We start from the raw sequence: 230,686 nt of genomic DNA, 5'->3' as shown, positions 1-230,686 counted from the left end.
AAACGGTGCTGTAATTGTCCTTGAAAATCAGAGAAAGGACAATCTGCAATATAGAAATCAGCACCATCTTCTACAAGTCCTGCGTATTGAAGAAGTGTTGCAGCTCCCATAGATTCACCATGAATACCAAGTGTAATATTGGTGCCAAAACGGTTTTTTAGCCAGTCAACTACGGATTTTAAATCATGTTTTTCATAGTATCCATAGCTTGTTGTTTTTCCGCCAGTTTTACCATGACGACGATGATCGTAAATGAGGACGTTATATCCCCTTTTTAAGAATAAGTTTGCATATTTTACAGAGTTTATTTTATTTACAGTTACACCGTGGCAAAAAACCATAAACTTATTGGTGGAATGACCGGCAGGAATGTAATATCCGTGAAGGTCGTATCCGAATTGTGAAGGGATATGAATTTCTTCTTTATGAAGAGCATCAAAATCCTCTATACGAAAATGTTTTTTCGTTTCTCTTTCGAGTACTTCTTCCTCTGTTTTTTTCTTTAAGTACATCACTTTATTTGTAAAGAAAATCCCAAGGGCAGTTATTGCACCTAGTATAGTAAACAATGCTGCAAAAAAACGTTTCATACTTTACCTCATCCTCCAAATACCGTTACATGTGATACACTTATATTGTATCACAATGATATAAAAGGGGAGAAATAGGAAATGTTGCATATACAAAAAATTACGCCAGCGATGAAAGAAACAATCCGAATGTTCATGTGTGAGAACTGGGGAAGTTCATTGATGGTTTCACGTGGTAAGGGACATCAGTTAGAAGAGTTGCCAGGATTTGTTGCGCTCTCAGATGACAGAATAATCGGAATTATAACGTATGAAGTGACCGGAAATATATGCGAAATTGTATCGCTAGATAGCTTTGAAGAAAGAAAAGGAATAGGGACGAAACTTGTGGATTGTGTATTACAAGTTGCAGAAGAAGAACGGTGCAGACAGGTTTGGCTCATTACAACAAATGATAATATGAATGCGTTACGATTTTACCAAAAACGTAATTTTGTAATGACTAATTTATATGTGAATGCGGTAGAGGAGGCACGAAAAATAAAGAAAGAAATTCCACGTATGGGATATGATAATATCCCAATTTTACATGAAATTCAGTTGGAGTATCGTTTAGTGAAATGATGTAACAATTTTCAGAAATATGAGTTATTAATCTTGACGGATAGTGTAATTTAGGTTACCGTAAAATTGTAATCTATTACCATATTAAGGGGTGACGATGTGGCAACTATACGTGATGTTGCAAAATTGGCAGGTGTTTCAGTCGCAACCGTTTCACGAGTTATTAATGAAAAAGGATACGTTCATGAGGACACAGTAAAACAAGTAAAGGAAGCAATTGAAGAATTACGTTATAGGCCAAACAGTGCAGCGAAGCCACTATTTAAAGAGAATTCAACGATAATTGCATTACTTGTAGATAATTTATGTAACCAATCAAACATCACTTTGCTACATTGTATTGAGGAAATAGCATATAAAGAAGGCTATCAAATCATTATTTGTAATATAGAGAATAAAGATAGATACATACATATGCTGAAGAAAAATAACATTGCAGGTGTTATTTTGACGAGAGCAGTTTTTAAAAGTGTAGGAGAAATTCCATTTCCGTTTGTTGTGATCGATGAGCAACAATCACATGGAAATTATTATGAAAGTGGACAGAGAGCTGTTTCTTTATTAAAAGAGAAAGGGTGTCACTTTCTTGCATATTTCGGTGAGGGAGAAAGAAGTGAAGAAATGGAAGATCATATAGCAGGGTTTTTAGACGCTGTTTGGGATGAAGGAATCTCTTATCGAGAAGAATGTGTACAAGGGTATACAAATAAACAATTTATTACATTATTGCAAAACAATCCGTATATAGATGGAATTGTAGCCTCAAGTGATCAGATTGCTATTGAGTTAATTCGGTCAGCGAGATTTCTAAATATACATATACCAGATAAATTAAAAATTGTTGGACCGAATGGGAGTATAGAGTGTGAATGGATAGGTTCATCACTACCGACAATTGAAAGCTATGTCAAAGATAACGGAAAAGTAGCTTTTCAACAATTAAAAGGAAAAATAAAAAAGTAAAAGGTGCGTTTTATACGCACCTTTTTATAATGTAATTGCGGCAATAAAGCCAAATATAAGTAACGGTATATTGTAATGTAGAAAAGTGGGTACACATGTATCCCATATATGATGGTGCTGACCATCAGCATTTAAACCGGATGTTGGTCCAAGGGTACTATCCGATGCTGGAGATCCTGCGTCACCTAGTGCTCCGGCTGTACCGATAATTGCAATTGTGGCCATTGGACTAAATCCAAGCTGAATGCAAAGAGGTACAAAAATGGTTGTTAAGATAGGGATGGTTGAAAAGGATGAACCAATTCCCATCGTAACGAGAAGTCCAATAACGAGCATAAGAAATGCAGCGAGTGGTTTGTTATTTCCGATTATATGTGCACTCGTTTGCACTAGAGATTCAACATGTCCTGTTTTTCGAAGAACAGCGCCGAATCCAGCGGCAGCAATCATAACAAAGCCAATAAAGGACATCATACGCATTCCGCTTGTTAATATCGCATCTGCTTCTTTAAGTGGTAGACTGCCACTAACTGATAAGACGATAATACCTGCTAAAGCACCGAAAATCATTGATTCTGTTGTTAATTGAACAGTTAATGTAGCAATGATAGATAATAACCCGAAAGTAATGCTACGTTTTGTATAGGGAACGATTTCATTTTCGGTAGTATGAATTTGTTCTGTTTCATACGTACGAGGTTTTCGGTACGTAATGAATACCGCTACACATAATCCAATAATCATACCGATTGCTGGAATAGTCATTGCTTTTGGAATAAGTGTGACATCAAATGTAAGGCCGCTTTGCGCAGCGTTGGTTTGCAATACGTCATGATAAATTTTTCCGAACCCTGCAGGGATCCACATATAAGGAGTAATCAATCCAAATGTAATAATACATGTGACAAGTCTGCGATCCACTTTCAGCTCATTTAATACTTTTAAAAGTGCTGGAATTAAGATGGGGATGAAAGCAATGTGAACAGGAATCACATTTTGTGAGAAACAAGCCATCGTTAAAATAATGAATAAAATAAGTATTTTAGAATAAACTTGTTTTTTCGTGTCTTGTTCATTGCCAATCCATTTTAATGCAGTTTGAATCATAGCATCTGGAAGTCCTGTTTTGGAAAGGGAAATAGCGAAACCACCAAGCATTGCATAACTTAAAGCGATTGGAGCACTGTTTCCAAGACCAGTTGTAAAAGTGTTAATCGTTTCTGAAATACCGAGTCCGCCGATAAGTCCGCCTGTTAAAGCTCCAACAATGATGGCGACAATGACCTGGACACGTAACAAACTAAGCAATAGCATAATTGCTACTGCGACGAGTACAGCGTTCATAATAAATGTAATCTCCCTAAATTTTTATTCTGTTAAGACAAGTAAATATGAAACATTTTGCTATGTTTATACATACTTGCGACATATTATTATAAAATGTTTTCTATGAAATGTAAAAGAGCCTTTTGTTACTAATGCTGAAAAGCTAGCTCTTGTTTAATTGATTGTAAAGAATTAGCGAATAATTCTGGTTCTTCTAAATCAGGAGAATGTGCTGAATTTGGGAACCAAATCATCTTTTTTATAGGCGCTTCAATAATATCGCAATATTCCTGAACGAGTGCATAAGGAGTTTGATAATCATAGCGACCAGAACAAAAATAAACTGGAATAGATAAACTTGAGATAGAAGAAAAGAAATCGATTGTCAGCATTTCTTCCCATAAAATGCCAGATTTTAAATTTCCTGCGAGAAACTTGAACCAATCTAATAGCGTATATTCGGGAGAAAAGAAACCTTTTCGTATGAAAGAAAAGGAAGATCCGTTTTGGATTGCGCCTCCAAATGTGCCAAGCCACTTTCTTTGAATAATGAGACGTCTCGTATCTAAAAATGGTGGTTTGCCTAATTTTAAAAGGGAAGCTAATGCTTTTTTATGATCATGTTTTTTTGCAGAATGAATTAAATGTTGATATAGCAATTCTTCATTTTGTTTCATATGTACAATTTGCCCAATACCGATGTAAGCCTCGATATACTTTGGATATTGATGTGCTATGTTAAGCCCAATAATACTTCCCCAAGAATGACCAGCGAGAAATAGTTTTTGTTTGTTGAACTTTTTAAGTACATATTGAATCACTTCTTTTGCATCGGAAACGAATTGTTCGATTGTGAAATTTGCTCCGAAATCTTTCATTGAAAAGGATTTACCAGCTCCGCGCTGATCCCAATTAATAACAATAAATTGCTTCTCTAATTCTTTTTGAAAATGGCGAATAAATCCGATTTGTGCCATCCCAGGTCCGCCGTGACAGCATAATAAAATAGGTTGCTCTACGTTTTGTCCACGCATAAGGAGAGTTTGTTTTCGATTATTAATTATAACGCTTTCTATCGTAGCGATACTATTAGGAATGAGTTGTTTGTTTTCGTTATAGAACTGAGGGGTGTAGCTACGAAAAAGCATATTGAAAACCTCCTTTTGTGAAATCGTATGAATCGCACAGGCTATTCATTTTGCATATACTGTTAGAAAATCATTGTAACATACCATACTAGTGTCATTTCAACACGGGAGGAGGGAAATTGTGACGATTGGAGAAATTATAGATGGTTTAAATAGACGTGAATCCATCGCTATTATAGCAAAACGTCTTGAAATAAGCCCGTATACATTATCGAAGAAATTAAGATTGATTGGATACGAATATGATGGAGAGCAGAAGAAACGTATTTTTGTAGGAGATGGAGAAGAACCACGTCACTTACAACTCCAAGAAGCGACCGCCCTTCAATATGAGAAAACAGATTATCAATTATTAATTTATGAGCAATTACAAAGCATTTATGAGTTATTAAGAAAAAGAGACGAAGTAATTGCACCAATTGTGAGTAAAAGTACAGAGAAAAAGAGACGAACCTTTTCTATTAATACAGAAATATTAGCAAGATTGGACCTTATATCAGAATCGAAAGGAATTCAAAAATCTAAACTTGTAGAAGAGGCGTTGCAACAATTTTTACAGCAATATGAAGTTGACAAAACATCACATTTTGATAACTAAAGAAAAGGATACTATGTTCATTAGAAGAACGAGTATCCTTTTTATGATGTATATTACGTATAAAATAGAGGATCAGTACAAATCCTTTATACGTGAAAAATGAAATTTATTATTAGAGAAACACTTAATTTACTTTTTGAATTCTTCCATCAATAACTGGCTGAATTGGTTCTTTTAATTGTTTTACGTAATTGACTAACGCTTCAAAGTCGTTTGGCCCAGTTTCTGCATTTTTACCATTTTTAAATGATACGAATCCATCACCGCCAGAAGCTAAGAAGGCATTTGCAACTACGCTATACGTTGTAGATGGAGATAATTCTTCTCCGTTTGTTAAACGTATATTTGTAACTTTTTCACCGTTTGGTTTATTTGCATCCCACGTATATTGAATACCTGAAATTTGAAGCATTCTTGTTGTTCCTTTTTGCCATTGCTGATTTAAAATATCGCGAATGTCTTGACCTGTTAAATCTACTTTAATCAATTGATTTCCAAAAGGTTGAATGCCGTATAACTCACCCCACGTAATATCACCAGCATCTAAGTCATTACGAATGCCACCAGGATTCATGAGGGAGATTTGAGTTTGCATCGTTTGACGCTGAGCATCGGCAACTAAATTTCCAAGAGTGGACTCACCAGCATCATTTTGTTTACGGTCGATAGGTGCTGTAGATTTTCCGACCACTTCATTTACAAGTGGTGCGATTTTTTCTTTATATTGATCTAGTTTTTTCTTTACTTGTTTATCAGGTTCTACACCTTCATGATACGTTGTAACAACTTCAGCTTTTTTCTTTACAATATCCTTTGTTTTACGATCAATTGTTACATCGACGTCTGAGAAAGCCATTCCGTATGAATTTGCTTGGACAATTAGTTTATTGTTTACTGTACCATTTACATACGTATGACTATGTCCACCGAAAATAACATCAACTTCTGGGTCTGTTTCATTTGCAATTCGAGTAAGATCGCCATTTGTTACCCCAGACTCATCGGTTGTTCCACCGACATGAGCAAGAACGACGATAGATTTAACGCCGAGGCGTTTTAATTGTTGTGTTGATTTATTAATTGCTTCTACTTCATCAGTAATTTGTACATTGTTAAGCATCGTAGGCATAACAACATTTGGTGTATCAGTTGTAACAACCCCAATGAATCCTACAGGAACACCATCTACCATTTTTACAGTAAATGGTGGTAAAAATAAGCGGCCAGTTGATTTGTTATAGAAATTAGCAGCTACATAGGGGAAGTTAGCCCCTTTGAAATTTCCTGTTTTTTCATGATATCCACCGTAAATGAGGCGTTTCATTTCATCAATGCCTTCATCAAATTCATGGTTCCCGATTGTACCGACATCAAATTTTAAGTCATTTAAAAATTCAATCGTCGGTTCATCTTGTAATAATGCTGAAACTGGTGGACTAGCTCCGACGATATCACCAGCATGTACGAGAAGTGTATTAGGGTTTTGTTTTTTATGTTCTTTTAAATAAGTAGCTAAGTAATCAGCGCCACCAGCTTCTTTATTATTGATTTTTTTAACAGTATCTAGTTGTCCATGGAGATCATTAATACCAAGCATTTGTACGTCTATGTAGCGGTTTTGTTCAGCTGGATTCTGAGATGGGGGAGCGGCAAATACGCTTGAAAAAGTAATGGTGCTTAAAACAGCAACGGCAGGAATAATTTTTTTCCACATAATATAATTCTCCTTTTTTATAATCTGACATCATACGACATAATTTTAATAGATTCATAGGATTATAGCTACATAAAAATTTAGTCTTTTCGAAAAATTAACATATTTACAAAAAGTGAATAATAGAGTAAAGACCCTTTTTTATTGTCGATTTCATTGTGTATCTACTATAATGGAGAAAAAAGTAAAAGGTGAGTAACATGAAGAAAAAGAAACAAAGACAAATGCAAAGACAATCACAAGTGAATCAACCAAAGAAAGAAACACTTACATTAGGCGATCAATTAAATGATTCACTCATGCAACAATTAAAGAGTAAGAAGAAAGAGTTGCAAGTGAGGGAAGAGGAAAAAGAGGCAGCTGAACTGGAAAGAAAGCGCCAAGAACAAAAAGAACGTGAAAAGAATAAATCATTTGAAGAACTGCTAAGTGAAAGTAACCTTACTTGGAAAGACTTTAAATAATAAAAAAATGATCAGTGAAATACCACTGATCATTTTTTGACGAGCTTGTAAGAAAAGGGGAGTTAGAATGAGAAAAATTGTCGTTGTTCCACATGAAAACCATTGGAGTGAAAAATTTCAAATGGAGGCTAAAAGATTAAAATCAGCGATGCCAGAAACGGTAAAAATTTATCATATTGGAAGTACGTCAGTTCCCGGACTGGCAGCTAAACCTATTATTGATATGATCATGGAAGTAGAAAATATCGAAAGAGTAGATGGGTGGAATGAACGATTTATAGAGCTTGGTTACATCGTAAAAGGGGAAAATGGTATTTCAAGACGCCGATATTTTATTCATGGAACTGAAGAAAAACGCTCGTATCATTTACACGTGTTTGAAAAAGGAAATCCAGAGATAGTAAGGCATTTAGCATTTCGTGATTATATGATGGCTCATTGTGAAGAAGCAGAGGCATATGCAACCTTAAAGAAAGAATTAGCCGAAAAGTATACATATGATGGCGCGTTATATACGGAAGGAAAAAATGAGTTTGTGCGCAATGTGGATGAAAAAGCGAAAGAATGGAGAAAAAATAACGTGAATGAATGAGTTCACGCTATTTTTTAGCTATATAAAAGTGTTATGTAAACTGTACGTATGTTTTGACTTTTGGGATGAATCTTGTTGAAATAAAATTGTGGCTTATAAAAAATGTAACAATGAAAGGGAGACGACTGTGCATATTCCAACAACTACACTTCATAATGGCGTGAAAATGCCGATGATTGGTCTAGGCGTATATAAAGCGAAAGAAGGAGACGAAGTAAAGCAAGCAGTAAAAACAGCGTTAGAAGTTGGATACCGTTCGATTGATACAGCAACTGTATATGAAAATGAAAGCGGTGTCGGAGAGGCGATACGTGAATCAGGAATTCCAAGAGAAGATATATTTATTACAACAAAAGTATGGAACGACGATCAAGGATATGAGGAGACACTCGAGGCGTTTGAAAAGAGTTTGAAAAAATTACAAATGGACTATGTAGATTTATATTTAATACATTGGCCGGTAAGAGGGAAGTATGTTGATACGTACCGAGCTTTAGAGAAATTGTATGAAGAAGGTAAAGTGCGTGCGATTGGTGTTTCTAATTTTCATAAACATCATTTAGAACTATTATTACCAAATTGCAAAGTGAAGCCGATGGTAAACCAAGTGGAACTTCATCCGATGTTGACGCAATTTGAGTTGCGAAATTATTGTCAAGATGAGCAAATTCAAATGGAAGCATGGAGTCCGTTAATGAGGGGCGGAGAAGTATTCCAGCATCCAATCATTCAGGCTATTGCTAACAAATATGAAAAAACACCTGCACAAGTTATATTAAGGTGGGATATTCAAAGCGGGATTGTTACAATTCCTAAATCTGTTACACCATCTCGTATTAAAGAAAACTTTACTATTTCTGATTTTGCACTAACTGAAGAAGAGATACGTCAAATTAACACGTTGAATCGTGATTTACATGTAGGAACGAATCCTGATAAATATGATACGTTATAAAAAAGACTGTCTCCTAATACTGGAGACAGTCTTCTGTTTTATCGGTAATTCGATATTTTTAACGATGCAAAGCATATGTGTCATATTTAACAATCTTTTGAAGTTGTATATATTCTTCTTTCGTTAAAGGTAACTGTTGACTAGCTCGTATATTTTCCTGTAATTGTTGAAGAGAGCTTGCACCAGGTATAACAGCTGCAACAGTCTTATTATGTAAGCAATATTGAATAGCTGTTCCTGTTAAAGAGCGTTCTCCAATCATTTCTTTTACACTTGCTAGAGTTGCATGTAATTCATCGTAAGAATAAGAGAGATAATCCTTTTCCTTTACTCTTTCTATCTTTCTTGCATTATTGTCAGTTAAAATTCCTTTTGCAAGTGGCCCGCGGGCAATGACGCTAATTTGGTGTTCATTTAGAAGGGGGAACCATTCTTCTGGACGACGATTTAAAAGGTTATATTCCATTAGTACACTAACGATGTTTGAGCGTTTTGCATATTCACGAACGACATTTGGGCGTATAGAAGAAATACCGTAATGGCGAATAATACCTTCCTTTTTCAATTCTTCAAAAGCTTCAATTGTTTCATCTATTGGATCTTCAATTGTTCCGCCATGAAGTTGGTAAAGGTCAATATAATCAGTTTGAAGTCTACGTAAACTTTCCTTTACTTCAGTCTTTATGTAAGCTTTAGAAGGATCCCAAGACCAGCCATTTTTTTCTTCTGTCCAACGATTTCCAACCTTCGTTGTAAGTACAATTTGGTCTCTTCTTCCCTTCAAGGCTTTTCCAACAAATTCTTCATTTAATCCGTAATCATATAAATCTGCTGTATCAAAAAAATTAATTCCTAAATCGATCGCTTCATCGATAATATGCATAGCTTCTGTTTCAGATGTACCGAGAGACATACAGCCAAGGCCCATTTCTGTAACAAACAAATCTGAGTTTCCTAATTGACGTTTTTTCATAGGTCAACCTCCTTACCTTTATTGTACGAGAGGGAAAAGAGGTTGACAAACGTTTACTTTTCGCTTCGCATTAACTGCCCGTAAAAGCATGATTAATGTTTCACTTTATTTGCTGTAATCCACTCTTGTACAGTTGTATACTCTTTGCTATATTGCTTTAGCTTATGGCGAATTTGCCATGCTTTTCCGACTAAAGTGACGCGATTTGGTAAAATATAAACTTTCATTTCTATCACGCTCCTTTCAATGTGGTAAAATGTATGAGGAAAGAATAGGAAATAGAACAGGGAGATGAAGTAGTATGAGTAATCTTGCAGAGAGAACAGTAAAAACTGAGCCAATTTTTGATGGTAGAGTTATAAAAGTTCGTGTTGATGATGTAGTATTACCAAATGGAGCAATGAGTAAACGTGAAATTGTAAATCACCCTGGTGCAGTTGCTATTATTGCTATTACTGATGAGGGGAAAATTGTGCTTGTTGAGCAGTATCGTAAAGCACTTGAAAAGGCGATTATAGAAATTCCGGCTGGCAAGTTAGAACCTGGTGAAAAACCTGAGGTAACAGCAGTTCGTGAATTAGAAGAGGAAACAGGATATGTATGTGAAAATATGGAGCTCATTACTTCTTTCTATACATCTCCAGGATTCGCAGATGAAATTTTATATGTATATAAAGCGACAGGTTTGACAAGAAAAGAAAATAAAGCTGAGTTAGATGAAGATGAGTTTGTGGAATTAATGGAAGTATCGTTAGAAGAAGCGATTACTCTTATGAAAGATCTTCGTATTCATGATGCGAAGACGATGTTTGCAGTACAATATTTACAACTACAAAAATAAACACTCGCCAAAGGCGAGTGTTTTTTAATTGATTTTTGCATATACACGTGCATCACGTAAGCTACCATCTGGTGCTAGGAAGTCATTTTCCATTGTCCCTTCTAGAATGAATTCTAGACGTTCTGCTAAGCTACATGCATTTATATTTGTTGCATCAGTACGAATTTCAATTCTTCTAGCGCCTAGTTTATCAAAGGCGAACTGAATTGCACCTTTAACAGCTTCGGTCATATAGCCTTGTTTTGTATAGGCACTATGTAGCCAGAAGTGAAGTGAAAACTTTGGAATATCCCAGTTTTCAGGCTTTAGTGTAATTGCTCCGATGAATGTACCAGATACTTTATCGTATAAGTGAAAATCAAGTGTTTCACGAAGTAAAAACTGTCCGTGAGCTTCGCGAACAATTTCTTCAGCACTCTCTTCTGTTTCAGCGTTAATTGGTATCCACGGTACTAAGTCTTCTAGAGAAGCTTGGATTGCTTCATATACTTCTGCACCATCACCTGGAAATGGTTTACGAACTTGCAAGCGTTCAGTTTGAAATAATGTTGGAAAATCTAATAATAATGGTTTCAAGAGAAATCCCTCCTATTCTCTACTTTTTAGTTTAGCAAAGTAGAGCGGAATTTCAATGTTAATTCGTCATACTTTTTTCTTTCTTTCATACATTTTTAATAAGAGTGTGAACGGAGGGAAGAAAAATGTGGCGAAAAAATTGGCAAGACCGTGTAATGTCTCACATACAGGAAAACTCTTCATTATATATATTTAACGCTGTTTTATTATTGATGGGAGTAATATTCGGAGCCATTCTCGTGAATAGTTTACAAATCAATCAAAAACAAGATTTATCATTTTATTTACAACGTTTTTTTGGACAAGTCTCTAAAGGAGAATTTGCCATTGCGGGCGAAATGTTTCGAGAAAGTTACTTTTCGCAATTAAAATACATCGGATTTATTTGGATTTTAGGAATTTCAATTATTGGATTACCACTTATTTTTATTTTATTATTTGTAAAAGGAGTTGTCGTTGGATTTACAGTTGGTTTTTTAGTAAGTCAGCATGGATGGAATGGACTATTATTAGCATTTGTATCTGTTTTGCCACAAAATTTAATTATCATTCCAGTCTTTCTCGTTATGACAACCATTGCTGCAAGTTTTTCTTTACGGATGATTAGGCATCAATTTATTAGAAAAATAACCGAGCCACTATTACCATTATTAATCCGTTATACATGCTTCTTTCTCGTAATTGGAGTGGTGTTAGCACTTGCTTCTAGTGTGGAGGCTTACGCATCACCAGTTTTAATGAAAGAAGTCGTTGAGGCTATTAATAAAAAATAAATACTTTTTGAGAATAATTATCAATTTGTTTTTATTGTTTTTTCTTTTGACAGAAGCCCTTCTTCTGATATAATGGTGTAAGAGTGGCGAGGAGGGAGTAGTACCGAATGGAAGAAAGAATTGAACGAATTAAGAAGCAATTACATGCAGCGAGCTACAAATTAACACCGCAACGTGAAGCAACAGTTCGTGTGCTGCTAGAAAATGAAGAAGATCATTTAAGCGCAGAAGATGTTTACCTCCTTGTAAAAGAAAAGTCGCCAGAGATCGGATTAGCAACCGTCTATCGAACTTTAGAACTATTATCTGAGTTAAAAGTTGTCGATAAGATTAACTTCGGAGACGGTGTTTCACGCTATGACTTACGCCAAGAAGGTGCGCAGCGTTTCCACCATCATTTGATTTGTACACAATGTGGTGCTGTACAAGAAATACAAGAAGATTTACTTGGTGAAGTGGAAAGGAAAGTAGAACGAGACTGGAGCTTTAAGGTGAAAGATCATCGTTTAACATTCCATGGGATTTGTAAAAATTGTCAAGAAAATGAAACGGATGAAAAATAACCTTTTCCTATTTATCTAGGAAGAGGTTTTTTATTTGAATAAGGTATAAATTGGTGAAAGCTTGGCATATGTTGTAATAACTTATATTTTGGAGGAATTTACAATGCGCCGAGCTTTAAAATTAACTTTTGATGGAATAAAAGTATTTTTATTATTTACAAGTTGTACGATTTTGTTTTATTTCGCTATACTATGGATAAATGAAGAATATGAAAGCTATCATCGTTATGAAAAACCTAAAGAAGAGACTGTAGAAAAAGTATCAGGGAATGAAGAACCGGCAAAGGATGCTTTCGTAAATAGAATGATGTTTTTCTATGAAAATGGGGAGTAGTGTAGAGTGGAAGATCAATTAAAAGATTTTATTCATTATATGGTTGTCGAAAAAGGATTAGCAAAGAATACAGTAGTATCTTATGAACGGGATTTAAAAAGCTACGTAAAGTATTTGCAAAATGTGGAACAGACGAAAACTTTTCATGAAGTGACCCGTTTACACATTGTTAACTTTTTGCAGTATTTAAAAGAGAACGGAAAATCTTCGAAAACATTGGCGCGTCATATCGCATCAATTCGTTCGTTCCACCAATTTTTACTTCGTGAACGAGCGGTAGAACACGATCCATCCGTACATATTGAAACGCCACAAGGGGAACGGAAATTACCAAAGGTATTATCAGTTGATGAAGTAGAGGCGTTACTTCAAACACCAAAAATGACAAGTGCTTTTGGTATTCGTGATAAGGCGATGCTAGAGTTACTGTATGCGACAGGACTTCGTGTTTCAGAATTGATTGCACTCAATTTAGAAGATGTACATTTAACGATGGGATTTGTTCGTTGCATAGGGAAAGGGAATAAAGAAAGAATTATTCCACTAGGAAGTTTAGCAACGGAAGCGATTCAAAAGTATATTGAAAAAGGAAGAAGAGAATTAATGGGGAAAAAAGTAGTAGATGCACTCTTTTTAAACCATCATGGTAATCGATTATCAAGACAAGGATTTTGGAAAATATTAAAACGATTAGCGAAAGAGGCAAATATTGAAAAAGAACTTACACCTCATACGTTGCGTCACTCGTTTGCTACGCACTTATTAGAAAATGGAGCAGATTTACGTGCTGTACAAGAAATGCTTGGACATGCAGATATTTCAACTACGCAAATCTATACGCACGTTTCAAAAACTAGATTAAAAGATGTATATAAACAGTTTCATCCGAGAGCATAGTTACTATGCTCTTTCTTTCATAGATTAAGAGGGGAAGACCGTTTCACAGAAACTTCACAAACATTTCGTATATTGTTTTCAGCAGAAGACTAGAATATTACAATGTATTTCCTCTATACTAAATAAAGTATAAAGGAGGAAATGATGATGAAAAAACTGATTATAACTTTATTTATCGCGATGCTAGCGTTGGCTGGCTGTAATACAAACAAAGAAGAACCGAAAAAAGAACAGAAACTTGAAGCTGTAAAAGTAGCAGTCCAAACAAATCCGAAAGAAATTAAACCAGGTGAAAAAACAGAAGTACAAGCACTTGTTACACAAGGGAAAGAAAAAGTAACGGATGCCGATGATGTAAAGTTTGAAATTTGGAAAGATGGCGACGAAAAGCACGAGATGTTAGATGGTAAGCATAAAGGAAAAGGTGTTTATGCAGTAGAGAAAACATTCGAAACGGATGGAGTATACCATATTATTGCTCACACAAATGCACGTGAAATGCACGTTATGCCAGAAGTGAAAGTTGCTGTAGGAAATGCGAAAGTAGAAGATGCGAAAAAAGAAAATAGTGATCACAGTGCAGGACATGGAGATCATAAAAGTGACACAATGATCCATCTTATGGCTGGAGACATAAAGGCAAATGCTGAATCTACAATGAAAGTTCATTTAAAGCAAAAAGAAGAAGCATTAACTGGTGCTGAAGTACAACTAGAGATTTGGAAAGATGGTGTTGAAAAACACGAATTTATTCCAGCGAAAGAAGGGAATAAAGGAGAGTATGAAACGAAACATACTTTCAAAGAGAACGGTGCTTACAAAGTGAAAGTACATGTAAGAAAAGGCGAATTGCATGAACATAAAGAAGAAACAATAGAAGTAAAATAAAAAGTAGCTCTTTAGAGCTACTTTTTATTTTTAATATGAAGAAATAAATCATAAAAAAATTAGCACTTCGTTGCAGAATGGATTACAATAGAAGTGTGAAGAAAATGAGAAATTCTACGAAAATGTATTAAAAAGAAAGCGTAAACATGTTATGATATCAGTATCAGATGTCTGACATCTGACTTAGAAAAAACTAGAAATGTTTTTGAATCGTTTCAAGTAAACGAAATAGGTTAGAAAATGATTTAAAGAAGTACTGTTTGACAATGAGAATTCTTTTGGATAACAGTTTCACTTTATAGCGTTTTGAACATACTACAAGAAGTAGAACTGAACTTATAGGAGGTCGCAGTTATGAATAAATATAAACGTATATTCCTAGTCGTAATGGACTCTGTGGGAATCGGTGAAGCACCAGATGCTGAGCAATTTGGTGATCTAGGATCTGACACAATTGGTCACATTGCTGAACATATGAATGGGTTACAAATGCCTAACATGGTGAAATTAGGTCTTGGTAACATTCGAGAAATGAAAGGTATCTCTAAAGTAGAGAAACCACTTGGATATTACACAAAAATGCAAGAGAAATCTACTGGTAAAGATACAATGACAGGTCACTGGGAAATCATGGGCCTTTACATTGATACACCATTCCAAGTGTTCCCAGAAGGATTTCCGAAAGAATTACTTGATGAATTAGAAGAAAAAACAGGCCGTAAAATTATCGGTAATAAGCCAGCTTCTGGAACTGAGATTCTTGATGAACTTGGTCAAGAGCAAATGGAAACAGGCTCTTTAATCGTTTATACTTCTGCTGATAGCGTATTGCAAATTGCAGCACACGAAGAAGTAGTGCCACTTGATGAGTTATATAAAATCTGTAAAATTGCACGTGAATTAACATTAGATGAGAAATACATGGTAGGTCGTGTTATTGCTCGTCCATTCGTTGGTGAACCTGGAAACTTTACACGTACACCAAATCGTCATGACTATGCATTAAAACCATTCGGCCGTACAGTAATGAACGAATTAAAAGATAGTGACTACGATGTAATTGCTATTGGTAAAATCTCTGATATTTATGATGGTGAAGGGGTAACTGAATCACTTCGTACGAAGTCTAACATGGATGGAATGGATAAGCTTGTAGATACATTAAATATGGACTTTACAGGTCTTAGCTTCTTAAACTTAGTTGACTTTGATGCATTATTCGGCCACCGCCGTGATCCACAAGGATACGGAGAAGCTCTGCAAGAATATGATGCACGTCTTCCAGAAGTATTCGCAAAACTAAAAGAAGATGATCTATTATTAATTACAGCAGACCACGGTAATGATCCAATTCACCCTGGTACTGACCATACACGTGAATATGTACCATTATTAGCATATAGCCCAAGCATGAAAGAAGGCGGACAAGAGTTACCACTTCGTCAAACATTTGCTGATATTGGTGCAACAGTAGCAGAAAACTTCGGTGTGAAAATGCCAGAATACGGAACAAGCTTCTTAAACGAGCTAAAGAAATAGGGGGATAAACAAATGAATCGTGAACTTATTACAAAATCAGCTTCATACTTAAAAGAGAAATTTCAAGAGACACCACAAGTAGGACTAATCCTTGGATCAGGACTAGGTGTATTAGCAGACGAAATTGAGAATGCAGTAACAGTACCTTACAGTGAAATCCCTGAATTCCCAGTATCAACTGTAGAAGGCCATGCAGGTCAACTAGTATTTGGTACACTTCAAGGTGTAACAGTAGTAGCAATGCAAGGACGTTTCCACTTCTATGAAGGATACGACATGCAAAAAGTAACATTCCCAGTTCGTGTTATGAAAGAACTAGGTGTAGAAACAGTAGTTGTAACAAACGCAGCTGGTGGTGTAAATACATCATTTGAGCCAGGCGATCTTATGTTAATTTCAGACCACATTAACTTCATGGGTACGAATCCATTAATCGGACCGAATGATTCTGAAATGGGCGTACGTTTCCCTGATATGTCTACATCATATACAGTAGAACTTCGCGAAATGGCGAAACAAGTTGCAGCAGACTTAAATATTAAAGTACAAGAAGGTGTATACGTAGGAATGACAGGTCCTGTATATGAAACACCTGCTGAAATTCGTATGCTTCGTACACTTGGCGGAGATGCAGTTGGTATGTCAACAGTACCTGAAGTAATTGTAGCGCGTCACGCTGGTATGAAAGTATTAGGTATTTCTTGTATTTCAAATATGGCAGCTGGTATTTTAGATCAACCACTTCACCACGATGAAGTAATTGAAACGACAGAACGTGTTAAAGCTAACTTCTTAGCATTAGTAAAAGCAATCGTAAAACAAATGAAGGGGTGACTTCACAATGAGAATGGTGGACCTAATTGCAAAAAAACGTGACGGACATGCATTAACGACAGAAGAAATTAACTTTATTGTTGAAGGATATACGAATGGTGATATTCCTGATTATCAAGTAAGTTCACTTGCAATGGCAATTTTCTTCCAAGATATGAACGATCAAGAGCGTGCTGATTTAACGATGGCAATGGTAAATAGCGGTGATACAATCGACTTATCGGCTATTGAAGGTGTAAAAGTAGATAAGCATTCAACAGGTGGTGTTGGTGATACAACGACACTTGTATTAGGTCCATTAGTAGCTGCTTTAGATGTACCAGTAGCGAAAATGTCTGGACGCGGTTTAGGACATACTGGTGGTACAATTGATAAATTAGAAGCAGTTCCAGGATTCCATGTGGAAATTGAAAACGATGAATTCATGCGTCTTGTAAATGAAAACAAAATCGCTGTTATCGGCCAAAGTGGTAACTTAACACCTGCTGATAAAAAGCTATATGCACTTCGTGATGTAACAGCAACAGTAAACTCAATTCCGCTTATTGCAAGTTCGATTATGAGTAAAAAAATTGCTGCTGGTGCAGATGCAATTGTTCTTGATGTAAAAACTGGAGCAGGTGCATTTATGAAAACGGATGAAGATGCAAAACGTTTAGCAGAAGCAATGGTACGTATCGGTAATAACGTTGGTCGTAATACGATGGCAGTTATTTCTGATATGAGTCAACCACTCGGTGAAGCTATCGGTAACGCATTAGAAGTTCAAGAAGCAATTGATACATTACAAGGTAAAGGGCCGAAAGATTTAGAAGAGCTATGTTTAACACTTGGAAGTCAAATGGTGTACCTTGCTGGACAAGCTTCATCTTTAGAAGATGCACGTGAAAAGCTAATTGAAGTAATGAACAACGGAAAAGCGCTAGAATCATTTAAAACGTTCTTATCAGCGCAAGGCGGTGACGCATCTGTTGTTGATGACCCTTCTAAATTGCCACAAGCACAATTTAAAATTGAAGTGGAAGCGAAAGAAGACGGATATGTATCAGAAATCGTTGCAGACGAAATCGGAACAGCAGCAATGCTTTTAGGAGCAGGACGTGCAACGAAAGAGTCTGAAATTGATTTAGCAGTTGGTCTAATGCTGCGCAAAAAAGTAGGCGATAGCGTGAAGCAAGGTGAATCTCTCGTTACAATTTACGCAAACCGCGAAAATGTTGAAGATGTAAAAGCGAAAATTTATGAGAACATGAAGATCTCTAAAGAACACGTAGATGCACCAACTTTAGTACACGGTATCGTAACGAAGTAATAAAAAAAGCTGAGGAGATTTCTCCTTGGCTTTTTTTACTATTTTTTGTTTATAATAATAATGGGTGAAATTATGATTAGAATTTGTGCAGTAACAAAAACAGATGAAGTATTATATGATGTTTCTCTAGAAGAAACAAAGAAAGACCATATTGTATGGTATTGGCTAGATTTATATAAGCCAACGAAAGAAGAGTATACATATATTCTGCAAGACCATTTTAAGTTCCATCCCCTTGCAATTGAAGACTGTCTAGAATACGTACAGAGGCCAAAAGTTGATTTTTATGATGGATATAACTTTTTAGTTCTTCACGCGTTTGGAGAAGATGGGCTAGAACCACATGAAATTGATTTGTTTGTTAGTGATCGCTATATTGTTTCTTTCCATTTTTCTCATAATAATGCAATTGAAAGAGTATGGAAAACACTTGGTGAGAAGAGGCGGATTAAGAAAGGACCTTTACATGTAGCACATACGATCACTGATCAAATTGTAGATGATTATTTCGCACCTGTATATTACATTGAAGATCATTTAAATGCGATTGATGATAATTTAACAGGTGAGACAGCAGGAGCCGTACTAGAAGAAGTATTTGATATTAGGGCAGATTTATCTAAGTTAAGACGTACAATTATTCCAATGCGTGATTTATTGTATCGTATTTTGAATTCCACTCGTTTTTACGGTATAAGTGATCATGAGATTTATTTTAAAGATATACATGATCATTTACTTAAACTTACGGAAATGATTGAGGCAAGTCGAGAGTTAACGGCGGATATTCGGGATAGTTATTTTTCATTAAACTCACATCATATGAATAACATTATGAAAACATTAACTGTATTCTCGACTATTTTCATGCCATTAACATTTATTGCGGGAGTATATGGAATGAACTTTACGCATATGCCAGAGCTTGGTGGACAATATAGTTATTTTATTTGTCTTCTTCTAATGGCATTAATTGGCGGCGGAATGATGGCCTGGTTTTATAAAAAAGGATGGTTTAAGTAAAAAAACACCGAGGATTTCCTCGGTGTTTTTTTTCAACCAATAGCATGTAATACAAACATAGCTAAGAATAAGCATGTAATGATATACATAGATGGTGCGACTTCTTTACGCTTTCCAAGAGCAACTTTTAAGATAGGGTAAGCAATAAATCCGAACGCAATGCCATCAGCGATACTATATGTGAGCGGGATCATGACGATAATTAAGAACGCTGGAAATCCTTCTGAAAAATCGTTCAGAGGAATTTGCTGAATGCTTGTAATCATCAGGCCGCCAATAATAATTAAGATTGGTGCAATGGCACTATCAGGAATTAGTTTGACAAACGGAAGTGCAAACAATGATGCAAAGAATAACAACCCCGTAACGATAGACGTCAGACCTGTCTTTCCGCCTGCAGTAATACCTGCGGCACTCTCTACTGTTGATACGGTAGGGCTTGTGCCAAATAGACCACATGTCATTGCTGAAATTGCATTGGCTTGGTAAGCACGTGGGAATTTACGGTCATCTTCTAATAAACCGTGCAGAAGTCCCATGTTCTCAAAAATAAGCACCATGCTTAAGGAGAATGTTGCAATCCAAAACGGTAAGGAAGAAAGTTTGCCAAATGACATAGCTCCAAACACATCGCCGTAATTAGCGAATGAGAATGAACTATTTCCGATTTGACTTGTATCAACAAGGCCAAATAGCCATGCAATACCAGTTCCTATTGCAATCGTCCATAAAAAGTTTCCACGTACGTTACGAATAAATAGTACAAGTGCAACGATAAGAGTAAGCACGGTCGCAAGAACGACAGGGTTACTTAATTTACCCATTGCAACAGCAGTATTTGGGTTCGAAACGACTAAGCCACCTTTTTGCAATCCGATAAACGCTAAAAATAATCCGATGCCGACAGTAATTGCTTCCTTTAATGACTTTGGAATTGATACTGATAGCACGCGAGCGATTGGTGTAAAAGCGGCAATTGCAAAAATAATACCAGAGATAAAGACAGCAGCCAATGCTTCTTGCCAAGTTAGTCCAAGCGTATGCACAGCTGTGTACGTGAAGAATGCATTTACACCCATACCAGGGACAAGAATAGCAGGTGCATTTGCCCAAAATGCCATGAGTAGACATCCGACAAATGAACTGAAAACAGTTGCTAAAATTCCAGCTTCAAGAGGAATGCCAGCATCGGATAAAATTGATGCATTTACAATCATAATATATACGATCGTGAAAAATGACGTAACTCCAGCTAAAACTTCTTGTTTTGGTGATGTTTCGTGTAAACCTAATTTAAATGTTCTTTCAAGTATTCCTTTCATGTTAAACCTTCTTTTTCATATCCCTCTCCCACCCGTGATATCTCTTTCGTAAGAGCTCACCGTCCTTTATTATATCAGAACATCATGTTTTTACAACAAGGAAAATGATAGCGTTTACTTATAAATGAAATTATTTATAAATACGTAAAAATTGCCCGTATTGTTGAAATAATTTCTAACTCTCCCGATTGAATGGGTGGAGCTGCTTGCGCATGTAAAGTAGCATAAGACGTAACCTCCCTTGGTAATTGGGCAGATTCTTCAACGAATGAGAGGGGAACAGGATTAATATTTAAATTATATGTACTCGCAATAGCACGAGCTTTTTCTACTGCTTGGTGCAGAGCTTGAATGAGAGCTTGCTCATAATATTTATTTGGATGAGATACTCGGAAACGTAAACCTTTTGCTACATTTGCACCATTTGAAACGGCTATATCATATACTTCCCCAGCTTTTTGTACATTTAAAACGGTAATTTCATACAAATGCTCCACGCGGTATCCTTGCAGCAATGCTTTATCATTTACATATTCGTATTGAGGAGTAATTGTATAAGAAATCGTCTCTATATCTTTATCGGCAATACCAAGCTGTTTAAGTGCATCCAGCAATTGTTTGGATTGCACTGCATTTTCTTCTTGAGCCTGTTTTACATTTTTATCATCTGTTCGAATGCCGAGTGTTAATATAACAACATTCGGTTTTGCTTTTACAACACCTTCTCCTTGTACAGTAATAGTAGCTTCTTTACCAGTATTAGCAGTGCGTACGTTGTGTAAATAAGGATTCATTCCACCCTGCATTTTCCATCACCATCCTTTTTATATGTATATGTGTGAACAAAAAAGAAATTTATATGAAAAAAGTTACATAAATGAGAATGTTGAGGAAAGAAAGCATATACAACATAGGTATTTATAGATTATAATATGTGTAAATATGATAAAAAAGGGACGAGGCTATTGAACGAAAAAAGAGAAACGCTGATTTTAGATTTATCTGCATCATTTCGAAAAATGATACGTTTATTACAAAATGATATTAATACACGTTTTGCAGAACATATGCCATATAATGAATTTTCTGTATTACGTGCGTTATTTTTAAACAGTCCACAGATGGCTTCGCAAATTGCGAGTGAAGTAAACGTAACCTCCAGTCATATTACAGCTGTTACAGATCGTCTCGTACGAAAAGGATTAGTAGAAAGAAAACGTTCTAATTCAGATCGTCGAATCGTGTACTTAGAAATTACAGAGCACGGAAGAGAAGTAACTGAAAAACTTGAAGCTGTGCGTAAAGAATATTATAAAGAGAGATTTAAAGGTTGGAGCGACCAAGAAATAGAAATGGTCTTAGAACTATTTGGCCGCGTATTATAATAAATGAGGATAGGAAGCGAAAGCATTCCTATCCTTTTTCTTTTGAATAAAAATATTTTGAAACTCCGATACTTTAATTAAAAGATCGGAGGAAAGATTATGAAATATATTGCTGCACTTACCATTTTATTTGGTGGTTTTTTCTGTTTTCAAACATTCACGTACGCAGATACGCCTATCCAAGTAGTGCGAAAAGAAGTGAAGTACATTGAAAATGATAATACAGTCTTATATTCGAAATTATGGGTTCGTTCTATGCAAAACGCAGTATTATTCCACCATAGCGATAATATTCGTAATCGGGACACATTACGTAATGTAACAAGTTCATCGCTTGTTAAAGCGAAGCAACTATCTTTTCAGAAAGCAGCACTTTATATACCGAGACTATCGCAATACGTATCAAAAATAGGGAAAGAAAACATTCAAGTGTACTACATTGCGATTCACTATAATGTGAAAAAAGAAAATGCATATCAATTAGATGGCATGAACTATTTTCTACAAGTATTCGTAAAAGAGCGTGGGGAATGGAAAATTGCCGAAAGTGTAGTTGCCCCGACAGAGCAAATTGTGCAAAATGGTGATGGATTTGGAATGAAAGAAGAGATGGTGTATGGGGATAGGAGAGAGAATGTGAAATAACCTCTTTATTTAGATAGGGATATATAATAAAAAGCATTGCTCTTGTGCAATGCCTTTTTATTTAGTTCATATAAGAGTTAAATAATTCATAACATCTTTCTTTTGTCATTGTATGACTTTTTTTGTCAGCTTCTATTAATGCCATTGTTACGTGTTTATAGTTTCACATCTATAATGCTTTTTGAAACATGTATTCATTACCTTAATGTATGTTTATTTCCCTCCAAAAGCAAACTTCAATTTTAATAGACGTGTAAAAATGAAGTAACTTATGATAGCGAATAGGAAAAATCCAACATAATAAGACAGAAGTGCATCTCGTCCGCCTAATATTCTACCGCCAAGCAGTCCGAAGCATAGAACAGTGCAAATCATGAACCATTTTTGCAAGTTAGGAAACAATAGTATTTTTCCGTTTTGTTCGTTTGGTGTACGTGTGTATAGAAAGGTTGCCATTGATAAAAAGATAATGATGTAAGCAAATGGTGTTAATAGTGTCCAAGGAGAAGGTACAGAAGTATGCTCCATTGGATTGTCCTGTGGTACACTAGAAAGTTTATTGCCATAGTCATCAAATGTTTCTATCGGGTGATAATCATAAGTAATAGAAAAAGATTCTAATGGTGAAATGATATCTATATGTTGTAAGTACTCATGAGTACGTTGCTCTATTTCTCCCATTGCATCTAAAGACCATTGTGTATGGGAATAAATGAATCCGGAAATTAACAATCCAAAACCGTATGGTAAAAATAATAGAATGATAGTTAAACTACTTTGAGAGAATATATGTCCAGTAATGGTTCCAATAAATAAGGTGAATGTATAAATAGCGATAAGTACAACGGTAGCATATAGAAAGTAACTATAGAACGGAGTAAAGATTTGATACTCATTGTGAAACGACATGTTCTTTATTCCGTACATGCTAATCCAGCAAACAATTTGCACTGTAATAATATTCAAAACACCAAGCCACCATTTTGTTAAAAAAATATCTTTTCGTTTAAAAGGCATCGAGAAGAGAAAATCAGTTGATTGATTGTTACGTTCCCACCCAATTAAAAGACAAGCAAGTGCAATAAGAGTAACTCCTTGAAAGAGGACGGCACCATCAGATGCGTGAAAATAGTAGGAGTAGTAATATGCATAGTCATCAAACTTCATTTTTGATTGTTTTAGCTGCATTTGCGCTTCTTGATAATATTTATAAGGTAGTTGATATAAACTAATTAACCAAAATAATAGAATTATATATTTTCCTTGCTTCCATTGCCTTATCCATAAAGCTTTATGAAACATGTGAATCCTCCTCAAACGTTGTGATAAAAATATCTTCGAGCGACATGGCTAATTCCTCAATGAGCAGTGGTTGTTCTTTATAAAACTTCTCGAGTGTTGTAGCCACATTTCCCTCAATTAAGATTGTATATACTTTTCCCGTTTGATTTAATATTTTAATATTGCTTAAGTTTTCTAGTTTTTGAGGTAATGAACGCTCGTAAGCTACTTGTATTTTTGCAAATCGTGATTTTGCATCGTCTAGTGATGTAATAGACGAGATAGTATGGCCTTTTAATATAATGATTGTATCTGCAATTTGTTCCACTTCATCTAAATGATGGGTAGATATGAAAATGGTAATCTCTTTTTCTGCAACTTCTCCAACGAGAAACTGTAAAATTTTCCTTTTTACGATAGGATCAAGTCCATTTGTCGGTTCATCTAAAATAATATATTCTGCCTGTGCAGCAACAGCTAAAATGATGGCGAGCAGTGCTTTCATGCCTTTTGAATAGCTACGAATTCGTTTGTTTGGTAAGTTAAAACGTTCTAATAGTTCGTAGAAATATGGTTCATCAAATGCGGTATAAACTTCTTTATAAAACTTTACGATTTCTTTTACTGTATAACCGTTCAGTATGTTAGTAGAATCCGGAACATATACGATTTTTTGTTTCGTTTCAGGATTTTTATGGATGTCGATATCCTCATATGTAACAGTTCCCTCGTCTGGGTCTAAAATGCCGACTATCGTTCGTAATAAAGTTGTTTTTCCCGCGCCGTTTCTTCCAAGTAATCCGATGATACTCCCTCTTTGCAATGTGAAAGAAACATCGTCTAAAATCGTTTGATTATCAATTGTTTTCTTCAGGCTTGTCACTTTCAGCATCTGTATTTCCTCCAATCTCTTTATAGTATGAATCTATCCAATCATGAATTTTATCTTTTGGAACACCAAGATAAGAGGCTTCTAATAGTAATTGATGAAATTGCTTTTCAACCATAGCGATTTTCCTTTCGTCTAATGTTGGGGTAATCGATTGGGATACAAATGTTCCTTTTCCTCGTAACGTTTCAATAATTCCTTGTCGCTCTAACTCTTGATACGCTTTACTCACTGTATTTGGATTTATAACGAGTAAAGAAGCGAGTTCGCGTACAGAAGGAAGTTTATCACTTGGAGCCAACATGTTTTTCAATACGAGTTCTTTTATATTTTGAACAATTTGTTCCCATATCGGAGTGTTGCTTCTTGGGTCAAGTTGAATATGCAAGAGCAATGTCTCCTTCCTCATATGTATTAAGTGTACTACTATGTGTAATACATTTAATACAATATAGGGGACGAATGTATTTGTCAACTGAAAATAATAGAAAAAATTGGTATTAAAAAAAGGAGAATTGGAAAAAATAGGTCTGATATAGAATGGAGGGTTAGTCATGAAGCGAGTTTTTGGAATACTTGTTTGTTTCATGTTATTGCTTTCTGGAACTTCAGTGAGTTTTGCGCAATCTGAAAAAACGAAGCAGGAGAAAACAGAAGAAACAACGCCGAAGTTAGCGGAACAAGCGTCGTCAGCAATCGTAATTGAGCAAGATACAGGTAAAGTTTTATTTGATAAAAACCCAAATGAAAAATTACCACCTGCTAGTATGACAAAGATTATGACAATGCTTTTAATTATGGAACAAGTTGAAAAAGGAAAACTAAAACTGACCGATAAAGTTAGAGCGAGTGAACATGCAGCTTCAATGGGTGGATCGCAAATCTTTTTAGAACCTGGGGAAGAGATGACTGTAAATGAGATGTTAAAGGGTATTGCAATTGCATCTGGAAATGACGCATCTGTTGCGGTAGCCGAGCATATCGCAGGTTCAGAAGAAGGATTTGTAAATATGATGAACAAAAAGGCGAAAGATTTAGGGCTGAAAAATACACATTTTCAAAACCCAACAGGTCTTCCGGCCAAAGACCATTATTCGACAGCAAATGATATGGCTATAATGGCGAGAGAATTGATGAAGTATCCACTTATTCGTAAATACACAGGTAAGTACGAAGATTATTTACGTGAAGATACGGATAAAAAGTTTTGGCTCGTTAATACGAATAAGCTAGTACGTTTTTATCCTGGCGTAGATGGAGTAAAAACAGGTTTTACGACAGAAGCGAAATATTGTTTAACAGCATCGGCTGAAAAAAATGGCATGCGTGTCATTTCAGTTGTCATGGGAGCACCAACATCAAAAGAACGGAACAACCAAGTGACGAAGCTTCTTGACTATGCATTTGGACAATATATGACAAAGAAATTGTATACGCGTGGCGAAAAAATTAAGACAGTTCAAGTAGGGAAAGGGAAAAAAGAAAAAGTAGATTTAGTTGCATCAGATAATGTTTCTCTTCTTATGAAGAAGGGCGAGAATATGGACAAGGTAAAACAAGAAGTAATTGCTGAAAAGAAAGTAAAAGCACCGATTAAAAAAGGTGACGCGCTTGGTACACTTGTTATTAAAAAAGATAAAGATGTTTTATTAAAACAAACAATTGTAGCAAAAGAAGATGTTGCTGCAGCGAGCTGGTGGGAGTTATTTAAAAGAAGTTTTGGGATGTTTTCAACATCAAAATAGCGGCAAATATTTTGCCGCTTTTCTATTCGTATGTAAGTGAATAATGCTGAAAGGTTTCACTTTATGACGAAATAGTTCTTCTTTTGTCAGCAGGAAGGATTCTTATTTTGTATCACGAAAATCTTTATGTATGTGAATAAGTAAAGTTTGAGCATAAGGAGGAAATCGTGTGAGTCTTTCCATGCAATTAGAAGTAAAACGTGACGTCCTATGTGTGAGACTAGAGGGTGAATTAGATCATCATACGGCTGAAGAGTTGCGAACGAAAGTAACAGATATGATTGAGACACATGGTGTTCATCATATTGTTTTGAGCCTAGAGAACTTATCTTTTATGGATAGTTCTGGTCTAGGTGTTATATTAGGCCGATATAAACACGTAAAGGGATTAGGTGGAGAAATGGTTGTTTGTGCAATTTCACCGCCTGTTAAGCGTTTATTTGAAATGTCGGGCTTATTCAAAATCGTTCGCTTAGAAGAAAGTGAAGCGCACGCGCTCGCGACGTTGGGGGTGGCATAGATGAGAAATGAAATGAACCTTCAATTTTCAGCATTAAGTCAAAATGAATCGTTCGCTCGCGTTACTGTGGCGGCTTTCATTGCACAACTAGATCCAACGATGGAAGAATTAACGGAGATTAAAACAGTTGTGTCAGAAGCGGTTACAAATGCAATTATTCATGGATACGAAGGAAATGCAGAAGGTATTGTTTATATTTCTGTAATTTTGGAAGAAGCAATGGTGAAACTCACGATTCGAGATGAAGGGATTGGAATCTTTAACTTAGATGAAGCGAGACAACCCCTTTTTACAACTAAACCTGAATTAGAGCGTTCCGGAATGGGATTTACTATCATGGAAAATTTTATGGATGAAGTAGAAGTTATTTCAAACGAATCTTTCGGGACAACAATCCATTTGACAAAATACTTATCAAATAGTAACGCTCTATGCAATTAAGGAGAATAGCCTATGGACATAGAGGTCAAAAATGAGAAGAAGAAACCTCAGTTAAAGGACCACGAGCTAAAAGCGTTAATTCAAAAAAGTCAAGATGGAGATCAACAAGCGAGAGATACAATCGTTCAAAGTAATATGCGCCTTGTTTGGTCGGTTGTACAGCGGTTTCTTAATCGAGGATACGAACCAGACGACCTATTTCAAATTGGATGTATTGGGCTCTTGAAATCGGTAGATAAATTTGATTTATCTTTCGACGTGAAATTTTCAACATATGCAGTTCCAATGATTATTGGTGAAATACAACGTTTCTTACGTGATGATGGATCAGTGAAAGTTAGTAGGTCTTTAAAAGAAACAGGAAACAAAATTCGAAAGATGAGAGATGAGCTTTCGAAAGAATTCGGAAGGGCTCCAACGATTAATGAAGTGGCAGAGGCACTAGAACTAACGCCAGAGGAAGTTGTGCTAGCACAAGAAGCGAGCCGGGCCCCTTCATCTATACATGAAACTGTATATGAAAACGATGGAGATCCAATCACTATTTTAGATCAAATTGCAGATCAATCTGAAACGAAATGGTTCGATAAAATTGCTTTAAAAGAAGCGATTAGAGAACTAGATGAACGAGAGCGCTTAATTGTATACTTGCGTTACTATAAAGATCAGACACAATCAGAAGTAGCAGAGCGCATAGGCATTTCGCAAGTACAAGTTTCAAGACTTGAAAAGAAAATATTAAAACAGATGAAAGATCGAATAGACGAATAATTGTCTATTCGATTTTTTTATGCTGTTAATAGGAGAGAGATGTTAATTTTCTCAAAAATTAACAGAATTTATTGATAATTTAGTTAATTTAAAATATAATCCAAGTATGAACTTGTCATAAAGGGGGAAGGAAACATGGAAACGAGGCAACAATGGGGAACGAGAGCTGGATTTATTTTTGCAGCGGTCGGATCTGCCGTTGGATTAGGAAACATATGGCGTTTTCCTTATACAGCGTATGAAAATGGAGGAGGAGCATTCTTTTTACCGTACTTATTTGCATTATTAACGACTGGTATTTCATTGTTAGCGTTTGAGTTTGCCCTTGGTCATCGTCATCGTGGTTCAGCACCACTTACATTTTTCCGTATTAGCCCGCGTGCCGAATTTATTGGATGGTGGCAAATGTGCGTAACATTTATCGTTTCAACATATTATGCAGTGATTATTGCTTGGTCTATATCGTATACATACTTTGCAATTACTGGAGCATGGGGAAAAGACACGCAATCATTTTTATTTAAAGAGTACTTACATGTTGCAGATAAGCCAGGACAATTTGGAGGACTTGTACCGGAAGTATTAATTCCGTTAGCTCTCGTTTGGATTATTGTGCTTGGCGTTGCATTTAAAGGAGTTAAAAAAGGAATCGAAGTTGTTAACCGTATATTTATTCCTTTATTAGTTGTTATGTTTCTTATTATCGTCGTTCGTGCAGTGACGATGGAAGGCGCTATGCAAGGACTAGATGCATTCTTTAAACCAGATTGGAGTCGTATTTTTGATGGGAAAGTATGGCTTGCTGCTTATGGTCAAATATTCTTTAGTTTATCTTTAGCATTTGGAATTATGATTACGTATTCTAGTTATTTACCGAAAAACTCGGATACAACAAATAATGCCTTTATTACTGGATTTGCAAACTCAGGATTTGAATTATTAGCAGGTATTGGGGTCTTTGCAGCTCTTGGATTCATGGCAAATAATATGGGAGTACCGGTTGATAAAGTAGCAAGTGCTGGCGTTGGGCTTGCGTTCGTAGTATTTCCACAAATTATTAATGAATTGCCGATGTCACCGTTGTTTGGTGTATTATTTTTCTTATCGTTAACGGTTGCTGGAATCACCTCACTTATTTCACTCGCAGAAGTATGTTTTGCCGCTGTATCTGAAAAATTCAGTTTAAGTCGGGAAAAAACCATTGGAATTATGGGAACCCTTCTCGTGTTGGTTTCTCTTGTATTTGCAACACGTGGTGGGCTTATGTTCTTAGATGTTGTCGACTATTTCGCTAATAATTTCGGATTAATTACAATTGCACTTGCGGAAGTAGTTACGATAGGGCTCATTTTACGTCGTTTACCAGTTTATCAAAATCATGCCAACTTTGTATCTGATATTAAATTAGGAATGTTTTGGAGAGTGAGTTTACTCGTTATTACTCCACTTATGTTAGGGTATATGCTAATTGATGGTACAATCCAAAATATTAAAAAGAATTATGGAGATTATCCGACTGAGTTTGTTGTAACGTATGGTTGGTCGATAGCAGCAGCATTCCTCATAGTTGCAATAATCATTGGCCTGAAAAAATGGGATGCACAAATTCATTCGGATTCTGCCAAGCTTGAAAAAGAATGGAAAGATCGAGGTGTTTCATAATGAGTGGATCAGCGATTATGATGATGGTTATTGGAATAGTAGTCATTTGGGGAGGGCTTGCATTAAGTATTGCAAACTTATTTAAGAAAAAGGCATAAGTAAAAAACATCTGTACCGAAATGGTGCAGATGTTTTTTTATGAAAAAATTGTATTAGAAAAAAATTCAATAACCATACTACAACTACGAGGAAGAGTGAAGGGGTGAATGAAAGTTGGAACAAACGATTTATATTAAAATGCGCAATCGTTTAAAAGTTTCTCCTACTTATGAAGTAAAGCTGGGCGATGTTGCTCAACTTGCCGGAGATTCTTCCGTAGTTGAGTTGTTACAAAATGAGATAGTTTACAAAATAACAGCGCATGATAAGACGCATGTTGTAATTGATGTTATGAAAGTAATTGAGATTATTCAACAGAAAGCATCTCATGTACAAATTAATTTACTCGGTTCTGGACAAACTCTTGTTGAAATTATATACGAAAAAAAGAAGACACACCCAATTTTTTTCGGGCTTGTATGGCTGTTACTGTTCATTGGAGCGGCCCTTGCGATCATTTATTTCCATGAAGATGTAAGTATGCAACAAGTACATCAACGGTTATATTACATGATTACTGGAGAATTTAATGCACAACCACTTTTATTTCAAATTCCTTATTCTTTAGGTCTTGGCTTAGGGATGGTTTTATTTTTTAATCATGTATTTCAAAAGCGAATTAATGAAGAGCCGAGTCCGTTAGAAGTTGAGATGTTTCAATACCAACAGTCACTTGATCAGTATGTAATCGTTAATGAAAACAAGGATAATATGAAACAACTTGCCGATGATTGAGTCTGGATTTGTTATTTTAATTGGTTTAGCTGGAGGGATTGCGGTAGGTAGCGGATATGTCGCATTTTTAGCTGTACTTGGTATAATCCCCCGTTTAGCTCAATTAACGAGAAGTGGAAAGCATATTCAATATTTTGAGTGGGCAGTCATTGCAGGTACTTTAACAGGGGCTTGGTGCAGTTTGAAAAACATTACATTTCAAACGTCGCAATATTGGCTCGTTATATTAGGGATATTTTGTGGCACGTTCATTGGAATGCTTGCTGCGGCATTAACAGAGGTGTTAAATGTTCTACCTATTTTAGCGAAACGAGTAGGGATAGAGGGGAAGATTATTGTTTTACTCGTTGCTCTTGTACTTGGGAAAGTAATAGGATCGTTGTTTCACTGGATTTATTTCGTAAAGTAGGAGGCAGTATATAAATGACAAGTCAGAAATTGAGGGATGATTACATAAATAAAGTGAAGGAGTATCATCCAAAGCCAAACTATTTACTAAATTGTATCAAAGCATTTCTTGTAGGTGGACTCATTTGCACAGTTGGAGAAGTATTGATGAAATTTTATATACATTATTTTCACTTCAGTGAACAAGAGGCAGGAAACCCAACTGTTGCAACCCTTGTTTTATTATCCGCGATTTTAACAGGGTGTGGTGTATATGATAAAATCGGTCAATTTGCTGGAGCAGGATCAGCGGTACCGGTAACAGGATTTGCAAATTCTATGGCGAGCGCTGCCTTAGAACATAAGAGCGAAGGGGTTGTTCTAGGGATTGCTACAAATATGTTTAAACTGGCAGGAAGTGTGATTGTATTTGGGGTTGTTGGTGCATATATCATTGGGTTAATAAGGTATACCTTTAAAATTTTTATGTCTTAAAGGAGGGGCTAGTATGAGGTTGACCGGAAAACAAACGTGGGTATTTCAAAATGACATATATGTGAATGCAACGGGTACTGCTGTCGGTCCGAAAGAAGCTGAGGGCCCTCTTGGGAAAAAATTTGATATTTCATATGATGAATTGCATTGTGGAGAAGAAAATTGGGAGCTTGCCGAACGAAGATTAATGTCAGACTCAATTCAACAAGCAGTGCAAAAAGGGAATATAAAAACATCGCAAATTGATTTTTTTTTAGCAGGAGATTTATTAAATCAAACAGTGACAGCAAATTATGTTGCGCGTAAGTGGGGCATTCCTTTTTTAGGAATGTTTAGCGCTTGTGCGACGTCTATGGAGACTTTAGCAGTTGGCTCAGCTTTTATAGACGGTGGATTTGCAAATCGTGTCTTAGCTACAGTAAGCAGTCATAATGCAACGGCTGAAAGACAATTTCGCTATCCAACAGAGTACGGTGGACAAAAGCCAGGGACAGCAAATTCAACTGTGACTGGTGCAGGATCTATATTAATTAGCAATGAAAAAAGTACAATTAAAATTACGTCGGCTACAATTGGAAAAGTGCAAGATTTAGGAATTACAAATCCTTTGGATATGGGGGCAGCGATGGCACCTGCTGCTGCTCATACAATTCAACAACATTTTGAAGATTTAAGAAGAAGTGCCGATGATTATGATTTGATTGTTACGGGTGATTTATCAGCTGTTGGGACGCCGATTGCGAAACAACTTTTACTTGAGGAAGGTTATGATCTTGGGCATATATACAATGATTGTGGATTGATGATTTATGAATCAAGTCAAGAAGAAGTGTTTGCAGGTGGTAGTGGTTGCGCTTGTTCAGCAGTTGTCACATATGGTCATTTATTACACGAGATGCAAAAAGGGAATTTACAACGAATTTTTGTCGTTGCGACTGGTGCATTATTAAGCCCGATGATGATGCAACAGAAGGAAACGATTCCAACAATTGCACATGGTGTCGTATTTGAGAGAGTTAAAGGAGAGTGAATTGTGGATTTTATATATGCATTTCTTGTAGGTGGAGTTATTTGTTTAATTGGGCAACTATTGTTAGATTTCGTAAAGTTAACACCAGCTCATTTAATGGCAACTTTTGTAGTCATCGGAGCAATTTTAGATGGATTTGGATTGTACGATAAACTAATAAAGTTTGCAGGTGCTGGAGCAACAGTCCCTATTACAAGTTTTGGACATTCACTATTGCACGGAGCAATGCATGCAGCAGAAAAACATGGATATTTAGGAATTGGTATTGGCATGTTTAGTTTAACGTCTGCGGGCATTTCCGCAGCGATATTGTTTTCGTTTTTTATAGCACTTATATGTAAACCGAAAGGATAAATCAAATGAGACGAAGGGTTGTTTTGGTCACAGATGGAGATGAATATGCAAAGCGGACAATTGAGCTTTTAACGAAGGAATTTGGGGGAAGGTGTATTTCAGCATCACAAAGTAATCCAACCAAATTGACAGGGAAAAAAGTTGTTGAGCTTATTATGCAAACGCCATATGACCCTGTATTTGTCATGTTTGATGACAGTGGATTTATTGGAGAAGGATCTGGTGAAAAGGCTTTAAAATATGTGGCTACCCATAAACAAATTGATGTGCTCGGTATTTTAGCGGTAGCGTCTAATACGCATCATTGGGAATGGGCACGTGTAGATGTAAGTGTAGATCGGAACGGGAATTTAACCGAATACGGTGTTGATAAATTTGGACTTCCAGATGGCGAAATTGGCAGAATTAGCGGAGATACAATTTATTGTTTAGATGACTTGAATGTTCCTGTCATCGTTGGAGTCGGTGACATTGGTAAGATGTGTGGAAATGATGAATGGGAGAGGGGATCACCTATTACGAAGAAAGCAATTCAATTAATTTTGGAAAGGAGTGGTTTTTATGACGAAGCCTAAAAAAGTGGATATCCCTATATCAACTTTCATAAGTGACAATGAAAATTATTTAAAGCAGACAGTTGGGCTAGGCGTTACATACGATGTTGGCATTCGTAAATTTCAAATTTTGAATAAAGAAATTGGTGTGTTATTTGTAAACGGACTTTGTGATACGAATTATATTATCCCTATTTTAGAAGAAGCGGTGGATACAAATGAGATAAGGGATGTAGAAGAAGATACAGTGAAGCTTTTAGAGAATCGCTTAATCCATCAACAAGTAAGTAAAGTGAAAACGATGGATGAGGTAATGCTCCAAGTATTATCAGGACTCATCGTGATATTTGTGGAAGGTGAAACGGAAGCGTTTGCAATCGATGTTCGTAGTTATCCAGGGCGAACGCCGACAGAACCAGATACCGAAAAGGTAGTACGCGGTGCAAGGGATGGATTTGTTGAAAATATCGTTGTAAATACAGCATTAATCCGTAGAAGAATTCGAGATCCACGTCTTCGAAATGAAATGGTTCGAGTAGGAGATAGATCACAAACGGATATTTGCATTACATACGTTCAAGATGTTGCAAATCCAGATTTAGTAAAGATTATAAAACAAGAATTAAATAACATCGATGTAGATGGAATTACGATGGCGGATAAAACAGTAGAAGAATTTGTTGTAAAGCAAAGCTATAACCCATTTCCACTTATTCGATATACAGAAAGGCCAGATGTAGCAGCAAATCATCTACTAGAAGGACATGTGTTAGTACTTGTTGACACATCGCCAAGTGCTATGATTACACCGACAACATATTTTCATCATTTACAGCACGCGGAAGAGTTTAGACAAAATCCAGCTGTCGGTACATTTTTACGCTGGGTGCGCTTTTTAGGTGTTATATTCTCGTTATTTTTATTACCATTTTGGTTAGTGTTTGTATTTGATCCAACTCTTTTGCCAGCAAATCTTGCTTTTATTGGACCGACTAAGATGACGCATTTACCAATTTTATTACAGGTGTTAATGGCAGAGGTCGGACTTGAGTTTTTAAGGATGGCAGCCATTCATACTCCAACGCCGTTATCGTCTGCAGCAGGGTTGATTTCCGCTATATTAATTGGTCAAATTGCAATTGATGTAGGTTTGTTTGTGCCAGAAGTAATTTTGTATGTAGCAGTTTCGATGATTGGTGCATATGCAACACCGAGTTATGAATTAGGATTAGGGAATAAGGTTGGGAAATTGTTTGTTATTATTTTAACAGGCCTCTTCCATGAGATGGGATTTGTAATTGGTATGACGATATTAATTTTATTTTTAACGTCTATAAAAAGTTTACAAACACCTTATTTATGGCCGTTTTTACCATTTGATTGGGGCGCATTAACAAAAATTTTACTCCGTCCAACGATGTCTAGTTTAAAAGTACGACCAAGTATTGTAAGACCTCAAAATGTAAAAAGACAAAAATAAACGGGATTATACACCCGTTTATTTTTTTTAGCAAAAATTTATTATTTTTTAACAAAAATCAAACATTTTTTGTGTACACTTAGAGTAGATATTGTGTATGGAAGGGGAAGAGGACATGATTAAATTATTTGTAAGTGATTTAGATGACACGCTCGTTTACGATGTGAATCATATGCAAAAAGAAGATGAACGTGCGCTGTGTTGGTTAGCTGAGAAAGGGACAAATATTTGTTTTGCCTCTGGCCGCTTTACACACAGAATTGATGAAGTTGTAAAAAGGTTTGCATTCCCATATTACACAACTGGCTTAAATGGAGCGACAATGTTACTTCCGGATGGAAATTTATTTCATGAATCGAGTTTTGAAAATGTGGTTGCCCAGGAAATATATCGATATATACATAAAAAAGGACTAGCGGATATTGTTTGTGCAAATGAGCAGCGATATACAAAAAGGAAGAATGAACATCACCATAATTTTGAAGCGTATATGGGCGTGCATATCGCTGAAATTGAAGCGTTAGAAGAAGAGTTTGGTAAGACTGTACACCCTGCAAAATTGTTTGTTTTTGGAGAAGAAGAGAAAATTGTGACGTTAGATCAAGAGCTACGAGATACGTTTCAAGGCGAAGCGGAAGTTTTTATATCAGGTAAACGCTATGTTGATATTATGCCAAGAGGCGTGAGTAAGGGGAGTGCTCTAAAGCGACTAATGGATCATTTGCAAATTGAAGCAAATGAAGTTGCTTGTATTGGAGATTCTTTCAATGATATTTCTATGTTTGAAGTAACCCCGCATTCATTTACTCTTCATCATGCCCATCCATATGTAAAGGAGAAAGCAAATCATATAGTGCGTTCGGTTGAAGAGGCTGTTATGAAATTACCGTTACTTGTATAAAAAAGAAGCCCGTCATTGGCGGGCTTCTTTTTTACTTGAATAAAGATTTAACAAAATCAATGATACTTGAGAAGAAATCTTTCACTTTATCTAGAAAACTTTGCCCTTCTTCAGATCCTAAAAAGGCAGAAACATGTTCTTTTGCTTTGTTTAATTGACTACCAACTTGATTCCAATCGATATTAAGATTTTTCATTTTATCAAATAACGATACTAAGTTATCTAACTGTTCATCTGTTAATGTAATGCCGAGTTGATCAGCAATTTTTTTAATTAATGAACGTAAATCTTCTGTTGTTTTTGGCTGTTCTTTTGCAATTTCTTCTTTAATTTTTGCAACAAGTTGAACTGCTTTTTCTTCACCAATTTTATCACCAAGCTGGGCTGTTTGTACCATTTCTTCATTCGCTACTTTTTTAATTTCTTCAGGAATTTGTTTATTGGACGCAGTTTCGTATGCTTTCATTAATCCAGTTAAAGCTGCAGTTCCTGAAACTTTAAAAGGTGCAGTAATTTGAATTTCTGCATCTTTTACACCTGCTGTAATCAAAGCGTTAGTGTACATTGCATCTGTTACCCAGTTAATGTTCTTTGATCGTACAATAAGACCAGATCCTGGTTTTGTGTATGTAATCATAGAAGAAGAAATTGCTCTCGTACCAATTTGTGCTTTTGGAACAATGCCTTCTAGAAATTTATGTTCTTCCGCATTAGATACAGTGATAATTGTAGCATCTTTTGGTGCTTTCATTTCTTTTAACAGATCTTGTTTTTGTTGTTCGGATAAGTTCTCTCCTAATGTAACAATTGATTCTCCCTCAATGATGTCTGCAAATGAAGCTGTTGGCATCATAAATACCGTTACAGCTAATAGCAGAGCTAATAATTTCGTTTTCACGAAAAATCGCTCCCTTTCTCTTTCTAAAATTTTCGGGCAACAAAGTTATTATAGTATATATTTCTTATTTGTCACCTAGCTTTTTCCACATTTCAAAAAAGAAGTATCTAGATTGTCGGATTCTTTTTGTTTCTAGTCATGAATGTGGTAATATAGTGCTGAGATAGTTGAAAGGAGACATATACGTATGAAAACTTTAGGATACATATTAATGGAAAACGGTGAAAAAATCGACTTGGAATTTTTCCCAGAAGAAGCACCGAAAACAGTAGAAAACTTTAAAAAATTAGCAGAGCAAGGATTTTATGACGGTGTTACATTCCACCGTGTTATTCCTGGCTTCGTAAGCCAAGGTGGAGACCCAACAGGTACAGGTGCAGGTGGCCCAGGTTACTCTATTCCATGTGAAACTGATGGAAACCCTCATAGACACCTTGTAGGATCACTTTCTATGGCTCACGCTGGCCGTAACACAGGCGGTAGCCAATTCTTTATCGTTCATGAGCCACAGCCGCATTTAGATGGTGTTCATACTGTATTCGGTAAAGCAACAAGCGGTATTGAAACAGTATTAAAAATGCGTCAAGGCGATGTAATGAAAGAAGTTAAAGTTTGGGAAGAATAAGGTAAGGAAAAAGAGAGCTTTTGCTCTCTTTTTTATTTTTAATGAGATTGAGTACTACTTCTACAGCTCATCATACAAGTAGTATTGTTGCTAAAATATATTGTTTGTGAGAACAAACCTTTAACCAATTACATAGAATACATTACATTATATGTTTCAATAAATATTTTTTGTTATATTAATTTTGCTAGAATTGTGCTGCTTTAGAGTAACTATAAATGAAGTGCTGTTGAATGATATGTTTCTTTCCATTCCATATAAAATTTTCTTTTTTTAACTCTATTTATTAAAGGAATAGTGCTGAAACATAGATTTGACTTTCTTCTTTTCGCTTTGTATGATTATCAAGTTGTTTTAGACTCTTCTCACTCTGTTGAAAATATTGTAAAATGAATGTGATATGAAAAGAGTGATTGAGGGGATTACTAGTTTGTAACTTTTGTAAGAAGGGATAAGGGTTATGTTAATTCGTTTTAAAAAAAGTTATGAAAAAATTGCAATGGGGCTTCTTTCGTTTATGCCAACTGAAAAAGATGTGAAAACATTACAATTGACAATGAAAGAATATGAAGCAAAAGATGATTGGCAATTGTATTTGTGGAAAGAAAATGAAGATTTTGTTGGAATAATGGGGATTGTAAAAAAAGAGAATCAAGTATTAGAAATTCAGCATTTGAGTGTGAACCCGTCTCACCGTCATGTGGGGATTGGGACGAAGATGGTTCAAGAGTTAAAGAGTAAATTTCTTGAGTTTACAATTTGCGGAAATGAGCAAACAGCAAGTTTTTGCGAAAAATGTAAAGGGCTAGAACAAAATATACATTCGTGAAAGCAGAGATAAGTAGTTTATTATCTCTGCTTTCTTTTTTGTAATTGTTCGTTTCGTTCAGTAATGACCTCTGTGCGATCACGCAAAGTGTGCTTGTTTATAATATATTCACCTGGGATAGCATTCAAGTCTTTCCAAGAGAGGTTTTGTTTTTGACATAACTCTATGCACTGCTTCTCTAACGATGAATCTGATAAGGGTAAAAATAAAGGTACAAAACGTTCTTTTTTATGGATAGATTGCAATCTTTCATTGAGCAAGGAAAGAAGTTGTACTTGATTAATTCCTAAACGTTGTAAAGGCACACCGCTTTTTTCTAAAATTGTAATTGCGCTTTTCATCATTTTTGTAGAACCATTCCAATTAGCACGTCTTTGGTGGTATAAAGAAACTGCAATTTGAATGAGACCAACTAAGTAATGATCACGATTACCTCTTGGTTTTGTCTTCCAATACTCTTCTAGTATTTCGTGGCATTCAAAATAGTCATAATCTCCATGGAAATGAATTAAAAATTGTATGTATTCGGTAGGATACATGTTTTCTCGCTCCTATCTAACGGTTATACATATAAGTGTATCATAGAAATATGAACAATAAACGACTAGGAGGTTTCCCCCTAGCCGTTATTGTTCATATTAGCAGAAGCAAGCTGCTCCTACAATAATTAGTAAAATAAACAGTACAACAAGTAATGCGAACCCACCGCTAAAACCACAATCAACGTGACCCATAGTTTTTTGACCTCCTACATTGTTCTTACTACACTGTTATCATATGAAGTGGTGGGCATGATGACATAGGCATCGGTCTATTTTTAATTAAATTTCTTAAAAAGGTTGGATAGAACATGAGTATGCTCTATACTTATGTTGTTATAGAAAAAATGTGGTGGGATGCTTTGTGCAATATAATTTTAAAGTAGAGGCTTTTGAAGGGCCGTTAGATCTATTGTTACATTTAATACATCGTTATGAAATTGATATATATAATATTCCTGTAGCAGATATTACAGAGCAATATTTATCTTATGTGCATACGATGAAAGAACTTCAATTAGATGTTGCAAGTGAGTATTTAGTAATGGCTGCAACGTTATTACAAATTAAAAGTAAGATGTTGTTGCCGAAACATGAAGAAGATGTACTTGATAACGGTGATGATTTTATAGATGATCCTCGTCAAGAATTGATGGAGAGGTTAATTGAATATAAGAAATATAAGCAAGTTGCTACTGAGTTAAAAGAAAGAGAACAAGAAAGAGCACAGCTATATACACGTCCACCAATTGACTTTACATCGTTGCAACAAGAAGAGGAGACAAGCTTACCTCTTGATGTTACGTTATATGATATGCTAGCAGCATTTCAAAAATTAATGCGCCGTAAAAAGGCAAAAAAACCTGTAACAACACGTATTACTCGTCAAGAAATACCAATTGAACAGCGAATGACTGATATTTTAAAACAGTTAAAAATAAAGGGTGGTCGCCAAAGTTTTTATGATTTGTTTGTTGATGATGAACGTGAAATAATGGTTGTAACATTTTTAGCAGTTCTGGAACTTATGAAAAACCAACAAATCATAATTGAGCAAGAACATAATTTTGATGAAATTTTCGTATCAAGCTCTAATAAATCTGCATAGAGCAAGTATGTGAAAATGGGATAGCAACATTTTATCTCATGCTATGTTTTAATGTATCGTTTGGAACAAGAGAAAAAATATTGAACCGAACGCATTAATTGTGATTCGGTTTTTTGATGTGTATTTTTATGAGAAAATAGAAGGAAGGAGCTCGTGAAATGGATAGGAAAGAACAAAAGTCAATTATTGAAGGCCTTTTATTTGTTTCTGGTGATGAAGGGATTTATCCAGAACAAATAGCGAAAGTTCTTGAAATTGAAATGAATGAAGCAATTAATATTTTAGAAGAAATGCAACAAGAATGTGAAGGTGCAAACCGTGGTTTGCAAATTGTACAGTATGCAAAAGTATATCGTTTTGCTACAAAGAAAGAACATGCTTCATATTATCAAAAATTAATAGATACACCAACAGCTGCTTCACTCTCACAAGCTGCCCTCGAAACGTTAGCGATTGTTGCATATCGCCAACCAATCACAAGGACTGAAATGGAAGAGATTAGAGGAGTTAAAACTGATAAGGCGTTACAAACGTTGGTTTCACATTTACTTATAAAAGAAATGGGAAGAGCAGAAGGACCAGGGCGTCCTATTTTATACGGAACAACAAAAGAATTTTTAGACACATTTGGATTGAAAACATTAGATGATTTACCACCGCTTTCTGAAGAGAATGAACAAATGAATGAAGCAGATTTATTCTTCGGTTCCTTACAAGAGATATCGAAATAAAAGCTTAGCATTTTGCTAAGCTTTTTTTGTATATCAATTATTTACAGTGCCATACTAAATGAAAAAAGGAGACGAGTTATGAGAGGTATGCGGATTATTTTATTATTAGTTTCTGTTTTATTATGTTTTTCTTTAAATAGCGCATCAGCTAAAAGGTATATGATGTCCATTCATACTACGTCTCCTTTACATATGCATCGGCAACATCTTAGTAAAATGAAAGTGAGCTTTTTAAAAGTGGGGCAAGGTGACGCAACACTTATTATAATGCCAAATGGACAAACAATGTTAATTGATGGAGGACCTTATGAAGCAGGAGAGGTTATTATTCAGAAATTAATTGAGAAAGGGATTAATCATTTAGATGTAATTGTCAGTACGCATCCCGATATGGATCATATAGGGGGGTTAATTCCAATTGTAGAGCAAATGCCGGTATCGCTTATACTAGATAGCGGAAAAACATATAGTTCTCTTACTTATCATACGTATCGGAATAATATAAAAAAAAGAGGGATACCTTTCGTTTCAGTAAAGGAAGGACAATATATACCGCTGGATCCACATGTTTCTATACAAGTATTAAACAACGGGAAATCAAAAGATGAAAATAATGAATCCTCAATTGTTTTAAAGGTGCGATATGGAAAAGCGGATTTTTTATTAATGGGTGACGCGGATGTACGGACAGAACATGAAATATTAAAACAATTTGATGTCCATGCAGATGTGTTAAAAGTGGGGCATCATGGCTCATATACTTCAACAAGTGAAACGTTTATAAAAAAAGTGGAACCGCAGTTTGCTATTCTATCGTACGGGAGTAATAATCCGTATGGACATCCTCACCAAAGTGTAGTGAAACGCTTAAAAAGGCACGGTATAATGGTATATAGAACGAATAAACGTACAGTAGAAATGGAAACAGATGGTGAACATATTATGTTAGAATCTAGCGGATTAATGCCATTGTTGAAGTGATTTCTATATTAGGGGGCGATACTGTCCCTTTTTGGAAAAATGAATAATATATATTATAATTATAAGAGACGTAAGAAATTTCCTTTTCTGTTGAATAAAAAGGAAATTTCATTAGAATGTATAGACAACTACTCGTGCGTATATTAAGATGGAACTAGGCGAATAAGGTAATAATAACAAGTAGGTAATTCATGGGAAAGGATCGATGAAAATGAAAACGCAAATTGTCATCAATGCCAAAATTTACACAGGTCAAGAAATAGTGGAAAACGGATTTATTCGTTACGCAGAAACCATTAAAGAAATTGGTTTGATGGCTCAATATGTACCACAAGAAAATGAAACTGTTTTTGATGCTACAGGGAAGATTATAATTCCAGGTATGATCGATGTTCATATTCATGGTGGATACGATATTGATGCGATGGATGCAAATAGCGATGGGTTAGTAACTCTAGGTAAAGAAATGTTAAAAGAAGGGGTTACAACTTACTTCCCAACAACAATGACACAAGCTCCAGAGGCAATTGAAGCAGCGTTAACTGCTGCGAAAGAAGCAAAAGAAAAAGGAGCGCATTTCGAATATATTCATTTAGAAGGACCTTATGTTTCAAAGAAACGTGCAGGTGCACAGCCACTTGAACATATCGTTCCTGCAAATATTGAGCAATTTAAACAATGGCAAGAAGCAAGTGGGAACTTAATTAAATTAGTAACATATGCACCAGAAGAAGAGGGAGCATTAGAGTTTGAACAATATCTTGCTGAAACTGGTGTAGTTGGCACAATGGGACATACAGATGCAATTGATGCGCAACTAAAAAATAGAAAGATTACACATGCGACACATTTATACAATCAAATGCGTGGATTACATCACCGTGAACCAGGAGTTGTGGGTCATGTGTTATTAAATCCAGATGTAATGGTTGAAGTAATTACAGATGGTATTCATATTCACCCTGACATGGTGAAATTAGCATATAAGTTAAAAGGACCGAAAAAAGTAAGTGTTATTACTGACGCAATGCGTGCAAAAGGTCTTGAAGATGGATTATATGAGCTTGGCGGACAGCCAGTACATGTAAAAGATGGTAGTGCTCGATTAGAAGATGGAACGTTAGCTGGTAGTATTCTAAAAATGGATCAAGCTTTCCGAAATGTAATTGAATTTACAGGTTGTTCAATCGAAGATGCAGTACTTATGACATCAGTTAACCAAGCAGAAGAGTTTGGATTAAATAATAAAGGTGCATTAGCGGTAGGAAAAGATGCAGACTTTGTTGTGATGAATGAAGATTTACATGTATATGATACGGTTCGTTTAGGAATTCATATGAAGGAAGGGAAGTAATTAAATGAATATTCTTGTTGTAAAAACTCCAGAAGAATTAGCAGAAGCAGGTTATAAATTAATTGAAGAAGTTGTAAAAACAAAAGAAAATCCAACATTAGGAATGGCTACAGGAAGCTCTCCATTAGGTATTTATGCAGAAATGCGAAAAAATAAACTTGATACAAGCCGTGTAACCACTGTAAACTTAGATGAGTACGTAAATTTACCACATGAAGATAAAAACAGCTATCACTATTTCATGCAAGAACAGTTGTTTGATCATCTTCCATTTAAACAAACTTATGTACCAAACGGGATGGCAAGTGATTTAGAGGAAGAGTGCAAACGTTACGAGAGCATTCTAGCTGCTAACCCAGTTGACCTACAGATTCTTGGAATCGGTGAAAACGGTCACATCGGATTTAATGAGCCAGGAACACCGTTTAATTCTCCAACAAACATTGTTGAATTAACAGAATCTACACGCCAAGCAAACCTTCGATTCTTCGAAAAAGAAGAAGATGTGCCAACTCATGCGATTACAATGGGAATTGGAAGCATTATGAAAGCGAAACAAGTTCTACTTGTTGCTATGGGTTCTAAAAAGGCAGAAGCTGTTAAAGAATTATTGCAAGGTGAATATAGTGAAGAGTGTCCGGCTACAGTTTTACAACGTCATCCGAATGTAACCGTAATCGCTGATCAAGAAGCTCTATCTTTATGCAGTGAGGCGATTGCTGATGAACATCGACAAGTATTCACCATTTCCGATCTATTATCAGATTCAAGAGTGGGTGAAACAGCTAATTGAGGACGGCGAATGGAAGCCGGGAGATAAAATCCCATCTGAGAATGAACTTTGTGATAAGTTCGAAGTGAGTCGAATGACAATCAGACAGGCGATTAATAATTTAGTGGAACAAGGCTATTTATATCGGAAGCGTGGAATTGGAACATTTGTCCAACTTCCGAAAGTGGAACAAAAATTGCAAGGAATGACGGGATTCACAGAAGACATGATTTCTCGTGGGATGAACCCAAGTAGTCAATTACTTAGTTTCCGCCTAGTTCCAGCTACTGCTAAAATAGCAGACCGGTTGAGAATACAGGAGGGGGAATCGGTTTATGAAGTGAGGCGTATTCGCTTAGCTGATGATGAACCGATTGCTTTTGAGACGACATATTTGTCGCCAGCTCTTGTAAAAGATATTAACGAAGAGATATTGCAACAATCTTTATATGAACATTTAGAGAAAAAACTGGGCTTTAAACTTGTTAGCGCTACTCAGTCAATTGAAGCTTCCGTTGCGACGGAAAATGAAGCTGAACATCTGCATATTCCTAAAAAGGCGCCTGTACTTGTAATGCGTCAATGGTCATATTCAGAAGGTGAGATACCGCTAGAGTACGTGAAATGTATTTATCGTGGAGATCGTTATAAATTTATTACGAATATCGCACGTAACAAATAGTATATTTCAGTTTGTGAAGTACAGTGGAATTGAAAATGGTTAACATGTAAAGAAATAAAAATACGACTCATCCTTATAAGGAATGAGTCGTATTTTTATTATGAGCAATTACGTGGTTAACAGCATCTTTGACGTGATTTACTACATAGTGAGCGTGTTTTTTTACTGCATCATCTGCTTGCGACATAGCAAAACTGTGAGGAGTTAAAGAAAACATAGGAATGTCATTATAAGAATCCCCTATACAAGCAATTTCCTCAGGTTTTATTTGAAACTCATTTAATAAAACAGAAATGGCAGAGCCTTTACTAACATTCGGTGGCATTACATCTAAACATTGTTCTGCTGAGATGAAAGTACTAACTTTCCCGTGGAATTTTTCATCAATTTTTTTCTGAAGGAGTTGTAAGCTCTCCTTTGTTCCACCGACAGAAATTTTATTTGGGAAAATTGTATCATCAATCTTCTGTAGTAAGTTTGGTTCTTCAACAGAAGTCATAGTTACTTGTTGTTCAAGTTCTTGAATGAAAGGTGTTTTCTCTTCAATGTAATAATTATGCTCATCACTTACATAACGGAAATAAGGATCTTCATTCGTCATAGCTAACAAATCGGGAAGTATGCTGGAATCAAAAGTTGCAGATAATAGTTGTTTATTTTCATGTGTATATACAAAAACACCATTTACACTAATGCGATGAAAATTTGTATTTACAGCTTTCATTAAGTCTGCAATTTCATTATCAAGTCTTCCGGAAGCGAAGCAAAGAATAACATTTTGCTCGGCAAGGCTGCGCAGTGCCGCAACATCTTGTTCGTCAATAAGACCTCCGTGTTGCATCATTGTACCATCGATATCACTTACAAACATTTTAATCATGCTGTTATCTCCTTTCTATGTACAGTTGCTCTTACATTATACGCATCATATATAAACATGTCTAAAAAATGAATTTTTATTAAATGGCAGATGTTTTACATTGACGACAAAGAAGAATATTCTGTAACATAAAAGTAGGCTATTTAAGTACGAGGGTGGTGTTATATGAGTAATTATCTAGAAATTAAAAAAGTTTTAAATAATAATGTCATCATTGCTAGCCATCCGGAACACGAGGAAGTAGTAGTGATTGGTAAAGGAATTGGATTTGGGAAAAAAGCGAAAGATGTATTGGAGCAAGAACAAATCGAAAAGATGTTTGTCTTAAAAAATGAACGTGATCGTGAACAATACAAATTATTAGTGCCGCATATTAGTGAAAAATTAATTGAATTGATGAACGATATTATGCTGTACATTCAAGGGAAAGCGAAATCGCCACTAAATGAACATATTCATATTGCGTTAACAGATCATATTTCATTTGCGATTAAAAGGTTAAAACAAGGACTTACAATTGATAACCCTTTTTTAGTTGAAACAAAAATGCTCTATCCAAAGGAATATGAAATTGCGGAAGGTGTTGTAGAACTTTTAAATTCTCGTTTGCAAATTACATTGCCAGAAGGAGAAATTGGTTTTATTGCACTTCACATTTACAGTTCGCTTACAAATTCTGATTTATCTTCAGTTAATCAAAACTCCCGTCTCATTGCACAACTTGTATCTTTAATTGAGACAAACTTACAAATTACATTAGATCAAGAGAGCATTCATTATTTACGTCTTATTCGTCATCTTCAATATGCTATTGAGAGGGTGAAAAAAGGAGAAAAAGTAGAGGAATCGCAAAGTTTTGCTGATTTATTAAAGGCGGAGTATCCAGCTTGCTATAACTTGGCTTGGAAGCTAGTTAAGGTCATGCAAAAAGAGTTGCAACTACCTGTATATGAAGCTGAAAGTATTTATTTAACGATGCACTTGCAACGCTTAGTAAAGGCAGAGCATGTGTAAAAAGCCATATATTTTTGTCTAAAATGAAAACGTTAAAAAAAATGATTGAATCGCTTACAATAGTTATGTATAATAACTATTGCAAAGTTATACAAATTTCGACAAACACATTAAGGTGAGTAACGAAAACGTTTGCCTTAATTATAGTGAACTTATACGTAAACCTATTTTTGACACGTGTTACTGATTCGATCAGGCATGAGTGGAGAAAAGTAAGGAATGTAAGCTAGAGAAAGGGATATACTACCCTTTGTATAGCTATCGTTCTATCTTTTTTTCCTCATGTCTTTTTGGCGTTTGTCGGAAGGTATCAATATAGATAAGAGAGGAAGGGTTTCCATGTTTAAGAAGATCTTTGGTGTTCTTCAAAAAGTCGGAAAAGCGTTAATGCTTCCAGTAGCGATTTTACCGGCGGCAGGTATTTTACTTGGATTTGGTAATGCATTTCAAAATCCACAGTTAACAAATGTTATTCCTGCTTTAAAAGCAGATTGGTTCGTAATGGTTGCAAAAATTATGGAACAATCTGGTGATATTATTTTCGCTAACCTTGCATTATTATTCGCAGTTGGGGTAGCAATTGGTTTAGCTGGTGGAGACGGAGTAGCTGGTTTAGCAGCATTCGTCGGCTACTTAATTATGAACAAAACGATGAGTGTGTTCTTAGAAGTAGATAAGCTAGTGAAAGTAACAAGTTCTGGAGCAGACCCAGTAAAAATTGGATTTGCAGATCCAGCGTATGCAAACGTATTAGGTATTCCAACGCTACAAACAGGGGTATTTGGTGGTATTATCGTCGGTATAGTAGCGGCATATTGCTATAATAAATACTTCAATATTGAATTACCATCATACTTAGGTTTCTTTGCAGGTAAGCGTTTCGTACCGATTGCAACTGCAACATTCTCTTTAATAGTAGGTATTATCATGTGCTTCGTTTGGCCATACATTCAAGGTGGCTTAAACACGTTCTCACATCAAATGATTGATGCAAATAGAACAATTGCAGCATTTATATTCGGTTTAATTGAACGTTCATTAATTCCATTTGGATTACATCACATTTTCTATTCACCGTTCTGGTTCGAATTCGGTCAGTATACAAATGCAGCTGGCGAATTAATCCGTGGTGACCAAAAAATCTTTATGGCACAGTTAAAAGACGGTGTAGAATTAACAGCAGGGACATTTACAACTGGTAAGTATCCGTTCATGATGTTCGGTCTTCCAGCAGCAGCTTTAGCAATGTACCATGAAGCACGTCCAGAAAATAAAAAATTAGCAGCAGGTATTTTAGGTTCTGCAGCATTAACATCTTTCTTAACAGGTATTACAGAGCCACTTGAATTTTCATTCTTATTCGTAGCGCCAGTATTATTCGGAATTCACGCTGTATTTGCTGGTCTATCATTTATGACAATGCAAATTTTAGGTGTTAAAATTGGTATGACATTCTCTGGTGGTTTAATTGACTTCCTATTATTCGGTGTACTACCAGGCCGTACAGCATGGTGGTGGGTAATTATTGTTGGTCTTGTACTAGCAGTTATTTACTACTTCGGATTCCGCTTTGCAATTCGTAAATGGAATCTAAAAACACCTGGTCGTGAAGTGGCAAATGCAAATGACGGCGCAGGAAAAGCAGAAGCAGGCGAACTCCCTCGTGAAGTATTAGTAGCACTTGGTGGTAAAGAAAACATTGCTTCTTTAGATGCTTGTATTACTCGTTTACGTGTTCAAGTTAACGAACAAAAGAATGTAAACAAAGACCGCTTAAAAGAACTTGGAGCAGCTGGTGTACTTGAAGTTGGAAATAACATTCAAGCTATTTTCGGACCGAAATCTGACACATTAAAATCACAAATTCATGATATTATGTCAGGTCGTACACCTCATGTTGAAAAAGAAGAACCTGTAAAAGTGGAAGAAACTCCTCAAAAAGTTGATGAAAATGAAACAATTGTATCACCAATCGAAGGAAAAATCTTACCAATTACAGAAGTACCTGACCAAGTATTCTCAGGAAAAATGATGGGAGACGGATTTGCAATTGAGCCAACTGAAGGAACAGTAGTTTCTCCAGTGAACGGTGAGATTGTCAATGTATTCCCTACAAAACATGCGATTGGTATTCAATCTGAAGGCGGAAAAGAAATTTTAATTCACTTCGGTATTGATACTGTAAAATTAAATGGTGAAGGTTTTGAAGCGCTTGTAGCACAAGGCGACAAGGTGAAACAAGGCCAACCATTATTAAAAGTAGATCTTGCATTTGTAAAAGAAAATGCACCATCTATCATTACACCAATTGTCTTTACAAACTTACAACAAGGGCAACAAGTCGAATTGAAAAAAGATGGAAATGTTAAGAAGGGCGAAACCGCTATTATTGACATTCAGTAGGAATTTGACGCAAAATGTTTATAATTATAATAGGCGATGTGGTTGACCGAACATCGCCTATTATATACAATAGATGATGTAGTACTCACGTCTATACAACTAAAAAATACTGTAATTTAAAGGAGATAAATTATCATGGAAAAAATCTTTAAAGTAACTAGCGACTCAGGAATTCATGCTCGTCCAGCAACTCTACTTGTAAACACTGCAAGCAAATTCGGTTCTGATATTAACTTAGAGTATAACGGAAAGAACGTTAACTTAAAATCAATCATGGGCGTTATGTCTTTAGGCATTCAACAAAACGCAGAAATTAAAATCACTGCAAATGGTGATGATGCAGCTCAAGCACTAGCAGCTATCGAAGAAACTATGAAAAACGAAGGATTAGGAGAATAATGACTCTTAACATTCAAGGGATCGCTGCATCAAGTGGGATTGCTATTGCAAAGGCTTTCAGACTTGAAAATCCTGAATTTAACATCGAAAAGAAATCAATTACAAACGAAGCTGCAGAAATTGCACGCTTAGACGCTGCGCTTGAGAAAGCAAAAACTGAATTAGAAGCTATTAAGGACCACGCATTTGCTGAGCTAGGTGCTGACAAAGCTGCAATCTTTGAAGCACATTTATTAGTGTTAAATGATCCAGAACTAGTAAACCCAGTAAAAGATAAAGTAAATAGCGAAAAAGTAAATGCTGAATTTGCAATGGATGAAGTTGCATCAATGTTTATTTCTATGTTTGAAAACATGGATAACGAATATATGAAAGAACGTGCTGCGGACATTCGTGACGTAACAAAACGCGTTCTTGCACATTTACTAGGAATTAACTTCTCAAATCCTGGTACAATTTCTGAAGAGGTAATCATCATTGCTGAAGATTTAACACCATCTGATACAGCTCAGTTAAACCGTAAGTATGCAAAAGGTTTCACTACTGATATCGGTGGACGTACATCTCACTCAGCAATTATGGCTCGTTCTATGGAAATTCCAGCTGTTGTTGGTACAAAAGTTGTTATGGAGAAAATCCAAAATGGCGATATCGTTATCATTGACGGTTTAGATGGAGAAGTAATTGTAAACCCATCAGAAGAAACTCTTCGTTCGTTTGAAGAAAAGAAAGCGAAATTTGAAGAGCAAAAAGCTGAATGGGCTAAATTAAAAGACCAAGCTACTGTAACAAGTGACGGACATCACGTTGAGCTTGTTGCAAATATCGGAACACCAAATGATGTACAAGGTATTATCGATAATGGCGGAGAAGGCGTTGGCTTATACCGTACAGAATTCTTATACATGGGCCGTGACAATCTTCCAACAGAAGAAGAGCAGTTCGAAGCGTATAAAGCAGTTCTTGAAGGTGTAAAAGAAGGTCAACCAGTCGTTGTTCGTACACTTGATATCGGTGGAGATAAAGAGCTTCCATACTTACATTTACCAAAAGAAATGAACCCATTCTTAGGATATCGTGCAATTCGCTTATGTCTTGATGAGCAAGATGTGTTCCGTACACAACTTCGTGCATTACTTCGTGCTAGCGTATACGGTAACTTAAAAATTATGTTCCCAATGATTGCAACTCTTGATGAGTTCCGTCAAGCGAAAGCAATTTTATTAGAAGAGAAAGCGAAACTTGTAGAAGCGGGTACAACTGTTTCTGATTCTATTGAAGTTGGTATGATGGTTGAAATCCCAGCTTCAGCAGTATTAGCAGATCAATTCGCGAAAGAAGTTGACTTCTTCTCTATTGGAACAAATGATTTAATCCAATACACAATGGCTGCAGACCGTATGAACGAACAAGTATCATACTTATACCAACCATATAACCCATCTATTTTACGTCTTGTAAAAATGGTTATCGATGCTGCTCATAAAGAAGGAAAATGGGCTGGTATGTGTGGTGAGATGGCGGGCGATTCACTTGCTATCCCATTACTATTAGGATTAGGGTTAGATGAGTTCAGTATGAGTGCAACATCTATTCTTCCTGCAAGAACACAGCTAAGCAAGTTGTCAAAAGCAGAAATGGAAACATTAGCAGAAAAAGCATTAATGATGTCAACTGCTGAAGAAGTTGTTGAACTAGTTAAAAGCATCTAATTAATAAAAAAACCTGAGTCGATTTGAAATCGGTCTCAGGTTTTTTCTATGAGAAAAGTAAATCTTATTTGCTTACTATCGAGGATAAGAGACAGAATTAGATAGCGATTGCAACGATATCAGTTGGGCATACACGTAAAATACCAGTAAAAGTATTTCGATTTTGATTGTTCTTATCGTCTTTATTGTTATCTTTGTTGTCTTTGTCATTACGAGCTAAAGCAGAGAAAAGAGCAACACCGTTAGCGAAACCTTCAAAAATTACATTGTTGAAAGTACCATTACCTCTAATGCTTAAAAGAGAAAGTTCTGTTCCAACTGAAATGCTAGCAAGTACGTTACATACAGCTGGTTGTTGTGGTCTAACCTCTCTCTCTCTCTCTTTCTCGCGATGGTCGCGCTCTCTTTCATGATGATGACATTCTCTAAAGTTATCACAGCATCCAAATGATCCAAACATAATCCTCATCACCCCCTTCACACTTATAATCTATGTAAGTTCGGTAGTTAGTGACTGGACAGAGAGTGGAATTTTTTCTAGGGGATTTTCTCATTTTAAATGACTAGCTGGGTGTTTAGTATGGAATGATGTTTAAAATAGGTGGAATATAACAAAAAAATGTAAAAACCACCGAAATAAATGAAATGGGTAGCCTTTACACTTTTTTACTTTTATATAAAACGATGATATATACAGGAAGAGCTAGGAGTAGTGGTACAATGGATCGTGCAGTATGTTTTTCTGATTCTAATTGGAATGCTTCTTCTTTTGGAAATTGTAAAATGGAGATGTTTGCGGCATCACCAATAAAATATAGAAGCAGTACAGTTACTATGTAACATAAAAGTGCGATAAAGCTTCCGTATGAACTCAATGAAAATCCCTCTCTTGTTATCTATTTGTTATCATTGTATCACAATTGTAACAAAAATACACGGGTATATTTCAACGCCTTAACAAAATTCGACACGAAACGTCACGTTTATTTATGAGAAGGGAATAGAATATACTTTTCCATAAGTATAAATGTCGAATGATTTGTAGTAATATTACAAAATTATGACAGGGAATAAAAAAACGAAGGCAATGTAGTTGCCTTCGTTTTTTATTATTTTGCCCACTCGCTTACTTGCTCTACGCTCATGCGAGGTGCAGGGTGGCCTTTTAAAGTTGATTCACCAATTGTAATAAGCATAATAGGAACGTAACGAGATGAAACGTTAAATTCGTCTGTCAGTGCTTGTGGATTGAAGCCACCAATAGCACAAGTATCCCAACCAGTTGCTTTAGCTGCAAGCATAAGTTGCATTGCTGCTAAAGATGCATTTGAAAAGGCAGCATCTCTTGGGAATTGTTCACGAGCATATGCAGATTCAATATTTTTAGCTAAGCGTTCTTTTGCTTCTTCTTTCATAAATCCCTGTTCTACAATTGGACCATATACTGGCTCAACATTTTTATAAGCTTCTAAATCACCTAAAATAGCGACTACTGCAGAAGCATCAAGAATTTGTTGTTGGTTATAAGCTATTGGGTGTAATCGTTTTTGTACATCTTCACCTTGAAAAACAAGGAATTTCCAGTGTTGTAAGTTCCAAGCGGAAGGTGCTTGTGCTGCTGCTTTTAAAATCTCATGTAATTCTGTAGATGAGATTTCTTTATTTGGGTTGAATGCACGTGTAGATGTGCGTTCATATAGAACGTTAAAAAAGTTGTCGTTTGTCATAATATATCCTCCAAATTGTATATAAAATTATCGGGAAAACGCAATGTATATTACTTACATTTTGTAAGTTATCGAATTTAAGAATATAATATCTTTATTTTAATTGTCAAGTTTTAAGAAATAAGCTAGGGCATTCATACAAACGATATAATTCCTATAATCATACACTAAAAAAGGAATTTATAGAGTGAAAAGGGAAGATAACATTCTCAATTAGCTTGTTAATATGTATTTCTCACAAATTAAAGTTTATTGGAGAACAGTCTTTTAAAAATGTTTGTGAGGAATTCAGTAGAACAAGATATATGAAGTGAGTGAAGACTAGTGATGAACATACTACATTTTTTATTAGAGAATACGGTTTTCCAAAATGTGTTACAAGATCTGCAGTTAAATGTCCTTTATATAGAAAATGGATGTAAACATCAACAAACGATAGAAAATATCCATCCAAAATGTATGTTTATAGCAAATAGTTTTGAAGAGGGCGAACTATTATTTCAAAGAACGAAACCGCACATTATAATTATGTATGTAACAGATTATTCTCAAATAAAATATATAAAGAATATGTATACCTCGCAAAGTACATTCATTGTCATTTGGGATCAACAAATAACAAAGGAATTTACAGATGTACTTGCATTAGGAATACGTAATATTGTAATAGCCCCTGTAACTCCGCAAGCAGTGTTAGAAGAAGTGAATAAGAGTTTGTATCAACTTTCTTTAGTAAGGCAAGTTAGTTTACAACAGGAACTGCTTCAAACGATGTTTGATTTTCAAAATGATTTATTATTTATAGTAGAAGATGATGAAATTGTTGATTGTAATACAAATTTTTTAACGTTTTTCGGATATGAAAATTTGTTTGCCTATCGCGAGCAACATTTAGTATTTGCTGAACATTTTATTAGAGAAAATGGATACTACTCGACGACGCATGATATAACATGGCTAGACGATACTTTATCAAGCGGTAGAAGAATTAAGATGTCAAATTATGAAGGGGCAGTATCTACTTTTCTATTACGTGCGACACCATTGCCAGAAGATTTATCAAGATTTATTGTAAAGTGCACGGAAATTACAGAATTAGATGAAATCTATCAAGAACAAGAAAGACTTGCTATGATAGATTCATTGACAGAGATTTATAATCGTTTAAAGTTTCAACAAATACTAGAGGTAGAATGGGAAAAGGTAATACGTAATGATGAGAAAATAGCAATTATTTTATTTGATATAGATAATTTTAAAACAGTTAATGACACATATGGTCATGATTTTGGCGATTTGGCATTAATACAACTTGCAGAGCTTATGAAATCTAAAGTGGAGCAGCAACATGTATTTGCAAGATGGGGAGGGGAAGAATTCATTATATTAGTGACAAATACAGTAGAAAAGGAAGCATTTCAAGTTGCGGAATCATTACGATTCTTCATTGAAACAAAGCAATTCACTGGAATTTCGAAGTTAACAGCTAGCTTTGGGGTTGCGTTATATGAACAAGGAACTACAAGAGAAGAATTAATGCAACGAGCGGATATTGCATTATATGAAGCGAAAAAAAATGGAAAGAATCAAGTATGTGTGTATAGAAAAGAAAAAATGTGATTTTTCGCAACAAATTGTTGCGATTTTTTTTTATTGTTTGATAATAGAATAGGGGGACAATTTTTAGCGAAGGAATTATGGAGGATCAATATGATAAAAAAAGTAATGGTGGTGGCTTCACTGTCTGCTATAGTTGGCGGCGGAGTATACTATTTTCTTGTTAGCCCCAATATAAAGGAAAACACTGTATTAACAACTAAAGTGAATCCTACTATTGAATCGGAAGTACAAGGGAATATAGAAGAAAAAGAAGAGCAACAAATTGATTATGCTAGCATATCTCAAAAATTAGATCAATATTTAGTCGGAAAGCAATTCAATGGAACAGTTTTGGTAACAGATAAAGAGCATGTTATATTGAATAAAGGATATGGGTATGCTGATGTTCAAAATAAAATAGAAAATACGCCTCAAACAAAATATCGTATCGGTTCTATTACGAAAACAGTCGTTGCCACATCTATTTTACAGCTGCAAGAACAAGGGAAATTGAATATTCAAGATAATGTAAATAAATATATTCCTTCATTTCCGGAGAATAAAAATATTACGCTATATCATTTATTAACGCATACCTCTGGTTTACCTGAACACGCAAAAGGCAATATTAATGCGGCTTCCCGCTTACAATTAATTAATTGGATTGGACGTCAAAATTTAGAATTTCCTGCAGGAACAGGTTGGAGATATACAGATTATAATTATATGGTGCTTGCTTATATAATAGAACATATATCGAAAAAACCTTTAGGAGATTACATAAAAGCAAACATATTTGTAAAAGCAGATATGCATGAATCCGGTATGGGAAATATGGTACCTGGAGATAAAAATTTTACAAAGGGTTATGTGAAAAAAGATCAAGAGCTTGTACCAGCGCAGAAGTTAGGCATGGATTGGCTATATGGTTGTGGTGAGATGTATACGACAGTTGGAGATATGAAGAAATTAGACGAAGCAATTATAAATGGAAAACTTCTTTCTGAACAAAGTATACAAGCAATGTTTTCACCTTCAGCAGAACGGAAATATGCATTTAGTTTTTATATATATCCAGATTATTTTCATAATCATGGTGTATTATCTGGTTGGAACACTTTCAATAATTTTAATAAAGAAAAAGGAACTTTTGTTATTTTATTTTCAAATGTGAAAAATAGTATGGATGATGACTTTAATAAAGAGTTCCGAAAGATGGTAAATGATTTATTAGAACAAAGGGGATGAGAAAATGGAACATAAAACTTTATCAATAGGTTTCATTGGTATTGGCGTAATGGGAAAAAGTATGGTTTATCACTTAATGCAAGATGGTCATAAAGTATATGTATATAATAGAACGAAAGCAAAAACAGATTCTTTAGTGCAAGATGGTGCAAATTGGTGTAATACGCCAAAAGAGTTAGTAAAGCAAGTTGATATTGTAATGACAATGGTTGGATATCCACATGATGTAGAAGAAGTGTATTTTGGTATAGAAGGAATTATAGAACATGCAAAAGAAGGTACGATAGCAATTGACTTTACGACATCTACACCTACTTTAGCAAAACGGATTAATGAAGTTGCAAAAAGCAAAAATATATATACGTTAGATGCACCTGTCTCAGGAGGAGATGTTGGTGCGAAAGAAGCAAAACTCGCAATTATGGTAGGTGGGGAGAAAGAAATATATGATAGATGCTTACCTTTACTTGAAAAGTTAGGAACAAACATTCAATTACAAGGACCAGCTGGGAGTGGACAACATACAAAAATGTGCAATCAAATTGCGATTGCTTCCAATATGATTGGAGTATGTGAAGCTGTTGCTTACGCGAAGAAGGCTGGACTGAATCCAGATAAAGTGTTAGAGAGTATTTCAACAGGGGCAGCAGGTAGCTGGTCATTAAGTAATTTAGCTCCTCGAATGTTAAAAGGAGACTTTGAGCCAGGATTTTATGTAAAGCATTTTATGAAAGATATGAAAATTGCTTTAGAGGAAGCAGAAAAATTACAATTACCAGTCCCAGGCTTAAGTTTGGCGAAAGAATTGTATGAAGAGTTAATTAAGGATGGCGAAGAAAATAGTGGAACACAAGTACTATATAAAAAATATATAAGGGGGTAAACGAGGTGGACCTTCAAAAGTTTGATGAGATGATTGATACTGTACAGCGAGCTACTTGTATGCAAATTAATGAAAAACAAAAAGAAGCTTTTAAACAAAAATATGATTTTGAACCAGAATTTGAATATGGAAGAGATGAGAAGGGACATTATGTAATTCGAACCTCAAAAAAGATGTTAGAAGAAATGGAGTTTTATTTGGCATTGAAATATGATCGTGATGGAGTGGATCTTTATATGCAAGCTGAGATTGATGGTATATTTCATGTATCTGTTAGCTATGGTGAAGATGCCCTACATCTACAAGAATTGTTTCAATTTCTAGAAGAAAATAAATAAAAGTCCTCATTTGAGGACTTTTATTTATTTAGTCATCTTTAATTTTTATAATTATAAGTTAGAAGCGCGTCGGCATCGTTCAACCGGGAACGGGATAATTTGTGCGATGTGATTAGGACCAAATTGTTTTGTACGAGCATGGCGTATTATATAAAAAGCACACAGAATTGAAACAGGAATAGCGCCGAATAAACCAAATAATAAAGCGCTTACACAAGATGCGACAAATCCTAAAACACCAATTTCTAACTCTTCCATAATAGCTCCTAAAATAACAGGAAATGCTCCACATGTAACTCCAAGTATAAGTGCGATAAGTAAGCTCATGATTATCCCCCTCTGTTTGCGATATTATTTTCCTTCTAAGTTAATTGTAGTATATCACATATAAAACAGAATTTTCAGAAAAAATTCAATAAATGTTCAAAAAATGCACTTGAAAAATTAAGGTGTAAATTTGTGATGAAATGGTACTTTCAAGTAAATAAAAAATCAGACTTATTTCAAAATGAAATAAGCCTGTTCCATAGGAGGATGTATATATGTAGAGTGAATAAAAGTTTGGAAAAGGGGGTCCAAGTCCTTTTATTCAACTAACTACCTTAATAGATTGGAACCCAGCCTTCAGTTGTCACAAAAATACGAATAGCTACAACTTGGCGATCATCTTGCAAGGTAAAATAATGTCTTGCATTTTCAGGAACAGATATTAAATCGCCTGGCTCAAGTTCAACATCAAAGAATTTCCCATCTTTACCTTCAATAGCGAAAATGCCGTGACCACTGACGATAAAGCGAACTTCGTCATCTGTATGATGGTGTTCCTTTTGGAAATTAATTAATAATTCGTCAAGGTTAGGTGTGCTACTTGAAAGTGAGATTACATCATGTGCTTTATAACCTCGACGTGCTGAAACATCAGCGATTTCTTTTGAAAAAATAGCTAATATTTCAGCTTTGTTTTCATCTGTTAACGAATAATTTTCATTTAAATGAGTAGGAAGTTTAGAAATATTCCATTTCTCATATAAAACGCCTTCCTCTTGTAGAAATTTAGATACTTCCACTTCATTTTCAATACGAGTATTTACTTCATGAATACGAATTTGCGCCATTAGAAACGCCTCCTTGAATTGATAATAGTTTTATATGAAATTGGAATAAAAACTCATAAGCTTCTAATCTCTTCTTTGCATCAAAGCTATCTCGGCCCCATACGGTAATACCGTGGTTACGGATTAATACTGCACCCGAATCTCCTTGTATATGCTTTCGGAAGTTTTCTCCAAGTGTTGGGATATGGGCATGGTTTTCGATAATAGGAATGTGAATGGTTGCACCTTCTTCCCAAATATCGAGAGCTTTAATAATTTCTTGATTTTGAAGGGTGACTGCATCACTATATAAATTTGTGATGACATTATTATCGGTTGTATGAACATGAAGTACGCAACCGGCATTCGTATTGTTATAAATGTGTGTATGCAATATTGTTTCTGCTGAAGGGCGTAATTCAGTCTCTAAAACGGGAACTCCTACATGATCTACTAATAGAAAATCATCTGGAGTGGTTTTTGTTTTATCTTTACCGCTTGCCGTAATAAGAAAAGTAAGTGGTTCATGACTAACCTTTATAGAAATATTACCACTTGTTGCTGGGAACCAATTTCGTGTTGTTAACTCTTTTTTTATCTCGCTTAAGTCATACCATTGACGAAAAAGTTGTTTCATGCCTTCACCTCCAACAAAAGTTTTAATTCAGCTTGCACATCTTGAAATGTTTCAAACGGTGTATAAGCAATATGATTTTCTTCACACTTTGTAATAAGAAAATCGCGAGCGAATACTTTATCAGCTTGTTTCGCGGCTTGTAAATCAGTAATAGAATCTCCAATTACAATATGAAAGTCATCTGTATCACTTAATTTACGAATTAATGATGATTTACATAATCCGCAATGATTTTGACAATGATCATCACAAGAATGGGGCCATTTAACTGTAATAAACTCTGCTGAAAAGTCTGTTTCATTACAATAAATTTGCTCTTTTGGAATGATTCCTTGTAAGAGTGGATAGACGAAGAAATCCATTCCACCTGATATCACGTAAAAAGAAATGTTATTTTCCTTTACGAATTGTATAAACTCATGAAAACCACTACGGATTTCAGCAGTTTCTATTAAAAATTGAATAATATCATCGTGCAGATTAGTAGGTATTAATTGAAATAATTGAGAAACACCTTCTTGAATGGATAGTTCTTGTGATAAAATTTTATTCTTTACTTCTTCGGCTTCTGGTGGTGCGAATTTTTCCATAATGGACATAATGTTATCATTATTTGTAATCGTGCCATCGAAATCACAAAATACTTGAATACTCATAATTTCACCTCATAAGAGGGATTTCCCCATATTTGTAGTGCACTATGCAAATTTATGTCGTCTACTTCATGGAGTGGTTTATTTTGCAAAGTAGCATCAATTGCAGTACGGAAAGCTTTACCGCCGCCTTGCGCTCCATTTGGATGTCCGTGTATCCCGCCGCCAGCATTAATAACAACATCTTTACCGAAATCTCGTACAATAAAGGGAACGAAACCAGGATGAATACCAGCAGACGGAACAGAAAAGCTCTTCTTGAAAGATGCATCGTCTTCAGTTAAATATTTTGAGATAGCAAGAGCCTCCTCTTTTTCTAGCGCAACACTTCCGTATGGAGATGGGAATAATGAAAAGTCAGCCCCAGCATAACGTAGTAGCTTTCCAAGTAATAATGGAGATGAAACTCCATATAACTTGGATGCTGAATAAGCACCACTTACAGCAGGATGTGCCATAATAGGAACTGGGATTTCATCATCTTCTGCAAGTGATTGTAGTACATCTAGTCCGTAAGCAAATACGTTAAATAATAGAATATCAGCTCCAGCTTGCACTGCACGTTTAGCATTTTCTTTTAAATCAAAAGTTCGTCCTGTTAAATTTACGGCATATAACGTTTTATGTCCGTATGTTTCATATACGGATTGTAAAACTTCTTTTCCAGATACAATGCGTTTCGTAAGTGGTGTTAATGCATTTGCAAATAATATTTCATCATCTTTTACTATATCTACACCACCAATTGCTTGATCGCGTAATTGCGTTTTTAAATACCCAATGTTTCGTCCAATCATTCCTTTAAAAATACTCATTAAAAGGGGACGATCATGCACTTGTAAAAGATTTCGAATACCATCTATCCCGAATTTTGGACCAGGAAAATGTTTTTTTAACTCGTCTGAAAAAGTTAAGTCAATTAATTTTACTTCGCCATCAAGTGATAGCTTTCCAAATGTAGTCGTTAAAATCGCTGGTAAATCTGGACTGAAGTTTAATAGCGGATATTCGATTTTAATAATTCCGCGTTTTACTTTTTTACGTAAATACGAATTGGTATGTTCATGTTCAGCTAATTCCTCAACATGAATGACGTTGCCTTTATGCTGCTTTAATTGTTCTTGCAATAAGTGTGGCAAATGAGTCCAAGAGCCAATTGTTAAACCGAGTGCAATTTGCTCAGCTTTTTTTTCTAAGTTATGTGAATCATCATGGATTAAATACGTCGCTATAATTCCGCTCATTGTTATAACCTCCTAGTTAAATAAAAAAACCTCTCAGCTAAGGAGAGGTTTTTTTACAACCAGCTCCTTATCTGTCAGCGTAATGCTGCGAGAATTAGCACCGTGTCTACAATTGTAGATCGGTTGCCGGGTTTCGTCGGGCTCGTCCCTCCACCTGCTCTTGATAAGAAGTATTTAGAAATGTTTAAATTTTTAAGATAACTGAATTTTGTCAGATATTTTTCGTGTTGTCAATTACTTTTTGAAAAAATTTAATTTATCAATTCGATTAATGGCTTCTCGTAATCTATCTTCTGTATGTAAGAGACCAACACGGACATACCCTTCGCCATGCTCACCAAATCCAACACCAGGAGCAACTGCGACATGTGCTTTTTCTAGTAAAATATTAGAAAATTGCTCAGAGGTATATCCTTTTGGAACGGGAAGCCATGCAAAGAATGATCCTGTTGGAATGTCTACATTCCAACCAATTGAGTGACAGGCTGAAATAAGAGCGTTTCTTCGAGATTCGTAACTATTTACAAGGTCTATTACACAAGACTGTGAACTTAATAGCGCTTCTCGAGCAGCATCTTGAACTGCACCGAATATACTAACATACATATGATCTTGTAATAGGTTAATTGTTTCAATCACACTTTCATTCCCTACAGCAAAAGCGATGCGCCAGCCAGCCATATTGAAAGTTTTTGATAATGTGTAAATTTCAATTCCTATATTTTTCGCACCATCTGCTTGCAAGAAACTAACAGGTTTTTGACCATCAAATCCGATAGCGCCATAAGCAAAATCGTGAACAACTAATATATTATGTTTATTAGCAAAGTGAATGGTTGCATCAAAAAAATCTTTTGATGCAGTAGCACCGGTAGGATTATTTGGATAGTTTAAAAACATTAATTTTGCACGCTCTGCAATAGAGTCATCAATGTTCGTATAATCTGGTAAAAAGTTATTTTCTGCAATAAGTGGCATTCTTTCAAATTGTGCTTTTGCTAAAGCAACCCCGGATAAATAATCTGGATAACCTGGATCCGGAACGAGAATCGTATCACCAGGATTTGTAAAACAAATCGGTAATTCTACTAGTCCAGCCTTCCCACCAAACAAAATAGCAACTTCAGTTTTTGGGTTTAATTCGACGCCATATTCACGTTTATAGAATGTAGCCACGGCTTCCTTTAAGCTTTCATGTCCGCGAAATGGCGGATATTTATGATGAATGGTCTTTTCGGCAGCATCTTGTAAAGCTTTTACGATATGCTGCGGTGTTGGTTGATCTGGATTACCTTGACCTAGATTAATAACATCGTGACCAGCTGCAACGACTTTGTTAACTTTTGCAACAAGTGAAGCGAAAAATTGTGTTGGCAATGATGTTACTATCTCAGAAGGTTGAAATAATTTCATACTTTCCACCTCTTTTGAAAGTTGTTACAATTCTAGTGACAAATGATATAATCTTTCCAGTATTTTGTAAAGAGAAAAATAAGAATGGGGCTGAAAAAATGAAAGTCGCATGTATTCAAATGGATATTGTTTTTGGAGATGTAGAAAAAAATATTGAGAATGCTAAAAATAAAATAAGTGAAGCTATGAAGGAAAGGCCAGATGTTATCGTCTTACCAGAACTATGGACAACAGGATATGATTTAACGAGACTTTCTGAAATTGCAGATAGGGATGGAGTGGAAACGAAAGAAAAGTTAATAGAATGGGCGAAGCGATATGATGTACATATTGTTGGTGGGTCCATAGCAAAGCAAACAGAGCAAGGCGTTACAAATACGATGTATGTTGTAAATAATGAAGGACAGTTAGTCAACGAATATAGTAAAGTACATTTATTTCAGCTTATGGATGAACATAAATATTTAATAGCTGGTAATGGTACGGGCGAATTTAAGCTAGATGCTGTTGAATGCGCTGGAACAATTTGTTATGATATTCGTTTTCCAGAGTGGATGCGTGTTCATACTGCTAAAGGGGCAAAAGTATTATTTGTTGTAGCTGAATGGCCATTAGTTCGTTTAGCACATTGGCGTTTGCTATTGCAAGCAAGAGCAGTTGAAAATCAGTGTTATGTTGTTGCGTGTAATAGAGCAGGGAAGGATCCGAATAATGTGTTTGCAGGTCATTCTTTAATTGTGGATCCTTGGGGTGAAGTTGTAGTAGAGGCGAATGAAGAGGAATCAATTTTATTTGGAGAGCTTGAATTCGAGAAAATTAAAGAAGTACGTAAAGGAATTCCAGTTTTTGCGGATCGCCGTCCAGAATTATACAAATAAAATGTTGACAAGTGATTTTTATTCTTGGTATAGTCTTCAACATAAAGTTAAAAATTCAAAAAATTATACAACTCTTATCAAGAGCAGGTGGAGGGATTTGGCCCGATGAAGCCCAGCAACCGACCGTAATACCATTGTGAAATGGGGCGTTTATTACGCCAAAAGGCACGGTGCTAATTCCAGCAGAAAGTAAAACTTTCTGGCAGATAAGAGGGGAGAAGATAAACTTCAAACCTCTTTCTTAGTGGAAAGAGGTTTTTCTATGTTAGAAAAACCTCTGAATTTAAAAAGGGGGAGAAGAAGATGGGATATTATTCATTAACAGAAATAACAGCTGTACAATATGCGAAAGATCATGGCTATTTTGAAGAGAAGGCAAATGTCATTTGTCATGAAATTGGAGATGGAAACTTAAATTACGTGTTTAAATTAGATGATGGAGAGAAATCCATTATAATAAAACAAGCACTGCCTTATGCGAAAGTAGTTGGTGAAAGCTGGCCATTGTCTATAAAAAGAGCAACGATTGAAAGCAAGGCATTACAAATTTTTGCGCAGTATGTACCGGATTATGTTCCAGTAGTGTACAGTCATGACGAAGAGTTAGCGATAACGGTAATAGAAGACTTATCAAGACTAACAATTACAAGAAAAGGATTAATAGACGGAGAAGAATATCCGCTTTTATCCCAGCATATTGGTCGTTTTCTAGCACATGTTTTATTTTACACTTCAGATTTTGGTTTACAGTCAAAAGAGAAAAGGGTACTAGAAGGTACCTTTGTAAATCCGGACCTTTGTAAAATTACAGAGGATTTAGTGTTTACAGATCCGTTTGGACATTATGATACAAATGATTATGAGCGAGATTTACAGCTCGTGGTTGATGAACTTTGGAGTGATAAAACTTTAAAACTAAAAGTAGCACAATATAAATATAAGTTCTTAACAAGAAAAGAAACTCTTATTCATGGTGATTTACATACTGGTAGTATTTTTTCGTCACCTTCTGAAACGAAAGTGATTGATCCAGAATTTGCGGCATATGGCCCATTTGGGTTTGACATAGGTCAATTTATTGCAAATCTATTATTAAATGCGTTATCTAGAGAAGAAGAAAAGAGAAGTGTACTATTTTTCCATATAGAAAAGACGTGGAGTTATTTTGTAGAGACTTTTACAAAGTTATGGATTGGAGAAGGTGTAGAAGCATATACGAAAGAAAAACAATGGTTACCAATTATTTTGCAAAATATCTTTACTGATGCTGTTGGATTTGCCGGATGTGAACTAATTCGTAGAACAATTGGTTTAGCTCATGTAGCAGATTTAGATGAAATAGAAAATAAAGAAACAAGAATCCAAGCTAAGAAACAAGCGCTATCCTTAGGAAAAGAACTAATAAAATATGAATCTAAAAGTGCTGATATTCAACTGTTTCGAACATTATTTCAACAGACAGTTTCAAGGGGTGTAAAAGCATGAGTACAATCGTTACTGTTCCGAGATCTGTAAGTTGGAAAGGGGATGCAATTGCGGTATTAAATCAAACGAAATTGCCACATAGCACAGAATACAAAACATTAACGACTATTGAAGAGGTTTGGAAAAGTATCATAATGTTAGAAGTACGCGGAGCGCCTGCAATTGGAATTGTAGCTGCATTTGGCTTGGCGCTTGCAGCGAAAAAATATAATACTTTACATATCGAAGAATTTCAAAAGAAGTTTAATAGAGACTGTAACTATTTAGGGACATCACGCCCAACGGCAGTAAATTTATTTTGGGCAATTGATCGTATGAGAGAATCTATTCGAGAGATTACTACAATAAAAGAAGCACAAAAAATATTAGAAGAAGAAGCGCTTCGCATTCAACAGGAAGATGAAGAGGTGTGTCGAAATATTGGGGAATATGCGTTAACATGTTTTAAAGATGGCGATAATATTTTAACAATCTGTAACGCTGGAAGTATCGCAACTGCCAGATATGGAACTGCATTAGCTCCCTTTTATATTGGAAAAGAGAAAGGTGTGCGTTTACATGCATATGCGTGTGAAACGAGACCAGTTTTACAAGGTGGTCGCTTAACGACGTGGGAATTGAAGCAAGCAAATATTGATGTGACCCTTATAACAGATAATACTGCAGCTCATGCTATTCAAACGAAAGAAATAAACGCAATTATTGTGGGGGCGGATCGAATTGTCGCAAATGGAGATACAGCCAATAAAATAGGGACAATGAATTTAGCTATTTTAGCAAAGTACTTTAATATCCCATTTTACGTTGCTGCGCCACTGTCAACATTTGATGTTACGAAAGAAACTGGAGCCGAAATTATTATTGAAGAAAGAGATGAAACAGAAGTTACGAAAATCTTTGGAAAACAAGTAGCACCAATTGGAACGGATGTTTATAATCCAGCATTTGACATAACGCCGAATGAATTAATTACAGGAATTATTACTGAGAAAGGTATTATACGCGGGGATTATAAACGAGAAATTGCATCATTATTTGAAAAACAAGCTAATACATAATAGCTTGTTTTTTTATGCCTAAATGCAGTGTTTTCTCTTACTTATATAATGAAAGGAGGGGAAGAGGGTGGAAGAGTGGATCAAGATGATAGGTAATGTAGGGTTTCCGATTGTTGTAACATTATATTTACTCCACCGTATTGAAAGTAAATTAGAGGGGGTAATTGTTGCAATTGAGAAGCTCCCGCGGCAATTACTAAAGTACGAAGATCCTCGGGATAAAAAATAAAGTTTGCTCTTCTTGAGCAAACTTTATTTTTATTGAGCGGTATAACCACCATCGATAACGACAGCTTGACCAGTTATACCTTTAGCTTTTTCACTCGCTAAAAACATCGCATAATCTGCAATTTCTTGTACTTGTAATAAGCGCTTTTGTGGAACGAGTGGATAAATAACATCTTCTAAAACATTTTCAAGTGGTACATTTCGTGTAGTAGCTAAGTCTTGTAGTTGATTACGTACAAGGGGGGTATCAACATAACCAGGGCAAAGGGCATTAACAGTAATACCATGCGTAGCACCTTCTAAAGCGGCAACTTTTGTTAATCCAATTACGCCATGTTTTGCACTATTGTAGGCAGCTTTTCCAGCAAACCCGACAAGGCCGTTAATAGAAGCGACATTAATAATACGACCATATTTTTGTTGTTTCATAATCGGAAAGGCATGCTTAATTGCAATAAACGGAGCAATTTGCATAATTTGAATTAGTAGCTCGAACTTTTCAGTTGGAAAGTCTTCAATGGGTGAAACGTGTTGCATTCCTGCGTTGTTAATTAATATATGTAATGAACCGAAATGATCAACTGTTTGAGAAATTGCTGCTGTAATTTCCTCTTCAGATGTAACGTCACATTTTAAACCGATAGCTTGAAAACCTTCATTTTGTAATTGTTCAGCAGCTTCTTTTGCACGTTCTTCAAGCCGATCGGTAATCACAACTTTTGCACCTTCTTTTGCAAAAGCCTTTCCCATTTCATAACCAATACCACTTGCAGCACCTGTTAAAAAGACAACTCGATTTGTAACCATGATGAAAAACATCCCTTCATAATAAAGTTTTCATAGTGCTCTATTTAGAGAAGCTATAATGAAATTCCTGCAAACATTTAGAAAAATATCGTTAGCTATCTTGTTTTGCAAAATAGTCTTTGCTATACTATTTTGTAAAGCAAGGTAGTAGGAGGATTTGAATTATGTCGACAAGTCAAATGCTGAAAGGGATTTTAGAAGGATGCTTACTTGCTATTATTTCTGAAGGCGAAATATACGGTTATGAAATGAGTGAAAAGCTAGCGAAGTATGGTTTTACAATGGCGAGTGAGGGAAGTATTTATCCGTTATTAATACGAATGCAAAAAGAAGGACTAATAACAAGCGTAATGAAGGAATCTCCATCTGGTCCAAAGAGAAAATATTATACATTAACAGAAAAAGGCGAGGAAGCACTTGATGAATTTATGGATCGCTGGGAAACGATGCAAAGTAGTGTAGAACGTCTACTTGAAGGGAAGGGAAGGAGAAAATAATGCTATCAAGTGAAGCGCGAAAGTTTTTGTTAGATATGAGATTATTTTTGACGGCAAAGAGTGTGAAAGAAAGCGATATTGAAAATTTTATAGAAGATGCGGAACTCCATTTAATTGAGGGTGAGAGTGATGGGAAAAGTGTAGAAGATATTTTCGGAAGCTCACCGAAAGAATATGCAAATGAACTTGTCAAAGTAATGGAAAGAGATAGACAGGAAACGTGGAAGCAAATTGGTTTTACAGTAATGAATATCGTATCGTTTTGGATTATTGCTTCTATCTTAATAGTGAATCATGGAATGTTACAGATTTCACTTATTCAGTGTATCGGTTATAGTTTTTCATTGATTTTAGTTGTTATAGGTCCTAATTTTCTACTTCGCAAAATGGCCTTCGTAACAAGTTTTACAAAAACATGGTTTTCTATGTGGTCTTTAGTTATGATCGCTCCAATGTTTTTATTAGGAGCTGTTACGATATTAGACGTGATATATCCGACAAAAATGCTCACATTCACCGAAGTGCAAAGTTATATAGTGGCTGGTGGGATTTTTATCATCACAGTAGCTATAAATATATATTTTGAAGGATGGTTTAAAAACTTATATTTAATCATTCCACTTTCAATTATGTTAGTGTTTAAAACATTTACAACGGAAGACCTTGTTCCAATGTTATTTCAAATTATATGTTTATACGGAAGTTTATTTATTTTAATTTTTGTTGAAATTATGATGAAGGCGAATAGAAGAGAAATGGTTAAATAAGGGAGGGGCTATAATGCAGATTTCTAAAGAAGGAGAAAAGTTCTTAATCGATACGAAAGTATATTTAATAACAAAAGGAATTAAAGAGGAAGATGTTGACGCTTTTTTAGAAGATGCAGAACTTCATTTAATTGAAGGTGAGAAAGAAGGAAAAACGGTAAGTAATATATTTGGTGATTCGCCAAAAGAGTATGCGGAAGAATTAGCGAAAGAGATGGAGAAGGATAAAGGCGGAAGTATAAAGAGTGTTTTAGGAATGATTATTGGGATAGGTGGGTATTGGTTACTAACTAATATTTTATTTGGAAATCCGAATCAACAATTTACGTTAACAAATGTACAGGTAATTGGTTATCCTATCGTTTTAATTATTACAATTATTGGAACGGTTTTTGCGTTTAGAATGTCTTCTTTTAAAAGTAAATTAGTAGAGTTTGGAATTATTTATGTAATAGTAATGATACCTATTTTATTATTAGTGTTATTAATGTTTATGAATAAATGGTATGGGACGCCAATTTTACAATTGTCGACAATGCAGACATATATATTAGCAGTAAGTATATTTTTATTACTTCTTATTGGTGAAGTATATGTTCTTGGTTGGATGGGTGTTTTGGTACTAATTGTTCCTCTTGCGATTATGTTCTTATTTAAAGACTTAGAAGAAAGAAATGTATTTTGGGGAATTGCAAAGATATTACTTATGTATGGAAGTATATATGGATTAATGAGATGGTCTTTAAAAATTGAAGAAAGAAAAAGTGTGAACTAGAAATTCAATAAAAAGCGGCTGCTCTGGATATACCAAAAATTATTTCCAAAGAAATATTATATAGGGATTTTTAGAGGGATTACATTTACATTTAGTTGTCTATTTTTATTTCTAGCAGCCGGGATTTGTTTTGTTGATTGGAATAAGTTGTTTTAAACAGTAACATGAGGGTTACTGTTTTTTTCTTTGCAATAAAGAGCTTTGTAAAGAGAGTGTTTTTTGTTCGTTCGTCAATAGAGACTGAATAGGAACATTTTCAGGGCGCGGGACTATCGGATACATAAGATTGGTTGGAGAAGGATGGTGCTCCGAGCCAGTTGGGGAATGAGGATCTGCGTGAGTAAGTTTTCCGTGAACACGTCTTGTAAATAAAATATGACCGATTTCGTGAGCAAGCGTATATATATTTTTCATAGGAGCAGCCGAGTTTGTTAAAACGATATATCCGGTAAGTTGTTGCTGTTTTGCTAAAGAGTAAGCGCAGGCAATTACTGCTGTTTCTTTGAAATAATCACTGCCAATATAACAAATATAAAGGTCGCATTCAGGAGCTTCATTTACACATGTTTGGAAAAAGGATGCCAGCTTTTCTTGACTTTGAATGGAATTTTTATAACTGATTTCACGGTCAAAAAAACGGAAAAGTTCATTTAATACAATTACTTCTTGAATTTGAAATGTAATGGGGTGCCAAATTGATTCTGCAACAGCTAAATCTTTTGCGATGCGGTCATCAGAAATATCGGCGCCGGGAGTAATACAAATACATATATTGACGTATGGATCCATAAGGAACACCTCAACTGAAAAAAAGTTCTTCCTATAATATATGTGGGGAAAAGATGTCATGTATGGATAAACGCCTTCTTTATTGAATATATAGATGACAAGTCGAAAAAATTTCATAGTTCTATAACGTAGTGTGATCATCTTTTTGATATAGTAAAGAAAAGGGGGAGAATATATGTATACATTAAAAATCGTTTCAGACAGAGAAGCTCTTTATCAATTTGCAAGTTATGTAAGAGTTGTACAAGGGGTGGAAGATGTATATGTAGAGGTGGGAGAACCTTTATATGAACATCCGTTAATGAAGTTTTATGTACATATTAAGCTGAAAGAAACATATGAGCAGCATAAAGCGTTACAGGAAATAGCAAGATTAGTAGAATTGGGGCGTTTTACATATGTCCATTATCGTAATGATGAAATTGAGGAAGCTTTTGAAGCTGTAAAATATGAAAGTTTTAAGAAATAAAGGTGAAAAAAAGGAGGCGAAAGCTTCTTTTTTTCTTTAAAATTACATGAACAAAAAGAGCAAAATTTTGTTATGATAAGGGAGGTTAGGGAAAGGGGAATTTACATATGGGGTATATTGAAGAGTTACGAAAAGTCGTTGGTACAAGGCCGCTTATTCTCGTAGGATCAGCAATTATTATATTAAACGATAATCAAGAAGTATTGCTTCAATATCGTTCAGATACATATGATTGGGGTGTACCTGGTGGGGCGATGGAACTGGGCGAAACGACAGAAGAAACTGCACGTAGAGAGTTATTTGAGGAAACGGGGTTAACTGCAAAAATAATGCAATTTCTTGGTGTTCTATCAGGAAAAGAAGTATATTTCCGTTATCCGAATGGCGATGAAATTTTCAATGTTATTCATCTGTATCAGGCACATCATGTGAGCGGGGAATTAAAGCTCGATCATGAAGGGTTAAAACTTCAATATTTTCCAGTAGATAAGTTGCCAAAATTGAATGAAACGACAGAGAAAATTTTACAAAAGTTTTTATATGCGCTGACAGAATAGAAGGTTAATTCCTTCTATTTTTATTATATTAAATATTTTGATTTTTTAGTATGTTTATAGTATGATAGTTATAGATATACATCTTATGGAATTTCACCTAAAAACTGACTAGGGTACATAAGAGAGGGGCAAGTGCAAAATGCATAATGTTGTTATTACAGCTGCAGTTCGTTCGCCAATTGGAACTTTTGGAGGAGCGCTAAAAAATGTAACGCCAGTAGAATTAGCTGTTCCTGTACTTCAGGAAGCTGTAAAACGAGGCGGGGTAGAACCACATGAAGTTGATGAAGTAATTTTAGGTCATTGTATTCAAAGAACTGATGAAGCAAATACGGCGAGAACAGCTGCATTAGCGGCAGGATTTCCTGACACAGTTACGGGATATACAATCCAACGTCAATGTTCTTCAGGTATGCAAGCAATTATGTCAGCTGCAATGCAAATCCAATTAGGTGTAAGTGATGTTGTTGTTGCAGGTGGGGTAGAAGCGATGAGTTCGAGCCCTTATGCATTGAAACAGCACCGCTGGGGACAACGTCTACAGCACGGAGAAATTCGTGATACGGTGTGGGAAGTGTTAGAAGATCCGATTCACCATATTATGATGGGTGAAACAGCGGAAAATTTAGTTAAACAATATGAAATTACAAGAGAGGAACAAGATGAAGTTGCTCTTCGCAGTCATACATTGGCACTGAAGGCAATCGAGTCTGGATACTTTGACGATCAAATTGTTCCTATTACAATAAAAGAGCGTAGAAAAGAAGTTGTATTTTCGAAGGATGAACATCCACGTGCAGATATTACAGCTGAAAAATTAGCTGGATTGAAGCCGGCGTTCCGTAAAGATGGATCAGTGACTGCTGGAAATGCATCTGGCCTTAATGACGGGAGTGCAGTTCTAGTATTAATGAGCGAAGAAAAAGCGAAAGAAAAAGGTTTACAACCGTTAGCTAGAATTGTTGGATATTCAGTAGCTGGAGTAGATCCAAAAATTATGGGTATTGGACCAGCACCAGCAATTCGTAAAGGTTTAGAAAAAGTAGATTGGTCATTGGAAGATGCAGATTTACTTGAAATTAATGAAGCTTTCGCGGCTCAATATTTAGCTGTAGAGAAAGAGTTAGGCTTAGACCGTGAAAAAGTGAACGTAAACGGTAGTGGCGTAGGACTTGGGCATCCAATTGGTTGTACAGGGGCTCGTATTACAGTAAGTTTAATTCACGAATTAAAAAGACGTGGGTTAGAAAAAGGAATTGCCTCTTTATGCGTCGGTGGCGGTATCGGGGTTGCCTTATTTATAGAAGCACTATAAAAAAGAAGCAGCTATTGCTGCTTCTTTTTTTACGACTCAAATAGATGATGGAATAATCGATCGCGATTTTCAAAGAAAAGTTTCGTCGTTTGGTAATGCTCAGTTTCTTCTAATGTGGATTCGTGAATTCCCTCTTGTGTTAAAGAATATATAGTGGATTCAGGATAAGCCATTAAAATAGGAGAATGCGTCGCGATAACAAATTGTGAACCTTGTTCAGCTAGTTCGTGCATTCGAATGAGCATGGAAAGTTGTCTCATTGGTGATAAAGCTGCCTCAGGCTCATCTAAAATGTATAAACCTTGTCCTGAAAAACGGTTCATAAATAATGAGAAGAATGATTCACCGTGTGATTGTTTGTGTAGTGAGATACCACCATAAGAGTTGATAACCGGATTCCCACGTGCTTCTCTATCAGCATCTATTTCATCAATATAAGAAGCAACGTTATAAAATGATTCAGCGCGAAGAAAGAAACCGTCGTTTGGTGTATTGAAACTTTTTGAAATTCGAAGGTATTCATGTAAAGATGAATGGGAATCGTTTGTGCTAAAGCGGAAGTTCTTCGTTCCACCTTCTGCATTAAAACCTAACGCAATTGCAATTCCTTCAAGTAATGTTGATTTACCTGTTCCGTTTTCTCCAATAATGAATGTTACATTTGGATGGAAATCTAGTGATTGTAATGTTCGAATAGCGGGTAAGCAGTAAGGATATGCGGAAAAACTAGGGATATTTTCTTTTTTTAATGTGACATTTTGTAAAAAGGGTACGTCAATCAATATATAAACCTCAATTCATAACGGATTTTGAATTTAAAAAGGCAGCAAATACAAGTGTTAATGACACCTGGATCCCTTCTTGTTTTCTGAATATTTTATGTGGATTATATCATTTAAACTATCATATTCCAATGTGAAAATAAATATTGCATGAAGATTCATTCTCTCGTTATGATATATGGTATTCTATTGAAAATGTGAGAAGGAGTTAAAGTATGCCGTTTACATTTGCACATCCAGCAGCAGTTCTTCCTTTTGCGAAAAAGCACTCTAAACATATTTCAGTAACGGCTCTTATATTAGGTAGTATGGCGCCTGACTTTGAATATTTTTTGCCCTTTAGACCCTATGGTGTTATTGGCCATACATGGCTTGGGTTCTTATATTTAAATTTACCGCTTGTATTTCTAATCGCATACATATATCATTACATTTTAAAAAAGCCGTTTATAACGCATTTGCCTAAACCGTTTGCTGGTTATTATTCATATGCAATAGATGAGAGGTGGGGGCTACATACCTGGAAAGAATTCTTTGTATTTTGCTATTCTGCATTATTCGGTATGCTCACCCATGTCGTTTTGGATGCATTTACTCATAATACAGGCTATTTCGTTATGAAAATAGCATTGTTACAAATTGAATTACACAGTATTCCATTGTATAAATATATGCAACATGGGAGTACATGTGTTGGCTTATTATTGCTATTATACGTACTATGGAAGTATAAAGATGAAACAGGGAAAGATATGATTGTAGCTTTAGAAAAAAGAAAGTATTGGGTTTCGATAATCATTGTGACAGCTTTTATATTTATCGTGCATGCGTTCCTAGACCCCTATTTTCATATTTTCCAAATTGGAGGTATAATAGTATCTGGACTGACAAGTTCATTTTGTGGAATTGTCATTGTTTCTATAGTTTACAAAGCAAGGGACTAATTTTATATTCATGAATGATAGCGTTAGGAGAAATGAAATGATGAAAGCATGGAAAAGTATTTTTGTTTTATGTAGTTTTCTTCTTATGTTAAGTGGTTGCTTCCATCAAGAAGAAAAGAAAGCTGAACCGAAGAAGAAAGAATCTATTCCTGAAACGAAAGAATATGGTGGGCGTGAGCTGAAAAAAGTAGGACAAAAAGTGAAAGAAACAGGATGGGGTACTTTCAAGTTAGAGCAGATGCATTCTGTGAATCAAACATTTGAAGTAGCGCCAATGAAAATTCACGTACAAGATGTGAAAGTAATCTCTTTATCACAAATGAGTGAAAAGGCAAAAAATACATTGAAAGTATACACGGCACTAACTCCTGAAGAAGTAAAACGTAGATTAGGGGATAAAGTAAGCCAAGAAGATGCAGAATTATATGCATCGCTAAGTGGAACAGAGATTAGTAATACAATTCGTTACGTTGAGATTACATATAAAGTGGAGAATAGCGGAAATAAAAATATGCAATTTTTCTCTATGAATGATGTTATGATTAATGGTAAGCAACATTTTAAAGTAGCCACTCAAAACTTTTTATATGACGAAGATACGTTAGTTGGTACAAAAAATGTATCAAGAGAAGACTATAAGCCTGGTGAAATAAGAGATGGTATTATTGGTTTAATACTTGACGATGGAAAAGACAAGGTAAAGGATATTCAGTTTACAACTGATGATTTACTTGCAGGAGATTCAGAAACACAAGATGTTGTAAAAGAGCCACAAACGTTTAACATCTCACTAAAATAATGTAAGACAAAACAGTCAGCATACAAATATTATGCTGACTGTTTTTTTATTTCTTTTATGTATGAATCTACATTTTGAAAAGGCACCTTAATTTTAAACGCATCTTTTTGTTCATTAAATTGCTTTTCATTGTAGGGACCGAAACGTTTATTGTGCTTTACATCAATAATCCAATAATGTTCACTTTTTTTATTCGCAATTGCTGCGTCAGGGTTATTTGGATCTGATTTTTCCTCAGTTTGTTTTGCAATAATGTATTTATCATCCCAAGCAATGTCTGTAATTTTTGCAGGGATGTATTGTGTGGCATATACAGCATCTTGCGAGGGGAAAAGTTCAAATGCATTTCCAGAAGTACGTATGAGTTCGTATTCATCGTTAACCGTATAAGTTAAGTGACTTGTGTTTCCTGCACAACCAGTTAATAGGAAGGCGACGAATAGGATTATCCATTTTTTCAATATGGGAACCTCCTTTATAATGCTATTGTAACAAATTGTACAAGAAAAGTAAGAGAAACGCTAGTTTACAATGTTTTTTAGAAGTGGTACGATGAGACGGGTAAAGAAGGATATGAAGGAGTCGACATAAAATGAAGTTAAAGATGCATCGTCCAGCGCTTGTAATGAATCGCATAGGTGCTTCCCTAATTGACATGTTTTTAATCTCGGTTATGTATGGTGCAGTAGTAGCTATTATGACCGGAAACTATAGTGCTATGTTTAAGCGCTTTAATATAAGCTTAGGTGATTTTAGATATGATTTCGCAGTAGTTTTCATATTAATGGCGATATATTTTATTGTATTACCCTTTATTTGGAACGGTGTTACACTTGGCAAAAAGGTAACGAGAATAAAATTAATTTCATTGAAGAGTGAAAAGCTAACGTTGCAAACATTAATTATAAGATTTTTTGTAGTGTTATTACCGAACGTATTGCTATTAGGAATTCCATTAATATGTAACGTATATATGATGTTGTTCCGCAAAGACAATTGCGGTTTTCAGGACTTAATTACAAAGACGAAAATAATAAGTCTTGTATAATAAAATAAAAAAAGACCCTTTTATATATAAAAGGGTCTTTTTTTATTTTATAAGTATATTGTGAATATTTACAGTAAGGAAAAACTAAAATGTGTCATTTCTATTTATAATAGATTGAAAATTAAGATAATGGTATAATGATTAAAAATAATATCTTTATCTCACCATTTGGGGCTGATTAAAGTTTTACTTTATATAATAAGGGGGAAGTTGAGATGACAGGAGGTAGCATAATTTTTTGGGGCATTCTCATTTTTATCGGTCTAGTTCTTGATCAGCGTAAGAGTAAGAAAAAAGAAGGATAAAAAGTAAACGTTTACAAATCGAATGGCAATTTTTCTTGCTTGCAGAATAATCTCATAAAGGAGTATACTGAATGACGGTAAGACTTATAGAAGGGGTAATGAAAATGAAGCTTGCAGGAAAAGTTGCTATCGTAACTGGCGGTGGCATCGGTATTGGACGTAATACAGCTCTTTTGTTGGCTAAACAAGGCGCAAAAGTTATTGTGACGGACATTGATCAAGAGAGTGGACAAGCAACAGTGGAGGAAATTACGAATCTAGGCGGAGAAGCCCTTTTTGTATTCTATGATATGGAAAAGCAAGGAGATTGGCAACGCGTTATTAGCATTACTTTGAATGCATTCAGTCGCATTGACATGCTTTTTCAAAATGCTGGTTTATATAAAATAGATTCTATTTTTTCTCGCCAACAAGAGAACGATTCCAATGTACTTTGTATTAATGACGTTTGGATAGAGATAAAACAATTAACGTCATCTTTTATGAAACAGCAAGAAGAAGTGGTGCTTAGTGATTTACCGATTTTCGGTATTATTGGCACGAAAGGACAATCATTTCATACAGTAGAAGCCCTAGTATAATAATGAAAACCGCCCTCAATATATGTGGACGGTTTTTTATATGTGTATAGTAAAGATAAATTTTTTAGCGAATACGTTGTTCAGTTTGGTTATCAAAGAAATGCGCTTTATTCATATCAAATGCTAATTTAATTTGGTCACCAGGTGAAAACGTATGTCTTGCATCTACACGTGCCGCAAAATCTTGATTCCCAAGTTTCATATATAAAATGGATTCAGCACCTAATAACTCAGCGACTTCAATTTTTGTTGTGAAGGCAGTAGATTGTGAAGCTTCTAAAAATAGTAGTTCATCATGAATGTCCTCTGGACGAATACCTAAAACAATTTCCTTATTTACATAGCCTTGTTCACGTAGCATCTTCATTTTTCCTTCAGATACTTTAATTTTTATAGTATTGTCTATAACGAAATCGGTTTCAGTCAATTTACCACGGAAGAAGTTCATAGCTGGTGAGCCGATAAATCCACCCACGAAGATGTTTTCTGGTGTTTCATATACTTCTTTTGGAGTTCCAATTTGTTGGATTTTTCCATCCTTCATAACGACAAGACGCGAAGCCATAGTCATTGCTTCTGTTTGATCATGTGTTACATAAATTGTTGTTGTTCCAAGACGATGATGTAGCTTAGAAATTTCTGAGCGCATTGCAACACGGAGTTTAGCATCTAAGTTTGATAATGGTTCATCCATTAAGAAAACTTTTGCATCTCGAACGATTGCTCTACCTAACGCAACACGTTGGCGCTGTCCACCTGATAATGCTTTCGGTTTTCTATCTAAATATTGTTCAAGTCCTAAAATTTTTGCTGCATCTTTCACACGACGATCGATTTCATCTTTTGGTATTTTTCGAAGTTTTAATCCAAATGCCATATTATCATATACACTCATATGTGGATAAAGAGCGTAGTTTTGGAATACCATAGCGATATCTCGATCTTTTGGAGGAACATCATTCATTAGTTTACCATCAATTGAAAACTCGCCTTTTGAAATATCTTCAAGTCCAGCTACCATTCGTAATGTTGTAGATTTTCCGCATCCAGAAGGACCGACAAATACAATAAATTCTTTATCTTGAATGTGTAAATTAAAATCAGTTACAGCTGTTACGTTATTATCATATATTTTATAAATGTTTTCTAATTTAAGTTCTGCCATGGTATTTCCCCCTAGAAATAATTATGCAAACGTTTTCTTTGAGTTCATTATAAACGAATAGATTCAAAAAATAAATAAAAAAATAAAACGTTTTCATTTATTGGAGATTTATTAGTGGTTTTCATATGTTTTCTTAGAAAAAGACAATAAAAATTGTAAGCGCTATTTTAAATTGAGATAGAATCTGTTATCATTCATTAATGAAAACGTTTGCGCCTTAAAAAAGAGAAAAATGAATGATGAATGAAATGGGGTAGCATAATGGAAAAACAATGGTGGAAAGAAAGTGTAGTATATCAAATTTATCCTCGTAGCTTTATGGATAGTAATGGTGATGGTATAGGAGATCTTCAAGGGATTATTTCAAAGCTAGATTACTTAAAAGAGTTAGGGATTGATGTGATTTGGTTATCACCAGTCTATGAATCTCCAAATGATGATAATGGTTATGATATAAGCGATTATTGTAAAATTATGAACGAGTTCGGAACAATGGAAGATTGGGATGAGCTATTACATGAAATGCATGAACGTAATATGAAATTGATGATGGATTTAGTTGTTAATCATACATCTGATGAACATAATTGGTTTATTGAATCACGTAAATCAAAAGATAATAAATATAGAGATTACTATATATGGCGCCCTGGAAAAGAAGGAAAAGAACCGAACAACTGGGGAGCAGCGTTTAGTGGATCAGCATGGCAGTATGATGAAATGACAGATGAATATTATTTACATCTGTTTTCTAAAAAACAGCCAGATTTAAATTGGGATAATGAAAAGGTAAGACAAGATGTTTATGAAATGATGAAGTTTTGGTTAGAAAAAGGAATTGATGGTTTCCGTATGGATGTTATTAATTTTATTTCTAAAGAAGAGGGATTACCAGCTGTTGAAACAGAAGAAGAGGGGTATGTTTCAGGTCATAAGCATTTTATGAACGGTCCAAACATTCATAAATATTTACATGAAATGAATGAGGAAGTATTATCGCATTATGATATTATGACGGTTGGTGAAATGCCTGGTGTAACGACAGAAGAAGCGAAATTGTATACTGGAGAAGAACGAAAAGAATTGCAAATGGTATTCCAATTTGAACATATGGATTTAGATTCAGGAGAAGGTGGAAAGTGGGATGTAAAACCATGCTCACTTCTTACTTTAAAAGAGAATTTAACAAAGTGGCAAAAAGCATTAGAGCATACCGGATGGAATAGCCTTTATTGGAATAATCATGATCAGCCTCGCGTTGTATCTCGTTTTGGTAATGATGGAATGTATCGCATTGAATCAGCAAAAATGTTAGCGACAGTTCTTCATATGATGAAAGGAACGCCATATATTTATCAAGGAGAGGAAATCGGAATGACGAACGTCGGATTTGAGTCAATTGATGAATATCGAGATATTGAAACGTTAAATATGTATAAAGAAAAAGTGATAGACCATGGTGAAGATATAGAAAAAGTAATGGAATCTATTTATATAAAGGGTCGTGATAATGCTAGAACTCCGATGCAGTGGAATGATCAGAATCACGCTGGATTTACAAAAGGTGAACCTTGGATTACTGTAAATCCTAACTATAAAGAGATTAATGTGAAACAAGCAATCCAAGATGAAGGTTCAATTTTTTATTACTATAAGAAATTAATTGAACTACGCAAAAATAATGAAATAGTTGTGTATGGATCATATGATTTAATATTAAATAATGACCCTTCTATTTTTGCTTATGTAAGAACATATGGAGATGAAAAACTACTTGTCATTGCAAACTTTACTGCGGATGAAAGTGTATTTGAAATGCCTAAGGATATTAGTTATAGTGAATCAGAGTTATTTATACACAATTACGATGTAGAAATCGGATCAATAGATAACATTCCATTACGTCCGTATGAAGCGATAGTGTTCAAATTGAAATAAGAAAAAGCCTTATGCCACTTCAAACTTGGCATAAGGCTTTTTTGGATTACCATTTTAATATGGAGAATCCATATGGAGGAAGTGTAACTTGTAATACACTTGCTTCTGCTGAAAATTCTTCGTTTGTATAAATGTTAATTATTTTCTTACCAGTAACATGAAGAGGGAGTGAAACTGTAACTTCACTATTAGTAGGGTTTAAAACGAAAAAGATAGTTTCATCCTCATATGTTTTCGTATAAGAAATATAATTATGTTCATCATTTGCTTCGATGAATTGAAAAGTACCATGTCCTCCAAATGCTTTATGTTGTTTCCGTAATAAAATCAATGTTTGTATATGGGTAAATAATGCATGATCTTGTTCTTTAGTATCCCAAATCATACATTTACGGCAATCAGGGTCCATGCCGCCATCCATACCAATTTCATCTCCGTAATAAATACAAGGAGAGCCGATGAAAGAAAGATGGAATACATAGAGCAATTTCAACTTATTTTTATCTCCGTTGCATGTTGTTAAAATTCTTGGAGTATCATGGCTATCTAATAAATGAAATGCTGCTTCATTTACATTCATAGAGTAGGAATGTAGAGATTCTGTAATTTGCTTCATGAATTCACTTGCTTTAATGGAATCGTTAGCAAAGTAAGAAAGTAGAGCGTTTGTAACAGGATAGCTCATGACAGCATCAAATTGATCGCCTTGTAGCCACGGAAGGGCATCGTGCCAAATTTCTCCCAAAATATATACTTCAGGATTTAGTGTCTTTATTTCAGTTCGGAATTCTCTCCAAAAGTTGTGATCGACTTCATTGGCGACATCAAGGCGCCAGCCATCTATATTGAATTCTCGTACCCAATAACGTCCTACTTCAAGTAAGTATTCTTTTACATCTGGATGAGCTGTATTTAATTTAGGCATATACGGTGTAAAGGCGAAAGTATCATAATTTGGAAGTGGTTCGGTTATAATCGGAAATTCATGAATGTGGAACCACTCTTTATATGCGGACTTCTCACCATTCTCTAGTACGTCTTGAAATTTCTCGAAAAAGTATCCACTATGATTAAACACAGCATCGAGCATTACTTTTATACCGTGCTTATGACATTCTTCAACGAGCTCTTTAAAAGTTTCTTTCGTCCCAAATTGTGGGTCAATTTCCATATAGTCAATTGTGTCATATTTATGGTTTGAATGAGCTTTGAAAATAGGTGTGAAATATATTCCGGAAATGCCAAGCTTAACAAGGTAATCAAGGTTTTGAATAACACCAGAAAAATCTCCGCCGAAAAAATTAGTTGGAGTTGGATTCGCACTTCCCCAAGGAAGGGTGTTTTCTGGATTCAGCGTACTATCGCCATTAGCGAATCGCTCAGGGAAAATCTGATACCAAATGGTGTCTTTAATCCAAGATGGTGCTTTGAATACATCATCTGCATGAATAAATGGAAAACAGAAAAAGTTACCAACATCATCATTTGGAATGCTAGAAAAGAATCCTCGCTCTGCATAAATAAGAGTGTCTGTTTCAGATTTTAATTCAAACCCATAACGTAAGCGCTTAAATTTTGGTTCGATTGAAATGGACCAATAATCAAATAATGCAGTAGAACCCGTTTTTTTCATGGGTGTACTTGCTGATATCCATTTCCCGTCTTTCCATTCGTAAGGATCACCGTAAATAAGATCGGCGCTTTGAATATCATCTCTCTTAGTACGTACTCGGATGTGAATTGTTTGTTCATCATAAGCGTATGCATAATTATCTTTCGGCCTATGATAAATAGCTTCTTTAAACATATAGAAAATCCCCCTTCAATATCTCTATACATAGTATTCCCTTAAGTGTAATAATAAAGCCTATATTGCAAACGATTGCCTTTCTCGTAGCTTTAATATTGCTTATAAGAGTAGTATTCATTTCATATAAAGTCAATGTATAAAGAGTATAATGACATAATTTTTAAATTAATATTTGCAAAATGAATAAAAGAATGTATAATGATAGACAAATAGCGCAAACGTTTTCATAGATTGAGATATTGTTTGCGCTTCAATTAAACTATTAAATGCAAACGTTTTCAGTTACTGAGGTACATAGACAATTTAGGGAGGTTTTTGGGATGAAGAAAGCATTATCATTATTAACGGTTTCAGCATTATCTATTGGTATGTTATCTGCATGTGGACCGAAAGATTCAGGGAAAAAAGAGGAAAGTAAAGCGAAAAAAGACTATGATCTTCTTGTTTGGGAAGATGATAAAAAAGGTGTTGGTTTAGAACCAGCAGTGAAAAGCTTTGAGGAAAAATATAAAGTAAAAGTAAAAGTTGTTGAAATGCAAATGACAGATCAAGTGAAGAAGTTACGCCTTGATGGACCAGCGGGGACTGGACCAGATGTTGTAACATTGCCACACGATCAAATCGGAAATGCAGTAACAGAAGGTTTACTTTCTGAAGTGAAAGCAGATGATGCTGTAAAGAGTAAATTTACTAATTCATCAATAGAAGCACAGACATATAATGGAAAATTATATGGTTTACCAAAAGCAATTGAGACACCAGTCTTTATTTACAATAAAAAACTAATGCCAAAAGCGCCAGAAACGATGGACGAGCTGTTTAACTTCTCAAAAGAATTTACGAAAGATGGCAAGTACGGATTTTTAGCATTAGGAGATAACTTCTACTTTGCTAATGCATTCATGGCAGGTATGGGCGGTTATGTATTTGGTGAAAAAGATGGAAAGCCAAATGCAAGTGATGTTGGATTAAATAATAGCGGAGCAGTACAAGGTGCTGAATATCTTCAAAAATGGTACAAGGAAAAATTATTCCCAAAAGGTATTATCGGTGAATCAGGTGGGCCTGCTGCTGATGGACTATTCAATGAAGGAAAAGCAGCTTCTATCATGAATGGCCCATGGGCGTTCCAAGCAATGGAAAAGAACGGGATTGATTATGGCGTTGCTCCAATGCCGAAATTACCAAATGGTCAACCAATGAAAACGTTTGTTGGGGTTAAAGGATGGCATGTAACAAGTTTCTCTAAACAAAATGATTTAGCTACAAAATTCACTGAGTGGGTAACAAATGAAGAAAACGCAAAAATTCGATTTGAGAAAACAAAAGAAATTCCTCCAGTAAAATCAGTAATGGAAGATCCAATTATTAAAGATAACGAAGCTGCAAAAGCAGTTGCAACGCAATCTGAAAATGGAATTCCAATGCCAAACATTCCAGAAATGCAAGAAGTTTGGAAACCAGCTGGAGATGCGCTTCAATTAGTTGTTACAGATAAAGAGGCACCAAAAGCGGCGCTTGATAGTGCAGTGAAACAAATTAAAGGTAATATTGAGGCAAATCATAACAAGAAAAAATAAGGTGAAATTCGTGCCTCGAATATGAGAGGCACGAATTCTCTCCCTTCCATGTAGGAAGAAAAAAGGGGGAAGGAACATGCAAACATCTATGGAACCAGCAAATGGGTTAAACCATTCAAAGCATAGAAAAATGGCAACCATGTTATCAATCATTCCAGGCGTGGGCCAAATGTATAATAAACAATTTGTAAAAGGTCTTATTTTTCTAGTATTAACAGGTTCATTTATTGTAGCCTTTGCTGATTTATTAAATATGGGATTATGGGGTATTGTAACGCTTGGTACAGAAGTTCCACGTGACCATTCTGTCTTTCTATTAGTAGAAGGAATCTTGGCCCTTATCGTTATCGCTTTTGGGCTCGGCATATATGCATTTAACTTATACGATGCATACCAAAATGGAAAGAAACGTGATATCGGAACACCGTTAAATTCTGTAAAAGAGCAATACCGTAATTTGTTAGATCAAGGTTTTCCTTATTTAATGGTTTCACCAGGTTTTCTACTACTTATCTTTGTTGTCGTATTTCCAATCATCTTCGTAATTTTAATTGGATTTACAAACTATGATTTATATCATTCTCCTCCAGCAAAATTAGTAGATTGGGTGGGCTTTAAAAACTTTATTGATATTTTCACTTTACCGATGTGGAGAGAGACATTTGTAAGTGTATTCTCTTGGACTGTCATTTGGACATTCGTTGCAACAACATTACAAGTTGCGCTTGGTATTTTCTTAGCGATTATCGTAAATCAGCCCGGTATTAAAGGAAAGGCAATTATTCGAACAATCTTCATTTTACCGTGGGCGGTTCCAGCATTCGTATCTATTCTTGTTTTCTCTGGTATGTTTAATGAAACATTCGGAGCGATTAACAATCAAGTATTAGCTTTATTCGGAATTGAAAAAATTGCTTGGATGACAGATCCATTTTGGGCGAAGATTGCTTTAATTATGATTCAAACGTGGCTTGGGTTCCCGTTTATCTTTGCGATGACAACGGGTATACTGCAATCGATTCCGGGAGAATTATATGAAGCGGCTACAGTAGATGGAGCGACAGCTTGGCAACAGTTTCGTAAAATTACATTGCCACTTGTGTTATATGCAACAGCACCAATATTAATTACGCAATATACGTTTAACTTTAATAACTTTAGTATCATCTATCTATTTAACGGTGGAGGTCCTGCTGTAGCTGGACAAGACGCAGGTGGAACGGATATTTTAATTTCATGGATTTATAAGTTAACGATGACTTCAGCGCAGTACGGAAAAGCAGCAGCTCTTACAATGATATTATCGTTAATCGTTATTACAGTTGCGTTATGGCAATTTAAGAGAACAAAATCATTCCAAGAAGAGGATATGATGTAAATGAATATTAAAAGACAGAAGATGTTACGTCTCTCATTAAGTTATTTAGTTATTTTCGTAATGTGTGCCATCATTTTCTATCCGTTATTATGGATTATTGGCTCATCGTTTAATCCGGGTGATAGTTTATCTGGATCAAGTATTATTCCACAAAATGCAACGTTAGATCATTATCGTAAGTTATTAGATCTAGAGAATAGTAATTACTTACTATGGTATAAAAACACATTAAAAGTAAGTGTTTTAACGATGATTTTCTCAGTGTTAGCAATTAGCTTTACTGCTTATGCATTTTCGAGATATCGTTTTGTTGGAAGAAAAAATGGTTTATTAACATTTTTAATTCTGCAAATGATTCCAAACTTTGCAGCGTTAATTGCTTTATACGTATTAGCTCAATTAACAGGATTAATTGATACACACCTTGCATTAATTTTAATTTATGTAGGCGGGGCTATTCCGATGAATACATGGCTTATGAAAGGGTATTTTGATACGATTCCGAAAGAACTAGATGAATCAGCTCGAATGGATGGAGCAGGGCATTTTCGTATTTTTTGGCAAATCATTATGCCACTTGCAAAGCCAATCGTAGCGGTTGTAGCGTTATTTACTTTCATTGGTCCATTTACAGATTTCATTTTAGCGAGTATTATTTTGCGAACACCAGAAAATTATACTTTAGCAGTTGGATTATATGAAATGGTTGCGAAGAAATTCGGTAATGAATTTACAACGTTTGCAGCGGGTTCTGTGTTAATTGCGATCCCAATTTCAATTTTATTCCTATCACTACAAAAATACTTTATTTCTGGTTTAACAGCTGGAGGTACAAAAGGATGAAAAATGGGACATTACGTCCCATTTTTCTTTTCATCTCCCTATAAATAAGTTTATAGGGAGATGAAAAGAGATTTGACATCACATGTGAAAAGAAGTGAAATAAATAGTATATTATAGTATAGGAAAAAATAGCTATATCCCTTACAATACATGAAGAGGGAGAATAGGATTAGTTTTGCAAGATATAAGAAATGAAAGTTTATGACTTGCAATGAGTGCGAGATAAAATATATGAAAAATGGCAGAGAAATGAGAGGAGGGGGATTTTTATGACAGTTACAATTAAAGATGTGGCGAAGCAAGCGAATGTTGCACCATCAACAGTTTCTCGTGTAATTGCTGATAATCCAAGTATAAGTGAAAAGACAAAGCGCCGTGTTAGGAAAGTGATGAGTGAATTAGGGTATCATCCCAATTTAAATGCGAGAAATCTTGCGAACCAAACGACGAAAACACTTGGTCTTGTTATGCCAAGTTCTGCAAGTAAAGCTTTTCAAAATCCATTTTTCCCAGAAGTTATAAGAGGGATTAGTTCATTTGCACACGTAGAAGGTTATGCGCTTTACATGTCGACAGGTGAAACGGAAGAAGAAATTTTTAATGGTGTCGTAAAGATGGTACAAGGACGCCAAATTGGTGGCATTATTCTTTTATATTCAAGGGAGAATGATCGGATTATTCAATATTTACATGAACAAAATTTCCCGTTTGTTTTAATAGGAAAACCATATGATCGAAAAGATGAAATTACATATGTAGATAATGACAATTATACAGCTGCAAGAGAAGTGGCAGAATATTTAATTTCATTAGGGCATAAACAAATCGCGTTCATTGGTGGTGGATCAGATTTACTTGTAACGAGAGATCGTTTAGCTGGTATGAGTGATGCCTTGAAATTAGCAGACATTGTATTACCAAAAGAATATATTTTACATTTTGATTTTTCGAGGGAAAGTGGTCAACAAGCTGTTGAGGAATTAATGGGACTGCAGCAACCGCCAACGGCAATTATGGCAACGGATGACTTAATTGGACTTGGTGTGTTAAGTGCTCTTTCTAAAAAAGGATTTGTTGTACCGAAAGATGTTTCTATTGTAAGCTTTAATAATGCTTTATTATCGGAAATTGCGAGCCCTCCACTTTCGACAGTTGATGTGAATATTTATCAGCTAGGATATGAGGCGGCAAAAGCTTTAGTTGATAAAGTAGAGAATGCAGAATCCACTGCAAAGTGTATCATTATTCCTCATAAATTACTAAAACGTCAAACTTGTGATCATTATGCATAAAAAAGCTAAGAGTTTAACTCTTAGCTTTTTTCATTAGAAAGGCTTCTAATCGGTCGCAGCCTTCTTTTAAAGTTTCGATACTATACGCATAGGACAAGCGAAGGTAGCCTTCACCGTATTCAGAGAATGCTGTTCCAGGAACTACAGCTAGTCCCGCTTCTTTGACAAGATCAAGTGCAAAATCAAATGATGAAGATGTCAAATGACCAACATATGGGAATAAGTAAAATGCACCTGTTGGCTTTTCAACTGTTAATCCCATTTGAGTGAGTCTATTATATACGTAATCACGGCGTTTTTTATATTGGTGGCGCATCATTTTTGGTGCGTCTTTAGCTGCTGTTAATGCTTCAATTGCAGCGTATTGAGCGATTGAAGTAGCACACGTTACATTGTATTGATGAACTTTTAATATGTGTCCTGCTAAATAGCTTGGTGCAAATAAAAGTCCAACACGCCAGCCAGTCATAGAATGTGATTTAGATAAACCGTTAATGACAATTGTCTTTTCACGCATTTCTGGGAAATGTGCGATAGATGTATGCTTTTGTTCATATACAAGCTCACTATAAATTTCATCTGAAAGGACGAAAATATTTTTATCTTTTAAAACATCTACAATATCTTTTAGCTCTTCTGTGGATAAAGTTACACCAGTTGGATTAGAAGGATACGGTAGTACGATACATCTTGTTTTTTCTGTAATAGCATTTTTAAGCGCTTCAGCTGTTAAACGAAATCCAGTTTCACGAACATCTACAAAAATAGGCGTTGCACCGCATAATCGAATAATGGGTTCGTAACCTGGATAAATAGGAGCAGGTAAAATTACTTCTGTTCCTGGCTCTAAAATCGTTCGGAATGTAACATCAATTGCTTCGCTAGCACCGATTGTAACGATGGTTTCGTTTTCAGGTGAGTAATGTAAATCGTAGTTATCTTTTACGAAGTTACAAGCTGCCTTACGTAATTCTAGTAAACCAGCGTTATGTGTATAGCTTGTATAGTTTTCTGTAATCGCCCGTTTTGCCGCTTCTTTCACGAGAGAAGGTGTAGGGAAATCGGGTTGTCCAATTGTTAAAGAAATCAAATTATCATAGTTTTGAATCATGTTAGAGAATTGACGGATTCCAGAAATTTGGATATCCTTCACTCTAGGGTTAATGAATTGTTCCATTGTATCTCCCTTTCTTCCGTTTGAAAATTAAGTTCATTTTATCATATTTTCTATGATTACGCTTTGTATATGTTATTTAGAAAGAGAGAGAAAAGAGAAAAAAAGCCGCTATAAGCGACTTTTTAATATCCGTATTCCCAATCTATTTCATCTTCATTCCAGAGTACAGAGGATACCTTGCCAAGGTGAACAACTGATTCGTTCACAGCACATGTGCAGTTTTCTTCTCCCGCTTTATGCTGTAACTCTTCATATACTGATTTTTCAACATTTTCTAGAACAACCAAATTTTCTTCTTTTAAAACAAGCGTAGTACCCGCCATATTTATCTTCCTCCTACTAAAGTAATGATCACTTATTTGTAAACATAGATAGTATGGATTATATGCTGTATTTTGCTATAGTTGTCCGTCTAAAAAAGTATTTTTATATTTTCTTTGTAATCCGTATTCATTGTATACTGCACGAAGGAAATTTGGTACAGGGTTTACAATCATTTCGAAAATCTGTAACAATTATTATGAGTTGTTAACAAAGAATTAACAAATATGTTAAGAAAAATCAAAATTTTAAAACAAATACACCTATAAAATGATATAATCATATCAAAATACATATAGGGGATGAGAGGTTATGGAGCTTATCCGTGATTTATTGATTCAAATTGCCATCATAATTTTGCCACTATTTTTATATGAAGCGATTCGTTTAAATCGCTATCAAGAAATGCCTCCGAAGCCAAATCGTTACTTTATTATGTTTTTATCTAGCGTTACGCTCGTTCTCTCCATGACATACTCTATTTGTTTTGGCAATGTGTGTGGGTATAACTTTCACCCCATTCCAATTGTCAGTGGTTTTTTATATGGTGGGATTGTTGGTTTAATCCCAGCAGTTATTTTTGTTGCATACGAATGGTTACTAAAGGGAATGAGCTTTCTTCCAGTTTTAGAAGTAATATTTTTATTGATAGTTCCGCTATTTTTATCAAAGAAATGGTCTCTTTTTTCAAGGGATAAGAAATTAATTTTAGCATTTATGATTTCATCATTTTATGTGCTTGTTTCTTTAGTATTAGGCATGATTAATGTTCTTTTGGAAACAGGATTTACACCGTATATTTCGCAAATATATAGCGGATTTATATTTGCCTCGCTTATCATGGTCATGACAATGGTATTTCAGGTGTATTTAACTGAATATTTAAATGAAAATGCATTGCTACGTACAGAGATGCAAAAATCAGAAAAGCTTAATATTGTAAGTGAGTTAGCAGCAAGTGTGGCACATGAAGTTCGAAATCCACTAACTGTTGTTCGTGGATTTATCCAATTGCTAGAAAGTACGGAAGATGTGAAGAATAAGGATTATATGCGTCTCGTATTAGCTGAATTGGATCGGGCGGAACAAATTATTTCAGATTACTTAAATTTAGCAAGGCCGCAAATTGAGAAAAAAGAACACATTTGTTTATCAGCCCAATTAATAGAAATGACCACTCTCATGTCGTCATTTGCAGCGATGCAAGGTGTATATTTACAAGTTGAAATTTCAGAAAGTCTTTATACGATTGGTGATAAGACAAAATTGAAGCAAGCTATTATGAATGTTGTTAAAAATGGTATTGAAGCAATTCAAGGAAATAAAGGATATTTAAAAGTAACAGCTATTCAAAAAGACGAAACAATCATAATAAGAGTTAAAGATAGTGGTGTTGGTATGACGAATGAACAGTTAGCAAGGCTTGGGCAACCATATTATTCTTTAAAAGAAAAAGGGACAGGATTAGGACTTATGGTAACATTTAGTATTTTACAAGCGCATAATGGTACATTGGAATATAAGAGTGAAAGTGGAAAAGGCACTGAAGCAATTATTATATTACCAGCTGTACAAAATAAGGAATAAAAGTTACCGATGAAAGGTAACTTTTTATTTTATATTGTTTATTCATTTGTTTTTTCTTGTTTTGCTCGGCTAAATAAACTTTTAAATGATTGAAAGAAGCTTTGCTCTTTTGAGGCAGCAACCATTCTTTTTGTTTCTTGAATTTCTCGAATAACTTGCATAAGCTGTGCATCACGGTTACTGTCTTTATTATAAATTTGACTAACAAGTTTATTCATTTTTTCTTCCTGTTTGGATTCTCGTTTATACATATGATTCATTAATAAGTCCATCTTTTCTTTTTGCAGTGCATCTGTTTGAGCGGCGTGATCGACTAACTCTTGAAGCATTTTTTCTTGAGAGCCTTCTTTTACATAAACTTGTTGCATCAATTCGTCTAGTTTCTCATCCTTTAAACGATTTTGTGTAATTAAAGTAGAATTTTGATGAATAATTGCCTCATTTAATTGAGCTAGCATTTCAAGTTTTAACATGAACTCCTCAAAGTTACGCCCATCTTCTTTTTCTTTCGTTTGTATCTCTTGCTTATCTTGTATAACTGGTACAGGTGGGGCCTCTTTTTCTTTTAAAATAATCGGTATCGTTTCTGAAATATCTTCTTGTAATGTAGCAGCTCTTTCGTGTATAGATTTCAATAATTTTAAATCATCAAGTTTATAAATACGAGCATCAGCTGTTTTGGAAATCATATAACCATGTTCTTCTAACAGTTGACTATATTTGCGAACTATATGTTTTGGGATGCCTGTTTTATTCGTGACATCTTTCGTTTTATAGGTAGCTTCCATCATATTTCCTCCCCAAAAAGTATCGTATATATCATTTCAATCTTTTATGAGGACTTCCTTTGAAAAAGAATGTCGGAAGGCTATTAGTTTTCTACAGCATTAGTGAAAAAATGAAAATTTTTGGCGGAATGGCAAGGAATAACTAAAATAATGTCTGAAAACATATACAGGAGAAGTTTGTTATAATAACGGAGGAAAAGAAACTGGTAGAAACATGGAGGTATACATGAAGCAATTAAAAGGTATTATCATTTCAATTATCGCAATTCTGTCTATTTTAGTAGCAGTTTATGAAGTACTTGTGCCAGAGGAAACAAGTGTAAAGAAAACGAATACGTATGATCAAGTGTTAGAATTTCCGAAAGAACGTTATCCAGAGACAGGAAAACATATTACGGATGCTATAAAAGAAGGGCATTCAGAAGTTTGTACAATCGATCGTGGTGGTGCTGCAGATAGAAGGAAATTGTCGTTAGCACCATATCCATCAAAAAAAGGGTATGATCGTGATGAATGGCCAATGGCGATGTGCAAGGAAGGCGGAAAAGGAGCACATATTGAATATATAAGTCCGGCGGATAACCGCGGAGCAGGTTCTTGGGTAGGGAATAAGTTAGATAAATACCCAGATGGTACGCGAGTAAAATTTGAAGTGAAGTAGTAGTTGTATATTTCATAATGAAGGAGAAGGGGAACTATGGAGTTAACGATTTCTTATTCGCAATTAATGTTGATGAACTATGACGGTGAGCAGCCTTATGTAGATTGGACTGATGAAGATTTTGAAAGAGGTTATGCTAAGGCAGATGGAACTGTTATTTTTGAAGCACTTTCTGATTATACTTGTGAAGTGAAAGTGACCCCAGGGAAACATATTGAAAAAGAAGAAGTAGTTAGAACGATTACGGTTCCTTTTACAGTTGAAAATGAAAGTATCGTTATAACGAGTATTCTTTCTGATAAATTTCAAATACCTATTCCAAATGGTGAGTATACAGTTGTATTACAAGCAATTCCTCTTGAAGAGCCAACGGATGATGAATTATATAAAATACAATATGAATTCTTTTTTGAAAGTAAAGAATAAAAAATGGGTTATCCTGAGAAAAGGATAACCCATTTTTGTTATGCGTTTGTTTTTAAAAGGGAACGAGCATCTTTCGCTGCTTGCACCATATGTTCTAAAGCTGGAATAACTTCTTCTGTTCTTCTCGTTTTTAAACCACAATCAGGATTAATCCAGAAATATTTAGGATCACATACTTCTAAAGATTGTTCTACGATTTTATACATTTCATCTTTACTCGGTACACGTGGGCTATGAATATCATATACACCTAGGCCGATGCCTTTTTCATATGTTGTATGTTTTAATGTATCAATAAATTCTCCGTGACTTCTTGATGTTTCGATAGAAATTACATCTGCATCTAATGCGCGAATCGCGTCAACAATATCTTCGAAGTTACTGTAACACATATGAGTATGAATTTGTGTTTCATTTGCTACAGAAGAAGTTGCTAAAAGGAAGGATTGTACTGCCCATGTAATATAAGCATCCCAATCTTTTTCTTTTAGTGGCATTCCTTCACGAAGTGCGGGCTCATCGACTTGGATTACTCTAATCCCGGAAGATTCAAGTAGTTCAATTTCGTGACGAAGAGCTAGTGCAATTTGATACGAAACTTCTTTTCTTGGAATATCATTTCGAACGAAGGACCAATTTAAAATTGTAACAGGTCCGGTTAACATTCCTTTTACAACTTTCTCTGTTAAGCTTTGCGCATAAACTGTTTCCTTAATAGTCATGCCGTTAATAAAGGCTACATCACCATAAATAACAGGTGGTTTTACGCAGCGGGAACCGTATGATTGTACCCAACCGTTTTTAGTGAATGAGAAACCAGCAAGGCGCTCACCAAAATATTCGACCATGTCAGTTCTTTCAAATTCACCATGTACAAGGACATCAAGCCCAATTTCTTCTTGGTAACGAATCCATTTTTCTGTCTCTTTTTCAATAAATTGTTCATATTGTTCATTTGAAATAACACCGTTACGCCATTCTTTTCGCGTTTGACGAACTTCAGTTGTTTGCGGGAAGCTACCAATAGTCGTTGTTGGTAATAGCGGTAACTCTAGAGCAACTTGTTGTAATTCGTATCGTTTTTCAAATGGAAGAGGACGTGAAAAATCTTCTTCTTTTAGTGCTGTTCGTGCTGCTTTGACATCTTCTCGGTTACGTGCAGCAGATGAACGAATTGTATGATGTACGTTTCGATATGTTTCCAGCTCATTACTAATGCTTTCTGTACCTTGAGTGAGAGCGGAATGAATAAGAACTAACTCTTCTAATTTTTGATTTGCAAATGCTAACGCATCAAACAGCTCAGTCGATAAGTGAGTTTCTTCTGTTTTATCGATTGGTGTATGCAATAAGCTACAAGAAGGCTGAACGATGATATCTTTCGTTTGGACTTGTTTTTGTAACGTTGTAAATAACTCAAGAACTTCATCAAGGTCAGCTCTCCAAATGTTACGGCCATCTATACAACCGACAGCTAAAGTTTTATCAGCTGGGAATCCATATTTTGAAATAGCATTTAGATTACCTTCTTTACCATGAATGAAATCTAATCCAATACCGGATACCGGGAATGTAATAATTTCTTCATAGTTTTCTTCTACGCTATCAAAATATGTTTGTAAAAGAAGAGTCGCATTTGGAACTTCTTTACGAATAGCTTCATAAATTTCTTTTGCTTGTTGAACTTCTTTTTTAGTTAAAGAAGCGAAAATCGGTTCATCAACTTGAATGGCTGGTGCACCAGCTGCATGTAGTTCTGAAAGCAGTTGTACGTAAGGTGCAACTAACTGTTTTAAAATGGTAGGAAATTGTTCTTGTGTATAACCTTTAGCTAATTTTAAGAAAGTATATGGTCCTAAAATAACAGGCTTTCCATCTACTCCTAATTCTTGTTTTGCCTCTTCGTATAAGCGAAGTGGACGATTATCTTTTAAAGAGATTTGTAATCCCTCTTCATATTCAGGAACGATATAGTGATAGTTTGTGTTAAACCATTTTGTCATTTCGGAAGCTACGTGATCTTTAGAGCCACGCGCCATTGCGAAATATACATCAAGGTAAGATGTAAACTCAGAAAAACGTGATGGAATAAATCCTAGCATATAGGCAGTATCCAAAACGTGATCATAATATGTAAAGTCGCCAATTGGAATGAGTTCAATCCCTTTTTCTTGCTGTACTTTTACGTGTTGAAGGCGAATTTCTTTCATTGTTGTTAAAAATTGTTCTTCATCGATTTTATTGGACCAAAAAGCTTCCAATGTTTTTTTCCACTCTCGTTGTAGTCCGATACGTGGATAACCTAAGTTACTTGTTTGAATTGCCATTTTAAATTCCTCCCTAATTGAAAGTAAGCATTTCCGTTTACTAGGAAATACCTATAACAAAAAGTACAAAGACATAGAAAATAAGCCTTCCTTTTTGTTTTAACACCTCATCATCATCCGTGAATCTATCAGTGTTGTTAAAACAGGCAGGTCTCCTGACTTATGCTTCATATAATTTCTTTCACCTTCCCGTTTTCACAGTGGCACCAAAAAGAAATCTCAGCATTTACAGTGGCGGGACCGTGTTGGAGTTTCACCAAGCTTCCCTTTTAAACACGAAACGAAACTTTCGTGTACCTATTTTCCTTTTGAAAGGAATTTAACAAGCGATATGATATTGAAACAAATTTTAACATAATTTTTGGAATTTTGTCTACTGTTTTAAAATAAGAAAATTCTAAAGTTTTTATTTCTTAGTATTCTGACTTTTTATATTCTGGAGTAACTAATAATATTACAGTATGAAAAGAGAAATTGAGCTATGAAAGAAGTAGGGATGTCTTCTTTCATAGTTCAATCTTCATCTATAGCAACTTCTGAAAGTTGGCCTGCTATAGCATCTTTAAGGAGGGTGTTTAGCCATTGTAATTCAACTGTAATATGCTCAATTACACTTTGCAAAATATATAGTTGTGCACGTGGAACCTTTCCTTTATTACAATCATATATCGTTTGCATAGTATGTAAATATTGAAGAGTATCGTTTTTCTTTTTTTCTAAAATAGGAACTAATTCGTGATCATTGCTAAAGTGAGCGAAAGATAAGGCTGAATAAATAGGTTTATATATTTGGTTTTTGGCTTCGAATTGTTTTAATAGTAAAGTGTGGAATAGTTTTTTGCCTTCTTCTGTTATATGAAAAATCGTTTTGTCAGGTCGATTTGTGTCTCTAATTACATTTGTAATATGAATTGCCCCTTGCTTTTCTAATTGCTCGAAGGCGTAATAAAGTGATCCTTTAGCATATTTAATGTAACAATCCATTTGTCGTTCTTTCATAATATGCTGCACTTCATATGGATGTTTATCTCCTTCGAGTAGTAAGCCGAGAATGACTAATTTCATGCTCATGCTGTCTCAACTCCTGTATATAAAAACTTTATACATATTATAAACGGCATATCTTTTTTCATAAAGGGATATGCCGCTTCTTTTTTATATTAACTAACTTGCTTTTGTTTTTCTTTCTTTTTAGGGCCTGTAAAGAGGCGTTCATTTCCCATAAGTAAAATACAAATAATACTTAGTACAGCCGGGATGAGTGCCCAGAAGAATGTGTTCGCAATAGATGTAGCGAGAGCTTCCTTAATACCCGCTAATATTTCAGCAGGAATTTTTGCGGTAGCGCCTGGTGATAATAAGAAACTTGTGTCTCCGCCTTTTGGAGCTAATTTTGCTAGTTCAGGGGGGAATACAGAGTTTAGTTTATCTGTAAAAATATGATTTTGAATTGTACCAAAAATCGTTACACCAAGAGTCATACCGAGTGATCGGAAGAATGAGTTTGTTGATGTCGCCGAACCACGGTCCCGCATTTCCAACTTGTGAATAGAAGACATACTTAATACTGAGAATGAGAAACCAACACCAAGCCCAGCGAGAATCATAAATAGTGTTACGAGTAAACGAGGTGTGTCCATTGTTAAAGTACTTAATAAATAAATACCAAGAACGAAGAAGACACCAGATACCATCATAATGTTACGATAGCTTGTTCGAGAAGCTAATTGTCCTCCCGTTTGACTTCCAATTACAGAACCAACCATCATTGGTGTTAAAATTAATCCAGCATTAGAGGCGGAACCTCCAAGGACGCCTTGAATGAAGATTGGAATATAAACTGTACAGATAATGAAAGCGGCACCATAGAAAAAGGCAACTCCTTGACTAGCTGCGAATAAAGGTTTTTTAAATAGATGGAATGAAATAATAGGCTCGGTTGCTTTTCGTTCTACAAAGAAGAAAATAATAAGCGTAATAACTACTGTTGTAAATAAGCCAATAATTACAGTAGAATTCCAGGCATATTCCTTACCACCAAGTTCTAATGCGAACATTAAGCAAACGATACTTATGACAAGTGTAATAGCACCAGCCCAATCGATTTTTTGTTTTCTAAATTCTAGAGACTCACTGTAGTATTTAGTAATGAAGAAAAAGGAGATAAGTCCTAATGGAATATTGATATAGAAGACCCAATGCCAACTTATATAGTCTGTAATATAAGCACCTAATAAAGGACCGAATACACTAGATGTCCCGAAAACAGCACCGAATAGTCCTGTCATCTTCCCGCGTTTTTCTGGTGGGAAGATATCGTACATAATTGTGAAGGCGATAGGCATAAGGGCACCACCACCGATCCCTTGAATAGCTCTATAAATACTTAATTGCTCAATGCTTGAAGCTGTTCCGCAGAGCGCAGAACCGAATAAGAAAAGAATGAGGCCACCAATATAAAAACGTTTCCGCCCGTACATATCAGAAAGTTTCCCGAAGATAGGCATCCCTGCCATTGTTGCTACCATATAAGCTGATGTGACCCAAACAAACTTATCAAATCCTCCCAGGTCTCCAACGATTGTTGCCATTGCGGTTGCAACGATTGTATTATCCATTGCGGCCATTAATATACCAAGCAGTAAACCAGCAACAACAAATTTTGTCTTGTTGGCTTCTTTTTTTAATGGTTGAGTTTCCAAATATAACCCTCCTTTAGAAATAAGTAAACTATATTAAATTTTGAGTGCAGTGGATAAAAAATTTAAATGTATAGTTGATGTTAATTTCTTTTCCATAAGTGCACTTATATGCCATAAAGAATATTATAGTCAAATTTGACTATAAGGCAAATTTTTTCTTCCGTCAAAATATTCTTTCGTATGAGTAGAGAACGAGTGAGCCATACGAATATTGCTATGAAGGGAATGAAGTAAATTGTAAAAAAATTTCATAAAGAACACCTTCTGTTAATAGATGAAAAATGGTTTTTTCTTCATATTGTCGAATAGGATAAAAGGAAGAGAAATATTAAACATTGCTTGTAGCAAGCTTTAGGAATTTGGGGAATTCATTGTGTGTATGTTACATCTGAAATGAGGTGAATATATATTATGAAAATATGGGGACGAATTTCGGATACAGGAAAGTATTCAATACCGTTACAACCAGTATTGTGGATTGACGGATCGAAAAAGGAAAACGAATTTCCTCAAGTAGCCGTTACATTACAAATTGGTAGTATGTATACAGAACAATTTTCGTATGAATTGACCTACGATGTAAACGACATACTTATTATGAGAATTGAAGTGGAAAATAAAGGGGTAGAAATGATTTCGAGAGTTGTTGTAAGTCATATGATTCGAGATTACTTTGCTTATATTCCTAATTCTTTAAAAGTTGATAAGGGGATAAGTGAGTTTTTATTCCAGCTTGTTAGATGGCGAATTGATGATTTGTTACCGAATGAGAAGGTGGAACTACGTTGTAAAATAAAAGCTAATAAAGATAAAGCTCTTAAACAAACATTCTTTCAGGCTACATATACATTTCAAGATAAAGAGATATCATATGGCCCACTGCAAACAAATGAAGTTGTTGTGCGTCAATGATAAAAAGGAACCTGTACAAAAGGTTCCTTTTTTAGTGAAGGTTGTGTTTTTTGAGTATTTTCTTTTGCTCCATTCCTTTTTTTCCTACATAGTTATTTTTGTAGCCAAAGTATAGAATAAATAAAAATGAAACAACATTAACAATAGCGTCGATTTGATCGTTTGTAATAAAGTGTATCCCGAAAGAGGTAAATAATAATTTTAATGATAATAGAAAACCAGCTAGTAAACGCATAGCATCTGATAGATTCTCTTTTTGTAGCATATAGATTACTCCTTTCTATAAAAGTTATATATTATATATATGAAATAGAGTAGAAAAGGTATACAAGCTTAAGCAGAAATGTACATTGCATATGTACATTTTTTATTTTGTAGAAAAACATTATTGATATAGAAACATATATTGGTATAAAAGGGGGAAAAGTATGAAACATAAAGGGAAAATTAGTGGATTATTGCTTGGCAATACTGTGGCAGTTACAGAATGGATTGCACTTCAGGATGTAATTGCAAAACTGGATTCACGATCATTTTATACCGTCTTTATTATTTATATATTGCAAATGATACTAAGTTATTATTTTGGACATTGGTACGATAAAAGAACAAACGAGCGTATGGGTATGGAAGTAGGAGGAATGGCAAGCAATGATTTTGTTGTTGATTTTTTTGGGAAAGTAGCTGCTTTATCTGAAAGAGATTCTCGTAATATTACAGTGTACATTCTTTCTGTAAAAGAATGGGAAGGATTAAAAGACACGTTGCAAGAAAAAAAGTTGGGAGTGTTAGTACAAAAATTAGAGAGTACCATTGTAAAGACAATTCGGAAGGGCGATGTTGTTACAAAGTGGGATGAAAATAAATACGTTATTGTAGCAATTGATAATGGTCATGAAACATCAACAATAACAAAACGATTAATGAAAAATATTGAAAGTGAAATAGAAGGTGATTTACTCAGTGTCACTCTTTTATTTGGAGCAGCTAGCTATCCAGTAGAAGGAAAAACGTTTGAAGAACTGTTGAGAAAGTCGCAAAATCAATTGTACCAGTATAGAAATTTGCAAGAAAATGAGTGAAGCTTTGATTTGAAGATATATGATAGGAAGATGTTTTATTTGTAACATTTTTTTGACTTTTATTACAAAAAAACGCCACGTTTGTAATAAAAGTCTTTAAAAATATATGAAATAAGCATATAATTATGATGGTAGTGCCAATGCAATTTGCACAGTGTGTTTTATTTTAAAAGTGTAGAGGAAAGCAAGCTCTACACTTTTCCTTTTTAGGAAATGAAAAGAATATTTGTAAGTTGTTGCGAGATATCGATTGTACTGTGTAAAATGAACAAAGAGATTAATTGATAGAAAGCTGGAAAGGGAATGATAGACGTGAGAGCGGAGCGATCACCTTTTATCAGGTGAACTATTATAGTCTTATTAAGACTGAGGTGAAATTCCGTGGATATTAAAGTAATACATAGTGTGAACAGGCCTTAAAAAACACGAAGTAGTATACTTAAAGATGGATATGGAATTGCTAAATAATTCAAAAAGAATAATGTAATATCAAGTAATAATTTGTACAAACAATATTAATGATCTTCGTAAAAAAGATGCGAGTGTATAGAACAATTACATATTTTATAACTTTTTTATATTACACGATGGTCGTTTATAAGTAGGAGGAAGAGATGTTGAAATATAGTAAATTAGCAATTGTAACTACATTATCAATGATTTTATTAGCCGGTTGTTTCGGTCCGAAACCAGAAGAAGAATTATATGTAGCGTTTGAAAACGCTGCTAAACAAGAAAAAACAATGTTTGAAGATGCAAAAAAACTTGAGACTTTAGAGAAAGAAGGACAAGAATTATATAACCAGATTGTTCAAGAAGGAAAAGATAATAATCAAACTGTTAAAGAAAAACTGAATCAAGCAGTGAAAAATACAACTGAACGAGAAAAAGTGCTTACAAAAGAAAAAGAAGTTTTAAATAAAGCGCAAGAAGAAGTGAAGTCAGCTGATAAGTATGTGAAGAAAATTGAAGATAAGAAATTGAAAGATCAAGCTGATAAAGTGAAAAGCACGTATGAGAAACGCCACGATTCATTTAATAAAATGTATGACAGCTATAACAAATCTTTAAAACAAGAAAAAGAGTTATATACAATGTTACAAGATAAAGGTACTAAATTAAAAGATATTAGTGAAAAAGTAAAAGTAGTAAATCAATCTTATAAGGATATTGAGTCAGAAAAAGATAAATTTAATGAATTTACAAAGTCTTATAATACAGAAAAAGTAGCTTTTTATAAACAAGCAAATATTAAAATTAAAGAAGAGAAAAAATAAAACAGTTTGGCCTACACTTGGCCAAACTGTTTTATTTTTTTGTATAAGTACGACTATACCATGGAACAGGCTCACTTAATTTTTTTTCTTGTTTTAATGCTTCAGGACCAATATAATCTTGAAGTGTTTTTTTTGCTACTGTTAAAGATAAGGTTGTTTTCGGATTTCGATAGGAGGATTCAAGATGACCAAGATGCGGTAGAATTCGAAAATCTTCTTTCGTAGGAGGGATGTGGAAAAAATAATCGCCTAAACGTATAAGGACATCAGATTGTTGTTGGCTAAAACGTGGGTTTCTAGAAAAATGCAATCCTTCTTTAATTGCTTTTTTTTCAGCAATCAAACGTTCTAAAGCTGTCTTTTTTAACCAGTATAAATATTTAGGATTAGTAGCTGCTTTAGCATGACGATTCACAACGAAAATAGATTGAGCTAGTCGATTAATAGAATGTTGGTTTTGTAATTGAGATTGTGGTTGTGAAGGTTTCATATTGAATCTCCTTTCAATTTTTCATTATTATACCATAAATAAAATAGGTATTTATTATACGCAAAAAGTGATTGTATATATTTTCAATATTAAAGCAATATTGTTACAAAAAACAACTATTTTGTATAATAGTAATAGAATATGTTTTTGAAATTTGATAATGAAAGAGTGAGAAGTTTGAAAGAAATATTAAAACAACGGTATGCCATTATAGATATTGGATCTAATACAATGCGTTTAGTTATTTATGAAAAGCAAAATGGAGGTTTTTATAAAGAGATTGAAAATACGAAAGTTGTTGCTAGGTTAAGGAATTACTTAATTGATGGTGTATTGAATGAAGAGGGAATAGAAGTATTATTACAGACATTATTTCAATTTCAAGAAAGGACAAGATTCCATCAGTTGCATCATGTACTTTGTGTTGCAACAGCAACAATTAGACAGTCGGAGAATCAAGAGGAAATTAAAAAGCTTGTTGAAGGACAAACGGACTTTACTCTTAGAGTATTATCAGAGTATGAGGAAGCGCGTTACGGATACCTGGCGGTTATGAATTCTACATCGTTTTCAGAAGGAATAACGGTAGATATTGGTGGGGGGAGTACGGAAGTTACATACTTTAGAAATAGAGAGATTTTAGAGTACCATAGTTTTCCTTTTGGGGCACTTTCTTTAAAGCAACAATTTATTAAAGGTGATATTCCTACTAAAGATGAGTTAGAGGGAATGCAACAGTATTTAGAGTTTCAATTTCGAACGTTACCATGGTTAATCAATAAGAAATTGCCTCTTATTGCAATTGGTGGTAGTGCTAGGAACTTAGTAAAAATCCATCAAAATTTAATATGTTATCCTATAGCAGGATTACATTTATACAAGATGAAAGAAGAAGATGTTGAAAGTGTAAAAGAGGAATTGGAAAAATTGTCGTTCATAGAACTTCAGAAATTGGAAGGATTAGCAAAAGATCGAGCAGATACGATTATTCCAGCGGTTGAAGTATTTCATACACTTGTTCATGTTATAGAGGCACCGGCATTTGTATTAAGTAGAAAAGGGTTAAGAGAAGGTGTTTTCTATGAAGAGTTGACAAAAGATTTGGGGATTTCATATTATCCGAACGTAGTTGAAGAAAGTTTGCATTTACTATCACATGAATACGAAATGGACATGGAATTTGTTATTCAACTTATTAAACATGGAAGACTAATTTGCAAACAACTTGAGGAAATAGGGCTTATTTCTATGTCAGTAAAAGACTGGGAAGTGTTCCATCAAGCTGCGAAAGTATTTAATATAGGCAAATATATAGACGAAGAAGCGAGCCGTTTACATACGTTTTATTTATTAGCGAATAAGACAATTGATGGCATGATGCATAAAGATCGAGTAAGGCTAGCGCTTATTGCATCGTATAAATCAAAAATGTTATTTAAACAGCATTTATCTCCATTTGAAGGTTGGTTTGATAAAAGCGAACAAAAAAAAATCCGCCTGTTAGGAGCTGTTTTACAATTTTCAGCTACTTTAAATGTAAGGCAACGATCGCTTATTGATACCATATCTATAACAGAAAGCGAAGAGGGATTAACGTTTAAAGTTTTATGTGAACAATCGGCATTAGCAGAAAAAGTACAAGCTGAAAAACAAAAAAAACAGTTAGAAAGAGTATTAAAAACGAATATTAATTTATTATTTGAACTAAAACATTAGGGTTGTACGGATGTCTTTACGAAAAATTTACACTTTGTAATATTGTAATTTGATAAAATGAAATTAACTAAATTATAGTAAAAAAGTTTCAAGGGGAAGTGTGAAGAGAATGGAATTATTGAAGGGGAATGCAGTAAATTTAAATGATACAGCTTATTACAATAATCGAGAGTTAAGTTGGTTAGCATTTAATGAACGTGTCTTACAAGAAGCGCAAGATGCAAATAATCCACTTTTGGAAAGATTGAAATTTATTAGTATTTTTAGTTCGAATTTAGATGAATTTTTTATGGTACGTGTAGCGGGATTAAAGGATCAAGTGAGTGCTGGATTTAATCAACCAGAAAATAAAGCTGGCTTAACACCGAAAAAGCAATTAAATAAAATTGCGATAAAAGCCCATGCACTAATGACAGTACAATATGATACATTTAAAAATTATGTATTACCAGCGCTTGAGTTAGAGGGAATTGAACGTTTAACATTCAATGATTTGACGAAAGAGCAGCGAGAATTTATAGAAGAGTATTTTGACGAGCAAATTTTTCCGGTGTTAACTCCTGTAGCTATTGATGCATATCGCCCATTTCCAATGTTATTAAACAAAAGTTTGAATTTGGCTACTCTTTTATATGATGAGAAGCAAGCGGAAGAAGAAAACAGGACGAAGTTAGGGATTGTACAAGTTCCTTCATTACTTGAGCGCTTCATAATTTTACCGAGTGAAGGGCAAAAGCATAAATTTATTTTATTAGAAGACGTAATTAGTAGCTTTACTCATAAATTATTTACGGGATATACAGTATCATCTGTTACTCGTTTCCGTATTACACGCAATGCAGATTTAACGATTCATGAAGAAGGTGCGAGAGATTTATTAAAGGTAATTGAAAAAGAATTAAAAAAGCGTAAGTGGGGGGCTGCTGTACGTTTAGAAGTTGGGAAAGAACACATTGATGAAAGAGTATTAGCGTTATTATATGAGGTTCTGGAAGTAAAAGATGAAGATGTATATATAATGGATGGCCCATTAGATTTAACATGTTTGTTTTCTTTATATAAAAAACTAGCTCCTTTATATGAACATCTTGTATATCCAGCTCTTATTCCGCAACCGCCTCAAGATTTAGGTGATGAAGAAGATGTATTTGAAAAAGCAATTGAGCATGATATTTTATTACATCATCCTTTTGAATCATTTCAGCCGGTAGTTGATTTTGTCCGTGATGCGGCAGACGATCCGAATGTACTTGCGATTAAACAAACGTTATATCGTGTAAGTGGTGATTCACCGATTATTCAGGCGTTAAAGATAGCGGCTGAAAAGGGAAAACAAGTGACGGTATTAGTTGAATTAAAGGCAAGGTTTGATGAAGAAAACAATGTTCACTGGGCTAAAGAATTGGAACAGGCAGGCTGTCATGTTATTTACGGTGTCAGTCACTTGAAAACACATAGTAAAATTACGCTAGTTGTAAGGAGAAAAAACGGAAAAATCGAAAGGTTCGTACATCTCGGAACTGGGAACTATAATGATGCAACAGCGAAGTTATATACTGATTTTGGATATATTACATCAAGAAAAGATTTTGGGGTCGATGCAACCAATTTCTTTAATTATTTAAGTGGTTATACAACAAAGCCACATTTTCATCATTTATCGGTTGCTCCATTTGATATAAGAGAGCAATTTATGGATTTAATAGATGAAGAAATCCGTTATCATAGGCAATATGGAAATGGATATATTATCGCTAAGATGAATTCATTAACAGATAAACCGTTAATAAAAAAAATGTACGAAGCATCACAAGCTGGAGTAAAGGTAGAGCTCATTGTTCGAGGAACATGTTGCCTACGACCTGGTATTCCAAATGTAAGTGAAAATATTCGTGTAGTTAGTGTTGTTGGAAGATATTTAGAACATAGCCGTATTTATTATTTCCATCATAATGGGGAGGAGAAAATATATTTATCTTCAGCTGATTTGATGACGCGAAATATGGAGAAGCGAGTGGAAATATCTTTCCCGATATTAGATATTGAAATGAAGGCACGAATTAAGGCGATTTTACAGCTTACATTAGCTGATAATGTGAAAACACGTGAACAAAATAAAGATGGTGATTACTATTATGTTATTAATGGTAGTACAGAAGAAATTGATAGCCAAGTGAAGTTGTTTAAGATGGCGTATCAAAATACAGACGCTGAATAATGAAAAAAAGTAAAAACCTCTTATGTCCATAAGAGGTTTTTACTTTTTTCTACTCATATGCTCCAAAAATGGAAGGATGAGTAGAAACAATAGTTTTATTATAAGCGTGTAATGAGATGGCTCGTTGAGAGAATAATATTTGAAAGAATCGTTACTTTAACCTAGTAATAGTAGGGTTGCTGACATGGTCCACCGTAACAAGGATAAGGTGCTGGCGGCGGGAAAGGTGGTGGATAAGGTGGATAAAATGGTCGAGGGCCGAAAGCTAATGCTCCGCCGAGCAATCCACCAGCAATTCCAGCTAGAAAGGGAACGCCAAAAAACGGGAAGAAGCGTGAGTCGCCTACTGGACCAATAGGTGCTGAACGGACTGGAATTGGTTGATAATATGGATACATGAACATACCTCCTTTATTGGACTCACTTTTATCATATGGTAAACGAAACATGGATGAGCGCGTACAAGAAAGGATATGTAAGAAAATAGGCGAATTATTACGAATGTTGGAGTGTGAAAATTGTGATTTCAGGTTTTGACATGAAACGAAATGGGACACGTGTTCTTCCGAGGCCTCGATTGACATAGAGAGTTAAATCCTGCATCGTATAGAAGCCTTCAATATAGTCTTTGGCGAGTGATGGTGTAATAATAGCCCCTAAAAAAGGAATTTGTACTTGTCCGCCATGGCTATGACCAGAAAGTTGCAAGTTGATTGGATATTTGGAAATTTGCGGCGCGATATCTGGCTCGTGAACAAGAACGATGTTATAAGTATTTTGCCGTGCATGTTGTAATGTTTTCTCTATTTTTGGTTTGCCTAGTAGTATATCATCGAGACCGAAAATAGAAATTTCACTATTATCCATTAGATGAATTCTTTTTTTACTATTTAGCAATAGTTCAAATCCTGATTCACGCATGATGTGCTCATAGTATTCAGTTCCATATCCACCGTGATCATGGTTACCATAAATAGCGAATTTACCGAAGGGGGCTTGTATATTTTTTAAAATGGACGCGACAAAAGGAGTGTCAGTATACGTTTGATAATTATCAATGAGATCTCCGGTAAAAAGGACAATATCTGGATTTACAGCATTAATTTTAGAAACAACTTGAGATAAATGTTGAAGCGAGAAATAGTATCCGAGATGTAAATCGCTGAATTGAAGAATTTTCATACCATGAAAACTTTTTGGGATGAGTTGTGATTTTAATGTGTGCTGTGTAAAAGAAATGAAATGGGGTTCTATATATTTAGCATAGTAGTATCCGATGCCACTGGTTATAAATGAATAGAGACAAGTACGCATACCAATTTTTAAAAAATTTCTTCTTGTAATGTGCGTCATAAAAATATGAGTATACCTCAATGTTTTTATTCCATTTACAGGCTACTCAAATCTCCTTTCAGTTTATTTAAAAATATACTTTACATAATAAAAAATTAGTATAGATTACGAAAAAAATGAATAAAAAGAAAGTTCTTTACATTAAAATATCAGAAAAGTTTAAAAATATAAAGATTTCTATTAAATAAAGTGATAAAATGAATGTGTATTCATTTTTTTGGAGGGGATGTATGTGAAAGAAAAGGTAGTTATTATAACAGGTGGATCGAGTGGAATGGGAAAAGGAATGGCGACTCGCTTTGCAAAAGAAGGGGCACGAGTTGTTATTACAGGACGTACAAAAGAAAAACTAGAGGAAACAAAGTTGGAAATTGAACAATTTCCAGGGCAAGTATTACCTGTACAAATGGATGTAAGAAATACGGATGACATTCAGAAAATGATTGAACAGATTGATGAGAAGTTTGGTCGAATTGATGTTTTAATAAATAATGCAGCTGGAAACTTTATTTGTCCAGCAGAAGATTTATCCGTGAATGGCTGGAATTCGGTCATTAATATTGTATTAAACGGTACATTTTACTGTAGCCATGCTGTCGGAAAATATTGGATTGAAAAAGGTATAAAAGGGAATATCATTAACATGGTAGCAACATATGCATGGGATGCAGGTCCAGGAGTTATTCATTCGGCTGCAGCGAAGGCAGGAGTATTAGCGATGACGAAGACGCTCGCTGTTGAGTGGGGACGTAAATATGGAATACGAGTTAACGCTATCGCTCCAGGACCAATTGAACGTACGGGCGGTGCTGATAAATTATGGATTTCAGAAGAAATGGCTAAGCGTACGATACAAAGTGTTCCGCTTGGAAGGCTGGGTACGCCAGAAGAAATCGCTGGTCTAGCTTATTATTTATGCTCAGATGAAGCTGCGTACATAAATGGAACTTGCATGACAATGGATGGAGGACAACATTTACATCAATATCCATTTTAAAAGGGATAAAAAAATGAATGTTTGATTCATTTTTTTACGGTTAAATGTGACGGAATTGTGACATATGAAAGAAAAGTGTTTACAAGAGGTCATATATACGTTATATTTAAGACCTCTTTTTTCTTCATAGTAGAATTGCTAATTCCCCTTAGCATTTTACCCCTCTAATCCCTTCAGGAAAACTGAAGGGATTTTTTATTATTTTTCCGTAAATATCATGTTATAATTTTTGAAAAGTAAAGGGAGGGAAGCACGTTGATAGATGCATTAGATGTAATGAGTAACTTGGATAAAGTCCTTCCTTATTATCAAGCTATTTTTAGTGCTGATGAGCATACTGTAATTGGATATGAAGTAGTAGGACGTATTCAAACAGAAGAGGGCATACAAAGTTTAGCTTCTTTCTTTCACGATGATTCGATTCCAAGTGAATTTCAACTGGAAGCGGATAATATTATAGTAGAAAAAGCTTTAAATCGTTATTTAGAAAGCGATCAAAAATTATTATTATTTATACATCGGAATGCTAATGTATTAATGAATGATGATGATGAAAGCTTGCTTCAACTTTTATTGAGGTACGAAGAACAAGGTTTAAATTTAAAACAAATTGTTTTAGAGATTACAGAGCATGAATGTAAAGAAGATATAGAGCAATTTAATCATTTGCTTATGTATTATCGTACATATGGTATTCAAATTTCGATTAATAAAGTCGGAACGGGTACAAGTAATTTAGAGCGTATTAGCGTGTTAGCACCTGATATTTTAAAAGTAGATTTAACGAACTTAAGGCAAACAGCACTTTTACAATCTTATCAAGATATTTTATATTCTTTATCATTACTTGCTAGAAGAATTGGTGCAACTTTATTATATGAAGAAATAGATGCTTTTTATCAACTGCAATATGCTTGGAAGAACGGCGGAAGATATTATCAAGGTAATTATTTAAAAGAATGTTTACCTGATTTTATTGAAACGAATGTTTTGAAAGAGCGACTAGGTAATGAATGTCATCAGTTTATTCAGCATGAAAAGAAGAAGTTACAAAAAATTTATAATTTAACAGAGATGTTACGCGATCGCATTGGCGATGTTTTATCAAAACAAAAAAAGAATGAAGATATAAATGATTGGTTATTACAATTTAGTCAAAGTGTATCACAGTGTAGTTTTCGTATATTTATTTGTAATGAAGATGGTTTCCAACAATCAGGAAATGTTATGAAAAAAGATGGAGAATGGATTGTGATGCCGGATTATTATATGAAGAACTGGAGCTGGCGCCCGTATTTTCTCGAGAATATAATGAAAATGCGTTTTGAGAATAAGGCGAGGCTTTCAGATTTATATGCAGATATTGAAACGGGAGAAATGGTACGAACATTTTCTTTCCCGATTGATGATGACAACTTTTTATTTATAGATTTATCTTATGAATATTTATATGAAGAAGATGTTTTATTTTAATGCACGAAGAGATTCGTGCATTTTTTGTTTGTTTTTATCATAAATTGGTAATAGTGAAAATGGTGATGAAAATGCTGTCTATCGTTGTAAAGATTTTACGAACGAAATCTGTCCTTTCTTTGCATAATCATTGTTACAATGAATACTACAAAGACAAGTTCTTTTAAAAGGAAGGTGAAAAAATGAGGAAATATGGAATATGGCTTGTTCTATTTGTATGTGTTGCCTTTCTAGTTGGTTATAGTGTTACGACTGTTTTAGGAAAAGAGGAAGTGGAAGTCGATCGGAAAGAAGTATTTACAACGATACAAAAAGGCTATGAAACCCAGTTTTCAATTCGTGGGAAGCATTTGCCGATGAATAAGATGATAGAGACGTTATCACCGTATTTTACAGATAATTTCCTTCAAGTATTTACAGATGAAAATAGCAGAAGTGATAAACAAAGTGGTGAATATTTACTTCCGGCAAAAGAAGCACCGTTTTCTTTTAATTCAGAAACGAAAATGTCGTATGATGAAGAACATAAAAATTTATATGTATATGAGCGGACAAAAAGTGGACAATATCAAATTGTAACATTGAAAAGGGATCAAGATAAATGGAAGTTAGCAGGATATCATGAAAGTCAGGAACTTTTAACTGAAATAAAAAGGTTGCAACAATTATAAAGTGAAACTTTTAATCAGTGGGTGGGAGTTTTACTACCTACAAATAGCGGGATAAGAATAGGAATAGGTATTTACCTATTCCTATTCTATATTGAGTAGTTGTTGTAACTTTTCAATTTGAAAACCTGCAACTACTTCGCCATCAATTACGACTGTTGGAGTTGAATAAGAATCATAGTCGTATAAAAGACGATTGCGAGCAGCAGCGTCTTTTTTTACGTCAAATTCTTCATATGCAACGTTATTATGCTTCAAAAATTCTTTTACAATAACACATGGCGGACAATCGGGTTGTGTATAAACCTCAATTTTTTTCATTGTAATTCCTCCTTTTTTCTGTTTTTTATTATATTCTTCCAGTATAAAAACCGCAATAATGAAGGAGAAATATGTTCTTTCTGTTTTTTCCTTCGCATTTCGACAAATTTTTAGTTGAGTTTCTGGCCAATAACCTTTATCCTAGAGTGTGGAACATTTTTTCTGTTATGACGGATAGAATGAGTATAGCTGTAAAACCTATTGGTAGGAAGATCAGAGAAAGGAGAGATTTCATGTCTCTACTCCAAGGAATTTTAACTCGACTTGTTAGTCTACAAGAACAAGCTGAAAGCGGTGAAGTAGCACAACGCTATTTTGAAGTGAACGGTGAGCGCAAATGTAGCGTGAAATTTTTCGATAAAAGTGAAATGTATGAGTTAGAAGTGTATCAACAAGGTGAAAAACCTCAAGTATATCAATTCGATAATATCGACATGGTTGCAATTGAGATTTACGATATCATTTCTTGATACATATAAAAAAGGTACTGCCACATGGCAGTACCTTTTTTAGTTCTATTACTTTCCAGCGTAATGTATAGAAGTTTTTTATTTTTCCTACAATGGTATTAAAATGAAAATTTAATCCGTGCAAGTTTGCTTATCCATGTGGATAATTAGTCTCGTCAACCGGGTGAATATGTGAAGCTAAACTTCTCACTATCGCTGGGTTTTGCAAATAGCGGGAGAAATATAACTAGGAGGTTATCGTATGGAACGTTTACCAGTTGTGATTTGTCCTAATTGTCAAAGTTCTGCTGAGATTATTCATGTATTAACGGCTCAATCTAATCAAAATGTAATTTATACGTGCCAAGTTTGTCACTTTGTAATTCGAAATATTGAAACGAATAAAGGATAGGAAGTTATAATTTTAGTTTTTGTCCCATACAATGAGAATACGAAAAGTCTGTCTAATTGAAAGGACGTGACTCTGTGGACGGTGCACATAAATTTTACAATGTTTCAGAGAGACATTTAAATTTTGATATGGTCTTTAACCGTATTTGTAGTTTCATTGAAAAGGATCCGCGAAATTTGTATCGATTATCCATTGGGACAGACTCGCAAGCGCATCAAAAGGATACGAGGTTTATTACAGCAATCCATATTCATCGTGTTGGAAAAGGTGCCTGGGGTTGTTTACACCATAGATCAGTAAAAGATAAGCCAGCGACCTTACGTGAGAAAATATATTTAGAAACGCAGTTTAGTCAAGAAATCGCATGTCTATTTACGCCTACTCATATACAAACAATATGGGAGTTATTGCATCCTTATGCTCAAGATGGGGCTGGATTCATAATGGAAATTCATTTAGACATTGGGAATGATGGCTTAACAAAAGAATTTATTTTAGATATGACAGAAAAAATTCGAGCGATGGGATTAACTGCAAAAATTAAGCCGGATGCTTATGCGGCGTTTAGCTATGCAAATCGATATACGAAATGATTTTTTTGTATGTGTACGATTGTTACATGTCTTTTAATAAAAACTGAATATTACATCTATTAAATAGGTTGAATTTTTTATATAATAAGAGTAACGATGCGAGTGTAAGGAGAGGGGTATATGCAAAGGGAAGTTGTTTTAACGAAGGAAGAAGAAAGTTTACTACTAGATATTTTATTTCAGCAAAATTACGCAAGTGAAATTTTAGCTGTGGAACTTACAGATATTGAGAATGGTTTGAAACAGACAGATGTGATGCAATATAAAAAAATCACAAGGTTATTTTACAGATTAAAAAATAAAGGGTATTAAGCGCTACCGGAATGGTAGTCTTTTTTTTGTGCGGTATGCTAAAATAGCTGTGTGATTGTATTTTTATTGAAATAAATTTAGGACAAAATAATAATATGAAAACGCTGTCATAAAATGTGAATAGAGTTGTGAACATAAGCAGGAAAAAGGGAAAATGGGGGATGTAATATGATTAGTATTCCGAAAGACGAATTTCAACAAATTCTTGTGAAGGATTTAATGATTTCATCGGAAAAAGTAGCTCATGTCCAAATTGGAAATAGTTTAGAACATGCTTTACTCGTTCTTGTAAAATCTGGATATTCAGCGATACCTGTCTTAGATCCAATGTATAAACTACATGGTTTGATTAGTACTGCCATGATATTAGATGGTATGTTAGGATTAGAACGTATTGAGTTTGAAAGGCTCGATGATATGAAAGTAGAGCAGGTGATGAAAGAAGATATACCTGTTCTTAAATTAGACGATTCATTTGCAAAAGCTTTAGAAATGACAATTGATCATCCTTTTATTTGCGCTGTTAATGAAGAAGGCTATTTTGAGGGGATTTTAACACGTCGAGCTATTTTAAAATTGTTGAATAAGAAAGTAAGGCAACATAATCGATAAAGTGAAGAAAGTGACTTCATAGAAACGAAGAAGTCACTTTTTTTTCGTGCATATCACTTGTGTATGTATTATATTTAAAAAGACATAAAACATAAGGAAAGTTTGCGCTGGACAATTGTATTTTCTGAATGAAAGCATTCGGGTAAATTAAGGATGAAAAGCTTATTGAAATAAGGTGTATGGAAGCTAAGGAAAGAGGGAGAAAGTTGCAAATTGATGATTTTCAAATGATGGTTGTGTTAGCTCAGGAATCAAATATGAGAAAAGCGGCGGAACGTTTATTTGTTTCCCAACCTGCGCTGAGTCAACGATTACAATCTATGGAGAAACAATGGGGAATGAAGTTTTTTATTCGCTCACAAAAAGGATTGACAATTACACCTGAAGGGGAAAAAGTTGCAAATTATGCCAAAGAAATGTTGCAAAGGGAAGAAGATATAAAAAGTGAGCTGGCTGTTTTCAGAACGGAAACTCATGGAACGTTAAAAATAGCTGTTGCATCAGTTATTGGTCAATATTGGCTCCCTCCTGTTTTGAAAAAGTTTGTGCATAAATATCCTTCTGTAAAGATATCGCTGTTTACTGGATGGAGTAGTGAAGTGCAAAAGCAGTTTTATGAAGGAGACGTGCATGTTGCTATACTGAGGGGAACACAAGAATATAAAGGTCAGAAACAACAATTATTTGAAGATGAACTGTATTTAGTTGATAAAGAAATAAAAGATATTTCGATGTTAAAAGAAACAAATAGGCCGTTCATTCAATTTAAAAGTGACTCGACTTATTATGGACAAATACAAAATTGGTGGTATGGTTTATTTTCTAATCCGCCTAAGCGAACGATTGTAGTTGACCAAATTGAAACATGTAAACAACTTGTTTTAAATGGTATAGGTTATGCCCTTTTACCTTCTACTGTTTTAAAGGAAGTACAGGAAAATATGTATAAAACACCTGTTCAACTGACGAGAGAAACATGGTTGTTAACAAGTGACTCGGCAAGGCAGTTGAAGCAAGTACAAGCATTTTTAGAAATTATAGAAGAAATTCAAAGGGGAAAATAAGATTATTATCTTGCTACTCGCTCTTTCGTTTGGTAGAGTAACATTATAAATGGATTTAGGAGGCAACAAGAATGAAAATGATGGACGCTAACGAAATTATTTCGTTTATTCAAAAAAGTGAAAAGAAAACTCCTGTAAAGGTATACATAAAAGGGGATTTAAAAGAAGTAACATTCCCTGAAACAGTACAAGCATTTGTGAATAAAAAATCAGGTGTATTATTCGGAGAATGGTCTGAAATTAAGACAATTCTTGATGAGAATAATAAGCACATCGTTGACTACGTTGTAGAAAACGATCGTCGTAATTCTGCAATCCCAATGCTTGATTTAAAAGGTATTAAAGCTCGCATCGAGCCAGGTGCTATTATTCGTGACCATGTTGAAATTGGTGACAACGCTGTAATTATGATGAATGCAACAATTAACATTGGTGCTGTAATTGGTGAAGGTTCTATGATCGACATGAACGCAGTACTTGGTGGACGTGCAACAGTCGGTAAAAACTGTCACGTAGGTGCAGGTGCTGTACTTGCAGGTGTTATTGAGCCACCTTCTGCAAAACCAGTTATCGTTGAAGATGATGTAGTAATCGGTGCAAATGTAGTTGTTTTAGAGGGTGTTACAGTAGGTAAAGGTGCAGTTGTAGCAGCGGGAGCTGTTGTAACAGAAGATGTGCCTCCATACACAGTTGTTGCAGGTACTCCAGCACGTGTAATTAAAGAAATTGATGAGAAGACAAAAGCAAAAACAGAAATTAAACAAGAGCTTCGTCAATTAAACCCAGAGAAATAAAAAGTAAAAAAAGCGTAAGAGCGTAAATGGGCTCTTACGCTTTTTATAGATAGAGGTGCAAAAATGACAGTAAGCAAATTTGTCCAAATTCGTAGAGATCTACATAGAATTCCAGAAATCGGATTTAAGGAATGGAAAACACAACAGTATATTTTAGATTATATAGGAACACTTTCTCATGAATTTGTGGAAGTGAAGACATGGAAAACGGGTGTAATCGTTAAAGTAAATGGAAAAAATCCCGAAAAAATAATAGGTTATCGTGCAGATATAGACGGTTTACCAATTACAGAGGAAACCGGATACGAGTTTGCTTCTATTCACGAAGGAATGATGCATGCATGTGGCCATGATGTACATACAACAATCTGTTTAGGCCTTCTAACGAAAGCTGTGAGCGAAAGAATAGATGATGACCTTGTATTTCTATTCCAGCCAGCAGAAGAAGGACCAGGCGGTGCTCTTCCTATGTTAGAAAGTGAAGAGTTAAAAGAATGGAAACCGAATATAATTCTTGGTCTTCATATTGCACCAGAATACGCTGTGGGGACAATTGCAACGAAAGAAGGACTGTTATTTGCCAATACTTCAGAATTATATATTGATTTAAAAGGGAAAGGTGGCCATGCTGCCTATCCACATACTGCAAATGACATGATTGTTGCAGCGAGTCATCTTGTTACACAGCTTCAATCCGTTATTAGTCGCAATGTAAATCCTCTTGATAGTGCAGTAATTACAATCGGGAAAATTACTGGTGGTACGGTTCAAAATATTATTGCAGAAAAATCTCGTTTAGAAGGAACGATTCGAACATTATCAGTGGAATCAATGAAGCGTGTGAAAAGCAGAATTGAGTCAATTGTTGCAGGTATCGAAGCTTCTTTCCAGTGTGAGGCGATTATAGATTACGGAGCAATGTATCATCAAGTATATAACCATGAAGAGTTAACGAGAGAGTTTATGGAATTTGTACATAAACAAACTGATATGAATGTTATTACATGTACTGAGGCAATGACGGGTGAAGATTTTGGTTATATGCTTCGAGAAATCCCTGGATTTATGTTTTGGCTTGGAGTAAATTCAGAATATGGTTTACATCATGCAAAATTAAAACCAGACGAAGAAGTGATTGAAAAGGCAATTACATTTTTAAGCCAATATGTAAAGTGGAAAGGGAATAGAAAATAAAACTTCCACTTTCTTGAAGGTTCCAAAAAACTTTTTGTTCTGAGGTGTAAGTAACGCTCGTATAGATTGATTTTAGACATTGACATACAAATGGAAGAATTAAAGTTAATTGTACTGTTTTAATAATGAGCAGGGGGGTTAGCCACTGCTCATTATTAATTATTTGACTAACTTATATATGTTTACTTTTAGTATGAAAAGTGTGTAAAATCAATGTGAAACATAGAAAAAAGGGTGGGGAATTACGTGCAAATTAGCAGTGCGATTTTATGTTTCGTCTTATATGCGTACGTTATTATTACGGCGGTTTATTTTGGGATAAGTTTTTATGCCTATCGTCTAGTAGATAATAATGAATATGACGAAACATACAAATGGGTGAAGAGATATTTATCACCTGTACTAGAAATTATGAATGGGTTTGTGCTCTTTTTATTTATTGGATTAATTGCTTTTTCAACGAGTTTAGTAGGGAATAAAACTACGTTATTTGTATTGGGTATCATTATTTTTATGTTGTTAGGAATAAGGATTGGTAATACGGTCTTTTGGAATGAAAGAAAAGTAGATGGTTGGACGGGAATGTTAATTCCGTGCATGTTAGCTGCAATCGTGACAAATATAGAGCATGAATATTATCAATTACATTTTTGGCTTATTATCGTTTTAACAATTCTTTCTGTTTTGTATATAAGCACAGTAGTACTAACATATATTGCACATGAAAAAGGAGATGTTAAAGGCACTCGTTTCTTTAGAGGACGGGCATTATTTTGGAGTATGCCGACGATGGTAGTTATCGCGCTTATTGCGATATTAGTAAATGGATATCAATTTTCTAATTGGCAACTATTTTTAGAAAATTGGTGGATCTTTATCTTTTCGTTTATTGCTTTTTTAGGTGCAACGCATTATTTATTCCATCAACATCATTACATATGGGCGTTGTTATTTGCATTCACACAGCTTCTATTTGCCTTTTTTGGTCAAGAAACATTATTATTCGTTTTTGAAACATTTAGTTCTTTTGGAAATATATTTGTATTTGCTATGCTACTTGTTGGTATCGCTTTTTACTTGCAACAATATTTTTATATACAAAAACAAAAATAAGAGCTAATTACAGTTTTTGTGACGCATATAAAGTGTGTTACACTGAAAATAAATAGTACTTGAAGTTATTGGAGGAATTCCCGTGGGTGAGAAAGAAAAAGAATTTGCTGTCATTGGACTTGGTCGCTTTGGTGGAAGTATTTGCCGAGAACTAGCTCAATTAGGAATGGAAGTAATGGCAATCGATTCAGATGAGGATAAAATTAATGAATTTGCAAATATAGCTTCGCATGCTGTAATTGCAGATTCAACAGATGAGATGGTATTAAAAAGCCTTGGTATTCGAAATTTTGATCACGTAGTCGTTGCTATTGGAGATAATTTAAATTCAAGTATTTTAACGACTTTGATTTTGAAAGAGTTGGGTGTAAAAAATATTACTGTAAAAGCTCAAAATGATTATCATGAAAAAGTGTTAAGTAAAATAGGTGCAGATCATATTGTGCATCCAGAACGTGATATGGGGAAAAGGATTGCTAATAATATTGCATCAAGCAATGTGCTAGACTACCTTGAGCTTTCAGATGAGCATAGTATTGTAGAGATTATTGCGAATAAAAAAATTGATGGGCACTCTTTAATTGAATTAGATATTCGTGCGAAGTTTGGATTGAATATTGTAGCAATTAAACGAGGCAAAGAAGTTATCGTATCCCCTCGAGCTACGGAGAATATTCAAGCAGGAGATATATTAATTGTCATTGGTCATGACGATGAAGTGGATCGATTTAAACACTTTTTAAGATAAGAGAAAAGAAAAGGACAATGCCTTCATGGCATTGTCCTTTTTCTTATATTTCCATAATGATTGGTAAAATCATTGGACGGCGTTTCGTTTTCTCATATAGGAATGGAGCTAATGTGTCTGTAATTTCATTTTTAATTTCAGACCATTGTGTTGTTTTACGCTCCATTACTTTTTCTAAATGAGTTGTAATTAATGTTTGTGCATCATTGATTAAATCGCTACTTTCACGCATGTAAACGAAACCGCGTGAGATGATATCAGGTCCTGCTGCAACTTTAAATTCTTTCATATCAATGCTTACAACTACAATTACAAGTCCTTCTTCAGAAAGGATACGACGATCGCGTAATACGATATTGCCAATATCTCCAATACCGTTTCCATCAATGTAGACCGAACCAGATGGGATTTTTCCAGCTACGCTAGCTTCATCCGAACGTAAAGCAAGAACATCGCCATTATCCATAATGAAGCAATTTTCTTCAGGGATGCCACAATCATTTGCTATGTTCATGTGCATACGCTGCATACGATATTCACCATGAATTGGCATGAAGTACTTCGGTTTAATTAGACGTAACATTAACTTTTGTTCTTCTTGTCCACCGTGTCCACTTGTATGGATATTTGAAAGTTTCCCATGAATTACATCAGCGCCAGCGCGGTACAACATGTTAATTGTACGACTTACGCTAATTGTATTTCCTGGAATTGGTGAAGACGAGAAAACAACTGTATCTCCAGGAATAATTTGAATTTGGCGGTGTGTACCGTTTGCAATACGTGAAAGTGCTGCCATCGGTTCACCTTGACTACCTGTACATAAAATAACAACTTTATTAGCTGGTAAGCGGTTTAGTTGAGATGCATCTATGAATGTATCTTTCGGGCAACGAATATAACCAAGGTTTTGTCCAATTTCAATCGCTGCTTCCATACTTCGACCAAACACAGCTACTTTACGGTTGTTTTCAACAGCAGCTTCAACAACTTGTTGTAAGCGGTGAATATTTGATGCAAAGGTTGCGAATATAATCCGTCCTTCTACTTTACGGAAAATGTCTTGAATGCTATCACCAACGCGACGCTCAGACATAGTAAAGTTTGGAACTTCACTGTTCGTACTATCAGATAATAGACATAGTACGCCATCTTTACCGATTTCAGCCATTTTTGTTAAATCAGCTGGTTCACCAACTGGTGTGAAGTCAAATTTGAAGTCACCTGTATGAACGACTTGACCTTGAGGTGTTTTCACAACAACGCCGTACGAATCTGGAATACTGTGAGTTGTACGGAAGAAGGATACAGACGTTTTTTTGAATTTAATAACGTCATCTTCTTGAATCTCGTAAAGTTTTGCTTTACGAAGTAAGCCGTGTTCTTCTAGTTTGTTTTTGATGAGTGCAATTGCTAATTTTCCGCCGTAAATTGGAATGTTCACTTGACGTAATAGGTAAGGGATTCCGCCGATATGATCTTCGTGACCATGTGTAATGAATAACCCTTTAATTTTATCTTCGTTTCGCACAAAATAAGTGTAGTCTGGTATTACATAATCGATTCCGAGAAGTTCGTCCTCTGGAAATTTAATTCCAGCATCAATTATAATAATTTCATCTTGAAATTGAACAGCGTATGTATTTTTACCGATTTCACCAAGCCCACCGAGAGCAAATACAGCAACTTGGTCGTTTTTTAGAAATTTCATATCGCTATACGATTTCCGCTAATGTTAAATCAGCGTTTTCTTTTTCATATTCAAGATGAGCGCCAGTAACAGACTGAACAAACTCGATATTATATGCGAACTTATTTAATTTTGTACGAACATCCTTTTCAGACGTAGCCTCTAAATATAAAACTTTTGTATTTTCACGTACTGGAACCTCAGTTAATTTTTCTTGATAAAATACTTTAAAAATCATTTGGAAAACCTCTCCTTGTCTATGTTTTGCATTATCTGTTACTTATTATAAAGCAAACAGTCACGATTTTCATGTTTTTTCGAATGAGAATGAAGAAAAAGCCCGAAATGGGCACAATTTAAGCGACTGTCTTTTTACGGACTAGACCATTTAAATAACGCTTGAGCTTTTTCTTCAGCTTCTTCAGCATGATTACTCCTTCCTTTCCTTATTTTAAACATGCCTATTACTAGTGAAAACTCTATCTCTGATATAAGAGATAGGACAAAAGTGAATGGTGAATCTTGTCCTTTCCCATACAGTGAAAGTTATTCTATAGTAACGATTAGTAGCCGTTAGTTATAGGTATAGTATGAGGAAGAATGGAAAAGAAAATTCATACGAACAAGTATCCACATGTTTTACTAATATATATATGCAAAGTTTACAAATAAGGTCAGAAAGGGAACGCTTTCTTCACAGATGTTTAATATGTTATACTTTTTTTTAGAATTTGAAAAGTGATATTCAAAATAGGAATATAGAGTGCCAGAAAGGATTTTGACAAATGAATGATAAAATTGTCTTTTTTGATATTGATGGAACATTATTAGATCATGATAAAAAAATTCCGCAATCTACACGAGATGCAGTAAAACAGTTACAAGAAAAAGGTGTACATGTAGCAATTGCGACAGGGCGCGCGCCATTTATGTTCGAAGATATTCGTAAGGAACTTGATATACATAATTATGTTAGTTTTAATGGACAATATGTTGTCTTTGAAGATGAGGTAATATTTAATAATCCGTTACATCCAGATGCTTTACATAAGTTTACTCAGTTTGCAAAACAAGAAGGATATCCACTTGTATATCTTGACCATCAAGATATGAGAGCATCAGTGGAATATCATGATTATGTGAAAGAAGGCTTTGGAAGCTTAAACTTTGAGCATCCAGCATATGAGCCTAATTTTTATGAGGAACGTAATATTTATCAAACACTACTTTTTTGTGAAGTAAATGAAGAGGAAAAGTTTATTAATCATTATCCAGATTTTCATTTTATTCGTTGGCATGCATATTCAATGGATATCATTCCGAATGGTGGTTCTAAGGCAAAAGGAATTGAGAAATACATTGAAAAGTTAGGTTTTAATCGTGATCAAGTGTATGCATTTGGAGATGGATTAAATGATTTAGAAATGATCGAAGCCGTTGGCACAGGTATTGTGATGGGAAATGGCCATGAAGACTTGAAAAAACTTGCAAATCATGTGACAAAGGATGTTAATGAAGACGGTATATATCATGGACTAAAGTGGGCTGGATTGCTATAAGTGAATATGGAACCCATTTCATAATAAAAAGGCGGAAGATTAACTTCCGCCTTTTTATTATTATCGCTCTAGAGGTTTGGAATCATCAGGAGCGGCAAAAGGATTTTCTTTATTGATATGGTCATAGAACATAACGCCATTTAAATGGTCAATCTCGTGCTGAAATACGATTGCTGGTAAACCTTTTAAACGTAATTTTACTTCTTCTCCGTTAATAGAAGTTGCTTTTACTGTAATTCTTGTATAACGAGGAACATAACCAGGTACTTCGCGGTCTACAGATAGACAGCCTTCACCACCCTGTAAATATGTACGTTCAACAGAATGGCTAATGATTTTTGGATTGAATAATGCATGGCTATATAATGTACCATCCGCATCGGTTACATGAACTGCAATCATTTTTTTTGAAACACCGATTTGCGGAGCCGCTAATCCGATTCCAGGGCGTAAACTATATTTTTCAGCCATTTCAGGATCTTGGCTATTTATTACGAATTCAATCATTTCTTTTAAGGTAGTTGTATCTTCTTCGCTTGCCGGTAAGGACACCTCTTCTGCAACGTTGCGCAAAATAGGATCTCCTTCGCGAATAACATCTTTCATTGTAAGCATATGTAATCTCTCCTTTCCTCTTTAGTCTACCAAAGGAGATGGAAAAAGTCATCGGCAAGAAAGGGAAGGCATTTTGGAAATCGTTCTATTATAGAGTAGTTATGTATGTGGTAAACAGAAAAAGACGGCAAAGCCGTCTTTTTCTTTCCATAGTTGTTTCGTTTTACAATTAGCGAATGCAAGCAGCACCAACGATAATTAAAAGAATAAACAACACAACGATTAAGGCGAAGCCGCGTCCAGACCCGCCACAAGAACCGCCATAACCGTAGGAAGGATATGAACAAGTTGGATAGCAATATGAGTATCCGTACATGAGATGACCTCCTTTATCATTTCCCGCTAATACTGCGGTTACTATAATGTATGGAAGAGAGGGTAGAAATGTATAGGTATTTACCTAAAAAAGGAAGAGTAGTTTGTATATTTTTGTTACGAAGAGAGAAAAACTAAAGAGAATTAAATCGTTTACATATTATTCTAAGAGAAAAAATAAGTGAAAAAGGGAATAATATAACAGTAGGTCAATGCTTACTAATACAGATGTAAAAAATAAAAACACGTTTGTGTAGTAGAAACCTGCATATTATTTATAAAAAAACGTATTCAAAGTAATTGACATCGTAATTAGAATAGTTGTAAACTAAAAAACGTGATCAAGATTGTATTAATATGTTTCTGAAAAAACATTAGTACAGATTGTTAGGTACACAAAATTATTCTCAACCGACATACAAACATGTTGGTTTACATCGTTGCGCTTTTTAAACTGGAAAATAGCCAGTGAAAGCGTTTCAGAATATGGTTCAAGAGAGGAAGAGGTGAACGGAATGGGTACTAAAACAAAAAAGACCCTATTTAATGTTGATGAGCAAATGAAAGCTATCGCAGCTCAATTTGAAACATTACAAATTTTAAATGAAAACGGTGAAGTTGTGAATGAAGCAGCTATGCCTGAATTATCTGATGATCAATTAAAAGAATTAATGCGTCGTATGGTGTATACTCGCGTATTAGATCAACGTTCTATTTCTTTAAACCGTCAAGGACGTTTAGGTTTCTACGCACCTACAGCTGGACAAGAAGCTTCTCAATTAGCAAGTCATTTCGCACTTGAAGCAGAAGACTTCATCTTACCAGGATACCGTGATGTACCACAATTAGTATGGCACGGATTACCATTATACCAAGCATTCTTATTCTCTCGTGGACACTTCATGGGTAACCAAATGCCTGAGAATGTAAATGCATTAGCTCCACAGATCATTATTGGTGCGCAAATCATCCAAACTGCTGGTGTTGCGTTAGGTATGAAACTACGTGGTAAAAAATCTGTTGCAATTACTTACACTGGTGACGGTGGTGCTTCACAAGGTGACTTCTACGAAGGTATGAACTTTGCAGGTGCATTCAAAGCTCCAGCAATCTTCGTTGTTCAAAACAACCGTTATGCAATCTCTACTCCAGTAGAAAAGCAATCTGCAGCTAAAACTGTAGCACAAAAAGCAGTAGCAGCAGGTATTTACGGAATTCAAGTAGACGGTATGGATCCATTAGCTGTATACGCAGCAACTGCTTTCGCTCGTGAGCGCGCAGTAAATGGCGAAGGCCCTACTTTAATCGAGACTTTAACATTCCGTTACGGTCCACATACAATGGCTGGTGATGACCCAACTCGTTACCGTACAAAAGATATCGAAAACGAATGGGAACAAAAAGACCCAATCGTACGCTTCCGTAAGTTCTTAGAAGCTAAAGGCCTATGGTCTCAAGAAGTTGAAGAGACAGTAATCGAAGAAGCAAAAGAAGATATCAAACAAGCAATTGCTAAGGCTGACCAAGCTCCAAAACAAAAAGTAACTGATTTAATGGAAATCATGTACGAAAAAATGCCTTACAACTTAGCTGAACAATATGAAATCTACAAAGAAAAGGAGTCGAAGTAAGCCATGGCTCAAATGACAATGATTCAAGCAATCACTGATGCTTTACGCGTTGAAATGAAAAATGACCCTAACGTACTTGTATTTGGTGAAGACGTTGGTGTAAACGGCGGTGTATTCCGTGCTACTGAAGGTTTACAAGCTGAATTTGGTGAAGATCGTGTAATGGATACTCCACTTGCAGAGTCTGGTATTGGTGGACTTGCAGTTGGTCTTGCACTTGAAGGATTCCGTCCAGTTCCAGAAATCCAATTCTTCGGTTTCGTTTATGAAGTAATGGATTCAATTTCTGGTCAATTAGCTCGTATGCGTTACCGTTCTGGTGGACGTTGGACTGCTCCAGTAACAGTTCGTTCTCCATTCGGTGGTGGTGTTCATACTCCTGAACTTCATGCTGATAGCTTAGAAGGATTAGTGGCTCAACAACCTGGTCTAAAAGTTGTTATTCCATCTACTCCATACGATGCTAAAGGTCTTTTAATCTCTGCGATTCGTGACAACGATCCAGTTATCTACTTAGAGCATATGAAATTGTACCGTTCATTCCGTCAAGAGGTACCAGAAGGTGATTACACAATTGATTTAGGTAAAGCTGATATCAAACGTGAAGGTACAGATGTATCTGTTATCGCTTACGGTGCTATGGTTCACGCTGCATTAAAAGCTGCTGAAGAACTTGAAAAAGAAGGTATCTCTTTAGAGGTTGTTGACTTACGTACAGTTCAACCATTAGATATCGAAACAATCATCGCTTCTGTTGAAAAAACAGGTCGCGTAGTTGTAGTTCAAGAAGCTCAAAAACAAGCTGGTATTGCAGCTAACGTTGTAGCGGAAATTAACGACCGTGCAATCTTAAACTTAGAAGCTCCAGTTGTACGTGTTGCAGCTGCTGATACAGTATTCCCATTCTCTCAAGCAGAGAGCGTATGGTTACCAAACCACAAAGATATTGTTGAAGCTGTAAACAAAGTAATGAACTTCTAATTTTTAGCTTTTCATGTGCAAAAGAAATCAGCACATGCTGGTTTCTTTTGTACATATTCCATAATAATGAAATGAATCAGGGGGCTGAATTCCGTGGCATTTGAATTTAAACTACCAGATATCGGTGAAGGTATCCACGAAGGTGAAATCGTAAAATGGTTTATTAAACCAGGCGATGAAGTAAACGAAGACGATGTACTTCTTGAAGTACAAAATGATAAAGCAGTAGTAGAAATCCCTTCTCCTGTTAAAGGTAAAGTACTTGAAGTACTTGTAGAAGAAGGAACAGTTGCAATCGTAGGAGATACATTAATTAAATTTGATGCTCCTGGATACGAAAACCTTAAATTTAAAGGTGACGATCATGATGAAGCTCCAAAAGCTGAAGAAGCAGCAGTAGAAGCTCCAGCAGCGGAAGCTACTCCAGCAGCAACTGCAGAAGTAGTAAATGAGCGCGTAATCGCTATGCCATCTGTTCGTAAATACGCTCGTGAAAAAGGTGTAGACATTCATAAAGTAGCTGGTACTGGTAAGAATGGCCGTATCGTAAAAGCTGACATCGATGCATTTGCAAATGGTGGACAAACTGTAGCAGCAACTGAGGCTCCAGCAGCAGTAGAAGCTACTCCAGCAGCAGCGAAAGAAGAAGCACCAAAAGCACAACCAATCCCAGCTGGTGAATATCCAGAAACTCGTGAGAAAATGAGTGGTATCCGTAAAGCGATTGCGAAAGCAATGGTTAACTCTAAACACACAGCTCCTCACGTAACATTAATGGACGAAGTAGATGTAACAGAACTTGTTGCTCACCGTAAGAAGTTCAAAGCAGTAGCAGCTGACAAAGGTATTAAATTAACTTACCTTCCGTACGTTGTTAAAGCTTTAACATCTGCATTACGTGAATACCCAATGTTAAACACTTCTTTAGACGATGCATCTCAAGAAGTAGTTCATAAACATTACTTCAATATCGGTATCGCAGCTGATACAGACAAAGGTCTATTAGTACCAGTTGTTAAAGATACAGATCGTAAGTCTATCTTCACAATCTCTAACGAGATCAATGATCTTGCTGGTAAAGCACGTGAAGGTCGTCTAGCTCCAGCTGAAATGAAAGGTGCTTCTTGCACAATTACAAACATTGGTTCTGCAGGTGGACAATGGTTCACTCCAGTTATCAACCACCCAGAAGTAGCAATCCTTGGTATCGGCCGTATCGCTGAAAAACCAGTTGTGAAAAACGGTGAGATCGTTGCAGCTCCAGTATTAGCATTATCTCTAAGCTTTGACCATCGTTTAATTGACGGTGCAACTGCTCAAAAAGCGTTAAACCAAATTAAACGTCTATTGAATGACCCACAATTATTAGTAATGGAGGCGTAATAACAATGGTAGTAGGAGATTTCCCAATTGAATTAGATACAGTCGTTGTTGGTGCAGGTCCTGGTGGATACGTTGCGGCAATTCGTGCAGCACAATTAGGTCAAAAGGTAGCAATCATTGAAAAAGCTAACCTTGGTGGCGTATGCTTAAACGTTGGATGTATTCCTTCAAAAGCGTTAATCAATGCAGGTCATCGTTATGAGAATGCAATGCATTCTGATGACATGGGTATTACTGCAGAAAACGTAAAAGTTGACTTTACAAAAGTTCAAGAATGGAAAAACGGCGTAGTTAAGAAATTAACTGGCGGTGTTGAAGGCCTTCTTAAAGGTAACAAAGTTGAAATCATTCGCGGTGAAGCTTACTTCGTAGATGCTAATACATTACGCGTTATGACTGAAGATGCAGCTCAAACTTATACGTTTAAAAATGCTGTTCTTGCAACTGGTTCTACACCAATCGAAATTCCAGGATTCAAATACTCTAAACGTGTTATCAACTCTACAGGTGCTTTAAGCTTACCTGAAATTCCTAAAAAACTTGTTGTAATCGGCGGCGGTTACATCGGTATGGAATTAGGTACTGCATATGCTAACTTCGGTACAGAAGTTACTGTAGTAGAAGCTGGCGACGAAATCTTAGCTGGTTTCGAAAAAGCTATGAGCTCTGTTGTTAAACGTGCTCTACAGAAAAAAGGTAACGTAAATATCCATACAAAAGCTATGGCTAAAGGCGTTGAAGAAACAGAAACTGGCGTAAAAGTTAGCTTTGAAGTTAAAGGTGAAATCCAAACTGTAGAAGCAGATTACGTATTAGTAACTGTAGGTCGTCGTCCAAACACTCAAGAAATCGGTCTTGAGCAGGTTGGAGTTAAAATGACTGACCGCGGCATCATCGAAATCGATGAGCAATGTCGTACAAATGTACCAAACATCTATGCAATCGGTGATATCGTTCCTGGACCACCATTAGCTCACAAAGCTTCTTACGAAGGTAAAGTAGCTGTAGAAGCAATTAGTGGCCATGCATCAGCTATCGATTACATCGGAATTCCTGCAGTATGCTTCACTGATCCAGAATTAGCATCTGTTGGTTACACTAAAAAACAAGCTGAAGAAGCTGGAATGACTGTAACTGTATCTAAGTTCCCATTCGCTGCTAACGGTCGTGCATTATCATTAAACAGCACTGACGGTTTCTTACAACTTGTAACACGTAAAGAAGATGGTCTTCTTGTAGGTGCTCAAGTTGCAGGTGCAGGTGCTTCTGATATTATCTCTGAGATTGGTTTAGCTATCGAAGCTGGAATGACAGCTGAAGATATCGCTCAAACAATCCATGCTCACCCAACATTAGGTGAAATCACAATGGAAGCAGCTGAAGTTGCTCTTGGAATGCCAATTCACATTGTAAAATAATTTAAGTAATGTAAATAGCCCTTCTCTTATTGTAAGAGAGGGGCTATTTTTATTTTCATCAAATGACTTGCAAGGTCTTTAAACGTACTTGTCGAATGAATATATAATACTTTAACAAATGATTCCGGCTTAACTTACTTCAAAGGTAATATATATCATCCTATAATATGTAATTGATTCAAACGTACCCCCATATATTAATAAAATAGAGCATGTCAAAGGAGAAGGTTCCATGAAAATATTACATGTTATATTTTATCATTTACTACTATGGAGTGGCTTTTCCACTGTATTAACATTATCGAATGGTGATAAGTTTCATTATAAAGTTATTCTTTTTTTCGTATTTCTATATTTAGCCTATGTAATAGCATATTTTGTATTGCACGTAAGAAAGCAAGCTTTATTTCTTACATGTTCGAATTGTATATTATTTTTAATCATATTATCTATTTTTTAAATTAGCGTTTATAAAAATACATTGTTCTTCCATTAAATAATTGTAACTCTCCCTCTAATTTCTTCGCTAAAAAACGGCAAAATTCATTTGCTTTCCCTTTGTCACCAAATGTTGCATTAGGTGGTAAAGAAACTTGGATGAAAGATTGTTCATTTTCTATACCAACACCAATATAAATTGAGTTATACCGGTCGTGATTGGATTGAAGTTTTAATGTTGTTGTAGATGTATCTAAAATTTCATAAGGAAAAGCGGTATTTGTATACGTGTAATTAATTTGGGCACCAGTTTTAGAAGTAACTGTTTTATAATAATGAAAAAGTTGTTTTATATCATCTATTGAAACTGATTGTTGGTTGGATTTCGGTACAAGCGTAATAAAGGCGTGTTGCATATAAGTTCCCCCTAACTTAGTAGAATACTATCATTCTACATCCTACTGAATTTTTTGACAATTAAAAGGAGTATTACATGTTTTGTTTAATATACTATTAATGAAACGTGATGTAGAAAGGTGGAAACCAATGTTTGAAAAATTGTATGATGAGCATGAAAGTGTGAAGGTACGATTTTTAGGGTTTATGACACATGATACACGTTATGATTTTGGTGTTATTTATACAAATATGTTTTTTGGAAAGCCGCTCATTGTTTGTATGCAAACAGGAAGGTCTACTTTACTCGGACGAGATGATGTAGAGAATGTTCAATATATACAGGAGATTTTTAAATTAGGATCAGAAGAGGAAGCAAAGGAGTTAGCTCAGTTTTTCAAATTTCTAGTTCCGTCAACTTCTTTACATGCGGAATATGAAGAATAATTAATGTGAAACAGTCGTACTTATAAATATGGCTGTTTTTTATTTGAATATCGCATACTAATTTAAATTTAAAATATTTAATGTGTTATACTAAAAACCTATTGACGTAAAAAGTATAACATATTAAAATAAAGACAGAAAGTTAAGCGGTTACAAAAAGTTTTTGGGATTATAAACTTAGGGGGAAATGAAAAATGGGAACAATCGTATGTCAAGATTGTGAAGGTACAATTGCACACTTCGAAGATGAGAAAGTAACGGTACTTTACGGGAAATGTGGATCTTGCGGATGTGATCACACAGAGCATACAAAAGCCCAATAATTGATAGGAAATGGACAGCTAAAAGTTTTTAGGACCATAAACTTAGGGGGAAATGAAAAATGGGAACAATCGTATGCCAAGTATGTGAAGGAACAATCGGACATTTTGAAGATGAGAAAACGACGGTACTTTACGGAAAATGCGGAACAAATTGTGACTGTGCTAGAAAAGATAATGCGAAAGCTTAATGATAAATAAATAGATTACTATTGAAACTCAGGGGGAAATGAAAATGGGAACAATCGTATGCCAAGTATGTGAAGGAACAATTGAACATTTTGAAGATGAAAAATCAACAGTACTATACGGGAAATGTGGATCTCATTGCGAATGTGACCATAAAGAACATACAAAAGCTTAATAATAAGAAAAAGCGCCTACATGTGTAGGCGCTTTTTTAATAAATTGTAGTTGTATGACCAACTGTTGCAACGATTGCATCATCCCTAATCGGAATAAAGCTTATGGAGGTCTGTGGTGTACTAGCAGAAGCGTATTGGCTCATTATACGACTATCGATACGGGTAATAGTATCGGTCAAGAAAGCTGAAATAAAAGCGTAAGGGACTCGTCGTTCATTTAATGAATAAATAATTTCTTCTTTTGTTTTTACACCTACGCCATGCCCGTAAAAAAAGAAATTTCCTAAATAGATTGTATTTTCTCCTTGCCATTCAATCGTAGCTGGATTTACTTGTGGGTTTTTAAAGTAAACGAGGTCACCTGGAACAAGATCGCCACCGTTTTTTGTTATGAGCCTTAGATCTTGGTCGTAGTCCCATGTATAAAGTAAAAGGTTTGCAAATAGACGATTGAAAGTTTCTTCCTCATACAATGATAGTAAAGTTTTATAAAAAATAATGATCATAGCGGTTGCGCATTCAGTTCCATATAGTTTTCCGTTTTTGAAAATATCCTGTATGGCAATAGAAGGTGGTATGTTTGGAAGAAGCTCGAATCCTCCAAGAGACGTTCTTTTCCAATACTGGGGGTTGCAAAAGGATTGTTGAAATGTACGAAACTGAAATCCACTTTGAAAAAGCTCTAGTGCAGAGATAATAATATTAACTCGTAAATTGAGATCAAAGCTGAGTTCATCAGCTGTTCGGAAGGAATAAACTTCTTGATTTCCTGCCATTATTGATAAAATTTGTTGTTTCTCTGCTGCAAATGGCTCGTATTCATTTGTAATATAAGGATGTACAATAGAACGGCCTATTACAATCATAATAGTATCCCCACCTATACGTTACATTCTTAAGTATCGTATGAAGAAAAGGAAAAAAGGTGAAAAAAAAGCCTATCAACTGATAGGCTTGTACTCTTTAATAACACGTAATGTTTGTAATGTCATATCTTCAGGACCTTGTACAGGTAAACCTGCTTCTAAGTTTTTACGAATATACTCTAAGTTTTCTTGTGTAATAATTTCCCCCGGAGTAAAGATTGGAATCCCTGGCGGATAAACCATAACAAAATCAGCTATAATACGACCCGCTGCATTTTCAAATGGAATGACTTCTGTTTCCGAATAAAAAGCATCTCGAGGAGAAAGTGCTAGCACTGGAATTTCTGGAATCTCTACTTGTACTTGAACACCTTTATCTGCCCTATTTCTAAATGTTGCTGCTAAATCTTGTAATGCTGCAATAAGTGTATTTGTATCACTTTCTGTATCTCCCAAAGTGATAAGACATAGTATGTTGTATAGATCTGAGAGTTCTACTTCAATGTTATATTGCTCTCTAAGCCATACTTCAGCTTGGTGGCCGGTAATACCTAAATCTTTTACAGATACAATTATCTTTGTAGGATCATAGTTAAAGGTAGCATCTGTACCTAACATTTCTTTTCCAGGACAGTAAAGATGCTCAATAGAATTTATAGCATCACGAACATGCTCAGCTAATTGTATTGTTTGTTCTATGAGTGCTGTTCCTTCTGTAGCAAGACGTTTTCTCGCAACATCAAGGGATGCTAACAAGATGTAAGAAGTTGATGTGGTTGTAAGCATGCTAATAATAGATTGGACATGCTTTACATTCACTAAGCCTTCTTTCACATTAAGAATAGAACTTTGAGTTAAAGAGCCTCCTAATTTGTGAACACTTGTTGCTGCCATATCCGCACCAGCTTGCATCGCTGACATAGGTAATTCATCGTGAAAATGAATATGAACACCATGAGCTTCGTCGACTAGTACAGGGATGTCATAAGAATGTGCTAATTGTACAATCTGTTCTAAGTCTGCAGCAAATCCAAAGTACGTTGGGTTAATAACAAGTAAGCCCTTTGCATCTGAGTGCTCTTCAAGTGCTTTTTTGACAGATTGAATTGTGATTCCATGAGAAATACCGAGCTTCGGATCGATTTCAGGATGCATGAAAATCGGTTTTGCCCCTGAGAAAATAATAGCTGACATTACTGATTTATGCACGTTTCGTGGTACTAGGATTTTGTCACCAGGACCGCAAACGCTCATCACCATTGTCATAATAGCGCCACTTGTACCTTGAATAGAAAAGAAAGTATGATCTGCACCGAATGCGGCTGCTGCTAAATCTTGTGCTTCTTTAATCATACCTTTTGGATGATGTAAATCATCGAGTGGCGCAATATTAATTAAATCAATTGCTAATGCATTATGCCCAATAAATTCGCGAAATGTAGGATCCATGCCCTGTCCTTTTTTATGACCAGGAATATGGAATTGAATTGGATTTCGCTTACTGTGCTCAACTAAAGCGGTAAACAATGGTGTTTCGTATTGGGACAATCTATACACCCCTTCTTCTTCATAATATTTAGTGTAATTTGTTTTATATAATCCTGCTCTAAAAAAGTGTAGCCCTTTTTAGAATAAGGCTTGTTTTTCTGCCATTCAAAAAATCGTTTTTGAGATGGTAGCTTCACTTTATTTTCTATAAAACAAAAGCATTATATCACCAATAATTATAGATGTATAGAAAAAAATCTTTTTAAGGTGAGTATGTTTAATAGTTAGCCTCAACTAATGAATAGAGGAAGACAATTCCATTAAAATGAATAAATAGTGTATAATGCAGAGTGGCTATAATGAAGAATAAAATATTCTCTTTAAGATAGCATAATGAAACAAGAAGAAATGATAAATGAGGTGCAAAATGGAATATCAATATCCGTTAGATTATGATTGGTCAAATGAGGAAATGGTTACAATGGTGAAGTTTTATGAAGCGATTGAGAAAGCTTATGAAAAAGGAATTATAAGAGAAGAGTTAATGGGTTTATATCGTCGTTTTAAAGAGATTGTTCCATCGAAAGCAGAAGAAAAGAAAATTGATAAAGAATTTCAAGAGGTAAGTGGATACTCTATATATCGTGCTATTCAAAGGGCAAAAGAAGTCGAAGAACAAAAGCTTGTAAAAATGTAAAAAATATTTTGAAAAATAAAAACTGAAGTGATATAATGTGATAACAACTAAAAACGGACAATATAAATTGTCCGTTTTCTACTATCGATTACAAAGTGCATATAAAGGAAGGAGTGATTGCATCGTAGATTCAATCTTAGCAAGGAATTGTTCGTTGGTCATTGCTGAAAACTCCTCTGGTGATATATGAATACCAACTAATAATTCTGCTTTTTTTACAGTAGCTAATCGTTCAATCATCTTTTGTAAGTCTTCGGTTTCAAGTGTTTTATGTAATTTCACACTTGGTTTAGTATGGTCAATGGACCAAACGAAGTCATTTGGAATATTTGTTTTTAAATCATTTAAATGTTCTAAGAAGGCATGAGCCGTCTCAACTTTTTGTGGACACTCATAGATTAAACCAAAGTATATGAAGGCATGAGTACCCCATAAGCCGATTTGGAAATGCGGTAGCATTTTATATCCTCGTTTATTTGTTGAAAAAGCAACCCAAGTATCGTTTGGTGGATTGACTTTGCGGCGTGCGTGTTTTGCAACATGATAAAAAAAGTTCTCATCAGTTTGTTTGGATAAGTATTCTGCAAATTGTTCCCCTAAAGCTTCTAGCTTAGGATGAATGTTCGTTTTAATTGCACTCATTCGTTCTTCGAGACCATCAACTGTAAAGACATCAAAATCAGTTGATTTGAATGTTTGTATTGTCATGATTGTTCCTCCAACTCCTATTTTGCTTTTATTTTAGCATAGCTTGTACTATTCATAAAAAAAACAGCACAAAAAAATTTAAATAAAAAAATATAATTTTGTTGCATAGATGATTTATCCAACATAGTATAGTATAAAACAAAAAATCAGAAAATTGAATTAATTCTAGTCCGAGGGCAGACGAATATTGGGAGGAGGCAAATAATATGAGACAGGTGATTAATGCGTTAAAGAGAACAGATGCTGAAAAGAGAATACCGGTGCTACGTTTGGAGCTAGATTATGAATTAGCAACTTTATATGATGCGATGATGGAAGATGATAACCAGAAAAAAGAAGAGTGTGTACAAAAGTTAGAAGTGTTAAGACTTGAAATGATTCGTTTAGAAGCGTAATAATAGTATATGTATAAAAAATTAGTTGGTGCGAACCTTATAAAGGGTTCGTTTTTTCTGTGAACAGTATAGATCGGAGTGTTTAAACATGCAAGAAGTATGGAAAGACATCGATGCACACGCCAAACGGTGGATTCGGGATGCAGGAGAGCATTTAATGGCATCAATGAAAAAAGCACTTATTATAGAAACAAAATCAAATGCAGCTGACTTAGTTACAAATATGGACCGAGAGATAGAACAGTTTTTAATTGGGAAAATTAAAGAAACATTCCCGAATCATAATATTTTAGGAGAAGAGGGTTATGGAGACGAGATAACGTCTTCTGACGGGGTTGTTTGGTTAATTGATCCAATTGACGGCACGATGAACTTTGTTCATCAAAAAAGAAATTTTGCGATTTCAATTGGGATTTATGAGAACGGTATCGGAAAGATTGGACTTATATATGATCCAGTGCATGATGAACTATATCATGCAGTCAAGGGATCTGGAGCTTTTTGTAATGATATATCAATTCCTCCATTGGAAAAAGGAACTGTAGAGCAAGGTATTGTAGCTTTAAATGCGATATGGCTTACAGATAATCCATTGCTTAATATGGAAAGTATGATGGCACTTGTTAAGAAAGCAAGGGGCACAAGGTCATATGGCTGTGCAGCATTAGAGATGGTATACGTTGCAACAGGAAGAATAGATGCATATGTAACGCCGAGATTATCACCATGGGATTTTGGCGGAGGGCAGATAATTGTAGAAGAAGTTGGAGGTAAGGTGACGACATTCTCTGGAGCGCCACTTTCTATCATAGAGAAGAGCAGTGTGTTAGTTGCAAAACCAGGAGTGTATGAAGAAGTGTTATCGTTTATATGAGAGCAACAAAAAAAGTAAGAGGCTGTGTATAAGCTTCTTACTTTTTAGCGTTATTGTGATTTGCGCATTTTTCTTTTTGTTACAAAACCGTATCCAACTGTAACAAATGTGCCGATAATGCAAATAATAATACCGATTGGACTATTTTCAGCAATCATAATGCCGATACCGATTAAGAAAATAACACCGATAATTGCAGTTAATAAAAAGCGATATTGAATGTGTTCCATTTCTTCACCCTCCAATCTCATTTTACTTTCACAAAAGTAAGAATACAACTATATTTTCATTCTTGCTTTTATTTTAATTGCTATTGTATCCCCTTCGCTCTTATAATAGAGAAGGATTAAAAAGACATTAGGAGTTGGACATGTTGAAAAAACGACAAGATTTACGTAATATAGCAATTATTGCCCACGTTGACCATGGTAAAACAACACTTGTTGACCAGTTATTACGTCAAGCGGGGACTTTCCGTGCGAACGAACACGTTGAAGAACGCGCAATGGATTCAAATGATCTAGAAAGAGAACGCGGTATTACAATTTTAGCGAAAAATACAGCGATTCACTATGAAGATAAAAGAATTAACATTTTAGATACACCTGGTCACGCTGACTTCGGTGGAGAAGTAGAACGTATCATGAAAATGGTTGATGGTGTTTTACTTGTTGTTGATGCATATGAAGGTTGTATGCCGCAAACACGATTTGTTTTAAAGAAAGCTCTTGAGCAAAACTTAACTCCAATCGTAGTTGTAAACAAAATTGACCGTGACTTCGCTCGTCCAGATGAAGTAGTTGATGAAGTAATCGACTTATTCATTGAGCTTGGTGCAAACGAAGATCAATTAGAGTTCCCAGTTGTATTTGCATCAGCAATGAACGGAACAGCAAGCTTAGATTCAAATCCAGCAAATCAAGAAGAGAATATGAAATCATTATTCGATACAATTATCGAACATATTCCAGCACCAATTGATAACAGCGAAGAGCCACTTCAATTCCAAGTAGCACTTCTTGATTACAACGACTACGTTGGACGTATTGGAGTTGGTCGCGTATTCCGCGGTACAATGAAGGTTGGACAACAAGTTGCTTTAATGAAAGTAGACGGAAGCGTGAAGCAATTCCGCGTAACGAAATTATTCGGTTACATGGGATTAAAACGTCAAGAAATTGAAGAAGCAAAAGCAGGGGACTTAGTAGCCGTTTCTGGTATGGAAGACATTAACGTAGGTGAAACAGTATGTCCAGTTGAACATCAAGATGCGTTACCATTATTACGTATTGATGAGCCAACACTACAAATGACGTTCCTTGTAAATAACAGCCCATTTGCAGGTCGTGAAGGTAAATACATTACATCTCGTAAAATTGAAGAGCGTCTTCGTTCACAATTAGAAACAGATGTAAGTTTACGTGTAGATAATACAGATTCTCCTGATGCGTGGATCGTATCTGGACGTGGGGAACTACATTTATCTATCTTAATTGAAAACATGCGTCGTGAAGGTTATGAATTACAAGTATCTAAGCCAGAAGTAATCATTAAAGAAGTTGATGGCGTAAGATGTGAGCCTGTAGAGCGCGTACAAATCGATGTACCTGAAGAATACACTGGTTCTATTATGGAATCTATGGGTGCACGTAAAGGTGAAATGTTAGATATGGTGAATAACGGAAACGGTCAAGTTCGTCTTACTTTCATGGTTCCAGCACGTGGTTTAATTGGTTACACAACAGAATTCTTAACATTAACTCGTGGTTACGGTATTTTAAACCATACATTCGATTGCTACCAACCAGTACACGCTGGACAAGTTGGTGGACGTCGCCAAGGTGTTCTAGTTTCACTTGAAACAGGAAAAGCATCACAATACGGTATTATGCAAGTTGAAGACCGTGGTGTAATCTTCGTTGAACCAGGTACAGAAGTATATGCTGGTATGATTGTCGGAGAACACACTCGTGAGAACGACTTAACAGTTAACGTTGTGAAAATGAAACAACAAACTAACATTCGTTCTGCGACGAAAGATCAAACTTCAACAATGAAGAAACCACGCCTAATGACTTTAGAAGAATCATTAGAGTACTTAAACGATGACGAGTTCTGTGAAGTAACTCCAGAATCAATTCGTCTACGTAAAAAGATTCTTGATAAGAGTGAGCGCGAAAGAGCTGCTAAGAAAAAGAAATCTGTTGAAGCGTAAAAATAAAAAACAACGCCCTTTATAAAGGGCGTTGTTTTTTTATTTTGTTTATTTTTTAGAATATTTACTCTTTTTTGTGGACAGTATTTTTTTTGCGAGTTACTCTTGTATTAAGTGTATAAAGAAAATTGCATTTTACTGCTAGGGGGGGAAGAGTGTGTTAGAAAGGATGTCTTTTTTTGCAAAATTGTGTAAGGTAGATGAAAATCCAGAGTTAGGAATGTGGTTACTTTATGGGACGATTATTATATTAAGTGCTCTCGTTTATAATTTAGGGTTTGCTAGAAAGTTGTCTGTACTAAAAAATATTGTGATATACATATCATTAGCAATTGGATGCACAGTATTAACCTTTTTTGCTGTGTTTTTACCTGTTGGAGAAGGACTTGTTGTAGCGGCAATTGTACTTGGAATTTATAGACTGCGTTTGCGTCAAGCGAAACAACAAAAAGCAGGATAAGAAAGGGGAGTTTTCATGCGTTCAGTACAAGATGCACTATATAATTGGTTAACAATTAAAACAGTTGCGGAAGCACGTCCAGATGATAGTGCTGCAAAAGAAACATATTTGTTATTTCAAAATATGGTATATGAAGAACATAAATTAAGAAATGTGGAAGTCGAAAAGAACGAGGAAATGTATTTAATTACATATGAAATAAATGGAGAACGGAAATCTGCAAGGTTTCCGTTAGAAGCCATTGATTGTTTTTTGGATCAGATGAATCGTGAACCAGAAAAATATAAATAAGTCCTTATCTATATGAGTAAGGACTTATTTACATTTTACCAATCATCTTCGATTTTTTTATCACGATATAATCGGAAATTACCACTTGCATGACGTTCCATTGTACGCTCTGCAATTCGTTCCGAACATTCCATGCACATATATGTATGAATAGGGCGATTACGCAGTTTTTTTGCCATAGGATTTTCATCATCTAACATATCTTTTTTATCACAAATCATACATTTGACTCTCATTTCGTCACCTCAATACGAATTCTATCAGTATAAGTATATCATGGAAGTATAATGTTTTTGAATAATAGTGGGAAAAAATAATATTTTCGCAATTCAAAAAATAAGTTATGATAAGGATATACCAAGTATATTTGGAGGTGAAAATATGGCGAATGTAGTAGAGCCTACCTTAACAGAGGATTTAGTACAAACGTTGCGTAAGGAGTGTATTGTTATGATAGCAACGACAGATTTCGAAAAACAATTTCCTAACGTAAGTGCTATTTCTTGGGTGTATGCAGTGAGTGAAACTAGTATTCGATTTGCAGTAGATCAACGTTCACGTATTGTGGAAAATATACGTCATAATACAGGTGTGGTATTGACTATAATGGCGAATGAATCCGTATTTTCTATAAGTGGTGCAGGTGAAATTTTGACAGATAGAATGGAAGGTATTTCTCTAAAATTAACTGTAATAGAAGTAAAGGTGCAAGAAGTGCGTGATGTTATGTTTTATGGAGCGAAACTTGCAATTGAACCAACATATGAAAAAACATATGATCTTCGGGCAGCGAAAAAGCTGGATAACGAAGTGTTAGTAGGGATAAGAGAATTATAAAGATGCTAAATAAGAAATTCGTTTATTCACTTTTGTAGTCGGTTATTGTGATTTAACGTTAATAATTATAATAAAAAGTAATATATTGAATAGAAATGAATAAAGAATAAATAAAAGGTTTAATGACTATGATTTTCGATTCTACCTCGTTTACACGGTACATATAATTATAACAATGGTTCGTCCATATTTTATGGATGAAACCCTTGTTCTACAAATTTAAAAGTGGAGTCAGGGGGTAACAGGTTGGATAAAATTTATGTGTTAGATACGAATGTACTTTTGCAGGATCCTTTATCTATTTTTTCATTTGAAACCAATGAAGTAGTGATTCCAGCAGTTGTATTAGAAGAGGTTGATTCGAAAAAACGTTATATGGATGAAGTAGGAAGAAACGCTCGTTATGTATCTAAGTTAATAGATAAATTTCGTGAAATAGGAAAGCTGCATGAAAGTATCCCGCTAGAAAACGGCGGAACATTTCGTATTGAATTGAACCATCGTTCATTTGTGCAACTACAAGATATTTTTGTAGAAAAAACAAATGATAATCGAATTTTAGCTGTAGCAAAAAATCTATCTTTAGAAGAACAGGAAAAAGAGGACGGGAAGTCTGTTATTTTAGTAAGTAAAGATGTACTCGTAAGGGTAAAAGCTGATGCAATTGGTTTGAAGGCTGAAGATTATTTAAGTGATCGCGTAATTGAAGTAGAAAATATATATTCTGGTTTTTTAGAAGGATATATATCAAAAGAACAATTGGATTATTTTTATGAGAAAGGTGAATTGCCTCTATCTGAAATTGCGAATCATCCTTTTTACCCAAATCAATTTGTAGTAATGAAAGATGCATTAGGGGGCTCTAGTTCTGCGCTTGGCATTGTGGATCACTTAGGGAAGAAGGTAAAGAAACTTATTTTTCACAATGAACAAGTGTGGGGGATACGACCACGAAACGTGCAGCAAATTATGGGATTAGAATTGTTGCTTCGTGAAGATATTCCGCTTGTAACGTTAACGGGGAAAGCCGGCACAGGAAAAACGTTACTTGCGTTAGCTTCGGGACTTATGCAAACAGAAGACTTAGGGTTATATAAAAAATTACTTGTGGCAAGACCAATTGTTCCAGTCGGAAAAGATATCGGTTATTTACCAGGAGAAAAAGAAGAAAAATTAAGACCATGGATGCAGCCAATTTTTGATAACCTAGAGTATTTATTTAATACGAAAAAGCCAGGAGAGTTAGATGCTATTTTAGCTGGAATGGGTTCGATTGAAGTAGAAGCCCTTACTTATATACGCGGGAGAAGTATTCCAGATCAGTTCATTATCATTGACGAAGCACAAAATTTAACAAAGCATGAAGTGAAGACGATATTAACTAGGGTAGGGGAAAAGAGTAAGATTGTATTGATGGGAGATCCTCAGCAAATTGATCACCCATATTTAGATGAATATAATAATGGCTTAACGTATGTTGTAGAGAAGTTTAAAGAACAGCGTATTAGTGGTCATGTGAAGTTTGTTAAAGGGGAGCGATCTAATTTAGCTCAACTAGCAGCAGATTTATTGTAAAAAGGAGTGAGCTTAAGCTCACTCCTTTTCTTTAAATAATTGTAAATTTACGGATGTTACGGATTGGATTTTGTTGATTAGATCCATCGTTGAAATAGAGATGAACAGGCCCGTCTTCTTTTAATGGTTTTCCTTCTTTTGAAAAGCCTAGTATAGCATTTTTGACAGTTTCTAATGGAAGTGTCATTGTATGATCTACCGTTTCAATTTCAACTTGCGTAGCGTCCTCTAAAATTTCAGCGTTAGCAAGGAATGGATGAAATGGTATACCAAATGTTCCAGTAATCAGCTGTTCTTTTTTATATTTCTTCACACTTTGTTGTATTGGAGGAAAAGCGGCACCATCACGGATTTCGCGATCCCAATGTTCTGAAGTGTTTTTTAAATAAGTTTCTAGTTCAGACGTGTTTTCTCTAGTTTCATCAAAGTAAGTTGTCAAATCTACTTTTCGATCATCAAAGATCCAAACAGTTGGATCAATAGTGATTGGAAAACGTACTTTTCCGTTAATAAATAAAATTTCGCTCATTGTTGTTCCCCCATTTGTGTTATACTCCCACTTTTCAGTATAATAGTATTAGACACTGTTGTCACAAAAAATGTTTCTATTGCAATTTATTAAAACTATCGCTAATATTAATAGATAGGATAGAGGAGAGTAGGACGGAAACGGAGGGAATCAATTTGGCGTCTGAGACAGTAGCAAATCATCAGGAAAAGGCACTAGCCCTTCTACAAGCGGATGCAGAGAAGATTTTAAGACTTATTAAGGTGCAAATGGACCATCTTACAATGCCGCAATGTCCATTATATGAAGAAGTGTTAGACACACAAATGTTTGGACTATCCCGCGAGGTCGATTTTGCAGTTCGCCTTGGTCTTATTGCAGAAGAACAAGGGAAAGCAATGTTAGGTGAGCTCGAACGTGAGTTATCTGCACTTCATGAAGCATTTACAAACAAACAACAATAACGGGTTCAAATAAGGGGGCTCAAACTAAATTAGTTTGAGCTTTTTATTTGTATAATAAAGCAGGAAGAATCAATGTACATATGGAATACAACAATAATTAAATTGAAACAGAAAGAGGAAATGAAATGAAAAAAGTATGGAAATCAATGGATTATTCATTGTTACTTCCTCTTGTTATCTTATGTGTGCTGGGAGTAATAATGGTATATAGTTCTAGTTCCATTGTTGCGATTTCGCGATTTGATAAACCAGCAAATTTCTTTTTTAAAAGACAATTAATTACTTTAGTTGTTGGGACAATAGTATTAATAATTATTGCTACTATCCCATATAAAGTTTGGAGAAAACGAATTTTTTTGTTGGGGAGTTACGGTGCTAGTGTTGCTTTATTAGCTGCAGCTGCCTTTTTCACTAAGTCAGTAAACGGTGCAAACGGATGGATATTTGGAATACAGCCTGCGGAATTTGTAAAGATAACGGTTATCCTCATATTAGCTCATTTTTTTGCGAAAAGACAAGAAACGAATACACCTGTTTTCAAAGGGTCAGGTCCAGTACTCATTGGTGTTGGTATAATCATGTTTTTAATATTAAAGCAAAATGATTTAGGTACTGATTTGTTAATTGCAGGAACAGTAGGAATTATGTTCCTTTGTTCGGGAGTACAGGTTAACTTATGGATTAAACGAATTGCTTTAACTTCTATAGTATGGATTCCGGCACTATATCTTCTTGGCAATTATGCATTAAATCCATATCAAAAGGCACGTTTTTCTGTTTTCCTTGATCCGTTTAATGATCCTCAAAAGGATGGATTCCAATTGGTGAATTCATTTATTGGAATTGCTTCTGGAGGGCTTAATGGTAGGGGATTAGGAAATAGTGTGCAAAAGTATGGTTATTTACCAGAACCACAAACGGATTTTATTATGGCAATTATATCGGAAGAACTTGGTTTTATAGGCGTAGCAATCATTTTGATTTGTTTATTGCTTATAATTATTCGATCATTTAGAGTCGCACAAAAGTGTACAGATCCATTTGGAAGTTTAATAGCTATCGGAATTGCAAGCTTGTTTGGAGTTCAAACGTTTATTAATGTTGGTGGTATGTCTGGAGTAATACCACTTACCGGAGTACCATTACCGTTTGTCAGTTACGGTGGTAGTTCTTTATTAGCTAATCTACTTGCGATGGGGATACTACTCAATATTGCTAGTCACGTGAAACGACAAGAGAAACAACAGAATGGATTAATGAAAGAAAAAGAACAAAATGGACCACATCTTGTAGTTGTAAAATAAAAACACATTGTGCTTTAGAGCATGATGTGTTTTTATTTTTAAGTAGTTTTAAATGTGATGTATTAATATATCTTTCGGTTAAACAATATATCACATTTAGTTTAATGTGATATACAATTAAGTTGTTAGAAAAGGAAGAGGTATGCTATACTATTTTTGTGAAACAAATTGCACAGAAAACTTATCATTTGTTAAAAAATAAGGTATGATGGATAAAAATAAAGTGAAGCTTTCTAAGTATAATATAATGTGGAAAGTGAAGAACTTCACGCTTTTTAAGGTGTGTATATATTTTATCTCTAGAGTGGTAGGAAAGTAGAGGGGGAAAATCATGACAAAGCTGCAACGTATTCAAAAAGTATTGGTAGCTAACCGTGGAGAGATTGCAATTCGTGTGTTTCGAGCTTGTTCGGAACTTGGATTAAAAACAGTTGCAATCTATTCTAAAGAGGATAGTGGTTCTTATCATCGCTATAAAGCCGATGAGTCCTATTTAGTTGGGGAAGGAAAAAAACCAATTGATGCTTATCTAGATATTGAAGGCATTATTGAGATTGCAAAAAGTAATCATGTAGATGCAATCCACCCTGGATATGGTTTCTTGTCAGAAAATATTCAATTCGCTAAACGTTGTGAAGAAGAAGGAATTATCTTTATCGGTCCGAAAAGTAAGCATTTAGATATGTTTGGAGATAAAGTGAAAGCAAGAACACAAGCGCAGCTAGCACAAATTCCAGTTATACCTGGTAGTGATGGTCCAGTAAATTCATTAGAAGAAGTCGAAAAATTTGCTGAAAAGTATGATTACCCGATTATTATTAAAGCATCCCTTGGGGGTGGCGGTCGTGGTATGCGTATTGTGCGTACTAGTGAGGAATTAGGAGAATCATATAATCGAGCGAAATCAGAAGCGAAAGCAGCCTTTGGTAATGATGAAGTTTACGTCGAAAAATTCGTTGAAAAACCTAAACATATAGAAGTACAAATTTTAGCAGATGAAGAAGGCAATGTTGTTCATTTATACGAGCGTGACTGTTCTGTACAACGTCGTCATCAAAAAGTTGTAGAAATTGCACCGAGTGTATCACTTTCAGATGATCTGCGTCAGCGTATTTGTGATGCTGCTGTGAAGTTAACGAAAAATGTAAATTATTTAAATGCAGGAACAGTAGAATTCCTTGTAAAAGATGATGAGTTTTACTTTATTGAAGTAAATCCACGTGTTCAAGTAGAACATACGATTACAGAAATGATTACGGGAGTAGATATTGTTCAATCACAAATTTTAATAGCTGATGGACATTCATTACATAGCAAAATGGTAGGTGTTCCGAAGCAAGAGGAAGTAGTTGTACATGGATTTGCAATTCAATCTCGTGTAACAACTGAAGATCCGCTAAATAATTTTATGCCGGATACAGGAAAAATTATGGCGTATCGATCAGGCGGTGGTTTTGGTGTACGTCTTGATACAGGAAATAGCTTCCAAGGTGCAGTTATTACACCGTACTACGATTCTTTACTTGTAAAAGTTACAACTTGGGCACTTACTTTTGAGCAAGCTGCTGCAAAAATGGAACGTAACTTAAAAGAATTCCGTATTCGTGGTATTAAAACAAATATTCCATTCCTAGAGAATGTAGTAAAACATAAAAACTTCTTATCAGGAGAATATGATACTTCATTTATCGATGCGTCACCTGAATTGTTCTTGTTCCCGAAACGTAAAGACCGTGGAACGAAAATGTTAAATTACATTGGTACAGTAACAGTAAATGGTTTCCCAGGAGTAGGTAAAAAAGAAAAACCAATATTCCCAGATGCTCGTATTCCATGTTTAAAACATTCAGAGCCAATCCAAAATGGAACGAAACAAATTTTGGACGAGCGTGGAGCGGACGGATTAGTAAAATGGGTACAGGATCAAAAACGTGTACTTTTAACGGATACAACATTCCGTGATGCACACCAGTCATTACTTGCAACTCGTATTCGTACAAAAGATTTACATCAAATTGCGGAGCCAACAGCGAGAATGTTACCGAACCTATTCTCAGCGGAAATGTGGGGCGGTGCAACGTTTGATGTTGCGTATCGTTTCTTAAAAGAAGATCCATGGGAACGATTACTAGATCTTCGTGAAAAAATGCCGAACGTTTTATTCCAAATGTTACTTCGTTCTTCAAACGCAGTTGGATACAAAAACTATCCAGATAATTTAATTCAAAAATTTGTGGAATGTTCTGCTCAAGCAGGCATTGATGTATTCCGTATTTTTGATAGCTTAAACTGGGTGGAAGGCATGAGAGTTGCAATTGACGCTGTACGAGACACTGGTAAAATTGCAGAAGCAACAATGTGCTACACAGGGGATATCCATGATCCACTGCGTAGTAAATATGATTTAAATTACTATAAAAATTTAGCAAAAGAGTTAGAAGCATCAGGAGCTCACATTTTAGGTATTAAAGATATGGCGGGCTTATTAAAACCAAATGCAGCATATGATTTAGTTTCTGCATTAAAAGAGACAGTGTCGATTCCGATTCACCTGCATACGCACGATACGAGTGGAAATGGTATATTAACGTATACGAAGGCAATTGAAGCGGGTGTTGATATCGTCGATGTAGCAGTGAGTTCTATGGCTGGTCAAACGTCACAACCAAGTGCGAACACGCTATACTATGCATTAGGTGGAAACGAAAGACAACCAGATGTTAATATAGATTCTTTAGAAAAACTATCTCATTATTGGGAAGATGTACGCAAATACTATGCACCGTTTGAAAGTGGTATGAATGCGCCTCATACAGAGGTATATATGCATGAAATGCCGGGTGGGCAGTATAGTAATCTTCAGCAACAAGCGAAGGCGGTTGGTTTAGGAGATCGCTTCGATGAAGTGAAAGTAATGTACCGCCGTGTGAATGACATGTTTGGAGATATTGTAAAAGTAACGCCATCATCAAAAGTTGTTGGTGATATGGCATTATTTATGGTTCAAAACCATCTGACAGAACAAGATGTTTTAGAGCGTGGACATGCTATGGACTTCCCAGGATCTGTTGTTGAAATGTTCTCTGGTGATTTAGGTCAACCGTACGGTGGTTTCCCGAAAGAATTACAAAAGATTATTTTAAAAGGGAAAGAGCCATTAACAGTAAGACCAGGTGAATTACTAGAGCCAGTAGATTTCGAAGCGTTAAAAGAAGAATTATTCCATAAACTTGGACGCGAAGTAACGATTTTTGATGTAGTTGCATATGCTTTATATCCAAAAGTATTTATGGATTATGAAAAAGTTGCTGAGCTTTATGGAAATGTATCTGTACTTGATACACCGACGTTCTTCTATGGTATGAGACTAGGTGAAGAAATTGATGTAGAAATTGAACAGGGTAAAACATTGATGGTTAAACTAGTATCAATTGGAGAACCTCAGCCGGATGGAAATCGTGTCCTTTACTTGGAATTTAACGGTCAACCACGTGAAATTATCGTGAAAGACGAGAGTGTAAAAGCAACAGTTGCACAACGTGTGAAAGGAAACCGTGAGAATCCAAATCATATTAGTGCAACGATGCCAGGAACGGTAATTAAAGTAGTTGTAAAAGAAGGCGATGAAGTGAAAAAAGGCGATTCTATGGCAATTACAGAAGCGATGAAAATGGAAACGACAGTTCAAGCGCCGTTCAATGGTAAAGTGAAGAAAGTATATGTTAACGATGGTGATGCGATTCAAACGGGTGATTTACTTATTGAATTAGATCACTAAAATAAAAAAAGAGCTGTGTAAAATACAGCTCTTTTTTTATTGCAAAAAATCCCTTGCCGAATTGGCAAGGGATTTTAGTTTTAAATTATTTTGTTTGTTTAGAAGTTAATTCGGCTTCTTTTGCATTCACTTTACTTCTTGTTCCTAACATAACTAAATAGCATAGTACGGCAAACAAGCAAGAAATGAATAGAGAATGTAACAATGCCATTGCTAAACTAGCGTTTGTAAATACAACTAAAACTCCTACTACAGCTTGAAGTGTAACAAGGATAAATGAAATGATCCATCCCCAATATACGACAGGTTGCTGTTTGTAATGGCGAATAGCGAGAATCATCGCGTATAGTATCCAAGCGAAAATTAACATCGCTGCAACTCTATGGCCCATTTGAACCCATTCATGTAGTTGAGTTGGCATAGGTCTGTTTTTGCTACATAAAGGAAAGTCTGGACAGGCTAAGCTAGCTCGTTCGTGACGTACTAAAGCACCTGTGTAGACGACGATATAACTGTAAATTGTTACACCATAAATATGAAATTTCATTTTTTTGTCCATAATAAGTGAACGTGCATCAAATTTTTGGTCAATTTCAAAGATAAGACACGTTAATAAAATGACAGAAGCAAATGAAATTAAGGAAATACCGAAGTGGATAGCAAGTACAGCTGGCATTTGGCCCCAAACAACTGCTGCTGCTCCCATTAATGCTTGTGCAACTAAAAATACGAAGGATAAAATTGCTAACGTTTTTGTTTCACGCACATGTTTATAATATTTCCAGGACAAAATACAAAGGAGAGTGACAAGAATTCCAGCTGATCCGGATGTTAATCGGTGGCTAAGTTCAATAATAGTTTCCATTGATAAATTAGATGGAACAAATTCACCGTTACAAAGTGGCCATGATTTACCACAACCTTGACCAGAACCTGTTTTTGTAACTAAAGCGCCTCCTAATAAAACTATTAATAAATCAAGGCTTGTAATGACTGCTAACCATTTAATAAAGCGTTGCAATCTCTTTCACCATCTTTCTGCTATGAAGTTATTGCGAAATATTTTCATTCCATTATGTATAGAATAAAACGCGCTAGTTCCTATGATATATAAAAAATAATAAAATAGCAAAGAAATGGAGGGGGAAGGAAAGGGGGAGAAAATAGGTGTAAAAACAGGGTTCATAAGGAAAATTTTAGGTGAAAAATAGGCTATTTTGAAAAGAAATGGGGAGAATACGTGTTAAATAAGACAAAATAGTTTATTATAGAAGGTAACATCATGTTATGATAAGGACAAGTCAGAATGAAGTTTTTTATATTCGACACAAAAAGTTCATGTTTTCTTCACAAAATGTTCGGGAAATATGATTTAATATATTGGAGTATGGGCGTAGATTAGTAGTAGAATGGGTTAACAATGTTTCTACTGTAATAATATTGCTATATAGAAGCGAATTATTTCATTTGAAATATGCGCAAAAAGAAAGATGAAAGTTTTAAGAGGGGGTTAGAGTGATGAACCATGCAACAAGTGAGCTGCATGATGAGTCCGCTGTTACAAGTGTACCGGAAACAACTCGGTTACAAGATTTAAAAGCACTCGTTAAAATGGGGATTGTAAACTCAAATACACTTACTGTATTTACAGGATTTTGGTTGGCATTACACTTTAATGGATTAAGTGTAATGGACAATCTGGATAAGTTATTCTTTACAATCGTTGGTTCTGGATTAGTTATGGCAGGGGTATGTTGTTTAAACAACTACATTGATCGAGACATCGATCCATTAATGGAAAGAACAAAGACCCGTCCAACGGTTACTGGAAAGTATAAACCAGGATTTGCACTTACATTTGGACTAGTCATATTACTTCTTGGTTTTGTATTTTTATTATTAACAACACCAATGGCAGTCTTAATGGGATTTATTGGTGCTTTCACATATGTTGTTCTATATAGTTTATGGACAAAGAGAAAGTATACACTAAATACTGTTGTAGGTAGTATATCTGGTGCAGTTCCTCCTTTAATTGGATGGGCAGCAATCGATCCATCTTTAGGCCATCCAATTGCTTGGATGTTATTTTTAATTATGTTTATTTGGCAAATCCCACATTTCCTTGCATTAGCAATGAAACGTGTTGATGAATATCGAAATGCAGGAATTCCAATGCTTCCTGTAGTTCATGGATTTGAAATTACGAAACGCCAAATTATGATTTGGACAGTATGTTTATTACCACTACCATTTTATATGAGTGGACTAGGGATAACATTTATGGTAATTGCAACACTGCTTAACATCGGATGGATCGTTTTAGGATTTTATGGCTTCCGTAAGAAAGATGACATCAAATGGTCCGTGCAAATGTTTGTTTATTCCCTAAATTATTTAACAATCTTATTTGTATCAATGATTGTAGTTACATTCTTCTAAGACAACGACATAATTGGATTTCTTTACGTTGAGATTTACTTTACTTAACTATAAAGTACAATCTAATTCACAAGGAAAGTGGGGGTTGTTTGTATGAAGAAACAGTGGCGACTGCTTTCGTTCGTTTCACTGCTGGCTTTACTGTTAGGGGGATGCGGTAAAGCCTTTCAATCTACTTTAATTCCGCAAGGAGAAGTAGCAAAAATGCAATATGATTTACTTCTACTGGCGAGTGCAATCATGGTAGGAGTAGTACTAGTAGTTACTATTATTTTCTTATATGTAATTGTGCGTTTCCGACAAAAGAAAGGTCAGGAAGATTATATTCCAGAGCAAGTTGAAGGGAATCACAAGCTAGAAATTATATGGACAGTTATTCCGATTATTCTTTTACTAATCTTAGCTGTTCCAACAGTTACATATACATTCAAACTTGCTGATGTAAGTGCGATGGAGAAAAAGAATATTGATAAAGATACTATCGTTGTTGATGTAACAGCGAATCTTTATTGGTGGGAATTTTCTTATAAATCAGAAAAGATAGTAACTTCGCAAGATTTGGTCATCCCCACAGGTAAGAAAGTGTATTTAAATTTGAAGGGTGCCGATATTAAACACTCATTTTGGGTTCCATCTTTAGCAGGGAAAATGGATACAAATACAGACAATGTGAACAAAATGTGGTTAAAGGCAGATAAATCGGGCACTTATAATGGTTTTTGTACAGAATTTTGCGGCCCATCACATTCTTTAATGCAATTTAAAGTGAAAGCTTTAGATGAAAGCGAGTACAAAAAATGGCTTGCTGATATGAAGAAGATTGATGGGAAGAAAGAAGTAGCTTCAACAAAGGCGCAAGAGGGCCAAGAAATATTTAATAAAAGCTGTATTGGTTGTCATGCAGTTGGATCTAATGATAGTAGACCACCTTCCGCTCGTATCGCACCAAACTTAGCAAACTTTGCGGATCGCGATATGGTTGCCGGTATTGCCGAAAACAATGAAGAAAACTTAAAAAAATGGCTGAAAGATCCTGAAAATATGAAGCCAGGAAACAAAATGACTGGCAAATATGGCAACTTAACGGATGATCAAATTGATGCATTAAATGCATACTTACAAACGTTAAAAGTTGAAAAGTAAAGAGGGATTATTCGCGAAGGGGAGGTTGAAAACGTGAGTTCTGTAGCAAAAAAACAGGGGATGGGTGCTGTCATATGGGATTATTTAACGACAGTAGACCATAAAAAGATTGCCATTCTCTATTTAATTGCAGGTGGATTGTTTTTTGTAATAGGCGGAATAGAAGCTCTATTTATTCGCCTTCAATTAGCGATTCCTAACAACGCTTTTCTTGTTGGGGATGCTTATAATCAAGTATTAACGATGCACGGTACAACAATGATTTTCCTCGCAGCTATGCCACTCGTGTTTGCATTTATGAACGCCGCTGTACCACTTCAAATTGGTGCACGTGATGTAGCGTTCCCGTTTTTGAATTCACTCGGATTTTGGTTATTTTTCTTTGGTGGAGTATTTTTAAATTTAAGTTGGTTTTTAGGTGGAGCACCTGATGCAGGATGGACATCTTATGCATCTTTAGCTTTAGCCTCTAAAGGTCATGGTGTTGATTTCTATGTACTCGGCTTGCAAATCTCAGGTATTGGTACATTAATTGGAGGTATTAACTTCCTTGTAACCATTATTAATATGCGGGCGCCAGGAATGACGTACATGCGTATGCCGATGTTTACATGGACGACATTTGTAACATCTTCGCTTATATTATTCGCTTTTCCGCCGTTAACTGTAGGATTAGGACTTTTAATGTTAGATCGTTTATTTGGAACAAGTTTCTTTAATCCGGCATTGGGCGGGAATACAATTATATGGGAGCATTTATTCTGGATTTTCGGTCATCCAGAAGTATACATTCTTATACTCCCAGCTTTCGGAATATTCTCAGAAATCTTCGCGACATTTTCGAAAAAACGATTGTTTGGTTATTCATCGATGGTGTTTGCGACTGTATTAATTGGATTTTTAGGATTTATGGTATGGGCGCACCATATGTTTACTGTTGGACTTGGTCCAGTTGCTAATGCTATTTTCTCGGTCGCAACAATGGCGATTGCGGTTCCAACTGGTATCAAAATATTCAACTGGCTCTTTACAATGTGGGGCGGAAGTATTCGTTTTACGACACCAATGATGTGGGCAGTAGCTTTCATTCCATCATTCGTAATGGGTGGAGTTACAGGGGTTATGCTAGCATCTGCACCAGCTGATTATCAATTTCATGATAACTATTTCGTAGTAGCGCATTTTCATTATGTAATCGTTGGCGGTGTTGTATTTGGTTTACTTGCAGGAGCTCATTATTATTGGCCACTGATGTTTAATAAAGTATTAAATGAAACATTAGGAAAGATAACGTTCTGGCTATTCTTTATCGGCTTCCATTTAACGTTCTTTATTCAGCATTTCCTTGGCTTGATTGGTATGCCACGCCGTTACTACACATATCTTGAAGGGCAAGGGTTGGAAATGGGGAATATGATTAGTTCCATCGGAGCGGTGTTTATGGCTCTTGGAACAATTGTTCTTCTATTCAATGTAATTAAAACGACAGTATCAAAAGAAAAAGCTGGTCGTGATCCGTGGGATGCACGTACATTAGAATGGACAATGCCAGCACCGACACCAGAATATAACTTTAAACAATTACCATTTGTTCGCGGATTAGATCCGTTTTGGATTGAAAAACGTGAAGGTAATAAAGAGATGACAGCAGCGGAACCAGTTGGTGATATTCATATGCCAAATCCTTCGTTTTCACCATTTGTCATTTCTTTCGGATTGTTTATAGCGGCATTTGGTGCGATGTATATGCAGGGCGGAAAAGATAAGTTCTGGTTATTAGTAGCAATTATTGGTTTAATCATTACATTTGGCGCAATGTTCCTACGTTCAGTAATTGATGATCATGGGTATCATATTCATAAAGAAGATTTAGAGGATAAGGGGGGCAAGGCATAATGCATGTAGATGAAAAATTAACGAATGAAACATTTCCAGCAGAGCCTGAAAAAGCAACCCTTGAAGGGAAAAATAAGTTTGTCGGTTTTTGGTTATTTCTTGGAGGCGAAACAGTGTTGTTCGCTTCCTTATTCGGAACATATTTAGCGTTAAAGAATTCTACAAATGGTGGACCAACATCTCAAGAGATGTTCCAAATGCCACTCGTTTTCATTATGACGATGCTTTTATTAACGAGTAGCTTAACGAGTGTATATGCGATGTATCACATGAAAAACTTTAACTTTAAGAAAATGCAGCTTTGGTTACTAGTAACAGTATTGCTAGGTTTAGGGTTTTTAGGGTTTGAGATATATGAGTTTTATCATTATACACATGAATTTAAGCATACTATGAGAAGTAGTGCGTTTGGCTCTGCGTTTTATGCTCTTGTTGGTACACATGGACTCCACGTATTGTTTGGGTTATGTTGGATTCTAACATTAATCTTTAGAAATGCGAAGAGAGGTCTAAATTTATACAATGCACCGAAGTTTTATGTTGCATCGATTTATTGGCACTTTATTGACGTAGTTTGGGTGTTTATTTTCACTGTAGTATATTTAATGGGAATGGTGGGATAAACAATGGCGATAAAGCAAACGAATAATCCTAAAGTTGATCTTGTTTATCGGAAGAGAAAAAGTGCGGAGGAAATGAGGCATCAAGTTATTACGTTTGCATTAATGATTTTTTTAACATTAGTTGCATTTGTAGCGGTGGCGTATCCAAAAACTTTTAGTCCGATTTTCTCTGTACCGTTTATTTTACTATTAGCAGTGGTACAAGTAATTTTTCAATTGTATTATTTTATGCATATGAGTCATAAAGGACATGAAGCAGCAAGTTTCTTTCTTTACTCTGGTCTGCTAATAGGGTTAATTACAATTTTAGCTTTTATGACAATCGTGTGGATTTGAAAAGTGAAAAATAAGGGAGCTTGTGTTGTCACAGCTCCCTCTTCATATTATGAGATAACCTTACGAAGGTAGGTGTGAAAATGAGTAACTTGTGGATATTTGGTTTTCAGGCTTTATGGAGTCCAATCTTTTTATTATTTATGCTTTCGATTCTTATTGGGTACTTCTTAATTATTGGGCCATATAGAATGCGATTTGAAAATGCGACGAAGGTAAGTAAGAAGCAAATTTTTTATTTTACGACTGGTATTGTTCTTTTGTATTTTGTAAAGGGAGGGCCTATTGATTTAATTGGCCATATTATATTTAGTGCTCATATGTTTGAAATGGCAGTCATGTATATTGCAGTTCCACCGTTACTGTTGCTTGGTATACCAATTTGGTTATATCGTTACATTACTTCTTTTAAGTTTGTTCAAATTATATTAAAGGTATTTGCTAAACCGCTTATTGCGTTATTTGTATTTAACGGCCTGTTTTCTTTTTATCATTTACCAGTTGTTTTTGATACGGTAAAACAAAGTCAAATAGCTCATCCTATTTGTCTCGCTATATTGTTTTTTACAGCAATCATGATGTGGTGGCCGATGTTAAATCCATTACCAGAATATCAAACATTAAGTGATATAAAGAAACTTGGTTATATGTTTGCTAATGGCATATTATTAACGCCTGCTTGTGCGTTAATCATTTTTGCGACAGCCCCGTTATTTGCAACGTATACGGATCCGGCTGCTTGGATGAAAGCGATGGAACTATGTGTACCAGCGGGCACTTTATCAGATTTAAATATAACGGGACCAGAATTTTTGCACTGGATGCCAGTCGTACAAGACCAGCAAACTGGTGGTATCATAATGAAAATTGTCCAGGAAATAGTGTACGGTACAATTATAGGCTATGTATTCTTTAGATGGGCACGTAGAGAACGTGAAAAGGATAAGGAGCAGTTGCAACAATTGCCGCCGTATTTACAGACTAAGTAAAAAAAGTGTATGGGATTCCATGCGCTTTTTCTTTTTAGTTTTAGCCGCCTTAAAAGATTGAATTTTCTAATTTTTTATGTTAAGTTATTGTAGGCGTGTACTAAAAGTGGAGATAAAATTTACTACTAGCTTTCATGCGTAATAATTCCATATGTAGTGCAAGTTTTTTAGAGAGTTACAAATATATATTGTTATCTTTAATAAACACGAACTATTTTAAGGGGGAGTTTAAATGGGTAGTAGTGGAAGTATGGTAAAGCCGATTAGTGGTTTTTTGACAGCACTAATTCAATATCCAGTACCAGTAGTAGAATCGCGTGCAGACATTGATAAACAAATTCAACAAATCATAAAAACAATTCATTCGACCAAATCAGGTTACCCTGGTTTAGAATTGATAGTATTTCCTGAATATAGTACACAAGGGCTCAATACAAAAAAATGGACTACAGAAGAATTTTTATGTACAGTGCCTGGGCCAGAAACAGACTTATTTGCTGAGGCATGTAAAGAATCTAAAGTATATGGTGTTTTTTCAATAATGGAGAAAAATCCTGATGGTGGAGAGCCATATAATACAGCAGTTATTATTGATCCACAAGGTGAAATGATTTTGAAGTATCGTAAGCTAAATCCTTGGGTGCCAGTCGAGCCTTGGAAAGCTGGAGATTTAGGCTTACCTGTTTGTGATGGACCTGGAGGAAGTAAATTAGCTGTTTGTATTTGTCATGATGGCATGTTCCCTGAAGTAGCTCGTGAAGCGGCCTATAAAGGTGCAAATGTCTTAATTCGTATTTCTGGATATAGTACACAAGTTAGTGAACAATGGATGCTAACCAATCGTTCAAATGCATGGCAGAATTTAATGTATACATTGTCGGTAAACTTAGCGGGTTATGATGGCGTATTTTATTACTTTGGTGAAGGACAAGTATGTAATTTTGATGGGACTACTTTAGTACAGGGACATCGAAATCCTTGGGAGATTGTTACTGCTGAAGTATATCCAGAACTAGCAGATCAGGCTAGATTAGGATGGGGATTGGAAAATAATATATATAATCTAGGTTCAAGAGGATATGTAGCAACTCCTGGTGGGGTGAAAGAAAATCCATATACGTTTGTAAAAGATTTAGCTGAAGGTAAATATAAGGTTCCTTGGGAAGATGAGATTAAAGTAAAAGATGGATCTATTTATGGATATCCAGTAAAAAAAACGATTCATTCTTAGGGAAGGGAAATAAAACAAGCGCATCATATTGATGCGCTTGTTTTTGTTAATCAATAATTTGAAATTCTTTTAACTCTTTTTCGACATTTTGTAGGAGTTGTTCGCTTTTTTGAAGTACATTCGTTGGGAAAGTCTCATCATCACCATATTCAACGCCGTGAGGATAATAATGTTTTCCTAATAAGGGGGGAAGTAGTTTTACTTCAGCGTGTCTACTGCCAATGTCACCTTCAACAGCAACTCCTTGCACTCGTAAATAATAAACATCCTTTAATATTTCAAATTTATAATCGTATGTAACTCGCTCATAATCCCACTGTCCGGCAAGTACGAAGTGGTTGTTTTCCATGATTTCAGTTAAAAGAGTTAATTCAACGACGGCTCCATTAAATTGCGTATTTGTAAATTGCATATAATACCTCCTTTTTTAATGTTACACCATTATTTTTATAATAGTATGAATAATAAGAAAGTGCAATTCATATTGAGAGAAAAGGGATAATCCAGACTTTTTTCACAAAAATATGATATAGTGAAAAGAGTACGGTACACACAAAAAGAAAGAAAAGGATTTGTGTATATCTCAATTTTATGTTTTGTTCAGGAGGTATATCGTTTGAAGAAATTATTGCGTATCGTAATGATTACATTTTTAATTTTAGCTGTTGATTTATACGGGAAATTACTCGTTTCACAATATATATTAACCCCATCTCAATCAAAGCAAGAAAATAAAATTGTGAAAAAGAAAAAGCAAATTAAGGAAGACTCCTCAGACACTGTTTTAAATATGATTGGTGAAGACTCTGAAAACTTATTAGCGAAGTGGGGAGAACCCTCTCGAATAGAGCCATCTGCATACGGATATGAATGGTGGGTATACAACCAGGATTTAACTCAGTATGTTCAATTTGGAGTTTCTGAACGTAAAGTTGTAACGGCATACGCAGCTGGTGAACAAGTTAAGGTTCCACCTTATTATATAAATGAAAAATATGAAGAAGTATATAAAAAAAGTCCGCTTTCGCATGAAATTTCATTAAAAAGAGGGAAAAATAGTTATCAATTTGAGCTATCTGATACCGAAGTCATGGAACAACCGTTAATACCTGTAGAAGATGGATGGGCGCAATTGTATTTTGATCAATTTACACATGAGCTTATTGGTGTTCGTTATATGGATGATGAAACTTTATTACGCCAAAGACCGTATCAGCTCGTTTATTCAGGTGAATTAATAGCAGAACAACCATTGACTCCAGAAAAAATAAAACAAGTAGAAAATGGGAATATGCAACAAATTTTTGATTTAACAAATATCATTCGAAGTCGTCATAAATTACCATTATTAACATGGGATCAGGAAACAGCAGATGTTGCTGTTGGTCACAGTAAAGATATGAAAGACAATAATTATTTTTCTCATGACTCACCTACATTAGGTACACTAGGAGATCGTTTGCAGCGCGGGAAAGTAGGATTTCAACTTGCTGGTGAGAACATAGCGGCGCAACATAGTGATGGAATTGCGGCAGTGCAAGGTTGGTTAAATAGTGAGGGGCATAGAAAGAATTTATTAAATGAACAATTTACAGGATTAGGTGTTGGTGTATACGATAAATTTTATACACAAAACTTTATTCGAAAATAAAGTGAAATTGTAAGCGGTGGGGTGTTAACATCACCAAATTAGTTACTTCGTATTCACTGAATTGTAGGTGGGAATCTGACCGTATGCAAATAGCAGAAAAAAAGGTGCATGAATCGTCTAAAAATAGGCGAACCATGCGCCTTTTTTTTCTTACTATATAGTAGATATACATGGAGAGGTGAGGATTATGCCAACAACAAAAGGACCGTTACATCCATCGGTTCAACAGTTTAAAGAATTTGTAAACCATCACCCTAAAATGGTTCATGAGGTTAGAAGTGGTCATAAAACATGGCAACAATTTTATGAAGAATGGTACTTACTTGGTGAAGAAGATCCAATATGGGCAACTTATAGACCGGATGGAGCGCCTGCGTTTTCTTCGGTAAAAGAAAATAAAAAAGAAAAAGATAATCGAACTGAAGAGGAAAAAACTGCTGATGTGATGGGGCAAATGCTTTCTTTTTTTAAAAAGTTGGACGTGGAACAAATGCAGAACCATTTAGCCAATGTGACGAGTGCAATCGGGAGCGTGCAACAAGTTATTCAGCAATTTCAAGGTAACCGTACGCAGCAAGAGCAAAGTACTTCAGAAAATAACCCATTTTTCTTTCAAAAGGATTAGGGGGAAAGATGATGAGAGCAGAAATTATGGAGTTTATAAAGGCTGATGAGGATTTATCTCGCTATATTAGAGAGCAACCGTACTGGTATAGAAAATTAACACGAAATCCTGAAGAAAAAGAGGCTTTTGAGTTAGCGGCGATGCAACATTTCAAAAAAACAATACCAGATAAAGTGGAAAAGTTTCAAAATCAATTGGCCGTTGCTTCGATCATGATTGATATGTTTCAGTATATGAAGCAACAAAATGCAACCTAATTGGAAGTGAAAAATATGTCCGTCATGCAGAACTTTTGTTACAATAGAGGTTGATTATTTAAAAAGGAGTTGCAGCATGACGGAAATTTGTTTAGTACGACATGGACAAACTGATTGGAATTTTCAAGAAATTATTCAGGGGCGAGAAGATATTCCGCTTAATGAAGTTGGTAAGAAGCAAGCGAGTCAGAGTGCAGCTGCTTTACAAGAAGAAACGTGGGATATCATTATAAGTAGCCCGTTAATTAGAGCGCAAGAAACGGCTAATGAAATTGCAAAGACAGTTGGATTACAATCGATTTTATTAGATGAGCGATTTGTTGAACGGAATTTTGGAGAAGCTTCAGGGAAGCCGGTTGCGGCTGTTAGAGAGTTGATTGCTGAAGGTAAAGTAGAAGGTATGGAGCGAGATGAAGAGATTGTAGCTCGTTGCTTTGCTGCTTTAGAAGATGTTGCGACAACTCATTTTGGCAAACGTATTATTATTGTTGCTCACTCACACGCGATAAAAGCGATTTTACATGCCATTGAACCAGATGAAATTACATTTAAGACACCATTAAAAAATGCGTGTATTAGTTATGTGAAACAAAATAGTGGAAAGTGGGATGTTCTTAAATATAATATAGCGGAACATATTAATGTATAAGTGTGTACGGATATAGTGTAAAAATAGTTTCATTATATCTTTCTTTTGAGTAAGTCACTTCAATTAGTAGTTCTAATCTAAATGTGGTATGATGGATACTCGGAGGTGTCTCTCATGATTGTAGCGACGCTAGAAAGCGTATTAATATTAGATAAGGCAGAGCAGCTTGCAAAAGCGATTATCTGTTCAGATATAGCAGAAGATTATCGTAAGTATTATAGAGAATTACATGAAGATATGGAACTTCAGACGCTCATTCAGCAATTTACAGCGATGAAAGAACGGTATGAGGAAGTACAGCGTTTTGGAAAATACCATCCTGACTATACTACCGTGTCAATGAAAATGAGAGAATTAAAGCGTTCTGTGGACTTACATGATAAGGTTGCAGCTTTTAAAAGAGCAGAAACTGCTTTGCAGAAGTTATTAGACGAAGTTAGTGTAGCAATCGGTTCGGAAGTGTCTTCTTCCATTAAAGTGCCAACAGGAAATCCATTCTTTGATGCTGGTGGCTGTGGTGGAGGTTGTGGTACTGGCGGAGGTTGTGGTTGTAAAAAAACGGGGTGATGTACCCCGTTTTTTAGAAGTTGGAAGAAAACGTATACAGAGTTTGTCCTGTAATGTTATAAATTTCTGATTGGTTTTCATAGAATATAAAATATATGTTTTTAAAAGGAGAAGATGGAGAAGATTATGTTCGGGCAACGACAAAGTATGATTGTTTATTTACATTCATTGAAACATGCCAAGATTTTAAGGAAATATGGTAACATACATTACATATCAAAACGATTAAAATATGCTGTAGTATATTGTGATATGGAACAAATTGAGCATATGATGCATAAGTTGAACAAACTTCCTTTTGTGAAAAAGATAGAACAGTCGTATCGCCCGTATTTAAAAACGGAATTTGAAAATTCGCGTCCTGATCGAGCAAAAGAATACGATTATAGCTAATAGAAAAAATCCCCGGCTAAATTTAGCCGGGGATTTTTCACTTGAAATAACGTGTTATTTCATCGGAGGAATGAAATTGTTCATTCGTAAAATACCAATTAAATGATTAAAAAATAGTTCTTTTTCTGGGAAAGTTGTAGATGGTTTTACAGTAAAGGTAGCCACTTTTTTTCCGAGTTGTTCTGCCGTTTCTTCAAATAAAATGACACGTTTACTTTTTTTATTTTCAAATACAGGAATGCCTTCACGACATATGTATAATGGTTGGAAATCACCAGTAGTAGTTGGTTTTAATATTACAACAAGCGAACATACTTTTTTATCGTTTTTTATCGTTTCAAATTGTAACATATGTGCTATACGTTCTTGATTTGTTTTGGCAATTTCAAGTAATTCATATAAATCAGAGTAGCCTTCTCCAAGTTCTATAAAGCGTTGAATCATATCTTTTCCTCCTCTTTCTTTTACTGTACCATTTCACTTTTTAAATGAAAAGCACACAAAGAAAAAAAACCCTGCATAGCAGGGCCCTTCTTATACTAGCATGTACTAGTAAGAAGGCAAAGGGAGAGGAGAAACCGGAGGAAGAACTTATGGGGAAACGTAAGTCTTCTCCGCGGTTGGCAACAACATCGAAGGTGATGTTGTTATAATTATTTATGTCCAATCTAAATGAAGATATACATAATGAAATTAAATTTTATGTTGGGCTTTTTATTTTTCTTTTTTTTATTTTGTGATAGGATAAAAAAGATAAAGTGGAACTAATATACATATTGGGTTCATATTAGTGAATGATGAGATGAATACATAAAAATAACGAGAGGTTATTTGAGGCCGAGTTTTCCTATAGTTAGGTGAATGTGGTTTGTTAACGGTTACCGAAGTGGGAATGGCTTTCTATAATCGCTCGATAGATTGAAATAAAGGTAGTGACAACAGATGAGAGTAGTTTCAGGAAAATGTAAAGGACACCCACTTAAAGCGGTTCCTGGTAATACAACACGTCCAACGACAGATAAAGTAAAAGAATCTATTTTTAATATGATAGGTCCTTATTTTGATGGTGGTATCGCCCTTGATTTATTTGGTGGTAGTGGTGGTCTTGGAATTGAGGCTTTGAGCAGAGGGATTGATAAAGCAATTTTTGTTGATCGGGATAGTAAAGCGATAAAAGTAATTCATCAAAATTTAGAAAGTTGTAGAGTACAGGAACAAGCTGAAGTATATCGAAATGATGCTGAACGTGCAGTAAAGGCGCTAATAAAACGTGAAATGTCATTCGATCTTATATTGATAGATCCTCCATATAAAGAGCAAAAAATTGTATCTTTAATTAGTATAATGGATCAACATGGATTGCTACATAGTGATGGATTAATTATGGCAGAGCATGGTAATGATGTAGTTTTACCTAATTCAATAGGAAGGCTTGTAAAAGTACGAGCTGAGAATTATGGGATTACTGCAATATCGATTTATAAGTATGAAGGTGAGGGGACAGAATGACAAGTATAGCTATTTCTTCAGGAAGTTTTGATCCAATTACCCTTGGGCATCTGGATATTATTAAAAGGGGAGCAAAAGTATTTGATGAGGTGTACGTAGTCGTTTTAAACAATTCATCAAAAAAACCATTCTTTTCAGTTGAAGAGCGATTAGAATTAATTCGAGAAGCGACAAAGGATATCCCGAATGTAAAAGTAGATTCACATAGTGGGCTATTAGTAGAGTATGCAAAAATGCGTAATGCAAATGCAATATTACGTGGTTTACGAGCAGTTTCTGATTTTGAATATGAGATGCAAATTACTTCTATGAATCGAAAATTAGATGAAAATATTGAAACATTTTTTATTATGACAAACAATCAATATTCATTTTTAAGCTCGAGTATTGTAAAAGAAGTTGCGAGGTATGGAGGAAGTGTAGTAGATCTTGTACCTCCTATTGTAGAACGTGCTTTAAAAGAAAAGTTTCAAACCCCGTTAAAGTGAACGGGGTTTTTCTTTATATGTGCGCAAAAATAATAAAATAACATATAAGTATAGACAAAATAATGTGAAAATTGGTCCATAATGTATAAAAGATGTCCAAATTTCATGTAGTATAGAAGGATGTTCGGATAAAAATACAGGAATATCTTTTGGCATAGGCGAGAAAGAACTCACTTTCTCATAAAATGGTGTCCAAAATACAAATGTAAAAATAGGGGCAAGAATACTTTGAATAATTCGTGCGAAAAAATAGGGTTTAAATCGGATATCTGTTTCAGCTAATATGCTAGCAACTTGTGCCTGAATAGAAAGACCACTAAATGCTAAAATGAAGCTTGTTACCATAGCTTGTTGTAAGAGCGGTGTTTCATTTATTTGACTAATCATTTGGCTTCCGAGTGTCATTTCGAAAATACCTGATAATATAGGTATACTAAAATCTGTACTTAGTTGGAAGAATGATAAAATATGTTGCATAATAAAAGAAAGAGCTGCTGTAATGTGAAATACAGTAATCATTTTATTTAACACAGAGAATAAAATAATAAATCCGCCAATCATAAGTAATGTTTGAATAGAAGAAACAATGGCATCCCCAAGTAATTTACCAATTGGTCTTTTTTCTTGTAAGCGTGTCTCGTGAAGGATTAAAAAAGGGTTTTGAAAGCGACGTTTTTTTGTAGTGTGTGTATTAATTTTGTAAGCGGTATTATCGCCGTAAAAACGCATAATTAATCCGACAGCAAAGTTACTGAAATAATGGGCAGCGGCTAATATAATTCCTAATTTCGGATTATTAAAAAAACCGATAGACACAGCACCGAAAATAAAAAGTGGATTAGAAGAATTTGTGAAAGAAACGAGGCGCTCTGCTTCAATCTGAGTTAAAAGATTGCTTTTTCGTAGTCTAGCGCTTAATTTGGCGCCTGCAGGGAAACCAGAAGCCATTCCCATCGCCCAAACAAATCCGCCTATCCCTGGAACGCGAAAAAGTGGGCGCATGAGTGGTTCTAATATAACGCCAATAAATTTTACAACACCGATACTAATTAGAAGTTCCGCAATGATGAAAAACGGTAGTAGTGAAGGGAATACAACTTCCCACCATATATTTAACCCGCGAATAGAAGCTTGCAAAGCGGCTTGGGGGTGGAGTACAAGAGAAAAGGTTAAAAATAGCGTTGATATGGTAAGGAAAGCGGTTTTCCATTTTTCATACATGTAAGTAAATCCCCCTTTGTCCCAAAAAACGTTCATTTCAGTATACGTGGATACGTAGTGAATTTAGACCATAAGTATGAAAAAGGAATGAAAAAAATTAAAGGGTGAGAAAAATGAAAGAACCAAAGATTGGTTTAGCACTTGGGTCTGGAGGAGCGAAAGGGTTTGCTCATATTGGTGTAATAAAGGTTTTAAGGGAAGCGGGTATCCCTATTCACATGATTGCAGGAAGTAGTATGGGGGCGCTAATAGGTACGTTTTATGCGGCAAGTAGTAACGTTGAAAGATTGTATAAATTGGCATCTGTTTTTAAGCGGAAGTATTATTTAGATTTCACGGTACCGAAAATGGGATTTATTGCTGGAAAACGTGTCAAAGATATGATTAAAATGTTTACATATAATAAAAATTTAGAAGAGTTAGATATCCCGACGGCTGTTGTGGCTACTGACATATTGAAGGGGGAAAAAGTGGTTTTTACAAGTGGGCCAGTTGCAGATGCGGTGAGGGCTAGCATATCTGTTCCTGGAGTGTTTGTACCAGAAAAAATAGATGGAAGATTATTAGTGGATGGTGGAGTCATTGATCGCATCCCAGTATCGGTTGTGAAAGAGTTAGGGGCCGATATTGTTATCGCTGTTGATGTATCTCCAATTAAGGTAAATGGCGATGTTACGTCCATTTATGACGTAATCATGCAAAGTATTGAAATTATGCAGCATGAGCTTGTAATGAATCGGCAAATTGCATCGGATTTAATGATGCGACCAGCTGTAGAGCAATTTAGTTCACGTGCTTTTACAAACATTGAAGACATTATTCGAGTTGGAGAAGTAGAAGCAGAAAAACATATTTCAAATATTTATTTATTAATTGAGCAGTGGAAGGAGAAACATAATGTTTAAGCGTTTTCGGTTTATATATGCAATCTTAATAGGGGTTATATTGGCGATGTTACTTGTTTACGTACGTTTACCGTATTATATAACAAAACCAGGAATGGCTGCCAAATTAGAGCCTTATGTTCAAGTTGAGGGTGGAACGAAAGAATCTGGTGATTTTATGCTTGTTACGGTTTCAATGGGACCAGCAAATGTGGTGAATTTAATAGCGGCACAGTTTAATAAATATACACATATTTCGAAAGCGGAAGAAATATTGCAAAAAGGTGAGAGTGATGAAGAATATCAATTTCGCCAAAATTATGCGATGAAAGATTCACAAAATGCAGCGATTTATAATGCATATAAACGTGCAAATCGCTCAGTATCTTTTGAAAATAAAGGTGTATTAGTTGCTGGTGTGGCAAAAGGAATGCCGTCAGAAGGAAAGCTTAAGCTTGGTGATGTTATTATAGCTGTTGACGGAAAAACATTTGAAAAGACGGAGCAATTTATTGAATATATGACAGGGAAAAAAGAAAATGATGCTGTAAGTATTGAGTACATGAGAAATGGAAAACAATTGAAAGAGAATTTAAATGTAAAGACGATTCCTAATGGGAATGGACGTGTCGGTATAGGTGTTTCTATCGTTACGGAAAGAGAACTAGTGGTCGATCCGAAAGTGAAAATTAATTCTAATGAAATTGGTGGACCATCCGCAGGTTTAATGTTCACATTAGAAATATATAATCAACTTGTGGAAGAAGACTTAACGAAAGGACATGAAATAGCTGGAACAGGTACAATTAATGAAAAAGGAGAAGTGGGCCCGATTGGTGGTATAAATCAAAAAGTGGTGGCTGCTAGCGATGCTGGGGCTGAAGTGTTCTTTGCGCCAAATGAAAAAGGTGCGGAGAAATCGAACTATAAAGATGCACTTGAGACTGCAAAGGATATTAAAACAAAAATGAAAATTGTACCAGTGGATACGCTGGATGATGCGTTAACATATTTAGAAAAGATGGATAAGGAAAAAACCTCTCTGAAATAGAGAGGTTTTTTATAGGAATTTTGTAGTTGTTTCATCATAGCGAATAGGATGGTGTGTTATATCCTGTTTTAATAGTTGTGTGCGTAACGGTTCGTGCATGATGGAGAAATATACAGAGTTTGCTTTTTTCTCTATATCTAAAGCGGCATGGTCGAATGTTTTTGTATGAGTAAGGATTGGAAGTTCGATTTTTTTCTTATTTTTTGAAAGGTAAGTTTGTCCTTTTTGTGACATGCCTAGCAGGCGAATATATGGTGCGTGTTGTTCTATATTTGCGCTACGTATATCCTCTTTTGTTGTGTTTGTTAAAATGTGTGTACAAGCTCTTTGTAATCTAGTCCATGTATAACGTTTTGTTTTTAATGCTTCCATGAATGAATAGAAGGAGGAACTGTTTTGTATTTTTGATAAAATACGATGCTCTAAACCTTCTTCTATTTCATATATATGTCGTAAGTCCCCTGGAGACATCGTCATGAGTCTATATTTAAAAAATGAAAAGTATTGTTCCCAATTATGTAATATCCCGTAGTTTTGTTTGTAATTTGCTAAAAGCGAAGTGGTTGCCTGTGGGAGAAAAGGTTCAATTGTTGTAAATGATCCTTCTTCGCTAAAGAGTTGTTTTCGGATGCTTGTCGCGCTTGCAATATGTTGGTCATTAAATGTTTCATCATGATAATGAGAGGCAAATCTTTTTATAGTTTGAGCTTGTATAGAGCTATTTTGTGACAGAATTGCTTTCATATATTGGAAGCCTAAAATATTATTTGGTTGTGACATATCTATGTTTTTTTCAGATGTTAAAATGTGTGAGAAAGCATCCGATGTTGCTTTTGCATAACTATTACCAGCGTCCATGAATTGTTTTACAAGGCAGTTAAAAGTCTCTTCTTCGTTTTTTTGTATGGAGATGGTATTATAAAAATTTTCGATTTGTCCATCCTCACTACCGAAACAAATTTCGGAAACACGTAGGGCATTTAAAATGGAAATAGCACCATTTGCGAAGGTTTCAGCCTTTTGTGTTGCAAAGACGTATGGAAGCTCTACAACAAGGTCTACGCCGTTTGCTAAGGCCATTTTAGTGCGATACCATTTGGAAATGAGTGCGGGCTCACCACGCTGTAAAAAAGGACCACTCATAACGGCAATTATTATATCGGATTGTGTTAACTTTTTTGTCTGTTGCACATGATAAAGATGACCGTTATGAAAAGGGTTATATTCAACAACAATACCACCAGCTTTTATGGTAATCTCTCCTTTCGATGTAGCATCTTTTTGAAAAACGTGATACTCTATATATTATTTACTATGATGACTTCATTATAGTGTAAAGAAAAAACATTGACAAATATAAAATGGCTAGCTATAATTTTGTTTGTTGCCTTGAGGTGATATGATATGAAATGGTCCATCCATCAATTGAATAAATTGAGAAATAAAGGATTGACATTGGATGAGATGGTAGATGTAAGTGAGCTAAAAGAGGTCGAGAAAGATATTCGTGAAATTAATCCTGTTCATGTAACGGGAAGAGTTGATTTTGGCTCCGGTAAGTTTACGTTTCATCTACATATAACTGGAAGCATGGTTTTACCATGTTCTCGCTCTTTAGTAGATGTGACATTACCATTTGACATTAAAACAACTGAGGTGTTCCAAACTTCACAAGAAGAATTTGAAACTGAAGCTGAAATTCATTCTTTAGAAGGAGAAGTACTTGACTTACTGCCCGTAATCAAGGAAAATATACTTTTGGAGATTCCAATGCAAATTTTCAGTGATGATGTTTCTGGTGGAGCACCGACGCAAGGTCAAGACTGGCAAGTGATTTCGGAAGAAGACAAAGAAAAGACTGTTGATCCAAGATTGGCAGGACTTGCAAAGTTTTTTGACAAATAATCGGAAGACTGGTTCAGGCCTTCATATGAAAATAACTATTTCTTTTAAGGAGGTGGGAAGAATGGCTGTACCTTTTAGAAGAACTTCTAAAACAGTAAAAAGAAAGCGTCGTACGCATTTCAAATTATCAGTACCTGGTATGGTAGAGTGCCCAAGCTGTGGTGAAGCGAAATTAGCTCACCGTGTATGTAAAGCATGCGGTACTTACAAAGGTAAAGAAGTAATCAGCAAGTAATTGCGGGAAAATAAACGCAGAAGATATCTTCTGCGTTTATTTTTTTTTGTCTTAATCTTTAGTTGTTGTATTCTATCTTTTCTAGTAACTGCATATGCTTAATAAAAAATGCATAGGGAGGACTAGAGAGATGGCGACAACAAGACAAGATGCTTGGACTGATGATGAAGATTTGCTTCTGGCAGAAGTAGTACTCCGGCATATTCGAGAAGGTGGAACACAACTTTCTGCCTTTAAGGAAGTGGGAAAAAATTTATCTCGTACACCAGCAGCATGTGGGTTTAGATGGAATTCTTACGTAAGAAAGCAATATAAAGAACGTATTGAGGAAGCAAAGCAACTTCGTAAAGTAGAACATTATGAAGTGAAAGAGACAAAGGTGTTAGAACCTACGTCAATTACGTTGAATGATGTTATTGATTTCTTGCAAAATTATAAAGATGAAAACTCTTTAACGGTGTTGCAACAACAAGTTGAATCATTACAAACAGAAAGAGAGCGCCTTCTGGAGCGATTATCAGTATATGAAGAAGAGTATAGAACATTACTTGATTATATCGATCAAAAAAGAAGTGTAATGGTAGCGGAAAGAAACAATGCTCGCTCGAATGAGAAGTTAGAGAAGCTTAAGAAATAAAAAACAGCTGTTATACAGCTGTTTTTTATTTTTTAAGCCGATTCTTCGTTTGTAACCGCATTCAAATTTGTTTCTGGATGCCAAATATAAAAATCACCATCAGTTACTGATACGGGGTTGAAATTTAATTTATCCCAAAAACCAGCTGAATGAATACGTGCTATTGTTTTAATGGGAAATTGCATTTGTTTCGCATGATTTACAAGCATTTGCCCGAATCCTTGTTTTTGAAAAGTTGGTAATACTTCAAGTTTATAAAGTTCTAGGTAAGGACCTGTAATTTCGAATGGTTCTCCGCCGTTTCTTTTCATATATAGACTCATACGTGCGATTAGTGATCCACCATAATAAATGCCATAAAATGGAGATTCACTGTCGTTTTCAATAATGTTTGCTTGCAATTCTTCCAGCATAGATAGTTCTTGGGCTCCGCACCCTTTAAATTTTTTGAATTCATCTAACGTTTTATAATTGATGAGCAAGCGCTCAACTTTTGGGAATCCCATTACATCACATCCTTTTGTTATCTTGTTGAATGCAGAAAAGTAAAAATATTTACAATAATATTATAACTCATTTTTTTATTTTTATGAAGAAGATAGTATATTTCTTTTATTATTTTTTTGAGGATTTGCTAAACTAAGAGTATAAGTGTATTAATAGGCAGTATTATACATAGCGAAAAAAGAGAGTGTATTTGTTTGACAGAGGACAACGAAATTATAGGGCGTGCTCATGTACTTTAAAAAGATATAAAAAGGAGGGGAGGCAAGGGCGCTTAATGTGAATCCCTTGTGTGAAAATGAAAATTGGAATTGTCGGACCAGGTGCTATTGGTCTATTGTATACATTTTATTTACAAAAAAGTAACCAAGATGTTACGTTGTTTACAAGAACGGCTAAGCAGGCTGAAGAGTTGAATGAAACAGGTGTAACTTGTATTAGAGATGGAAGATGTGAAACAGTATATCCATCTGTTTTACCGATAGAAAGTATGGTAGCACAAAATTTAGATTATATATTTATTTCTGTGAAGCAATATCATATAGATGACGTACTACCGTTTGTGGAAGGGGCATCATCATTAATCTTTTTGCAAAACGGAATGTCGCATCTTCAAAAGATGCTGAAAATAGGGAGTGAAAATATAGCTGTTGGTATTGTAGAACATGGTGCGAAAAAAGAGGGAGGGCATATCGTTCATCATACTGGGATAGGGGTAACAAAATTTGGAGTGGTTTGTGGTCAATCTATACATTTCAAGAAAATATTCCGTTATTTTCCTGTTACTTATTTTCCAGTTCAAATAGAAACGGATTGGGAAGAGATTATGCACAAAAAATTAGTAGTAAATGTATGTATCAATCCATTGACGGCACTATTGGGAGTTAAGAATGGTGAATTAATCACGAATCGTTTTTTTTATCAAATGATGGAGCAAGTGTTTCAGGAGGTCGCATTTCTTATTAGAGGAGAAAAAGAAATGGTATGGCAAATGGTACGAAATGTGTGTGAAGGAACGTCTCGTAATACATCCTCTATGTTAGCGGATGTAAGAGCGAATAGACAGACGGAAATTAATGCGATTGTTGGATATGTATTAGAAGAAGCTAAGAAACAGCAACTACCAGTTCCGACACTTCAATTTTTGTTCGATGCAATAAAAGGGTTAGAAACAAGAGTATAAGTGTTATTCTTTGCTTTTACGTGAAACATTGACTACAATGTGGATTGGTGAGAGAACTGGATACGAAAGGAAGAATTATATGGAGATAAAAGAAATCTCTGTTCCGCAACAAGGTGTTGTAGCGGACTATATGAACGGTAAAAAAGAGATACAGTCATGTTTTGATTATATGTTAACAGAAGATGCTTTTAAACAACGTTTACATGATTTGCGTGAAAGGGAGTTTTTCCGCCAAGATTTAGTAGCGCATTTATTAGAATATAATACAAAATTACAAGCGGGAGAATCTACACTTCAAAATGTAAAAGCGCTTGGAGATGAAAATACATATGTTGTTATAGCTGGACAACAAGCAGGGTTATTAACTGGACCGCTTTATACAATTCATAAAGTTATTTCAATTTTACAGCTTGCAAAGGAAAAGGAAGAAAGTTTAGGAGTTAAAGTTGTCCCTGTCTTCTGGATTGCGGGTGAAGACCATGATATGGATGAGATTAACCATACTTTTGTAGCGAAAAATAAAAAGATGAAAAAAACTATTTTTTATGACCGTAATCCGAAAAAGGCGAGTGCTTCTGAGTCTGAACTTTCTGTTGAAGATTGTAGAAATTGGATTGAAGAGATTTTTAAAACATACCCAGAAACAAATTTTACAAAGGATGTATTAAAATTTGTTGATGATGCTTTGAAAAAATCGAATACGTATGTAGATTTCTTTGCTCATCTTATTACGAAAATCTTTGCTAATTCTGGTTTAATCCTTGTTGATTCACATCATCCTGAATTAAGAAAGTTAGAAATTCCATTTTTCAAGCGAATTATAAGTAAGTATAAAGAGGTACAAGAGGGGCTTCGTAATCAGCAAGAAGTAATTAAAGAACTAGGATACAAACCGATTATTGAAACGAAGTCTCATGCAGTGCATATATTCATGGAAATAGATAATGAACGAGTATTGCTTGAAGATCAACAAGGTAAGTTTGTTGGAAAGGATGGGGTGCATTCCTTTTCATACGAAGAGTTGATTGAAGAGATGGAGAGAAATCCGGCACGTTTTAGTAATAATGTTGTAACACGTCCTCTTATGCAAGAGTATGTATTTCCTACGCTCGCATTTATTGGAGGTCCAGGAGAATTAGCTTATTGGAGTGAATTACAACAAGTATTCCATACTGTCGGTTTTCAAATGCCACCTGTCGTTCCTCGTCTTACAATTACTTATGTGGAGAGAGATATAGCGACGGATTTATTTGATTTGCAATTGAGAGAAAGTGATCCGTTTTTAAATGATGTCGATAAATTGCGTGAAAACTGGTTGTCTAATCAAATAGAGGAACCGATTGATGATCATTTTGAAAAGGCGAAAAAAGAAATTGCCGATATTCATACATCTTTACAGCAATTTGTAAAGAAAATAGAGCCAGGGTTAGGTGCGTTTGCAGGGAAAAACGAATTGAAAATTAATGAACAAATTGAACTGCTGGAAAGAATGTTGAAAAGAAATGTTGAGAAAAAGTATGAGGTTCAGCTAAATAAATTCCGCCGTATACAATTCGCACTTCGTCCATTAGGTGCACCGCAAGAACGTGTGTGGAATGTATGTTATTATTTAAATCAGTTTGGTTTGGATTTCGTTGATCGTGTAATGGAAAACCCTTTTTCTTGGGACGGAAAACATCATGTTATAAAACTATAAAATCTTGCTCTTTGGAGCAGGATTTTATTTTTATTCCGTTGAATTTACTGTGAAGTGATTTTTTTCTGAATTATCAATCAAAAAGTGTTAAATATGGCAATTGTGTTGGATACTTAAATATATGACAAAATAGCACAAAATGTAAACGTATTATTCGCTTTTTCGACAGTTTTTTATTTAAATTCCCGCAAAAGATGATAAAATTTAGTATATAATAAAAGAAAATAGCGATTTGTATAGTATGTTGCCTTTGTTGGTAAGTTAAATGAGTCGTTCTTTCGTATTATTTCATTCTCTAAGCGTGAAATATGTGTTTAGAGGAAGGGATACATTCAACATAATTAATTGGAAAAAGAGTAGGTGCAACAATGTTTAAACACGTAACAGTGCTTTTAAAGGAAACAGTAGACGGCTTAGATATAAAGCCAGATGGTACATATGTAGATTGTACACTGGGGGGAGGAGGACATAGTTCTTATTTATTATCCCAATTAACTGAAGGTGGAAAATTAATAGCGTTTGATCAAGATGAGATAGCGATTCAAAACGCGAAAGAAAAGTTCTCTTCATACGGTGAACAGTTTATAACAGTAAAGAGTAACTTCCGTTATTTAGCTGAAAAACTGCAGGAAATAGGTATAACAGAAGTAGACGGTATTTTATTTGATTTAGGTGTTTCATCCCCACAATTAGATACACCAGAACGAGGCTTTAGTTATCATCATGATGCACCGCTAGATATGCGGATGGATCAAGATGCCCCATTAACAGCGTACGATGTTGTAAATAGCTGGTCATATGAACAACTTGTAAGGATTTTCTTCCAATACGGTGAAGAGAAATTTTCAAAACAAATTGCAAGAAAAATTGAAGCTTATCGTGAGAATAAAGCTATTGAAACGACAGGAGAATTAGTAGAGCTAATTAAAGAAGGTATTCCGGCTCCTGCTCGTAGAACGGGTGGGCATCCTGCTAAGCGAGTGTTTCAGGCAATTCGTATAGCTGTAAACGATGAATTAAAAGTATTTGAAGAAGCATTGGAATCTGCTATTGAGATGGTTAAGCCAGGTGGAAGGGTTAGTGTTATAACATTCCATTCATTAGAAGATCGTATTTGTAAAACAACGTTTAAGCGAAATAGTACAACGCCACAATTGCCGCCAGGATTACCGATTATTCCTGATGAATTTAAGCCGAAATTAAAGCTTATTACAAGAAAACCGATTTTACCTTCTGATATAGAGCTAGAAGAAAATAATCGTGCGCGTTCTGCGAAGTTGAGAATCGCTGAAAAACGATAAAAGGGAGAGAGAGGTATGACTAATTTAGCTGTAAAGTACAAACAACAAGCGCAAGAAGAGGTGCAAATTCAAACGCCCCCACAGCAGATGGCTAAGCCGAAGGTTAAAGCGAAAATTACAAGAATCGAAAAACTGTTGTATGTAGCGTTTATTGGCTTTTTATTGTATGCCTGTGTCGCGTTTATTGGAAATAAAGCAGGCCTTTATCAAGTTAATGTAGAAGCAGCGACGATAGAAGAAAAAATTGTACAGCAGCAAAAAGAAAATCAAGAATTACAAGCTGAAGTAGAGAAGTTAAGTCGCTATGAACGAATCGCTGAAGTTGCAAAAAAACATGGGCTAGAAATTAATGCGAATAATGTGAAAGGCCTCAAATAAGGCAATAGGTGTGAAGGAACGATGAAGAAGAATATGACTAAATTTCATACCAATAAGGGAGCAGGTTATTTTATGATATTTTTCCTCCTGCTCTTTTTGCTGTTATTAGCCCGATTTTTTTACATACAATCAACAGGAACCGTTCATAATCAGGATTTAGATGCACTTGCTAAACAAAAGCATAGTAAAAAAGGAGTTCTTGAAGCGAACCGAGGAACCATTTATGATCAAAACGGTCATGTGTTAGCGCAAGACGCAAACTCTTACAAAATGGTAGCTGCACTAAAAGGTGCTAACTCAGTTGAGAATAAAGAAGATACTGCAAAGAAAATTGCAGGAGTACTTGGAAAAGGCGAAGAGGATATTTTAGCTTCTTTAAACAAGGAAGGTAGAAGTCAAGTCGAATTTGGAACGTTAGGCAAGGATTTGACGAAAGAAAAGAAGGAACAAATAGAAGCGTTGAAGTTGCCGGGAATATCTTTTATTACAGAAAATGCAAGGGTGTATCCAAACGGTGATTTTGCATCTTACGTTATAGGTCATGCAAAACCAAATGAGAATGGAACCTCGGTAGGTCAATTTGGCATAGAAAAAAGCTTGGATAAATACTTAAGTGCTTCGAACGGAGAAGTAGCATATACAGGTGATCGTAAAGGTGTGTCCCTTGATGGGGGAAAAGTTAATGTAAAGGCACCTAAAAATGGAGATAATGCTTATTTAACAATTGATCAACGTGTCCAAAGTTATTTAGAAGACGCGATGAAAGCAGCAAGTAAGCAATATGAGCCAGAAAGTTTAATAGGGATTGTTGCAGATCCGAAAACTGGGAAAATATTAGCGATGTCTACTAAACCTAGTTATGACCCTAATGATCGCCAAATTAAATATTTCTTCAATGACGCGATTGCCAATGCATTTGAACCTGGATCAACAATGAAAATTTTTACGTTAGCGGCAGCTATTAATGAAGGTGTGTACAAAGGACAAGATTATTATCAATCCGGGACATATCAAGTCGGAAATAGGAAAATAAAAGATCATAATGGCGGTGCTGGTTGGGGCTCTATCACGTTTGATGAAGGGGTAGAGCGTTCTTCAAACGTAGCGTTTGCAATTTTAGGAGATCAAAAACTTGGTCCAGAACGTTTCCGAAAATATATTCATAGTTTTGGATTAGATGAAAAAACGAACATTGATTTATCAGGTGAAGGATCGAATACAATTTTATTTGATCAGCAAATACAACAAGTGACAACAGCTTTTGGACAAGGTTCCACTGTAACACCAATTCAGCTTGTACAAGCTGCAACGGCCATTGCAAATGATGGGAAAATGATGAAACCTTATGCAATTGATAAAATTGTAGATCCGATAACAGACAAAGTAAAATTAGAACATAAGCCAGAAGAAGTAGGAAAACCTGTTACAAAGGAAACAGCAGCGCAAGTAAGACAGTTATTAGAACGTGTTGTTACATCTCCGAAAGGTACAGGGACAGCTTATAAAATTGATGGATATTCAGTTGGTGGTAAAACAGGTACAGCGCAAATTCCGGATGGAAAAGGCGGCTATATGACAGGAAGACAGAATTATATATTCTCATTCTTAGGTATGGCACCAATGGACGATCCACAACTTGTCGTGTATGTAGCTGTTAAACAGCCGAAATTAAAAGATGATGAGAACGGCGCACAACCTTTAGCTGATATTTTTAAATATGTAACAAAAAATAGTTTAGAGTATTTAAAGATTAAGCCAAATGAAGTGAAAGATCCGAAAAAACATCTGAAAGAACAACAAACTACTGTTCCAGATGTAACTGGTAAAACGATGGCTGAAGCGGGGAAAACGATTGATAAAGCAAAACTTCGTCCAATCGTACTAGGTGAAGGGAAAGTACAGCAACAAGTACCAAAAGCGACTGAACAAACATTAAAAGGCGACCGAGTCTTCTTGGTAGGAGATAAGCCTACAATGCCAAATATACAAGGATGGGCACTGCGTGATGTTATGAATTTAGCGAAGACATTACAGCTTAACTTGAAACCTTCTGGTACAGGATACGTAACAGAACAAAGTGTGGCGGAAGGAACATTATTACAACCTGGTACAGAATTAGGTGTCACACTCGTACCGCCACTCGAACCACAGCAAGAAGCAGAAAAGCCGTAATGGTAAAAGAGAATAAGTTCTAATTAAATAAGTACAAGCATATATTGGAACAAGCTAGGCGTAAGGGAGGCTTGTTCCGATATGCGTGTATCAAATGTAACAGTTAGAAAACGACTTATTTTTATACTTATATCAGGTATACTTATTTTCACTATTATCGATATTCGTCTTGGATATGTGCAATTTTTTCTTGGGAATATGTTAACGGATCGTGCGAAAGATTCATGGAGTCGTAATATTACTTTTGAACCCGAACGTGGGAAAATTTTAGACCGAAATGGTGTGGAACTTGCCACGAATAAAAGTGCTCCAACTGTCTTTGTTGTACCGAGGCAAATTGAAAAACCAGCAGAGACTGCAGAGAAGTTAGCTGCAGTATTAGGTGTGGAAAAAGATGAGATTTATAAAAGGATTACAAAAAAAGAATCGATTGTAAGGTTAGATAAAGGCGGAAGGAAAATATCACATGACAAAGCGAAAGAAGTACGAGGATTAAGTTTGAAGGGCGTGTATATCGCAGAGGATTCTATCCGGTACTATCCATTTGGAAACTTTTTATCACATGTATTAGGTTTTGCAGGTAGCGATAACCAAGGTCTTATGGGACTAGAAAAATATTATGATAAAGAGCTAAATGGGGACAAAGGTCATGTGCGTTTTTTTGCAGATGCGAAAGGACAAAGGATGCCTAATGTTGGTGATGATTTCAAAAAGCCAGAAGCTGGTTTAAATTTAGGATTAACAATCGATGCGCGTATTACAAGGATTATGGAAAGAGAAATGAATATTGCGGAGTCAACTTATAATCCTGACGGTATGATTGCGATTGCAATGAATCCTAAAAATGGTGAAATTTTAGGTATGTCTAGTCGACCGAGTTTTGACCCAGCGGATTTTCAAAGTGTCTCTCCAGAAGTGTATAACAGAAATCTACCTGTATGGAGTACGTATGAGCCTGGTTCAACATTTAAGATCATTACATTAGCTGCAGCATTGAATGAAAATTTAGTAGACTTAGAGAAGGATACGTTTTATGATGATGGAGCAGCTGAAGTAGGTGGAGCTAGATTGAAATGCTGGAAAGCAGGAGGTCATGGCAGTCAAACGTTTTTAGAAGTCGTTCAAAACTCATGTAACCCGGGATTTATTGAACTTGGTGATCGCCTTGGTAAAGACCGATTATTTAAATACATTCGTAATTTTGGTTTTGGGCAGAAGACTGGAATTGACTTGCAAGGTGAAGGCAGTGGGATTTTATTTAATTTAGATAAAGTTGGTCCAGTAGAGCAAGCAACAACTTCATTCGGCCAAGGGGTTTCTGTTACACCGATTCAACAAGTAGCAGCTGTAGCGGCGGCTGTAAATGGTGGAACATTGTATCAGCCGTATATAGCTAAGGAGTTTATTGATCCGAAAAATAATCAAGTTGTTAGTAAAAAGACACCTGTTGAGAAAAGAAAAGTTATTTCCAAGGAAACTTCAGAAAAAGTTCGTTATGCATTAGAGAATGTTGTAGCGAAAGGTTCTGGTAAAGGTGCTTATATTGATGGATATCGTGTAGGTGGAAAAACGGGTACTGCTCAAAAGGTGAAAGATGGTAAATATTTAGAGAATAATTATATAGTATCTTTTATCGGATTTGCTCCAGCGGATGATCCAGAGATTGTTGTGTATGTTGCTGTTGATAATCCAAAAGGGGTTACACAGTTTGGTGGAGTGGTAGCAGCTCCGATTGTCGGGAATATCCTTCGAGATGCGCTTCCTGTTATGGGAGTGAAACCGAGAAAAGAACAAGTTGAGAAAGAATATAAATGGGGCGATACACCAACTGTGGAAGTTCCGAATTTAATTGGAATGAAAAAGAAAGACTTACAAACACAACTCGTCGATTTGAAGCTTGATATAAGTGGAGATGGAGAGAAAGTAATTAAACAATCACCAGAAGCGGGAGCTAAAGTAAAAGAAGGCTCAAAAATTAGAATTTACTTCGGGAATTAAAGGTAACATAGTACGTTTTATGGTACAATTGGTGGAAGTGAGTTCTTTATAGAACAGTTACTTAATTTGAGACAGTAAGTGTCTCATTCATAAATAGGTCAGTAGCACTTACCTCCTTATATAGGAGGTAATGTGTTGCTTACTGAAAAAAGATAAATAAACAATGTAGAGAGGGTTTAGTGAAATGAAGTTGCATACACTTGTATCATGTTTGCATGATTTTCCAGTTGTTCCAAAAGAAAATCCAGAAATCACATCTATAGAAGCTGATTCACGTAAAGTGAAAGAGGGAAGCTTATTTGTATGTATGAAAGGATATACGGTTGATAGCCATGATTTTGCTAAGCAAGCAGCGGCACAAGGAGCGGCTGCTATTGTTGCGGAAAGACCAATTGATGTTGACGTTCCAGTTGTACTTGTGAAAAATACTTTTCGTTCGTTAGCGGTTTTAGCTGATTATTTTTATGGTCAACCGACACACAAGTTACATTTAATCGGAATTACAGGTACAAATGGAAAGACAACAACATCGCATATTATGGATGAGATTATGCGAGCACATGGTCATAAAACAGGGCTAATTGGAACGATTAATATGAAAATCGGTGATGAAACATTTGAGGTGAAAAATACAACACCAGATGCACTAACACTTCAACAGACGTTTTCAAAAATGGTTGAACAAGGTGTGGACAGCACGGTAATGGAAGTTTCGTCACATGCGTTAGATCTTGGTCGTGTACACGGATGTGATTACGATGTAGCGGTGTTTACGAATTTAACACAAGATCATTTAGACTATCATAAAACGATGGAAGAATATAAACATGCAAAAGGGTTACTATTTGCACAGCTTGGCAATAGTTATAATCATAATCGTGAAAAGTACGCTGTGCTGAATAGCGATGATAATGTAACAGAAGAGTATATGAGAAGTACTGCAGCAACAGTTGTAACATATGGTATTGATACAACAAGTGATATTATGGCAAAAAATATCGTTATGACGAGTGGCGGGACTACATTTACGCTTGTCACACCATATGAAAGTGTAAATGTTACGATGAAATTAATAGGTAAATTTAATGTATATAACGTACTTGCAGCAACAGCAGCAGGACTTGTTTCGGGTGTGAAATTAGAAACAATCATTGCTGTTATAAAGGATTTAGCTGGGGTTCCAGGACGTTTTGAAGTTGTTGATGGAGGGCAAAATTATACAGTTATTGTTGATTACGCACATACGCCAGATAGTTTAGAAAATGTATTAAAAACTGCAAAACAATTTGCAAAAGGTGATGTGTATTGTATCGTTGGTTGTGGTGGCGATAGGGACCGAACGAAGAGACCGATAATGGCAAGTGTTGCAACAAAATATGCAACTCATGCAATTTATACATCAGATAATCCAAGAAGTGAAGATCCAGCGGCTATTTTAGATGATATGGTACATGGTGCAAGCGGGAAAAATTATGAAATGATCATTGATAGAAAAGAAGCAATACACCATGCAATCGCTAAAGCGAAAGCAGATGATATCATTATTATTGCTGGTAAGGGGCATGAAACGTACCAAATTATTGGTAAAGAAGTTCATCATTTCGATGATCGTGAAGTTGCTAAAGAAGCAATTACAGGGCGTTTAAACAACGAAGAGTAACAACGTGAGAGGAGGACTACATGTGCTTGAGCAAGGTTTATTAGTAACGGCTGGGGTAGCATTCTTAATTTCTGTTGCCCTTTCGCCATTGTTTATTCCATTTTTAAGAAAATTAAAGTTCGGACAGAGTATTCGTGATGAGGGACCAAAGTCACATCAAAAAAAATCAGGGACACCGACAATGGGTGGTATCGTCATATACGTATCTATGATGGTAACTTCACTTATTATGGCGATTAAGTTTAATTATTTAGGTGCAGAGGTTTCGTTATTACTATTAGTGACGTTTGGTTACGGATTGATTGGATTTTTAGATGACTACATAAAGGTAGTTAAGAAGAGAAATCTTGGTTTAACATCAAAGCAAAAATTAGTAGGTCAGCTTGTTATTGCTATTGCATTCTTTTTAATTGGAAAAGGGCAAGCGTTCCACACATACATCATGATTCCGGGAACGGATGTTAAGTTTGAATTAGGTTGGGCGTATTTCGTACTTGTACTATTTATGCTTATTGGTGGATCAAATGCAGTTAACTTAACTGACGGTTTAGATGGTTTATTATCAGGAACAGCTGCTATTGCATTTGGAGCATTTAGTATTATTGCTGTGGCACAAGAGCAATTTGGAGTAGCGATATTCTGTATGGCAGTTGTAGGAGCTGTACTTGGATTTTTAGTATTCAATGCGAATCCAGCAAAAGTGTTTATGGGAGATACAGGTTCATTAGCTTTAGGTGGAGCCATTGCAGCTGTAGCGATTTTATTAAAACAAGAATTGCTACTTGTAATTATTGGCGGAGTATTCGTAATGGAAACTTTATCGGTTATCATTCAGGTCATTTCATTTAAAACAACAGGAAAACGTGTCTTTAAAATGAGTCCATTACACCATCACTATGAATTATGTGGTTGGTCAGAGTGGCGTGTTGTTGTGACGTTTTGGTCTGCAGGATTTTTATTAGCTGTGTTAGGAATTTATATCGGGGTGTGGATGTAATTGAAAACTGTAACTGAATTTCAAAATAAGAATATTCTTGTATTGGGCATTGCAAAAAGTGGTTATGCAGCAGCTACATTGTTACAAAAGTTAGGGGCAAATGTTATTGTAAATGACGGAAAGCCTTTAGCAGAGAATGTACTTGCTGCAGAATTACAAGCAAAAGGAATGGACGTTGTATGCGGTGGTCATCCTTTAGAATTATTAGAGAGAAATATTTCTCTTGTAGTAAAAAATCCAGGAATCCCGTATTCTAATCCAATATTAGTTGCTGCGATAGAAAAGCAAATTCCGATTGTTACGGAAGTTGAATTAGCATATCGTATTTCAGAAGCACCATTTGTTGGGATTACGGGGTCTAACGGTAAAACGACGACGACAATGCTGACATTTGAAATGCTAAAAGAAGGACAAAAGCATCCTGTAATTGCAGGGAACATTGGAACTGTAGCGTGTGAAGTAGCACAGGATGCAAAAGAAAATGAAGTTGTAGTTACAGAACTTTCATCGTTTCAATTGATGGGAGTAGAATTGTTCCAACCTAAAATTGCTGCGTTTTTAAATTTATTTGAGGCCCACTTAGACTATCATGGGACGAAGAAAGAATATGGTTTAGCAAAAGCAAATATTTTTAAAAACCAAACAGAAAATGATTATAGTGTAATAAATGCGGATGATGCAGATGTGATGGCTTTGTCTGCGTATTCTAAAGGTCAAAAAATCCTGTTTTCGACAACGAAAGAAATTGAAGATGGTGCGTGTATAAAAGATAACGCTCTTTATTTCAAAGGTGAAAAAGTTATTGAAGTAAGCGATATCGTTTTACCTGGTCAACATAATCTAGAAAATATTTTAGCTGCGATGAGTATTGCGAAATTATTAGGTACTTCTAATGAAGCAATTACGGTCGTGTTAAAACGTTTTACGGGTGTAAAACATCGTTTAGAATATGTAACAACGATTAACAACCGTAAGTTTTATAATGATTCAAAAGCAACGAATATGTTAGCGACTGAGAAAGCACTATCTGCGTTTACACAACCGATTGTGTTACTAGCAGGTGGGCTTGATCGCGGAAATGAATTCGATGATTTAATTCCGTATTTCAAAAATGTAAAAGCGATTGTAACATTTGGACAAACAGCTCCTAAACTAGTAAGAGCGGCAGAAAAAGCGGGATTAGATATAATTGAAAGTGTCGATACTTTAGATGAAGCAGTGGTGAAAGCTTATGCTCATTCTAAAGATGGTGATGTCGTTCTTCTTTCTCCAGCGTGTGCAAGCTGGGATCAATTTAAAACATTTGAAGAAAGAGGAGACATTTTTATACAAGCTGTGCATAAACTTATATAAAGTAAATCAAAACATCAGTAGGCTAACACCTACTGATGTTTTGTTACATAGGGCAAAAGGTTCTGCCTAAAGAGGTGGTGTTTGTGGGTAATGAAGAAAACGCCTGATTTTATTCTCATCATCGTAACACTTTCATTGTTGACAATCGGAATGATTATGGTTTATAGTGCGAGTGCAGTTTGGGCCTCTTATAAAATGGGGGACTCATTCTTTTTTGCAAAAAGACAATTACTGTTTGCGGGTCTTGGTGTAGTAGCTATGTTTTTTATTATGAAAATTGATTATTGGGTGTGGCGTACGTATTCAAAAGTGATTTTGCTAGTTTGCTTCATTCTTCTTATTCTCGTTCTTATTCCTGGAGTAGGTCTTGTTCGAGGAGGAGCACGAAGTTGGATTGGAATCGGGGCATTTTCGATTCAGCCGTCAGAATTTATGAAGTTTGCGATGATTATTTTCTTGGCAAAGTTTTTAGCAGAACGGCAAAAATTGATTACATCTTTTAAACGTGGTTTATTACCGGCTCTTAGTTTTGTGTTTCTTGCTTTTGGGATGATTATGTTACAGCCAGACCTTGGGACAGGAACGGTAATGGTTGGGACATGTATCATTATGATATTCATTTCGGGAGCGAGAGTTTTTCACTTTGCAATGTTTGGTTTGATTGGTGTAGCAGGATTTGTAGGGTTAATTGCATCAGCACCGTATCGAATGAAACGCATTACATCATATTTAGATCCGTGGTCAGATCCGCTCGGGAGTGGATTTCAAATTATCCAATCATTACTTGCAATTGGACCTGGTGGATTATTTGGGCTTGGACTTGGACAAAGTAGACAAAAATTTCTTTATTTACCTGAACCACAAACTGACTTTATATTTGCAATCTTATCCGAGGAATTAGGTTTTATTGGTGGTTCATTTGTGTTATTATTATTTAGTCTATTATTATGGCGCGGGATTCGTATCGCATTAGGAGCGCCAGATTTATATGGTACGTTTTTAGCAGTAGGTATTGTGGCGATGATTGCGATTCAAGTAATGATTAATGTTGGTGTTGTAACAGGACTAATGCCTGTTACGGGTATTACCTTGCCGTTTTTAAGTTATGGTGGATCAAGTTTGACATTAATGTTAATGGCAGTAGGTGTATTATTAAATATAAGTCGCCATTCTCGCTACTAAACCCTGTTTATAAGACAGGGTTTTTCGTATGTGTGTAAAAATGCAATATGTATATAGAAATAAATATAATGGAAATAAGAAAAGAGAAGCGGAGGAGTTAGTAGTGCGTGTATTAGTGAGTGGTGGGGGTACTGGTGGTCATATTTATCCAGCTCTTGCTTTAATTAGAGAAATAAAAAAGTTAAATCCAGAAGCAAGATTTTTATATATTGGTACGGAAAATGGACTAGAGAGTACAATCGTTCCAAAAGCAGGTATACCATTTCAATCTATTGTTATAAGTGGATTTAAACGAAAAATATCATTAGATAATGTGAAAACAGTAATGCGTTTTCTAAAAGGTGTACAGGATAGTAAACGATATATTCGTCGTTTTAATCCGGATATCGTAATTGGAACGGGTGGATATGTATGTGGACCAGTTGTATACGCTGCAGCCAAATTAGGTATTCCAACTATTGTACATGAACAAAATAGTGTACCAGGTGTAACGAACAAGTTTTTAAGCCGTTATGTTGATAAAGTTGCTGTTTGTTTTGAAGCAGCTATAGAGCATTTTCCGGAGTCAAAAGTGGTAATGACAGGTAATCCACGAGCATCAGAGGTAATGGAACAAAATGGAATGAAGGGGAAACGTTCAGTTGGGCTTTCTCTTCCTAAAAAGTCTGTACTTATATTTGGTGGAAGTCGTGGGGCTAGACCGATTAACGATGCCTTCGTTGAAGCAATTGAACAGTTTGGGAACAAAAGCTACGAAATACTATATGTAACAGGTGAAGTACATTATGACAAAGTGATGGAAGCCGTGAAGCAAAAAGGGAACCCAAGCAATGTTATTATTAAGCCGTTCATTCATAATATGCCAGAGGTACTAACTGGTGTAGACCTTGTTGTTTCAAGGGCTGGGGCAACAACACTTGCAGAATTAACAGCGTTAGGAAAACCAAGTGTGTTAATACCGAGTCCGTATGTAACAAATAATCATCAGGAAAAGAATGCACGTTCAGTTGTTGATAAAGGAGCGGCAAAAATGTTACTTGAAAAAGATTTAACAGCTGAAACGCTTATTCGTGATATTGATGAGATTTTATTAGATGCACAAACATTACAAAATATGAAGCTAGCTGCTAAGCAACTAGGTATTCCAGATGCAGCAAATAAGCTGTATGAAGTAATGAATAAACTTGTAAAAAAATAAAGTGAGGCTTTAATCAGTGGGGAGTGATTCTCTCTCTTTGATTATTACCTTTCACTAATCGGATGTTTACTGGTATCCTCATTCCGCCTAATTTCTTTGTTATCACCTAATTTTGATTTAGGAGCTGTACTGCCCGTAAATAGAGGGATAACGTTAGGTGAACGCCCTGCATATTATTGTCATAAGGAGACTTAATATGGGGGAGATTGTCTATGGAACAATTAGTAAATGAGCTTATAGAAGCAGACGTTGGTCGTGTTTTGGCTAACGAGCCGTTAGCACGTTATACAACTATGAAAATAGGTGGCCCAGCGGATATTTTAATTGTGCCAAAGCATGTAGCCGGTATTGAAAAAACATTACAGTTAGTAAAGCAATACAAAACGAAGTGGACTGTAATTGGTCGCGGTTCAAACCTTCTTGTATCTGATCAAGGCATAGAAGGTGTTGTTATTCGTTTAGGAGAAGGATTAGATCACTTAGAGGTCGAAAAACATAAGGTAAGAGTTGGTAGTGGATATCCTCTTATTAAATTGTCAACTTTACTTAGTCGTCAAGGGTTAGCTGGATTGGAGTTTGCAAGCGGTATTCCAGGAAGTGTCGGTGGTGCAGTATATATGAATGCAGGTGCACATAAATCGGATATATCGAGTGTATTATCGAAGGCTCTCATTCTGTTTGAAGACGGTGCAATTGACTGGTTAACGAATAAAGAATTGGAGTTTTCTTATCGGGCATCTGTATTGCAAACGAAACGTCCTGGTATTGTTTTAGAGGCGGTGTTTCAATTACAGGCGGGGAAACGTGAAGAAATTGTACGTAGCATGCAAAATAATAAAGATTACCGCCGTGAAACGCAACCATGGAATCACCCGTGTGCAGGAAGTGTATTTCGGAATCCAATCCCACATTTTGCAGGAGATTTAGTAGAAAAAGCAGGGCTTCGTGGCTATAGGATTGGTGGAGCTCAAATTTCTGAAATGCATGGCAATTTTATTGTTAATACTGGGGGAGCTTCAGCGCAAGATGTATTGTCTTTAATTGAATTAATAAAACATACAATTAAGGATAAATTTGATGTAGATATGCACACAGAAGTAGAAATCATTGGAAGATAACGGTTATTCGTTCCGCTCATTATCATTTATGTTATAATAAGAAGATAAGAACGGCATGAGGAACATGCCGTTCTTTATGTTACATAGGGGGATCGTACATGAATAATAGTAAAGTGATTAAACTACAAGATCGTGTACCAAAATTGAAAAATCAAAAGAAAAAAAACAAAAAAAATGTTAATCATCGATTGATTTTATACATATCAATTTTATTTTTATTAGTGCTCTTTTTAATTTATTTTCGGTCTCCGCTTAGTAATATAAAAAAGATTAGTGTGTTTGGAAATCACTATATGACGGATGAACAAGTAATGAAGGATTCAGGCGTGACATATGATACAAGTTATTTCCGAGTGACAGCACATAAAGCTGAAGAAAACTTAACGAAGCGAAAAGAAATTAAAGCAGTAAATGTAAAAAAACGTTTTCCAAACAATATTGATATTCATATCGAAGAATATTTAACGATTGGTTATATAAATAAAGAGGGAAAATTACAACCGTTATTAGAGAATGGAAAAACGCTTGATGTACTACCTAATGGAAAACTTCCTGTTGCAGCACCGATTTTCGAACCTTTTAAAGAAGAGAAAATGAAGGAGTTAATCGCTGAACTAGAAAAATTAACACCAGCTATTTTAAAATCTATTTCGGAGATTCGCTATTCACCAACGAATGCGAATGAAGATCATCTTACTTTATATATGAATGAAGGTTATGAAGTGAGCACTACAATTCAAAATTTCGCAAAACGTATGGAAGCCTATCCGCTTATTTTAAAAACAATTGAGCCAGGTAAGAAGGTATTAATTGACTTAGAAGTAGGTGCATATACGAAAGAATTAGGTGCGGAAGAAAAAAAAGAATAGAATGGTAGTTTTCGTTACTTATAGCAGAAAAAACGAAACGAATGTTCTATTATGTGTATACGAATTTAGAAGAATGGTTCATTTGATGAAAAATATGTAAAAATTCTTAGATTCATACTAGTATTGGTACAAGTTTCACTTTTCTATGAGTACATCTTAGTGTAGACTTATACTTGGCGGTAAACTTTACACTCGAAATAGAATTATTTCAAGATAAGCAGTTATTCATAGTTTACTGCGATATTCTTAATTGAATGCTAAATAAAAATAAGAAAAATATAGGGTTAAAAAAGGGAAACGTATAAAGACGTTGAATATTTTTCTTATAAATAGTAAAGTTGCGATTGTTGTTCCATATATTGAGTTGTATGGTATAAATAAAGAAGGAGGTGCCAAAGAATGAACAGCAATGAAATATATGTTAGTCTTGACATCGGTACATCCAATGTTAAAGTCATCATTGGTGAAATGGTTAATGACAGCTTAAACATTATTGGTGTTGGAAATGTAAAATCAAATGGTTTAAAGAAGGGATCGATAGTTGATATAGACGAGACTGTTCGATCAATTAAAAAAGCAATTGAACAAGCTGAGCGCATGGTGGGAATCCACATTGAGCAAGTTGTAGTAGGTGTCAATGCAAACCAGGTACAGCTACTTCCTTGTCACGGAGTAGTCGCTGTTTCAAATGAAGATCGTGAAATCGGGAATGAAGATGTCTTACGCGTTCTAGATGCAGCACAAGTTGTGTCAATTGCTCCAGAACGTGAGTTTATTGATGTGGTACCTCGACAGTTCATCGTAGACGGTCTTGACGAGATTAACGATCCACGCGGGATGATCGGTGTAAGATTAGAAATGGAAGGTACACTTATTACAGGCTCGAGAACTTTACTACATAACCTACTTCGTTGTGTAGAAAAAGCAGGTCTTGAAATTGTTGATATTTGTCTTCAACCTTTAGCGGCTGCAACAGTTGCAATATCTTCAGATGAAAAAAATAGAGGAGTAGCCCTTGTTGATATGGGGGGAGGATCTACAACTTTATCTATTTTTAAAGATGGAGAGTTACAAGCGACAAGCGTATTACCATTAGGTGGAGACCATATAACGAAAGATATTGCGATTGGGTTGAAAACTTCAACAGAAAATGCAGATCAAATTAAGTTGAAATATGGACATGCTTTTTATGATACAGCATCTGAAGAAGAGATGTTTACGGTTCCTATTATGGGAAGTGATCAAACAGAACAATATTCTCAGTTGGAATTATCGGATATAATAGAGGCTCGTGTAGAGGAAATTTTAATGTTTGTTCAAGATGAAGTGCGTAAGTTAGGAGTAAAGCAAGTGGCTTCTGGTTATGTACTAACTGGCGGAATTGCTTCTATGCCAGGTGTTCTTGATCTTGCATATGATATTTTACATGAAAATGTTCGTGTAGCAACTCCTGATTATATTGGTGTGCGTGAGCCCCAATATACAAGTGGAGTTGGATTAATTAAACATTCTTATCAAAAAGCTAAATTACGTGGGAAAAATGTGCAGGAAAAGCAAGAGCATTTTGAACCAGTACCAGCACCAGCACCAACGCCGGTACAACAGCAACCCACGAAACAAAAAACTCGTAATCAAAACAATAATAATCAAAATGATGACCGCATGATGTCAAAAGTAAAACGTGTATTCCGTTATTTATGGGATTAAAATTGGACACGAAAAATGAGGTTCTAGGGGGATTTCGACATGTTAGAGTTTGATACTACTCAAGATCAATTAGCGAATATAAAAGTTATCGGTGTCGGCGGTGGCGGAAACAATGCTGTAAACCGTATGATTGAACACGGTGTACAAGGTGTAGACTTTATCGCTGTGAACACTGATGCACAAGCATTAAATCTATCAAAAGCTGAAACAAAAATGCAAATTGGTGGAAAATTAACGCGTGGACTTGGTGCAGGCGCAAACCCTGAAGTAGGGAAAAAAGCTGCAGAAGAAAGTAAAGAACAGATCCAAGAAGCACTTCGTGGTGCGGATATGGTCTTCGTAACTGCCGGTATGGGCGGTGGAACTGGAACTGGTGCAGCTCCAGTTGTTGCTCAAGTTGCAAAAGAATTAGGTGCTTTAACAGTAGGTGTTGTAACACGTCCATTTACTTTTGAAGGACGTAAGCGTGCGACGCAAGCAGCATCTGGTATTGCAGCATTTAAAGAAAATGTAGATACTCTTATTGTAATTCCAAACGATCGCTTATTAGAGATTGTTGATAAAAATACGCCAATGTTAGAAGCATTCCGTGAAGCTGATAACGTATTACGTCAAGGTGTTCAAGGTATTTCGGATTTAATTGCAACGCCAGGTTTAATTAACTTAGACTTTGCAGACGTAAAGACAATTATGTCTAATAGAGGTTCTGCTTTAATGGGTATTGGTTCTGGTAATGGGGAAAATCGTGCTGCAGAAGCTGCGAAAAAAGCGATTTCTAGCCCATTACTAGAAACATCTATTGATGGAGCTCAAGGTGTTATCATGAACATTACGGGTGGCGCTAACTTAAGCTTATATGAAGTACAAGAAGCGGCAGACATCGTAGCTTCAGCTTCAGATCCAGAAGTAAATATGATCTTCGGTTCTGTTATTAACGAAGGATTAAAAGATGATATCGTTGTAACTGTAATTGCAACTGGTTTTGATGATAGCATTGCAACTCAACCACCAAAACCAATTATTCGTCCGAATGCGAACCACACGCAACAACAGCAACAACCAGTAGCTCAACCTTCAAAACAGCGTGAAGTAAAACGTGAAATGAAGCGTGAAGAGCCAGTTGTACATGAGCGTCATTCAGATTCAGATGATATCGATATTCCAGCATTTTTACGTAACCGTCGTAGACGATAAAAAAAGGAGCTTTCATGCTCCTTTTTATTTTTTATGGAAAAGACCTGCTAAGCAGGTCTTTTTTTATTTCGTATATTTCAATATATTTTGTTTGTGAAAATAAGAGTATATCATTCTATGAATTTGTACTTTTATTTTTTACCGACAGATTATGTCTAGAAATCACAAAATAACAAAAAAACACCTCCGCAAATTGACACACTTTCCTATTGGATATGCATTATACTAGTCTCAACTTGAAAAAAGAGGTGAATTGTTTGGTTGTTTACGCCGACGTTGTTTGGTTGTTAAACGCCTGCATTGATTTTCTTTTGCTTTTATTAACAGCTACCGTGTTAAAAAAGAAAATCAAAAGATGGAGGCTTGTGTTAGGGGCATTTATAGGTTCAACTATTGTTATTTTTGCCTTTACTCCTTTTGCTTCTATGATGACACATCCAATTATGAAACTACTGTACTCGTTACTTATTGTGTATACAGCATTTGGGTTTACGACATTTAGAAATTATGCACAAACTGTTTTTACTTTTTACTTTGTAACCTTTATGGTTGGCGGAGGATTAATTGGAACTCATTTCTTTTTGCAAACGAATGAAATGGTAAATGGATTGGTTCAATCTCAGTCAATTTCTTACGGTGATCCAATTAGTTGGTTATTTGTTATTTTTGGTTTTCCAGTAATTTATTATTTTTCTAAAAAGCGTATTGAAAGCGTAGAGGTCACGAAAATACACTATGATCAAATTGTGAAAGTAAAAATTCAATTAGCCGAAGAAGAACTAGAACTCGCAGGTCTTATTGACAGTGGGAACCAACTTTATGACCCATTAACAAAAACACCTGTTATGATTATGCATGTTTCATCATTAGAACATTGCTTACCATCTTGGTTAACAGAACAAATTTATTCCAAAACAGAAATTCCTCAAATACCAGAAAATGATTCTGGTTGGGCGACCAAATTACGCTTAATTCCTTTCCGTGCAGTAGGAGTAGAGAGTCAATTTTTGTGGGCAATTAAGCCTGACAGTGTGCAAGTTGACCATGAAGGTAGTTCTATTGTTGTAAACAAAGTATTAATTGGATTAAATACACAACAGCTGTCTACTAATGGGGAGTATCAATGTATTGTGCATCCAAAAATGTTGATTTCGCAAAAAATGGTGATCGCTTAATAAATGAGAGGCGGGATAATATGATGAAATTAAAATTTTATTTAGTATACCTTTGGTATAAAGTATTGCTGAAATTAGGAATTAAGACCGATGAAATTTATTATATTGGTGGAAGTGAAGCGTTGCCACCACCGTTAACAAAAGAAGAAGAGGAAGTTCTTTTGAATAAATTGCCAAAAGGAGATCAGGCAGCAAGGTCATTACTTATTGAACGTAACTTAAGGCTCGTTGTATATATAGCAAGAAAGTTTGAAAATACAGGGATAAATATTGAAGATTTGATTAGTATAGGAACAATCGGCCTTATTAAAGCGGTAAATACATTTAATCCAGAAAAGAAAATAAAATTAGCAACATATGCATCGCGTTGTATAGAAAATGAAATTTTAATGCATTTACGTCGAAATAACAAAAATCGTTCGGAAGTTTCTTTTGATGAACCACTAAACATTGATTGGGATGGGAATGAACTGTTATTGTCTGACGTGTTAGGTACAGATGATGATATTATTACAAAAGATTTAGAAGCTACTGTAGATCGTCACCTTTTAATGAAAGCATTACACCAATTAAATGATCGTGAAAAACAAATTATGGAACTTCGGTTTGGGCTTGCTGGAGGAGAGGAAAAGACGCAAAAAGATGTGGCTGATATGCTTGGGATTTCACAGTCATACATTTCGCGTTTAGAAAAAAGAATTATAAAAAGATTACGAAAAGAATTTAATAAAATGGTGTAAAGAATAAGACCAGCCGTTATGTAGGCTGGTCTTATTCTATTTAGTTGTATTAGGAAAGATAATTTAAATAATAAATCGTGAAAAAACCACATGCATAAAATCTCCTTCAAAGGAAATACTTTACACTGTACAGCAACTCCCGATAGGAGGGAACACTTTGACGAGAAACAAAGTAGAAATTTGCGGTGTTGATACAGCTAAACTTCCAGTATTAAAAAATGAAGAGATGCGTAAATTATTTCGTGAAATGCAAAGTGGAGAGATAAGCGCAAGAGAAAAATTAGTGAATGGAAACTTACGTCTTGTACTGAGCGTCATCCAAAGATTTAATAACAGAGGAGAATATGTTGACGATTTATTTCAAGTTGGTTGCATCGGACTTATGAAATCAATTGATAATTTTGATTTAGACCAAAATGTAAAATTTTCAACGTATGCTGTGCCGATGATTATTGGGGAAATACGCAGATATTTGCGTGATAATAATCCGATTCGCGTATCGCGCTCATTGCGAGATATTGCGTATAAAGCTTTGCAAGTAAGAGAAAAATTGATTGCAGAAAATTCAAAAGAACCAACAGCAATGGATATTGCAAAAGTGCTAGAAGTAACTCATGAAGAGATAGTATTTGCTTTAGATGCGATTCAAGATCCAGTTTCATTATTTGAACCGATTTATAATGATGGGGGAGATCCTATCTTTGTTATGGATCAGTTAAGTGATGAAAAACAAAAGGACGAGCAGTGGGTTGAAGAATTAGCATTGAAAGAAGGAATGAAGCGTTTAAATGATAGAGAGAAAATGATTATTAGAAAACGTTTCTTCCAAGGAAAGACACAGATGGAAGTTGCAGAAGAAATTGGGATTTCCCAAGCGCAAGTATCACGTTTAGAGAAGTCAGCCATTAAACAAATGAATAAAACGATTCAAGGATAAGGTCTCACCAATTATGGTGAGACCTTTTTATATGTAATATGGTTTGTGCTCATAGTAGGGGATTAGTGTTCATATAATGAAACTAGCATGGTGTTTCGTATAGGTGGCTTCCTGTAAATATGAGAAACAGTTTCCAATTTGTCATATAAGGGAGAGGATAAAAATGGTGATACGAATTTCAGAGTTACAGATGAAGGATGTTATAAATATTTCAGATGGAAAAAGGATTGGGAATATTGGAGATATTGAAATTGATATGAACACAGGGAAAATTTGTTCTGTTATTATTTCCAAACAGACACGTATGCTAGGTATTTTTGGAAAAGATGTTGAGATTGTAATTCCTTGGAAGGAAATTGTGAAAATTGGGGAAGATGTCATACTTGTAAGAGTAAATCCTGTTAATTCTGTAACAGAATCAATACAAACACCGACAATTTCATAAAGAATATTACAAATTCCTCTTTTTTTTCTGTTAGGATTATGAAAAAATAAAAGTATGGTAAAATAGACAGGAAGTACCATGCTTTTTTCTGTTATTTTAATTAAAAGGAGCCGCTTTATTATGAGAGAACCATTTAAATATGTGGACGGTATACTGTATTTACAAGCGTGGAAAGAACTTGGAAACATTACTGCTGGATTTACGACAAAAGATGGTGGGATAAGTACGGGCTCCTTTCATGCGATGAATTTAGGATTACATGTGAATGATATCGTGGAGAACGTTCATGAAAACAGACGCATTTTAGCAAATAAGTTACAAAAACCATTAGAAAACTGGATTTGCTCTGAACAAGTTCATGCTCATCATGTTGAAAAAGTAGGGCAACAGGAAAAGGGAAGTGGTGTCTATTCATATGAGGACGGCATTTCAAAAACAGATGGCATTTATACGAGTAATGAAGATGTTCTGTTAACGTCTTGTTACGCGGATTGTGTTCCGCTCTATTTTTATGCACCATCACATGGTATGATAGGACTTGCGCATGCTGGATGGAAAGGCACTGTACAAGAGATTGCAAAGGAAATGATTCAAAAGTGGAATGCAGAAGGTATTTCAAGTGATGAAATTCATGTTGCAATTGGGCCGTCGATCGGATCTTGTTGTTATGTTGTGGATGATCGTGTATTAACAGCAGCACAGGAAGTAGTTAGCGGTGCTGTTCCTCATCAAAAAATTTCTGACGGGCAGTACGCAATTAATTTAAAAGAAATTAATCGTATATTATGTGTACAAGCAGGCATAAAAGAAGAGCATATTGTAATGTCATCTCTTTGTACAAGCTGTGAAGAGCAACTATTTTTCTCTCATCGTCGTGATCAAGGTAAGACAGGAAGAATGTTGAGTTTCATAGGTTTTAAGGAGGAAGGAAGCAAGTGACAGTACAAGAAAATTTAGTAATTGTAAATGAAGCTATTAAAGAATCTTGCGCTCGAGCTGGACGTTCGTTGCAAGATATTAAACTTGTTGCAGTTACAAAAACTGTAGGGATTGAAAAAACAAACGAAGTAATTGAAGCTGGAATTATCGATTTAGGTGAAAATAGAAATGAAGGTTTCTTACAGAAATACGAGCATTTCGGTTCAAAAGTTAATTGGCACTTTATTGGCTCATTACAAACGAGAAAAGTAAAAGAAATCATTAATGAAATTGATTATTTACATTCGTTAGATCGTCTTTCGCTGGCGAAAGAAATTCAGAAACGTGCTGATAAGAAAGTGAAATGCTTTATTCAAGTGAAAACCTCATCTGAAGAATCGAAGCAAGGATTGGCAATAGAAGAGGTTGTTTCTTTTATTCAAAGTTTGCAAGAATTCGATAAAATTGAAGTGGTTGGACTAATGACGATGGCTCCATTTACAGAAGAAGAGGAAGAAATCAGACGCTGTTTTAAGGAATTACGTATGCTGCAAACAGAGGTGCAGGAGCTAGAGTTATTACATGCGCCATGTAAAGAATTATCAATGGGAATGTCCAACGATTACACAATTGCAATTGAAGAAGGGGCTACATATATTCGTTTGGGAACGATTTTAGTAGGAAAAGCGTAAAAGGAAGGAGAATCTTATTATGAGTTGGTCAAAAGTAAAATACTTCTTTTTTGATACACCGGAAGAAAAAGAAGCAGCTCAATATGGTTATGAAAAGGAGCAAACAGACATGAAAAAGCAGCAAGATCCACCAGAACAACAAGACGTTACGTTTCCGAAAGCGCAACCGAAGCAAAATGTTGTGAGTATTGAAACAGCAAAACAATCTTCAAAAGTTGTTTTATTAGAACCACGCACATATTCGGAAGCACAAGGGATTGCGGACCACTTAAAAGGTAGACGAGCTGTTGTAATTAATTTGCAGAGAATGTCTACTGATCAAGCGGTACGTATCGTTGACTTTTTAAGTGGTACTGTATACGCTATAGGCGGGGACATTCAAAAAATAGGGCCGAAAACATTTATGTGTACACCTGAAAATGTAGATATTGTTGGTGCGATTTCAGAGTTATTCGGTGAAGAAGAAGAAACAAATATAAAGAGGTGGTAATACGCCATGACAACAGTTTTTATAGTGTTAAGTTATGCTATCGAGATTTACTCGTGGGCACTTATTATTTACATTCTCCTATCATGGTTTCCTGGTGCAAAGGAATCATCTTTTGGAGAGTTCCTGGCACGTATTTGTGAACCGTATTTAGAACCATTCCGCCGCTTTATTCCGCCGCTTGGAATGATTGATATTTCTCCAATCGTTGCGATCTTTGCGTTGAAACTTGCTAAAACTGGTTTGTTCAGTTTATTAAGCTATTTCTTATAGTAAGAAGGTAAATACATGAGCATCTACGAACATTTTAGGCCTGATGAGGAGGTCTTTGTGGATAAAGTGCTAGAGTGGAAGCGAGCGGCGGAGTACCATCAAGTGAAGTTAACGGATTTTCTTGATCCTAGGCAACAACAAATTGTTTCTATGGTAATAGGACAAGGTGATGTTGCTGTACAATTTGGTGGTGCAACGCCTAATGCAGAGCGTAAAAGAGCACTTATTTATCCAGACTATCTAGAATTAAATGAAGAAGAATTTCAAGTAGAAGTATTAGAAATTGACTATCCTTCCAAGTTTTATACGCTAGAACATAGGCAAATATTAGGTACATTTATGTCTCTTGGTTTAACAAGAGAAAAATGTGGTGATATTTTGCTGCAAGAAAATCGTGCCCAAATTGTAGTTGCGAAAGAAATTGTATCGTATATTGAGATGAACTTACAATCAATAGGGAAAGTAAAAGTCTCTTTAGCGTCAGTGCAAGGAGAACAAATTCTACAGATAGATGAAACGTGGGGAGAGAAATCTGGAACGGTTTCTTCACTTCGTTTAGATGTTATGTTAGCTGAAATGTTACATTTATCTAGACAGAAAGTACAACCTTTCATAAAAAATGGTTTAGTAAAAGTCAATTGGAAAACAGTGGAGCAAACTTCTTATGAATGCTATCCAGGAGATGTTTTTTCTGTTAGAGGATATGGCCGAAGTAAATTATTTTCTGTAGAAGGTAGAACAAAACGCGACAAATGGAGAATTTTGTATGGTATACTAAAATGATTGGTTTTTTAGAAGGAAATCCTCCTATTTTGTCGAAGAAAAGATATAATTGAAAGAGGAAATTTAGATAACTACTTGGAGGTGGCGTTGTGCCGTTAACACCATTAGATATTCATAACAAAGAATTTGGTCGCGGATTCCGTGGCTATGATGAAGATCAAGTAAATGAGTTTCTTGATCAAATTATCAAAGATTATGAATTGGTCATTCGTGAGAAAAAAGCTTTAGAAGAAAAAGTTGCGCAGTTAGAAGGGAAGTTAGATCATTTCTCTAATATTGAAGATACGTTAAACAAATCTATCGTCGTTGCACAAGAAGCAGCGGAAGAAGTAAAACGTAATGCGCAAAAAGAAGCGAAATTAATTGTGCGTGAAGCTGAAAAGAATGCTGATCGTATTATTAACGAAGCATTAGTAAAATCAAGAAAAGTTGCTTTTGATATTGAAGAGCTAAAGAAACAAGCGAAAGTATTCCGAACTCGTTTCCGTATGTTATTAGAAACACAGCTTGAGATGTTAAACAACGATGATTGGGATAAACTAATTGAATTAGAAGACGAAGTAGATGAACTGTTGAAAAAAGAAGAAACAGTGTAAGCTTGACGTTTTTCTCATTATTACATATAATTTTAAACAACATATTTATTAAGAAAAACGAAGATAGGGATAAGTACCTTTTCAAACCTTATATAGCGAACTGAGGATGGTGTAAGCTCAGGATAAGGAGATAGTGGGAATATCACCCTGGAGTTCCGCGCTGAACAAATAGAGTAAGCGTAGGCGTGTATTCGCGTTAAGAATATAAAGAGGATTCTATATATATGTATATGATCTACTAGGGTGGTACCGCGGGAGACTTTCTCGTCCCTTTTTGGGATGAGAAGGTCTCTTTTTTATTCCGTTTTTTAAGTGTTTCTTTTATACATGTAAGGAGGAATTGAGCATGGAGTACAAAAATACATTACTGATGCCAAAAACAGAGTTCCCAATGCGTGGGAATTTACCAAAACGTGAGCCTGCAATGCAAGAAAAATGGGCTGAAATGAATATTTACGAAAAAGTACAAGAACATACAAAAGGACGTCCTTTATTTGTATTGCATGATGGACCTCCATATGCGAATGGTGACATTCATATGGGACATGCATTAAATAAAGTATTAAAAGACTTTATTGTTCGTTATAAATCAATGACTGGTTTTAGTGCGCCATATGTTCCAGGATGGGATACGCACGGTTTACCAATTGAACAAGCTTTAACAAATAAAGGTGTAAAACGTAAAGAAATGACAGTTGCTGAGTTCCGTAAGTTATGTGCAGAGTATGCATATGAACAAGTAGAACGTCAACGTGAACAATTTAAGCGTCTAGGTGTACGTGCAGATTGGGATAATCCATATATTACTTTAGAGCCAGCTTATGAAGCACAACAAATTAAAGTGTTTGGTGACATGGCGAAAAAAGGTTATATCTATAAAGGTCAAAAACCAGTTTACTGGTCTCCAACGAGTGAATCTGCTTTAGCGGAAGCTGAAATTGAATATCAAGATAAAAAATCAGCATCTATTTACGTAGCATTCCCTGTAAAAGATGGAAAGAACGTATTAGAAGGTGATGAAAAGTACATCATTTGGACAACAACACCTTGGACATTACCTGCAAACTTAGGTATTTCTGTTCACCCAGAGCTTGAATATAGCATTGTAAAAGTAAACGATGAGAAATATATCATTGCTTCTGAACTGTTTGAGACAGTTGCAAAAACGTTAGAGTGGGAAAATGCTGAAGTTGTGAAAACAGTAAAAGGTAGCGAACTTGAGTACACAGTTGCAAAACATCCATTCTACGATCGTGATTCATTAGTTATGCTAGGAGACCACGTAACAACAGATGCAGGTACAGGTTGTGTTCATACAGCACCAGGACACGGGGAAGATGACTTCGTTGTTGGTAAAAAGTATGGATTAGAAGTACTTTGCCCAGTCGATGATAAAGGTGTATTAACAAATGAGGCACCTGGATTTGAAGGCTTATTCTATGATAAAGCTAATAAACCAATTACAGAAAAATTAGAAGAAGTAGGCGCGTTACTGAAACTAACATTCATTACACATTCATACCCACATGATTGGAGAACGAAAAAACCAATTATTTTCCGTGCGACAGCACAGTGGTTTGCATCTATTGAAGCATTCCGTAAAGAATTAATAGAAGCTGTAGCAGAAACAAAATGGGTACCAGCATGGGGAGAAACTCGTCTTCATAATATGGTTCGTGACCGTGGTGACTGGTGTATTTCTCGTCAGCGTGCATGGGGTGTGCCAATTCCGGTATTCTATGCTGAGAATGGTGATCCAATTATTACGGATGAAACAATTAACCATGTAGCAGATTTATTCCGTGAACACGGTTCTAACGTATGGTTCGAGCGTGAAGCGAAAGATCTATTACCAGAAGGATTTACACATCCAGGTAGCCCAAATGGCGAATTCCGTAAAGAAACAGACATCATGGATGTATGGTTCGATTCAGGTTCTTCTCACCAAGCGGTATTAGAAGAGCGCGAAGATTTACAGCGTCCAGCTGATTTATATTTAGAAGGATCTGACCAGTATCGTGGTTGGTTTAACTCTTCATTATCAACAGCAGTTGCTGTAACAGGTAAAGCTCCATATAAAGGCGTACTAAGTCACGGTTTCGTACTAGATGGTGAAGGACGTAAGATGAGTAAGTCGATTGGAAACATCGTCGTACCGAAGAAAATTATGGATCAATTAGGCGGAGACATTTTACGCTTATGGGTATCTTCTGTTGACTATCAATCTGACGTACGTATTTCAGATGATATTTTAAAACAAGTAGCAGAAGTGTATCGTAAAATCCGTAACACATTCCGTTTCTTATTAGGAAACTTAGACGACTTTAAGCCAAGTGAAAATGCAGTAGCTGTAGCTGAACTTCGTGAAGTAGATCGTTACATGTTAGTGAAATTAAATGACTTAATTACAAAAGTTAAAGAAGCATATGAGACATACGACTTCGCTGCTGTGTATCATGCAATTCATAACTTCTGTACAATTGATTTAAGTTCATTCTATTTAGACTTTGCAAAAGACATTTTATATATTGAAGGTGCAAACCACGAAGATCGTCGTGCGATTCAAACTGTATTATATGATGTTCTTGTTGCGTTAACGAAACTTGTAACACCAATCTTACCGCATACAGCTGATGAAGTATGGCCATACATTCCAGGCGTAACAGAAGAAAGTGTACAATTAACTGATATGCCAGAAGCTGTACAATTAGATGACGCGGAAGCGTTAAAAACAAAATGGGATGCATTTATGACATTACGTGATGACGTGTTAAAAGCACTAGAAGTAGCTCGTAATGAAAAAGTAATCGGTAAGTCATTAAATGCAAGCATTACGCTATATCCAACTGCAGAAATGAAAGCTATGTTAGAGTCTATTAGCGAAGACTTAAAGCAATTATTCATCGTTTCTGAGTATAAACTTGGTGGTATGATGGATGAAGCGCCAGCAGATGCACCGAAGTATGAACATACAGCGGTTGTTGTTGCTCAAGCAACTGGTGAAACATGTGAACGTTGTTGGGTAGTTTCAGAAACAATTGGTAAAGATGCTGAACATGAAACATTATGTGAGCGTTGTGCAACAGTTGTTAAAGAAAACTATGTAAAATAATAAAAAAAGCTGACTGCTATTGATGCAGTCAGTTTTTTTGTTGATGGCATATCAAAATCACTTTCAGACTCTTTCCTGTGAAGGAAAAATGTGTGTGAGGTAAGCAAATAAATTTCGGACACACTAACTGTACATTACAGCTAGGAGGAATGTACACGTGAATGAAATTTACATGGAAATAAAAGAAGAATTGCAATTGATGAGAAAAGAGTTGCAAGAGAGACTAGCTAAAGAAGTAATGCACAAATATGATGTCGAGTTCAGCCAAGAGCTTGGATATGAAATTAAGGAAGAGATAAAGAAAAAATTGCTATTACATGATATAAAAGAGGATTTAAAGGATGTAGAACGCGCATTATTTAAAATGGAAATAGACATGTATGGTATTTGTGAAGAGACGGGGAGATTAATTTCGACAAAGCAAATGAAGACAATGCCGACTGCCCGTACGATTCATGAATTCTTTTATGAAAAGGTAAATGTATGAATACGCACAACGATATTATATTACCTTTTTTTAATTTATTTTATTCTTCTATAAAGGTTCATTGTGAAAAGGTAGCAGCTATGCTAAAATTTTGAGGTACACTGTCTTTGTGGGGGAAATGAAAATGATATATTATGTAATAGCGTTATTCGTCATTGCTATCGATCAAATATCGAAGTGGTTAATTGTAAAGAACATGGAATTGGGTACGAGTATTCCGATTATCGACAATGTATTATACATAACATCACATCGAAATAGAGGCGCTGCTTGGGGTATTTTAGAAAATAAAATGTGGTTCTTCTACATTATTACAGTTGTTTTTGTAGTGTTTATTGTATTTTATATGAAAAAGTATGCGAAAACAGACAAGCTTCTAGGTATTTCGTTAGGCCTAATTTTGGGCGGGGCAATTGGTAACTTTATTGATCGTGTATTTAGACAAGAAGTAGTGGATTTCATTCACGTGTATATTTTCTCGTACAACTATCCAGTATTCAATATAGCTGATTCAGCATTATGTATTGGTGTTGTATTAATTATTATTCAAACATTATTAGAAGGCAAGAAAGCGAAGGAGTAATTGAATGAGTGAAGTAGTACAAGTAACAGTTGCAGCAGAGCAAAAAAATGAGCGAATTGATAAATTCGTTGCAGGGATAAATAACGAATGGTCACGTACGCAAGTGCAGCAATGGATTAAAGATGACGTTGTGACAGTAAACGGGAAAGCGGTAAAAGGGAATTATAAAGTAAAAGAAGAAGATGAAATTACAGTAACAATTCCTGAACCAGAAGAGTTAGATATTCAACCAGAGGATTTAAATTTAGAAATTTATTATGAAGATGCAGATGTGCTTGTTGTAAATAAGCCACGTGGTATGGTTGTACATCCAGCACCAGGGCATACAAGTGGTACACTTGTAAATGGCCTTATGCATCATTGTACAGACTTATCAGGCATTAACGGTGTAATGCGTCCAGGTATCGTGCATCGTATTGATAAAGATACATCTGGACTATTAATGGTTGCTAAAAATGATATGGCACATGAATCGCTTGTGAATCAGCTTGTAGCAAAAACAGTAACGAGACGTTACAAAGCGATTGTACACGGTGTGATTCCGCATGATAAGGGAACGATTGATGCTCCGATTGCTCGTGATAAGAAAGAGCGTCAAAGTATGACAGTTGATGAAAATGGTAAGAACGCTGTTACGCACTTCCAAGTGTTAGAACGCTTTAAAGACTTTACACTTGTAGAATGTCGCTTAGAAACGGGACGTACGCACCAAATTCGTGTTCATATGAAATATATTGGCTATCCACTTGCAGGAGATCCGAAGTATGGTCCGAAGAAAACGTTAGATATGAATGGACAAGCACTTCATGCGGGTATTTTAGGATTTGATCATCCTCGTACGGGTGAATATATTCAGTTTGAGGCACCGATTCCAGAAGTGTTTGAAGACGCATTAAATATTTTACGAAAATAGTATTGACAAATCATAAGAAAACTGAGATACTGACAACAGTTAAATAATGATCCTTTAACACAGCCCCGTGAGGTTGAGAAGGTAACGGTTTGAAATACTTAGGGTATGTTGTACCCTTTTTTCAAAAGTCCTCTCGCACACGCTGAGAGGACTTTTTTTATACCATTACTCTCACGCAAGAAAAAAGTTTGGAGGTGTAGAGCATGCAAGAGAAAGCTGTCGTTTTAGATGACCAAATGATTCGCCGCGCTTTAACACGAATTAGTCATGAAATCGTGGAACGAAATAAAGGTGTCGATAATTGTGTTCTTGTCGGAATTAAAACTCGTGGAATTTTTATTGCACAACGTTTGGCAGAACGAATTGGTCAAATTGAAGGAAAAGAAATGGAAGTTGGAGAGTTAGACATTACGTTATATCGTGATGATTTAACACTACAATCGAAAAATAAAGAACCACTTGTAAAAGGTTCTGATATCCCTGTAGATATTACGAAGAAAAAAGTTATCCTTGTGGATGACGTATTATATACAGGAAGAACAGTTCGAGCAGCAATGGATGCTCTTATGGATTTAGGTAGACCATCTCAAATCCAATTGGCGGTTCTTGTTGATAGAGGTCATCGCGAATTACCAATTCGCGCTGATTATGTAGGGAAGAATATTCCAACATCAAGTGAAGAGCGTATCGAAGTTGATTTGCAAGAGACAGATCAACAAGATCGAGTAAGCATATACGATAAGTAAAGCCCTTTTAAATGTAGTCCTGTGAGGCTGCCAAAGGGTCTTGGCTTTCATATGTCAAATTTGGCATACGAAAGTGTAGGACTCTTTGTGCACAGGCACAAAGAGTTTTTTTATTGCAAAGATTTAAACTGAAGGAGGATGTAACAATGGAACAAAAGCCAGTGTTAGACGTTAATGAAGTACCGAAACCGGGAAAATGGTTATTTTTAAGTATACAACATTTGTTCGCGATGTTTGGATCAACAGTGCTTGTTCCGTTTTTAACAGGATTGAATCCATCAGTAGCATTAATATCAAGTGGATTAGGAACGTTAGCATTCCTTCTTATAACGAAAGGTCAAGTACCTGCTTATCTAGGATCATCATTCGCCTTTATCGCACCGATTATAACAGCGAAAACGGCAGGTGGACCGGGAGCGGCAATGCTTGGTGGCTTGCTAGCAGGACTTGTGTACATCTTAATCTCACTCGGAATTAAGAAATCAGGATCAGAGTGGATTATGAAATTACTACCACCAATCGTAGTTGGTCCAGTAGTAATGGTAATCGGTCTAGCTTTAGCACATACAGCAGTTAACATGGCGATGAACGGTGCGGATGGCAAATATAGCTTTACACACTTTTCAGTAGCGTTAGTAACATTAGCAATTACAATTATATGCTCGATATTTGGAAGAGGATTTTTCAGTATCATACCAGTGTTACTTGGCATTATCGGCGGATATATCTTCGCTTACTTCCAAGGGCTAGTAGACTTAAAGCCGGTAGCTGAGGCAAAATGGTTTGTTGTACCAGATTTCACAGTACCATTTGTAACATACACACCAGAGTTTTCATGGAAGATTGTACTCTTGATGGTACCAGTTGCACTAGTAACAATATCAGAACATATCGGACATCAAATTGTTCTTGGAAATGTTATTAAAAGAGATTTAATTGAAAAACCAGGTTTACACCGTTCAATCTTCGGTGACGGAGTAGCAACATTAATCGCGTCACTAATCGGTGGGCCACCGAATACAACGTATGGTGAAAACATCGGTGTGCTAGCAATTACGAGAGCATACAGTGTATACTTATTCATCGGTTCAGCAGTATTCGCAATCATGTTCGGATTTATCGGTAAGATTTCTGCACTGATTCATTCGATCCCAACACCAGTTATGGGTGGTGTATCAATCTTACTATTCGGTGTAATCGCATCAAGCGGATTACGCATGATGGTAGATGATAAAACAGATTTAAGTGACAAACGAAACTTAATGATTGCATCAGTAATATTAGTAATCGGTATTGGTGGAGCGGTACTTCACGTAGGAGAATCATTCCAAGTAGAAGGAATGGCACTAGCAGCAATTGTAGGTGTACTGTTAAATCTACTACTACCGGAAACGAAACAAATAAAACAATCTAAGCAGATTGCTTCATAATAATAACCTTTTAATTCAGTCCTGTGAGACCGGAAAGGGTGGCTTCTTTCTTGCACCCTAGTCTCACACGATTAGGGTATTTTTATGCAAAGGTTGTTATGAAAATTCAAAAGTGGTAACATAAAAATCAGAAAGATGAGGGATGACGATGAGCCATTTGTTAACGATGAGTGAATTATCGGAAGTAGAAATTTCAGAAATCCTAAAAGATGCAGAAGATTTTGCGAATGGAAAAGAGAGCAAAACGACAGAGCAAACTTTTGTTGCGAACTTGTTCTTTGAGAATAGTACGAGAACGAGATTTAGCTTTGAAGTTGCTGAGAAGAGATTAGGACTTGATGTTTTAAACTTTTCAGCTGATGCATCTAGCGTACAAAAAGGAGAAACTCTATACGATACGATAAGAACACTAGAATCAATCGGAACAAAAGCAGTGGTCATCCGCCACGAGCAAGATCGCTACTTCGATGAACTAAAAGATCAGGTGAATATTCCAATCTTAAATGCTGGAGATGGATGCGGAAACCACCCAACACAGTGCCTACTGGACCTTCTTACAATTAAACAAGAGTTTGGAAGATTTGAAGGTTTGAAGATTGCAATAGTAGGAGATGTTCGTCATAGCCGAGTAGCACGTTCTAATGCAGAAGCATTAACGAAGCTTGGTGCAACAATTTACTTTGCAAGTCCAGAAGAGTGGAAAGATGAAGACAACACATTTGGAACATACAAACCATTAGATGAACTTGTTCCAGAAGTTGATGTAATGATGTTACTCCGTGTACAACATGAGCGTCATGATCATTATGAAACAGACATTATGAAAGAATATCATGAGAAACACGGATTAACAGTAGAAAGAGAAAAGCGTATGAAAGAAGGAAGCATTATTATGCATCCAGCTCCTGTAAACCGTGATGTTGAAATTGCAAGTGAACTTGTTGAGTGTGAGCGTTCACGTATATTTAAACAAATGGAAAATGGAGTTTACGTAAGAATGGCTGTACTAAAACGCGCCTTACCAAATGTATTAGGAGGAATGAAACATGAATTATTTGTTTAAAAATGGTCGTTATATGAATGAAGAAGGAAAAATCGTAGCAACGGATCTTCTCGTACAAGACGGTAAAATCGCTAAGGTAGCAGAAAATATTACGGCAGATAATGCTGAAGTAATCGATGTGAACGGAAAGTTAATCGCACCTGGATTAGTAGATGTACACGTACATCTTCGTGAACCAGGTGGTGAACATAAAGAAACAATTGAAACAGGTACACTAGCAGCGGCAAAAGGTGGATTCACTACAATTTGCGCAATGCCAAATACACGCCCAGTACCAGATTGCAGAGAACATATGGAAGACTTGCAAAAACGTATTGAAGAAAAAGCTCATGTTAACGTACTACCATACGGAGCAATTACAGTACGTCAAGCTGGTTCTGAAATGACAGATTTCGAAACATTAAAAGAACTTGGAGCATTTGCTTTCACAGATGACGGCGTAGGCGTACAAGATGCGAGCATGATGTTAGCGGCTATGAAACGTGCAGCAAAATTAGATATGGCAGTAGTTGCGCACTGTGAAGAGAATACGCTTATTAATAAAGGTTGTGTACATGAAGGGAAGTTTTCTGAGAAACACGGATTAAACGGTATCCCATCAGTATGTGAATCTGTACATATTGCAAGGGATATACTGCTTGCTGAAGCAGCAGATTGCCACTATCACGTATGTCATGTAAGTACGAAAGGTTCTGTACGTGTAATCCGTGATGCGAAACGCGCTGGAATTAAAGTAACAGCAGAAGTAACACCGCATCACCTAGTGTTATGTGAAGATGATATCCCATCAGCTGATCCTAACTTTAAAATGAACCCACCGCTTCGTGGAAAAGAAGACCATGCAGCATTAATTGAAGGTTTATTAGATGGAACGATCGATATGATCGCAACTGACCATGCACCGCATACAGCGGAAGAGAAAGCACAAGGAATTGAAAGAGCACCGTTTGGAATTACTGGTTTTGAAACAGCATTCCCGCTTCTATACACAAACCTTGTGAAAAAGGGAGTTATTACGCTAGAACAGTTAATTCAATTCTTAACAGAAAAGCCAGCTGATACATTCGGCTTAGAAGCAGGTCGCCTAAAAGAAGGTAGAGAAGCTGATATTACAATCATTGATTTAGAACAAGAAGAAGAGATTGACCCAACAACATTCTTATCAAAAGGAAAAAATACACCATTCGCAGGTTGGAAATGCCAAGGATGGCCGGTAATGACAATCGTTGGTGGTAAGATCGCATGGCAAAAGGAGAGTGCATTAGTATGAAAAGACAACTTATCTTAGAAGATGGAACAGTATTAATTGGAACAGGTTTCGGAGGCGAAATCGAAAAGTCAGGTGAGGTTGTATTTACAACAGGAATGACTGGATATCAAGAAACATTATCTGATCCATCATATTGCGGTCAAATCGTAACATTCACGTACCCATTAATCGGAAACTACGGCATTAACCGTGACGATTTTGAATCCATTCACCCATCTGTAAATGGTTTAATCGTAAACGAAATTTGTGATCACCCATCAAACTTCCGTAATGAAATTTCGTTAAATGATTACTTGAAAGAAAGAAATATCCCAGGATTAGCAGGGATTGATACGAGAAAATTAACGAGAAAAATTCGTCAATACGGTACATTACGTGGACGCCTTTGTAACATGGATGCAGATGTAGAGTACATTGTAAGCCAATTAAAAGCGACAGTATTTACAGATCATGTAAAACGCGTATCAACGAAAGATCCATACCCAAGCCCAGGTCGTGGTCACCGAGTTGTACTAGTAGACTTCGGTATGAAACATGGTATTTTACGAGAATTAAATAAGCGTGACTGTGATGTAATTGTAGTTCCTTACAACACAACAGCGGAAGAAATTTTACGCCTTAGCCCAGATGGAATTATGTTAAGTAATGGACCTGGAGATCCGAAAGATGTACCAGAAGCAATTGAAATGTTAAAAGACATTATCGGTAAAGTTCCTTTATTCGGAATTTGCCTAGGACATCAATTGTTCGCTCTAGCATCAGGTGCAAATACAAGTAAGTTGAAATTTGGTCACCGTGGTTTAAACCATCCAGTAAAAAATCTTGCAACTGGAAAAGTAGCAATTACATCTCAAAACCACGGATACGCAGTAGAAGAAGAATCAGTTGAAAATACAGATCTTGAAATTACACATGTTGCTTTAAACGATGGAACGGTAGAAGGTCTTCGTCATAAGAAGTTCCCGGCATTTACAGTACAATACCATCCAGAAGCTTCAGCGGGACCAGAAGATGCAAATGATTTATTCGAAGATTTCTTAACAATGATTGAAAACTTCAAGAAAGAAGGGGAAGAGTTATGCCAAAACGCCTAGACATTAACACAATTTTAGTAATCGGATCAGGACCAATTGTAATTGGGCAAGCAGCGGAGTTTGACTACTCTGGTACACAAGCTTGTCAATCTCTTAAAGAGGAAGGTTACAAAGTAATCCTTGTTAACTCTAACCCAGCAACAATTATGACGGATACTGCAACAGCAGATAAAGTATACATCGAGCCATTAACATTAGAATTCGTAAGCCGTATTATTCGTAAAGAACGTCCTGATGCAATCCTACCAACATTAGGTGGTCAAACAGGTTTAAACATGGCTGTTGAACTTGCAAAATCAGGCGTACTTGACGAGTGCGGAGTTGAAATTTTAGGAACAAAATTATCAGCAATCGAGCAAGCGGAAGATCGTGATTTATTCCGTACATTAATGCAAGATTTAAATGAACCAACACCACCAAGTGAAATTATTCATAACCTTGATGAAGCATATGGATTTGTAAACGAAATTGGTTACCCAGTAATCGTTCGACCAGCGTTCACATTAGGAGGAACGGGCGGCGGAATTTGTCATAACGAAGAAGAGCTAATTGAAATCGTAACAAGTGGTTTAAAACATAGCCCAGTAACACAATGTTTATTAGAGAAAAGTATTGCTGGCTGTAAAGAAATTGAATACGAAGTAATGCGTGATTCAAATGATAACGCGATTGTAGTGTGTAACATGGAAAATATCGATCCAGTTGGTGTTCATACAGGTGATTCAATCGTTGTAGCACCGAGCCAAACGCTAAGCGACCGTGAATACCAAATGTTACGTAACACGTCATTACGAATTATTCGTGCACTAGGAATTGAAGGTGGATGTAACGTTCAGCTTGCACTAGATCCATATAGCTTCCAATACTATGTAATCGAAGTAAATCCACGTGTAAGTCGTTCATCTGCACTAGCATCTAAAGCAACTGGATATCCAATTGCGAAATTAGCAGCAAAAATTGCAGTCGGCTTAACGTTAGATGAAATCGTAAACCCAGTAACACAAAAAACTTACGCTTGCTTCGAGCCAGCGTTAGACTATGTTGTTTCAAAAATTCCACGTTGGCCGTTTGATAAGTTTGAATCAGCGAACAGAACGCTTGGAACACAAATGAAAGCAACTGGTGAAGTTATGTCAATCGGACGTAACTTAGAAGAATCATTACTAAAAGCAGTTCGTTCTTTAGAGCTTGGCATTTATCACTTAGAATTAGACCACTTAAAAGAACTTGATAAAGAAACGATGAAAAAACGTATCATTAAAGCGGATGATGAACGACTGTTTATTGTAGCAGAAGCAATTCGCCAAGGTGTAACGAAAGAAGAAATCAATGAATGGTGTGAAATGGACTTCTTCTTCTTACAAAAAGTTGAAAACATCGTAAATATGGAACGTGAAGTAAAAGCGAATGTAGGAAATATGGAAGTACTACAAACTGCAAAAGAAATGGGCTTCAGCGATCACTACATTGCAGCAGCTTGGAACAAAACGGAGCGCGAAATTTACGATATGCGTAAAGAAAATAATATGATGCCAGTATTCAAAATGGTAGATACTTGTGCGGCAGAGTTTGAATCTGCAACGCCATATTACTACAGCACATATGCGGACGAAAATGAATCGATTGTAACAGATCGTAAGAGTGTAGTAGTTCTAGGATCTGGTCCGATCCGTATTGGTCAAGGTGTTGAGTTTGATTACGCAACAGTTCACTCAGTATGGGCAATTAAAGAAGCTGGATATGAAGCAATTATCATTAACAACAACCCAGAAACAGTTTCAACAGACTTCAGTATTTCTGACAAATTATACTTTGAACCATTAACGATTGAAGATGTAATGCATATTATCGATTTAGAAAAACCAGAAGGTGTTATCGTTCAGTTCGGTGGACAAACGGCAATTAACTTAGCAGCGAAACTAGAAGAACACGGTGTGAAAATTTTAGGAACATCACTTGAAGACTTAGACCGTGCAGAAGATCGTGATAAATTCGAAGCTGCTTTAACAAAACTTGGCATCCCGCAACCAGTTGGTAAAACAGCAACGACTGTAGAACAAGCGGTAGCAATCGCAGAAGAAATTGGTTACCCAGTATTAGTAAGACCATCTTACGTACTAGGTGGACGTGCGATGGAAATCGTATATCGTCAAGAAGAACTACTGCACTACATGAAAAATGCAGTTAAAGTTCATGCAGATCACCCAGTATTAATCGACCGTTACATGGTTGGTAAAGAAATTGAAGTAGATGCAATTTCCGATGGTGAGAATGTATTCATTCCAGGTATTATGGAACATATTGAACGCGCTGGAGTTCACTCTGGTGACTCAATTGGAGTATATCCACCACAAAGTTTATCTGAAAAACTAAAAGAACAAATCATTGAACATACAATTGCACTTGGAAAAGGATTAAACATTGTTGGATTACTAAATATCCAGTTTGTAGTATTCAAAGATCAAGTGTACGTAATTGAAGTAAATCCACGTGCAAGCCGTACAGTACCGTTCTTAAGTAAAATTACAGGCGTACCGATGGCGAATGTTGCAACGAAAGTTATTTTAGGGCAAGACCTAGTAGAGCAAGGATACGGAACTGGCTATCACCCAGAAGAGAAAGAAGTATATGTAAAAGCTCCGGTATTCTCATTCGCGAAACTACGCTCAGTTGATACAACATTAGGACCTGAAATGAAATCAACAGGGGAAGTAATGGGTAAAGACTTAACGCTTGAAAAAGCATTATATAAAGGATTAGTTGCTTCTGGAATTAACATCCCAACGCACGGCTCAGTAATCATTACTGTAGCGGATAAAGATAAAGAAGAGGCGATGGAAATTGCAAAACGTTTCCACGAAATCGGCTATAACTTATTAGCAACAGCTGGAACAGCACAATCATTAGAAGAGCAAAATATCCCAGTACAAGTTGTAAACAAAATTGATTCTGAAGACTACAACTTACTAGATATTATCCGTCAAGGAAAAGCACAGTTTGTAATTAACACATTAACAAAAGGTAAACAACCAGCGCGTGATGGTTTCCGCATTCGCCGTGAATCAGTAGAAAATGGTGTGGCTTGCTTAACATCACTTGATACAACAAGAGCAATCTTACGAGTATTAGAATCTATGACATTCTCAGCTCATTCAATGAAAGAAATTACGCAAACAAAGCGTCACGAGGTGGTACATGCATGATGCAAAAGCAAAATATGATCGTCGTTAACCAAAAAGAAATCGCAAAAAATATTTACGAATTAGTGCTTCAAGGAACGTTAGTACAGCAAATGAACGAACCAGGGCAGTTTGTACACATTAAGGTAGCAGAGGGCATTGCGCCCCTTCTGCGCCGCCCAATTAGTATTTGTAATGTAGATCAAGAGAAGAACGAATTTACAATGCTATATCGTGCCGAAGGACAAGGGACAAAAACATTAGCAACTAGAAAACAAGGTGAAATGGTAGATGTACTAGGACCATTAGGACACGGTTTTCCTGTAGAAGAAGCAGAAGCTGGTCAAACAGCTTTACTAGTAGGTGGGGGAATTGGTGTACCACCACTTTATGAATTATCACAGCGCCTCGTTGCAAAAGGTGTACGTGTTATTCACATCTTAGGCTTTCAAACGAAAGATGTAGTTTTCTATGAAGAAAAATTTGCAGAACTTGGTGATACGTACGTTGCGACAGTAGACGGTACACACGGTACAAAAGGATTTGTCACAGATGTAATTGATAATTACGGAATTGACTTTGATATTCTTTATTCATGTGGTCCGCTAGCGATGCTTCGTGCACTAGAAGGACGTTACAAAGAGAAAAAAGCCTATATTTCATTAGAAGAACGTATGGGCTGTGGTATTGGAGCTTGTTTCGCATGTGTATGCCACTTACAAGAAGATCCAAGTGGACATTCTTACAAGAAGGTGTGTAGCGACGGACCAGTATTTCCAATCGGGGAGGTTGTACTATGAACAGATTGCAAGTTGAATTACCAGGATTATCATTAAAAAATCCAATTATACCGGCATCTGGATGCTTTGGGTTTGGTCGTGAATATGCACAGTTTTACGATTTAAGTGTACTAGGATCAATCATGATTAAAGCGACGACAGAACAACCACGTTATGGAAATCCAACGCCTCGTGTTGCTGAAACACCAGGGGGCATGCTAAATGCAATCGGACTTCAAAACCCGGGATTAGACAAAGTAATGAATTCGGAATTACCATGGTTAGAACAATTTGACCTTCCAATTATTGCAAACGTTGCAGGCTCACAAGCTGAGGATTACGTAGCGGTTGCGAAGGAAATTTCTAAAGCGCCTAATGTCCATGCACTAGAATTAAACATTTCTTGTCCGAACGTAAAAACAGGTGGTATCGCCTTTGGTACAAATCCTGAAATTGCTGCTGATTTAACGAAGCGAGTAAAAGAGGTTTCTGAAGTACCTGTATACGTGAAATTGTCACCGAACGTGGCAAACATAGTAGAAATTGCAAAAGCGATTGAAAATGCAGGTGCAGATGGTTTAACGATGATTAATACATTGCTTGGTATGCGTCTAGATTTAAAAACAGCTAAACCAATTTTAGCAAACCGTACAGGCGGATTATCAGGTCCTGCGATTAAGCCAGTAGCAATTCGCATGGTACATGAAGTAAGCCAAGCGGTTAACATTCCAATTATCGGAATGGGTGGTATTGAAACAGCTGAAGATGTAATTGAATTCTTCTATGCTGGCGCAAGCGCAGTTGCAGTAGGTACAGCGAACTTTATCGATCCGTTCGTATGTCCGACAATTATTGAAGAGTTACCAGCATTATTAGATGAATTAGGATTTGATCACATTTCGGAATGTCAAGGAAGGAGCTGGAAGCAAACATGTCACAGTCGTTAATCGTTGCACTAGATTTTCCAGGGAAACAAGAAGTAGAACAATTCTTACACCACTTTGAAGGGGAAGAGTTATTTGTCAAAGTAGGTATGGAGTTATTTTACAAAGAAGGCCCTGCGATTATTACGTACTTAAAAGAAAAGGGACATAAGATCTTCTTAGATTTAAAACTTCATGATATTCCGAATACAGTAAAAAGCGCTATGCGTAGCCTAGCTAGTCTAGATGTTGATATGGTAAATGTTCATGCTGCTGGGGGAAGCAGCATGATGAAAGCTGCGATTGAGGGATTAGAGGAAGGTAAGCAAGAAGGAAAAGAGAGACCGATTTGTATTGCAGTTACACAACTAACAAGCACTTCGGAAGCTATGATGAAAAAAGAGATCGGCATTGAGAAAACGTTAGAAGAAGCGGTTGCTCATTATGCAAAATTAACGAAAGAAAGTGGACTTGATGGCGTTGTTTGTTCAACACTTGAAGTTCCAAAATTACGTGAAGTATGCGGAAATGAATTTGTAACAGTAACACCGGGGATTCGTCTTGCAAGCGATGATGTAAATGACCAAGTGCGCGTAGCAACACCGAAACGTGCGAGGGAACTTGGCTCAAGCTACATCGTAGTTGGACGTAGTATTACAAAAGCAGAAAATCCGCTTGAAGCGTATAAAACAGTAAAACAACAGTGGGAAGGTGTAACAGTATGAAAAAAGAAATCGCATCGCATTTATTAGAAATTGGAGCAGTATTTTTACAACCGAATGATCCATTCACTTGGTCTTCAGGTATGAAATCACCAATTTATTGTGATAACCGTTTAACTTTATCTTATCCAAAAGTACGTCAAGCGATTGCAGCTGGATTAGAAGAGTTAATTAAAGAGCACTTCCCAACTGTAGAAATTATTGCAGGAACAGCAACTGCTGGTATTGCGCACGCTGCATGGGTAAGCGATCGTATGGATTTACCAATGTGCTACGTACGTAGTAAAGCAAAAGGTCACGGTAAAGGGAACCAAATCGAAGGAAAAGCTGAAAAAGGTCAAAAAGTCGTAGTAGTAGAAGACTTAATTTCAACTGGCGGTAGTGCAATTACATGTGTAGAAGCACTTCGCGAAGCTGGATGTGAAGTATTAGGAATCGTATCAATCTTCACATATGAGTTAGAAGCAGGAAAAGAAAAACTAGAAGCAGCTAACGTAGCATCATATTCTTTAAGTGATTACAGTGCATTAACTGAAGTTGCAGCAGAAAAAGGTATGATTGGACAAGCTGAAACGAAAAAATTACAAGAGTGGCGTAAAAATCCAGCAAACGAAGCTTGGATCACAGCGTAACACGAAAAAAACGACTGCGGGGGAACGCGGTCGTTTTTTTATATTATTGTTAAAAATTCAAGTAAAGTTCCATCAATATCAAAGAAAATCATATTACAATCTCCTTAACTACTTAGTGCTTTCTGCAAGCTTATATCTTTTTACAAACAATAGAGTCACATAAGAAACAATAAATGAGAAAATGCTATACATGCCGACCCAAAAGAAAAATTTTGGAGTAAAGGCGATAACACCTATTATTAAAAAACTAGCAAACGTTACAATCGGCATTACGTAATACGTTTTCGTTTTGCGTGTTCCAATAACAGATACGATAAAGATAAATAATGGACAAATTAATAAGACGAAAATCAATTCATTCATAGGTATGTCCCCTTTTCTAATTGCAGTAATCTGTTTCTCGTAAACGTTTTGAAATAATTACTCTCCTAATATAATTTCGCTGAGTAATAACGAATCCCTCTTGAAAACTGATAATTCATGATGAATTTTACAAGCAAAAAACGTAAGCAAGAGAACACTTGCTTACGTTATAGGATAAACATCGCAACGATCGTGGTGACAATTAAACCGATAACAACCGGTAAAAAGTTTCGGCGTGCAAGTTCAAATGGATCGACTTTACAAATCGCAGCAGCAGGAATAAGTGCCCAAGGAATTAACGTCCCGCCCCCGGTCCATATAGCTGCAATTTGCCCGAGTGCTGTTAATGTAGCTGTTCCATGGCCAAGTGCTGTTCCAAAAAGATTGGCAATGGAACCAGCAAGTGATATACCTGAAAAACCTGATCCATCTAAGCCGGTAATGACACCCACGATGGTTAATGTCCCTGCCGATACATATTGATTTAAAGGAACAGTTTGAGATAAAGCGATGCCTAAGTCGTTAATGATTCCGTGTGAACCTTTCGGTAAATAGTCTCCGATAATTTTCACAAAGCCACTATCTCCTAAATAAAAGAGTGCAGCGATAGGAATAACTGGTCCGAAAATTTTAAAGCCAAATTGGAGCCCTTCTATGAAATAATCGGTTGTTTTATTCAGTCCATTACCTTTGTAGGCGATGAGAGAAATGATGATAATCATAATAACAGTTGTTCCGCCGATAAGTGCAGTTGCGTCGCTTCCTTGTAGTTTAAATTGAATCATGCAAAGGATATCAATGATATATACGATAGGGATACAAATAGCGAGCCATTTCTTTGTGCGAGGAGATAATGAAGTGAGCGTTTTAGAAGACTCAGTTGATAGAATAGATTCTTGTATAGCTAAGCCTGTATGAAACTCTTTTCGTAAGAAGAAAAAAGCGACGGAAGTTGTCACAACGCCCATAACGATAACGAGTGGAACACTTGCAGATACGACGCTGGAAACAGGGAGACCAGCCGCGTCTGCAGTTAATTTCGGTGCACCTTGAATAACGAAGTCTCCAGATAAGGCGATGCCGTGTCCAAATAAGTTCATAGCAATTGCAACCCCAATTGGAGGAAGGCCGACACGTACAGCAACCGGTAATAAAATAGCTCCCATTAAGGCGACAGCTGGAGAAGGCCAAAAGAAGAAAGAAATGGTCATCATTAAAAGGCCGATAATCCAGTAGGCGAGTGTAGGTGTACGAATCATTTTTGTAAATGGTGAAATCATCGTATCATTTATGCCAGTATGAACGAGTAAATTGCTCATTGATACGATAATGGAGATGATTAATATAGTTGGTAATAGCTCAGTAATGGCGTAAATGAAACTTTGAAAAATCCCGCTAATGGCAAGAGGGATAGAACTTGTTGCAGTTAATGCTAATAAAAAGATAAAAACGATACAAATGATAGTCGTATCTTTCCGGAGAATAAAAAAGGTAATAATAGTGAGTAAACAAATAATGTAGAGAGCGTGTAATAGCGTTAATTCAACTCCCATAACATTCACATCCTTTAGGCATTCGTGTAGTTTATTGTATGAAAGCAGTGAAAGTATGTGAGTATAGGAAAAAGAAAAAAGTAAAATTTCATGTACTGTAATGATGAGAACGATAAATGGATGTTACAATACAGTTAATCCTAAAAAATGAATAAAAGAAAGTGCCACCTTATCTGGTGGCACTTTCTTATTTTACTGCATGAGCTTTTTGCATCTTCCTAATTAAGCGAATTTGTCCGCGATGATTGATTTCATCTTCAAATACGTGAAACCATTTAAAGTAGTTGTTAGCTGGTTTGTCATACCAAAAGTCTGTCGTTTTAAATAGCCATTCATCAGGTAAAGATTGAAATGTTTCAATTGTTTTAGAGCGTACTTCTTGTAATGTATTAATGTAAAATTCTAAAGAGTTTCCTTTTATTTTTTCTCGTCCAAGATTCCCTAACTCAATAGCTGGCAACCAATGTTCTAATTCAGCTTCCGTCGGTTCACGATCCTCAAAGGTATGGATTTGGTAGTAAAATTCAATAGCAGCCATGTGATATAACAGCATGCCAATTGAATTGGCTTCTTTATCATATAAATAATCAAGTTCTTCAATTGTTAAACTTTCCACTGCTTGCATTGTTGTATAACGAGCGTAATTCATCATGGAAACAAGTTTTGAAAACTCAACTTGTAAACCATCTATTTTATCAATTACAAAATTCAATTTAAATTCCCCCTCTTTAAATGAACACTCCAGAGAAGGAATTCTATGTGTAGAAAAAAACTCCTTTTAAAAAGGCCATGATTTTAACAAGGGATTACAATTAGTTCTCTATTTGATTTTGTAATAACTTCATATCCGTCTTTTGTAATGACGATATCATCTTCAATTCTACAACCGCCCCAGTTCGGTATGTAAATGCCCGGTTCAACTGTAACAACCATACCTTCTTTTAATGTAGCTTTACTTTCTTGGGATAAGCGAAGAGGTTCATGTATTTCTAAGCCAAGACCATGACCAGTAGAATGACCAAAATATTGACCATATCCACAATCTGTAATGTAGTTTCTTGTTACATCATCGATACTTTTCGCAGTTTCTCCAGGCTTAATCGCTTCAGTCCCACGTTTTAACGCTTCTCGTACAACATTGTATATTTTTTTGAATTCTTCCGATGGTTCCCCTATTGCTACGGTACGTGTTATATCGGAACAATATCCGTCGTAAAGTGCACCAAAGTCTAATGTAACGATGTCGCCTCGTTCAATTATTTTATTTGATGCAACTCCATGTGGAAGAGAAGAACGAACACCAGAAGCTACAATAATTTGAAATGATGAAGATGTAGCACCTTTTTTTCGCATGAAAAATTCTAATTCATCTCGTACAGCATTTTCACTTATTCCTGGTTTTAGAAACGTAAGAATGTGATGAAATGCTTCGTCCGCGATATTAGCTGCAATTTTCATTGTTTCTATTTCAGGCGTGTCTTTAATGATACGAATATTTTCGATAATTTCGCACACTTGAATCATTTCCGCCTGTACGTATTTTTGCAAGTTTTTATATTGTTGCAATGTCATGTTGTTTTCTTCAATTCCAAGTTTTTGAATGTTTAATTTCGATACTTGATGTGCAATTTCTTTTTCTAAATTTCCTTTATGCATAATAATTTCAGCATCTTTTATTTGTGATTTCGCTTGATCTACATAGCGGAAATCAGTGATGAAAACAGCTTGATCGGCAGAGAGTAAGACGACGCCAGCACTACCTGTAAAGCCTGTTGCATATTGGCGGTTTTCTTTTTTTGTAATAAGTAACCCCTCAATTTCATAGTTTTGTAGTTGATTTTGGATTTTATTAATTTTTAAAGTCATGTTAATTCCTCCTATTCATAGTATTGAATAAAGCAAATAGCGTGCCAAAATGTATATTTGAAGAAAGGATAGTAGGGACAACATATATTTTAGGGGAGATAAAAAAATAGCCCGTAATTTGTGGGAGACGGTTTGTTCATAAAATCTAGATTGCTTCAATGAATAGCAGGGGGATGGGGAAAAATGATTGGAGTTACACTTGTACTTTATTTACATGCTGTAAAAAATTTTATACAAATGTGAAATGATACTGTCAATTTTTTTGACAATATTGAATGGATATAGCAACGAAATTGAAAACATATAAAAAATGCGCTGCATACAAGCAACGCATTTTTTTATTTATGCTTTTAATTTCATTACAATATCAGCATCTGGTGTTACATATACGGTTTGCTGATTGTCGTACGTAACAAAACCAAGTTTTGCACCACTCGGTTTTTTGACATGGCGTATTTTGGTGAAATCAACAGGTACAGAGCTAGACTCTTTCGCTTTACTGTAATAGGCAGCAATTTTGGCGGCTTCTAGTAAAGTTTCTTCAGCAGGCTCTAAAGAACGAATGACAACGTGAGAGCCAGGTATATCTTTCGTATGTAACCAAATTTCATCACGGCGGGCAAACTTCGTTGTTAAATAATCATTTTGTTTATTGTTTTTACCAACGAAAATCTCTGTGCCATCACTTGCTACATATTTATCTAATACTGGTTTAGTAGGCTTTTTCTTTGCGTTTTTCGTTTTGCGATTGCGCACATAACCTTCTTCAGCTAATTCCTCACGAATTTCTTCAATGTCTTTTGAAGAAGCAGCTTCCATTTGTTGAAGTAAGCTATCAAAATAAAGAATTTCTTCATTTGTTTTTTCGATTTGTTCTTCTACAACAGCAACCGAATTTTTTGCTTTTTGATACTTTTGGAAATAGCGTTGTGCATTTTCAGATGGTGTTTTTAAAGGATCTAATGTGATTTTTACAGTTCCACCATCCTCATCGTAATAATTAACGACCTCAATATCTTTATCGCCCTTTTTTAAAGCGTACATATTGGCTGTAAGTAGCTCTCCAAATAGTTGATATTTATCTGCTTTTCCAGCATCTTGCAGTGTTTTTTCGAGTTTAATGAGTTTTTTCTCGTTTTTATTTTTTTCGTTTTGCATAAAGCGTTCTAAATCATGAGCTTGTTGTTTTACACGATCACGTTCTGCTTTGCCAAAGAAGAAACGATCTAACAATTCGCTCACTGATGAGAATGTTTTTTCTTCTCCTTGCAAGTGTGTAAGAGGGAAAAGATAAAAGAATTCTTTTCCATTTGCAGTAATCATTGTAGGTGTATATGCATGAGATAGTAATGGTGTTTGTATAGAGAAAAATGCTTCTGATAATGCTTTCTCGTTTACCATACCGGCTTTCTTTACTACTTCTTTTGCAAATAATGGGGATATTCCCATGAAAGCACCGACGAGTTGTTTATCCATATTTCCAGATAGAAAGTCTAGCGGTCTAATAAAATCATCTGCGGTTTCAATTTGCAGAGGATTGATTTTATGTTGGGCTGGTGGCGCGACGTACTCAGCACCAGCATATACAGTTCGGTGACGGTTTACGGCTAATGAAACGTGTTTTAAGCTATCTAAAATCACGTTTGTTTTCGTATCTAATAAGATAATGTTACTATGTCGTCCCATTATTTCAATTACTAATGTTTTTAATGATTCGTCTCCGATTTCATTACGACTGCGAACTGTAATTTGAATAATGCGTTCTAAGTCGATTTGTTCAATTTTTTCAATAAATCCACCTTCTAAATGTTTGCGAAGAAGCATACAGAACATCGGCGGTATTGCTGGCGAATCGTAGTTTTGATTCGTTAAGTGCATACGCGCATATGTAGGATGAGATGAAAGAATTAGTTTTTGGTTCTTTCCATTCGCTCGAATATGTAATAAAATCTCGTATTTTGAAGGTTGATATATTTTGGAAATTCTTCCTGTGTAAAGAGAATTTTCAATTTCATGTGTAATCGCTCTTGTAAATAATCCATCGAATGCCATAAATGAACACTCCTTTCTAACTAAATGTTAATTATAGCATTTTTTTGGACGAGGCTGAATAAGCTTTCAATAGAGTATGTCTGGAATCAGGAGGTCGATAGCAGGATGAACTGGTATGGAATGCGAGCACATGAAGTGGAAGAAAGAACGAATACGAATGTAAAGGTTGGACTTACAGAGAAAGAAGCAGAAGGGCGAGTAAAGAAATTTGGTACTAATGAATTAGAAGAAGCAAAAAGGCCTTCTGCACTAATGGTATTTTTAGCACAGTTTAAAGATTTCATGGTACTCGTTTTGTTTGGAGCAACAATTGTTTCTGCGTTTTTAGGTGAATACATTGATTCTATTGCTATTGTTGCCATTGTTATTATCAATGGTATTCTCGGCTTTTTTCAAGAAAGAAAAGCTGAAAAATCATTGGAAGCTTTAAAGGAACTAGCTGCCCCGCAAGTTACTGTAATGCGGAATGGAAAGTGGGTAAAAGCACCATCTAAAGCACTTGTTTTAGGTGATATTATTAAGTTTTCCAGTGGTGATCGTATTGGGGCTGATGTGCGTCTTGTTGAGGCATCAAGTTTATATATTGAAGAGTCTGCTTTGACAGGGGAGTCCGTACCTGTACAAAAGAAGGTAGAAGCACTGCAAGGGCAAGATGTTGCAATTGGGGATCAAAAAAATATGGCTTTTATGGGGACAATGATTACGCGAGGATCTGGTACAGGAGTCGTTGTAGCAACTGGTATGAATACAGCGATGGGGCAAATTGCAAATATGTTGCAAAATGCAGAGCAAATGGAAACGCCACTGCAAAGAAGGTTAGAACAGCTCGGAAAAATATTAATTATTGTAGCTCTTATTTTGACAGCGCTCGTTGTATTGGCTGGTGTGTATCAAGGGAATGAAGTATATCATATGTTTTTAGCTGGCGTATCGCTAGCTGTTGCGGCTATTCCAGAAGGATTGCCAGCAATTGTTACAGTAGCTTTATCACTTGGTGTACAGCGTATGATAAAAAAGAGAGCAATTGTAAGGAAGTTACCGGCCGTAGAAACGTTAGGCTGCGCTTCTGTTATATGCTCTGATAAAACGGGAACAATGACACAAAACAAAATGATGGTAACACATATGTGGTCAGGCGGAGAATTGTGGAAAGTGACAGGGCAAGGATATGAACCTAATGGCTCTTTTATGAAAGGTGAAAAAGAAGTGAATCCAGCTAAGACAAAATCACTTTATCAGCTACTTACATTTGGTTCACTATGTAACAATGCAAATATTATTCAAAAGAAAAAGGCGTACGTATTAGATGGGGATCCAACAGAGGGAGCGCTTGTAGCTGCAGCAATGAAAGCTGGGATAACACGTGAGGCATTGAAAGGGAAATTTGAAATTATTCGTGAATTTCCATTTGATTCAACTCGAAAAATGATGAGTGTTATTGTACGAGATCGAGAGGGGAAAAAGTTTATTGTTACGAAAGGAGCACCGGATGTTCTTTTGCAAATGAGTCAAACAATCTTATGGGGGGATAAGCAGCAGCCGTTAAGTGAGCTATATAGAAAAGAAGTACAGGCGGCTATTCATAGCTTAGGTAGTCAAGCGCTTCGAACAATTGCAGTTGCGTTTAAACCTTTAAAAGTCACGGATTCTATTGAACATGAAAGAGACGTTGAAAAAGATTTTATGTTGGTTGGGATACAAGGTATGATTGACCCGCCAAGGCCAGAAGTCGCGCAGGCGGTAAAAGAGTGTAAAGAAGCTGGTATTCGAACAGTAATGATTACAGGTGATCATAAAGTGACAGCAATGGCGATTGCTGAACAATTAGGAGTTTTACCACCAGATGGACGCGTTGTTGAAGGAGTAGAACTCGCGAATATGGATGTGGAGGAATTAGAAAATGTTGTAGAAGATACGTATGTATTCGCTCGTGTATCACCTGAGCATAAATTGAAAATTGTTAAAGCATTGCAAAATCAAGGACATATAGTAGCGATGACAGGTGATGGAGTGAACGATGCTCCAGCTATAAAAACAGCGGATATTGGGATAGCGATGGGGATTACAGGGACAGATGTTGCAAAAGAAGCCTCTTCACTTGTTTTACTAGATGATAATTTTGCTACAATTAAGTCAGCGATTAAAGAAGGAAGAAATATATACGAGAACATACGTAAGTTCATTCGCTACTTATTGGCGTCAAATGTTGGAGAAATTTTAGTTATGTTATTTGCGATGTTACTTGCATTACCACTGCCGATGGTTCCTATTCAAATTTTATGGGTGAACTTAGTTACTGATGGTTTACCAGCGATGGCATTAGGTTTGGATAAGGCTGAAGGAGATGTGATGAAGAGAACACCGCGTCACCCGAAAGAAGGGGTATTCGCTAGAGGGCTTGCGTGGAAAATAATAAGTCGAGGGTTTTTAATTGGAGCAGTGACGTTAGTGGCGTTTATTATTGCGTATAACCAACATCCAAATGAACTGAAATATGCACAAACTGTAGCGTTCGCGACGTTGGTACTTGCACAGCTTATTCATGTATTTGATTGTCGTAGTGAGCATTCTGTCTTTCACCGTAATCCATTTGGGAACGTGTATTTAGTAGGGGCGGTTATTATTTCGTTACTACTTATGCTAGTGGTTATATATTATCCACCGTTACAACCGATCTTTAGCACAATGCCGATACAAGCAAGAGATTGGTTATTAATTGGAGGTTTGTCATCAATTCCGACTTTCTTACTAGTAGGTTCTTTATTAACAGGGAAAAAGGCTAAGAAGAAAAAGCCGATGTTATATAAGAAGGGATTAAACTTGAAATAGTCAATGTTATGAAAATGTGATATAATTTACAGAAGGTAGTAGAGCCTTGTCTCTATTACCTTTTTCATTGAGTTATTTTATGGCTTGGATGTGATAAAAATGATTTCTAGTATGACAGGGTTTGGAAGATCGAAAGTAGAAAGTGATACTTTTCAAATTACAGTAGAAATGAAATCGGTGAACCACCGTTTTTTAGAGATGAGTATTCGACTTCCTAAGCAAATGATGGTATTTGAGGACAAAATTCGTAAAATAATTGCACAGCAAGTTCGACGTGGGCGCATCGAAGTGTCTATTAGTATAGCAGGTGAAGGACTTGTTGAAAGAAAATTAAGTGTGAATTGGTCACTTCTTGAGCAGTACCAATCGATGATGGAAGATATAAAAGGGAAATTTCAATTACAAGATTCTATTACACTCGAACAATTAATGGCAATGCCAGAAGTAACAGCAATTGAAGAAATAGAAAATGTAAATGAACATTTTGAGAACAGTTTATATGAGGCTGTTCGTCAAGCTGCTCATATGTTGAAAACGATGAGAGATGGCGAAGGAGAACGATTACATAAAGATATAGCGTATCGTTTACAAGAGATTAGCAATTGTGTAAATGCGATTATTCCACATGCACCAATTGTTACACAAAAATATCGTGAACGATTAGAAAATCGCTTAAAAGAATTACATAATCAAGATCTAGATGAACAAAGATTGCTAACAGAAGTCGCAATCTTTGCAGAGCGTTGTGATATTCATGAAGAGTTAGTTCGTTTGCAAAGTCATTTAGAGCAATTTCGTGAAACATTGCAGATTGAAGAGCCTGTTGGAAGGAAAATGGATTTCATCGTGCAAGAGATGCATAGAGAAATTAATACGATTGGTTCTAAGGCAAATGACTTAACAATTTCAAAATATGTTGTAGAAATGAAAAATAACCTTGAAAAAATTCGTGAACAAGTACAAAATATTGAGTAGCTTTCAAAAAATATATAAAGTTATACGTGGTGGAGAAATCGGATAGACTTACTAGGAGGCGCAAACTATGGCCATGCGGTTTTTAAATATTGGATACGGAAATATTGTATCTGCTCATCGAATTATTGCTATTGTAAGTCCGGAGTCAGCTCCTATTAAACGAACAGTACAAGAAGCACGGGAACATAATGCTTTGCTTGATGCTACGTATGGGAGAAAAACAAGGGCGGTTATTGTTATGGATGATGGGCATGTTGTATTAAGTCCAATTCAACCAGAGACGATTGCACATCGTTTGAATAATAAAGAAGATTTAAGTGAGGAAGGGTAGGTTTTACATATTTATGAGAAGTAGAAGAGGATTGCTCATCGTTCTTTCAGGGCCTTCTGGGGTTGGAAAAGGGACGGTTCGTAAAGAGCTGTTTAGCCATGAGGATACACGTTTTCAGTACTCTATTTCAGTAACGACACGTAAGCCGCGTGAAGGTGAAGTAGATGGTGTGGATTATTTCTTTAAAGAAAGAGAAGAATTCGAGGAAATGATTCGTAATGAAAAATTACTTGAGTGGGCTGAGTTCGTAGGTAATTATTACGGAACACCGATTGACTATGTTGAAAAAACATTACAAGAAGGAAAAGATGTATTCTTAGAAATTGAAGTGCAAGGAGCAATTCAAGTTAAGAAAGCTTTCCCAGAAGGTGTATTTATTTTCTTAGCACCTCCAAGTTTATCTGAACTAAAGAGCCGTATTGTCGGACGTGGTACAGAGACTGAAGATGTTATTGAAAATCGTTTAACTGTAGCGAAAGAAGAAATCGAGATGATGGACGCTTACGACTATGTAGTAGAAAACGATCAAGTTGAATTAGCTTGTGATAGAATTAAAGCAATTGTGGTTGGCGAACATTGCCGCCGCGAAAGGGTAGCAAAATATTATAAAGAAATGACGGAGGGTCTATAATTATGTTAAATCCATCAATTGACTCATTACTACAAAAAATCGATTCTAAGTACACTTTAGTAACAGTGGCTGCAAAACGCGCACGTGAAATGCAACTTGCTAATAACTGTGTTGTAGAAAAACCTGTTTCTCATAAATGTGTAGGTAAAGCATTAGAAGAAATCGATGCAGAAGCATTAAGCTACGTACCAAGTGAAGATAAAGTAGCTGAATAAGCCTTTGCCTTCGACAAAATAAAACATAGACTTTATAATTTTCTATGTAACGGTAACAACCTATTTACAAGTAGGTTGTTATTTTTTTACGAAAGGAATGAAATATCGGTACTGACGAGCTGAGAATTCTATTTCAGTATTATAAGTTTGAAAAAGAAAGAGGACGAGTCATATGCTAAAAGGGAAAAAGATACTTCTATGTGTAACAGGAGGCATTGCGGTTTTTAAAGCAGCTGCGTTAACGAGTAAATTGACACAATCTGGCGCGATTGTCAAAGTAATGATGAGTGAGTCGGCAATGAAGTTTGTTACGCCTCTTACATTCCAAGCGCTTTCTCGCCATGATGTATATACGGATACATTCGATGAGAAAGACTCAGCTGTTATTGCTCATATTGATTTAGCAGATTGGGCGGATGTTGTACTTGTCGCACCTGCTACTGCCAATTGTATTGGAAAGTTAGCTGGTGGTATTGCAGATGATATGATTACAACTACTTTGTTAGCTACTACAGCTCCGGTATGGATTGCGCCTGCTATGAATGTGCATATGTATGAAAATAAAATAGTTCAAAAAAATATGATGACATTGAAAACGCTAGGATATACATTTATTGAGCCTGGGGAAGGCTTTTTAGCATGTGGATATGTAGCGAAGGGACGACTAGAAGAACCTGAAGCAATTATTGCACGGTTAGAGGAAGCTTTCTCAGAACACAAACCATTGCAGGGAAAAAGAATATTAATAACTGCTGGCCCAACACGTGAAAAGGTTGATCCAGTTCGTTTTATGACGAATTTTTCTTCTGGGAAAATGGGGTATGCGATTGCGGAAGTGGCAGCGAATTTAGGCGCTGATGTTATACTCGTTTCAGGACCGACAGCATTAAATCCACCGTTACATGTAACGACAGTGCAAGTGGAATCTGCACAAGATATGTTAGAAGCAGTTCTTCAACATTATCAAAACGTAGACGTTGTCATTAAAACAGCAGCAGTTGCAGATTATCGTCCGAAATATGTGCATGAGAATAAAATGAAAAAGCAAAATGGTGATGCTGTCATTGAACTTGAAAGAACGGTGGATATTTTAAAAACGTTAGGTCAGAAAAAGGATAAACAGTTACTTATCGGTTTTGCTGCTGAAACGACAAATGTAGAGGAATATGCAACGAAAAAACTACGTGAGAAAAATGCAGATATGATTGTCGCGAATGATGTAAAAGCGCAAGGAGCTGGATTTGGCACGGATACGAATATTGTAACAATGTATAGAAAAGATGGAAAAGTTATTGAGTTGCCACTTTTAATGAAAAAAGAGGTAGCTCGTGAAATATTGAAGCAAATTGAAATGATGTTAGAAGATGATCGTTTATGAAATTTGCAAGTGTAATTGTTGATGTACCTGCCCGTCAGACAGATCGACCATTTGATTACATTATTCCTAAAAAATGGGAAGATATTGTACAGACAGGAATGCGTGTAGTAGTTCCGTTTGGGCCAAGAAAATTGCAAGGTTTTATTATTGGGATTAAAGATTCGGTGGATGTAGAAAGTAAGAAGTTAAAGACAATCCATGAAATATTAGATGTAACACCGGTTTTAAATGATGAATTATTAAAGCTTGGATATTGGCTTACAAGTGAAACGTTATGCTACATGATTTCAGCTTTTCAAGTGATGCTTCCAACTGCGATAAAAGCAACGTATAAAAAACGTCTACAACTTTGTAAACAGGAAGAAATAGCACCTGAAATACTATATTTATTTCAGGATAAAGAAGCAATTGATTTTGAAGTAATCGAGCAACAGCCACATTTATACCGAACTATTCAACAAGAAATTAAAAATGGTACGGTTGAAGTCGTTTATCAAGTGAAAGATAAAGTACAAAAGAAGAAGCAAAGAGTGGTTCAGCCGGAGTTGCCAGAAGATAAATTGGAATTAGCGGCATTTGAACTGAAAAGTAAAAAACAACAAGATGTACTTTATTATTTTGTGGAAAATTATAAAAGTACACCGTTGAAAGTAATTACAGAAGAGTTACAAATAACAGATGCTCCAATAAAAGCACTTGTTAAAAAGGGATTCATTTCAGAAAAGTATGTGGAAGTATACCGAAATCCGTATGACGATGATGATTTTGAACAAACAAAACCATTTCCACTTACGGAGGAACAAAAACAAGTTATTACACCGATTTTATCATCAATTACAAATGAAACTTATAATCCATTTTTGCTATATGGTGTTACAGGAAGTGGAAAGACAGAAGTATATTTACAATCTATAGCAGCAGTGCTCAAGAAAGGAAAAGAAGCTATCGTTCTTGTTCCTGAAATTGCACTAACGCCCCAAATGGTGGATCGTTTTAAAGGTAGGTTTGGCTCGCAAGTTGCAGTTCTTCATAGTGCGTTGTCTGTTGGAGAAAAGTATGACGAGTGGCGTAAGATTTTAAGAAAAGAAGTGAAAGTTGTAGTTGGTGCGCGTTCAGCTGTTTTTGCGCCTTTTGAGAATTTAGGGATTATTATTATTGATGAAGAGCATGAATCAAGTTACAAACAAGAAGATAATCCGAGGTATCATGCAAGAGATGTAGCTGTCTGGAGAGGACAATATCATAAATGTCCTATCGTTCTTGGTAGTGCGACACCAACACTTGAATCGTTTGCAAGGGCGAAAAAAGGTGTTTATGAACTATTAACAATGGAAAAACGTATGAATGAACAAGCTTTACCAACGGTAGAGATTGTTGACATGCGAGAAGAACTTCGTGACGGGAATCGATCAATGTTTTCTAAGGCGCTGCATGAAAAAATAGCAGATCGATTAGAAAAGAAAGAACAAATGGTACTCTTTTTAAATAGAAGAGGTCATTCTACATTTGTTATGTGCCGTGATTGTGGGTATGTTGTCCAATGTCCGCATTGTGATATTTCATTGACATATCATAAAATGAATCATCGTTTAAAATGTCATTATTGTAGTTACGAAGAGAATATGCCAACTGAGTGTCCAGCTTGTCAAAGTACATACATTCGTTTCTTTGGTACAGGTACACAAAAGGTAGAAGAAGAAATTACAAAACTATTTCCAGAGGCGCGAGTCATTCGAATGGATGTAGATACGACAAGTCGAAAAGGAATGCATGAAAAATTATTAAAGGCGTTTGGGGAAGAAAAAGCAGATATATTACTTGGAACACAAATGATTGCTAAAGGATTAGATTTTCCGAAAGTAACGCTCGTTGGGGTTTTAACTGCAGATACGATGCTTCACTTACCTGATTTTCGGGCGAGTGAAAAGACATATCAGTTATTGACGCAAGTAAGTGGACGAGCGGGTAGACATGAATTGCCAGGGGAAGTTGTGATTCAAACGTATACGCCAGAACATTACAGTATAGAGTTAGCGAAGAACCAACAATATGATGTGTTTTTTGACCAAGAAATGCAAATGAGACGAACAAGACAATATCCCCCATATTACTATGTTGTACTCGTAACTGTATCTCATCCAGAATTATTAAAAGCGGTACAAGTGACGGAAAAAATTGCCTCGTATTTACGAACGCATTGCTCACAGCAAACAATGGTGCTAGGACCAGTTGCTTCAGCGATTCCAAGGATAAAAGATAGATATCGTTATCAATGCATGATAAAATACAAACGGGAACCAAACTTAAAGAACGTGCTCAAAATGGTAAATGAACATTATCAAGCAGAAATGCAAAAAGAGCTACAAATCTCAATTGATTTTAATCCAACAATGTTAATGTAGCGGAGGGAAATATGGCAGTTTTAGAAATAATAAAGCATCCAAATGAAGTGTTAGAAACACCATGCGAAAGAGTAATTAACTTTGATAAAAAGTTAGTGAAATTGTTGAAAGATATGCATGAAACAATGTTAATTGCGGACGGAGTCGGTTTAGCTGCGCCTCAAGTAGGTGTAAGCTTGCAAGTAGCGGTTGTTGATGTCGATGATGATACTGGAAAAATCGAGTTAATCAATCCATCAATATTAGAAAAACGTGGTGAACAAGTAGGTCCCGAAGGCTGTTTAAGCTTCCCGGGACTTTATGGTGAAGTAGAACGTGCCGATTATATTAAAGTAAGAGCGCAAAATCGCCGTGGGAAAGTATTCTTATTAGAAGCGGAAGGATTTTTAGCGCGTGCAATTCAACATGAAATTGATCATTTACACGGTGTTTTATTTACATCGAAAGTGACAAGATATTATGAAGAAAACGAACTAGAATAGGTGTTAAAAGGAGCGGTTTTTAAATGATAAAAGTAGTGTTTATGGGAACACCGGACTTTTCAGTGCCGGTGCTTCGTCGTCTTATTGAAGATGGCTATGAGGTAGTAGGTGTTGTGACGCAACCTGATCGTCCAGTAGGTAGAAAAAAAGTATTAACACCTACACCTGTTAAAGTTGAAGCGGAAAAACATGGTATCCCTGTGTTACAGCCGTTAAAAATTCGTGAAAAAGATGAATATGAAAAAGTATTGGCATTAGAGCCAGATTTAATTGTAACAGCTGCATTTGGGCAGATTGTACCAAATGAAATTTTAGAAGCACCAAAGTATGGGTGTATTAATGTTCACGCTTCTTTACTTCCTGAACTTCGTGGTGGTGCACCAATTCATTATGCAATTATGGAAGGTAAAGAAAAAACAGGTATTACAATTATGTATATGGTAGAAAAATTGGATGCTGGTGATATCTTAACGCAAGTGGAAGTTGAAATTGAAGAGCGTGAAACGACAGGCTCATTATTTGATAAATTAAGTGAAGCAGGAGCACACCTTCTATCTAAAACAGTGCCTTTATTAATTCAAGGTAAGTTAGAACCGATTAAACAAAACGAAGAAGAAGTAACGTTTGCGTACAATATAAAACGTGAGCAAGAGAAAATTGATTGGACAAAAACAGGTGAAGAAGTATACAATCACATTCGCGGATTGAATCCATGGCCAGTTGCTTATACAACTTTAGCAGGACAAGTTGTTAAAGTATGGTGGGGGGAAAAAGTGCCTATAACTGAACCGGCTGAAGCAGGTACGATTGTTGCAATCGAAGAAGATGGTTTTGTTGTAGCAACGAGTAATGAAACAGGTGTTAAAATTACTGAATTGCAACCTTCTGGTAAAAAGCGTATGAGTTGTTCACAATTTTTACGTGGAACAAAACCTGAAATTGGAACGAAGTTAGGAGAAAATGCATGAGACAAAATGTTCGTGAATTAGCTCTTGATGGTTTAATTCAAGTGGAAAAAAGTGGTGCATATAGCAACTTACTTTTAAATAATCTAATTGAAAAAAGTGCAATTGATAGAAAAGATATTGGTTTATTAACTGAAATTGTATATGGAACGATTCAACGTCGTGACACATTAGATTATTATTTACAGCCTTTTTTAAAAAAGAAGGTTGAGGCGTGGGTAAGAGTATTGCTTCGCTTATCTTTATATCAAATGATTTATTTAGACCGAGTGCCAGAAAGAGCGGCTATTCATGAAGCGGTTGAGATTGCAAAGCGTCGCGGGCATAAAGGAATTGCTGGTATGGTGAACGGTGTATTACGTTCGATTCAGAGAGAAGGTGTACCTTCTGTAGATGAAATCAAGGATCCAGTAGAACGTCTTGCAATTACAACAAGTCATCCAGTTTGGCTTGTCCAAGAGTGGACTTCAGAATACGGTTTAGAAACTGCAGAAAAAATGTGCGAAGTAAACATGTTACCCCCTGTACCAACAGCGCGTGTGAATGTTGATAAGGTAACTGTAGAAGAAGCGATTGAGTTGTTAGCAAGTGAAGGTATAGAAGCAAAACGTGGTGACTTATCAGATGATGCTATTCAGATTGAAAGAGGAAATGTAGCGCATACAGAAGCGTTTAAAAAAGGATTTCTTTCTATTCAAGATGAAAGTTCTATGCTTGTAGCACGCGCTTTAGAACCGAATACGGGAGATGCAGTTCTTGATAGTTGTGCTGCTCCAGGCGGAAAAACAACGCATATCGCGGAACGATTAAAGGGAACTGGTAAGGTCATGTCCCTTGATTTACATGCACACAAAGTACGTTTAATTAAACAGCAAGCAGAGCGACTTGGTCTAGAAAATGTCGAAACTAAAGCGCTAGATGCTAGAAAAGTGCAAGAGCACTTTGCAAATGAAACGTTTGATAAAATATTGGTAGATGCACCGTGTTCTGGATTTGGTGTAATTAGACGTAAACCTGATATTAAGTTAGGAAAAGATAAAGGCGATAGTGAAAGATTATCGACGATTCAAATTGCAATACTAGAAAAAATAGCACCATTATTAAAACAAGGCGGTCGTCTTGTTTATAGTACGTGCACAATTGAGAAAATAGAAAATGAACAAGTAATAGAGAAATTTTTACAAGAACATCCTGAATTTGAATGGGATACTACGCTTAAAGAGCGTATGCCAGAAAAATTAACTCCGTATATTGATGAAGGTCAAGTGCAAATTTTACCGCATTATTTTGCGACGGATGGCTTTTATATTGCTTGTTTAAGGAAGAAGGTGTAGCATCATGGAAACGACTGTAAGAAAACAAAAGAAAAATTTAGAAACGAAGAAACCATCAATTTACTCTTTACAACTTCATGAAATGCAAGATTGGTTAAAGGAACAAGGAGAACCGAAGTTCCGTGCTGGACAAATTTTTGATTGGTTATATAAAAAACGTGTAAAAAATTATGAGGATATGTCAAACCTTTCTAAAGGATTGCGTGATAAATTGTCGAATTCCTTTGATATTACTACTTTAAAAACGTTAGTAAAACAAACGTCTTCGGATGGAACAATTAAATTCTTATTCCAATTATATGACGGATATTCTATTGAAACGGTATTAATGCGACACGAATATGGAAATTCCATTTGTGTAACAACGCAAGTTGGTTGTCGTATTGGGTGTACGTTCTGTGCTTCGACACTTGGTGGATTAAAGCGAAACCTAGAAGCTGGAGAAATCGTAGCGCAAGTAGTAGAAGTTCAGCGTGCGCTTGATGAAACAGAAGAACGTGTAAGTTCTCTTGTTGTTATGGGGATTGGAGAACCATTTGATAACTATGATAATTTAATGGGATTCTTACGCATCATTAACCATGAAAAAGGACTTCATATTGGTGCGAGACATATGACTGTTTCGACGAGTGGAATTATCCCGAAAATTTATAAGTTTGCTGAAGAAGATCTACAAATTAATTTTGCGATTTCATTGCATGCTCCAAACTCAGAATTACGTTCAAAATTAATGCCGATTAACCGTGCTTATAAATTACCAGATTTAATGGAAGCTATTAAATACTATGTAAATAGAACGGGGCGTCGTATTACTTTTGAATATGGATTATTTGGAGGAGAAAATGACCAAGTAGAGCATGCTGAAGAGCTTGCTGCGCTCTTAAAAGGTGTAAAATGTCATGTGAACTTGATTCCGGTAAACTACGTACCTGAACGTGATTATGTACGTACGCCACGTGAACAAATTTTCTTGTTCGAGAAAACGTTAAAAGATCGTGGAGTGAATGTAACGATTCGCCGTGAACAAGGTCATGATATTGATGCAGCCTGCGGTCAGTTGCGTGCGAAGGAGCGCAAAGAAGAGACGAGGTGACGAGATGAAAGCCGTATTTCTATCGGATAAAGGAAAAGTTCGTCAACATAATGAAGATAGTGCAGGAGTTTTTCACAATTTAGATGGAAATGTATTAGCGGTAGTAGCAGATGGAATGGGAGGTCATCGAGCTGGTGATGTAGCTAGCTCGATGGCCATTCAATTATTCCATGATTATTGGAAGCAAACACATAATATGAATGAGCCGAAAAAAGTAGAACAATGGTTACATACTAGTGTTGGGATTATTAATGAGCGTATATATGAATATGCTCAGCAAAATGCAGAATGTAATGGTATGGGAACAACGCTTATAATAGCTGTTTGTACACCAAACTTTGTGACAATAGGGCATATAGGAGATAGTCGTTGCTATATGGTATCAGAAGGAGAAATGACGCTAGTAACGGAAGATCATTCACTTGTAAATGAGCTGGTGAAACATGGTGAAATTTCAAAGGAAGACGCAGAGTATCATCCGAAAAAGAATGTGTTATTAAGAGCATTAGGAACAGAAGAAAAAGTTGGGTTAGATGTTAAAACGTTGGTGATTGAGGAAGATGATCAATTACTTCTTTGCTCTGATGGGTTATCAAACAAAGTTTCTATTGATGATATGCGACAAATTTTACAGTTAAATGAACAGCTTGAAGGTAAAGGGCAGTGTCTCATTCAATTGGCAAATGATCGCGGTGGAGAAGATAATATCACACTTGTTCTTATTGATTATGCGGGTTCGACAAACGAAAGTAGGTGAAGTGCAACGTGCTGATTGGAAAACGCTTAAATGACCGTTATAAGCTGCTGAAAATGATTGGTGGTGGCGGAATGGCCAATGTATATTTAGCTCATGATGATATACTTGGCCGAGATGTAGCGGTAAAAATATTAAGACTCGACTACTCAAATAACGAAGAGTTTATTAAACGTTTCCATCGAGAAGCGCAGTCTGTTACAACGTTGTCGCATCCAAATATTGTGAATATGTATGATGTCGGAGAAGAAGATGGTATATACTATCTTGTCATGGAATATGTACCAGGGCAAACATTGAAGCAATACATAATTGAGCGAGGGATGTTACCTATAGGAGAAGCTCTTGATATTATGGAGCAGTTAACATCCGCTATGGCACACGCCCATCATTTTGAAATTGTGCATCGTGATATAAAGCCGCACAATATTTTAATTCGAGCTGATGGAATAATAAAAGTAACAGATTTTGGAATTGCGACAGCTACAAGTGCAACAACAATTACACATACAAATTCAGTGCTCGGTTCAGTCCATTATTTATCACCAGAACAGGCACGTGGCGGAATAGCAAATAAACAATCAGATATCTATTCTCTTGGGATAGTTATGTTTGAATTGTTAACAGGAAGACAACCGTTTTCTGGCGAATCTGCTGTTGCTATAGCTTTAAAACATTTACAAAGTGAAATCCCATCACCAAAAAGATGGAATGAAAATATTCCGCAAAGTGTTGAAAATATTATATTAAAAGCAACTGCAAAAGATCCGTTCCATCGATATCAATCTGCCAATGCGATGAAGCGAGATATTGAAACTGCGCTATATCCAGAGAGGATAAATGAGCAACCGTTTTACATACCAGAAGATATGGAAGCGACGAAAGCGATTCCGATTATTCAACAAGAACAATTATTTGAAAATGTAAGTGATGAAACGATTGTTTTAAAAGGGAGTAAGGTGGAAGAACCGATAAGAGCAGAAGCAGCTGAGTTAGATAAGAAGAAAAAACGGAGTAACAAGTGGCTTAAAGTTTTAATTTCAACATTTTTATTTTTAGCAATAGGAATAACATTAGCGCTTACGGTTATTCCAGGATTATTTATTCCGAAAGATGTGAAAGTTCCTGATGTGGCTGGTATGAAATACACGACAGCTGTAAATACATTAGTAGAAAAGGGCTTTGAGGTGACGGAGCCTAATATTGTATATACAGATGATGTTGAAGTTGGGGATGTAATAAAAACGGACCCTGTAGCAGGAAGAGTCGTAAAAGAAAACGCTAAAATTACTATCTATCAATCAGGTGGGAAAAAGAAAAGTAAGATGGCGAATTTCACAGGGCAAAACTTTGAGAGTGTAAAAGCTGAGTTAGAAGAAAAATATAAACAAGTTACAGTAAATTATATTGAAAATGATAAGCCGAAAGGTGAAATTGTAGAGCAAATTCCGACGCCTGATCAAATGGTTATAGAAGCGGAGCAAGAACTGAAAATCTGGGTAAGTAAAGGTCCTTATCAAATTAGACCAGGTGACTTTTCGGGGTGGACTGAAAATAGTGTAACTGGTTATTTGAATGAGAGAAAACTAACGTCAGATATAAAACGAGAGTATTCAGATACAGTCGAAAAAGGACTTGTAATTTCGCAATTTCCAAAACCAGGTACACCATTAAAAGAGGGAGATAAAGTAACTATTATTATCTCTGATGGTCAAAAGCCTAAAGTGACTAAAACGGTAAAATTGGACAATATCTCTATCCCATATGAGCCTGCTGTAACAGGTGAAAAAAAGCCGCAAACAATAGAAATTTATAAAGAAGACATGCAGCAAAAAATGGATAGACCGGTTGAAACGAGAACAATTACTGAATCAGCGACTATTTCTTTAGAATTTGTAATTCAAGAAGGTTCAAAGGGACACTATAAAATTGTACGAGATGGAGTAACGATTATTGATAAAGAAGTACCATATCCAACTCAATAATAGTGAAAGTCTACTTATTATTATTGCCTGTTATGCTGTCTACAAAGTGGACGGTATAGCAGGCAAAAATATATGATTCAAAAAGCTAGTAAAGTGATGCAGCTGTAAATATTTTTTTGCATTTAATGGGAAATTTAATGTATATTAGCAAAAGTATATATGGTAGGTTTTGAAATCGTTATTTAGAAAATTTAAATCCATTCATTTTTAAATTCAGCATCACCTTATACAAAAAAGGAGAATTCTATGCCAGAAGGAAAAATTATAAAAGCTTTAAGTGGGTTTTATTACGTGCAGCATGAAGAAGGGGTTACGCAATGTCGTGGACGAGGTGTATTTAGAAAAAATAAAATTACACCACTTGTAGGAGACCAAGTTGTTTTTCAGGCAGATAATCCAACTGAAGGTTATGTGCTTGAAGTGTTTGATCGAAAAAATG

The 230,686-nt window shown here is 35.7% G+C and carries 247 protein-coding genes, 1 pseudogene, 3 riboswitches and 1 other annotated feature (2 of these 252 running past the window's edge); of the genes and pseudogenes, 184 read left to right on the top strand and 64 right to left on the bottom strand.

Annotated elements, in window-relative coordinates; genetic code table 11:
• Positions 1–590: the 5' portion of an alpha/beta hydrolase gene (locus tag ACTFN4_RS02880; protein WP_000819235.1), read on the bottom strand. It extends 337 nt beyond the left edge of the window; 590 of the gene's 927 nt are visible here — the first part of the coding sequence; it begins with the start codon at positions 588–590; its stop codon lies off the left edge, out of view.
• An 81-nt stretch (positions 591–671) separates the two neighbouring features.
• On the opposite strand from ACTFN4_RS02880, the gene ACTFN4_RS02875 reads away from it, so the two are divergent.
• Positions 672–1,154 (top strand): GNAT family N-acetyltransferase, encoded by a 483-nt coding sequence (locus ACTFN4_RS02875; RefSeq protein WP_000902435.1) that lies wholly within the window; start codon positions 672–674, stop codon positions 1,152–1,154.
• Positions 1,155–1,253: 99 nt separating this feature from the next.
• Positions 1,254–2,117 carry a LacI family DNA-binding transcriptional regulator gene (locus tag ACTFN4_RS02870; protein ID WP_439962055.1) on the top strand — a complete coding sequence of 288 codons (864 nt, stop codon included), beginning with the start codon at positions 1,254–1,256 and terminating at the stop codon, positions 2,115–2,117.
• Between the two features lie 24 nt (positions 2,118–2,141).
• On the opposite strand, the gene ACTFN4_RS02865 is transcribed toward ACTFN4_RS02870, so the two are convergent.
• Positions 2,142–3,461, bottom strand: coding sequence for a Na+/H+ antiporter family protein (locus tag ACTFN4_RS02865; RefSeq protein WP_000994816.1), 1,320 nt, complete (start codon positions 3,459–3,461; stop codon positions 2,142–2,144).
• A 131-nt stretch (positions 3,462–3,592) separates the two neighbouring features.
• Positions 3,593–4,591 (bottom strand): alpha/beta fold hydrolase, encoded by a 999-nt coding sequence (locus ACTFN4_RS02860; protein WP_000898964.1) that lies wholly within the window; start codon positions 4,589–4,591, stop codon positions 3,593–3,595.
• A 121-nt stretch (positions 4,592–4,712) separates the two neighbouring features.
• Here ACTFN4_RS02860 and ACTFN4_RS02855 point away from each other — a divergent pair, with 121 nt between their 5' ends.
• A complete protein-coding gene (locus tag ACTFN4_RS02855) occupies positions 4,713–5,189 on the top strand; it encodes a ribbon-helix-helix domain-containing protein (RefSeq protein ID WP_000151928.1) in 477 nt (158 codons plus the stop codon).
• Positions 5,190–5,313: 124 nt separating this feature from the next.
• Here the strand turns inward: ACTFN4_RS02855 and ACTFN4_RS02850 are convergent, their stop codons facing one another.
• Positions 5,314–6,903 (bottom strand): bifunctional metallophosphatase/5'-nucleotidase, encoded by a 1,590-nt coding sequence (locus tag ACTFN4_RS02850; RefSeq protein WP_000265551.1) that lies wholly within the window; start codon positions 6,901–6,903, stop codon positions 5,314–5,316.
• A 200-nt stretch (positions 6,904–7,103) separates the two neighbouring features.
• Here ACTFN4_RS02850 and ACTFN4_RS02845 point away from each other — a divergent pair, with 200 nt between their 5' ends.
• From ACTFN4_RS02845 to ACTFN4_RS02835, 3 genes are all read left to right on the top strand, one after another.
• Positions 7,104–7,367, top strand: coding sequence for a YqkE family protein (locus ACTFN4_RS02845; protein WP_000727561.1), 264 nt, complete (start codon positions 7,104–7,106; stop codon positions 7,365–7,367).
• A gap of 67 nt (positions 7,368–7,434) precedes the next feature.
• On the top strand, positions 7,435–7,959 hold the full coding sequence (locus tag ACTFN4_RS02840) for a GrpB family protein (RefSeq protein ID WP_001227190.1): 525 nt from the start codon (positions 7,435–7,437) through the stop codon (positions 7,957–7,959).
• A 127-nt stretch (positions 7,960–8,086) separates the two neighbouring features.
• On the top strand, positions 8,087–8,914 hold the full coding sequence (locus ACTFN4_RS02835; protein WP_000547993.1) for an aldo/keto reductase: 828 nt from the start codon (positions 8,087–8,089) through the stop codon (positions 8,912–8,914).
• Between the two features lie 58 nt (positions 8,915–8,972).
• On the opposite strand, the gene ACTFN4_RS02830 is transcribed toward ACTFN4_RS02835, so the two are convergent.
• On the bottom strand, positions 8,973–9,887 hold the full coding sequence (locus ACTFN4_RS02830; RefSeq protein WP_000747210.1) for an aldo/keto reductase: 915 nt from the start codon (positions 9,885–9,887) through the stop codon (positions 8,973–8,975).
• A gap of 92 nt (positions 9,888–9,979) precedes the next feature.
• Positions 9,980–10,114 (bottom strand): Z-ring formation inhibitor MciZ, encoded by a 135-nt coding sequence (mciZ, locus tag ACTFN4_RS02825; RefSeq protein WP_000870302.1) that lies wholly within the window; start codon positions 10,112–10,114, stop codon positions 9,980–9,982.
• A 74-nt stretch (positions 10,115–10,188) separates the two neighbouring features.
• Between mciZ and ACTFN4_RS02820 the strand changes: the two genes are divergently transcribed.
• The gene (locus ACTFN4_RS02820) at positions 10,189–10,728 is read left to right on the top strand and encodes an NUDIX hydrolase (RefSeq protein WP_000067042.1); all 540 of its coding nucleotides are present in this window, start codon (positions 10,189–10,191) and stop codon (positions 10,726–10,728) included.
• Between the two features lie 24 nt (positions 10,729–10,752).
• Here the strand turns inward: ACTFN4_RS02820 and ACTFN4_RS02815 are convergent, their stop codons facing one another.
• Positions 10,753–11,304, bottom strand: a complete 552-nt coding sequence (locus ACTFN4_RS02815; protein WP_000803479.1) for a GNAT family N-acetyltransferase — start codon at positions 11,302–11,304, stop codon at positions 10,753–10,755.
• 155 nt (positions 11,305–11,459) lie between these two features.
• On the opposite strand from ACTFN4_RS02815, the gene spoIIM reads away from it, so the two are divergent.
• The 9 genes from spoIIM (at position 11,460) to corA (ending at position 19,467) form a co-directional block, all read left to right on the top strand.
• A complete protein-coding gene (gene spoIIM / locus ACTFN4_RS02810) occupies positions 11,460–12,077 on the top strand; it encodes a stage II sporulation protein M (RefSeq protein ID WP_013142149.1) in 618 nt (205 codons plus the stop codon).
• A gap of 107 nt (positions 12,078–12,184) precedes the next feature.
• Positions 12,185–12,640: a ferric iron uptake transcriptional regulator gene (fur, locus tag ACTFN4_RS02805; RefSeq protein ID WP_000392657.1), complete on the top strand. Its 456-nt coding sequence runs from the start codon at positions 12,185–12,187 to the stop codon at positions 12,638–12,640.
• A 103-nt stretch (positions 12,641–12,743) separates the two neighbouring features.
• Positions 12,744–12,974 carry a YqzK family protein gene (locus tag ACTFN4_RS02800; RefSeq protein WP_001250432.1) on the top strand — a complete coding sequence of 77 codons (231 nt, stop codon included), beginning with the start codon at positions 12,744–12,746 and terminating at the stop codon, positions 12,972–12,974.
• A gap of 6 nt (positions 12,975–12,980) precedes the next feature.
• A complete protein-coding gene (gene xerD, locus ACTFN4_RS02795) occupies positions 12,981–13,871 on the top strand; it encodes a site-specific tyrosine recombinase XerD (protein WP_000390088.1) in 891 nt (296 codons plus the stop codon).
• Between the two features lie 147 nt (positions 13,872–14,018).
• The gene (locus tag ACTFN4_RS02790; RefSeq protein WP_000733456.1) at positions 14,019–14,759 is read left to right on the top strand and encodes a FixH family protein; all 741 of its coding nucleotides are present in this window, start codon (positions 14,019–14,021) and stop codon (positions 14,757–14,759) included.
• Between the two features lie 354 nt (positions 14,760–15,113).
• Positions 15,114–16,298 carry a phosphopentomutase gene (deoB, locus tag ACTFN4_RS02785; RefSeq protein WP_001046079.1) on the top strand — a complete coding sequence of 395 codons (1,185 nt, stop codon included), beginning with the start codon at positions 15,114–15,116 and terminating at the stop codon, positions 16,296–16,298.
• Between the two features lie 12 nt (positions 16,299–16,310).
• Positions 16,311–17,132, top strand: a complete 822-nt coding sequence (locus tag ACTFN4_RS02780) for a purine-nucleoside phosphorylase (protein WP_001078446.1) — start codon at positions 16,311–16,313, stop codon at positions 17,130–17,132.
• A 7-nt stretch (positions 17,133–17,139) separates the two neighbouring features.
• A complete protein-coding gene (locus tag ACTFN4_RS02775) occupies positions 17,140–18,444 on the top strand; it encodes a pyrimidine-nucleoside phosphorylase (RefSeq protein WP_001243069.1) in 1,305 nt (434 codons plus the stop codon).
• A 60-nt stretch (positions 18,445–18,504) separates the two neighbouring features.
• The gene (gene corA / locus ACTFN4_RS02770; protein ID WP_002026281.1) at positions 18,505–19,467 is read left to right on the top strand and encodes a magnesium/cobalt transporter CorA; all 963 of its coding nucleotides are present in this window, start codon (positions 18,505–18,507) and stop codon (positions 19,465–19,467) included.
• 32 nt (positions 19,468–19,499) lie between these two features.
• Here corA and ACTFN4_RS02765 read toward each other — a convergent pair whose 3' ends face one another.
• Positions 19,500–20,789, bottom strand: a complete 1,290-nt coding sequence (locus ACTFN4_RS02765) for an NCS2 family permease (protein WP_000676248.1) — start codon at positions 20,787–20,789, stop codon at positions 19,500–19,502.
• A 134-nt stretch (positions 20,790–20,923) separates the two neighbouring features.
• Positions 20,924–21,595 (bottom strand): SIMPL domain-containing protein, encoded by a 672-nt coding sequence (locus ACTFN4_RS02760; protein ID WP_001161449.1) that lies wholly within the window; start codon positions 21,593–21,595, stop codon positions 20,924–20,926.
• Positions 21,596–21,754: 159 nt separating this feature from the next.
• On the opposite strand from ACTFN4_RS02760, the gene ACTFN4_RS02755 reads away from it, so the two are divergent.
• Both ACTFN4_RS02755 and ACTFN4_RS02750 read left to right on the top strand, forming a co-directional pair.
• A complete protein-coding gene (locus tag ACTFN4_RS02755; RefSeq protein WP_001003307.1) occupies positions 21,755–22,174 on the top strand; it encodes a MarR family winged helix-turn-helix transcriptional regulator in 420 nt (139 codons plus the stop codon).
• Positions 22,175–22,273: 99 nt separating this feature from the next.
• On the top strand, positions 22,274–22,819 hold the full coding sequence (locus tag ACTFN4_RS02750) for a hypothetical protein (protein ID WP_000873774.1): 546 nt from the start codon (positions 22,274–22,276) through the stop codon (positions 22,817–22,819).
• 213 nt (positions 22,820–23,032) lie between these two features.
• On the opposite strand, the gene ACTFN4_RS02745 is transcribed toward ACTFN4_RS02750, so the two are convergent.
• The 3 genes from ACTFN4_RS02745 to ACTFN4_RS02735 are packed head-to-tail and all read right to left on the bottom strand — an operon-like array spanning position 23,033 to position 25,377.
• Positions 23,033–24,121: an ABC transporter permease subunit gene (locus ACTFN4_RS02745; protein ID WP_048655586.1), complete on the bottom strand. Its 1,089-nt coding sequence runs from the start codon at positions 24,119–24,121 to the stop codon at positions 23,033–23,035.
• Entirely contained in the window at positions 24,111–24,992 is an 882-nt protein-coding gene (locus tag ACTFN4_RS02740; RefSeq protein ID WP_439962054.1) for an ABC transporter ATP-binding protein, read from the bottom strand. Before ACTFN4_RS02740 ends, ACTFN4_RS02745 begins: the two co-directional genes overlap by 11 nt.
• A complete protein-coding gene (locus ACTFN4_RS02735) occupies positions 24,958–25,377 on the bottom strand; it encodes a GntR family transcriptional regulator (RefSeq protein WP_078439079.1) in 420 nt (139 codons plus the stop codon). Before ACTFN4_RS02735 ends, ACTFN4_RS02740 begins: the two co-directional genes overlap by 35 nt.
• A gap of 166 nt (positions 25,378–25,543) precedes the next feature.
• Between ACTFN4_RS02735 and dacF the strand changes: the two genes are divergently transcribed.
• From dacF to ACTFN4_RS02665, 14 genes are all read left to right on the top strand, one after another.
• Positions 25,544–26,734: a serine-type D-Ala-D-Ala carboxypeptidase DacF gene (dacF, locus tag ACTFN4_RS02730; RefSeq protein ID WP_000831998.1), complete on the top strand. Its 1,191-nt coding sequence runs from the start codon at positions 25,544–25,546 to the stop codon at positions 26,732–26,734.
• Between the two features lie 169 nt (positions 26,735–26,903).
• Positions 26,904–27,254, top strand: coding sequence for an anti-sigma F factor antagonist (spoIIAA, locus tag ACTFN4_RS02725; RefSeq protein ID WP_000059135.1), 351 nt, complete (start codon positions 26,904–26,906; stop codon positions 27,252–27,254).
• Positions 27,255–27,695 (top strand): anti-sigma F factor, encoded by a 441-nt coding sequence (gene spoIIAB, locus ACTFN4_RS02720; protein ID WP_001243398.1) that lies wholly within the window; start codon positions 27,255–27,257, stop codon positions 27,693–27,695.
• 12 nt (positions 27,696–27,707) lie between these two features.
• Positions 27,708–28,466, top strand: coding sequence for an RNA polymerase sporulation sigma factor SigF (gene sigF, locus ACTFN4_RS02715; protein ID WP_000350729.1), 759 nt, complete (start codon positions 27,708–27,710; stop codon positions 28,464–28,466).
• A 135-nt stretch (positions 28,467–28,601) separates the two neighbouring features.
• Positions 28,602–30,128 carry a sodium-dependent transporter gene (locus ACTFN4_RS02710; protein ID WP_000450086.1) on the top strand — a complete coding sequence of 509 codons (1,527 nt, stop codon included), beginning with the start codon at positions 28,602–28,604 and terminating at the stop codon, positions 30,126–30,128.
• Positions 30,128–30,226, top strand: coding sequence for a methionine/alanine import family NSS transporter small subunit (locus tag ACTFN4_RS02705; RefSeq protein ID WP_000016826.1), 99 nt, complete (start codon positions 30,128–30,130; stop codon positions 30,224–30,226). The genes ACTFN4_RS02710 and ACTFN4_RS02705 overlap by 1 nt, the downstream gene beginning before the upstream one ends.
• A gap of 115 nt (positions 30,227–30,341) precedes the next feature.
• Positions 30,342–30,962 (top strand): stage V sporulation protein AA, encoded by a 621-nt coding sequence (locus tag ACTFN4_RS02700; RefSeq protein WP_000438369.1) that lies wholly within the window; start codon positions 30,342–30,344, stop codon positions 30,960–30,962.
• A complete protein-coding gene (spoVAB, locus tag ACTFN4_RS02695) occupies positions 30,955–31,371 on the top strand; it encodes a stage V sporulation protein SpoVAB (protein ID WP_078439078.1) in 417 nt (138 codons plus the stop codon). The genes ACTFN4_RS02700 and spoVAB overlap by 8 nt, the downstream gene beginning before the upstream one ends.
• Before the next feature lie 14 nt (positions 31,372–31,385).
• Entirely contained in the window at positions 31,386–31,844 is a 459-nt protein-coding gene (gene spoVAC, locus ACTFN4_RS02690) for a stage V sporulation protein AC (protein WP_211477808.1), read from the top strand.
• 13 nt (positions 31,845–31,857) lie between these two features.
• On the top strand, positions 31,858–32,874 hold the full coding sequence (spoVAD, locus tag ACTFN4_RS02685; RefSeq protein ID WP_410989116.1) for a stage V sporulation protein AD: 1,017 nt from the start codon (positions 31,858–31,860) through the stop codon (positions 32,872–32,874).
• Between the two features lie 3 nt (positions 32,875–32,877).
• Entirely contained in the window at positions 32,878–33,228 is a 351-nt protein-coding gene (gene spoVAE, locus ACTFN4_RS02680) for a stage V sporulation protein AE (protein WP_000345916.1), read from the top strand.
• Between the two features lie 5 nt (positions 33,229–33,233).
• A complete protein-coding gene (locus ACTFN4_RS02675) occupies positions 33,234–33,803 on the top strand; it encodes a stage V sporulation protein AE (RefSeq protein ID WP_001254415.1) in 570 nt (189 codons plus the stop codon).
• Positions 33,790–35,262, top strand: coding sequence for a spore germination protein SpoVAF (spoVAF, locus tag ACTFN4_RS02670; protein WP_000165595.1), 1,473 nt, complete (start codon positions 33,790–33,792; stop codon positions 35,260–35,262). Before ACTFN4_RS02675 ends, spoVAF begins: the two co-directional genes overlap by 14 nt.
• 97 nt (positions 35,263–35,359) lie before the next feature.
• Complete coding sequence (locus ACTFN4_RS02665; RefSeq protein ID WP_002000777.1) at positions 35,360–36,163, top strand: Cof-type HAD-IIB family hydrolase; 804 nt, start codon at positions 35,360–35,362, stop codon at positions 36,161–36,163.
• 31 nt (positions 36,164–36,194) lie between these two features.
• Here ACTFN4_RS02665 and ACTFN4_RS02660 read toward each other — a convergent pair whose 3' ends face one another.
• Positions 36,195–37,061 carry a DUF1002 domain-containing protein gene (locus tag ACTFN4_RS02660; RefSeq protein ID WP_000850514.1) on the bottom strand — a complete coding sequence of 289 codons (867 nt, stop codon included), beginning with the start codon at positions 37,059–37,061 and terminating at the stop codon, positions 36,195–36,197.
• Positions 37,062–37,248: 187 nt separating this feature from the next.
• On the opposite strand from ACTFN4_RS02660, the gene ACTFN4_RS02655 reads away from it, so the two are divergent.
• The gene (locus ACTFN4_RS02655) at positions 37,249–37,686 is read left to right on the top strand and encodes a peptidylprolyl isomerase (RefSeq protein WP_000853782.1); all 438 of its coding nucleotides are present in this window, start codon (positions 37,249–37,251) and stop codon (positions 37,684–37,686) included.
• A gap of 460 nt (positions 37,687–38,146) precedes the next feature.
• Positions 38,147–38,515 carry a GNAT family N-acetyltransferase RibT gene (gene ribT, locus ACTFN4_RS02650; RefSeq protein ID WP_000908401.1) on the top strand — a complete coding sequence of 123 codons (369 nt, stop codon included), beginning with the start codon at positions 38,147–38,149 and terminating at the stop codon, positions 38,513–38,515.
• Positions 38,516–38,535: 20 nt separating this feature from the next.
• Here the strand turns inward: ribT and ACTFN4_RS02645 are convergent, their stop codons facing one another.
• Positions 38,536–39,054, bottom strand: a complete 519-nt coding sequence (locus ACTFN4_RS02645; RefSeq protein ID WP_000283597.1) for a DUF309 domain-containing protein — start codon at positions 39,052–39,054, stop codon at positions 38,536–38,538.
• Between the two features lie 99 nt (positions 39,055–39,153).
• Positions 39,154–39,249, bottom strand: coding sequence for a YjcZ family sporulation protein (locus ACTFN4_RS02640; RefSeq protein WP_000510194.1), 96 nt, complete (start codon positions 39,247–39,249; stop codon positions 39,154–39,156).
• Positions 39,250–39,418: 169 nt separating this feature from the next.
• Between ACTFN4_RS02640 and scpA the strand changes: the two genes are divergently transcribed.
• From scpA to ACTFN4_RS02610, 6 genes are all read left to right on the top strand, one after another.
• Complete coding sequence (scpA, locus tag ACTFN4_RS02635; RefSeq protein ID WP_001199753.1) at positions 39,419–40,162, top strand: segregation/condensation protein A; 744 nt, start codon at positions 39,419–39,421, stop codon at positions 40,160–40,162.
• Positions 40,163–40,320: 158 nt separating this feature from the next.
• A complete protein-coding gene (gene scpB, locus ACTFN4_RS02630; protein ID WP_000375168.1) occupies positions 40,321–40,893 on the top strand; it encodes a segregation/condensation protein ScpB in 573 nt (190 codons plus the stop codon).
• A gap of 78 nt (positions 40,894–40,971) precedes the next feature.
• A complete protein-coding gene (locus tag ACTFN4_RS02625) occupies positions 40,972–41,874 on the top strand; it encodes a ComEC/Rec2 family competence protein (RefSeq protein ID WP_001214826.1) in 903 nt (300 codons plus the stop codon).
• 211 nt (positions 41,875–42,085) lie between these two features.
• Positions 42,086–43,228: an N-acetylglucosamine-6-phosphate deacetylase gene (gene nagA / locus ACTFN4_RS02620; RefSeq protein WP_002179749.1), complete on the top strand. Its 1,143-nt coding sequence runs from the start codon at positions 42,086–42,088 to the stop codon at positions 43,226–43,228.
• Between the two features lie 4 nt (positions 43,229–43,232).
• Entirely contained in the window at positions 43,233–44,021 is a 789-nt protein-coding gene (gene nagB, locus ACTFN4_RS02615) for a glucosamine-6-phosphate deaminase (RefSeq protein ID WP_001024210.1), read from the top strand.
• Positions 43,951–44,682 carry a GntR family transcriptional regulator gene (locus ACTFN4_RS02610; RefSeq protein ID WP_014894892.1) on the top strand — a complete coding sequence of 244 codons (732 nt, stop codon included), beginning with the start codon at positions 43,951–43,953 and terminating at the stop codon, positions 44,680–44,682. Before nagB ends, ACTFN4_RS02610 begins: the two co-directional genes overlap by 71 nt.
• 73 nt (positions 44,683–44,755) lie before the next feature.
• Here ACTFN4_RS02610 and ACTFN4_RS02605 read toward each other — a convergent pair whose 3' ends face one another.
• Entirely contained in the window at positions 44,756–45,562 is an 807-nt protein-coding gene (locus ACTFN4_RS02605) for a Cof-type HAD-IIB family hydrolase (protein WP_000594243.1), read from the bottom strand.
• A 165-nt stretch (positions 45,563–45,727) separates the two neighbouring features.
• Here ACTFN4_RS02605 and glcT point away from each other — a divergent pair, with 165 nt between their 5' ends.
• The 4 genes from glcT to ptsP all read left to right on the top strand — a co-directional run bounded on the left by glcT (position 45,728) and on the right by ptsP (position 51,090).
• Positions 45,728–46,576, top strand: coding sequence for a glucose PTS transporter transcription antiterminator GlcT (gene glcT, locus ACTFN4_RS02600; protein WP_000073860.1), 849 nt, complete (start codon positions 45,728–45,730; stop codon positions 46,574–46,576).
• Between the two features lie 339 nt (positions 46,577–46,915).
• Positions 46,916–48,979 carry a PTS glucose transporter subunit IIABC gene (ptsG, locus tag ACTFN4_RS02595; protein WP_000473178.1) on the top strand — a complete coding sequence of 688 codons (2,064 nt, stop codon included), beginning with the start codon at positions 46,916–46,918 and terminating at the stop codon, positions 48,977–48,979.
• Positions 48,980–49,114: 135 nt separating this feature from the next.
• Positions 49,115–49,378, top strand: a complete 264-nt coding sequence (gene ptsH, locus ACTFN4_RS02590) for a phosphocarrier protein HPr (protein WP_000411080.1) — start codon at positions 49,115–49,117, stop codon at positions 49,376–49,378.
• Positions 49,378–51,090: a phosphoenolpyruvate--protein phosphotransferase gene (ptsP, locus tag ACTFN4_RS02585; RefSeq protein WP_000174207.1), complete on the top strand. Its 1,713-nt coding sequence runs from the start codon at positions 49,378–49,380 to the stop codon at positions 51,088–51,090. The genes ptsH and ptsP overlap by 1 nt, the downstream gene beginning before the upstream one ends.
• A gap of 97 nt (positions 51,091–51,187) precedes the next feature.
• Here the strand turns inward: ptsP and ACTFN4_RS02580 are convergent, their stop codons facing one another.
• The 3 genes from ACTFN4_RS02580 to ACTFN4_RS02570 form a co-directional block, all read right to left on the bottom strand.
• Positions 51,188–51,550 carry a DUF3915 domain-containing protein gene (locus ACTFN4_RS02580; RefSeq protein WP_000468041.1) on the bottom strand — a complete coding sequence of 121 codons (363 nt, stop codon included), beginning with the start codon at positions 51,548–51,550 and terminating at the stop codon, positions 51,188–51,190.
• 196 nt (positions 51,551–51,746) lie between these two features.
• Positions 51,747–51,965, bottom strand: a complete 219-nt coding sequence (locus ACTFN4_RS02575; protein WP_000100485.1) for a hypothetical protein — start codon at positions 51,963–51,965, stop codon at positions 51,747–51,749.
• Positions 51,966–52,199: 234 nt separating this feature from the next.
• Positions 52,200–52,817 carry a nitroreductase family protein gene (locus ACTFN4_RS02570; RefSeq protein WP_000180387.1) on the bottom strand — a complete coding sequence of 206 codons (618 nt, stop codon included), beginning with the start codon at positions 52,815–52,817 and terminating at the stop codon, positions 52,200–52,202.
• Between the two features lie 327 nt (positions 52,818–53,144).
• Between ACTFN4_RS02570 and ACTFN4_RS02565 the strand changes: the two genes are divergently transcribed.
• The 4 genes from ACTFN4_RS02565 (at position 53,145) to ACTFN4_RS02550 (ending at position 56,885) form a co-directional block, all read left to right on the top strand.
• Positions 53,145–54,437: a GGDEF domain-containing protein gene (locus ACTFN4_RS02565; protein ID WP_001023185.1), complete on the top strand. Its 1,293-nt coding sequence runs from the start codon at positions 53,145–53,147 to the stop codon at positions 54,435–54,437.
• A gap of 90 nt (positions 54,438–54,527) precedes the next feature.
• A complete protein-coding gene (locus tag ACTFN4_RS02560; protein ID WP_439962053.1) occupies positions 54,528–55,664 on the top strand; it encodes a serine hydrolase in 1,137 nt (378 codons plus the stop codon).
• 4 nt (positions 55,665–55,668) lie between these two features.
• A complete protein-coding gene (locus ACTFN4_RS02555; RefSeq protein WP_000400431.1) occupies positions 55,669–56,547 on the top strand; it encodes an NAD(P)-dependent oxidoreductase in 879 nt (292 codons plus the stop codon).
• A gap of 5 nt (positions 56,548–56,552) precedes the next feature.
• Positions 56,553–56,885, top strand: coding sequence for a DUF3909 family protein (locus ACTFN4_RS02550; protein ID WP_000365619.1), 333 nt, complete (start codon positions 56,553–56,555; stop codon positions 56,883–56,885).
• A gap of 51 nt (positions 56,886–56,936) precedes the next feature.
• On the opposite strand, the gene ACTFN4_RS02545 is transcribed toward ACTFN4_RS02550, so the two are convergent.
• The 6 genes from ACTFN4_RS02545 to ACTFN4_RS02520 form a co-directional block, all read right to left on the bottom strand.
• Positions 56,937–57,212 carry a hypothetical protein gene (locus ACTFN4_RS02545; protein WP_000054659.1) on the bottom strand — a complete coding sequence of 92 codons (276 nt, stop codon included), beginning with the start codon at positions 57,210–57,212 and terminating at the stop codon, positions 56,937–56,939.
• A 275-nt stretch (positions 57,213–57,487) separates the two neighbouring features.
• Positions 57,488–58,000 carry a 1,2-dihydroxy-3-keto-5-methylthiopentene dioxygenase gene (locus tag ACTFN4_RS02540; RefSeq protein ID WP_000057314.1) on the bottom strand — a complete coding sequence of 171 codons (513 nt, stop codon included), beginning with the start codon at positions 57,998–58,000 and terminating at the stop codon, positions 57,488–57,490.
• Positions 57,978–58,616 (bottom strand): methylthioribulose 1-phosphate dehydratase, encoded by a 639-nt coding sequence (locus ACTFN4_RS02535; protein WP_000811341.1) that lies wholly within the window; start codon positions 58,614–58,616, stop codon positions 57,978–57,980. Before ACTFN4_RS02535 ends, ACTFN4_RS02540 begins: the two co-directional genes overlap by 23 nt.
• Positions 58,613–59,272 (bottom strand): 2-hydroxy-3-keto-5-methylthiopentenyl-1-phosphate phosphatase, encoded by a 660-nt coding sequence (locus ACTFN4_RS02530; RefSeq protein WP_000027461.1) that lies wholly within the window; start codon positions 59,270–59,272, stop codon positions 58,613–58,615. The genes ACTFN4_RS02535 and ACTFN4_RS02530 overlap by 4 nt, the downstream gene beginning before the upstream one ends.
• Positions 59,269–60,513 carry a 2,3-diketo-5-methylthiopentyl-1-phosphate enolase gene (mtnW, locus tag ACTFN4_RS02525; RefSeq protein WP_439962052.1) on the bottom strand — a complete coding sequence of 415 codons (1,245 nt, stop codon included), beginning with the start codon at positions 60,511–60,513 and terminating at the stop codon, positions 59,269–59,271. Before mtnW ends, ACTFN4_RS02530 begins: the two co-directional genes overlap by 4 nt.
• 64 nt (positions 60,514–60,577) lie before the next feature.
• Positions 60,578–60,683, bottom strand: a riboswitch (SAM riboswitch).
• Positions 60,684–60,747: 64 nt separating this feature from the next.
• Entirely contained in the window at positions 60,748–61,926 is a 1,179-nt protein-coding gene (locus ACTFN4_RS02520) for a pyridoxal phosphate-dependent aminotransferase (RefSeq protein WP_000765518.1), read from the bottom strand.
• A 14-nt stretch (positions 61,927–61,940) separates the two neighbouring features.
• On the opposite strand from ACTFN4_RS02520, the gene ACTFN4_RS02515 reads away from it, so the two are divergent.
• From ACTFN4_RS02515 to ACTFN4_RS02500, 4 genes are all read left to right on the top strand, one after another.
• Complete coding sequence (locus ACTFN4_RS02515) at positions 61,941–62,804, top strand: carbon-nitrogen family hydrolase (protein WP_137396677.1); 864 nt, start codon at positions 61,941–61,943, stop codon at positions 62,802–62,804.
• A gap of 71 nt (positions 62,805–62,875) precedes the next feature.
• A riboswitch (SAM riboswitch) is annotated at positions 62,876–63,017 on the top strand.
• Between the two features lie 90 nt (positions 63,018–63,107).
• Positions 63,108–64,289 (top strand): S-methyl-5-thioribose kinase, encoded by a 1,182-nt coding sequence (gene mtnK / locus ACTFN4_RS02510; protein ID WP_000542684.1) that lies wholly within the window; start codon positions 63,108–63,110, stop codon positions 64,287–64,289.
• Positions 64,286–65,347: an S-methyl-5-thioribose-1-phosphate isomerase gene (gene mtnA / locus ACTFN4_RS02505; protein ID WP_000104604.1), complete on the top strand. Its 1,062-nt coding sequence runs from the start codon at positions 64,286–64,288 to the stop codon at positions 65,345–65,347. The genes mtnK and mtnA overlap by 4 nt, the downstream gene beginning before the upstream one ends.
• 67 nt (positions 65,348–65,414) lie before the next feature.
• Entirely contained in the window at positions 65,415–65,576 is a 162-nt protein-coding gene (locus tag ACTFN4_RS02500) for a YvrJ family protein (protein WP_000393336.1), read from the top strand.
• 29 nt (positions 65,577–65,605) lie between these two features.
• Here the strand turns inward: ACTFN4_RS02500 and ACTFN4_RS02495 are convergent, their stop codons facing one another.
• Positions 65,606–66,382 carry a 3-hydroxybutyrate dehydrogenase gene (locus ACTFN4_RS02495; RefSeq protein ID WP_000258428.1) on the bottom strand — a complete coding sequence of 259 codons (777 nt, stop codon included), beginning with the start codon at positions 66,380–66,382 and terminating at the stop codon, positions 65,606–65,608.
• Between the two features lie 164 nt (positions 66,383–66,546).
• Here ACTFN4_RS02495 and ACTFN4_RS02490 point away from each other — a divergent pair, with 164 nt between their 5' ends.
• From ACTFN4_RS02490 to ACTFN4_RS02475, 4 genes and pseudogenes are all read left to right on the top strand, one after another.
• The gene (locus ACTFN4_RS02490; protein ID WP_000107982.1) at positions 66,547–66,879 is read left to right on the top strand and encodes a PadR family transcriptional regulator; all 333 of its coding nucleotides are present in this window, start codon (positions 66,547–66,549) and stop codon (positions 66,877–66,879) included.
• Positions 66,879–67,646 carry a DUF1129 domain-containing protein gene (locus ACTFN4_RS02485; protein ID WP_000952886.1) on the top strand — a complete coding sequence of 256 codons (768 nt, stop codon included), beginning with the start codon at positions 66,879–66,881 and terminating at the stop codon, positions 67,644–67,646. Before ACTFN4_RS02490 ends, ACTFN4_RS02485 begins: the two co-directional genes overlap by 1 nt.
• Positions 67,647–67,659: 13 nt before the next feature.
• Complete coding sequence (locus tag ACTFN4_RS02480) at positions 67,660–68,421, top strand: DUF1129 domain-containing protein (protein WP_048655576.1); 762 nt, start codon at positions 67,660–67,662, stop codon at positions 68,419–68,421.
• A gap of 12 nt (positions 68,422–68,433) precedes the next feature.
• A pseudogene (locus ACTFN4_RS02475) lies at positions 68,434–68,577 on the top strand (DNA-binding protein); the annotation flags it as partial.
• A gap of 15 nt (positions 68,578–68,592) precedes the next feature.
• On the opposite strand, the gene ACTFN4_RS02470 reads toward ACTFN4_RS02475, so the two are convergent.
• Positions 68,593–69,210: an ImmA/IrrE family metallo-endopeptidase gene (locus tag ACTFN4_RS02470; protein WP_000371608.1), complete on the bottom strand. Its 618-nt coding sequence runs from the start codon at positions 69,208–69,210 to the stop codon at positions 68,593–68,595.
• Between the two features lie 175 nt (positions 69,211–69,385).
• Here ACTFN4_RS02470 and ACTFN4_RS02465 point away from each other — a divergent pair, with 175 nt between their 5' ends.
• From ACTFN4_RS02465 to ACTFN4_RS02455, 3 genes are all read left to right on the top strand, one after another.
• Positions 69,386–69,679: a DUF3928 family protein gene (locus tag ACTFN4_RS02465; RefSeq protein ID WP_000288330.1), complete on the top strand. Its 294-nt coding sequence runs from the start codon at positions 69,386–69,388 to the stop codon at positions 69,677–69,679.
• Between the two features lie 107 nt (positions 69,680–69,786).
• Positions 69,787–70,236 (top strand): NUDIX hydrolase, encoded by a 450-nt coding sequence (locus ACTFN4_RS02460; RefSeq protein WP_000540529.1) that lies wholly within the window; start codon positions 69,787–69,789, stop codon positions 70,234–70,236.
• A gap of 139 nt (positions 70,237–70,375) precedes the next feature.
• The gene (locus tag ACTFN4_RS02455; protein WP_000552081.1) at positions 70,376–71,551 is read left to right on the top strand and encodes an acetyl-CoA C-acetyltransferase; all 1,176 of its coding nucleotides are present in this window, start codon (positions 70,376–70,378) and stop codon (positions 71,549–71,551) included.
• A 29-nt stretch (positions 71,552–71,580) separates the two neighbouring features.
• Here the strand turns inward: ACTFN4_RS02455 and ACTFN4_RS02450 are convergent, their stop codons facing one another.
• The gene (locus tag ACTFN4_RS02450; protein WP_000568006.1) at positions 71,581–72,333 is read right to left on the bottom strand and encodes an AAA family ATPase; all 753 of its coding nucleotides are present in this window, start codon (positions 72,331–72,333) and stop codon (positions 71,581–71,583) included.
• 215 nt (positions 72,334–72,548) lie between these two features.
• On the opposite strand from ACTFN4_RS02450, the gene ACTFN4_RS02445 reads away from it, so the two are divergent.
• Both ACTFN4_RS02445 and ACTFN4_RS02440 read left to right on the top strand, forming a co-directional pair.
• Positions 72,549–73,277: a DUF4184 family protein gene (locus ACTFN4_RS02445; RefSeq protein WP_439962051.1), complete on the top strand. Its 729-nt coding sequence runs from the start codon at positions 72,549–72,551 to the stop codon at positions 73,275–73,277.
• 37 nt (positions 73,278–73,314) lie between these two features.
• Positions 73,315–74,076 (top strand): hypothetical protein, encoded by a 762-nt coding sequence (locus ACTFN4_RS02440; protein ID WP_000973899.1) that lies wholly within the window; start codon positions 73,315–73,317, stop codon positions 74,074–74,076.
• A gap of 29 nt (positions 74,077–74,105) precedes the next feature.
• Here the strand turns inward: ACTFN4_RS02440 and ACTFN4_RS02435 are convergent, their stop codons facing one another.
• Complete coding sequence (locus ACTFN4_RS02435) at positions 74,106–74,537, bottom strand: DUF3997 domain-containing protein (RefSeq protein ID WP_000758789.1); 432 nt, start codon at positions 74,535–74,537, stop codon at positions 74,106–74,108.
• A gap of 131 nt (positions 74,538–74,668) precedes the next feature.
• Here ACTFN4_RS02435 and ACTFN4_RS02430 point away from each other — a divergent pair, with 131 nt between their 5' ends.
• From ACTFN4_RS02430 to ACTFN4_RS02420, 3 genes are all read left to right on the top strand, one after another.
• On the top strand, positions 74,669–75,124 hold the full coding sequence (locus tag ACTFN4_RS02430) for an RDD family protein (protein WP_000769080.1): 456 nt from the start codon (positions 74,669–74,671) through the stop codon (positions 75,122–75,124).
• Positions 75,125–75,339: 215 nt separating this feature from the next.
• Positions 75,340–75,429 (top strand): hypothetical protein, encoded by a 90-nt coding sequence (locus ACTFN4_RS02425; RefSeq protein ID WP_000145638.1) that lies wholly within the window; start codon positions 75,340–75,342, stop codon positions 75,427–75,429.
• Positions 75,430–75,500: 71 nt separating this feature from the next.
• Positions 75,501–76,010: an SDR family NAD(P)-dependent oxidoreductase gene (locus tag ACTFN4_RS02420; RefSeq protein ID WP_000218413.1), complete on the top strand. Its 510-nt coding sequence runs from the start codon at positions 75,501–75,503 to the stop codon at positions 76,008–76,010.
• Positions 76,011–76,074: 64 nt separating this feature from the next.
• Here ACTFN4_RS02420 and ACTFN4_RS02415 read toward each other — a convergent pair whose 3' ends face one another.
• A complete protein-coding gene (locus ACTFN4_RS02415) occupies positions 76,075–77,175 on the bottom strand; it encodes an ABC transporter ATP-binding protein (protein WP_000818931.1) in 1,101 nt (366 codons plus the stop codon).
• Between the two features lie 261 nt (positions 77,176–77,436).
• Between ACTFN4_RS02415 and malL the strand changes: the two genes are divergently transcribed.
• The gene (malL, locus tag ACTFN4_RS02410; RefSeq protein ID WP_439962050.1) at positions 77,437–79,113 is read left to right on the top strand and encodes an oligo-1,6-glucosidase; all 1,677 of its coding nucleotides are present in this window, start codon (positions 77,437–77,439) and stop codon (positions 79,111–79,113) included.
• A gap of 46 nt (positions 79,114–79,159) precedes the next feature.
• Here the strand turns inward: malL and ACTFN4_RS02405 are convergent, their stop codons facing one another.
• A complete protein-coding gene (locus tag ACTFN4_RS02405; protein WP_000471782.1) occupies positions 79,160–80,920 on the bottom strand; it encodes an alpha-glycosidase in 1,761 nt (586 codons plus the stop codon).
• Between the two features lie 323 nt (positions 80,921–81,243).
• On the opposite strand from ACTFN4_RS02405, the gene ACTFN4_RS02400 reads away from it, so the two are divergent.
• The 4 genes from ACTFN4_RS02400 (at position 81,244) to malR (ending at position 86,016) form a co-directional block, all read left to right on the top strand.
• Positions 81,244–82,503: an extracellular solute-binding protein gene (locus ACTFN4_RS02400; protein WP_000709923.1), complete on the top strand. Its 1,260-nt coding sequence runs from the start codon at positions 81,244–81,246 to the stop codon at positions 82,501–82,503.
• Between the two features lie 76 nt (positions 82,504–82,579).
• Positions 82,580–83,881 (top strand): maltosaccharide ABC transporter permease MalC, encoded by a 1,302-nt coding sequence (malC, locus tag ACTFN4_RS02395; RefSeq protein WP_001194993.1) that lies wholly within the window; start codon positions 82,580–82,582, stop codon positions 83,879–83,881.
• The gene (gene malD / locus ACTFN4_RS02390; RefSeq protein WP_001022608.1) at positions 83,882–84,724 is read left to right on the top strand and encodes a maltosaccharide ABC transporter permease MalD; all 843 of its coding nucleotides are present in this window, start codon (positions 83,882–83,884) and stop codon (positions 84,722–84,724) included.
• A gap of 269 nt (positions 84,725–84,993) precedes the next feature.
• Entirely contained in the window at positions 84,994–86,016 is a 1,023-nt protein-coding gene (malR, locus tag ACTFN4_RS02385; protein WP_000219053.1) for a maltose operon transcriptional repressor MalR, read from the top strand.
• A gap of 13 nt (positions 86,017–86,029) precedes the next feature.
• Here malR and ACTFN4_RS02380 read toward each other — a convergent pair whose 3' ends face one another.
• The gene (locus tag ACTFN4_RS02380) at positions 86,030–87,193 is read right to left on the bottom strand and encodes an aminotransferase A (protein ID WP_000434583.1); all 1,164 of its coding nucleotides are present in this window, start codon (positions 87,191–87,193) and stop codon (positions 86,030–86,032) included.
• Positions 87,194–87,315: 122 nt separating this feature from the next.
• Positions 87,316–87,516, bottom strand: a complete 201-nt coding sequence (locus ACTFN4_RS02375) for a hypothetical protein (RefSeq protein WP_000929280.1) — start codon at positions 87,514–87,516, stop codon at positions 87,316–87,318.
• Positions 87,517–87,826: 310 nt separating this feature from the next.
• Between ACTFN4_RS02375 and kinB the strand changes: the two genes are divergently transcribed.
• Positions 87,827–89,101, top strand: a complete 1,275-nt coding sequence (gene kinB, locus ACTFN4_RS02370; protein WP_000420370.1) for a sporulation sensor histidine kinase KinB — start codon at positions 87,827–87,829, stop codon at positions 89,099–89,101.
• A 38-nt stretch (positions 89,102–89,139) separates the two neighbouring features.
• Here the strand turns inward: kinB and ACTFN4_RS02365 are convergent, their stop codons facing one another.
• Positions 89,140–89,889 (bottom strand): DUF3967 domain-containing protein, encoded by a 750-nt coding sequence (locus ACTFN4_RS02365; protein WP_000388471.1) that lies wholly within the window; start codon positions 89,887–89,889, stop codon positions 89,140–89,142.
• A 226-nt stretch (positions 89,890–90,115) separates the two neighbouring features.
• Here ACTFN4_RS02365 and nucA point away from each other — a divergent pair, with 226 nt between their 5' ends.
• On the top strand, positions 90,116–90,550 hold the full coding sequence (gene nucA, locus ACTFN4_RS02360) for a DNA-entry nuclease (RefSeq protein ID WP_000811494.1): 435 nt from the start codon (positions 90,116–90,118) through the stop codon (positions 90,548–90,550).
• A 36-nt stretch (positions 90,551–90,586) separates the two neighbouring features.
• Positions 90,587–90,976 (top strand): competence protein ComJ, encoded by a 390-nt coding sequence (gene comJ / locus ACTFN4_RS02355; RefSeq protein WP_048655569.1) that lies wholly within the window; start codon positions 90,587–90,589, stop codon positions 90,974–90,976.
• A gap of 38 nt (positions 90,977–91,014) precedes the next feature.
• Here comJ and metE read toward each other — a convergent pair whose 3' ends face one another.
• The 3 genes from metE to ACTFN4_RS02340 all read right to left on the bottom strand — a co-directional run bounded on the left by metE (position 91,015) and on the right by ACTFN4_RS02340 (position 96,005).
• The gene (gene metE, locus ACTFN4_RS02350) at positions 91,015–93,303 is read right to left on the bottom strand and encodes a 5-methyltetrahydropteroyltriglutamate--homocysteine S-methyltransferase (protein ID WP_001007608.1); all 2,289 of its coding nucleotides are present in this window, start codon (positions 93,301–93,303) and stop codon (positions 91,015–91,017) included.
• A gap of 128 nt (positions 93,304–93,431) precedes the next feature.
• Positions 93,432–93,619, bottom strand: a riboswitch (cobalamin riboswitch).
• Positions 93,620–93,816: 197 nt separating this feature from the next.
• Entirely contained in the window at positions 93,817–94,374 is a 558-nt protein-coding gene (locus ACTFN4_RS02345; protein ID WP_000062061.1) for a PadR family transcriptional regulator, read from the bottom strand.
• 89 nt (positions 94,375–94,463) lie between these two features.
• Positions 94,464–96,005, bottom strand: a complete 1,542-nt coding sequence (locus tag ACTFN4_RS02340) for an MDR family MFS transporter (RefSeq protein WP_000449912.1) — start codon at positions 96,003–96,005, stop codon at positions 94,464–94,466.
• A gap of 411 nt (positions 96,006–96,416) precedes the next feature.
• Here ACTFN4_RS02340 and ACTFN4_RS02335 point away from each other — a divergent pair, with 411 nt between their 5' ends.
• Positions 96,417–96,917, top strand: a complete 501-nt coding sequence (locus tag ACTFN4_RS02335; RefSeq protein ID WP_000708120.1) for a hypothetical protein — start codon at positions 96,417–96,419, stop codon at positions 96,915–96,917.
• Positions 96,918–96,948: 31 nt separating this feature from the next.
• Here the strand turns inward: ACTFN4_RS02335 and ACTFN4_RS02330 are convergent, their stop codons facing one another.
• On the bottom strand, positions 96,949–97,182 hold the full coding sequence (locus ACTFN4_RS02330; protein ID WP_000939448.1) for an SPP1 phage holin family protein: 234 nt from the start codon (positions 97,180–97,182) through the stop codon (positions 96,949–96,951).
• Between the two features lie 163 nt (positions 97,183–97,345).
• On the opposite strand from ACTFN4_RS02330, the gene ACTFN4_RS02325 reads away from it, so the two are divergent.
• A complete protein-coding gene (locus tag ACTFN4_RS02325; protein ID WP_000680820.1) occupies positions 97,346–97,999 on the top strand; it encodes a diguanylate cyclase domain-containing protein in 654 nt (217 codons plus the stop codon).
• Between the two features lie 614 nt (positions 98,000–98,613).
• A complete protein-coding gene (locus ACTFN4_RS02320; RefSeq protein ID WP_000922498.1) occupies positions 98,614–99,276 on the top strand; it encodes a YkyA family protein in 663 nt (220 codons plus the stop codon).
• A gap of 31 nt (positions 99,277–99,307) precedes the next feature.
• Here the strand turns inward: ACTFN4_RS02320 and ACTFN4_RS02315 are convergent, their stop codons facing one another.
• On the bottom strand, positions 99,308–99,766 hold the full coding sequence (locus ACTFN4_RS02315; protein ID WP_000804864.1) for a YkyB family protein: 459 nt from the start codon (positions 99,764–99,766) through the stop codon (positions 99,308–99,310).
• A 141-nt stretch (positions 99,767–99,907) separates the two neighbouring features.
• Here ACTFN4_RS02315 and ppx point away from each other — a divergent pair, with 141 nt between their 5' ends.
• Positions 99,908–101,482 (top strand): exopolyphosphatase, encoded by a 1,575-nt coding sequence (gene ppx, locus ACTFN4_RS02310; RefSeq protein WP_439962049.1) that lies wholly within the window; start codon positions 99,908–99,910, stop codon positions 101,480–101,482.
• Between the two features lie 109 nt (positions 101,483–101,591).
• Positions 101,592–103,700 carry a polyphosphate kinase gene (locus ACTFN4_RS02305; RefSeq protein ID WP_000421680.1) on the top strand — a complete coding sequence of 703 codons (2,109 nt, stop codon included), beginning with the start codon at positions 101,592–101,594 and terminating at the stop codon, positions 103,698–103,700.
• 161 nt (positions 103,701–103,861) lie between these two features.
• Here the strand turns inward: ACTFN4_RS02305 and ACTFN4_RS02300 are convergent, their stop codons facing one another.
• Positions 103,862–104,098, bottom strand: coding sequence for a hypothetical protein (locus ACTFN4_RS02300; protein ID WP_000283738.1), 237 nt, complete (start codon positions 104,096–104,098; stop codon positions 103,862–103,864).
• Positions 104,099–104,195: 97 nt separating this feature from the next.
• Entirely contained in the window at positions 104,196–105,053 is an 858-nt protein-coding gene (locus ACTFN4_RS02295) for a metallophosphoesterase (protein WP_439962166.1), read from the bottom strand.
• 232 nt (positions 105,054–105,285) lie between these two features.
• Between ACTFN4_RS02295 and fadH the strand changes: the two genes are divergently transcribed.
• The 3 genes from fadH to ACTFN4_RS02280 all read left to right on the top strand — a co-directional run bounded on the left by fadH (position 105,286) and on the right by ACTFN4_RS02280 (position 108,194).
• On the top strand, positions 105,286–106,050 hold the full coding sequence (fadH, locus tag ACTFN4_RS02290) for a 2,4-dienoyl-CoA reductase (RefSeq protein WP_000660913.1): 765 nt from the start codon (positions 105,286–105,288) through the stop codon (positions 106,048–106,050).
• Positions 106,051–106,305: 255 nt separating this feature from the next.
• On the top strand, positions 106,306–107,523 hold the full coding sequence (locus tag ACTFN4_RS02285) for an EAL domain-containing protein (protein ID WP_000564306.1): 1,218 nt from the start codon (positions 106,306–106,308) through the stop codon (positions 107,521–107,523).
• Between the two features lie 182 nt (positions 107,524–107,705).
• Positions 107,706–108,194 (top strand): DUF3993 domain-containing protein, encoded by a 489-nt coding sequence (locus ACTFN4_RS02280; RefSeq protein WP_001233804.1) that lies wholly within the window; start codon positions 107,706–107,708, stop codon positions 108,192–108,194.
• Positions 108,195–108,275: 81 nt separating this feature from the next.
• Here the strand turns inward: ACTFN4_RS02280 and ACTFN4_RS02275 are convergent, their stop codons facing one another.
• Positions 108,276–108,512, bottom strand: a complete 237-nt coding sequence (locus tag ACTFN4_RS02275) for a glutaredoxin family protein (RefSeq protein ID WP_000717875.1) — start codon at positions 108,510–108,512, stop codon at positions 108,276–108,278.
• Between the two features lie 233 nt (positions 108,513–108,745).
• On the opposite strand from ACTFN4_RS02275, the gene ACTFN4_RS02270 reads away from it, so the two are divergent.
• The 10 genes from ACTFN4_RS02270 to ACTFN4_RS02225 all read left to right on the top strand — a co-directional run bounded on the left by ACTFN4_RS02270 (position 108,746) and on the right by ACTFN4_RS02225 (position 115,803).
• Positions 108,746–108,982 (top strand): YkuJ family protein, encoded by a 237-nt coding sequence (locus ACTFN4_RS02270; protein WP_000055151.1) that lies wholly within the window; start codon positions 108,746–108,748, stop codon positions 108,980–108,982.
• Between the two features lie 241 nt (positions 108,983–109,223).
• A complete protein-coding gene (locus ACTFN4_RS02265; RefSeq protein WP_000440540.1) occupies positions 109,224–109,373 on the top strand; it encodes a hypothetical protein in 150 nt (49 codons plus the stop codon).
• A 74-nt stretch (positions 109,374–109,447) separates the two neighbouring features.
• Complete coding sequence (locus ACTFN4_RS02260) at positions 109,448–109,966, top strand: ribonuclease H-like YkuK family protein (protein ID WP_000348489.1); 519 nt, start codon at positions 109,448–109,450, stop codon at positions 109,964–109,966.
• 120 nt (positions 109,967–110,086) lie between these two features.
• Entirely contained in the window at positions 110,087–110,278 is a 192-nt protein-coding gene (gene abbA / locus ACTFN4_RS02255) for an antirepressor AbbA (RefSeq protein ID WP_001188692.1), read from the top strand.
• 168 nt (positions 110,279–110,446) lie between these two features.
• Positions 110,447–110,890, top strand: a complete 444-nt coding sequence (gene cbpB, locus ACTFN4_RS02250) for a cyclic-di-AMP-binding protein CbpB (protein WP_000623579.1) — start codon at positions 110,447–110,449, stop codon at positions 110,888–110,890.
• 179 nt (positions 110,891–111,069) lie between these two features.
• Positions 111,070–111,954 carry a LysR family transcriptional regulator gene (locus tag ACTFN4_RS02245; protein ID WP_002026259.1) on the top strand — a complete coding sequence of 295 codons (885 nt, stop codon included), beginning with the start codon at positions 111,070–111,072 and terminating at the stop codon, positions 111,952–111,954.
• 71 nt (positions 111,955–112,025) lie between these two features.
• Positions 112,026–112,748, top strand: coding sequence for a 2,3,4,5-tetrahydropyridine-2,6-dicarboxylate N-acetyltransferase (gene dapD, locus ACTFN4_RS02240; protein WP_000783241.1), 723 nt, complete (start codon positions 112,026–112,028; stop codon positions 112,746–112,748).
• Positions 112,749–112,811: 63 nt separating this feature from the next.
• Positions 112,812–113,942 carry an N-acetyldiaminopimelate deacetylase gene (locus ACTFN4_RS02235; protein ID WP_439962048.1) on the top strand — a complete coding sequence of 377 codons (1,131 nt, stop codon included), beginning with the start codon at positions 112,812–112,814 and terminating at the stop codon, positions 113,940–113,942.
• Between the two features lie 246 nt (positions 113,943–114,188).
• Positions 114,189–115,055 carry a cytochrome C oxidase assembly protein gene (locus tag ACTFN4_RS02230; protein ID WP_439962047.1) on the top strand — a complete coding sequence of 289 codons (867 nt, stop codon included), beginning with the start codon at positions 114,189–114,191 and terminating at the stop codon, positions 115,053–115,055.
• A gap of 82 nt (positions 115,056–115,137) precedes the next feature.
• Positions 115,138–115,803, top strand: a complete 666-nt coding sequence (locus ACTFN4_RS02225; RefSeq protein WP_000504032.1) for a potassium channel family protein — start codon at positions 115,138–115,140, stop codon at positions 115,801–115,803.
• A gap of 43 nt (positions 115,804–115,846) precedes the next feature.
• Here ACTFN4_RS02225 and rnjA read toward each other — a convergent pair whose 3' ends face one another.
• Positions 115,847–117,514 carry a ribonuclease J1 gene (gene rnjA / locus ACTFN4_RS02220; RefSeq protein ID WP_000670377.1) on the bottom strand — a complete coding sequence of 556 codons (1,668 nt, stop codon included), beginning with the start codon at positions 117,512–117,514 and terminating at the stop codon, positions 115,847–115,849.
• A gap of 4 nt (positions 117,515–117,518) precedes the next feature.
• Positions 117,519–117,731, bottom strand: a complete 213-nt coding sequence (locus ACTFN4_RS02215; RefSeq protein ID WP_000576435.1) for a DNA-dependent RNA polymerase subunit epsilon — start codon at positions 117,729–117,731, stop codon at positions 117,519–117,521.
• Between the two features lie 547 nt (positions 117,732–118,278).
• Between ACTFN4_RS02215 and ACTFN4_RS02210 the strand changes: the two genes are divergently transcribed.
• Positions 118,279–119,052 carry a Cof-type HAD-IIB family hydrolase gene (locus tag ACTFN4_RS02210; RefSeq protein ID WP_000998268.1) on the top strand — a complete coding sequence of 258 codons (774 nt, stop codon included), beginning with the start codon at positions 118,279–118,281 and terminating at the stop codon, positions 119,050–119,052.
• Positions 119,053–119,112: 60 nt separating this feature from the next.
• Here the strand turns inward: ACTFN4_RS02210 and def (ACTFN4_RS02205) are convergent, their stop codons facing one another.
• Together def (ACTFN4_RS02205) and ACTFN4_RS02200 are read right to left on the bottom strand one after the other, a co-directional pair.
• Complete coding sequence (gene def, locus ACTFN4_RS02205; protein WP_000957048.1) at positions 119,113–119,667, bottom strand: peptide deformylase; 555 nt, start codon at positions 119,665–119,667, stop codon at positions 119,113–119,115.
• A gap of 169 nt (positions 119,668–119,836) precedes the next feature.
• A complete protein-coding gene (locus tag ACTFN4_RS02200) occupies positions 119,837–119,983 on the bottom strand; it encodes a YjcZ family sporulation protein (RefSeq protein WP_000274562.1) in 147 nt (48 codons plus the stop codon).
• A gap of 514 nt (positions 119,984–120,497) precedes the next feature.
• Here ACTFN4_RS02200 and pdhA point away from each other — a divergent pair.
• From pdhA to ACTFN4_RS02175, 5 genes are all read left to right on the top strand, one after another.
• Positions 120,498–121,613: a pyruvate dehydrogenase E1 component subunit alpha gene (pdhA, locus tag ACTFN4_RS02195; protein WP_000536895.1), complete on the top strand. Its 1,116-nt coding sequence runs from the start codon at positions 120,498–120,500 to the stop codon at positions 121,611–121,613.
• A gap of 3 nt (positions 121,614–121,616) precedes the next feature.
• Complete coding sequence (pdhB, locus tag ACTFN4_RS02190) at positions 121,617–122,594, top strand: pyruvate dehydrogenase complex E1 component subunit beta (protein ID WP_000068168.1); 978 nt, start codon at positions 121,617–121,619, stop codon at positions 122,592–122,594.
• 93 nt (positions 122,595–122,687) lie between these two features.
• Positions 122,688–123,977 (top strand): pyruvate dehydrogenase complex dihydrolipoyllysine-residue acetyltransferase, encoded by a 1,290-nt coding sequence (pdhC, locus tag ACTFN4_RS02185; protein WP_000863419.1) that lies wholly within the window; start codon positions 122,688–122,690, stop codon positions 123,975–123,977.
• Between the two features lie 5 nt (positions 123,978–123,982).
• The gene (lpdA, locus tag ACTFN4_RS02180; RefSeq protein ID WP_000260104.1) at positions 123,983–125,395 is read left to right on the top strand and encodes a dihydrolipoyl dehydrogenase; all 1,413 of its coding nucleotides are present in this window, start codon (positions 123,983–123,985) and stop codon (positions 125,393–125,395) included.
• Between the two features lie 232 nt (positions 125,396–125,627).
• A complete protein-coding gene (locus ACTFN4_RS02175; protein WP_000697469.1) occupies positions 125,628–125,855 on the top strand; it encodes a hypothetical protein in 228 nt (75 codons plus the stop codon).
• 1 nt (position 125,856) lies between these two features.
• On the opposite strand, the gene ACTFN4_RS02170 is transcribed toward ACTFN4_RS02175, so the two are convergent.
• Positions 125,857–126,249 carry a DUF1885 family protein gene (locus tag ACTFN4_RS02170; protein WP_439962046.1) on the bottom strand — a complete coding sequence of 131 codons (393 nt, stop codon included), beginning with the start codon at positions 126,247–126,249 and terminating at the stop codon, positions 125,857–125,859.
• Positions 126,250–126,379: 130 nt separating this feature from the next.
• Here ACTFN4_RS02170 and ACTFN4_RS02165 point away from each other — a divergent pair, with 130 nt between their 5' ends.
• The 4 genes from ACTFN4_RS02165 (at position 126,380) to ACTFN4_RS02150 (ending at position 127,360) form a co-directional block, all read left to right on the top strand.
• Positions 126,380–126,676, top strand: a complete 297-nt coding sequence (locus ACTFN4_RS02165) for a DUF3055 domain-containing protein (RefSeq protein ID WP_000462038.1) — start codon at positions 126,380–126,382, stop codon at positions 126,674–126,676.
• Positions 126,677–126,870: 194 nt separating this feature from the next.
• Entirely contained in the window at positions 126,871–126,999 is a 129-nt protein-coding gene (locus ACTFN4_RS02160) for a GapA-binding peptide SR1P (RefSeq protein ID WP_000536778.1), read from the top strand.
• A 59-nt stretch (positions 127,000–127,058) separates the two neighbouring features.
• Positions 127,059–127,187 carry a GapA-binding peptide SR1P gene (locus tag ACTFN4_RS02155; RefSeq protein WP_000536803.1) on the top strand — a complete coding sequence of 43 codons (129 nt, stop codon included), beginning with the start codon at positions 127,059–127,061 and terminating at the stop codon, positions 127,185–127,187.
• A 44-nt stretch (positions 127,188–127,231) separates the two neighbouring features.
• A complete protein-coding gene (locus tag ACTFN4_RS02150) occupies positions 127,232–127,360 on the top strand; it encodes a GapA-binding peptide SR1P (protein ID WP_439962045.1) in 129 nt (42 codons plus the stop codon).
• A 36-nt stretch (positions 127,361–127,396) separates the two neighbouring features.
• Here the strand turns inward: ACTFN4_RS02150 and ACTFN4_RS02145 are convergent, their stop codons facing one another.
• Together ACTFN4_RS02145 and speA are read right to left on the bottom strand one after the other, a co-directional pair.
• Positions 127,397–128,227 (bottom strand): protein-glutamine gamma-glutamyltransferase, encoded by an 831-nt coding sequence (locus ACTFN4_RS02145; protein ID WP_439962044.1) that lies wholly within the window; start codon positions 128,225–128,227, stop codon positions 127,397–127,399.
• 75 nt (positions 128,228–128,302) lie between these two features.
• On the bottom strand, positions 128,303–129,775 hold the full coding sequence (speA, locus tag ACTFN4_RS02140; protein ID WP_000084899.1) for an arginine decarboxylase: 1,473 nt from the start codon (positions 129,773–129,775) through the stop codon (positions 128,303–128,305).
• A 367-nt stretch (positions 129,776–130,142) separates the two neighbouring features.
• Here speA and ACTFN4_RS02135 point away from each other — a divergent pair, with 367 nt between their 5' ends.
• Positions 130,143–130,412: a UPF0223 family protein gene (locus ACTFN4_RS02135; RefSeq protein ID WP_000456562.1), complete on the top strand. Its 270-nt coding sequence runs from the start codon at positions 130,143–130,145 to the stop codon at positions 130,410–130,412.
• Positions 130,413–130,493: 81 nt separating this feature from the next.
• Here ACTFN4_RS02135 and ACTFN4_RS02130 read toward each other — a convergent pair whose 3' ends face one another.
• Positions 130,494–131,120, bottom strand: a complete 627-nt coding sequence (locus ACTFN4_RS02130) for a YktB family protein (protein WP_000155317.1) — start codon at positions 131,118–131,120, stop codon at positions 130,494–130,496.
• A gap of 206 nt (positions 131,121–131,326) precedes the next feature.
• Between ACTFN4_RS02130 and ACTFN4_RS02125 the strand changes: the two genes are divergently transcribed.
• Together ACTFN4_RS02125 and ACTFN4_RS02120 are read left to right on the top strand one after the other, a co-directional pair.
• On the top strand, positions 131,327–131,515 hold the full coding sequence (locus ACTFN4_RS02125) for a hypothetical protein (RefSeq protein ID WP_001250165.1): 189 nt from the start codon (positions 131,327–131,329) through the stop codon (positions 131,513–131,515).
• Between the two features lie 88 nt (positions 131,516–131,603).
• On the top strand, positions 131,604–132,389 hold the full coding sequence (locus ACTFN4_RS02120; protein WP_001158701.1) for an inositol monophosphatase family protein: 786 nt from the start codon (positions 131,604–131,606) through the stop codon (positions 132,387–132,389).
• A gap of 50 nt (positions 132,390–132,439) precedes the next feature.
• On the opposite strand, the gene ACTFN4_RS02115 is transcribed toward ACTFN4_RS02120, so the two are convergent.
• Entirely contained in the window at positions 132,440–132,619 is a 180-nt protein-coding gene (locus ACTFN4_RS02115; protein ID WP_000400127.1) for a DUF5325 family protein, read from the bottom strand.
• A 140-nt stretch (positions 132,620–132,759) separates the two neighbouring features.
• Between ACTFN4_RS02115 and typA the strand changes: the two genes are divergently transcribed.
• The 3 genes from typA (at position 132,760) to ACTFN4_RS02100 (ending at position 135,355) form a co-directional block, all read left to right on the top strand.
• Positions 132,760–134,604, top strand: coding sequence for a translational GTPase TypA (typA, locus tag ACTFN4_RS02110; protein ID WP_000914762.1), 1,845 nt, complete (start codon positions 132,760–132,762; stop codon positions 134,602–134,604).
• 157 nt (positions 134,605–134,761) lie between these two features.
• Positions 134,762–135,064, top strand: coding sequence for a YlaH-like family protein (locus ACTFN4_RS02105; RefSeq protein ID WP_000893662.1), 303 nt, complete (start codon positions 134,762–134,764; stop codon positions 135,062–135,064).
• 15 nt (positions 135,065–135,079) lie between these two features.
• Positions 135,080–135,355 carry a hypothetical protein gene (locus ACTFN4_RS02100; protein ID WP_001258151.1) on the top strand — a complete coding sequence of 92 codons (276 nt, stop codon included), beginning with the start codon at positions 135,080–135,082 and terminating at the stop codon, positions 135,353–135,355.
• 35 nt (positions 135,356–135,390) lie between these two features.
• On the opposite strand, the gene ACTFN4_RS02095 is transcribed toward ACTFN4_RS02100, so the two are convergent.
• Positions 135,391–135,591 carry a YlaI family protein gene (locus ACTFN4_RS02095; RefSeq protein ID WP_002082250.1) on the bottom strand — a complete coding sequence of 67 codons (201 nt, stop codon included), beginning with the start codon at positions 135,589–135,591 and terminating at the stop codon, positions 135,391–135,393.
• A 145-nt stretch (positions 135,592–135,736) separates the two neighbouring features.
• Here ACTFN4_RS02095 and ACTFN4_RS02090 point away from each other — a divergent pair, with 145 nt between their 5' ends.
• Together ACTFN4_RS02090 and ACTFN4_RS02085 are read left to right on the top strand one after the other, a co-directional pair.
• The gene (locus ACTFN4_RS02090) at positions 135,737–136,192 is read left to right on the top strand and encodes a pyridoxamine 5'-phosphate oxidase family protein (RefSeq protein ID WP_439962043.1); all 456 of its coding nucleotides are present in this window, start codon (positions 135,737–135,739) and stop codon (positions 136,190–136,192) included.
• Between the two features lie 246 nt (positions 136,193–136,438).
• Entirely contained in the window at positions 136,439–137,767 is a 1,329-nt protein-coding gene (locus tag ACTFN4_RS02085) for a PhoH family protein (RefSeq protein ID WP_000358083.1), read from the top strand.
• Positions 137,768–137,798: 31 nt separating this feature from the next.
• Here the strand turns inward: ACTFN4_RS02085 and ACTFN4_RS02080 are convergent, their stop codons facing one another.
• Positions 137,799–138,296 (bottom strand): hypothetical protein, encoded by a 498-nt coding sequence (locus tag ACTFN4_RS02080; RefSeq protein ID WP_001289809.1) that lies wholly within the window; start codon positions 138,294–138,296, stop codon positions 137,799–137,801.
• Between the two features lie 155 nt (positions 138,297–138,451).
• Between ACTFN4_RS02080 and ACTFN4_RS02075 the strand changes: the two genes are divergently transcribed.
• The 3 genes from ACTFN4_RS02075 (at position 138,452) to pyc (ending at position 143,821) form a co-directional block, all read left to right on the top strand.
• A complete protein-coding gene (locus ACTFN4_RS02075) occupies positions 138,452–138,739 on the top strand; it encodes a YlaN family protein (protein ID WP_000135694.1) in 288 nt (95 codons plus the stop codon).
• A gap of 125 nt (positions 138,740–138,864) precedes the next feature.
• Positions 138,865–140,043 carry an FtsW/RodA/SpoVE family cell cycle protein gene (locus ACTFN4_RS02070; RefSeq protein WP_000758402.1) on the top strand — a complete coding sequence of 393 codons (1,179 nt, stop codon included), beginning with the start codon at positions 138,865–138,867 and terminating at the stop codon, positions 140,041–140,043.
• A 331-nt stretch (positions 140,044–140,374) separates the two neighbouring features.
• Entirely contained in the window at positions 140,375–143,821 is a 3,447-nt protein-coding gene (gene pyc / locus ACTFN4_RS02065) for a pyruvate carboxylase (protein ID WP_000164087.1), read from the top strand.
• A gap of 85 nt (positions 143,822–143,906) precedes the next feature.
• Here the strand turns inward: pyc and ctaA are convergent, their stop codons facing one another.
• Positions 143,907–144,842 carry a heme A synthase gene (gene ctaA / locus ACTFN4_RS02060; protein WP_001188743.1) on the bottom strand — a complete coding sequence of 312 codons (936 nt, stop codon included), beginning with the start codon at positions 144,840–144,842 and terminating at the stop codon, positions 143,907–143,909.
• 497 nt (positions 144,843–145,339) lie between these two features.
• Here ctaA and ctaB point away from each other — a divergent pair, with 497 nt between their 5' ends.
• From ctaB to ACTFN4_RS02025, 7 genes are all read left to right on the top strand, one after another.
• On the top strand, positions 145,340–146,263 hold the full coding sequence (gene ctaB / locus ACTFN4_RS02055) for a protoheme IX farnesyltransferase (protein ID WP_001015058.1): 924 nt from the start codon (positions 145,340–145,342) through the stop codon (positions 146,261–146,263).
• A 93-nt stretch (positions 146,264–146,356) separates the two neighbouring features.
• The gene (coxB, locus tag ACTFN4_RS02050; protein WP_000745268.1) at positions 146,357–147,406 is read left to right on the top strand and encodes a cytochrome c oxidase subunit II; all 1,050 of its coding nucleotides are present in this window, start codon (positions 146,357–146,359) and stop codon (positions 147,404–147,406) included.
• A 60-nt stretch (positions 147,407–147,466) separates the two neighbouring features.
• Positions 147,467–149,302 carry a cytochrome c oxidase subunit I gene (ctaD, locus tag ACTFN4_RS02045; protein ID WP_153579316.1) on the top strand — a complete coding sequence of 612 codons (1,836 nt, stop codon included), beginning with the start codon at positions 147,467–147,469 and terminating at the stop codon, positions 149,300–149,302.
• On the top strand, positions 149,302–149,925 hold the full coding sequence (gene ctaE / locus ACTFN4_RS02040; RefSeq protein WP_000557861.1) for a cytochrome c oxidase subunit III: 624 nt from the start codon (positions 149,302–149,304) through the stop codon (positions 149,923–149,925). Before ctaD ends, ctaE begins: the two co-directional genes overlap by 1 nt.
• Positions 149,926–149,928: 3 nt before the next feature.
• Positions 149,929–150,261 carry a cytochrome c oxidase subunit IVB gene (gene ctaF / locus ACTFN4_RS02035; protein ID WP_000985706.1) on the top strand — a complete coding sequence of 111 codons (333 nt, stop codon included), beginning with the start codon at positions 149,929–149,931 and terminating at the stop codon, positions 150,259–150,261.
• 80 nt (positions 150,262–150,341) lie between these two features.
• A complete protein-coding gene (ctaG, locus tag ACTFN4_RS02030) occupies positions 150,342–151,247 on the top strand; it encodes a cytochrome c oxidase assembly factor CtaG (protein WP_000069026.1) in 906 nt (301 codons plus the stop codon).
• A gap of 232 nt (positions 151,248–151,479) precedes the next feature.
• The gene (locus ACTFN4_RS02025) at positions 151,480–152,478 is read left to right on the top strand and encodes a formamidase (RefSeq protein WP_000535802.1); all 999 of its coding nucleotides are present in this window, start codon (positions 151,480–151,482) and stop codon (positions 152,476–152,478) included.
• 46 nt (positions 152,479–152,524) lie between these two features.
• Here the strand turns inward: ACTFN4_RS02025 and ACTFN4_RS02020 are convergent, their stop codons facing one another.
• Entirely contained in the window at positions 152,525–152,890 is a 366-nt protein-coding gene (locus tag ACTFN4_RS02020) for a YugN family protein (protein WP_001160952.1), read from the bottom strand.
• A gap of 204 nt (positions 152,891–153,094) precedes the next feature.
• Between ACTFN4_RS02020 and ACTFN4_RS02015 the strand changes: the two genes are divergently transcribed.
• The 6 genes from ACTFN4_RS02015 (at position 153,095) to ACTFN4_RS01990 (ending at position 156,620) form a co-directional block, all read left to right on the top strand.
• Entirely contained in the window at positions 153,095–154,129 is a 1,035-nt protein-coding gene (locus ACTFN4_RS02015; RefSeq protein ID WP_000735375.1) for a CAP domain-containing protein, read from the top strand.
• Positions 154,130–154,316: 187 nt separating this feature from the next.
• Complete coding sequence (locus ACTFN4_RS02010) at positions 154,317–154,754, top strand: YlbD family protein (RefSeq protein WP_001143346.1); 438 nt, start codon at positions 154,317–154,319, stop codon at positions 154,752–154,754.
• An 11-nt stretch (positions 154,755–154,765) separates the two neighbouring features.
• The gene (locus ACTFN4_RS02005; RefSeq protein WP_001200990.1) at positions 154,766–155,011 is read left to right on the top strand and encodes a YlbE-like family protein; all 246 of its coding nucleotides are present in this window, start codon (positions 154,766–154,768) and stop codon (positions 155,009–155,011) included.
• Positions 155,012–155,087: 76 nt separating this feature from the next.
• Complete coding sequence (locus ACTFN4_RS02000; protein ID WP_000134946.1) at positions 155,088–155,660, top strand: histidine phosphatase family protein; 573 nt, start codon at positions 155,088–155,090, stop codon at positions 155,658–155,660.
• Positions 155,661–155,774: 114 nt separating this feature from the next.
• Positions 155,775–156,227: a YlbF family regulator gene (locus ACTFN4_RS01995; RefSeq protein WP_000634366.1), complete on the top strand. Its 453-nt coding sequence runs from the start codon at positions 155,775–155,777 to the stop codon at positions 156,225–156,227.
• 126 nt (positions 156,228–156,353) lie between these two features.
• A complete protein-coding gene (locus ACTFN4_RS01990; RefSeq protein WP_002082261.1) occupies positions 156,354–156,620 on the top strand; it encodes a YlbG family protein in 267 nt (88 codons plus the stop codon).
• 54 nt (positions 156,621–156,674) lie between these two features.
• Here the strand turns inward: ACTFN4_RS01990 and ACTFN4_RS01985 are convergent, their stop codons facing one another.
• Positions 156,675–157,064 carry a DUF7147 family protein gene (locus tag ACTFN4_RS01985; protein ID WP_000616017.1) on the bottom strand — a complete coding sequence of 130 codons (390 nt, stop codon included), beginning with the start codon at positions 157,062–157,064 and terminating at the stop codon, positions 156,675–156,677.
• A gap of 498 nt (positions 157,065–157,562) precedes the next feature.
• Here ACTFN4_RS01985 and rsmD point away from each other — a divergent pair, with 498 nt between their 5' ends.
• A complete protein-coding gene (gene rsmD / locus ACTFN4_RS01980; RefSeq protein ID WP_001266978.1) occupies positions 157,563–158,129 on the top strand; it encodes a 16S rRNA (guanine(966)-N(2))-methyltransferase RsmD in 567 nt (188 codons plus the stop codon).
• Positions 158,126–158,617, top strand: a complete 492-nt coding sequence (gene coaD, locus ACTFN4_RS01975; RefSeq protein WP_000200601.1) for a pantetheine-phosphate adenylyltransferase — start codon at positions 158,126–158,128, stop codon at positions 158,615–158,617. Before rsmD ends, coaD begins: the two co-directional genes overlap by 4 nt.
• Here the strand turns inward: coaD and ylbJ are convergent.
• Positions 158,609–159,838, bottom strand: coding sequence for a sporulation integral membrane protein YlbJ (gene ylbJ, locus ACTFN4_RS01970; RefSeq protein ID WP_000273082.1), 1,230 nt, complete (start codon positions 159,836–159,838; stop codon positions 158,609–158,611). The genes coaD and ylbJ overlap by 9 nt on opposite strands.
• Before the next feature lie 113 nt (positions 159,839–159,951).
• On the opposite strand from ylbJ, the gene ACTFN4_RS01965 reads away from it, so the two are divergent.
• Both ACTFN4_RS01965 and ACTFN4_RS01960 read left to right on the top strand, forming a co-directional pair.
• A complete protein-coding gene (locus tag ACTFN4_RS01965) occupies positions 159,952–160,743 on the top strand; it encodes a patatin-like phospholipase family protein (protein ID WP_000662588.1) in 792 nt (263 codons plus the stop codon).
• Entirely contained in the window at positions 160,736–161,773 is a 1,038-nt protein-coding gene (locus ACTFN4_RS01960; protein WP_000476281.1) for a SepM family pheromone-processing serine protease, read from the top strand. Before ACTFN4_RS01965 ends, ACTFN4_RS01960 begins: the two co-directional genes overlap by 8 nt.
• Before the next feature lie 9 nt (positions 161,774–161,782).
• Here ACTFN4_RS01960 and ACTFN4_RS01955 read toward each other — a convergent pair whose 3' ends face one another.
• Positions 161,783–162,964 carry a nucleotidyltransferase gene (locus ACTFN4_RS01955; RefSeq protein ID WP_002182932.1) on the bottom strand — a complete coding sequence of 394 codons (1,182 nt, stop codon included), beginning with the start codon at positions 162,962–162,964 and terminating at the stop codon, positions 161,783–161,785.
• A gap of 213 nt (positions 162,965–163,177) precedes the next feature.
• On the opposite strand from ACTFN4_RS01955, the gene ACTFN4_RS01950 reads away from it, so the two are divergent.
• The 3 genes from ACTFN4_RS01950 (at position 163,178) to ACTFN4_RS01940 (ending at position 164,550) form a co-directional block, all read left to right on the top strand.
• On the top strand, positions 163,178–163,678 hold the full coding sequence (locus ACTFN4_RS01950) for a YceD family protein (RefSeq protein ID WP_000872149.1): 501 nt from the start codon (positions 163,178–163,180) through the stop codon (positions 163,676–163,678).
• Between the two features lie 61 nt (positions 163,679–163,739).
• Positions 163,740–163,913: a 50S ribosomal protein L32 gene (rpmF, locus tag ACTFN4_RS01945; RefSeq protein ID WP_001984764.1), complete on the top strand. Its 174-nt coding sequence runs from the start codon at positions 163,740–163,742 to the stop codon at positions 163,911–163,913.
• Between the two features lie 130 nt (positions 163,914–164,043).
• Complete coding sequence (locus tag ACTFN4_RS01940) at positions 164,044–164,550, top strand: RsfA family transcriptional regulator (RefSeq protein ID WP_000246467.1); 507 nt, start codon at positions 164,044–164,046, stop codon at positions 164,548–164,550.
• Positions 164,551–164,582: 32 nt separating this feature from the next.
• Here ACTFN4_RS01940 and ACTFN4_RS01935 read toward each other — a convergent pair whose 3' ends face one another.
• Entirely contained in the window at positions 164,583–165,056 is a 474-nt protein-coding gene (locus ACTFN4_RS01935; RefSeq protein ID WP_000506694.1) for an N-acetyltransferase, read from the bottom strand.
• Between the two features lie 296 nt (positions 165,057–165,352).
• Between ACTFN4_RS01935 and panE the strand changes: the two genes are divergently transcribed.
• The 39 genes from panE to pyrE all read left to right on the top strand — a co-directional run bounded on the left by panE (position 165,353) and on the right by pyrE (position 209,039).
• Positions 165,353–166,237: a 2-dehydropantoate 2-reductase gene (panE, locus tag ACTFN4_RS01930; protein ID WP_002182931.1), complete on the top strand. Its 885-nt coding sequence runs from the start codon at positions 165,353–165,355 to the stop codon at positions 166,235–166,237.
• 79 nt (positions 166,238–166,316) lie between these two features.
• Positions 166,317–167,933, top strand: coding sequence for a bacillithiol biosynthesis cysteine-adding enzyme BshC (gene bshC, locus ACTFN4_RS01925; RefSeq protein ID WP_427259663.1), 1,617 nt, complete (start codon positions 166,317–166,319; stop codon positions 167,931–167,933).
• Between the two features lie 368 nt (positions 167,934–168,301).
• On the top strand, positions 168,302–169,234 hold the full coding sequence (gene rsmH / locus ACTFN4_RS01920) for a 16S rRNA (cytosine(1402)-N(4))-methyltransferase RsmH (protein ID WP_000472508.1): 933 nt from the start codon (positions 168,302–168,304) through the stop codon (positions 169,232–169,234).
• 15 nt (positions 169,235–169,249) lie between these two features.
• Positions 169,250–169,612: a cell division protein FtsL gene (ftsL, locus tag ACTFN4_RS01915; protein ID WP_000182804.1), complete on the top strand. Its 363-nt coding sequence runs from the start codon at positions 169,250–169,252 to the stop codon at positions 169,610–169,612.
• 21 nt (positions 169,613–169,633) lie between these two features.
• On the top strand, positions 169,634–171,784 hold the full coding sequence (locus ACTFN4_RS01910; protein WP_439962042.1) for a penicillin-binding protein: 2,151 nt from the start codon (positions 169,634–169,636) through the stop codon (positions 171,782–171,784).
• Between the two features lie 81 nt (positions 171,785–171,865).
• Positions 171,866–173,782 carry a stage V sporulation protein D gene (locus ACTFN4_RS01905; protein ID WP_001266234.1) on the top strand — a complete coding sequence of 639 codons (1,917 nt, stop codon included), beginning with the start codon at positions 171,866–171,868 and terminating at the stop codon, positions 173,780–173,782.
• Positions 173,783–173,966: 184 nt separating this feature from the next.
• A complete protein-coding gene (murE, locus tag ACTFN4_RS01900) occupies positions 173,967–175,442 on the top strand; it encodes a UDP-N-acetylmuramoyl-L-alanyl-D-glutamate--2,6-diaminopimelate ligase (protein ID WP_000766313.1) in 1,476 nt (491 codons plus the stop codon).
• Between the two features lie 22 nt (positions 175,443–175,464).
• Entirely contained in the window at positions 175,465–176,439 is a 975-nt protein-coding gene (gene mraY / locus ACTFN4_RS01895; protein ID WP_000893060.1) for a phospho-N-acetylmuramoyl-pentapeptide-transferase, read from the top strand.
• A complete protein-coding gene (gene murD, locus ACTFN4_RS01890; protein ID WP_000860111.1) occupies positions 176,440–177,792 on the top strand; it encodes a UDP-N-acetylmuramoyl-L-alanine--D-glutamate ligase in 1,353 nt (450 codons plus the stop codon).
• 90 nt (positions 177,793–177,882) lie between these two features.
• Positions 177,883–178,974, top strand: coding sequence for a stage V sporulation protein E (spoVE, locus tag ACTFN4_RS01885; protein ID WP_000753520.1), 1,092 nt, complete (start codon positions 177,883–177,885; stop codon positions 178,972–178,974).
• Positions 178,975–179,077: 103 nt separating this feature from the next.
• On the top strand, positions 179,078–180,172 hold the full coding sequence (gene murG / locus ACTFN4_RS01880) for an undecaprenyldiphospho-muramoylpentapeptide beta-N-acetylglucosaminyltransferase (protein WP_025689214.1): 1,095 nt from the start codon (positions 179,078–179,080) through the stop codon (positions 180,170–180,172).
• 212 nt (positions 180,173–180,384) lie between these two features.
• A complete protein-coding gene (gene murB / locus ACTFN4_RS01875) occupies positions 180,385–181,290 on the top strand; it encodes a UDP-N-acetylmuramate dehydrogenase (protein WP_000437018.1) in 906 nt (301 codons plus the stop codon).
• 98 nt (positions 181,291–181,388) lie between these two features.
• Positions 181,389–182,159, top strand: coding sequence for a cell division protein DivIB (gene divIB / locus ACTFN4_RS01870; protein WP_001065793.1), 771 nt, complete (start codon positions 181,389–181,391; stop codon positions 182,157–182,159).
• A 399-nt stretch (positions 182,160–182,558) separates the two neighbouring features.
• Positions 182,559–183,866: a cell division protein FtsA gene (ftsA, locus tag ACTFN4_RS01865; RefSeq protein WP_001087558.1), complete on the top strand. Its 1,308-nt coding sequence runs from the start codon at positions 182,559–182,561 to the stop codon at positions 183,864–183,866.
• 39 nt (positions 183,867–183,905) lie between these two features.
• Positions 183,906–185,060 (top strand): cell division protein FtsZ, encoded by a 1,155-nt coding sequence (gene ftsZ, locus ACTFN4_RS01860; protein ID WP_000888984.1) that lies wholly within the window; start codon positions 183,906–183,908, stop codon positions 185,058–185,060.
• Positions 185,061–185,317: 257 nt separating this feature from the next.
• Positions 185,318–186,235 (top strand): sigma-E processing peptidase SpoIIGA, encoded by a 918-nt coding sequence (gene spoIIGA / locus ACTFN4_RS01855; protein WP_000261975.1) that lies wholly within the window; start codon positions 185,318–185,320, stop codon positions 186,233–186,235.
• 20 nt (positions 186,236–186,255) lie between these two features.
• A complete protein-coding gene (sigE, locus tag ACTFN4_RS01850) occupies positions 186,256–186,975 on the top strand; it encodes an RNA polymerase sporulation sigma factor SigE (protein WP_000976948.1) in 720 nt (239 codons plus the stop codon).
• 157 nt (positions 186,976–187,132) lie between these two features.
• The gene (sigG, locus tag ACTFN4_RS01845) at positions 187,133–187,912 is read left to right on the top strand and encodes an RNA polymerase sporulation sigma factor SigG (protein WP_439962041.1); all 780 of its coding nucleotides are present in this window, start codon (positions 187,133–187,135) and stop codon (positions 187,910–187,912) included.
• Between the two features lie 163 nt (positions 187,913–188,075).
• Positions 188,076–188,357 carry a YlmC/YmxH family sporulation protein gene (locus ACTFN4_RS01840; protein ID WP_000236745.1) on the top strand — a complete coding sequence of 94 codons (282 nt, stop codon included), beginning with the start codon at positions 188,076–188,078 and terminating at the stop codon, positions 188,355–188,357.
• A 120-nt stretch (positions 188,358–188,477) separates the two neighbouring features.
• The gene (gene pgeF / locus ACTFN4_RS01835; RefSeq protein ID WP_001209008.1) at positions 188,478–189,296 is read left to right on the top strand and encodes a peptidoglycan editing factor PgeF; all 819 of its coding nucleotides are present in this window, start codon (positions 188,478–188,480) and stop codon (positions 189,294–189,296) included.
• Positions 189,293–189,967 carry a YggS family pyridoxal phosphate-dependent enzyme gene (locus tag ACTFN4_RS01830; RefSeq protein WP_000218005.1) on the top strand — a complete coding sequence of 225 codons (675 nt, stop codon included), beginning with the start codon at positions 189,293–189,295 and terminating at the stop codon, positions 189,965–189,967. Before pgeF ends, ACTFN4_RS01830 begins: the two co-directional genes overlap by 4 nt.
• Before the next feature lie 19 nt (positions 189,968–189,986).
• Positions 189,987–190,457, top strand: a complete 471-nt coding sequence (locus ACTFN4_RS01825; protein WP_000119129.1) for a cell division protein SepF — start codon at positions 189,987–189,989, stop codon at positions 190,455–190,457.
• A 6-nt stretch (positions 190,458–190,463) separates the two neighbouring features.
• Positions 190,464–190,727 (top strand): YggT family protein, encoded by a 264-nt coding sequence (locus ACTFN4_RS01820; RefSeq protein ID WP_000214233.1) that lies wholly within the window; start codon positions 190,464–190,466, stop codon positions 190,725–190,727.
• Positions 190,728–190,742: 15 nt separating this feature from the next.
• Positions 190,743–191,510: an RNA-binding protein gene (locus tag ACTFN4_RS01815; RefSeq protein ID WP_002164454.1), complete on the top strand. Its 768-nt coding sequence runs from the start codon at positions 190,743–190,745 to the stop codon at positions 191,508–191,510.
• Positions 191,511–191,599: 89 nt separating this feature from the next.
• Positions 191,600–192,106: a septum site-determining protein DivIVA gene (gene divIVA, locus ACTFN4_RS01810; protein ID WP_001131611.1), complete on the top strand. Its 507-nt coding sequence runs from the start codon at positions 191,600–191,602 to the stop codon at positions 192,104–192,106.
• A 51-nt stretch (positions 192,107–192,157) separates the two neighbouring features.
• Positions 192,158–192,381: a binding site (T-box leader), on the top strand.
• Between the two features lie 71 nt (positions 192,382–192,452).
• Positions 192,453–195,218, top strand: a complete 2,766-nt coding sequence (gene ileS2, locus ACTFN4_RS01805; protein WP_000455951.1) for an isoleucine--tRNA ligase — start codon at positions 192,453–192,455, stop codon at positions 195,216–195,218.
• Between the two features lie 157 nt (positions 195,219–195,375).
• Positions 195,376–195,705 carry a molecular chaperone DnaK gene (locus ACTFN4_RS01800; RefSeq protein ID WP_001002956.1) on the top strand — a complete coding sequence of 110 codons (330 nt, stop codon included), beginning with the start codon at positions 195,376–195,378 and terminating at the stop codon, positions 195,703–195,705.
• 124 nt (positions 195,706–195,829) lie between these two features.
• A complete protein-coding gene (gene lspA, locus ACTFN4_RS01795) occupies positions 195,830–196,288 on the top strand; it encodes a lipoprotein signal peptidase LspA (RefSeq protein ID WP_000642180.1) in 459 nt (152 codons plus the stop codon).
• 4 nt (positions 196,289–196,292) lie between these two features.
• Entirely contained in the window at positions 196,293–197,201 is a 909-nt protein-coding gene (locus tag ACTFN4_RS01790) for an RluA family pseudouridine synthase (protein WP_000005829.1), read from the top strand.
• Between the two features lie 203 nt (positions 197,202–197,404).
• Positions 197,405–197,947 (top strand): bifunctional pyrimidine operon transcriptional regulator/uracil phosphoribosyltransferase, encoded by a 543-nt coding sequence (gene pyrR, locus ACTFN4_RS01785; RefSeq protein ID WP_001156491.1) that lies wholly within the window; start codon positions 197,405–197,407, stop codon positions 197,945–197,947.
• Between the two features lie 146 nt (positions 197,948–198,093).
• A complete protein-coding gene (gene uraA, locus ACTFN4_RS01780; RefSeq protein ID WP_000435928.1) occupies positions 198,094–199,377 on the top strand; it encodes a uracil permease in 1,284 nt (427 codons plus the stop codon).
• A 148-nt stretch (positions 199,378–199,525) separates the two neighbouring features.
• Positions 199,526–200,440: an aspartate carbamoyltransferase gene (pyrB, locus tag ACTFN4_RS01775; protein WP_000018849.1), complete on the top strand. Its 915-nt coding sequence runs from the start codon at positions 199,526–199,528 to the stop codon at positions 200,438–200,440.
• Positions 200,424–201,710 carry a dihydroorotase gene (gene pyrC, locus ACTFN4_RS01770; protein ID WP_001108368.1) on the top strand — a complete coding sequence of 429 codons (1,287 nt, stop codon included), beginning with the start codon at positions 200,424–200,426 and terminating at the stop codon, positions 201,708–201,710. Before pyrB ends, pyrC begins: the two co-directional genes overlap by 17 nt.
• A complete protein-coding gene (locus tag ACTFN4_RS01765) occupies positions 201,707–202,804 on the top strand; it encodes a carbamoyl phosphate synthase small subunit (RefSeq protein ID WP_000828680.1) in 1,098 nt (365 codons plus the stop codon). Before pyrC ends, ACTFN4_RS01765 begins: the two co-directional genes overlap by 4 nt.
• Positions 202,789–206,007 (top strand): carbamoyl-phosphate synthase large subunit, encoded by a 3,219-nt coding sequence (gene carB / locus ACTFN4_RS01760; RefSeq protein ID WP_001126101.1) that lies wholly within the window; start codon positions 202,789–202,791, stop codon positions 206,005–206,007. The genes ACTFN4_RS01765 and carB overlap by 16 nt, the downstream gene beginning before the upstream one ends.
• Positions 206,004–206,783, top strand: a complete 780-nt coding sequence (gene pyrK / locus ACTFN4_RS01755; RefSeq protein ID WP_000983359.1) for a dihydroorotate oxidase B electron transfer subunit — start codon at positions 206,004–206,006, stop codon at positions 206,781–206,783. The genes carB and pyrK overlap by 4 nt, the downstream gene beginning before the upstream one ends.
• Positions 206,780–207,709, top strand: a complete 930-nt coding sequence (gene pyrD, locus ACTFN4_RS01750; RefSeq protein ID WP_001081049.1) for a dihydroorotate oxidase B catalytic subunit — start codon at positions 206,780–206,782, stop codon at positions 207,707–207,709. The genes pyrK and pyrD overlap by 4 nt, the downstream gene beginning before the upstream one ends.
• Positions 207,694–208,410, top strand: coding sequence for an orotidine-5'-phosphate decarboxylase (pyrF, locus tag ACTFN4_RS01745; RefSeq protein WP_000083510.1), 717 nt, complete (start codon positions 207,694–207,696; stop codon positions 208,408–208,410). Before pyrD ends, pyrF begins: the two co-directional genes overlap by 16 nt.
• Positions 208,407–209,039 carry an orotate phosphoribosyltransferase gene (pyrE, locus tag ACTFN4_RS01740; RefSeq protein ID WP_000711440.1) on the top strand — a complete coding sequence of 211 codons (633 nt, stop codon included), beginning with the start codon at positions 208,407–208,409 and terminating at the stop codon, positions 209,037–209,039. Before pyrF ends, pyrE begins: the two co-directional genes overlap by 4 nt.
• A 108-nt stretch (positions 209,040–209,147) precedes the next feature.
• Here the strand turns inward: pyrE and ACTFN4_RS01735 are convergent, their stop codons facing one another.
• The 5 genes from ACTFN4_RS01735 to ACTFN4_RS01715 all read right to left on the bottom strand — a co-directional run bounded on the left by ACTFN4_RS01735 (position 209,148) and on the right by ACTFN4_RS01715 (position 214,873).
• Positions 209,148–209,402 (bottom strand): YbeF family protein, encoded by a 255-nt coding sequence (locus ACTFN4_RS01735; protein WP_001003919.1) that lies wholly within the window; start codon positions 209,400–209,402, stop codon positions 209,148–209,150.
• A gap of 167 nt (positions 209,403–209,569) precedes the next feature.
• Entirely contained in the window at positions 209,570–210,955 is a 1,386-nt protein-coding gene (locus ACTFN4_RS01730) for a membrane protein (RefSeq protein WP_000537875.1), read from the bottom strand.
• A 187-nt stretch (positions 210,956–211,142) separates the two neighbouring features.
• Positions 211,143–211,667, bottom strand: a complete 525-nt coding sequence (locus tag ACTFN4_RS01725; protein WP_001012048.1) for a DinB family protein — start codon at positions 211,665–211,667, stop codon at positions 211,143–211,145.
• 83 nt (positions 211,668–211,750) lie between these two features.
• Positions 211,751–212,821 carry a M24 family metallopeptidase gene (locus tag ACTFN4_RS01720; protein WP_000172817.1) on the bottom strand — a complete coding sequence of 357 codons (1,071 nt, stop codon included), beginning with the start codon at positions 212,819–212,821 and terminating at the stop codon, positions 211,751–211,753.
• A gap of 342 nt (positions 212,822–213,163) precedes the next feature.
• Positions 213,164–214,873 (bottom strand): Rqc2 family fibronectin-binding protein, encoded by a 1,710-nt coding sequence (locus ACTFN4_RS01715; RefSeq protein ID WP_000863284.1) that lies wholly within the window; start codon positions 214,871–214,873, stop codon positions 213,164–213,166.
• A 105-nt stretch (positions 214,874–214,978) separates the two neighbouring features.
• Here ACTFN4_RS01715 and ACTFN4_RS01710 point away from each other — a divergent pair, with 105 nt between their 5' ends.
• The 14 genes from ACTFN4_RS01710 to rsgA form a co-directional block, all read left to right on the top strand.
• On the top strand, positions 214,979–217,702 hold the full coding sequence (locus tag ACTFN4_RS01710) for a calcium-translocating P-type ATPase, SERCA-type (RefSeq protein ID WP_001104778.1): 2,724 nt from the start codon (positions 214,979–214,981) through the stop codon (positions 217,700–217,702).
• 99 nt (positions 217,703–217,801) lie between these two features.
• Positions 217,802–218,677 carry a YicC/YloC family endoribonuclease gene (locus ACTFN4_RS01705; RefSeq protein WP_000625866.1) on the top strand — a complete coding sequence of 292 codons (876 nt, stop codon included), beginning with the start codon at positions 217,802–217,804 and terminating at the stop codon, positions 218,675–218,677.
• Positions 218,678–218,744: 67 nt separating this feature from the next.
• Positions 218,745–219,008 carry an extracellular matrix/biofilm regulator RemA gene (gene remA / locus ACTFN4_RS01700; RefSeq protein WP_001251456.1) on the top strand — a complete coding sequence of 88 codons (264 nt, stop codon included), beginning with the start codon at positions 218,745–218,747 and terminating at the stop codon, positions 219,006–219,008.
• A gap of 13 nt (positions 219,009–219,021) precedes the next feature.
• On the top strand, positions 219,022–219,639 hold the full coding sequence (gene gmk / locus ACTFN4_RS01695; RefSeq protein ID WP_001257741.1) for a guanylate kinase: 618 nt from the start codon (positions 219,022–219,024) through the stop codon (positions 219,637–219,639).
• 2 nt (positions 219,640–219,641) lie between these two features.
• A complete protein-coding gene (rpoZ, locus tag ACTFN4_RS01690) occupies positions 219,642–219,854 on the top strand; it encodes a DNA-directed RNA polymerase subunit omega (protein ID WP_000933960.1) in 213 nt (70 codons plus the stop codon).
• A gap of 172 nt (positions 219,855–220,026) precedes the next feature.
• Entirely contained in the window at positions 220,027–221,232 is a 1,206-nt protein-coding gene (coaBC, locus tag ACTFN4_RS01685; protein WP_000911750.1) for a bifunctional phosphopantothenoylcysteine decarboxylase/phosphopantothenate--cysteine ligase CoaBC, read from the top strand.
• Entirely contained in the window at positions 221,229–223,634 is a 2,406-nt protein-coding gene (gene priA / locus ACTFN4_RS01680) for a primosomal protein N' (protein ID WP_000666720.1), read from the top strand. Before coaBC ends, priA begins: the two co-directional genes overlap by 4 nt.
• A gap of 11 nt (positions 223,635–223,645) precedes the next feature.
• Positions 223,646–224,116 carry a peptide deformylase gene (gene def, locus ACTFN4_RS01675; protein ID WP_000279455.1) on the top strand — a complete coding sequence of 157 codons (471 nt, stop codon included), beginning with the start codon at positions 223,646–223,648 and terminating at the stop codon, positions 224,114–224,116.
• Between the two features lie 23 nt (positions 224,117–224,139).
• Positions 224,140–225,084 (top strand): methionyl-tRNA formyltransferase, encoded by a 945-nt coding sequence (fmt, locus tag ACTFN4_RS01670; protein ID WP_000598804.1) that lies wholly within the window; start codon positions 224,140–224,142, stop codon positions 225,082–225,084.
• Positions 225,081–226,415, top strand: coding sequence for a 16S rRNA (cytosine(967)-C(5))-methyltransferase RsmB (gene rsmB / locus ACTFN4_RS01665; protein WP_001249666.1), 1,335 nt, complete (start codon positions 225,081–225,083; stop codon positions 226,413–226,415). The genes fmt and rsmB overlap by 4 nt, the downstream gene beginning before the upstream one ends.
• Before the next feature lie 4 nt (positions 226,416–226,419).
• Entirely contained in the window at positions 226,420–227,508 is a 1,089-nt protein-coding gene (rlmN, locus tag ACTFN4_RS01660) for a 23S rRNA (adenine(2503)-C(2))-methyltransferase RlmN (RefSeq protein ID WP_000450540.1), read from the top strand.
• 4 nt (positions 227,509–227,512) lie between these two features.
• Positions 227,513–228,265, top strand: a complete 753-nt coding sequence (locus ACTFN4_RS01655; RefSeq protein WP_000648701.1) for a Stp1/IreP family PP2C-type Ser/Thr phosphatase — start codon at positions 227,513–227,515, stop codon at positions 228,263–228,265.
• An 8-nt stretch (positions 228,266–228,273) separates the two neighbouring features.
• Positions 228,274–230,247 (top strand): Stk1 family PASTA domain-containing Ser/Thr kinase, encoded by a 1,974-nt coding sequence (pknB, locus tag ACTFN4_RS01650; protein WP_000904747.1) that lies wholly within the window; start codon positions 228,274–228,276, stop codon positions 230,245–230,247.
• A 246-nt stretch (positions 230,248–230,493) separates the two neighbouring features.
• Positions 230,494–230,686, top strand: the beginning of a protein-coding gene (gene rsgA / locus ACTFN4_RS01645; protein ID WP_001113932.1) for a ribosome small subunit-dependent GTPase A. The gene runs 689 nt beyond the window's last position; the window shows 193 of its 882 coding nt (coding positions 1–193); its start codon is at positions 230,494–230,496; its stop codon lies beyond the right edge, outside the window.

Origin of the sequence: Bacillus cereus group sp. MYBK95-2, assembly GCF_051915225.1 — a bacterium.
Lineage (GTDB): Bacteria > Bacillota > Bacilli > Bacillales > Bacillaceae_G > Bacillus_A > Bacillus_A cereus.
Note: the sequence above shows the minus strand (reverse complement) of the source record. Positions and strands in the feature narration are given on the sequence as shown.

Bases quoted from the DNA above. Each gene is read 5' to 3' on its own strand.
- ACTFN4_RS02875 (WP_000902435.1), top strand. From the start codon at position 672: ATGTTGCATATACAAAAAATTACGCCAGCGATGAAAGAAACAATCCGA.
- ACTFN4_RS02865 (WP_000994816.1), bottom strand. From the start codon at position 3,461: ATGAACGCTGTACTCGTCGCAGTAGCAATTATGCTATTGCTTAGTTTG.
- ACTFN4_RS02860 (WP_000898964.1), bottom strand. From the start codon at position 4,591: ATGCTTTTTCGTAGCTACACCCCTCAGTTCTATAACGAAAACAAACAA.
- ACTFN4_RS02850 (WP_000265551.1), bottom strand. From the start codon at position 6,903: ATGTGGAAAAAAATTATTCCTGCCGTTGCTGTTTTAAGCACCATTACT.
- ACTFN4_RS02845 (WP_000727561.1), top strand. From the start codon at position 7,104: ATGAAGAAAAAGAAACAAAGACAAATGCAAAGACAATCACAAGTGAAT.
- ACTFN4_RS02840 (WP_001227190.1), top strand. From the start codon at position 7,435: ATGAGAAAAATTGTCGTTGTTCCACATGAAAACCATTGGAGTGAAAAA.
- ACTFN4_RS02830 (WP_000747210.1), bottom strand. From the start codon at position 9,887: ATGAAAAAACGTCAATTAGGAAACTCAGATTTGTTTGTTACAGAAATG.
- mciZ (WP_000870302.1), bottom strand. From the start codon at position 10,114: ATGAAAGTTTATATTTTACCAAATCGCGTCACTTTAGTCGGAAAAGCA.
- ACTFN4_RS02820 (WP_000067042.1), top strand. From the start codon at position 10,189: ATGAGTAATCTTGCAGAGAGAACAGTAAAAACTGAGCCAATTTTTGAT.
- spoIIM (WP_013142149.1), top strand. From the start codon at position 11,460: ATGTCTCACATACAGGAAAACTCTTCATTATATATATTTAACGCTGTT.
- fur (WP_000392657.1), top strand. From the start codon at position 12,185: ATGGAAGAAAGAATTGAACGAATTAAGAAGCAATTACATGCAGCGAGC.
- ACTFN4_RS02800 (WP_001250432.1), top strand. From the start codon at position 12,744: ATGCGCCGAGCTTTAAAATTAACTTTTGATGGAATAAAAGTATTTTTA.
- ACTFN4_RS02790 (WP_000733456.1), top strand. From the start codon at position 14,019: ATGAAAAAACTGATTATAACTTTATTTATCGCGATGCTAGCGTTGGCT.
- deoB (WP_001046079.1), top strand. From the start codon at position 15,114: ATGAATAAATATAAACGTATATTCCTAGTCGTAATGGACTCTGTGGGA.
- ACTFN4_RS02780 (WP_001078446.1), top strand. From the start codon at position 16,311: ATGAATCGTGAACTTATTACAAAATCAGCTTCATACTTAAAAGAGAAA.
- ACTFN4_RS02775 (WP_001243069.1), top strand. From the start codon at position 17,140: ATGAGAATGGTGGACCTAATTGCAAAAAAACGTGACGGACATGCATTA.
- corA (WP_002026281.1), top strand. From the start codon at position 18,505: ATGGGTGAAATTATGATTAGAATTTGTGCAGTAACAAAAACAGATGAA.
- ACTFN4_RS02765 (WP_000676248.1), bottom strand. From the start codon at position 20,789: ATGAAAGGAATACTTGAAAGAACATTTAAATTAGGTTTACACGAAACA.
- ACTFN4_RS02760 (WP_001161449.1), bottom strand. From the start codon at position 21,595: ATGCAGGGTGGAATGAATCCTTATTTACACAACGTACGCACTGCTAAT.
- ACTFN4_RS02750 (WP_000873774.1), top strand. From the start codon at position 22,274: ATGAAATATATTGCTGCACTTACCATTTTATTTGGTGGTTTTTTCTGT.
- ACTFN4_RS02745 (WP_048655586.1), bottom strand. From the start codon at position 24,121: ATGTTTCATAAAGCTTTATGGATAAGGCAATGGAAGCAAGGAAAATAT.
- ACTFN4_RS02740 (WP_439962054.1), bottom strand. From the start codon at position 24,992: ATGCTGAAAGTGACAAGCCTGAAGAAAACAATTGATAATCAAACGATT.
- dacF (WP_000831998.1), top strand. From the start codon at position 25,544: ATGAAGCGAGTTTTTGGAATACTTGTTTGTTTCATGTTATTGCTTTCT.
- spoIIAB (WP_001243398.1), top strand. From the start codon at position 27,255: ATGAGAAATGAAATGAACCTTCAATTTTCAGCATTAAGTCAAAATGAA.
- sigF (WP_000350729.1), top strand. From the start codon at position 27,708: ATGGACATAGAGGTCAAAAATGAGAAGAAGAAACCTCAGTTAAAGGAC.
- ACTFN4_RS02710 (WP_000450086.1), top strand. From the start codon at position 28,602: ATGGAAACGAGGCAACAATGGGGAACGAGAGCTGGATTTATTTTTGCA.
- ACTFN4_RS02705 (WP_000016826.1), top strand. From the start codon at position 30,128: ATGAGTGGATCAGCGATTATGATGATGGTTATTGGAATAGTAGTCATT.
- spoVAB (WP_078439078.1), top strand. From the start codon at position 30,955: ATGATTGAGTCTGGATTTGTTATTTTAATTGGTTTAGCTGGAGGGATT.
- spoVAC (WP_211477808.1), top strand. From the start codon at position 31,386: ATGACAAGTCAGAAATTGAGGGATGATTACATAAATAAAGTGAAGGAG.
- spoVAD (WP_410989116.1), top strand. From the start codon at position 31,858: ATGAGGTTGACCGGAAAACAAACGTGGGTATTTCAAAATGACATATAT.
- ACTFN4_RS02675 (WP_001254415.1), top strand. From the start codon at position 33,234: ATGAGACGAAGGGTTGTTTTGGTCACAGATGGAGATGAATATGCAAAG.
- spoVAF (WP_000165595.1), top strand. From the start codon at position 33,790: ATGACGAAGCCTAAAAAAGTGGATATCCCTATATCAACTTTCATAAGT.
- ACTFN4_RS02665 (WP_002000777.1), top strand. From the start codon at position 35,360: ATGGAAGGGGAAGAGGACATGATTAAATTATTTGTAAGTGATTTAGAT.
- ACTFN4_RS02655 (WP_000853782.1), top strand. From the start codon at position 37,249: ATGAAAACTTTAGGATACATATTAATGGAAAACGGTGAAAAAATCGAC.
- ribT (WP_000908401.1), top strand. From the start codon at position 38,147: ATGTTAATTCGTTTTAAAAAAAGTTATGAAAAAATTGCAATGGGGCTT.
- ACTFN4_RS02645 (WP_000283597.1), bottom strand. From the start codon at position 39,054: ATGTATCCTACCGAATACATACAATTTTTAATTCATTTCCATGGAGAT.
- ACTFN4_RS02640 (WP_000510194.1), bottom strand. From the start codon at position 39,249: ATGGGTCACGTTGATTGTGGTTTTAGCGGTGGGTTCGCATTACTTGTT.
- scpB (WP_000375168.1), top strand. From the start codon at position 40,321: ATGGATAGGAAAGAACAAAAGTCAATTATTGAAGGCCTTTTATTTGTT.
- ACTFN4_RS02625 (WP_001214826.1), top strand. From the start codon at position 40,972: ATGAGAGGTATGCGGATTATTTTATTATTAGTTTCTGTTTTATTATGT.
- nagA (WP_002179749.1), top strand. From the start codon at position 42,086: ATGAAAACGCAAATTGTCATCAATGCCAAAATTTACACAGGTCAAGAA.
- nagB (WP_001024210.1), top strand. From the start codon at position 43,233: ATGAATATTCTTGTTGTAAAAACTCCAGAAGAATTAGCAGAAGCAGGT.
- ACTFN4_RS02610 (WP_014894892.1), top strand. From the start codon at position 43,951: ATGAACATCGACAAGTATTCACCATTTCCGATCTATTATCAGATTCAA.
- ACTFN4_RS02605 (WP_000594243.1), bottom strand. From the start codon at position 45,562: ATGATTAAAATGTTTGTAAGTGATATCGATGGTACAATGATGCAACAC.
- glcT (WP_000073860.1), top strand. From the start codon at position 45,728: ATGAGTAATTATCTAGAAATTAAAAAAGTTTTAAATAATAATGTCATC.
- ptsG (WP_000473178.1), top strand. From the start codon at position 46,916: ATGTTTAAGAAGATCTTTGGTGTTCTTCAAAAAGTCGGAAAAGCGTTA.
- ptsH (WP_000411080.1), top strand. From the start codon at position 49,115: ATGGAAAAAATCTTTAAAGTAACTAGCGACTCAGGAATTCATGCTCGT.
- ptsP (WP_000174207.1), top strand. From the start codon at position 49,378: ATGACTCTTAACATTCAAGGGATCGCTGCATCAAGTGGGATTGCTATT.
- ACTFN4_RS02580 (WP_000468041.1), bottom strand. From the start codon at position 51,550: ATGTTTGGATCATTTGGATGCTGTGATAACTTTAGAGAATGTCATCAT.
- ACTFN4_RS02570 (WP_000180387.1), bottom strand. From the start codon at position 52,817: ATGACAAACGACAACTTTTTTAACGTTCTATATGAACGCACATCTACA.
- ACTFN4_RS02565 (WP_001023185.1), top strand. From the start codon at position 53,145: ATGAACATACTACATTTTTTATTAGAGAATACGGTTTTCCAAAATGTG.
- ACTFN4_RS02560 (WP_439962053.1), top strand. From the start codon at position 54,528: ATGATAAAAAAAGTAATGGTGGTGGCTTCACTGTCTGCTATAGTTGGC.
- ACTFN4_RS02555 (WP_000400431.1), top strand. From the start codon at position 55,669: ATGGAACATAAAACTTTATCAATAGGTTTCATTGGTATTGGCGTAATG.
- ACTFN4_RS02545 (WP_000054659.1), bottom strand. From the start codon at position 57,212: ATGAGCTTACTTATCGCACTTATACTTGGAGTTACATGTGGAGCATTT.
- ACTFN4_RS02540 (WP_000057314.1), bottom strand. From the start codon at position 58,000: ATGGCGCAAATTCGTATTCATGAAGTAAATACTCGTATTGAAAATGAA.
- ACTFN4_RS02535 (WP_000811341.1), bottom strand. From the start codon at position 58,616: ATGAAACAACTTTTTCGTCAATGGTATGACTTAAGCGAGATAAAAAAA.
- ACTFN4_RS02530 (WP_000027461.1), bottom strand. From the start codon at position 59,272: ATGAGTATTCAAGTATTTTGTGATTTCGATGGCACGATTACAAATAAT.
- mtnW (WP_439962052.1), bottom strand. From the start codon at position 60,513: ATGAGCGGAATTATAGCGACGTATTTAATCCATGATGATTCACATAAC.
- ACTFN4_RS02520 (WP_000765518.1), bottom strand. From the start codon at position 61,926: ATGAAATTATTTCAACCTTCTGAGATAGTAACATCATTGCCAACACAA.
- mtnK (WP_000542684.1), top strand. From the start codon at position 63,108: ATGGGATATTATTCATTAACAGAAATAACAGCTGTACAATATGCGAAA.
- mtnA (WP_000104604.1), top strand. From the start codon at position 64,286: ATGAGTACAATCGTTACTGTTCCGAGATCTGTAAGTTGGAAAGGGGAT.
- ACTFN4_RS02495 (WP_000258428.1), bottom strand. From the start codon at position 66,382: ATGGTTACAAATCGAGTTGTCTTTTTAACAGGTGCTGCAAGTGGTATT.
- ACTFN4_RS02490 (WP_000107982.1), top strand. From the start codon at position 66,547: ATGTCGACAAGTCAAATGCTGAAAGGGATTTTAGAAGGATGCTTACTT.
- ACTFN4_RS02485 (WP_000952886.1), top strand. From the start codon at position 66,879: ATGCTATCAAGTGAAGCGCGAAAGTTTTTGTTAGATATGAGATTATTT.
- ACTFN4_RS02480 (WP_048655576.1), top strand. From the start codon at position 67,660: ATGCAGATTTCTAAAGAAGGAGAAAAGTTCTTAATCGATACGAAAGTA.
- ACTFN4_RS02470 (WP_000371608.1), bottom strand. From the start codon at position 69,210: ATGGATCCATACGTCAATATATGTATTTGTATTACTCCCGGCGCCGAT.
- ACTFN4_RS02465 (WP_000288330.1), top strand. From the start codon at position 69,386: ATGTATACATTAAAAATCGTTTCAGACAGAGAAGCTCTTTATCAATTT.
- ACTFN4_RS02460 (WP_000540529.1), top strand. From the start codon at position 69,787: ATGGGGTATATTGAAGAGTTACGAAAAGTCGTTGGTACAAGGCCGCTT.
- ACTFN4_RS02455 (WP_000552081.1), top strand. From the start codon at position 70,376: ATGCATAATGTTGTTATTACAGCTGCAGTTCGTTCGCCAATTGGAACT.
- ACTFN4_RS02445 (WP_439962051.1), top strand. From the start codon at position 72,549: ATGCCGTTTACATTTGCACATCCAGCAGCAGTTCTTCCTTTTGCGAAA.
- ACTFN4_RS02440 (WP_000973899.1), top strand. From the start codon at position 73,315: ATGATGAAAGCATGGAAAAGTATTTTTGTTTTATGTAGTTTTCTTCTT.
- ACTFN4_RS02430 (WP_000769080.1), top strand. From the start codon at position 74,669: ATGAAGTTAAAGATGCATCGTCCAGCGCTTGTAATGAATCGCATAGGT.
- ACTFN4_RS02425 (WP_000145638.1), top strand. From the start codon at position 75,340: ATGACAGGAGGTAGCATAATTTTTTGGGGCATTCTCATTTTTATCGGT.
- ACTFN4_RS02420 (WP_000218413.1), top strand. From the start codon at position 75,501: ATGACGGTAAGACTTATAGAAGGGGTAATGAAAATGAAGCTTGCAGGA.
- ACTFN4_RS02415 (WP_000818931.1), bottom strand. From the start codon at position 77,175: ATGGCAGAACTTAAATTAGAAAACATTTATAAAATATATGATAATAAC.
- malL (WP_439962050.1), top strand. From the start codon at position 77,437: ATGGAAAAACAATGGTGGAAAGAAAGTGTAGTATATCAAATTTATCCT.
- ACTFN4_RS02405 (WP_000471782.1), bottom strand. From the start codon at position 80,920: ATGTTTAAAGAAGCTATTTATCATAGGCCGAAAGATAATTATGCATAC.
- ACTFN4_RS02400 (WP_000709923.1), top strand. From the start codon at position 81,244: ATGAAGAAAGCATTATCATTATTAACGGTTTCAGCATTATCTATTGGT.
- malC (WP_001194993.1), top strand. From the start codon at position 82,580: ATGCAAACATCTATGGAACCAGCAAATGGGTTAAACCATTCAAAGCAT.
- malD (WP_001022608.1), top strand. From the start codon at position 83,882: ATGAATATTAAAAGACAGAAGATGTTACGTCTCTCATTAAGTTATTTA.
- malR (WP_000219053.1), top strand. From the start codon at position 84,994: ATGACAGTTACAATTAAAGATGTGGCGAAGCAAGCGAATGTTGCACCA.
- ACTFN4_RS02380 (WP_000434583.1), bottom strand. From the start codon at position 87,193: ATGGAACAATTCATTAACCCTAGAGTGAAGGATATCCAAATTTCTGGA.
- ACTFN4_RS02375 (WP_000929280.1), bottom strand. From the start codon at position 87,516: ATGGCGGGTACTACGCTTGTTTTAAAAGAAGAAAATTTGGTTGTTCTA.
- kinB (WP_000420370.1), top strand. From the start codon at position 87,827: ATGGAGCTTATCCGTGATTTATTGATTCAAATTGCCATCATAATTTTG.
- ACTFN4_RS02365 (WP_000388471.1), bottom strand. From the start codon at position 89,889: ATGGAAGCTACCTATAAAACGAAAGATGTCACGAATAAAACAGGCATC.
- nucA (WP_000811494.1), top strand. From the start codon at position 90,116: ATGAAGCAATTAAAAGGTATTATCATTTCAATTATCGCAATTCTGTCT.
- comJ (WP_048655569.1), top strand. From the start codon at position 90,587: ATGGAGTTAACGATTTCTTATTCGCAATTAATGTTGATGAACTATGAC.
- metE (WP_001007608.1), bottom strand. From the start codon at position 93,303: ATGGCAATTCAAACAAGTAACTTAGGTTATCCACGTATCGGACTACAA.
- ACTFN4_RS02345 (WP_000062061.1), bottom strand. From the start codon at position 94,374: ATGAGCATGAAATTAGTCATTCTCGGCTTACTACTCGAAGGAGATAAA.
- ACTFN4_RS02335 (WP_000708120.1), top strand. From the start codon at position 96,417: ATGAAAATATGGGGACGAATTTCGGATACAGGAAAGTATTCAATACCG.
- ACTFN4_RS02330 (WP_000939448.1), bottom strand. From the start codon at position 97,182: ATGCTACAAAAAGAGAATCTATCAGATGCTATGCGTTTACTAGCTGGT.
- ACTFN4_RS02325 (WP_000680820.1), top strand. From the start codon at position 97,346: ATGAAACATAAAGGGAAAATTAGTGGATTATTGCTTGGCAATACTGTG.
- ACTFN4_RS02320 (WP_000922498.1), top strand. From the start codon at position 98,614: ATGTTGAAATATAGTAAATTAGCAATTGTAACTACATTATCAATGATT.
- ACTFN4_RS02315 (WP_000804864.1), bottom strand. From the start codon at position 99,766: ATGAAACCTTCACAACCACAATCTCAATTACAAAACCAACATTCTATT.
- ppx (WP_439962049.1), top strand. From the start codon at position 99,908: ATGTTTTTGAAATTTGATAATGAAAGAGTGAGAAGTTTGAAAGAAATA.
- ACTFN4_RS02305 (WP_000421680.1), top strand. From the start codon at position 101,592: ATGGAATTATTGAAGGGGAATGCAGTAAATTTAAATGATACAGCTTAT.
- ACTFN4_RS02300 (WP_000283738.1), bottom strand. From the start codon at position 104,098: ATGTATCCATATTATCAACCAATTCCAGTCCGTTCAGCACCTATTGGT.
- ACTFN4_RS02295 (WP_439962166.1), bottom strand. From the start codon at position 105,053: ATGACGCACATTACAAGAAGAAATTTTTTAAAAATTGGTATGCGTACT.
- ACTFN4_RS02280 (WP_001233804.1), top strand. From the start codon at position 107,706: ATGAGGAAATATGGAATATGGCTTGTTCTATTTGTATGTGTTGCCTTT.
- ACTFN4_RS02275 (WP_000717875.1), bottom strand. From the start codon at position 108,512: ATGAAAAAAATTGAGGTTTATACACAACCCGATTGTCCGCCATGTGTT.
- ACTFN4_RS02270 (WP_000055151.1), top strand. From the start codon at position 108,746: ATGTCTCTACTCCAAGGAATTTTAACTCGACTTGTTAGTCTACAAGAA.
- ACTFN4_RS02265 (WP_000440540.1), top strand. From the start codon at position 109,224: ATGGAACGTTTACCAGTTGTGATTTGTCCTAATTGTCAAAGTTCTGCT.
- abbA (WP_001188692.1), top strand. From the start codon at position 110,087: ATGCAAAGGGAAGTTGTTTTAACGAAGGAAGAAGAAAGTTTACTACTA.
- cbpB (WP_000623579.1), top strand. From the start codon at position 110,447: ATGATTAGTATTCCGAAAGACGAATTTCAACAAATTCTTGTGAAGGAT.
- ACTFN4_RS02245 (WP_002026259.1), top strand. From the start codon at position 111,070: ATGGAAGCTAAGGAAAGAGGGAGAAAGTTGCAAATTGATGATTTTCAA.
- dapD (WP_000783241.1), top strand. From the start codon at position 112,026: ATGAAAATGATGGACGCTAACGAAATTATTTCGTTTATTCAAAAAAGT.
- ACTFN4_RS02235 (WP_439962048.1), top strand. From the start codon at position 112,812: ATGACAGTAAGCAAATTTGTCCAAATTCGTAGAGATCTACATAGAATT.
- rnjA (WP_000670377.1), bottom strand. From the start codon at position 117,514: ATGAAATTTCTAAAAAACGACCAAGTTGCTGTATTTGCTCTCGGTGGG.
- ACTFN4_RS02215 (WP_000576435.1), bottom strand. From the start codon at position 117,731: ATGATTTTTAAAGTATTTTATCAAGAAAAATTAACTGAGGTTCCAGTA.
- ACTFN4_RS02210 (WP_000998268.1), top strand. From the start codon at position 118,279: ATGAATGATAAAATTGTCTTTTTTGATATTGATGGAACATTATTAGAT.
- def (WP_000957048.1), bottom strand. From the start codon at position 119,667: ATGCTTACAATGAAAGATGTTATTCGCGAAGGAGATCCTATTTTGCGC.
- ACTFN4_RS02200 (WP_000274562.1), bottom strand. From the start codon at position 119,983: ATGTACGGATACTCATATTGCTATCCAACTTGTTCATATCCTTCCTAC.
- pdhA (WP_000536895.1), top strand. From the start codon at position 120,498: ATGGGTACTAAAACAAAAAAGACCCTATTTAATGTTGATGAGCAAATG.
- pdhB (WP_000068168.1), top strand. From the start codon at position 121,617: ATGGCTCAAATGACAATGATTCAAGCAATCACTGATGCTTTACGCGTT.
- lpdA (WP_000260104.1), top strand. From the start codon at position 123,983: ATGGTAGTAGGAGATTTCCCAATTGAATTAGATACAGTCGTTGTTGGT.
- ACTFN4_RS02175 (WP_000697469.1), top strand. From the start codon at position 125,628: ATGAAAATATTACATGTTATATTTTATCATTTACTACTATGGAGTGGC.
- ACTFN4_RS02170 (WP_439962046.1), bottom strand. From the start codon at position 126,249: ATGCAACACGCCTTTATTACGCTTGTACCGAAATCCAACCAACAATCA.
- ACTFN4_RS02165 (WP_000462038.1), top strand. From the start codon at position 126,380: ATGTTTGAAAAATTGTATGATGAGCATGAAAGTGTGAAGGTACGATTT.
- ACTFN4_RS02160 (WP_000536778.1), top strand. From the start codon at position 126,871: ATGGGAACAATCGTATGTCAAGATTGTGAAGGTACAATTGCACACTTC.
- ACTFN4_RS02155 (WP_000536803.1), top strand. From the start codon at position 127,059: ATGGGAACAATCGTATGCCAAGTATGTGAAGGAACAATCGGACATTTT.
- ACTFN4_RS02150 (WP_439962045.1), top strand. From the start codon at position 127,232: ATGGGAACAATCGTATGCCAAGTATGTGAAGGAACAATTGAACATTTT.
- ACTFN4_RS02145 (WP_439962044.1), bottom strand. From the start codon at position 128,227: ATGATTGTAATAGGCCGTTCTATTGTACATCCTTATATTACAAATGAA.
- ACTFN4_RS02135 (WP_000456562.1), top strand. From the start codon at position 130,143: ATGGAATATCAATATCCGTTAGATTATGATTGGTCAAATGAGGAAATG.
- ACTFN4_RS02130 (WP_000155317.1), bottom strand. From the start codon at position 131,120: ATGACAATACAAACATTCAAATCAACTGATTTTGATGTCTTTACAGTT.
- ACTFN4_RS02125 (WP_001250165.1), top strand. From the start codon at position 131,327: ATGAGACAGGTGATTAATGCGTTAAAGAGAACAGATGCTGAAAAGAGA.
- ACTFN4_RS02120 (WP_001158701.1), top strand. From the start codon at position 131,604: ATGCAAGAAGTATGGAAAGACATCGATGCACACGCCAAACGGTGGATT.
- ACTFN4_RS02115 (WP_000400127.1), bottom strand. From the start codon at position 132,619: ATGGAACACATTCAATATCGCTTTTTATTAACTGCAATTATCGGTGTT.
- typA (WP_000914762.1), top strand. From the start codon at position 132,760: ATGTTGAAAAAACGACAAGATTTACGTAATATAGCAATTATTGCCCAC.
- ACTFN4_RS02100 (WP_001258151.1), top strand. From the start codon at position 135,080: ATGCGTTCAGTACAAGATGCACTATATAATTGGTTAACAATTAAAACA.
- ACTFN4_RS02095 (WP_002082250.1), bottom strand. From the start codon at position 135,591: ATGAGAGTCAAATGTATGATTTGTGATAAAAAAGATATGTTAGATGAT.
- ACTFN4_RS02090 (WP_439962043.1), top strand. From the start codon at position 135,737: ATGGCGAATGTAGTAGAGCCTACCTTAACAGAGGATTTAGTACAAACG.
- ACTFN4_RS02080 (WP_001289809.1), bottom strand. From the start codon at position 138,296: ATGAGCGAAATTTTATTTATTAACGGAAAAGTACGTTTTCCAATCACT.
- ACTFN4_RS02070 (WP_000758402.1), top strand. From the start codon at position 138,865: ATGAAAAAAGTATGGAAATCAATGGATTATTCATTGTTACTTCCTCTT.
- pyc (WP_000164087.1), top strand. From the start codon at position 140,375: ATGACAAAGCTGCAACGTATTCAAAAAGTATTGGTAGCTAACCGTGGA.
- ctaB (WP_001015058.1), top strand. From the start codon at position 145,340: ATGAACCATGCAACAAGTGAGCTGCATGATGAGTCCGCTGTTACAAGT.
- coxB (WP_000745268.1), top strand. From the start codon at position 146,357: ATGAAGAAACAGTGGCGACTGCTTTCGTTCGTTTCACTGCTGGCTTTA.
- ctaD (WP_153579316.1), top strand. From the start codon at position 147,467: ATGGGTGCTGTCATATGGGATTATTTAACGACAGTAGACCATAAAAAG.
- ctaE (WP_000557861.1), top strand. From the start codon at position 149,302: ATGCATGTAGATGAAAAATTAACGAATGAAACATTTCCAGCAGAGCCT.
- ctaF (WP_000985706.1), top strand. From the start codon at position 149,929: ATGGCGATAAAGCAAACGAATAATCCTAAAGTTGATCTTGTTTATCGG.
- ctaG (WP_000069026.1), top strand. From the start codon at position 150,342: ATGAGTAACTTGTGGATATTTGGTTTTCAGGCTTTATGGAGTCCAATC.
- ACTFN4_RS02025 (WP_000535802.1), top strand. From the start codon at position 151,480: ATGGGTAGTAGTGGAAGTATGGTAAAGCCGATTAGTGGTTTTTTGACA.
- ACTFN4_RS02020 (WP_001160952.1), bottom strand. From the start codon at position 152,890: ATGCAATTTACAAATACGCAATTTAATGGAGCCGTCGTTGAATTAACT.
- ACTFN4_RS02010 (WP_001143346.1), top strand. From the start codon at position 154,317: ATGCCAACAACAAAAGGACCGTTACATCCATCGGTTCAACAGTTTAAA.
- ACTFN4_RS02005 (WP_001200990.1), top strand. From the start codon at position 154,766: ATGAGAGCAGAAATTATGGAGTTTATAAAGGCTGATGAGGATTTATCT.
- ACTFN4_RS02000 (WP_000134946.1), top strand. From the start codon at position 155,088: ATGACGGAAATTTGTTTAGTACGACATGGACAAACTGATTGGAATTTT.
- ACTFN4_RS01995 (WP_000634366.1), top strand. From the start codon at position 155,775: ATGATTGTAGCGACGCTAGAAAGCGTATTAATATTAGATAAGGCAGAG.
- ACTFN4_RS01990 (WP_002082261.1), top strand. From the start codon at position 156,354: ATGTTCGGGCAACGACAAAGTATGATTGTTTATTTACATTCATTGAAA.
- ACTFN4_RS01985 (WP_000616017.1), bottom strand. From the start codon at position 157,064: ATGATTCAACGCTTTATAGAACTTGGAGAAGGCTACTCTGATTTATAT.
- rsmD (WP_001266978.1), top strand. From the start codon at position 157,563: ATGAGAGTAGTTTCAGGAAAATGTAAAGGACACCCACTTAAAGCGGTT.
- coaD (WP_000200601.1), top strand. From the start codon at position 158,126: ATGACAAGTATAGCTATTTCTTCAGGAAGTTTTGATCCAATTACCCTT.
- ylbJ (WP_000273082.1), bottom strand. From the start codon at position 159,838: ATGTATGAAAAATGGAAAACCGCTTTCCTTACCATATCAACGCTATTT.
- ACTFN4_RS01965 (WP_000662588.1), top strand. From the start codon at position 159,952: ATGAAAGAACCAAAGATTGGTTTAGCACTTGGGTCTGGAGGAGCGAAA.
- ACTFN4_RS01960 (WP_000476281.1), top strand. From the start codon at position 160,736: ATGTTTAAGCGTTTTCGGTTTATATATGCAATCTTAATAGGGGTTATA.
- ACTFN4_RS01950 (WP_000872149.1), top strand. From the start codon at position 163,178: ATGAAATGGTCCATCCATCAATTGAATAAATTGAGAAATAAAGGATTG.
- rpmF (WP_001984764.1), top strand. From the start codon at position 163,740: ATGGCTGTACCTTTTAGAAGAACTTCTAAAACAGTAAAAAGAAAGCGT.
- ACTFN4_RS01940 (WP_000246467.1), top strand. From the start codon at position 164,044: ATGGCGACAACAAGACAAGATGCTTGGACTGATGATGAAGATTTGCTT.
- ACTFN4_RS01935 (WP_000506694.1), bottom strand. From the start codon at position 165,056: ATGGGATTCCCAAAAGTTGAGCGCTTGCTCATCAATTATAAAACGTTA.
- panE (WP_002182931.1), top strand. From the start codon at position 165,353: ATGAAAATTGGAATTGTCGGACCAGGTGCTATTGGTCTATTGTATACA.
- bshC (WP_427259663.1), top strand. From the start codon at position 166,317: ATGGAGATAAAAGAAATCTCTGTTCCGCAACAAGGTGTTGTAGCGGAC.
- rsmH (WP_000472508.1), top strand. From the start codon at position 168,302: ATGTTTAAACACGTAACAGTGCTTTTAAAGGAAACAGTAGACGGCTTA.
- ftsL (WP_000182804.1), top strand. From the start codon at position 169,250: ATGACTAATTTAGCTGTAAAGTACAAACAACAAGCGCAAGAAGAGGTG.
- ACTFN4_RS01910 (WP_439962042.1), top strand. From the start codon at position 169,634: ATGAAGAAGAATATGACTAAATTTCATACCAATAAGGGAGCAGGTTAT.
- ACTFN4_RS01905 (WP_001266234.1), top strand. From the start codon at position 171,866: ATGCGTGTATCAAATGTAACAGTTAGAAAACGACTTATTTTTATACTT.
- murE (WP_000766313.1), top strand. From the start codon at position 173,967: ATGAAGTTGCATACACTTGTATCATGTTTGCATGATTTTCCAGTTGTT.
- spoVE (WP_000753520.1), top strand. From the start codon at position 177,883: ATGAAGAAAACGCCTGATTTTATTCTCATCATCGTAACACTTTCATTG.
- murB (WP_000437018.1), top strand. From the start codon at position 180,385: ATGGAACAATTAGTAAATGAGCTTATAGAAGCAGACGTTGGTCGTGTT.
- divIB (WP_001065793.1), top strand. From the start codon at position 181,389: ATGAATAATAGTAAAGTGATTAAACTACAAGATCGTGTACCAAAATTG.
- ftsA (WP_001087558.1), top strand. From the start codon at position 182,559: ATGAACAGCAATGAAATATATGTTAGTCTTGACATCGGTACATCCAAT.
- ftsZ (WP_000888984.1), top strand. From the start codon at position 183,906: ATGTTAGAGTTTGATACTACTCAAGATCAATTAGCGAATATAAAAGTT.
- sigE (WP_000976948.1), top strand. From the start codon at position 186,256: ATGATGAAATTAAAATTTTATTTAGTATACCTTTGGTATAAAGTATTG.
- ACTFN4_RS01840 (WP_000236745.1), top strand. From the start codon at position 188,076: ATGGTGATACGAATTTCAGAGTTACAGATGAAGGATGTTATAAATATT.
- pgeF (WP_001209008.1), top strand. From the start codon at position 188,478: ATGAGAGAACCATTTAAATATGTGGACGGTATACTGTATTTACAAGCG.
- ACTFN4_RS01825 (WP_000119129.1), top strand. From the start codon at position 189,987: ATGAGTTGGTCAAAAGTAAAATACTTCTTTTTTGATACACCGGAAGAA.
- ACTFN4_RS01820 (WP_000214233.1), top strand. From the start codon at position 190,464: ATGACAACAGTTTTTATAGTGTTAAGTTATGCTATCGAGATTTACTCG.
- ACTFN4_RS01815 (WP_002164454.1), top strand. From the start codon at position 190,743: ATGAGCATCTACGAACATTTTAGGCCTGATGAGGAGGTCTTTGTGGAT.
- ileS2 (WP_000455951.1), top strand. From the start codon at position 192,453: ATGGAGTACAAAAATACATTACTGATGCCAAAAACAGAGTTCCCAATG.
- lspA (WP_000642180.1), top strand. From the start codon at position 195,830: ATGATATATTATGTAATAGCGTTATTCGTCATTGCTATCGATCAAATA.
- ACTFN4_RS01790 (WP_000005829.1), top strand. From the start codon at position 196,293: ATGAGTGAAGTAGTACAAGTAACAGTTGCAGCAGAGCAAAAAAATGAG.
- pyrR (WP_001156491.1), top strand. From the start codon at position 197,405: ATGCAAGAGAAAGCTGTCGTTTTAGATGACCAAATGATTCGCCGCGCT.
- uraA (WP_000435928.1), top strand. From the start codon at position 198,094: ATGGAACAAAAGCCAGTGTTAGACGTTAATGAAGTACCGAAACCGGGA.
- pyrB (WP_000018849.1), top strand. From the start codon at position 199,526: ATGAGCCATTTGTTAACGATGAGTGAATTATCGGAAGTAGAAATTTCA.
- pyrC (WP_001108368.1), top strand. From the start codon at position 200,424: ATGAATTATTTGTTTAAAAATGGTCGTTATATGAATGAAGAAGGAAAA.
- ACTFN4_RS01765 (WP_000828680.1), top strand. From the start codon at position 201,707: ATGAAAAGACAACTTATCTTAGAAGATGGAACAGTATTAATTGGAACA.
- carB (WP_001126101.1), top strand. From the start codon at position 202,789: ATGCCAAAACGCCTAGACATTAACACAATTTTAGTAATCGGATCAGGA.
- pyrK (WP_000983359.1), top strand. From the start codon at position 206,004: ATGATGCAAAAGCAAAATATGATCGTCGTTAACCAAAAAGAAATCGCA.
- pyrD (WP_001081049.1), top strand. From the start codon at position 206,780: ATGAACAGATTGCAAGTTGAATTACCAGGATTATCATTAAAAAATCCA.
- pyrF (WP_000083510.1), top strand. From the start codon at position 207,694: ATGTCACAGTCGTTAATCGTTGCACTAGATTTTCCAGGGAAACAAGAA.
- pyrE (WP_000711440.1), top strand. From the start codon at position 208,407: ATGAAAAAAGAAATCGCATCGCATTTATTAGAAATTGGAGCAGTATTT.
- ACTFN4_RS01735 (WP_001003919.1), bottom strand. From the start codon at position 209,402: ATGAATGAATTGATTTTCGTCTTATTAATTTGTCCATTATTTATCTTT.
- ACTFN4_RS01730 (WP_000537875.1), bottom strand. From the start codon at position 210,955: ATGGGAGTTGAATTAACGCTATTACACGCTCTCTACATTATTTGTTTA.
- ACTFN4_RS01720 (WP_000172817.1), bottom strand. From the start codon at position 212,821: ATGACTTTAAAAATTAATAAAATCCAAAATCAACTACAAAACTATGAA.
- ACTFN4_RS01715 (WP_000863284.1), bottom strand. From the start codon at position 214,873: ATGGCATTCGATGGATTATTTACAAGAGCGATTACACATGAAATTGAA.
- ACTFN4_RS01710 (WP_001104778.1), top strand. From the start codon at position 214,979: ATGAACTGGTATGGAATGCGAGCACATGAAGTGGAAGAAAGAACGAAT.
- ACTFN4_RS01705 (WP_000625866.1), top strand. From the start codon at position 217,802: ATGATTTCTAGTATGACAGGGTTTGGAAGATCGAAAGTAGAAAGTGAT.
- remA (WP_001251456.1), top strand. From the start codon at position 218,745: ATGGCCATGCGGTTTTTAAATATTGGATACGGAAATATTGTATCTGCT.
- gmk (WP_001257741.1), top strand. From the start codon at position 219,022: ATGAGAAGTAGAAGAGGATTGCTCATCGTTCTTTCAGGGCCTTCTGGG.
- rpoZ (WP_000933960.1), top strand. From the start codon at position 219,642: ATGTTAAATCCATCAATTGACTCATTACTACAAAAAATCGATTCTAAG.
- coaBC (WP_000911750.1), top strand. From the start codon at position 220,027: ATGCTAAAAGGGAAAAAGATACTTCTATGTGTAACAGGAGGCATTGCG.
- priA (WP_000666720.1), top strand. From the start codon at position 221,229: ATGAAATTTGCAAGTGTAATTGTTGATGTACCTGCCCGTCAGACAGAT.
- def (WP_000279455.1), top strand. From the start codon at position 223,646: ATGGCAGTTTTAGAAATAATAAAGCATCCAAATGAAGTGTTAGAAACA.
- fmt (WP_000598804.1), top strand. From the start codon at position 224,140: ATGATAAAAGTAGTGTTTATGGGAACACCGGACTTTTCAGTGCCGGTG.
- rsmB (WP_001249666.1), top strand. From the start codon at position 225,081: ATGAGACAAAATGTTCGTGAATTAGCTCTTGATGGTTTAATTCAAGTG.
- rlmN (WP_000450540.1), top strand. From the start codon at position 226,420: ATGGAAACGACTGTAAGAAAACAAAAGAAAAATTTAGAAACGAAGAAA.
- ACTFN4_RS01655 (WP_000648701.1), top strand. From the start codon at position 227,513: ATGAAAGCCGTATTTCTATCGGATAAAGGAAAAGTTCGTCAACATAAT.